At 65.9% G+C, this 170929-nt stretch carries 179 protein-coding genes, 3 tRNA genes and 1 other RNA gene; 88 read left to right on the plus strand and 95 right to left on the minus strand.

Annotated features, from left to right (window positions below; genetic code table 11):
* Positions 1-165: 165 nt before the first annotated feature.
* The 5 genes from pdxA to AAC050_RS04195 all read right to left on the minus strand — a co-directional run bounded on the left by pdxA (position 166) and on the right by AAC050_RS04195 (position 7340).
* Positions 166-1167, minus strand: coding sequence for a 4-hydroxythreonine-4-phosphate dehydrogenase PdxA (gene pdxA / locus AAC050_RS04175; protein WP_339913803.1), 1002 nt, complete (start codon positions 1165-1167; stop codon positions 166-168).
* Positions 1167-2504 carry a peptidylprolyl isomerase gene (locus AAC050_RS04180; RefSeq protein WP_339913804.1) on the minus strand — a complete coding sequence of 446 codons (1338 nt, stop codon included), beginning with the start codon at positions 2502-2504 and terminating at the stop codon, positions 1167-1169. The genes pdxA and AAC050_RS04180 overlap by 1 nt, the downstream gene beginning before the upstream one ends.
* 77 nt (positions 2505-2581) lie before the next feature.
* Positions 2582-5032, minus strand: coding sequence for an LPS assembly protein LptD (gene lptD, locus AAC050_RS04185; protein ID WP_339913805.1), 2451 nt, complete (start codon positions 5030-5032; stop codon positions 2582-2584).
* 35 nt (positions 5033-5067) lie between these two features.
* Entirely contained in the window at positions 5068-6210 is a 1143-nt protein-coding gene (gene lptG / locus AAC050_RS04190; RefSeq protein ID WP_339913806.1) for an LPS export ABC transporter permease LptG, read from the minus strand.
* Positions 6207-7340, minus strand: coding sequence for an LptF/LptG family permease (locus AAC050_RS04195; protein WP_339913807.1), 1134 nt, complete (start codon positions 7338-7340; stop codon positions 6207-6209). Before AAC050_RS04195 ends, lptG begins: the two co-directional genes overlap by 4 nt.
* Positions 7341-7481: 141 nt before the next feature.
* On the opposite strand from AAC050_RS04195, the gene AAC050_RS04200 reads away from it, so the two are divergent.
* The 4 genes from AAC050_RS04200 to AAC050_RS04215 all read left to right on the plus strand — a co-directional run bounded on the left by AAC050_RS04200 (position 7482) and on the right by AAC050_RS04215 (position 10026).
* Positions 7482-8960: a leucyl aminopeptidase gene (locus AAC050_RS04200; protein WP_339913808.1), complete on the plus strand. Its 1479-nt coding sequence runs from the start codon at positions 7482-7484 to the stop codon at positions 8958-8960.
* Between the two features lie 7 nt (positions 8961-8967).
* Positions 8968-9420, plus strand: coding sequence for a DNA polymerase III subunit chi (locus tag AAC050_RS04205; RefSeq protein WP_339913809.1), 453 nt, complete (start codon positions 8968-8970; stop codon positions 9418-9420).
* Positions 9421-9521: 101 nt separating this feature from the next.
* Complete coding sequence (locus tag AAC050_RS04210) at positions 9522-9728, plus strand: hypothetical protein (RefSeq protein WP_339913810.1); 207 nt, start codon at positions 9522-9524, stop codon at positions 9726-9728.
* Positions 9729-9747: 19 nt separating this feature from the next.
* Positions 9748-10026 carry an I78 family peptidase inhibitor gene (locus AAC050_RS04215; protein ID WP_339913811.1) on the plus strand — a complete coding sequence of 93 codons (279 nt, stop codon included), beginning with the start codon at positions 9748-9750 and terminating at the stop codon, positions 10024-10026.
* Positions 10027-10097: 71 nt separating this feature from the next.
* Here the strand turns inward: AAC050_RS04215 and AAC050_RS04220 are convergent, their stop codons facing one another.
* Positions 10098-11984, minus strand: coding sequence for an ABC-F family ATP-binding cassette domain-containing protein (locus tag AAC050_RS04220; protein ID WP_339913812.1), 1887 nt, complete (start codon positions 11982-11984; stop codon positions 10098-10100).
* Positions 11985-12078: 94 nt separating this feature from the next.
* Here AAC050_RS04220 and ndk point away from each other — a divergent pair, with 94 nt between their 5' ends.
* Both ndk and AAC050_RS04230 read left to right on the plus strand, forming a co-directional pair.
* Positions 12079-12498: a nucleoside-diphosphate kinase gene (gene ndk / locus AAC050_RS04225; protein ID WP_300445610.1), complete on the plus strand. Its 420-nt coding sequence runs from the start codon at positions 12079-12081 to the stop codon at positions 12496-12498.
* Positions 12499-12588: 90 nt separating this feature from the next.
* Positions 12589-13242 (plus strand): YoaK family protein, encoded by a 654-nt coding sequence (locus AAC050_RS04230; RefSeq protein WP_339913813.1) that lies wholly within the window; start codon positions 12589-12591, stop codon positions 13240-13242.
* Here the strand turns inward: AAC050_RS04230 and purN are convergent.
* Together purN and AAC050_RS04240 are read right to left on the minus strand one after the other, a co-directional pair.
* Positions 13239-13835, minus strand: a complete 597-nt coding sequence (purN, locus tag AAC050_RS04235) for a phosphoribosylglycinamide formyltransferase (protein ID WP_339913975.1) — start codon at positions 13833-13835, stop codon at positions 13239-13241. The genes AAC050_RS04230 and purN overlap by 4 nt on opposite strands.
* A gap of 11 nt (positions 13836-13846) precedes the next feature.
* Positions 13847-15232, minus strand: a complete 1386-nt coding sequence (locus AAC050_RS04240) for a M28 family metallopeptidase (protein ID WP_339913814.1) — start codon at positions 15230-15232, stop codon at positions 13847-13849.
* Between the two features lie 197 nt (positions 15233-15429).
* On the opposite strand from AAC050_RS04240, the gene AAC050_RS04245 reads away from it, so the two are divergent.
* On the plus strand, positions 15430-17013 hold the full coding sequence (locus AAC050_RS04245) for a peptidase S10 (RefSeq protein ID WP_339913815.1): 1584 nt from the start codon (positions 15430-15432) through the stop codon (positions 17011-17013).
* 15 nt (positions 17014-17028) lie between these two features.
* Here the strand turns inward: AAC050_RS04245 and purM are convergent, their stop codons facing one another.
* Positions 17029-18066: a phosphoribosylformylglycinamidine cyclo-ligase gene (gene purM / locus AAC050_RS04250; RefSeq protein ID WP_339913816.1), complete on the minus strand. Its 1038-nt coding sequence runs from the start codon at positions 18064-18066 to the stop codon at positions 17029-17031.
* Positions 18067-18146: 80 nt separating this feature from the next.
* On the opposite strand from purM, the gene rnd reads away from it, so the two are divergent.
* Complete coding sequence (gene rnd / locus AAC050_RS04255) at positions 18147-19298, plus strand: ribonuclease D (protein WP_339913817.1); 1152 nt, start codon at positions 18147-18149, stop codon at positions 19296-19298.
* Here rnd and AAC050_RS04260 read toward each other — a convergent pair.
* From AAC050_RS04260 to AAC050_RS04275, 4 genes are read right to left on the minus strand one after another with little or no spacing between them, the layout of a single operon-like run.
* Entirely contained in the window at positions 19295-19663 is a 369-nt protein-coding gene (locus AAC050_RS04260; protein ID WP_339913818.1) for a VOC family protein, read from the minus strand. The genes rnd and AAC050_RS04260 overlap by 4 nt on opposite strands.
* A 21-nt stretch (positions 19664-19684) precedes the next feature.
* Positions 19685-21199 carry a Ppx/GppA phosphatase family protein gene (locus AAC050_RS04265; RefSeq protein ID WP_339913819.1) on the minus strand — a complete coding sequence of 505 codons (1515 nt, stop codon included), beginning with the start codon at positions 21197-21199 and terminating at the stop codon, positions 19685-19687.
* On the minus strand, positions 21196-23415 hold the full coding sequence (locus tag AAC050_RS04270; protein WP_339913820.1) for an RNA degradosome polyphosphate kinase: 2220 nt from the start codon (positions 23413-23415) through the stop codon (positions 21196-21198). Before AAC050_RS04270 ends, AAC050_RS04265 begins: the two co-directional genes overlap by 4 nt.
* 49 nt (positions 23416-23464) lie before the next feature.
* Positions 23465-24151, minus strand: a complete 687-nt coding sequence (locus tag AAC050_RS04275; protein WP_339913821.1) for a DnaA/Hda family protein — start codon at positions 24149-24151, stop codon at positions 23465-23467.
* A 185-nt stretch (positions 24152-24336) separates the two neighbouring features.
* Between AAC050_RS04275 and aspS the strand changes: the two genes are divergently transcribed.
* Positions 24337-26334, plus strand: coding sequence for an aspartate--tRNA ligase (gene aspS / locus AAC050_RS04280; protein WP_339913822.1), 1998 nt, complete (start codon positions 24337-24339; stop codon positions 26332-26334).
* Positions 26335-26351: 17 nt separating this feature from the next.
* Here aspS and AAC050_RS04285 read toward each other — a convergent pair whose 3' ends face one another.
* The 3 genes from AAC050_RS04285 to AAC050_RS04295 all read right to left on the minus strand — a co-directional run bounded on the left by AAC050_RS04285 (position 26352) and on the right by AAC050_RS04295 (position 30422).
* Positions 26352-27251: a pentapeptide repeat-containing protein gene (locus AAC050_RS04285; RefSeq protein WP_339913823.1), complete on the minus strand. Its 900-nt coding sequence runs from the start codon at positions 27249-27251 to the stop codon at positions 26352-26354.
* Between the two features lie 62 nt (positions 27252-27313).
* Positions 27314-27805 carry a pentapeptide repeat-containing protein gene (locus AAC050_RS04290; protein ID WP_339913824.1) on the minus strand — a complete coding sequence of 164 codons (492 nt, stop codon included), beginning with the start codon at positions 27803-27805 and terminating at the stop codon, positions 27314-27316.
* A 70-nt stretch (positions 27806-27875) separates the two neighbouring features.
* Positions 27876-30422, minus strand: coding sequence for a TSCPD domain-containing protein (locus AAC050_RS04295; RefSeq protein WP_339913825.1), 2547 nt, complete (start codon positions 30420-30422; stop codon positions 27876-27878).
* A 203-nt stretch (positions 30423-30625) separates the two neighbouring features.
* Between AAC050_RS04295 and AAC050_RS04300 the strand changes: the two genes are divergently transcribed.
* Together AAC050_RS04300 and AAC050_RS04305 are read left to right on the plus strand one after the other, a co-directional pair.
* Positions 30626-31018 carry an NADH:ubiquinone oxidoreductase subunit NDUFA12 gene (locus tag AAC050_RS04300; RefSeq protein ID WP_339913976.1) on the plus strand — a complete coding sequence of 131 codons (393 nt, stop codon included), beginning with the start codon at positions 30626-30628 and terminating at the stop codon, positions 31016-31018.
* Positions 31015-31719 (plus strand): DUF2155 domain-containing protein, encoded by a 705-nt coding sequence (locus AAC050_RS04305; protein ID WP_339913826.1) that lies wholly within the window; start codon positions 31015-31017, stop codon positions 31717-31719. The genes AAC050_RS04300 and AAC050_RS04305 overlap by 4 nt, the downstream gene beginning before the upstream one ends.
* Here AAC050_RS04305 and aat read toward each other — a convergent pair.
* Genes aat through aroQ form a run of 4 tightly spaced genes read right to left on the minus strand, consistent with a single transcriptional unit; the run spans position 31686 to position 34792 of the window.
* Positions 31686-32381 (minus strand): leucyl/phenylalanyl-tRNA--protein transferase, encoded by a 696-nt coding sequence (gene aat, locus AAC050_RS04310; protein WP_339913827.1) that lies wholly within the window; start codon positions 32379-32381, stop codon positions 31686-31688. The two genes, AAC050_RS04305 and aat, sit on opposite strands and share 34 nt — an antisense overlap.
* A 35-nt stretch (positions 32382-32416) precedes the next feature.
* On the minus strand, positions 32417-33769 hold the full coding sequence (accC, locus tag AAC050_RS04315; protein ID WP_339913828.1) for an acetyl-CoA carboxylase biotin carboxylase subunit: 1353 nt from the start codon (positions 33767-33769) through the stop codon (positions 32417-32419).
* A 2-nt stretch (positions 33770-33771) separates the two neighbouring features.
* Positions 33772-34299 (minus strand): acetyl-CoA carboxylase biotin carboxyl carrier protein, encoded by a 528-nt coding sequence (accB, locus tag AAC050_RS04320; RefSeq protein WP_339913829.1) that lies wholly within the window; start codon positions 34297-34299, stop codon positions 33772-33774.
* A 19-nt stretch (positions 34300-34318) separates the two neighbouring features.
* Positions 34319-34792, minus strand: coding sequence for a type II 3-dehydroquinate dehydratase (gene aroQ, locus AAC050_RS04325; RefSeq protein WP_339913830.1), 474 nt, complete (start codon positions 34790-34792; stop codon positions 34319-34321).
* 102 nt (positions 34793-34894) lie between these two features.
* Between aroQ and thiS the strand changes: the two genes are divergently transcribed.
* The 6 genes from thiS to AAC050_RS04355 all read left to right on the plus strand — a co-directional run bounded on the left by thiS (position 34895) and on the right by AAC050_RS04355 (position 38349).
* Complete coding sequence (thiS, locus tag AAC050_RS04330; protein ID WP_339913831.1) at positions 34895-35092, plus strand: sulfur carrier protein ThiS; 198 nt, start codon at positions 34895-34897, stop codon at positions 35090-35092.
* 76 nt (positions 35093-35168) lie between these two features.
* The gene (gene folE / locus AAC050_RS04335) at positions 35169-35813 is read left to right on the plus strand and encodes a GTP cyclohydrolase I FolE (RefSeq protein WP_339913832.1); all 645 of its coding nucleotides are present in this window, start codon (positions 35169-35171) and stop codon (positions 35811-35813) included.
* 59 nt (positions 35814-35872) lie between these two features.
* Positions 35873-36598: an RNA polymerase sigma factor gene (locus AAC050_RS04340; protein ID WP_339913833.1), complete on the plus strand. Its 726-nt coding sequence runs from the start codon at positions 35873-35875 to the stop codon at positions 36596-36598.
* Positions 36599-36652: 54 nt separating this feature from the next.
* Complete coding sequence (locus AAC050_RS04345; RefSeq protein WP_339913834.1) at positions 36653-37174, plus strand: DUF4142 domain-containing protein; 522 nt, start codon at positions 36653-36655, stop codon at positions 37172-37174.
* An 8-nt stretch (positions 37175-37182) separates the two neighbouring features.
* Positions 37183-37527, plus strand: a complete 345-nt coding sequence (locus AAC050_RS04350; RefSeq protein WP_339913835.1) for a cupredoxin domain-containing protein — start codon at positions 37183-37185, stop codon at positions 37525-37527.
* Between the two features lie 42 nt (positions 37528-37569).
* Positions 37570-38349, plus strand: coding sequence for a thiazole synthase (locus AAC050_RS04355; protein WP_339913836.1), 780 nt, complete (start codon positions 37570-37572; stop codon positions 38347-38349).
* Positions 38350-38358: 9 nt separating this feature from the next.
* Here the strand turns inward: AAC050_RS04355 and AAC050_RS04360 are convergent, their stop codons facing one another.
* The 3 genes from AAC050_RS04360 to AAC050_RS04370 are packed head-to-tail and all read right to left on the minus strand — an operon-like array spanning position 38359 to position 43281.
* On the minus strand, positions 38359-39165 hold the full coding sequence (locus AAC050_RS04360) for a thioredoxin domain-containing protein (protein ID WP_339913837.1): 807 nt from the start codon (positions 39163-39165) through the stop codon (positions 38359-38361).
* Positions 39166-39187: 22 nt separating this feature from the next.
* Positions 39188-40603: a M48 family metalloprotease gene (locus AAC050_RS04365; RefSeq protein ID WP_339913838.1), complete on the minus strand. Its 1416-nt coding sequence runs from the start codon at positions 40601-40603 to the stop codon at positions 39188-39190.
* A gap of 59 nt (positions 40604-40662) precedes the next feature.
* The gene (locus AAC050_RS04370) at positions 40663-43281 is read right to left on the minus strand and encodes a ribonuclease E/G (protein ID WP_339913839.1); all 2619 of its coding nucleotides are present in this window, start codon (positions 43279-43281) and stop codon (positions 40663-40665) included.
* Between the two features lie 486 nt (positions 43282-43767).
* On the opposite strand from AAC050_RS04370, the gene AAC050_RS04375 reads away from it, so the two are divergent.
* Positions 43768-44982 carry an N-acetylmuramoyl-L-alanine amidase gene (locus AAC050_RS04375; protein ID WP_339913840.1) on the plus strand — a complete coding sequence of 405 codons (1215 nt, stop codon included), beginning with the start codon at positions 43768-43770 and terminating at the stop codon, positions 44980-44982.
* A gap of 3 nt (positions 44983-44985) precedes the next feature.
* On the opposite strand, the gene AAC050_RS04380 is transcribed toward AAC050_RS04375, so the two are convergent.
* Entirely contained in the window at positions 44986-45219 is a 234-nt protein-coding gene (locus AAC050_RS04380) for a hypothetical protein (RefSeq protein ID WP_339913841.1), read from the minus strand.
* A 1000-nt stretch (positions 45220-46219) separates the two neighbouring features.
* Between AAC050_RS04380 and AAC050_RS04385 the strand changes: the two genes are divergently transcribed.
* The 3 genes from AAC050_RS04385 to prfB all read left to right on the plus strand — a co-directional run bounded on the left by AAC050_RS04385 (position 46220) and on the right by prfB (position 53741).
* On the plus strand, positions 46220-49795 hold the full coding sequence (locus tag AAC050_RS04385) for a hypothetical protein (RefSeq protein WP_339913842.1): 3576 nt from the start codon (positions 46220-46222) through the stop codon (positions 49793-49795).
* A gap of 353 nt (positions 49796-50148) precedes the next feature.
* Complete coding sequence (locus AAC050_RS04390) at positions 50149-52542, plus strand: penicillin-binding protein 1A (protein ID WP_339913977.1); 2394 nt, start codon at positions 50149-50151, stop codon at positions 52540-52542.
* 76 nt (positions 52543-52618) lie between these two features.
* A protein-coding gene (gene prfB, locus AAC050_RS04395) for a peptide chain release factor 2 (protein WP_339913843.1) occupies positions 52619-53741 on the plus strand; the annotation gives its coding sequence in 2 pieces (ribosomal slippage) (positions 52619-52687 and positions 52689-53741; 1122 coding nt in all).
* A gap of 53 nt (positions 53742-53794) precedes the next feature.
* Here prfB and AAC050_RS04400 read toward each other — a convergent pair.
* The 4 genes from AAC050_RS04400 to tyrS form a co-directional block, all read right to left on the minus strand.
* Complete coding sequence (locus tag AAC050_RS04400) at positions 53795-54346, minus strand: polymer-forming cytoskeletal protein (RefSeq protein ID WP_339913844.1); 552 nt, start codon at positions 54344-54346, stop codon at positions 53795-53797.
* Positions 54330-55481, minus strand: coding sequence for a peptidoglycan DD-metalloendopeptidase family protein (locus tag AAC050_RS04405; protein WP_339913845.1), 1152 nt, complete (start codon positions 55479-55481; stop codon positions 54330-54332). Before AAC050_RS04405 ends, AAC050_RS04400 begins: the two co-directional genes overlap by 17 nt.
* A gap of 197 nt (positions 55482-55678) precedes the next feature.
* Positions 55679-56143 carry a thioredoxin-dependent thiol peroxidase gene (bcp, locus tag AAC050_RS04410; protein ID WP_339913846.1) on the minus strand — a complete coding sequence of 155 codons (465 nt, stop codon included), beginning with the start codon at positions 56141-56143 and terminating at the stop codon, positions 55679-55681.
* 9 nt (positions 56144-56152) lie between these two features.
* Complete coding sequence (tyrS, locus tag AAC050_RS04415; protein ID WP_339913847.1) at positions 56153-57409, minus strand: tyrosine--tRNA ligase; 1257 nt, start codon at positions 57407-57409, stop codon at positions 56153-56155.
* Positions 57410-57455: 46 nt separating this feature from the next.
* Here tyrS and AAC050_RS04420 point away from each other — a divergent pair, with 46 nt between their 5' ends.
* Positions 57456-58031: a DOMON-like domain-containing protein gene (locus AAC050_RS04420; protein WP_339913848.1), complete on the plus strand. Its 576-nt coding sequence runs from the start codon at positions 57456-57458 to the stop codon at positions 58029-58031.
* Positions 58028-59230: a DUF1343 domain-containing protein gene (locus AAC050_RS04425; RefSeq protein WP_339913849.1), complete on the plus strand. Its 1203-nt coding sequence runs from the start codon at positions 58028-58030 to the stop codon at positions 59228-59230. The genes AAC050_RS04420 and AAC050_RS04425 overlap by 4 nt, the downstream gene beginning before the upstream one ends.
* Positions 59231-59259: 29 nt before the next feature.
* Here the strand turns inward: AAC050_RS04425 and AAC050_RS04430 are convergent, their stop codons facing one another.
* Positions 59260-59910, minus strand: coding sequence for an alpha/beta hydrolase (locus AAC050_RS04430; RefSeq protein ID WP_339913850.1), 651 nt, complete (start codon positions 59908-59910; stop codon positions 59260-59262).
* A 159-nt stretch (positions 59911-60069) separates the two neighbouring features.
* Between AAC050_RS04430 and AAC050_RS04435 the strand changes: the two genes are divergently transcribed.
* The 11 genes from AAC050_RS04435 to AAC050_RS04485 all read left to right on the plus strand — a co-directional run bounded on the left by AAC050_RS04435 (position 60070) and on the right by AAC050_RS04485 (position 68587).
* Positions 60070-60534: an Rrf2 family transcriptional regulator gene (locus AAC050_RS04435; RefSeq protein WP_339913851.1), complete on the plus strand. Its 465-nt coding sequence runs from the start codon at positions 60070-60072 to the stop codon at positions 60532-60534.
* On the plus strand, positions 60531-61670 hold the full coding sequence (locus tag AAC050_RS04440) for a cysteine desulfurase family protein (RefSeq protein WP_339913852.1): 1140 nt from the start codon (positions 60531-60533) through the stop codon (positions 61668-61670). The genes AAC050_RS04435 and AAC050_RS04440 overlap by 4 nt, the downstream gene beginning before the upstream one ends.
* A 3-nt stretch (positions 61671-61673) precedes the next feature.
* Positions 61674-63140: a Fe-S cluster assembly protein SufB gene (gene sufB / locus AAC050_RS04445; RefSeq protein ID WP_339913853.1), complete on the plus strand. Its 1467-nt coding sequence runs from the start codon at positions 61674-61676 to the stop codon at positions 63138-63140.
* Between the two features lie 62 nt (positions 63141-63202).
* Positions 63203-63538 (plus strand): GIY-YIG nuclease family protein, encoded by a 336-nt coding sequence (locus AAC050_RS04450; RefSeq protein ID WP_339913854.1) that lies wholly within the window; start codon positions 63203-63205, stop codon positions 63536-63538.
* A 202-nt stretch (positions 63539-63740) separates the two neighbouring features.
* Positions 63741-64109 (plus strand): hypothetical protein, encoded by a 369-nt coding sequence (locus AAC050_RS04455; RefSeq protein ID WP_339913855.1) that lies wholly within the window; start codon positions 63741-63743, stop codon positions 64107-64109.
* Positions 64109-64858 (plus strand): Fe-S cluster assembly ATPase SufC, encoded by a 750-nt coding sequence (sufC, locus tag AAC050_RS04460; RefSeq protein WP_339913856.1) that lies wholly within the window; start codon positions 64109-64111, stop codon positions 64856-64858. The genes AAC050_RS04455 and sufC overlap by 1 nt, the downstream gene beginning before the upstream one ends.
* A gap of 184 nt (positions 64859-65042) precedes the next feature.
* Positions 65043-66059, plus strand: coding sequence for a Fe-S cluster assembly protein SufD (sufD, locus tag AAC050_RS04465; RefSeq protein WP_339913857.1), 1017 nt, complete (start codon positions 65043-65045; stop codon positions 66057-66059).
* Between the two features lie 140 nt (positions 66060-66199).
* Positions 66200-67402, plus strand: a complete 1203-nt coding sequence (locus AAC050_RS04470; RefSeq protein ID WP_339913858.1) for a cysteine desulfurase — start codon at positions 66200-66202, stop codon at positions 67400-67402.
* Positions 67403-67410: 8 nt separating this feature from the next.
* A complete protein-coding gene (locus tag AAC050_RS04475; protein ID WP_339913859.1) occupies positions 67411-67800 on the plus strand; it encodes an SUF system Fe-S cluster assembly protein in 390 nt (129 codons plus the stop codon).
* Positions 67801-67810: 10 nt separating this feature from the next.
* The gene (locus tag AAC050_RS04480; RefSeq protein ID WP_339913860.1) at positions 67811-68221 is read left to right on the plus strand and encodes an iron-sulfur cluster assembly accessory protein; all 411 of its coding nucleotides are present in this window, start codon (positions 67811-67813) and stop codon (positions 68219-68221) included.
* A 3-nt stretch (positions 68222-68224) separates the two neighbouring features.
* Positions 68225-68587 carry a TfoX/Sxy family protein gene (locus AAC050_RS04485; protein ID WP_339913861.1) on the plus strand — a complete coding sequence of 121 codons (363 nt, stop codon included), beginning with the start codon at positions 68225-68227 and terminating at the stop codon, positions 68585-68587.
* Here AAC050_RS04485 and AAC050_RS04490 read toward each other — a convergent pair.
* The 3 genes from AAC050_RS04490 to AAC050_RS04500 all read right to left on the minus strand — a co-directional run bounded on the left by AAC050_RS04490 (position 68584) and on the right by AAC050_RS04500 (position 72196).
* Positions 68584-69372, minus strand: a complete 789-nt coding sequence (locus AAC050_RS04490) for a lysophospholipid acyltransferase family protein (RefSeq protein ID WP_339913862.1) — start codon at positions 69370-69372, stop codon at positions 68584-68586. The two genes, AAC050_RS04485 and AAC050_RS04490, sit on opposite strands and share 4 nt — an antisense overlap.
* A 56-nt stretch (positions 69373-69428) precedes the next feature.
* Positions 69429-70487, minus strand: a complete 1059-nt coding sequence (locus AAC050_RS04495; protein WP_339913863.1) for a GGDEF domain-containing protein — start codon at positions 70485-70487, stop codon at positions 69429-69431.
* Positions 70488-70597: 110 nt separating this feature from the next.
* Positions 70598-72196 (minus strand): DEAD/DEAH box helicase, encoded by a 1599-nt coding sequence (locus AAC050_RS04500; RefSeq protein ID WP_339913864.1) that lies wholly within the window; start codon positions 72194-72196, stop codon positions 70598-70600.
* A gap of 306 nt (positions 72197-72502) precedes the next feature.
* Between AAC050_RS04500 and AAC050_RS04505 the strand changes: the two genes are divergently transcribed.
* Positions 72503-72868 (plus strand): hypothetical protein, encoded by a 366-nt coding sequence (locus tag AAC050_RS04505; RefSeq protein ID WP_339913865.1) that lies wholly within the window; start codon positions 72503-72505, stop codon positions 72866-72868.
* A 231-nt stretch (positions 72869-73099) separates the two neighbouring features.
* On the plus strand, positions 73100-74482 hold the full coding sequence (locus AAC050_RS04510) for an MATE family efflux transporter (RefSeq protein ID WP_339913866.1): 1383 nt from the start codon (positions 73100-73102) through the stop codon (positions 74480-74482).
* Here the strand turns inward: AAC050_RS04510 and parE are convergent.
* The 5 genes from parE to AAC050_RS04535 all read right to left on the minus strand — a co-directional run bounded on the left by parE (position 74479) and on the right by AAC050_RS04535 (position 80989).
* Positions 74479-76560 (minus strand): DNA topoisomerase IV subunit B, encoded by a 2082-nt coding sequence (gene parE, locus AAC050_RS04515; protein WP_339913867.1) that lies wholly within the window; start codon positions 76558-76560, stop codon positions 74479-74481. The genes AAC050_RS04510 and parE overlap by 4 nt on opposite strands.
* Entirely contained in the window at positions 76526-77848 is a 1323-nt protein-coding gene (locus tag AAC050_RS04520; RefSeq protein ID WP_339913868.1) for an O-antigen ligase family protein, read from the minus strand. The genes parE and AAC050_RS04520 overlap by 35 nt, the downstream gene beginning before the upstream one ends.
* A 70-nt stretch (positions 77849-77918) precedes the next feature.
* A complete protein-coding gene (locus tag AAC050_RS04525) occupies positions 77919-78197 on the minus strand; it encodes a type II toxin-antitoxin system RelE/ParE family toxin (RefSeq protein WP_339913869.1) in 279 nt (92 codons plus the stop codon).
* On the minus strand, positions 78194-78520 hold the full coding sequence (locus AAC050_RS04530) for a hypothetical protein (protein ID WP_339913870.1): 327 nt from the start codon (positions 78518-78520) through the stop codon (positions 78194-78196). The genes AAC050_RS04525 and AAC050_RS04530 overlap by 4 nt, the downstream gene beginning before the upstream one ends.
* A 129-nt stretch (positions 78521-78649) precedes the next feature.
* Positions 78650-80989 (minus strand): UvrD-helicase domain-containing protein, encoded by a 2340-nt coding sequence (locus AAC050_RS04535; protein WP_339913871.1) that lies wholly within the window; start codon positions 80987-80989, stop codon positions 78650-78652.
* A 179-nt stretch (positions 80990-81168) separates the two neighbouring features.
* Here AAC050_RS04535 and AAC050_RS04540 point away from each other — a divergent pair, with 179 nt between their 5' ends.
* Positions 81169-81360: a hypothetical protein gene (locus AAC050_RS04540; RefSeq protein WP_339913872.1), complete on the plus strand. Its 192-nt coding sequence runs from the start codon at positions 81169-81171 to the stop codon at positions 81358-81360.
* A gap of 9 nt (positions 81361-81369) precedes the next feature.
* Positions 81370-81702 carry a hypothetical protein gene (locus AAC050_RS04545; protein WP_339913873.1) on the plus strand — a complete coding sequence of 111 codons (333 nt, stop codon included), beginning with the start codon at positions 81370-81372 and terminating at the stop codon, positions 81700-81702.
* Between the two features lie 71 nt (positions 81703-81773).
* Here the strand turns inward: AAC050_RS04545 and AAC050_RS04550 are convergent, their stop codons facing one another.
* Genes AAC050_RS04550 through AAC050_RS04560 form a run of 3 tightly spaced genes read right to left on the minus strand, consistent with a single transcriptional unit; the run spans position 81774 to position 83676 of the window.
* A complete protein-coding gene (locus AAC050_RS04550; protein ID WP_339913874.1) occupies positions 81774-81986 on the minus strand; it encodes a ribbon-helix-helix domain-containing protein in 213 nt (70 codons plus the stop codon).
* On the minus strand, positions 81980-82477 hold the full coding sequence (locus AAC050_RS04555) for an isoprenylcysteine carboxylmethyltransferase family protein (protein WP_339913875.1): 498 nt from the start codon (positions 82475-82477) through the stop codon (positions 81980-81982). The genes AAC050_RS04550 and AAC050_RS04555 overlap by 7 nt, the downstream gene beginning before the upstream one ends.
* Complete coding sequence (locus tag AAC050_RS04560) at positions 82477-83676, minus strand: 3-oxoacyl-[acyl-carrier-protein] synthase III C-terminal domain-containing protein (protein WP_339913876.1); 1200 nt, start codon at positions 83674-83676, stop codon at positions 82477-82479. The genes AAC050_RS04555 and AAC050_RS04560 overlap by 1 nt, the downstream gene beginning before the upstream one ends.
* On the opposite strand from AAC050_RS04560, the gene AAC050_RS04565 reads away from it, so the two are divergent.
* Together AAC050_RS04565 and AAC050_RS04570 are read left to right on the plus strand one after the other, a co-directional pair.
* Positions 83639-84403, plus strand: coding sequence for a Coq4 family protein (locus tag AAC050_RS04565; protein ID WP_339913877.1), 765 nt, complete (start codon positions 83639-83641; stop codon positions 84401-84403). The two genes, AAC050_RS04560 and AAC050_RS04565, sit on opposite strands and share 38 nt — an antisense overlap.
* A gap of 105 nt (positions 84404-84508) precedes the next feature.
* Positions 84509-85429: an EamA family transporter gene (locus AAC050_RS04570; RefSeq protein ID WP_339913878.1), complete on the plus strand. Its 921-nt coding sequence runs from the start codon at positions 84509-84511 to the stop codon at positions 85427-85429.
* On the opposite strand, the gene AAC050_RS04575 is transcribed toward AAC050_RS04570, so the two are convergent.
* Both AAC050_RS04575 and AAC050_RS04580 read right to left on the minus strand, forming a co-directional pair.
* On the minus strand, positions 85426-85599 hold the full coding sequence (locus AAC050_RS04575) for a hypothetical protein (RefSeq protein ID WP_339913879.1): 174 nt from the start codon (positions 85597-85599) through the stop codon (positions 85426-85428). The genes AAC050_RS04570 and AAC050_RS04575 overlap by 4 nt on opposite strands.
* Positions 85600-85602: 3 nt before the next feature.
* The gene (locus AAC050_RS04580) at positions 85603-85779 is read right to left on the minus strand and encodes a DUF4169 family protein (RefSeq protein ID WP_339913880.1); all 177 of its coding nucleotides are present in this window, start codon (positions 85777-85779) and stop codon (positions 85603-85605) included.
* Positions 85780-85959: 180 nt separating this feature from the next.
* Between AAC050_RS04580 and AAC050_RS04585 the strand changes: the two genes are divergently transcribed.
* Positions 85960-86352 carry a YccF domain-containing protein gene (locus tag AAC050_RS04585; RefSeq protein ID WP_339913881.1) on the plus strand — a complete coding sequence of 131 codons (393 nt, stop codon included), beginning with the start codon at positions 85960-85962 and terminating at the stop codon, positions 86350-86352.
* A 3-nt stretch (positions 86353-86355) separates the two neighbouring features.
* Here the strand turns inward: AAC050_RS04585 and AAC050_RS04590 are convergent, their stop codons facing one another.
* From AAC050_RS04590 to fumC, 3 genes are read right to left on the minus strand one after another with little or no spacing between them, the layout of a single operon-like run.
* Positions 86356-86670, minus strand: a complete 315-nt coding sequence (locus tag AAC050_RS04590; RefSeq protein ID WP_339913882.1) for a CcdB family protein — start codon at positions 86668-86670, stop codon at positions 86356-86358.
* Positions 86667-86909 (minus strand): type II toxin-antitoxin system CcdA family antitoxin, encoded by a 243-nt coding sequence (locus AAC050_RS04595; protein WP_339913883.1) that lies wholly within the window; start codon positions 86907-86909, stop codon positions 86667-86669. The genes AAC050_RS04590 and AAC050_RS04595 overlap by 4 nt, the downstream gene beginning before the upstream one ends.
* A gap of 56 nt (positions 86910-86965) precedes the next feature.
* A complete protein-coding gene (gene fumC / locus AAC050_RS04600; protein WP_339913884.1) occupies positions 86966-88357 on the minus strand; it encodes a class II fumarate hydratase in 1392 nt (463 codons plus the stop codon).
* An 81-nt stretch (positions 88358-88438) separates the two neighbouring features.
* Between fumC and AAC050_RS04605 the strand changes: the two genes are divergently transcribed.
* Positions 88439-89068 carry a peptidylprolyl isomerase gene (locus tag AAC050_RS04605; protein ID WP_339913885.1) on the plus strand — a complete coding sequence of 210 codons (630 nt, stop codon included), beginning with the start codon at positions 88439-88441 and terminating at the stop codon, positions 89066-89068.
* Positions 89062-89433 (plus strand): RusA family crossover junction endodeoxyribonuclease, encoded by a 372-nt coding sequence (locus AAC050_RS04610; protein ID WP_339913886.1) that lies wholly within the window; start codon positions 89062-89064, stop codon positions 89431-89433. The genes AAC050_RS04605 and AAC050_RS04610 overlap by 7 nt, the downstream gene beginning before the upstream one ends.
* Positions 89434-89440: 7 nt before the next feature.
* Here the strand turns inward: AAC050_RS04610 and AAC050_RS04615 are convergent, their stop codons facing one another.
* Complete coding sequence (locus AAC050_RS04615) at positions 89441-89926, minus strand: ClpXP protease specificity-enhancing factor SspB (RefSeq protein WP_339913887.1); 486 nt, start codon at positions 89924-89926, stop codon at positions 89441-89443.
* A 113-nt stretch (positions 89927-90039) separates the two neighbouring features.
* Positions 90040-90406, minus strand: a transfer-messenger RNA (tmRNA) gene (ssrA, locus tag AAC050_RS04620).
* 97 nt (positions 90407-90503) lie between these two features.
* On the opposite strand from ssrA, the gene AAC050_RS04625 reads away from it, so the two are divergent.
* On the plus strand, positions 90504-91385 hold the full coding sequence (locus AAC050_RS04625; RefSeq protein ID WP_339913888.1) for a hypothetical protein: 882 nt from the start codon (positions 90504-90506) through the stop codon (positions 91383-91385).
* On the opposite strand, the gene miaA is transcribed toward AAC050_RS04625, so the two are convergent.
* Entirely contained in the window at positions 91339-92220 is an 882-nt protein-coding gene (gene miaA / locus AAC050_RS04630) for a tRNA (adenosine(37)-N6)-dimethylallyltransferase MiaA (RefSeq protein WP_339913889.1), read from the minus strand. The two genes, AAC050_RS04625 and miaA, sit on opposite strands and share 47 nt — an antisense overlap.
* Positions 92221-92285: 65 nt before the next feature.
* Entirely contained in the window at positions 92286-93020 is a 735-nt protein-coding gene (locus AAC050_RS04635; RefSeq protein WP_339913890.1) for a DUF6058 family natural product biosynthesis protein, read from the minus strand.
* 71 nt (positions 93021-93091) lie between these two features.
* On the opposite strand from AAC050_RS04635, the gene AAC050_RS04640 reads away from it, so the two are divergent.
* The 3 genes from AAC050_RS04640 (at position 93092) to AAC050_RS04650 (ending at position 96112) form a co-directional block, all read left to right on the plus strand.
* A complete protein-coding gene (locus AAC050_RS04640; RefSeq protein ID WP_339913891.1) occupies positions 93092-93766 on the plus strand; it encodes a helix-turn-helix transcriptional regulator in 675 nt (224 codons plus the stop codon).
* Positions 93767-93848: 82 nt separating this feature from the next.
* A complete protein-coding gene (locus tag AAC050_RS04645; RefSeq protein ID WP_339913892.1) occupies positions 93849-94946 on the plus strand; it encodes an Mrp/NBP35 family ATP-binding protein in 1098 nt (365 codons plus the stop codon).
* Positions 94947-95008: 62 nt separating this feature from the next.
* Entirely contained in the window at positions 95009-96112 is a 1104-nt protein-coding gene (locus AAC050_RS04650) for an NADH:flavin oxidoreductase (RefSeq protein WP_339913893.1), read from the plus strand.
* Positions 96113-96202: 90 nt separating this feature from the next.
* On the opposite strand, the gene AAC050_RS04655 is transcribed toward AAC050_RS04650, so the two are convergent.
* From AAC050_RS04655 to AAC050_RS04675, 5 genes are all read right to left on the minus strand, one after another.
* Positions 96203-96523 (minus strand): YbjQ family protein, encoded by a 321-nt coding sequence (locus tag AAC050_RS04655; protein ID WP_339913894.1) that lies wholly within the window; start codon positions 96521-96523, stop codon positions 96203-96205.
* A 17-nt stretch (positions 96524-96540) separates the two neighbouring features.
* On the minus strand, positions 96541-97068 hold the full coding sequence (locus AAC050_RS04660; RefSeq protein ID WP_339913895.1) for a dihydrofolate reductase: 528 nt from the start codon (positions 97066-97068) through the stop codon (positions 96541-96543).
* Positions 97069-97365 (minus strand): phosphoribosyl-ATP pyrophosphohydrolase, encoded by a 297-nt coding sequence (locus AAC050_RS04665; protein ID WP_339913896.1) that lies wholly within the window; start codon positions 97363-97365, stop codon positions 97069-97071.
* A 192-nt stretch (positions 97366-97557) separates the two neighbouring features.
* Entirely contained in the window at positions 97558-98424 is an 867-nt protein-coding gene (locus AAC050_RS04670; protein ID WP_339913897.1) for a thymidylate synthase, read from the minus strand.
* A gap of 103 nt (positions 98425-98527) precedes the next feature.
* Complete coding sequence (locus tag AAC050_RS04675) at positions 98528-99070, minus strand: DUF924 family protein (RefSeq protein WP_339913978.1); 543 nt, start codon at positions 99068-99070, stop codon at positions 98528-98530.
* A gap of 17 nt (positions 99071-99087) precedes the next feature.
* On the opposite strand from AAC050_RS04675, the gene AAC050_RS04680 reads away from it, so the two are divergent.
* Positions 99088-99594, plus strand: coding sequence for a hypothetical protein (locus tag AAC050_RS04680; RefSeq protein ID WP_339913898.1), 507 nt, complete (start codon positions 99088-99090; stop codon positions 99592-99594).
* 62 nt (positions 99595-99656) lie between these two features.
* Here AAC050_RS04680 and AAC050_RS04685 read toward each other — a convergent pair.
* Positions 99657-99733 (minus strand) — tRNA-Pro (locus tag AAC050_RS04685).
* A gap of 156 nt (positions 99734-99889) precedes the next feature.
* Here AAC050_RS04685 and AAC050_RS04690 point away from each other — a divergent pair.
* A tRNA-Gln gene (locus AAC050_RS04690) sits at positions 99890-99963 on the plus strand.
* Positions 99964-100033: 70 nt separating this feature from the next.
* Here the strand turns inward: AAC050_RS04690 and AAC050_RS04695 are convergent.
* Complete coding sequence (locus AAC050_RS04695; protein ID WP_339913899.1) at positions 100034-100576, minus strand: N-acetyltransferase family protein; 543 nt, start codon at positions 100574-100576, stop codon at positions 100034-100036.
* Positions 100573-102744: a S9 family peptidase gene (locus AAC050_RS04700; RefSeq protein WP_339913900.1), complete on the minus strand. Its 2172-nt coding sequence runs from the start codon at positions 102742-102744 to the stop codon at positions 100573-100575. The genes AAC050_RS04695 and AAC050_RS04700 overlap by 4 nt, the downstream gene beginning before the upstream one ends.
* Positions 102745-102834: 90 nt before the next feature.
* Here AAC050_RS04700 and AAC050_RS04705 point away from each other — a divergent pair, with 90 nt between their 5' ends.
* Positions 102835-103632, plus strand: a complete 798-nt coding sequence (locus AAC050_RS04705) for a serine protease (protein WP_339913901.1) — start codon at positions 102835-102837, stop codon at positions 103630-103632.
* A gap of 23 nt (positions 103633-103655) precedes the next feature.
* Here the strand turns inward: AAC050_RS04705 and AAC050_RS04710 are convergent, their stop codons facing one another.
* Positions 103656-105440: an acyl-CoA dehydrogenase gene (locus tag AAC050_RS04710; protein WP_339913902.1), complete on the minus strand. Its 1785-nt coding sequence runs from the start codon at positions 105438-105440 to the stop codon at positions 103656-103658.
* A 134-nt stretch (positions 105441-105574) separates the two neighbouring features.
* On the opposite strand from AAC050_RS04710, the gene AAC050_RS04715 reads away from it, so the two are divergent.
* From AAC050_RS04715 to AAC050_RS04725, 3 genes are read left to right on the plus strand one after another with little or no spacing between them, the layout of a single operon-like run.
* A complete protein-coding gene (locus AAC050_RS04715; protein WP_339913903.1) occupies positions 105575-106135 on the plus strand; it encodes a cytochrome b in 561 nt (186 codons plus the stop codon).
* Positions 106132-106689 carry a YceI family protein gene (locus AAC050_RS04720; protein WP_339913904.1) on the plus strand — a complete coding sequence of 186 codons (558 nt, stop codon included), beginning with the start codon at positions 106132-106134 and terminating at the stop codon, positions 106687-106689. The genes AAC050_RS04715 and AAC050_RS04720 overlap by 4 nt, the downstream gene beginning before the upstream one ends.
* Positions 106689-107606: an L-threonylcarbamoyladenylate synthase gene (locus AAC050_RS04725; RefSeq protein ID WP_339913905.1), complete on the plus strand. Its 918-nt coding sequence runs from the start codon at positions 106689-106691 to the stop codon at positions 107604-107606. The genes AAC050_RS04720 and AAC050_RS04725 overlap by 1 nt, the downstream gene beginning before the upstream one ends.
* A 51-nt stretch (positions 107607-107657) precedes the next feature.
* Here AAC050_RS04725 and AAC050_RS04730 read toward each other — a convergent pair whose 3' ends face one another.
* Both AAC050_RS04730 and yaaA read right to left on the minus strand, forming a co-directional pair.
* Positions 107658-108506, minus strand: coding sequence for a 3-hydroxybutyrate dehydrogenase (locus AAC050_RS04730; RefSeq protein ID WP_339913906.1), 849 nt, complete (start codon positions 108504-108506; stop codon positions 107658-107660).
* Between the two features lie 69 nt (positions 108507-108575).
* Entirely contained in the window at positions 108576-109352 is a 777-nt protein-coding gene (gene yaaA, locus AAC050_RS04735) for a peroxide stress protein YaaA (RefSeq protein WP_339913907.1), read from the minus strand.
* 139 nt (positions 109353-109491) lie between these two features.
* Between yaaA and AAC050_RS04740 the strand changes: the two genes are divergently transcribed.
* Both AAC050_RS04740 and AAC050_RS04745 read left to right on the plus strand, forming a co-directional pair.
* The gene (locus AAC050_RS04740; RefSeq protein WP_339913908.1) at positions 109492-109710 is read left to right on the plus strand and encodes a hypothetical protein; all 219 of its coding nucleotides are present in this window, start codon (positions 109492-109494) and stop codon (positions 109708-109710) included.
* A gap of 49 nt (positions 109711-109759) precedes the next feature.
* Positions 109760-110083 (plus strand): hypothetical protein, encoded by a 324-nt coding sequence (locus AAC050_RS04745; protein WP_339913909.1) that lies wholly within the window; start codon positions 109760-109762, stop codon positions 110081-110083.
* 30 nt (positions 110084-110113) lie between these two features.
* Here AAC050_RS04745 and AAC050_RS04750 read toward each other — a convergent pair whose 3' ends face one another.
* Complete coding sequence (locus AAC050_RS04750) at positions 110114-110476, minus strand: VOC family protein (protein ID WP_339913910.1); 363 nt, start codon at positions 110474-110476, stop codon at positions 110114-110116.
* Positions 110477-110533: 57 nt separating this feature from the next.
* Positions 110534-111940: an FAD-binding oxidoreductase gene (locus AAC050_RS04755; RefSeq protein WP_339913911.1), complete on the minus strand. Its 1407-nt coding sequence runs from the start codon at positions 111938-111940 to the stop codon at positions 110534-110536.
* Positions 111941-112029: 89 nt separating this feature from the next.
* On the opposite strand from AAC050_RS04755, the gene AAC050_RS04760 reads away from it, so the two are divergent.
* The 4 genes from AAC050_RS04760 (at position 112030) to AAC050_RS04775 (ending at position 115031) form a co-directional block, all read left to right on the plus strand.
* Entirely contained in the window at positions 112030-112464 is a 435-nt protein-coding gene (locus AAC050_RS04760) for an NUDIX hydrolase (RefSeq protein WP_339913912.1), read from the plus strand.
* A gap of 115 nt (positions 112465-112579) precedes the next feature.
* On the plus strand, positions 112580-113341 hold the full coding sequence (locus tag AAC050_RS04765) for a hypothetical protein (protein WP_339913913.1): 762 nt from the start codon (positions 112580-112582) through the stop codon (positions 113339-113341).
* A 196-nt stretch (positions 113342-113537) separates the two neighbouring features.
* On the plus strand, positions 113538-114569 hold the full coding sequence (locus AAC050_RS04770) for an SPFH domain-containing protein (protein WP_339913914.1): 1032 nt from the start codon (positions 113538-113540) through the stop codon (positions 114567-114569).
* A 3-nt stretch (positions 114570-114572) separates the two neighbouring features.
* Complete coding sequence (locus tag AAC050_RS04775; protein WP_339913915.1) at positions 114573-115031, plus strand: NfeD family protein; 459 nt, start codon at positions 114573-114575, stop codon at positions 115029-115031.
* 151 nt (positions 115032-115182) lie between these two features.
* On the opposite strand, the gene AAC050_RS04780 is transcribed toward AAC050_RS04775, so the two are convergent.
* Positions 115183-115575, minus strand: a complete 393-nt coding sequence (locus AAC050_RS04780; RefSeq protein WP_339913916.1) for a nuclear transport factor 2 family protein — start codon at positions 115573-115575, stop codon at positions 115183-115185.
* 62 nt (positions 115576-115637) lie between these two features.
* Positions 115638-116516, minus strand: coding sequence for an SDR family oxidoreductase (locus tag AAC050_RS04785; RefSeq protein WP_339913917.1), 879 nt, complete (start codon positions 116514-116516; stop codon positions 115638-115640).
* A 329-nt stretch (positions 116517-116845) separates the two neighbouring features.
* Here AAC050_RS04785 and AAC050_RS04790 point away from each other — a divergent pair, with 329 nt between their 5' ends.
* A complete protein-coding gene (locus AAC050_RS04790) occupies positions 116846-117451 on the plus strand; it encodes an ABATE domain-containing protein (RefSeq protein WP_339913918.1) in 606 nt (201 codons plus the stop codon).
* Positions 117452-117541: 90 nt separating this feature from the next.
* Here the strand turns inward: AAC050_RS04790 and AAC050_RS04795 are convergent, their stop codons facing one another.
* Genes AAC050_RS04795 through AAC050_RS04805 form a run of 3 tightly spaced genes read right to left on the minus strand, consistent with a single transcriptional unit; the run spans position 117542 to position 119059 of the window.
* Positions 117542-117970, minus strand: a complete 429-nt coding sequence (locus tag AAC050_RS04795) for a helix-turn-helix domain-containing protein (RefSeq protein WP_339913979.1) — start codon at positions 117968-117970, stop codon at positions 117542-117544.
* Complete coding sequence (locus AAC050_RS04800) at positions 117967-118605, minus strand: hypothetical protein (protein ID WP_339913919.1); 639 nt, start codon at positions 118603-118605, stop codon at positions 117967-117969. Before AAC050_RS04800 ends, AAC050_RS04795 begins: the two co-directional genes overlap by 4 nt.
* Positions 118589-119059: a hypothetical protein gene (locus tag AAC050_RS04805; RefSeq protein ID WP_339913920.1), complete on the minus strand. Its 471-nt coding sequence runs from the start codon at positions 119057-119059 to the stop codon at positions 118589-118591. The genes AAC050_RS04800 and AAC050_RS04805 overlap by 17 nt, the downstream gene beginning before the upstream one ends.
* 431 nt (positions 119060-119490) lie before the next feature.
* Here AAC050_RS04805 and AAC050_RS04810 point away from each other — a divergent pair, with 431 nt between their 5' ends.
* Positions 119491-119694, plus strand: coding sequence for a hypothetical protein (locus tag AAC050_RS04810; RefSeq protein WP_339913921.1), 204 nt, complete (start codon positions 119491-119493; stop codon positions 119692-119694).
* A gap of 163 nt (positions 119695-119857) precedes the next feature.
* Here the strand turns inward: AAC050_RS04810 and AAC050_RS04815 are convergent, their stop codons facing one another.
* The 3 genes from AAC050_RS04815 to rnhA all read right to left on the minus strand — a co-directional run bounded on the left by AAC050_RS04815 (position 119858) and on the right by rnhA (position 122260).
* Positions 119858-121054, minus strand: a complete 1197-nt coding sequence (locus tag AAC050_RS04815) for a hypothetical protein (RefSeq protein WP_339913922.1) — start codon at positions 121052-121054, stop codon at positions 119858-119860.
* Position 121055: 1 nt separating this feature from the next.
* Entirely contained in the window at positions 121056-121445 is a 390-nt protein-coding gene (locus AAC050_RS04820) for a hypothetical protein (RefSeq protein ID WP_339913923.1), read from the minus strand.
* Between the two features lie 338 nt (positions 121446-121783).
* The gene (gene rnhA, locus AAC050_RS04825; RefSeq protein WP_339913924.1) at positions 121784-122260 is read right to left on the minus strand and encodes a ribonuclease HI; all 477 of its coding nucleotides are present in this window, start codon (positions 122258-122260) and stop codon (positions 121784-121786) included.
* A gap of 60 nt (positions 122261-122320) precedes the next feature.
* On the opposite strand from rnhA, the gene AAC050_RS04830 reads away from it, so the two are divergent.
* The 5 genes from AAC050_RS04830 to tatC all read left to right on the plus strand — a co-directional run bounded on the left by AAC050_RS04830 (position 122321) and on the right by tatC (position 124728).
* Positions 122321-122548, plus strand: a complete 228-nt coding sequence (locus AAC050_RS04830; RefSeq protein ID WP_339913925.1) for an AbrB/MazE/SpoVT family DNA-binding domain-containing protein — start codon at positions 122321-122323, stop codon at positions 122546-122548.
* Positions 122545-122940, plus strand: coding sequence for a type II toxin-antitoxin system death-on-curing family toxin (locus tag AAC050_RS04835; RefSeq protein WP_339913926.1), 396 nt, complete (start codon positions 122545-122547; stop codon positions 122938-122940). The genes AAC050_RS04830 and AAC050_RS04835 overlap by 4 nt, the downstream gene beginning before the upstream one ends.
* Positions 122941-123033: 93 nt before the next feature.
* The gene (locus tag AAC050_RS04840) at positions 123034-123252 is read left to right on the plus strand and encodes a twin-arginine translocase TatA/TatE family subunit (protein WP_339913927.1); all 219 of its coding nucleotides are present in this window, start codon (positions 123034-123036) and stop codon (positions 123250-123252) included.
* A 25-nt stretch (positions 123253-123277) separates the two neighbouring features.
* Entirely contained in the window at positions 123278-123853 is a 576-nt protein-coding gene (gene tatB, locus AAC050_RS04845; protein ID WP_339913928.1) for a Sec-independent protein translocase protein TatB, read from the plus strand.
* Complete coding sequence (gene tatC / locus AAC050_RS04850) at positions 123850-124728, plus strand: twin-arginine translocase subunit TatC (RefSeq protein ID WP_339913929.1); 879 nt, start codon at positions 123850-123852, stop codon at positions 124726-124728. The genes tatB and tatC overlap by 4 nt, the downstream gene beginning before the upstream one ends.
* Positions 124729-124773: 45 nt before the next feature.
* Here the strand turns inward: tatC and AAC050_RS04855 are convergent, their stop codons facing one another.
* Positions 124774-124971, minus strand: coding sequence for a hypothetical protein (locus AAC050_RS04855; protein ID WP_339913930.1), 198 nt, complete (start codon positions 124969-124971; stop codon positions 124774-124776).
* Positions 124972-125228: 257 nt separating this feature from the next.
* Between AAC050_RS04855 and AAC050_RS04860 the strand changes: the two genes are divergently transcribed.
* Positions 125229-125480 carry a hypothetical protein gene (locus tag AAC050_RS04860; protein ID WP_339913931.1) on the plus strand — a complete coding sequence of 84 codons (252 nt, stop codon included), beginning with the start codon at positions 125229-125231 and terminating at the stop codon, positions 125478-125480.
* 95 nt (positions 125481-125575) lie between these two features.
* On the opposite strand, the gene glnA is transcribed toward AAC050_RS04860, so the two are convergent.
* Both glnA and AAC050_RS04870 read right to left on the minus strand, forming a co-directional pair.
* On the minus strand, positions 125576-126982 hold the full coding sequence (glnA, locus tag AAC050_RS04865; protein ID WP_339913932.1) for a type I glutamate--ammonia ligase: 1407 nt from the start codon (positions 126980-126982) through the stop codon (positions 125576-125578).
* Between the two features lie 67 nt (positions 126983-127049).
* The gene (locus AAC050_RS04870; RefSeq protein ID WP_339913933.1) at positions 127050-127388 is read right to left on the minus strand and encodes a P-II family nitrogen regulator; all 339 of its coding nucleotides are present in this window, start codon (positions 127386-127388) and stop codon (positions 127050-127052) included.
* Between the two features lie 119 nt (positions 127389-127507).
* Here AAC050_RS04870 and AAC050_RS04875 point away from each other — a divergent pair, with 119 nt between their 5' ends.
* Positions 127508-128335, plus strand: coding sequence for an NAD(P)H-hydrate dehydratase (locus AAC050_RS04875; protein WP_339913934.1), 828 nt, complete (start codon positions 127508-127510; stop codon positions 128333-128335).
* Positions 128336-128342: 7 nt separating this feature from the next.
* On the opposite strand, the gene topA is transcribed toward AAC050_RS04875, so the two are convergent.
* The 7 genes from topA to ruvX form a co-directional block, all read right to left on the minus strand.
* A complete protein-coding gene (gene topA / locus AAC050_RS04880) occupies positions 128343-130988 on the minus strand; it encodes a type I DNA topoisomerase (RefSeq protein ID WP_339913935.1) in 2646 nt (881 codons plus the stop codon).
* Positions 130989-131091: 103 nt separating this feature from the next.
* Complete coding sequence (gene dprA, locus AAC050_RS04885) at positions 131092-132177, minus strand: DNA-processing protein DprA (protein ID WP_339913936.1); 1086 nt, start codon at positions 132175-132177, stop codon at positions 131092-131094.
* A complete protein-coding gene (gene plsY / locus AAC050_RS04890; protein ID WP_339913937.1) occupies positions 132174-132815 on the minus strand; it encodes a glycerol-3-phosphate 1-O-acyltransferase PlsY in 642 nt (213 codons plus the stop codon). The genes dprA and plsY overlap by 4 nt, the downstream gene beginning before the upstream one ends.
* 4 nt (positions 132816-132819) lie before the next feature.
* On the minus strand, positions 132820-134118 hold the full coding sequence (gene pyrC / locus AAC050_RS04895) for a dihydroorotase (RefSeq protein ID WP_339913938.1): 1299 nt from the start codon (positions 134116-134118) through the stop codon (positions 132820-132822).
* The gene (locus AAC050_RS04900) at positions 134115-135098 is read right to left on the minus strand and encodes an aspartate carbamoyltransferase catalytic subunit (protein ID WP_339913939.1); all 984 of its coding nucleotides are present in this window, start codon (positions 135096-135098) and stop codon (positions 134115-134117) included. The genes pyrC and AAC050_RS04900 overlap by 4 nt, the downstream gene beginning before the upstream one ends.
* A 23-nt stretch (positions 135099-135121) precedes the next feature.
* A complete protein-coding gene (locus AAC050_RS04905; RefSeq protein ID WP_339913940.1) occupies positions 135122-136042 on the minus strand; it encodes an AEC family transporter in 921 nt (306 codons plus the stop codon).
* Positions 136039-136458: a Holliday junction resolvase RuvX gene (gene ruvX, locus AAC050_RS04910; RefSeq protein ID WP_339913941.1), complete on the minus strand. Its 420-nt coding sequence runs from the start codon at positions 136456-136458 to the stop codon at positions 136039-136041. The genes AAC050_RS04905 and ruvX overlap by 4 nt, the downstream gene beginning before the upstream one ends.
* Positions 136459-136587: 129 nt before the next feature.
* Here ruvX and AAC050_RS04915 point away from each other — a divergent pair, with 129 nt between their 5' ends.
* From AAC050_RS04915 to gatA, 3 genes are all read left to right on the plus strand, one after another.
* Positions 136588-137121, plus strand: a complete 534-nt coding sequence (locus AAC050_RS04915) for a hypothetical protein (protein WP_339913942.1) — start codon at positions 136588-136590, stop codon at positions 137119-137121.
* Positions 137122-137204: 83 nt separating this feature from the next.
* Positions 137205-137492: an Asp-tRNA(Asn)/Glu-tRNA(Gln) amidotransferase subunit GatC gene (gene gatC / locus AAC050_RS04920; RefSeq protein WP_339913943.1), complete on the plus strand. Its 288-nt coding sequence runs from the start codon at positions 137205-137207 to the stop codon at positions 137490-137492.
* Between the two features lie 2 nt (positions 137493-137494).
* Entirely contained in the window at positions 137495-138973 is a 1479-nt protein-coding gene (gatA, locus tag AAC050_RS04925) for an Asp-tRNA(Asn)/Glu-tRNA(Gln) amidotransferase subunit GatA (protein WP_339913944.1), read from the plus strand.
* A 167-nt stretch (positions 138974-139140) separates the two neighbouring features.
* On the opposite strand, the gene AAC050_RS04930 is transcribed toward gatA, so the two are convergent.
* Positions 139141-139956, minus strand: a complete 816-nt coding sequence (locus AAC050_RS04930) for a DUF4145 domain-containing protein (protein ID WP_339913945.1) — start codon at positions 139954-139956, stop codon at positions 139141-139143.
* Between the two features lie 146 nt (positions 139957-140102).
* On the opposite strand from AAC050_RS04930, the gene gatB reads away from it, so the two are divergent.
* Complete coding sequence (gene gatB / locus AAC050_RS04935; RefSeq protein WP_339913946.1) at positions 140103-141614, plus strand: Asp-tRNA(Asn)/Glu-tRNA(Gln) amidotransferase subunit GatB; 1512 nt, start codon at positions 140103-140105, stop codon at positions 141612-141614.
* A 99-nt stretch (positions 141615-141713) separates the two neighbouring features.
* Here gatB and AAC050_RS04940 read toward each other — a convergent pair whose 3' ends face one another.
* A complete protein-coding gene (locus tag AAC050_RS04940) occupies positions 141714-142589 on the minus strand; it encodes an RcnB family protein (protein WP_339913947.1) in 876 nt (291 codons plus the stop codon).
* Positions 142590-142793: 204 nt separating this feature from the next.
* Between AAC050_RS04940 and AAC050_RS04945 the strand changes: the two genes are divergently transcribed.
* Together AAC050_RS04945 and AAC050_RS04950 are read left to right on the plus strand one after the other, a co-directional pair.
* Positions 142794-143531 carry a glutathione S-transferase N-terminal domain-containing protein gene (locus tag AAC050_RS04945; RefSeq protein ID WP_339913948.1) on the plus strand — a complete coding sequence of 246 codons (738 nt, stop codon included), beginning with the start codon at positions 142794-142796 and terminating at the stop codon, positions 143529-143531.
* Positions 143532-143703: 172 nt separating this feature from the next.
* On the plus strand, positions 143704-144012 hold the full coding sequence (locus tag AAC050_RS04950; protein WP_339913949.1) for an SEL1-like repeat protein: 309 nt from the start codon (positions 143704-143706) through the stop codon (positions 144010-144012).
* A 128-nt stretch (positions 144013-144140) separates the two neighbouring features.
* Here the strand turns inward: AAC050_RS04950 and AAC050_RS04955 are convergent, their stop codons facing one another.
* Positions 144141-144890 carry a polysaccharide biosynthesis/export family protein gene (locus AAC050_RS04955; RefSeq protein ID WP_339913950.1) on the minus strand — a complete coding sequence of 250 codons (750 nt, stop codon included), beginning with the start codon at positions 144888-144890 and terminating at the stop codon, positions 144141-144143.
* 129 nt (positions 144891-145019) lie between these two features.
* Between AAC050_RS04955 and AAC050_RS04960 the strand changes: the two genes are divergently transcribed.
* Positions 145020-146465: a chain-length determining protein gene (locus AAC050_RS04960; RefSeq protein ID WP_339913951.1), complete on the plus strand. Its 1446-nt coding sequence runs from the start codon at positions 145020-145022 to the stop codon at positions 146463-146465.
* Between the two features lie 57 nt (positions 146466-146522).
* Positions 146523-147221, plus strand: a complete 699-nt coding sequence (locus AAC050_RS04965) for a hfsB (RefSeq protein WP_339913952.1) — start codon at positions 146523-146525, stop codon at positions 147219-147221.
* Between the two features lie 5 nt (positions 147222-147226).
* Here AAC050_RS04965 and AAC050_RS04970 read toward each other — a convergent pair whose 3' ends face one another.
* Genes AAC050_RS04970 through AAC050_RS04990 form a run of 5 tightly spaced genes read right to left on the minus strand, consistent with a single transcriptional unit; the run spans position 147227 to position 152831 of the window.
* Positions 147227-148183, minus strand: a complete 957-nt coding sequence (locus AAC050_RS04970; RefSeq protein WP_339913953.1) for a glycosyltransferase family 2 protein — start codon at positions 148181-148183, stop codon at positions 147227-147229.
* Positions 148180-148923, minus strand: a complete 744-nt coding sequence (locus AAC050_RS04975; RefSeq protein ID WP_339913954.1) for a polysaccharide deacetylase family protein — start codon at positions 148921-148923, stop codon at positions 148180-148182. The genes AAC050_RS04970 and AAC050_RS04975 overlap by 4 nt, the downstream gene beginning before the upstream one ends.
* Positions 148923-149861 (minus strand): glycosyltransferase, encoded by a 939-nt coding sequence (locus AAC050_RS04980; RefSeq protein WP_339913955.1) that lies wholly within the window; start codon positions 149859-149861, stop codon positions 148923-148925. The genes AAC050_RS04975 and AAC050_RS04980 overlap by 1 nt, the downstream gene beginning before the upstream one ends.
* Positions 149858-151309: a lipopolysaccharide biosynthesis protein gene (locus tag AAC050_RS04985; protein ID WP_339913956.1), complete on the minus strand. Its 1452-nt coding sequence runs from the start codon at positions 151307-151309 to the stop codon at positions 149858-149860. The genes AAC050_RS04980 and AAC050_RS04985 overlap by 4 nt, the downstream gene beginning before the upstream one ends.
* A 13-nt stretch (positions 151310-151322) precedes the next feature.
* Positions 151323-152831, minus strand: a complete 1509-nt coding sequence (locus AAC050_RS04990; RefSeq protein ID WP_339913957.1) for an exopolysaccharide biosynthesis polyprenyl glycosylphosphotransferase — start codon at positions 152829-152831, stop codon at positions 151323-151325.
* Positions 152832-153029: 198 nt separating this feature from the next.
* Between AAC050_RS04990 and AAC050_RS04995 the strand changes: the two genes are divergently transcribed.
* The 5 genes from AAC050_RS04995 to AAC050_RS05015 all read left to right on the plus strand — a co-directional run bounded on the left by AAC050_RS04995 (position 153030) and on the right by AAC050_RS05015 (position 159088).
* A tRNA-Ser gene (locus AAC050_RS04995) sits at positions 153030-153121 on the plus strand.
* Between the two features lie 200 nt (positions 153122-153321).
* Positions 153322-154500, plus strand: coding sequence for a serine hydrolase domain-containing protein (locus AAC050_RS05000; RefSeq protein ID WP_339913958.1), 1179 nt, complete (start codon positions 153322-153324; stop codon positions 154498-154500).
* 1012 nt (positions 154501-155512) lie between these two features.
* Positions 155513-155818 (plus strand): SCP2 sterol-binding domain-containing protein, encoded by a 306-nt coding sequence (locus AAC050_RS05005; RefSeq protein ID WP_339913959.1) that lies wholly within the window; start codon positions 155513-155515, stop codon positions 155816-155818.
* Between the two features lie 108 nt (positions 155819-155926).
* On the plus strand, positions 155927-157135 hold the full coding sequence (locus AAC050_RS05010; RefSeq protein WP_339913960.1) for an acyl-CoA dehydrogenase family protein: 1209 nt from the start codon (positions 155927-155929) through the stop codon (positions 157133-157135).
* A gap of 174 nt (positions 157136-157309) precedes the next feature.
* On the plus strand, positions 157310-159088 hold the full coding sequence (locus AAC050_RS05015) for an ABC transporter ATP-binding protein/permease (protein WP_339913980.1): 1779 nt from the start codon (positions 157310-157312) through the stop codon (positions 159086-159088).
* Here the strand turns inward: AAC050_RS05015 and AAC050_RS05020 are convergent.
* Positions 159064-160014: an acetyl-CoA carboxylase carboxyltransferase subunit alpha gene (locus AAC050_RS05020; RefSeq protein ID WP_339913961.1), complete on the minus strand. Its 951-nt coding sequence runs from the start codon at positions 160012-160014 to the stop codon at positions 159064-159066. The genes AAC050_RS05015 and AAC050_RS05020 overlap by 25 nt on opposite strands.
* An 83-nt stretch (positions 160015-160097) precedes the next feature.
* A complete protein-coding gene (locus AAC050_RS05025; RefSeq protein WP_339913962.1) occupies positions 160098-161003 on the minus strand; it encodes a tyrosine recombinase in 906 nt (301 codons plus the stop codon).
* Positions 161004-161137: 134 nt separating this feature from the next.
* Here AAC050_RS05025 and AAC050_RS05030 point away from each other — a divergent pair, with 134 nt between their 5' ends.
* The 3 genes from AAC050_RS05030 to AAC050_RS05040 are packed head-to-tail and all read left to right on the plus strand — an operon-like array spanning position 161138 to position 163391.
* A complete protein-coding gene (locus AAC050_RS05030; protein ID WP_339913963.1) occupies positions 161138-161695 on the plus strand; it encodes a shikimate kinase in 558 nt (185 codons plus the stop codon).
* Positions 161692-162798 (plus strand): 3-dehydroquinate synthase, encoded by a 1107-nt coding sequence (gene aroB, locus AAC050_RS05035; RefSeq protein WP_339913964.1) that lies wholly within the window; start codon positions 161692-161694, stop codon positions 162796-162798. Before AAC050_RS05030 ends, aroB begins: the two co-directional genes overlap by 4 nt.
* Positions 162795-163391 (plus strand): GNAT family protein, encoded by a 597-nt coding sequence (locus AAC050_RS05040; protein ID WP_339913965.1) that lies wholly within the window; start codon positions 162795-162797, stop codon positions 163389-163391. Before aroB ends, AAC050_RS05040 begins: the two co-directional genes overlap by 4 nt.
* A 6-nt stretch (positions 163392-163397) precedes the next feature.
* On the opposite strand, the gene AAC050_RS05045 is transcribed toward AAC050_RS05040, so the two are convergent.
* Positions 163398-163823 (minus strand): MliC family protein, encoded by a 426-nt coding sequence (locus AAC050_RS05045; RefSeq protein ID WP_339913966.1) that lies wholly within the window; start codon positions 163821-163823, stop codon positions 163398-163400.
* A 31-nt stretch (positions 163824-163854) separates the two neighbouring features.
* Positions 163855-164316: a tRNA adenosine(34) deaminase TadA gene (tadA, locus tag AAC050_RS05050; protein ID WP_339913967.1), complete on the minus strand. Its 462-nt coding sequence runs from the start codon at positions 164314-164316 to the stop codon at positions 163855-163857.
* A gap of 12 nt (positions 164317-164328) precedes the next feature.
* Between tadA and AAC050_RS05055 the strand changes: the two genes are divergently transcribed.
* The gene (locus tag AAC050_RS05055; RefSeq protein WP_339913968.1) at positions 164329-165888 is read left to right on the plus strand and encodes a pseudouridine synthase; all 1560 of its coding nucleotides are present in this window, start codon (positions 164329-164331) and stop codon (positions 165886-165888) included.
* 3 nt (positions 165889-165891) lie between these two features.
* Positions 165892-166455: a 16S rRNA (guanine(966)-N(2))-methyltransferase RsmD gene (rsmD, locus tag AAC050_RS05060; protein WP_339913969.1), complete on the plus strand. Its 564-nt coding sequence runs from the start codon at positions 165892-165894 to the stop codon at positions 166453-166455.
* Here the strand turns inward: rsmD and AAC050_RS05065 are convergent.
* Together AAC050_RS05065 and AAC050_RS05070 are read right to left on the minus strand one after the other, a co-directional pair.
* Positions 166442-167026 carry a hypothetical protein gene (locus AAC050_RS05065; RefSeq protein ID WP_339913970.1) on the minus strand — a complete coding sequence of 195 codons (585 nt, stop codon included), beginning with the start codon at positions 167024-167026 and terminating at the stop codon, positions 166442-166444. The two genes, rsmD and AAC050_RS05065, sit on opposite strands and share 14 nt — an antisense overlap.
* Positions 167023-167526, minus strand: a complete 504-nt coding sequence (locus AAC050_RS05070) for a sigma-70 family RNA polymerase sigma factor (RefSeq protein ID WP_339913971.1) — start codon at positions 167524-167526, stop codon at positions 167023-167025. The genes AAC050_RS05065 and AAC050_RS05070 overlap by 4 nt, the downstream gene beginning before the upstream one ends.
* 93 nt (positions 167527-167619) lie before the next feature.
* Between AAC050_RS05070 and AAC050_RS05075 the strand changes: the two genes are divergently transcribed.
* Together AAC050_RS05075 and AAC050_RS05080 are read left to right on the plus strand one after the other, a co-directional pair.
* Entirely contained in the window at positions 167620-167937 is a 318-nt protein-coding gene (locus AAC050_RS05075) for a hypothetical protein (protein WP_339913972.1), read from the plus strand.
* Positions 167938-167985: 48 nt separating this feature from the next.
* Entirely contained in the window at positions 167986-168780 is a 795-nt protein-coding gene (locus AAC050_RS05080; protein WP_339913973.1) for a MerR family transcriptional regulator, read from the plus strand.
* 31 nt (positions 168781-168811) lie between these two features.
* On the opposite strand, the gene mutL is transcribed toward AAC050_RS05080, so the two are convergent.
* On the minus strand, positions 168812-170683 hold the full coding sequence (gene mutL / locus AAC050_RS05085; RefSeq protein ID WP_339913974.1) for a DNA mismatch repair endonuclease MutL: 1872 nt from the start codon (positions 170681-170683) through the stop codon (positions 168812-168814).
* Between the last annotated feature and the right edge of the window lie 246 nt (positions 170684-170929).

Raw genomic sequence — 170929 nt, forward strand, 5'->3', positions numbered from 1 at the left:
TATCAGACGATCAACACACAAGGTGGGCGGCGGAGCCGCTCGGATGAGGGGGCTGCCGAGGTGGAACCGGCTGTCAGCGGGTCCGCAGTTGCCATCCCCCTCAACCGTCTCGCTCCGCGAGCCACCTTCTCCCCCAAGGGGAGAAGGAAGTCATGGCATCAAGGGCTATCCCGCCCGTGCCCCCGCCATCACCCCCGCCAGCCGGATCGCGGCAATCAGGCTGTCGGCGCGCGCCACGCCCTGTCCGGCGATGTCGAACCCCGTGCCGTGGTCGGGTGAGGTGCGGATGATGGGCAGGCCGAGGGTGGTGTTGACCCCGCCCCAGAAGTCCAGCGTCTTGACCGGGATCAGCGCCTGGTCGTGATACAGGCACAGCACCGCGTCATAGGTGGCGCGGGCGGAGTCGTGGAACAGGGTGTCGGCGGGCGTCGGGTCGCTGATGGTCAGGCCCTCGGCCCGCAGGGTCTTCACCGCCGGGGCCAGCACCTCGATCTCCTCCAGGCCGATGGCCCCGCCCTCGCCGGCGTGGGGGTTCAGCGCCGCCAGCGCCAGTCGCGGGCGTTTGATGCCGAAATCGCGCTGCATCGCCTCATGCACGACCCGGGCGGTGCGACAGACCCGCTCGGCCGTGACCAGTTCCGGCACCTCGGCCAGCGGCGCATGGATGGTGACCAGACAGGCGCGCAGGTCGCGTGCCGTCAGCATCATCACCGGGCCGCGCGTGCCGCTGAACGGCTGGTCGGCGGTCAGTTCGGCGATGAATTCCGTATGGCCGGGAAAGCGGAAGCCGGCGGCATACAGCGGTGCCTTGGCGATCGGGGCGGTGACCACGCCCGAGGCTTCACCCGACATGGCCAGATTGACCGCCTGTTCGATCCAGTCGGCGACGGCCCCGGCATTGGCCGGTTCGGGGTGACCCGGACGCACCGGGGCGGGCAGGGGATGGTGCAGCACCGGCACGGCGCGGGCGAACACGCCCGGCGCGTCGGACAGGGCGGTGATCTCGACCACCGGTATGTTCTGGGCCCGCAACAGGGCAGCGTCGCCGATGACGGCGAACACCGGCCCTTCGGCCTTCAGCGCCGTCCAGGCCGTGGCGATGATCTCGGGCCCCACGCCGGCCGGCTCGCCCATGGACAGGGCCAGCGGCGACAGGGGCCCGGTCATTATTTCATCTCGATCAGGGCGTCAGCGCGCAGGTCGCGCAGATAGCGGCGGCCCAGCATCACCAGATTCTGGCTGTGCAGCCGCGCCTCGACCGCCCGGAAGGACGGGGCCTCGGCTCCGCCGACGCGACGGCCGCAGACGGCGACCAGATGCACGCCCAGCGGCGTGCGGACCGGCGAGCTGACCGAACCGATGGCCCCCGAGCGGGCGATCTGCTGGAACTGCGGGGCCAGATTGGCCACGTCGCTCTCGCCCAGATCCGAGCCCAGCAGCCCCTCTTCCGAGGTGGCGCGTTGCAGGATGGTGTCGCAGCTCAGCTGCGGCCGCAGGGCCTCCAGCCGCGCCGTCGCCGCCGCCACCACGCTGTCGGCCGCCCCCTCGGGCACCTGAACCATGACCTGCTTCAGCTGCACCAGATTGCTCGCCGCCCCGTCCCGCTTGTCCCGCATGTAGATGATGTACACTCCCCCATCCACCGGAATTGGCCGCGAAAGTTGACCAACTTCAAGCTGATCGAGCGCGGCCTGCAGGGCGGGTTGAACTGTTCCCTGAACGATCCATCCAGCGTCGCCGCCGCGTACCGCCGACGGCGAGGCCGAGAACTGCTGGGCGACGGCCTGGAAGGGAGCTCCCTGCACCAGTTGCTGGACCAGCTGGGCGGCTCCATTGAGCGCGGCCTGCTGGCCACCGACCCGGGCGGCCTCGATATAGACTTCGCCGATCAGATACTGGGGCTTGGACGCCGATTCTGCGATCTGCCGCATGGCCTGGTCAACCTGCCCGCGGCTGACGCGGGCGCGGCTCGCGAAGCGACCGCCGACCAGAGCCCGCCAGCCCAATGAAACGCGCGTGGCTTCCCGTAGTGTCTGGGGCCGGATTCCCCCCTGGGCAAGGAAATCCAGATAGTTCGCGGCCGTCGTCCCGACTTCCTCGGCCATGGAGGCGATTTCGGCGTCGACCTCTTCATCCGAGATTTTCAGGGTCTTGTAGGTCGCAATTTCCTGCGCCTGCAGACGCTCCTCGATCAGGGAGTTCAGGGATTCCTGCTGTATCGCCGGAATATTTTCTTCGGTCGGGCGAACCTGGGTCGTGGCGATGAGCAAAAGCATGCGCTGACGCAGGTCATAGCCGGTGATGATGCTGTCATTGACGGTCGCGACGATGCCGTCGGCCATCCGGAACTCGGGAGGAGCCGCAACGCGCGCCGGCGTTTCCTCATTGGCAGGATTCAGGGATCCGGCGGCCAGCGGGGATTGGCCGGCAGGGGTTTGGGCATAGGCCGAACCGGCCAGGAGCGCGGCAATCGCGACGCCCGTCGTATAACGCTTAAAACCCATCTTCAGTCCTGATTCCTTGCAGCGCCGCCGCGTCGATCCGGGGAATATCCAACGGTCGGCACGCCCCGTTTGCGTCGTTACCAACGCCTGTCGCTCTGTCCATAACCTGAACCTCCGAAAGTGGCGAGGTTTAGGCGAATATACAGACCTTCGGACGGACCGCTCGGCCGCACCCGCGTATTGTCACGGCGAAAGCCCAGTTCGAAGCGGAAACAATCGTCGTCAAACAGCAAACCGACTTCAGACCGGGTGATCACGCCAGCCTCCAGATCGGCGATACCGGACACGGTCACTCCCCAGTTTCCGCGAATGAACTGCTGCCCGGTCAGTTGAATGAATTCATAGTTGCGGTTGTTCGGTCCGTTCAGGGGATTGGACCGGTCGACGATATAGCTGATCGTGGCCGCGTTACGACCGCTCCAGCGCCCTTCGAACGATGCCTCAGCCCGGCGAACGTCACCTGAACTGTCAACGGTTGCATGACCCCAGCCCCGAACGCGGTCCGAAGGTGAGAAACTGCCCTGGACGACCCAGTCTGACGTTTTTGCGGCCAGGCCGGTTGGGTCATAGAGGGCCGCAGGCGCGTCCGGGATGGGCGTGAGGAAGGCCGGTTCCTCATTGGCGCGGAGGCTGCGACCGACGAACAGGCTCGCCTGCCGGCTTTCGCCCCAGTGCAATGTGGCCCGTCCCCCCGCGGTGAGCCGCAAGCCGCCCTCATACAGATCCTGCCCCGGGAACCGGTCGATTCGAAACAATGAGCTTTCGGCCAGCTCGAGGGTCTGGCTGTCCTCATTCGGAATGCGTGGGTCGAGGTCTGCGTCGGTCGACAGGGACAGCTGGGCGAGGGGCTCCAGAATCAGATCGGTGTTTTCCCCCAAGCGACGGATCAGGGGATAGCTAACATCAACGCCTGCCGTCGCGCGATTGCGAGTGATTGCATCGCTGTCGACTCCCATCATCGGGGGTAGATCATTGATCCAATAGGCATCCGCTCTCAGGTCGACGAACGGTTCCCACCGGACGCCGGCGAGGCTCGTGAGTACCCGACGCCATTCGACCTGACCGCTGATGCGGCGACTGTCGACGCCGGGCAGGTTGGTGAACGGTCCCGGCGGAATCATTTCCGGTCTTAGGACCGGCCCGCCCACATAGGCGTCGCGGACGAGTGACACGGCCGAGCCGTGCAGACGCAGCCGTCCGCCGAGAATCGGCCCTGACGGTTCCCAACGGGCGTCGATCAGGGGCGCGACGATCGGCAGTTGATTGTCATTTTCGAAGATGTTCAGGCCTGGAGCATTCTGGTTCGGAACACTGACTCTCAGGCTCTGAAGCGTGAAGGCGGCGACAGACAGATATGATCGATCAGTCTGGCGCTCGGCATACAGCTGGCTGATCAGACGGCGCTGGTCACCATAGTAGAGGCCGTTGTCCTGATAGGGAGAGAGGATATCATAGCGATCGAACAGGGTTTTGTCCGAGGTCCTTTCGGCGGTGAATCCCCAGCGCCATGGGCCGTCGGGATCGAATCGACCGTGAGCCAGCAGATAGCTCCGGTGTTCTTCCGCCAGAGGTGTGAGTGTGTCGTTGATGCCATCATTGTTGGCGTCGAAATCACCGAAATTCTTGGCATAGGTATAGCCGCCACGAGCGATGACTGTGCCGTCCGAGAACCGTCTGCGCCATTGGAGATTAAGCAGCGGGGCCACGCGGGAATTGATCTGCGGGCTGATTAGCCAGTCCTCGGATGGGGAAACCACCACCAGATAGGGCTGTTCATAGCTGAGGCCACGACCATCGGCATAGTTGATCAGGGGAACGAGGAAACCGGATGCCCGCTCAACCGTCGGATCAGGGTGCGCAAAATAGGGCAGGTAGAAAACCGGAACGCCGCCGACCCTGAAGATCGCATTACGATAAAGGATGGCTCGCAGACCTTCATCCTGGATCACCTTTTCAGCCTGGATAGAGATGCTCGGAGTCTTCCGGTTTCCCTCCGCGTCGCACAGGGGGCAGGGGGTGAAGATGGCGTAGTTAAGCTCGTTGACGGTCTCGCTCCGTCGCACAGCCGTAGCGGCCATCAGGCTGGCACCATTGGTAAGGCGAGTGGCGAAGTCGACCGCAACCCCGGCCTGCAGACCGGAGTTCAGTTCCAGCAGGTTGGCGTAAACGACATTGCCGGAGGGGTCGACCAGCTCGGCATGATCCGAGGCTGAGGCCAAGCCCTGGGCCAGGTCGTAGGTCACGGTTCCGGCACGCAGCGTATGCTGGCGGAACCGGGCCAGCACGCGGCCGCCCTGATAGCTGCTGGCGGTAATCACATCACCTTCGCGGCTGAGAATGTCAGCGTCGAAATAGGCACCGTCCGGCGACAGACCGTCAGGACCCGGGGTGGTGGAAGGCGGGGCGGACGAAGCCTGGGCCAGGGCGACATCTGCTATGGCCAGAGAGCTACAGGCGATCGTCGCCACGCTGGCCAGAAGCCGGAGACGCAAGGCTCCCTTGCTCAGGACGCTGCGGTCACGCTGCATTCGATATCTACTCTGGGAAACGGGTGAAGGTCCGCTTAGCCGTCTTCGGTATAGAACAGCAAGGTGAGAGCGGCGAGCGCCGTCAATGTCGGGGGTAGCCAGGCGGCGACGAACGGCGGGATCACCTCGGCCGAACCGAAGGCCGCAGCGGACTGGTTGAAGAAGAAAAAGCCGAATCCCAGCACCACTGCAGCCGCGCTCATCTTGGCCAGGTCACCCAACCGCATCAACCGGAGGGAGAAGGCGGCAGCCAGAATCGACATGGCGGCGAACATCAGCGGTGTCGCCAGAAGTTGTTGCAGACGCAGCCGGTAGGCCGTCGAGGAGAAGCCCGCGTTCTCGATTCGGCGAATCTGTCCGGGCAGCGACCAGAACGGGGTCGACTGCGGCCGCGCGAATCGCTCGAACGCCTCCTCGTCGGCGAGGCTGGATGGCAGGTCGAGCGTGGCATAGCGGACGGCGCGCTGGCCGGTCTGGGCCCCGACCGCATCGATCAGGTGCCAGCGTCCGGCGCTGAGACTGGCCGAGGCGGCGTCGAGTCGCTCGGTAAAGGCGCGATGGCCGTCAGGGGCCGTGGTGTAGATGAAGAAGGTCACCCCCAGCAGTCGGGCGTTGGCTCGATCCTGATGGGCGGCACGGATGACGATCTGACGTTGGTCCTCACCTTCTCGCAACCAGATGACGCCGTCGGCATCGACCCCGTTCGCCGATCCGGACAGGCGTGTGCGTTCGCGCTGGAACAAACCATCGGCCGAGGCGGCGGCGGGGCCCAGCGCTGTGACGGTCAGCACGCCCAGGACGAAGGCGGCTCCCGCCGCCGGCAGCACGAAGCGCCAGGCCGAGACCCCGGCAGCCCTCATGGCCACCAGTTCACTGCGCCGGTTTAGCCCGACATAGGCGGCCAGAGTCCCGAACAGGAAAACGAAGGGCAATAGCTGGATGATCACCGCCGGCGATTTGAGCAGCATCATGCCGACGATACGAATGGCTGATAGATCGACGTCCGAGCCGACGCCCCGGGAAATTTCGACAAAATCGATCAGCATGACCAGTGAGGAGATCACCGCCAGGGCGATGCCCAGGGACCGGACCTGCTGGCTCAGTACATAGCGTTCGATTCCGCCCAGTCGCAGGCGTGAAACCGGAAGAGTGATGGATTTCGGGGCCTGAACAGTCATGCGAACCGCGCCCTTATGCGTGCATAGGTCGGCCAGATTCGACGCCGGCGGGGCTTCAGCGCCATGAATACCAGCCGCAGGGCAATGGCGGTGGCAGCGAGCGGCAGCAGGTACTGGAAGACGTTTAACCAGACGTTCCAGGTGCTGGCGGCGACGATGGTGTAGCCGAGGACGCGCACGATCAGGAAGGCGGCGGAGGCCTTGGCGATTCGCACCCCGTATCCGGTACGGCTGAATGCTCCCCCGACGATCGCTGCCAAGGCCATGGCCATGGCGGTCAGGGCGTACAGCGGCGAGGAGAGGCGCGAATGAGCTTCGGCCAGGAGTTCATCGCGAGGTGCGACCCGGGCAAGTACCGCCGGTGACGGCATCAGCAACTGGTTCAGCCAGAGGTCGGATGGCTTGTAACGGATCTTCTGATCGGTGTCGGTAAAGGGTGTCAGCTCAAAGACATTGTTATCCCACGACAGATACTCCAGCACCCCGTTGGAGGAATAGCGCTGCCATGACCCGTCCTTCATGGTCAGGACAGGTTGACCGTCGATCTGGCCGAAGCGCGCTTCGGCGGCGTCCCAAGTAGTGATGGTCTTGCCGTTGTCCAGATAGACGAACAGGTTTTTGAGCAGGCCATTCTGTTCGATCTGCTGGACATAGACGGTGAGGCCGTTCGGCCCCTGGACGAACCGCCCTTCCTCGACCAGCAGGGCGGCCAGGTCGGTACGGATGGCGAAGGCCTCGGCCCGGGCCTGTCGCTGGGCTGCCGGCTGCAGGAACAGGGTGGTCACCAGGGTCAGCAGGGCGACGATTATGGCCAGCATTACGGCGGGACGAATGACCGCCCAACGCGTCATGCCGCTGGCAAAGGCAGCGGTTAGTTCCTGTTCGCGTTGCAGTCGGGTCAGGGCGATCAAGGCTCCGACAAACAGACCGATGGGCAGAATTACGGCCAACAACTGCGGCACGGCCAGCAGGGTCAGCTTGACCATGACCCAGACGCTCTGTCCGCGCTCCACAATCACCTCGAGCTGGTCGAGGCTCTGGCTCAGGATGCCGATTCCGATCAGCGCGGCGCACGCTGCCAGGACAGGCAGCGCGATCTGGCGGAAAAGGTATCGTTGGATCAGGGTCATGGCCGAAAAAAATCGCCCGGTTGCAGGCGAGCGAGAGAGGGACTCTAATACACGCCGTCCTGCGTCATGGACAACCGGGCGCGTGCCCTCCAGTTAATTGTAACCAAGACCGGGGTGCGAAGCTCCGGCTGGAGTAGATTTATGAAGGTCGAGTTTGTCTCAGCGGCGGGTGCCGCGGAAATTCTTGTGGTTCTTGTCCATGAGGGCCGCAAGCTGGCCGGCACGGGGGCCGGCCACGACAAGGCTGCTTCCGGAAGCCTGGTGAAGGCCATGGCTGCCAGTCGTTTCACCGGACGCTCTGACAGCACCCTGACCGTTGCCTCGCCTGTGGGTGTCGACGCCGGCTCGATCGTGCTGAGTGGTTTGGGTGAGGCGGACAAGGTTGATGATGCCGCTGTCGAGACCGCTGCCGGCACTGCCTATCACGCCGTCAAACTGTCGGGTTCTGCGGCCCTGACCTTCGACGCTACGGCTCTTTCACCGGAACAGGCCGCACGGGCAGGCTTCGCCGTTCGTCTGGCGGCCTACCGATTCGACAAGTACCGGACCAAACAAAAGCCGGAAAAAATTCCCTCGCTCGAAATGATTCGCATCATCACGACCGATGTGAAAGCGGCACAGGCGGCCTTCGCACCGATGTCGGCCGTGGCCGATGGCGTGCTGTTCGCCCGCGATCTGGTCGCCGAGCCGGCCAATGTTCTTTACCCGGTCGAATTCGCTCGACGGGTCAAGGCGCTCGAAAGTCTCGGCCTCGAGGTCGAAATCCTCGGTGAGGCCCAGCTCAAGAAGCTGGGCATGCGAACCCTGCTGGCCGTCGGCCAGGGTAGCCGTCGTGACAGCCAGGTGGCGATCATGAAATGGAATGGCGGCAAGAAGGGCGACCAGCCGATCGCCTTCGTCGGCAAGGGCGTGACCTTCGACACCGGTGGCATCTCGCTCAAACAGCCCGAAGGCATGGAAGACATGAAGTGGGACATGGGCGGCGCGGCCGCAGTGTCCGGCTTGATGCACGCTTTGGCGGGGCGCAAGGCCAAGGTGAACGCCGTCGGCGTCATCGGCTTGGTCGAGAACATGCCTGACGGCGACGCCCAGCGTCCCGGCGACGTGGTCATCTCAATGTCGGGTCAGTCGGTCGAGGTCATCAATACCGATGCCGAAGGGCGTCTCGTCCTGGCCGATTGCCTCTGGTACACTCAGGAGCGTTTCAAACCGAAATTCATGATCGATCTGGCGACCCTTACGGGGGCGATCATCGTGTCCTTGGGTATGGACTATGCCGGGGTGTTCTCGAACTCGGACGAGGTTGCCAATCCGATCCTCGCTGCCGGCACCAAGGTCGGCGAGAATTTCTGGCGACTGCCGCTGCCGCCCCAGTACGAAAAGCACATCGATAGCCCCATCGCCGATGTGAAGAACATGGGTAACGGTCGCGCCGGGGCCTCGATCACCGCCGCCCTGTTCCTGCAACGCTTCGTCAACGAGACCCCGTGGGCCCACCTCGACATTGCTGCTACCGCGTGGGTCAACAAATCGACCCGGGCCACGGTGCCGGACGGGGCCGTCGGGTTCGGCGTCCGGGCGCTGGACCGGATGGTGGCGGACACCTACGAAGCGGGATGACCGACTGATGGGCTGTGAGACCTGGTTTTACCATCTCGAACGCTCGACGCTGGATCAGGTGCTGCCCGGTCTGCTGGAAAAGACACGCGAACGTGGCTGGAAGGCCATGGTTCGCGTGTCGGATCCGGCGCGGCTGGATGCCCTCGACGAGCATCTCTGGACCTGGCGGGATGACAGTTTCCTGGCACACGGCCGTGCTTCGGAGCCAAATGCCGAACGCCAGCCGATCCTGCTCGGCGAATCAGACGAGAACCAGAATGCCGCTCAGGCGCTGTTCATAGTCGACGGCGCTGAAATCAGTGTCACGGATGGACTGGAACGATGCTTCATCATCTTCGACGGACGGGACGATCAGGCTCTGGCCACCGCACGCGAGCGTTGGAAGACGTTGAAGGCCCAGGGGGCCGACCTGGCCTACTGGAAACAGTCGCCCGAGGGGCGCTGGGAAAAGGCAGCCTGATCGCACTGGTCGTCCTAACCGGTTGTTCCACGCCGGCACCCAATCCGCGGGCTGCTCGGGTCGTCGAGGCCGCGCAGCGCAGCCAGCCCGTCGGGTCACACATGCCGGACCGCACTGACCTGTGCCGTGCCGGCGAGTTTCAGTGGTTGGTCGGCAAGCCCCGGACCGAAATTCCGGTTCCGGTGGATGTGGTCAACCGGCGCGTGGCCTGCACGACCTGTCCGATCACGCAGGATTATTCACCTTACCGTTTGAATATATTCTATAATCATCAAACAGATTTGATTGAGCAGGTGCGCTGTGGCTAGAATCGGGAACGGTAGTCTGATGAAAACTGCGGCCGTCTGTCTGGGCGTAAGCACAGTCATTCTGGTGTCCGGGTGTGCGCCCGTGCTGCCCGGTGATGGTCCTGGACCGCAACGCTGTGACGCCGCAGCGTCACAGTCTCTGATCGGTCGCCACGTCGGGGCGGTGACCTTCCCGCGTGACGCCAATGTCCGCGTGGTCTGCACCACCTGTGTAACGACGATGGACTACAATCCCGACCGCCTGAACGTTCGTTTCGATCAGGCGACGGGGATCATTGAAAAGGTCGATTGCGGTTGATCAGTCGACCTGCCGGTGCTCCCGGCAGGAGATGATCTCGACGATTTCGACCGCTCTCACGAGGGGCGGCTTTACGTCACTGCGGCCAAGGCTTCCTCAGCGGCGACCCAGGCCAGTTCGGCCACGTCCAGATCCGCCTGGGTCTTGCCCCGGGCCCGGGTCAGGCCCTCCAGGGCCTTGGGGTTGCTGAAGGCGGCATTGGCCAGGTCGTCATCAATACGGGCGATCTCGGCTGTCAGCTGGGTCATCCGTTCTTCGGCCTTTTTCACTCCGTGACGGAGGGTCGAGGGCGAGGGGCCGGACTTCTTGTTGTTTTTCTTGTTTTTGTTCCCGCCACCGCCGGTCGATGCGGCCGTCTCGTCTTTGACCTGGGTTGGGCGCACGGAGGCCTGTTTGGCACGGTCGAGGACGAATTTGGCATAGTCGTCCATGTCGCCGTCATAGGGTTTGACGGTCCCGTCCGCAGCCAGCCACAACCGGTCGGCAACCAGCTCCATCAGCGAGCGGTCGTGGGTGATCAGGATTACCGCGCCATTGTAGCGGTTGAGCGCGTCCAGCAGGGCGCGGCGGCTGTCGATGTCGAGGTGGTTGGTCGGCTCATCGAGGATCAGGACGTGTGGCGCATCCATCGCCACCATGTTCAGCAGCAGGCGCGCGCGCTCTCCGCCGGACAGGCTTTCAACGGTGGTTTCCTGCTTCTCATAGCCGAGCCCGAACTGGGCCAGTTTCGAGCGGCGGCTGCTTTCGGTCGAGTCCGGCATGGCGCGGCGGATGATCTCCAGCGGCGTGTCGGTCGGGTCCATGGCCTCGATCTGGTGCTGGTGGAACCAGCCAACCCGCATCTTGCGGTCGCGGTGCAGTTCGCCTTCGGACACCTTCAGCGCCCCGGCGATCATCTTGGCGAAGGTCGACTTGCCGGCACCGTTGACGCCGAGCAGGCCGATCCGGTCGTCGAGGTCCATGCGCAGGTTGAGATTGCGCAGGATCGGCTTGCCGGGCTCATAGCCGACATTGGCGCGTTCCAGCCGGATCAGCGGCGGGGCCAGCGGACGCGGCGGCGACGGCAGGGTGAAGGGGGCGACGCGCTCTTCGATCGTGGTCGCGACCGGTTCCATCTTGGACAGGCGCTTCATGCGCGACTGGGCCTGGGCGGCTTTGGAGGCCTTGGCCTTGAAGCGGTCGACGAAGGCCTGCAGGTGGGCGCGCTCGGCATCCTGTTTGGCCTTGGCTGACAGTTGCAGGCGGGCCTTCTCACCGCGCGTCTTCTCGAACGTGTCGTAGTTGCCCGTGTAGAGCTCCATCGTCTTGTTCGCGAGATGCAGGATGTGGGTGCAGCAATTGTTCAGCAGCTCACGGTCGTGGCTGATGATCAGGGCCGTGTGCGGATATTTGACCAGTCGCGACTCCAGCCACAGGGCCCCTTCCAGATCGAGGTAGTTGGTCGGCTCGTCGAGCAGCAGCATGTCCGGTTCGGCGAACAGGGCTGCCGCCAGGGCCACACGCATGCGCCAGCCGCCCGAGAATTCAGACATCGGCCGTTGCTGGTCGTCCTGGCTGAAGCCCAGACCGGCCAGAATTTCAGAGGCCCGCGACGGGGCCGAGTCGGCGTCGATATCGATAAGTCGGGCCCAGATCTCGCCAAGCTCTTCCGGCGGGGCTGTCTCCAGCCGGCCCATCAATGTGTGGCGTTCGACGTCAGCTTCCAGGATCGTGTCCAGAACGCTGAACGGCGTGGCCGGGTGTTCCTGATCGACCGAGCCGATGCGCGCGGTCTTCGGCAGGCTGATCTCGTCGCCGCCCGCGGCCAATTCGCCCAGGATCAGCTTGAACAGAGTGGTCTTGCCCACGCCGTTGCGGCCCACAAGGCCGACCTTGGCTCCCGGGGGCAGGCTCACGGAGGCGTTTTCCAGGAACTTGCGTCCCCAGGCGTTGAAGGTCAGGTCAGTGATCTGAAGCATGGCAGGAGAGACGATTCGGACAGCAGTTGGAAACCGGGAAGGGCGCCGCTATAAGCCCGCCACCTTCAAACTCCCACAGAAGAAGTCCTTTTCCATGACCGAACGCACCTTCTCCATTATCAAGCCCGACGCCACGCGCCGCAACCTGACCGGCGCGATCAACGCCGTCATCGAGGGTGCCGGCCTGCGGATCGTGGCCCAGCGCCGCATCAAGCTGACCGAGGCCCAGGCGAAAAAATTCTACGAAGTTCACGCCGAACGCCCGTTCTACGGCGAGCTGGTCGGTCAGATGATCGCCGAACCGGTCGTGGTTCAGGTGCTGGAAGGCCCCAACGCCGTCGCCGCCTATCGCGACGTCATGGGCGCGACCAACCCGAAGGACGCCGCTGACGGCACCATCCGCAAGCTGTTCGCCCTGTCGATCGGCGAGAACTCGGTCCACGGTTCGGACTCGCTGGAGAATGCGGGCATCGAAATCGCCCAGTTCTTCACGGCTGATCAGATCGTCGGCTAGGCGATCGTCTCCAGATCGAACGATTGACGGCCGGATCGGTAACGATCCGGCCGTTTTCGTGTCAGGTTGGGGCATGAAGAGGGGACGGGCGTGAAGGATTACGGTCATCGCGGGGTTTTGCTGGCCGCCACCCTGTCCGGCATGGCCGGCTATGTCGACGCTGTCGGCTATCTGACCCTGGGTGGCTTCTTCGTCTCCTTCATGAGCGGCAACTCGACCCGGTTCGGCGTTGGGCTGGCGACGGGGCAATGGGGTCAGGCGCTGACGGCGCTGGCGCTGATCCTGCTGTTCGTGGTCGGGGTTGTGCTGGGCGCGACGGTGGCCCGGCGGGCCGGCGAAGGCCGGCGCTGGGTCGTGCTGACGGTTGAGGCCGTCCTGCTCGGGATCGGGGCGGTCCTTTGCCTGCTCGGCTGGCGTCAGGCCGGTATGGTCGCTGTCGTCATGGCCATGGGGGTCGAGAATGCGGTGTTCCAGCGCAACGGCGATGTCGGCGTCGGTCTGACCTATATGACCGGCACTCTCGTACGTATGGGTCAGAGGATCGCTACGGCCCTGCATGGCGGGGCGCGGTGGGACTGGTTGCCGTTCCTGATGCTGTGGGTCGGGCTGTCCGCGGGAGGGGCCGTCGGTGCGGTGATGTTCCTGCGCTTCGATGTCCTGGCGCTCGGGTTCGCGGCGGTCGTCGTGGCCCTGCTGGCCGTGGGTGTCGGCGTCGCTGAAGCCCGGGTCCGCGCCGTGTCCTAGTCGGGGCGGTCCGTTCGCACGGCACAGAATTCCGACAGAACTGCCGGATACAGCGCATGCTCTGCGAGCCGGACCCGGTCGGCCAGGGTCTCGGGCGTGTCGTCACCCTGCACCGGCACCCGGGCCTGACCCAGGATCGGCCCCTCATCCACGCCCTCGGTGACGAGATGGACAGTACAGCCGGCCTCGCTATCCCCGGCGGCGATGGCCCGAGCATGGGGGTCCAGTCCCGGATAGAGGGGTAGCAGGCTGGGGTGGATATTGAGCATCCGCCCGGCCCAGCGGCTGACGAGCCAAGGCGTCAGCAGCCGCATGTAACCCGCCATGGCGACGACCTCGACGCCGTATTCGTCCAGCATGGCGGCGATCGCCTGTTCATGGGCCGCCCGGTCCTTGCCATAGGGACGGTGATCGATGGTCAGGGCGGGTATGCCGGCGGCTTCGGCGATCGCCAGGCCCCCGGCGTCGGGATTGTTGGAGATCACCAGCACGACCTCAAACGGGGCGTCGGCGGCCTGGCCCGCGGCGATCAGGGCGGCCATGTTCGAACCGGCACCGGAGATCAGCACGGCAACGCGACGCCGACCCGGCATCTGGATCGGCATCAGCGCCCCGGCTGCGGTGCGGGATCACCGACCGAGACGAAGGCTCCGGCCGGTCCCGGGAACACCACCGGGCTTTCGAAGCCGTCCGCCGACACGGACGAGACCCCGAAGAAATAGTCGTCGATCGGCACCCCGGGCAGAACCAGTTCAGTGGCATTTCCAGCCCAGCGGCTCCAGGTCCATTGCGGGGCGGTGGTCGCGCGCCACCAGACACGATAGCCGGCTGCGCCCGGCGCAGCGGTCCAGCGGATCGTGGTGTCCGGCTTGACCGCCCCCTCGATGGTCACGCCGGTCGGCACCGTCGGGGCCGACGCCAGGGCGGCCATGGTGGCGATGTTCAGACGCGCCACCTGTCCGAGATAATCGAAGTCGATCCCGTTGATCGTATCGCCATAGACGACGCCGTTTTCAGTGCGCAGGTCCTGGTGTTGCCGGTCGTAGTTCTCGGCTCCCTCCGATATCCGTATGGCCGGGAAGCCCGCCCGCAGCATCTCGACCTGGTCGCCCCCGCGGCCGTAGCGGTCGGTGCGATAGATCATCTCGACGTCGAAATTGGTCAGGTAGCGGTCGGCGATGCCGTCGACGAACCGGGCCAGATTGCGTGACGAGGAATCCAGCTCGCCGCCGTTGTAGCGACGGCGTTCGGCCTGGGCGGCGGTTTCGACCGTCTTGGTCCCTTCCGAGAAGACCCGCACCCGCGTCGTGTCGCGTACGCCGCTCTGACCCTGGGAATTACCGACGATGTCGTTGTTGAGATTGGCCTCGACCTGCCAGCCTTGGGCTGTGGCGTAGTCGGCCAGGATCTTGCCGCCCAGCAGTCCCTGTTCCTCGCCGGACAGCGCTGCGAAGACCAGGGTAGCGTCAAACCGGTACCTCGACAGCACCCGTGCGGCCTCCAGCACCGTGGCCACGCCCGAGGCGTCGTCATTGGCTCCGGGGGCGTCGGCGGTGCTGTTCATGACATCGGTGACGCGGGAATCGAGGTGGCCGGAAATGATGATGACCCGATTGGGATCACCGGTGCCGCGCTGGATGGCGAGAACGTCCACCACCTCGGTCGGCACGGGGACGCGCGGGCCGGTGATGGTATCCGACGGGGTGACGATGGTCAGGCAGCCGCCGCAGTCACGGCTGATGGCCTGGAACTCCCGCGCTACCCATCGGCGAGCAGCTCCGATACCGCGTGTGCCCGAGCGGGTCTCGGACAGGGTGTGGCGGGTTCCGAAACCCACCATGGACTCGATGTCGGCCCGCATCCGACCGGTCTCGACCGCGGCGGCGACGGCATGCAGTTTCGGTTGTTCAGCAGCGACCGGGGTCTGGGCAACAGCCGGTGAGGCGGCGGCCAGGCTGAGCCCGATGAAGGCGGCGGACAGAACACGCATGACGAACCTCATTCTCACAGGCGGCGGACCTTGCCGTGCGAGGTTGGGAAGATCAACGGGCTGTCCGCGCATACCTCCGCCTGTGGTTTGACAATGTCCTTGGCGTCCTGCCGATCCCGGCTGTAACGTCGCGCCGGCGATCGATGCCGGGCCGTTTCAGAAGGCCGGACGATCTGTTTCCTGGGGGGGATCCGCTTATGCGTCGTATTTTCTGGCTTGTGGCTCTGTGCGCCCTGATCACCTGTCCGGCTCCGGTGCTGGCACAGGACACTGACCGGCCGCCGCCCGTCCGTTCGGCTGCGGACCGGTTGCGCAACACCACGGCGGGCGAGATCGAGGAAAACTGGGCCCGGGCTCCGGTCGCCGAGACCGAAGTCACCACCAGCCATTCGATCCAGGCTCATGGCCGGACCCTGCGCTACAAGGCGACGGCCGGGACCCTGACCATTCGCAATGACGACGGCATGCCGACCGCCAGCCTGTTCTATACTGCCTACACCCTGGACGGTCAGGCTTCAGCCGGTCGGCCGGTGACCTATCTGTACAATGGCGGTCCCGGCTCGCCGACGGTGTGGCTGCACATGGGGTCTTTCGGACCCATGCGGGTCCAGACTGACGAACCGACCGTGGTGCGTCCGGCTCCGTTCGCCTTCGGTCCCAACGATATGACCCTGCTGGACCAGACTGATCTGGTCTTCATCGATATGGTCGGGGCCGGTTATTCCCGCCCGCTGGGCGCGACGCCGGGATCGAGCTTCTGGGGCGTCGATCAGGACGCTGACGCCTTCGCCAGGGCCATCCTGCGTTACACGACCAAAAACAGCCGCTGGAGCAGTCCCAAATATATCATCGGTGAGTCCTACGGCACGCTGCGGACCGGAGCCGTCGCCTTCCAGCTCGAGGACCGCGGCATGTCGCTCAACGGCGTGATTCTGTTGTCTTCGATCATGAACTACGGTGTGCGCCAGCCGGGCTATCCGCAGAACTACGTCATTCTGCTGCCGACCTATGCGGCGGCGGCCTGGTATCACCACAAGATCGCCAACCCGCCGGCCGACGTCGAGACCCAGGTGGCCCGGGCCCGGGCCTTTGCCCTCGGACCCTATGCCTCGGCCCTGGCCAAGGGATCGATGATCTCCGCCGCCGAGCGCGCTGACATCGTGCGCCAGATGAGCGAGCTGATCGGGATTTCACCGGCCTTCATCGACAACGCCAATATGCGCATCGGGCTCAGCGCTTTCCGCAAGGAACTGTTGCGCGACCGGCGCCAGACCATCGGCCGGCTCGATATGCGCTATCTCGGCATCGACGCTGACGCGGCGGGCGATGCACCCGAGGAGGATCCGTCCAGCAGCGCCGTCACCGGGGCCTATGTCAGCGTCTTTAATGACTATGTCGCCAATACCCTGAACTACCACACCGACATGAATTACCGGATGAGCGCGCGTGGACCGGGCTTCGAGTGGGACTGGAATCACCGGCCGCCGGTCGGCGGGCCCCAGACCACGCCCAACACCGCCATCGATCTGGCCACGGCGATGCGGCGTAACCCGTATCTGAAGGTACTGTCACTGAACGGCTATTACGACAGCGCCACGCCGTTCCTCAGCACGGAGTTCGACCTCGCCCAGATGATGCTCGAGCCCCAGCTGCAGCGGAACCTCGAGTTCACCTACTATGAGGGCGGACACATGATGTACCTGAGCCATCCGGCCCTGGTGGCGCTGCACGGTGATCTGGTGCGGTTCTACGCCGAGACCGTTAACGGCGGTGCCCGATAGGAACTGTCGCCGGTCTCAGCCTGCGGTCAGCTGGCCGCAGGCGAAGGCCGTCTCACCGGCGTTGAGCAGGGCCGCCAGCACCGCTTCAGCGTTTTCCGGAGCCACGATCAGGATGAAGCCGACGCCGCAGTTGAAGGTGCGGCGCAGCTCATGATCGCTGATGCCACCGACCTCGCCCAACCACTGGAACACGTGGGGCAGGGGCCAGGCGTTCCAGTCGAACTCGGCCTGCAGGCCTTCGGCGATACAGCGGGGTGGATTCTCGATCAGGCCGCCGCCGGTGATATGGGCCGCGCCCTTGATCAGACCGGCCTTCATCAGCGGCAGGACCGGCTTCACATAGATACGGGTCGGCTCCATCAGGGCCTGGGCCAGGGTGCGGTCCTTGGCGAACGGAGCGTCGTCGCCCCAGGCCAGACCGGACTTCTCCACGACCTTGCGGATCAGCGAATAGCCGTTGGAGTGGGGACCGGATGACCCTAAGGCAATGATTACGTCGCCTGCGGCCTGGCGGTCCAGATACGGCAGGGCATGACCCCGCTCGACCGCGCCCAGCGAGAAGCCGGCCAGGTCATAGTCGCCGCCCGAATACATGCCCGGCATTTCGGCCGTTTCGCCGCCGACGAGGGCGCAGCCGGCCTGACGGCAGCCTTCGGCGATTCCGGTCACAACCCGGCGCGCGGCGTCGATCTCCAGCTTGCCGGTGGCATAGTAGTCGAGGAAGAGCAGGGGCTCGGCCCCCTGGGCCAGCAGGTCGTTGACGCACATGGCCACCAGGTCGATGCCGACGCCGTCATGGCGGCCGGTCTCGATGGCGATCTTCAGCTTGGTGCCGACGCCATCGGTGGTGGCGACGATCAGCGGATCGACGAATCCGGCCGCCTTCAGGTCGAACAGGGCTCCGAATCCCCCAAGCGACGCCTCGGCACCGGGCCGTCGGGTCGATTTCGCTAGAGGCTTGATCGCGTCGACCAGCATTTCGCCGGCATCGATATCGACCCCTGCATCTGCATAGGTAAGGCCGTTACGGGGGGCTTCCGGGGTGTCGCTCATCGGTCACGGCCTGAATCAGGGGGGCGGAATTCTGTCGTAGCTCTTGCCACAACCGGCTCGCGCGGGGCTATAGCATCCCAATGACGCCAATCACCACCAATGACGCACTCGTTGAATTCTGTGCACGCCTGGCCAAGGCCCCGTTCATCGCCGTCGATACCGAGTTCATGCGGGAAACGACCTACTGGCCCAAGCTGTGCCTGATCCAGGCCGCCTCTGCCACGGACGAGGCCATCATCGATCCTCTGGCCGAGGGGCTGGATCTGGCCCCCTTTCTCGACCTGCTGCGCGACCCTGACATCATCAAGGTGTTCCACGCCGCGCGTCAGGACACCGAGATCTTCGTCAAACTGGGGGCCATGCCGGCTCCGATGTTCGACACCCAGGTGGCCGCAATGGCCGCCGGATTCGGTGATCAGGTGAGCTATGAAGCCCTGGTCCGCCAGATGCTGAAACAGGAGATCGACAAGGGCAGCCGTTTCACCGACTGGTCGCGTCGGCCCCTGTCGGAGGCCCAGCTGGTCTATGCTATCGGCGACGTCACCCATCTGGCCACCCTGTACCCCAAGCTGCACGATCGGCTGGAAAAGGCCGGGCGTCTGGGCTGGGTGACCTCGGAAATGGCCGGGCTGATCGACCCGGACCTCTATGACACCACGCCCGACAAGGCGTGGAAGCGACTGAAACCCAAGAAATATTCGGCCAAATATCTGGCAGCTTTCAAGGCTGTAGCCGTCTGGCGCGAACAGGCAGCCCAGGAACGCGACCAGCCGCGCGGGCGGATTCTCAAAGATGACGCGATCGACGAGATCGCCGCCCAAGGCCCGACCGACGCCGAGGCCTTCAATCGGCTGCGCTCGGTGCCCAAAGGCTTCGGCGGCTCGCGTCTCGGGGCCGAGCTGATCGTCGAGCTGAAACGGGTCCTGGCCGATCCCGAGGCCCATGCGCCCAAGCTGGACCGTCCGTCTCACAACCAGCCGGCCCCGCCCTCGGTGGTTGAACTGCTGAAGGTGCTGCTCAAGGCCAAATCGGACAATGCCGGCGTGGCCACCAAGTTGATCGCCAACGTTGCCGACCTCGAGAAGATCGCCCTCGACGACAATGCCCCGGTTGACGCCCTGAAGGGCTGGCGCCGTGAGCTGTTCGGTGAGGACGCACTCAAGCTCAAACGCGGCGAGTTGGCGCTGGTCCTGAACGGGGCCCGGGTCGAGGTCGTCGAGATCGAAGGCTAGGCGGGCGGTTCTGCCGGTTGCCAGAGCTCGATCGCATTGCCTTCCGGGTCATGGATGCGGGCGAAGCGGCCAACCTCGGGCATGGCGTCCCATTCGGGCTTGGTAATCACGTCGATGCCGGCGGCCTTGAGACTGGCCATCAGACCGTCCAGGTCATCGACGCGCAGGTTCTGCATGTAGCCCTTGTCGGCGGGGAAATAGTCGCTGTCGGCTTTGACGGGCTGGAACACCGTCGGCCCCGCCTGCTGATTCCAGATCCAGACGCTCTCGGGCGCGCCAACGCCGAGGTGGGTCAGATACCATTCCGCCTGGGCCTTCGGATCCTTGCAGCGGAAGAAGAGCCCGCCGATTCCGGTCACCGCCATTTCGCTTCCCCCTAGGTTGAGTCAGCTTGCCTCGGTGTTGCGGCCCATGTCGAGCTTCAGTCCCATGGCGTCGGCCAGGGCCTTGGCCCGGCGACGCGTTTGCTCGCCCAGCAGCACATCGGCATAGCCGTCGAGGGCGGTCAGCTTCAGTACCCCCTTGTCGACCGCGGCTCCGGCATTGGCCAGCAGATGCGGCGAACGGCCGGACAGGTCACAGGCCAGCCGGATGGCCAGACCCAGGGTTCGGGCCCGCAGGCGTTGATCGTCGTTGAGAAGCCGCGACACTGTGACGGGCTGGGGTGTGGCCGCCCCACCGCCGTAGCGGGCGTTGAGGGCGCAGGCCAGAAAGGCCCGCTCGGCATGAGTTTGTCCCGGAATTGGAGCTCGCAGGATCTGGTCGAATACCAGTTCGGTCCGGTGATCCGGATGCAGACGCGCCCCCAGATCGGCCAGGTGGCAGGCGGCCGCCGTCAGGATGGCGTCCCGGTCGTGATCGCCCTGATCCGGTGCGGCTTGCATCAGTCGCTGGATCCAGCCGTTCAGGGCACCGGGCAGTGTAGGCGAGATGCCCTGGCGCGCGCCCAGGGCCTGGCAGCCGGCCAGCAAGGGATCAGCTGCGGCCACATCACCGTCCAGGGCCTCGAACAGCAGGCCCTCGCGGACGCCCCAGGCCGAAATGGTGATTCGCTTCAGGCCCAGACGGTCGATCAGGCCCTCCAGCACCAGGGCGGCGTAGGGCAGGGTGTCCGCCCGCTTTCTCGACACGCCGGCCATCTTGTCCAGCGAGGTGCGCGACTGGCGGGCGATCAAACGGGCGGTGTCGCGTGCGGCGGAGGCGCTGATCTCATACTGATGGACGATGTGCAGGGGGTAGTCGGTCAGGTCCATATGTACCTGGGCGATGCTGCGCCAGGCTCCCCCGACCGCATAGAGGTGTGGGCAACGATAGTCCCCGGCCGCTTTCAGTCGCTCGGCAATGGTTTCGCGCAATCGTCCGGCATCAAACCCGTCGGGATCGATCAGGGCGAAGGGACCCAGGGGCAGGGTGATACCGGGCCCGGCCTCGCCTCCGGAAATGCGGGCCAGCTCCAGACTGGCACCTCCCATGTCTGCCGTGACCCCTTCGGCATCCGGAATTCCGGCGAGCACGCCCCGGGCTGAATAGCGGGCTTCCTCGGCACCGCTCAGAATTCGCACCACGAGGCCCGTTTGCGCGGCCACCAGATCGCAGAAATCATGGCCGTCCACCGCCTCCCGCACAGCTGCAGTGGCGACGGCGAATGTGTGGGCGGGGCGCACGCCCTCGATGACCGCGGCAAAGCGTTTCAGCGCGGCCAGGGCCGCTGTCATACCGTCTTTGGACAATCGGCCGGTCGCGGCCAGATCACGGCCCAGTCCGGCCAGGACCTTTTCGTTGAACACGGCCCAGACGGCCCGGCCTTCCAGACGATACAGCACCAGACGAACCGAGTTGGAGCCGATGTCGATGACGGCGATATCACGCGATGCCAGCACCGGATCCTCGAAACCCGTCATTTGCGCCGGACGTCATAGTGCAGTTCGCGTGGCCGGTTCTTTACCTTGCGCCCGCGGCCTGACAGGCTGGGATTGGTCATGAAATATCTGTGGGCCGAGAAGGGCCGTTCCGGGTCGACCGCCTGAACCCGATGGTAGTGCCCGTCCGAGTCGAGGACCCAGCTCTGGGTGTCGTCCTTCAGATTGGCGACCATGATCTGATCCAGCACCTGATCGTGGACTGTGGCGTTGCGTACCGGCGTCATTAACTCGACCCGCCGGTCCAGGTTGCGGTTCATCCAGTCGGCCGATGAAATATAGACCTTGGCCTTGTCGTGCGGCAGCTCATGGCCGTTGGCGAAGGCAACGATGCGGCTGTGCTCAAGAAAACGGCCGACAATCGACTTGACCCGGATGTTTTCCGACAGACCGACAACCCCCGGCCGCAGACAGCAGATGCCCCTGACTACCAGTTCGATCCGGACCCCCGACTGGCTGGCGCGGTACAGGGCATCGATGATCTCGGGATCGACCAGTGAGTTCATCTTGGCCCAGATGGCCGCCGGCTTGCCCCTGGCTGCGGCGGCCATTTCCTTGCCGATCATGTCGACCAACTTGGCCTTCATGTTCAGCGGCGAGACGATCAGGGCTTCAAGTTTGTCGGGCTGGGCATAGCCGGTGATGTAGTTGAACACCCGCGTTGCATCGCGCCCCAGCACCGGGTCGCAGGAGAACAGGCTCAGGTCGGTGTAGATTCTGGCCGTCACTGGATGATAATTTCCGGTGCCGAAATGGCAGTAGGTCTTCAACCCGTCGCCCTCGCGGCGCACGACCACACTCAATTTGCAGTGGGTCTTGTACTCGACGAAGCCGAAGACGACGTGGACGCCCGCTCGCTCCATGGCCCGGGCCCAGCGCAGGTTGGCCTCTTCGTCGAACCGGGCCTTGATCTCGACCAGGGCGGTGACGTTCTTGCCATTTTCGGCTGCCTCGATCAGGGCCGCGACGATGGGGCTGTCCTTGGAGGTCCGGTACAGCGTCTGTTTGATGGCCAGCACGTTCGGGTCCCGCGCGGCCTGTCGCAGGAACTGCACGACCACGTCGAAACTCTCGAACGGGTGGTGGATCAGCATGTCCTTCTCGCGAACGGCCGCGAAGATGTCGCCGCCATTGTCGCGCACCCGTTCCGGATAGCGCGGCTCATAGCCGGGGAATTTCAGGTCCGGATGGCCGGTCGGAATCAGTTCCGACATCTGGGCCAGGCCCAGTATTCCGGCGACCAGCACGATGTCCTTGGGAGCCGCGTTCAGTTCCTCGGTGATGAAGTTGCGCAGATCGGCCGGCATGTCGGCTTCGATCTTGATGCGGACCACCGAGCCCAGGCGGCGCTGCTTCAGCGCTTCCTCGAACTCCATCACCAGATCCTCGGCCTCCTCCTCGATCTCGATGTCGGAGTCGCGGATCAGACGGAAAACGCCGCGTTCCAGCACCTCGCATCCGGGAAACAGATGATCGATAAAGATCGTCAGCAGACTTTCCAGCGTCACGAACCGCCGCTTGCCCGGTGTCGAGCGCCCGTCGGTGGCCAGCGGCCAGAACCGTTTCACCTGGGTCGGGATCGGCACCATCGCATAGAGGGTGCGATTGTCCCTCTGCCGACGCAGTTTCAGCGCCAGTGAAAATCCCAGGTTGGGCAGAAACGGGAAGGGGTGGGCCGGGTCGATCGCCATCGGGGTCAGGACAGCGAACAGCCGGTTGAGAAACTCCGGTTCCAACCGCTCGCGCTCGGTCTTGGTGATACGTTCGGCGTCGACCACCTCGATTCCTGCCGTGGTCAGCTCCCGGCGCAGCCTGCGCCAGCGCCGCTGCTGCTCGTCCATCAGCTCGCCGGCGGCGACATTGACCTTTTCCAGCGTCTCGGCGGGAGTCAGGCCGTCAGCCGACAGGACCCGCACCCGTTCGCGCACCTGCCCCTTCAACCCGGCGACCCGGGTCATGAAGAATTCGTCGAGGTTGTTGGCGGAAATGGACAGGAAACGCAGTCGTTCCAGTAGCGGGTGACCCGGATTTGCGGCCTCTTCGAGTACGCGTGCGTTGAACTTTAGCCAGGAGAGCTCGCGATTGAAGAAGCGCTCCGGCGACGTCATCAACGCTTCGGACAGTTTCATCTGCGGCGCGCGCGATGACGGCACCTCCTCGCCGGTGGTCGAGTCCCTGATCGCCGCGATTTCGTTCATGGTGCGGTTCTGACCTGAGGGTGCCAAGGCTGCAACCTCGGAGTTGGAGTCAGTCCTGTTCGAACAGGTCGTCGGTTTCGTCGGCGGCTCCCAGCACCTGGCGAGCCAGGGCGCGGGTCACCGGGCGATGTTCGGCGTCCAGCCGCTCGACCACGGCCTCGACTGCGGCAGCCGACCGGTCGATCCGTCGCACCAGATAGTCGATGATTTCGTCACCGGGCACGATACTGCGGGCGGCAAAGCGGGCCCGAAGAATGGCGGCCAATACCGCATCGTCGGGTTCCTGCAGGGGCACTGTCCGTACAATGTCCAGGCGCGAGCGCAGATCAGGCAGGGCAACCTCCCACGTCCGCGGTGCCGGTCGTGACACCAGCAACAGGGCCCCGCCGCCGGACTGGGCCAGGTTGATCAGATGGAACAGGGTCTCGTCATCAGCATCCTGGGCCCGGTCCAGCAGAACCGGACGACCCTCAAGCTCCAGTGGATCGGCCAGACCGGCCTCGGCTCCGTGCAAAGCAACGGCCCCGACCCGCTCGGCCCAGATCCCGGCCAGGTGGCTCTTGCCGCACCCCTCCGGTCCGCAGATGGCCAGCACGGCCTCGTCCCCGTCCGGCCAGCGTTCGAGGGCCGCCACGGCCTCATCGTTGCTGCCCGAGCGTACGAACTCGGCCGCCCCAGCGGGCACGTCGCGTTGCAGCGGCAATTTCAGCTGATCGCGGGAGGGCGGGGCGGACATGATCGAACCCATAGCAGATCACCTTCCAAGGTCGTATCCGCAGCGCACGCGCGCCGTGGACAAAACCTCCGGGTTGTGGACGGTGGACCGGTGTCGCCCGATCTTGACTTTCGGGGACGATAATGCGCCCTTCCGGCCTCCTCATTTTCGCTGTTTTACAGCCGTTTTCCAAGACGAACGCCTCCATGCACGCCTATCGCTCACACACCTGCGGTGCCCTACGCGCCACCGATGCCGGTTCGTCCGTCCGCCTGTCCGGCTGGGTCCACCGCAAGCGTGACCACGGCGGTCTGCTGTTCATCGACCTGCGTGACCACTATGGCCTGACCCAGCTGGTGCTGCATCCCGAGACGCCCGGATTCGCCGAGGTCGAACGGCTGCGCGCCGAGAGCGTGATCAAGATCGACGGAGAGGTCGTATCCCGCTCGGCGGAGACGAAGAACGCCAACCTGCCGACCGGCGAGATCGAGATCCAGGTCAAGGCGATCGAGGTCCTGTCCGAGGCCGCCGAGCTGCCCCTGCCGGTGTTCGGTGAGCCAGACTACCCCGAGGACATCCGCCTCAAGCACCGCTATCTCGATCTGCGCCGTGAGACCCTGCACAAGAACATCGTCCTGCGCTCGCGGGTGATCTCCTCGATCCGCCAGCGCATGGTCGGGCAGGGCTTCCTTGAGTACCAGACGCCTATCCTGACCGCGTCCAGCCCCGAAGGCGCGCGCGACTTCCTGGTGCCGTCGCGGCTGCATCCGGGCAAATTCTACGCCCTGCCGCAGGCCCCGCAGCAGTTCAAACAGCTGTTGATGGTCTCGGGCTTCGACCGCTATTTCCAGATCGCCCCCTGTTTCCGCGACGAGGACCTGCGCGCCGATCGCTCGCTGGAATTCTACCAGCTCGACGTCGAGATGAGCTTCGTCACGCAAGAGGACGTGTTCGCGGCCATCGAGCCGGTCATGCATGGCGTGTTCGAGGAATTCGCTGACGGTAAGACGGTCGATGCCTATCCCTTCGTCCGCATCCCCTATCGCGAGAGCATCGCCAAATACGGCACCGACAAGCCGGACCTGCGCAACCCGATCGAGATGCAGGACGTGTCCGAGCATTTCCGCGGCGGCGGCTTCGGCCTGTTCAACAAGATTCTCGCGGCCGACCCCAAGAACGCCATCTGGGCCATTCCTGCGTCCGGTGGCCAAGCAGGATCACGTGCCTTCTGTGATCGCATGAATTCGTGGGCCCAAGGGGAGGGGCAACCCGGGCTCGGCTACATATTCTGGCGCGCAAAACCTGAGGTCGAGGCTGAACCCGATCTGATGGCACGCTTGGCAGAGTTCTATCAGACCGATCGAGGCCAAGCCGTGGTCGCGGAATCTGGCGGGCAAGTTACCACCGTTCCACGACTCGTTTCGGAGCTGGATGGGAAAATTCTCAACTTGATGATGAGTGACCTCATCGCACGAGGTTTGACCGATGAACTCGGTGCTCTTTGGAGCAAATACTTTGAAGATGCTGGCCCTATCGCCAAGAATCTTGGCGCGGAACGGACGGAGGCTCTTCGGCAACAACTTGGCTTGAATGTGGGCGACGCGGCCTTCTTCGTCGCCGGCGACCCGGCCGTGTTCCACAAATTCGCCGGCTCGGCCCGCACCAAACTGGGCCAGGACCTGAACCTGATCCCGGAGGACGCATTCAAATTCTGCTGGATCGTCGACTTCCCGATGTTCGAATGGTCCGAGGAAGAGAAGAAGGTCGACTTCTCGCACAACCCCTTCTCCATGCCGCAGGGCGAGATGGAGGCTCTTGAGAGCAAGGACCCGCTGGATATCCTCGCCTACCAGTATGACATCGTCTGCAACGGCTATGAGCTGTGTTCGGGCGCGATCCGGAACCACAAGGCCGAGATCATGCTCAAGGCCTTCGAGATCGCCGGCTATGACGCCTCAGTGGTCGAGGAGCAGTTCGGCGGCATGCTCAACGCCTTCCGTTATGGCGCGCCGCCGCACGGTGGCCTGGCCCCCGGCATCGATCGCATCGTCATGCTGCTGGCCAACCAGACGGCCATCCGCGAGGTTATCGCCTTCCCGCTGAACCAGCAGGGTCAGGATTTGCTGATGAATGCCCCTTCGGACGCCGATGATCGGCAGCTGAAGGAACTGCACATTCGCACGACCCCGCCGCTTAAGGCCTGATCAGGACTGCAGCGGCGTCAGTCGCTGCTGGCCATCGCGAAATTCCGCTGTGGCGGGGTGGGCGGAGACGGTGGGGCCGGGATGCGGATCATCGACACGCCGCGGCAGATGCGGCTGGACAGTCCACGCGGCAGCCGGGTTGTGGAGTCGCCACAGGCCCGCCCGACCTGATCCTGACTCAGGCCGCGGGCATCCGACAGATCGACGCCGCGGATGTCGGCGCGATTGAGCGACGCGCCCGAGAAATCGGCATTGGCGAACCGGCCGTTCAGCAGGCGCGCGCCGTTCAGACTGGCCCCGCGGAAGGAGGCCGAGCGAAAATCGCCATTGCTCAGGTTCGAGGCGTCGATCGCGGCATTGGTGAAGGTCGCCGATCGTGCGTCCACATTGGCCAGGGTGGCTCCGAGAACCTCTGCTCCGGTGAAATTGGCGCGGATCAGGACTGCCCCGTTCATATTGGCACCGCCCAGTTCGGCTCCCGAAAGATTGGCGTCGCGCAAACGGGCCCGGATCAGGGTGACGCCGGTGGCTTCAACCCCGGACAGATTGGCGTCAGTGAAATTCGCTCCGGTGAAATTGGCACCGAGGGTTCCGGCACCACGGAGGTCGGCGTGGCTGAAGTCGCTGCGGGTGAAGTTGGAACCGATCAACTCGGCTCCGCGCAGATTGGCTCCGATCAGCGTGGCGTTGATGAAGGTCGCGCCGCTGAAGGTCGCGCCGGAGAGGTCACGGCCCGACAGTTCGCAGCGATTGCATGAGCCACCCAGCGACACCATTCTGGCGATGTCACGGTCCTGGAAATAGAGCTGACCCCGGGCGAGGGTCGGGGCCGCCACCAACAGGGCGGTGACGGCGACGCACGCGGCCAGACCGGCGGAACCCGGACGGCGGGACAGGGCGGAGACAAGCTGTTTCACCTTCTCTCCATGCCGACAAACAGGCGAAAACCCTACTTAAATCGTCGTAACCAAGGGGGCGCTCAGCAGGCCGGAATGCGAAGGCCTGAAGGCAGTTCGGTGCTGTTGTCGCCGCAGGCCTGATTCAACTGACGCTGCGAAAGGCCCGTCGAGCGCGCCAGCTGGGCTCCCGAGAAATTGGTACCGGACAAGGTTGCGCCCGCGAAGTTCGCGCCTTCGAGAAATGTCCCGACGAAACTGGCGTTGGTCAGGTTCGCTCCCGAAAAATTGGCGCTGGAGAAGACCGCGCCATAGGCGTCCACATCACGCATGTCGGCATTGCTGAACCGGGTTCGGTTCATCACCGCCAGGCTCAGGTTGGACTGTCGCAGGCGTGATCCAGACAGGTTCAGGCCGCGCGCCTGCAGACCCGAGAAATCCCCCTGGAACAGATTGCAGCCGGGGCAGCTGGCTCCGCCCCGTACCCGGGCGATCTGGCCGGGGTTCTGGGCGGCGGCGGGCAGGGCGGTCATCGCGATACCTAGGGCGACAATGGCGGTCAGGATCGGTTTCATGGCGTGACGGTCTCCGGTCTTTGATCTCGTCGTTGCAAGACCCAGACCATTCTAACGCCCCGACCCTTACTTAACCCTGCATCGACGGTGCCACACCACAGCTGTCACACAGCCAGCCGGATCCGCGCTGTTGCAGGGTGAAATCACCACAGGCCGGGCAGGCGACCGCCTCGGTCGTGATCGGAGCGGGCGTCGAGGGGGAGTCCCGTTTCTGCCCGAACGGCAACACCACCAGATTGTCTGGCGCGGTTCCCCGGGCGAACCCCTTGGAGATGAAACGCGCGGCGGGGACGGTGTGGGCTTCCTCGTCCGGCGTACCGCCCAGCCCGTCGGGTGGCAGCAGATCGGACCCGGCGCTCGCCAGTTCGTTGCGGTTCAGATAGGAGACGCCCAGTTCGCGGAAGATATAATCCAGGATCGAGGTGGCCGAGCGGATTGTATCATTGCCCGTGACCCGTCCCGCCGGCTCGAACCGGGTGAAGACGAAGGCATCGACAAACTCATCCAGCGGCACGCCGTATTGCAGGCCGATAGAGATGGCTATGGCGAAATTATTCATCACACTGCGGAAGGCGGCTCCTTCCTTGTGCATGTCGATGAATATCTCGCCCAGCTCGCCGTCGTCATATTCGCCAGTGTGAATATAGACCTTGTGGCCACCCACGGCGGCCTTCTGGATATAGCCCTTGCGGCGGTCCGGAAGCTTGCGGCGGGTGCGATCACGCTCGACAACCTTCTCCACGACCCGGTCGGGACCGCGGACGTCGGTGTCATGACGACGCCCCCCGGAAGCCTCAACCTCCGGCAGGATCAGCAGTCGGCCGGCGGGCGGGGTACCGCGCCTTATCCGTACCGCCCGCTGTCCCGCTGCGGCAGCTTCGCCCAGCAGACGCGTGGCTGCGGTGGGGCTGGTGCGCCAGTCCAGTGTCTGCAGTGCCGTGTCCGCCACTTCGCTGAACGGTTCCAGGGCGGCCCGTAGCCGGGCCTCGAACGCCGCCGGATCGTTCAGTAGAGGTTTCAGGCTTTGCGGGGCCTCGGGCCAGTCGGCCAGGGTTCCATGCCCGAACACCCAGGCGCGAGCGGTGGCGACGGCCTCGGTGCTGATACCGATATGTTTCAACAGGTCCGGCGTGCCGTCTTCGGTCACACCGAGAACATCCCGCAGAAAACCGGCGTCGAGGACCGGGGCGCGAAAGGCGTCTTCGAACCGGGAAACATGGGCCAGGGCCGCCTCGATGGCGTCCAGTTCGACATCTGTGAAGCCGAGTTCGCGCAAGGTGGTGTGATCGAATCCGGTCGCACCGTCCAGGGTCCTGTGCCCGAACAGCCAGCGTTCTGCCGCCTCGATCTCGACGTTTGAGCGGCCGATCGCGGTCGCCAGAGCCGGATTCAGCCGGCTGGCGATCTCGCCGTCGCCGGTCTGGTAGTGGTCGACGGCACTGAAGGCCTTGGCCCCCAGGCGCAGGGCCGCGTCGGCGTTATCGACGAACAGGGACAGGGCCGTCGGTCGCGGGGAGTCGGTCGTACTGTCGCGTTGACCACCGTCCCGGGCGGATGCCGACAGACTGGCTATCTCCAGCGTCGTGCTCTTGATCGCGGCGACGACCAGCCCGCCGATTCGGCCGGCTTCGGATTCGCGGCGCGCATTGTCGGTCCGCTCGATCACCAGATACTCGGCCAGGCCGGACAGGCCGAGGGACGTCACCGACCCGGCATCGGCCAGGCTGAGGGCTATCGTCCACAGCCGAGTGATTTCTTCGAGGACCTCGTCTGAACAACCATCGGGCAGGGCCGCGATGGCCGGCAGGTGCAGGATCGCCGCGCCGCAGCGGGTCGCGTCGCAGATCCGTCTGGCATCCCCTGAAGAGAAGGTCAGGATCAGATCGCCGTCCAGCGCAGCCTCGGCGGCTGCAAGAGCCTCGGTCCCGCCGCTTTCGATCAGGCCCCGGTCGGCGAAGGCCACCAGCGGCGGCAGGGTCCGGACCGGGCGGGGGCGGGCCAGGAATCGTTCGCCGGCGATAGCTCGCAGGATGTCGGCGTCCCCGGCTCCGGCGCGACGAGCAGCCAAGGCGACGCGGGCCAGGGCCGGGTTGCGGGCCGGGTCGGCGCAGTCACTGCGCGGACCTTCACAGCGCAGCACGGCATCGGTCACGGCCTCCAGGGCTTCGGAGACGGCCTCGACGGCCCCCGGGGCCAGTCGATCAGCCCGTCGGCCGGCGAGAACCTCGGCCAGCTGCCGTCGGGCACCGGCGTCGGTCAGGTCCAGCGGGTCTTCGTCGATCGCCGCGGCCGATGTGGCAGGTACGGCGAGACCCAGTCGGATCGTCGCTGACAGTTCTCCGGCGAAGGCGACCGCCTCGATCCGGGAAAATAGTCCCAGCGTTTGTCCACGCTCGGCCAGCCCGGCGGCCCATCCGTGCACGGATCCGTTCATCCAGACGCCCGGCGACCGGCCCCGGTCCGGCTGGGCGTCAGCCCAGTCAAGCCAAGCTTCGATGCGCACGTCTGTCCAGTCTGTCGGTGCCAGCACCGAATCAAGACTGTTGGCGCGCTCGATTTCGCGCGTCGAGACGGGGGCGGTCTTCGCCAGGGTGGCGAAGCGGGCCGTGAAGCGCATGCGGCTTTCCCTGCTTGGCGTTAAGGGATTGTAGAGGAAGATGTCGGGTGCTCGCAATAAATCTGGCGTGCTGTAACCGGGTTACCCCCAACATATTGATTCATTCCTCAAGCACCCGACGCTGGACGGACGGCCCGCCGGTTTCTATGATCGCGCCTGCGTCGCCGGACCTCCCCGGGCGTCGGATAATACGGGTGCTAGACGTGCTGAGCAGGATTTTCGGTTGGTGGAACGGGGCGACGATCGGGACCCGGTTCACCGTGGCCAAGCGTGGCCTGCTGGTCGGGACCGATGACTACGGCAACCGCTATTACCAGTCGCGCGACAAGGTCAGCTACGACGGACGCCAGCGCCGTTGGGTTATTTATGACGGCTATGCCGAGGCCACCAAGGTCTCGCCTGACTGGCACGGCTGGCTACACTACACTTTTGATGAACCGCCGACGATCGAGCCGCTGCCGCGGCAGAGCTGGGAACGGGATCATCTCCCGAATCTGACCGGCACGCCCATGGCCTGGCTGCCGCAGGGGTCGATGGCGGCGGAAGGACAGCGCCCCGCGGCCACCGGCGATTACGAAGCCTGGAAACCTGAATGAACCATCGTGGTCTGATCCTGACTGCCGTCGTCGCCGTAACTCTCTCGGGTTCCGGTGCTGTGGGGGCCAGGGCCTTGCTGGATGTACCGCAGGACGCCACACCGGCGTCGGACCCGATCGCGGATCTGCTGCGCCAGACTCCGCAGCGTCCCGAGACCCCTGCCGTCAAACCCGTTGCCGCTCCGGTTCCGACTCCGGCTCCGACTCCGGCCCAGACGGGGGTCCCTGCGGGGCCCGGCGCGGCCGCCCGGCCGCCGGCGGCAGTGGTCCCGGTCGCTGAGGAGAAGGCCGAGCCGAAACCCGAACCGGTCGAGGAAGCGCCGGTTGTCGAGATTTCCGAAGTGACCCGCACCGAACCCGAAGTGCCCGCGGGACCTCGTCAGAGACGCCGTATCGCCATCATTCAGGCCATCGACAAGGTCACGGCCGACACCATGCGGTTTGAAGTCGAGGTCGGCGGCCGCCCTGTGCGGTTCAACAATACCCTGATCTTTAAGGCCCGGGCCTGCGAGCTGTCGGCTGGAGATGAGCTGACCGACGATGCGATCGCCTATCTGGAAATCAGCCTGCAGCCGCGCGGTGTATTGCCGGGGACCGAGCCACGCCAGCTGTTCCGCGGCTGGATGTTCGCCTCGTCACCGGGCGTCAGCGGCCTCGAACATCCGGTCTATGACGCCTGGGTCGTGGGCTGCAAGGCATAGGTCACGGCCTCTGTCCCGCGCAGGGAACGGGTCAGGGCGCACTTGTCCGGCGTTATGCCCAGCACGGGTTTCAGCATTTTCAGATAGGCGGCCTGCGGTGTTTCCACCGCGCCGAACTGTGACAGGTGCCCGGTCAGGAACTGGGTGTCCAGCAAGCGCCAGCCGCCCTGTTTCAGCCGCGCCACCAGATGCACCAGGGCCACTTTCGAGGCGTCACGCTCGAGGCTGAACATGCTCTCGCCGAAAAAGGCTCCGCCCAGGGTCACCCCGTACAGACCACCGACCAGCCGTTCGTCACGCCAGCATTCAATACTGTGGGCGTGACCACGGGCATGCAGCGCCAGATACAGGGCCCGGATCGGGGCATTGATCCAGGTGTCCTCGCGCCCCGGCATCGCCACGGCGCAGGCATCCAGCACGGCGGGGAAGGCAGTATCGACCTGCACGGTGAAAATTTCGCTGCGCACGGTACGGCGCAGGCGGGTCGGGATATGAAACCGGTCCAGCGGAAGGAGGCCACGTTGATCCGGTTCGACCAGAAAGACCCGCGGGTCGTCCCGATCCTCGCCCATGGGAAAGACGCCGTCCGCGTAGCAGCGCAGCAGTTCGTCCGGCCCGAAGCCGCCTGAAGGGTTCGATGCGCTGAAATCCGGTTCAGTCATCCGATCCTCTCGCGTCGAGGGCTCGTCCGATCCCGTCAGCCCTGGCCGTTCTGGCGCTTGGCCCAGTTTTCCAGCCAGTGGATGTCATAATCACCGGACAGGATGTCCGGCTCCTGCAGCAGTTTCTGGAACAGGGGGATGGTGGTGTCGATTCCTCCAATCACCATCTCGCCCAGGCTGCGCTTGAGCCGGGCCACGCATTCGGCACGGTCGCGACCGTGCACGATCAGCTTGCCGATCAGGCTGTCGTAATAGGGCGGGATCGCATAGCCGGTGTAGATGGCGCTATCCAGCCGTACGCCCAGCCCGCCGGGGGCGTGGAAGTCGGTGATGGTGCCCGGCGAAGGGGTGAAGGTCTCGGCGTTTTCGGCATTGATGCGGCATTCGATGGCGTGGCCGTGGAAGCTGACCTGGTCCTGGGTGAAGGACAGGGGCTCGCCGGCGGCGATGCGGATCTGTTCGCGCACGAGGTCGACGCCGGTGATCATCTCGGTGACCGGATGCTCGACCTGCAGGCGGGTGTTCATCTCGATGAAGAAGAACTCGCCGTCCTCCCACAGGAATTCGATGGTGCCGACGCCCAGATAGCCGATGGCGGCGATGGCCTTGTTGACGGTCGCGCCGATCGCGGCCCGCTCCTTCGCCGACAGGGCGGGCGAGGGGGCCTCTTCCATCATCTTCTGGTGGCGGCGCTGCAGCGAACAATCGCGCTCGCCCAGATGAACGACATTGCCGTGGGCGTCGGCGACGACCTGAATTTCGATATGGCGCGGCTTCTGCAGATAGCGTTCCAGATAGACGGTGCCGTCACCGAAGGCGGCGGCGGCCTCGGACTGGGCAGTCTGCACCGCCTCGGCCAGGTCGCCGGGGGTCAGGGCCACCTTCATGCCGCGCCCGCCGCCGCCCGAGGCAGCCTTGACGATCAGCGGGAAGCCGATGGATTTCGACGCCTTGATCGCGTCCTCGACCGTGGCCACGCCGCCGTCCGAGCCCGGCACACAGGGAATGCCAGCCGCCTTGACCGTCTGTTTGGCGGTGATCTTGTCGCCCATGACCCGGATATGTTCGGGCCTGGGACCGATGAAGGTCATGCCGTGGGCCTCGACGATCTCGGCGAAGCGCGCGTTCTCGCTGAGGAAGCCATAGCCGGGGTGGATGGCCTGGGCCCCGGTGATCTCCGCCGCAGCGATGATTGAGGGGATGTTCAGGTAGGATTTGGCCGCCGGAGCCGGGCCGATGCAGACGCTCTCGTCGGCCAGCCGGACCCACATGGCCCCACGGTCAGCTTCCGAGTGCACAGCGACGGTGGAAATCCCCATCTCCTTGCAGGCGCGATGAATCCGCAGCGCGATCTCGCCGCGGTTGGCGATCAGGACCTTGGTGAACATGGTCAGCCCTGGGCCTCGAGCACGACGAGCGGCTCGCCGAACTCGACCGGCTGGGCGTCGCCGACCAGAATCTCTTTCACCACCCCGTCGCGGGGCGACTGGATCGGGTTCATCGTCTTCATGGCCTCGACGATCAGCAGGGTCTGGCCCTTGCGGACCTTGTCGCCGGGCGAGACGAAGGTGTCGGCCTCGGGGGCCGGGCGCAGATAGGCGGTGCCGACCATCGGCGATTTCACGTCTTCGCCCGAGCGGGCCACGATGGTGGCCGGGTCCGAGGGCATTGCCGCCGGTGCGGGCGCTGCTGCAGCCGGAGCATGGGCCACCGGGGCCGGGGCGGCGGCGTACTGGACCGGGGCGGCCATGGTCAGCTCACGGGCGACGCGGATACGCAGCTCGCCGCGCTCGACCTCGATCTCGGTCAGGCTCGTGTCGTTCAGGATGTCGGCCAGCTGGCGCACCAGGGTGGTGTCGATCTCGCCGGCCGGATCGTTGTCCAGCTTGGGCGGGGATTTCTTGGGGGCGTCGGCCATACGAGTGTGCCTTTTCTTCTTATGCGTTTTGCGAACGGCCCGGATCTGATGCCTTGTCACGCACCAGGTTCAGGGCGGCCTTCACGGCCAGTTCGTAGCTGAAAGGGCCGAAGCCCGAAACCACGCCGGTCGCAACCGGCGAAACGAAGGATCGATGCCGGAACCGCTCGCGCGCCGCCGGGTTTGACAGATGACATTCGACGATCGGGATCGTCAGGGTCTTCAGGGCGTCGAGCAGGGCCACCGAAGTGTGGCTGTAGCCCGCCGGGTTGATGACGAGAGCCGAGGCCTGTTCGCGGGCCTCCTGGACCCAGTCGATCAACTCGCCCTCATGGTTGGTCTGGCGGAATACGATCCGGGCTTCTCCGGCGGCCGACTCGCAGCGCGCCTGAACGTCGGCCAGGGTCTCGCGACCATAGACCTCGGGCTCCCGAACCCCCAGCAGGTTGAGATTGGGGCCGTTCAGGACGTAGAGGGTGAGTGTTCCGGGCATTCGCTCTGACAAACAGGGACCGACCGCTTCCGGCCGGGGCGTTCTTTTAGCTGACGGACGGCGCGGGTCAAACCGTGCCGGAGATAAGGTTGACGTAACGACATGCACATTCAAGTCAACGGCGATATCCGGACCGTGACCGCGCGCACCGTGCTGGACCTTGTGACAGAACTGGGCCTCGACCCGCGCAAGGTGGCGGTCGAGCGCAACCTCGCGATCGTGCCCCGCTCCCTGCATGGCGAGACCGCCCTGGCTGAGGGCGACCGCATCGAACTGGTGCAATTCGTCGGTGGCGGGTGATTTCTGGCAACAGGGCCGGGAACCCCGACCCGCGTACGGCATCAAAGAGGACCGCGCTCATGATGAGGACTTCTCGATGCTCGTACTCAGCCCAACCTCTGCCGACGTCCATGGAGCGCCTGCCGGTTCGACCTGCCTGCCGTATCGCCGGCCCAGCCGGACCGAGGCCGAGGCGGCGGTACAAACCCTGATCGGCTGGGCCGGAGACGACCCGCGCCGCGAGGGGTTGCAGGCTACGCCGGGTCGGGTCGTGCGCGCTTATGAAGAATGGTTCGCCGGCTATGGTCAGGACCCGGCCGCAATGCTGGAGCGCACATTTGGCGAAGTGGCCGGCTATGACGAGATGGTGGTGTTGCGCGATATTCCAGTGGATTCGGTGTGCGAGCATCACATGGCAGCGATCCGGGGCGTGGCCCATGTCGCCTATCTGCCGCGCGACCGGGTGGTCGGCATCTCCAAACTGGCCCGGTTGGTTGATGTCTATTCCCGGCGACTGCAGATCCAGGAGCGATTGACAGCCGAAATCGCGGAGGAGCTGGAGCGCACCCTGAGACCGCGTGGCGTGGCGGTGATCATCGAGGCCACCCACGCCTGTATGTCGTCGCGAGGTGTCCGCAAACACGGAGCATCCCTGGTGACGCGGCGCTTGACCGGAGTGTTTTCGACCGGCGAGCTCCGGCGTGAGGTGCTGGCGGCGCTCTCCGGTGGCCTGGCGGGCTGAAGACCGGGAACCTTGCGTCGGCTGCCGCATCCAACCGATATGGACATCAGGAGTTCGCCATGCGGAAATTGAAGCGGGGTGATCACGCCACGCTGGATGAAACCGAACTGGTGCGTCTGGCTCGGGCCGGTGACGGCGACGCCTTTCGCGTCATCATGCAACGCGGCAACCAGCGCCTGTTTCGGGTGGCGCGCGGTGTTGTTCGTGACGATGCCGAGGCCGAAGACGTGCTGCAGGAGGCCTATGTCAGGGCCTTTACAGCCATTGGCGGGTTTCGTGGCGAGGCCGGGATCATGACCTGGTTGACCCGGATCGTCCTCAATGAGGCGCGTGGACGATTGCGTCGGCGGCGGCCGATGGTGGCCCTGGACCAGCTTGAGGCGGCGCATATGGATGGTTCCCGGGTGATTCCCTTTCCCAACGCTTTTGGAACCGCCAGCCCGGAGGCAGATGCGGCTCGGGCCCAGATACGCGCCCTGATCGAGCACGCCGTCGACGACCTGCCCGAAGCCTTCCGGATCGTCTTCATCATGCGCGACATCGAAGAATGCAGCGTCGATGAGACGGCGGCCACCCTTCAGATCAAGCCCGAGACGGTGAAGACACGACTGCACCGTGCCCGGCGTCTGTTGCGTCAGGCACTCGACGCCAGACTGGCCTCAACGATGGTCGAGGCCTTCCCCTTCATGGGTATGCGCTGCGAGCGGATCACCGAGGCGGTGCTGGCGCGACTGGACGCCGGCGGCTGTCTGGACCGGTCCTCGGGAACCTCTGTGGTCGACTGACATCCAATGGGTAGACGGTCGGATCCCCGGCCGCGAATCCCAAGGAGTCCCGATATGTTCAGAACCCTCACGATGGTCGCCGCGCTGGCGCTCGCCCCGGTTACGGCCGTTTCGGCCCACGAGGGCGGTTCGACCGACGCCCAGATCGCCCACATCGCCTATACCGCTGGCCAGCTGGACGTCGCCGCCGCGGAACAGGCCATCGAGAAGTCCACCAATCCCGAGGTTCGTGCCTTCGCCGAGCTGATGGCGCGCGACCATGCTGCAGTAAACGACCAGGCCGTGGCGCTGGTCACCCGCCTGCATGTCGAGCCCGAAGCCAATCCGACCAGTGAAGCCCTGACCGAGGCCGCCGCAGCGACCCACGACCGCCTGCAGGCCCTGCACGGCGCGGCCTTTGATGCCGCCTATGTCGCCAATGAGGTCGCCTATCATCGCACCGTCAATCAGGCCCTGAGCGACACCTTGATCCCGGGGGCGCACAACGCCGAGCTCAAGGCTCTGCTGGAGACGGGATTGAACCTGTTTCAGTCGCATCAGGCCCACGCCGAACACCTCGCCCAGTCGGTCCGGTAGGGCCTGTCATGCAAACTCCTGATCAGCCGCGCCGCGCGCTCCTGTTGGCCTTTGCGGCCGCCGCCGCCGTCACCGCCTTCCCGGCGGTGGCGGCGGCGGCGGCGAGGACCCACACGATCGTCATGGACAAGATGAAGTTTGGACCTTCGCCCGCCGGCCTGCGGGTCGGCGACACGATCCTTTGGGTCAACCGGGATGCGTTCCGCCATACGGCTACGGCCGGGAACGGGACCTTTGATGTTGATCTGGCCCCCGGTGCCAGCGGTCGGACGACCCTGCGGACGGCGGGGACCATCCCCTATGTCTGTCGCTTTCATCCGGGAATGACCGGGGTGCTGACGGTCGCGGCCTGACCCGGCCTTCTCTCGGGCAGGGAGAAGGTCTATCTGGCGATCATGACCACGCCTCAAGACACCTGGACCGTCGCCGGCCGCACCTTTTCGTCACGTCTAATCGTCGGCACCGGCAAATATGCGGACTATGCCCAGAACGCGGCTGCGGCCGAGGCGGCGGGGGCGGAGATCGTCACTGTGGCCCTGCGTCGGGTTAATCTGTCCGATCCGTCCCAGCCGATGCTGGTCGACCATGTGAAGCCTGACCGCTTCACCTATCTGCCCAATACGGCCGGCTGTTTTACCGGCGAGGACGCGGTGCGCACTCTCAGGCTGGCGCGCGAGGCCGGGGGCTGGGATCTGGTCAAGCTGGAGGTGTTGTCCGACACGCCCCACCTGTATCCCGACATGGTCGAGACGCTGCGGGCGCTGGATTTGCTGGTCAAGGACGGCTTCGACGTCATGGTCTACTGCACCGATGATGTGGTCATGGCCAAGCGGCTGGAGGAGGCCGGGGCCGCCGCCATCATGCCTGCCGCCGCGCCGATTGGTTCGGGTCTGGGTATCCAGAACCGGGTCAATGTCCGGCTGATTGTCGAACAGGCCACGGTGCCGGTTCTGGTCGATGCCGGGGTCGGCACCGCGTCGGACGCCACCATCGCCATGGAACTGGGCTGCGACGCCGTGCTGATGAACACGGCCATCGCCGGCGCGCGCGACCCGATCGGCATGGCCCGGGCCATGAAACACGCGGTCATCGCCGGTCGTGAGGCCTATCTGGCCGGTCGTATGGCCAAACGCATGTACGCCGACCCGTCCTCGCCCCTGGCCGGGCTGATCTAGGCCAGACTCCTAGCCCTGTTTGGCCTCGGCGATCACCCGGGCCAGATCGGCCGGATTGTTGGTGCCGGTGACCTTGCCGTTGATGAAGAAGGTCGGTGTGCCTTCCAGACCCATGGTTGCGGCCCCGGTATGGATGTCGGCCAGCAGGCGTGAGGTATCGGTGGCCGCGATGGTAGCCCGGGCCCGGGCCAGATCGACGCCGTTGGCGACCAGAATGCGGTCGACGTCATCAATCGACAGGGCTGACTGGGCCATCAGGGCCTGGTGTACCGCCAGATATTTGCCCTGGGCATGGGCCGCCAGGGCCGCGCGGGCGGCATAGTGGGAGGTGACGTCGTCGCCCTGGTCCAGCACCGGCCATTCGCGGAAAACGAAGCGCACATCGGGATTGGCGCGCATGAGCTCCAGATATTCGGGTGCGGCCATCTTGCAGTAGGGGCAGCGGTAGTCGAAGAATTCGGTCACCGTGACCCGGGCGTCGGTCGGACCGAACGCCGGCTCTCCGGCCGCCGGGGCCAGGACGCCGGGATTGCGGGCGACGGCGGCGTTGATTCCCGAGGTCCGGTCAGTCCGGGCAGCGACGTCGCGGGCAGCGACCACCTCGTCCAATACCTGCGGATTGGCCAGCAGATAGGCCCGCACCCGTCCGCCGAAATCGCCGCCGGTCAGATAGGGAGCTCCGGCGACCCCGAGGGCCAGGACCGAGACCGCCAGGGCGACCAGTCCGGCCCGTCCGTTGCCTAACCAGCCGCCGACCCGTTCGGTCGGGCGTTCGGGACCCGGGGTGGGGGCGTTTTCGGGGGCGTCGTCGGGCATGGAATCTCCTGAAGGCAAAGGTTTAGTCGGCGTTGGCGGGGATCACGGTCGTCCGCCGGGTGCGTTCATAGCGGGCGTCGGCGGCATCGACATCGGCCTGGGTCGCACCCGAGGCGAAGACGATGTCCATGGCCCGGATCCATTGCGCCGACCCCCGGGGCAGAAGGTCGCGGGCGCGCAGGGCGAACTGGGTGGCCTCGTCCTGCCGGCCGCTGGCGAAATAGAGTTCGGCAAAGGCCAGGCGCGCCTCGCCCTCCTTGCCCTGGCTGGCATAGGCTTGGGACAGCAGCCGCCAGGCCAAGGTGTTGTCGCCTTCAATGGCGGTCGCACGCTTCAGTTCGCTGACCGCCTGCTCCAGTCGTGCAGGATCATTGGTCTCAATCAGGGCATGGGCCAGATTGATGCGCAGCAGGGGGGCCTCGGGCATGAGGTCGACCGAGCGCTGGTGGGCCTCGATGGCCTCGCCCGGCCGTCCCTCCTCGAACAGGATCTGACCCTTCAGCTCCTGAAAATAGGGATTGTCCGGCTGTTCGGCGATGAAGGCCTCGACCGCCGTCAGGGCCCGTTCTGTCTGGCCGCCACGATACCAGGCAATGGCCCGCGCATAGCGGGCGGGCAGGGTGGTATCGCTTTCGGGATAGTCGCGCAGGGTCTGGTTGGGGCTGTCCATGAAGGCGTGGATCTTGGCCAGGATCAGAGCATGTTCCGCCAATCGTTCGGGACTGTCGACGTGACCATAGTGCGGAGCCTCGCTGACCAGTCGCCGCAGGGTCTGGATCCGGTCCGACGACAGGGGATGGCTGCGGAAATAGGGATAGCGCCGGGCGTCCGAGAAGACTTCCTGTGAGCGGAAATTCTCGAAGAAATCGACCAGCCCCTTGCCGGACTCGCCGGCACGTTCGAGGGCCCGCGCTCCGGTATTGTCAGCTTCACCCTCCTGCTGACTCATGTAGTGCAGTGCGCCCAGGGCCCCGAAATACTGACCCGATCCCAGCAGGGCCGCCCCCGCCGTGGGAGCACCGGCAGCAATGGCCAAGGCTCCCAGTGCCATACTCATGATCATCGGAGGCATGGCTGCATCCTGGGCTCCGCTACGCAGGGTGTGGCGGTTCTTGATGTGACCGGCCTCGTGCGCGATCACCCCCAGAAGCTCGCCCGGTGTGCGGGTCTTGAGGATCAGGCCGGTATTGATCCCGAGGATACGCCCGCGCGTGGCGAAGGCGTTCAGGTCCGTGTCGTTGACCAGCAGTATCTCGACCTCGGACGGCTCCAGACCCATGGCCGTGAAGACCGGGTCGGACCATTCGTGAATGATGCCCTCGATCTCGGTGTCGCGGATCATGCTCTGGGCCAGGGCAGGCCCGGCCAGAGCGGTCGCCATCGCCGCTACTGTGGCGGCGACGACAGATCGGGAAACGATGCGGGGAAGCCAGGTCAAGGTATGCTCCTAACGACTGACGCCCCCGTCTTCGTATTCACCAATCTAGCGCTGACCGCTCAGCGACGCCACCATCCACGCTTGGGCTTGGCCGGAGGGGCACCGATCTGGTTCGGATCCTCGTCGACGATCGTGGCGATATCAACCTCGACCACGGGCTCGGTGGCCTTTTCCGGTTCCGGTACAGAGGCAACTGCGGCGGCCCTGGCCGGAGTGACGTCCAGCTCGACTGCGGCACCGGCCGGTTCGACCTCGTTCGGTTCGACGACCGTCTCGTCAATCGTCGTCGTGGCGCTGGCCGGGGTCTTGCGACGTACGCGGCGACGCTTGGCCTCGGCCACGGCGACCGGGGCCTCGTCCTCGCTGGCAACGGTGGCCATCGGTGTTTCCGGTGAACCTTCAGGCGGCATGCCTTCGCCCGTGGCGCGGGCCTCGACCCTCACCTCCCGGGTTTCGTCACCGGCAGCCGTGCGGTCACGCCCGCGACCCCGTCCGCGCCGCCGCCGCGAGCGGCCCCCTTCGCGCTCGCCTTCGGGACGCTCGCCTTGCGGGGCCTCGCTGTCCCGGGCCGGACGACCGTCGGTCGCGGCCTCATCATCATTTTCGGCGCGCGGAGCCGGATTGATCGGATCGAACCACACATAGGGGTCTTCCAGCGACGGTGTGCGCCCGCGAACCCAGGTAAAGCCATCACGGTCGCCTTCCTCACGGACGCGACGTCCGCCACGGCGGCCGCGGCGGCGCCGCCGGGCTCCCTCGCTGTCGTCATCCTCGGTACCGGCGGCGGACGGCTCGTCCGTTTCGACGCCCTCGGCCGGTGCGGTCTCCTCGTCCCGACGGCCACCGCGACGGCGGCGACGACCGCGGCCGCGACCGGAGTCACCATCGCTACGGGCGCTGTCGCTGTCATGGCGTTCGGCGCGGGCGCGGGGGGCGTCGTCGTCGGTGTCTTCGGCGGCAAGGGCCTCTTCGTCGAAGAGGTCGTCCTCGTCCTCCTCGTCGTCATAGGCGGTGTCGTCGAAATCATCGACCAGGTCCGACGGCGCGATCCTGGTTTCAGCCGGCGTGAAATCGGCATTGGTTTCGGTGCGCTCGATCGCATGCTCGCCCTGACCCAGGCTGTCATCGATCAGCACCACCACCTCTAGGCCGCGCTGTTGCGCCAGACGCTGCAGGTAGTCGCGCTTGTGGTTCAGGATGTAGAGGGCGACGGCGGTGCAGACGCGCAGGTTGATCGATCCCGCGCCCTTGCCGGCTTCGATGTCGACGGCTCGCAGGATCATCAGGGCGGCGGATTCCGCCGAACGGATACGGCCGGAACCCTGGCAGTGAGGACAGGCCTCGGTGGCCCCCTCGATGACACCCAGACGGCGACGCTGGCGACTGATCTCCATCAGGCCGAAGCCGGAGATGCGGCCCATCTGGATACGGGCCCGGTCGTGGGACAGGGCGTCCTTGAGAATCTTCTCGACGGTGCGGTTGTTCTTCGATTCATCCATGTCGATGAAATCGATGACCACGAGGCCGGCGAGGTCGCGCAGGCGCAGCTGGCGGGCGGACTCGACGGCGGCTTCGGAGTTGGTCTTGAACGCGGTCGCCTCGACGTTGCGTTCCTTGGTCGACTTGCCCGAGTTGACGTCGATGGCCACCAGGGCCTCGGTCTGGTTGATGACCAGATAGCCGCCGGACTTCAGCGGTACGACCGGCTGGTGGATCTGCGTCAGCAGCTCCTCGATGCCATTGGCCGCGAACAGGGGCTTGGAACCCTGGTAAAGGTGCACCTTCTTGGCCTGGGACGGCATCAGCACGCGCATGAAGTCGCGTGCCTCCTTCCAGCCCTCGACACCCTCGACCTGGATGCCGTCGAAATCCTTGTCGAACATGTCGCGCACGGCGCGACGGACGAGGTTCTCTTCCTCGTAGATGATCGACGGGGCGCTGGAGCCCAGGGTGGTCTCGCGAATCGTCTCCCACAGGCGCAGCAGATATTCGTAGTCGCGCTTGATCTCGGCCTTGGTGCGCTTGGCACCGGCGGTGCGGATGATCAGACCCATGCCCTGCGGCACGTCGAGGGCCTGGGCCGCGGCCTTCAGGCGCTTGCGGTCGGTGGCCTGGGTGATCTTGCGCGAAATGCCGCCGCCCTTGCCGGTGTTGGGCATCAGCACGCAGTAGCGGCCGGCCAGCGACAGCCAGGTCGTCAGGGCCGCGCCCTTGCCGCCACGCTCGTCCTTGACCACCTGGACCAGCAGGATCTGGCGGCGCTTGATCACGTCCTGGATCTTGTAGCGGCGCATCAGGCGGCGCTTCAGCCGCTCTTCGTCGGCCAGCTTGCCTTCGGAATCGTGTTCGTCGTCCTGGCTCTCGCGGCCCAGATCGTCGTCGTGTTCGTCGTCGGTGACCGCTTCGGCCATGATGGCTTCGCGGTCGGCGACGGGGATTTGATAATAATCCGGGTGGATTTCGTTGAAGGCGAGGAAGCCGTGGCGGTTGCCGCCGTACTCGATGAAGGCGGCCTGCAGGCTGGGCTCTACGCGGGTGACCTTGGCGAGGTAGATGTTGCCGCGAAGCTGGCGACGGGCCTTCGACTCGAAGTCGAATTCCTCAATCTGGCGTCCTTCGACGATCGCAACGCGGGTCTCTTCCGCGTGTGCCGCATCGATAAGCATGGTTTTTGACATGGAAATTCTCTCTCTGGCGCGCGCGGCCATACGCCAGGAAACGGGTCCTGGCGGCTGAGGCGGCTCGCCGAATTGGATGGGGGACCCACGCAGGCGTCATCCCTTCGCCGCAGCCCGAAACGATGTCGGAGCCGAAGGCGAGGTCGGTCAGGTCAGACCGGATGGGATCGCAGGCGGAAAGGCCCATGGGGTTCAGTACGGTCCTGGGCGCGGACGCGCCGGTAACGGCGGTATCCCGGGCCCGGTCGTCGAATCGTCGGGTCAGGCCCGGCCAATTCTCGGATAGGTGAAAAGTCAGCGCCGCGAGGAGGGCGCGTCCGGACCTGGAATCCAGGGGACGCGATCAATCGCGAGCGCCGGGGACCATACCGACGCCGGACCGGAATGAAAAGCCGCGAACGTCTTAACGGAATCCAAGGAAGCCGCGGGGCATGATGGGGGCAACCAATAAGGTGGGTAGCCGTCAGAATGTACGGATCGATGCGTATGGATTTGTCCCGGTGGGGCGTGCGTGAGTGGACGATGACGGCCCTGGCCTTCGTCGTGTTTTGCGTGTGCGCCCTGACCGCCGGCCGCGGCCTGGCCTCGGGCGCGAACGGCGAGGTGCTGCGCCTGCGGTTCGGGGGCGATGCCGCCCGGACCCGGGTGGTCGTGGATCTGGACCGGAGCACACGCGGCAATGTGGTTTCGGCCGGCGACGACGGCCGGGTGATCGTGACCCTGTCCGGGGTCGTGCCGCGCGACCAGTTGAGCGGCGCGGGCCTGGGTCTGGTGCGGGGTTACCGCGTGGCCGTGTCGGGCGGGGCGTCGCGGATCGAGCTGAGCCTGGCCTCCGGGGCCGAGATCGAGCGCCGCTTTCTGCTGCCGCCGGGCGACGGCGTATCCCACTATCGCTATGTGATCGACCTGAAGACCACGGGCCGGGCCGCCGCCCGCCATACGCCTTCGGCACCCGTGCGCCATGCGACGGCCCGGACCGAGCGGCCGCTGATCGTCATCGACGCCGGCCACGGCGGGCGCGATCCGGGGGCCATGGGCGCCCATTCGCGCGAGAGCACCATCACGCTGGACGCGGCCCTGATGCTGAAGGCCGAGCTGGAGCGGGGCGGTCGCTACCGGGTCCGCCTGACCCGGGACAGCAACACCTATGTCGACCTGTATCGCCGGGTGCAGATCGCCCGCGCCGCCGATGCCGACCTGTTTATCTCGCTCCATGCCGACGCCGGCAGTGATCCGGCCACGCGCGGGGCCAGCGTCTATACCCTGTCGGAACAGGGCGCCGGTCGCGCGGTGCGGGAGTTTACCCGCGGCGACGACTGGTCCCGCGAACTGCGGCTGCCCGGCCGCGATCCGTCGGTCGACCGCATCCTGCTGGACATGACCCAGCGGGTGACCCAGAACCGCTCGGCCCAGCTGGCCCGGACCCTGCTGGGCGGGCTGGAGGCGGCCGACCATCCGCTGCTGCGCCGCAGCCATCGCGACGCCGGCCTGGCCGTGCTGCTGGCCCCGGACGTGCCCGCCGTGCTGCTGGAGATGGGCTTCATCACCAATCCCGAGGATGAGCGCACCCTGACCGATGACCGGGCGCGCCGCCGCCTGATGCGCGCTGTCGCCGGCGGCATCGACCAGTATTTCCGCGATCCGGTCGGCCCGATGCAGATGGCCGCGACCGGCGCGACCGGTGCGACCGGCCAGCCGTAAGGGCTACCCACCGGATTCGTCATCCTCGATCCACGGCATCTCGACGCCGCGGGCCCGCAGCGTGCGGACGGCGCGCACGGCATCGTCCGCATCGGGTTGGTCCCGGCCGTCGGCGCGCGCCTGCCACCGGGCCTCGCGGTCGACGGCCGTTCGCCACTGTTTGAACGCCCGGACCCAGGCGACGGCGCGACGGCGCAGCACCGGATCGGGCGGGCGGGGGGATCGCGGTCGGGGCATGAAGACCTCTCTTTCGTTGGCCCGCGGTCAAAAGGCTCCGCCTTTTCGACCCGACGCGGGCTGATTCCTGTTGGCCCGCGGTCAGGGGGCTCCGCCTACTGGCTGCTACGCGCCGCCCTTCGGGTCGACCCGACGCGGGCTGATTGTTGGCCCGCGCTCAGGAGGCTCCGCCTACTGGCTGCTACGCGCCGCCCTACGGGTCGACCCGACGCGGGCTGATTGTTGGCCCGCGGTCAGGGGGCTCCGGCATTCTTTTGGCCCGCGGTCAGGCGGCTGAGCCGCCTCGACCCGACGCGGGCGCGTGGAAACGACCCCGGGCCGGGTGGCGCGAGGGGCGGGGAGGCGGCGGAGCGCCGGACCGGAGCCCGGAGACAATGCAATTAACCGTTTCGGCCCTGGCCGGACGCTCCGCGCGGAGATTGGGCGGAAGCGTGCGGCGGGTGGCGGTCTTATCGCCTTACCGCAGGGCCCCCGGCGGGCGGGCCGGGCTTGCATCCCCGGTCCCCGGACCGGACGGGTATCCCCCCCGCCCCTGACCCCGCTTGTCCGCATCCCGCCGCCAGAACACGCAAGGCCTCTGCGCCTCCCCGTGCGACGGAACAGGGGGAGTCTGGCACAGGCCTGGACCCGGGCGGGTTATTGGGGGCGAAAATTGGGGAAGGGGCGAGGGATCAAGGGGTTGGGGCGGGGAGGGGTGCGAGGTTCAGAGGGAAAAGGTAGCGGGGGTGGGGTATGAGTTAGGTCGCTGGCAAACAGCGCGATTGCGCCGGGAGGAGACATTGATCTCCAGCCGGAAAACGAACCCTCGCACTTAGACCTCGGTAGTCCGCTTGCGAGAAGCCCTCCAATGGCTAAGGTTGCTCGATGACCGCCCCACAACTCCGCAAATTGGCGAAGACAGCCATAGAAGCGCATGCTTCCAATGGTGCGTCGTGTCTCACTCGGAAACATGCTGGCCGCGCGAAAGATTTGGCATTAATTTTTGGGACTCAGGAATAACTTGCGGGAATTCTTCACTAGCATAGCGAGTCTGTTCGGACGCTTGACCGAAGCGGATCTCGAGCAATCCAAATTCATTGACCTTGCCCCCACCGACAAGGCGGACGAGGCTGGTGTATATTCCGATGCGCTTTCGTATGCGACGAATAATCCTCGAGTCTCAAATATTGCACTTACGGGTCCGTACGGCTCTGGAAAAAGCAGTATTATTAAGTCTTTTTTGAAGAAATACAGACGCCCCGTCTTGCAGATATCTCTTGCCGCATTCTTGCCTGAAGCGACTTCCACTGGCGGTCAAGTAAGCAAACAGGAGATAGAAAGAAGCATTCTACAGCAAATGCTTTATGGTGCTGATGCTAACAAGCTGCCACTATCAAGATTCAAGAGAATACAATCGCCCGGCAAGCGTGCTATATTTGTATCTCTGTATATCGTTATTGGGCTATTCACTTTCTGGTATCTTATAGGAAGCGGTAGCAAAATTGTTACTGGAGAATACTTCCTACCTTTCGCACTAAGTAACTGGTTCAATATAGCCTGTTTTGCATGGGGGGGCTCATTCCTCTGGCTGGTATCCCACCATTTCTACGTCGCGAGTTTCGGCGTCTCGTTGAAGAGCATATCGCTGAAGGACATTGAAATAACGCCCGTAGCTGCAACCCAAGACTCAATCCTAAACCGCCATCTGGACGAGATCATATATTTCTTTCAATCAACACGATATGATCTGGTCGTCATTGAAGATTTAGACAGATTCAACAACGCTGAAATATTCGTAACTTTGCGCGAAATCAACAGTCTTGTGAATGAGAACTCGGGTGTAAAACGAACTATCCGTTTCCTCTACGCCCTTCGTGATGACATGTTTGTCAACATAGATCGTACCAAGTTTTTCGAATTTATCATCCCCGTTATACCTATCATTAACAGTTCGAATTCAATCGACAAGATTTTAGAGCAAGAGAAAAGGTTATCTCTGGATGGTAGGCTTGATCGACAGTTTCTTCGTGATGTTTCGCGATATCTCAATGACCTTAGGCTCATCCAAAATATATTCAACGAATACGCGATCTATATCGAAAATCTGGAGACCGATGACGAGAAAGTGTTGGATCCGAACAAGCTGCTAGCGATCTTGATTTACAAGAACGTATTTCCCAGAGATTTTGAGAACCTGCATCGTGGCAATGGTAATCTTGCGCAAATCCTAGATCGACACGATGAATTTATCGCCAAGGGTGAAGCGAAATATAAGGCTGAGATACTCCGCATCGAAGAGGAGGTCGATATTGCTAAACGGCAGATCCCTTCAGATCTGCACGAACTGCGCAGAATCTATGCGATGGCCCTAATTGAGAGGCTGCCCGCATCGCCTTCTCACGCCGGCCTCGATGGGCAACATCTCATAGAGCTGTCATCTCTCGCGAAGCATGAATCGTTCGATCAAATTGTCGAAACACAGCGCATTACTTATAGAAACATTCATGGTAATCAGCAATCGGTCGACATCTCAGGGCTTCAAGCTGACGTTAGTCATCTCAAAACCTATTCGCAGCGCAGGGATGAGATCCAACGTAAATCTGTTGAATTTACTAGCGATGCCTCGAAGAGTATCCTCAGTTTGAGAGCGAGTATCTCTGCTTTGCGGATTGATAAATTCAATGAACTAATCCGACTCAATTCGGGAGATTTAGAGGATCATTTCAAAGCATTTGGCGACAATGACGAACTGGCCAGGTTCTTGGTATTAGAAGGTTATCTTGATGATACCTATTACCAATATACGTCACTATTCCATTCTGGAAGACTTTCTCCAAACGATAACAAGTTTCTCATCCAGATACGCGGATTCATTAATCCCGAACCTGACTTTCAGATAGATAATCCTAAAGAGGTCATCGCTGCGATGCGCGATGAGGATTTTCGTCAGAACTACGTCCTCAATGTGAAAATCGTGGACTGCCTTCTTGGCAATTCCGCTACTTATTCGCCTCAAACGGCAAAATTGTTTGAATTCGTCGCTGCTGACTTTGAGAACTGTGAAGCGTTCTTCACCAGCTATTACGCGACTGGCACCGAGATATCGGCCTTGATAGCCGGGTTGCTAAAGACGTGGACGGGGTTCGTTCCCGCTGCGCTCGCCAGTTCCAAGAACCTGTCGCATGTAGCGCATATCATTACACACTTGCCGCCGAGGACCCTTGAAACACTACCCAGGAAACATCCCGAACTGTCCGGGTTTGTCTCGGTCAATCTGCCGCAGTTGCTCGGATCGGGGAATGTTGTCGACCCCGCTGGGCTGAAGCTCCTGAATATCGAGATAGCAGACCTTGCCGCCATTGCGGACTTTGCTGGCACTCCCCGTTTCCTCTTTGAGGAGGGGTTCTACAAACTTACCATCGCCAACGTAGAGTTTATATTCCGAGCCGTCCTGGACCTGAAAGATCCGCAGCTTTTGCGCACCCAACACTACACCACGGTTCTAAACGCCGCGAATGACGCGCTTATATCCAGAATTGAGCGCGACTTCGGCAGGTATGTTAAAAATATCCTTCTGATACTCGAGGAGAATTCACAAGAGAGTATTTCAGCTATCGTCTCTGTAATTGCGCGTGAGGAAATCGGCATTGATGACATCAGTACCTTCCTCGAGATGCAATCGGCACTCATTCCGTCTCTTGATCAGGTCCCAACGCGTCTCCACGCTTTGGTTTTCCAGCTCGCTAAAATCGAGGCATCTTGGGACAATTGCCTCGCGTTTATTGTCAGCGAAGACTTCGATGCTGAGAGCCTGACTGCCTACCTGAATACGGGCGGGACGCTGACTGCACTCGCGAGGCATACCGTTCCTGATGGCGAAGAGGCATATGCCTTGCGCAGGTTCCTCATCGAAAACGACGCTCTGCAGGACGACGTGTACCGCGCTTATGTCCAAGGTTTGCCGAAGGCCTTCTCCAAGTTTCCGGAGAATCTCGCGGCGGGCAAGTTGAAGGTCTTGATAGAAGAGGGAAAGGTCACCTTCTCTGATGCCAATCTGACTTTCCTGGCGATCAACAGCGATCTCCAAGTTCTGTTTATAGCCAAAAACATCGAACAATATCTCGGCGGTGGAAGCACGTTTGCCATTGATGATGAGTTTCGTGAAAAGCTACTCGCCTCCGACATCCGTGATGACCATAAATTGGCGATTATCCGGTCAATGGATATCACCCTGCTCTCCAGCCTGCCATCTCGTGCGGGTGCCGTGGGGGTGATACTGGATCGCACCGGGGCAGACATGAGCATGCTTGATGCCGGATCGGCGCGCGCAGTTGTCGTGAGCTCCGCGCCGATCTCCGTACAGATATCGTTGTTCAACAAATGCCAAAGTATCCTGAGCGATTTGGATGTTCGCGAAATCCTCGCATTACTCCCCGAGCCGTTTTCTGACATCAAAATTGGATACAATATTCCAAGGATTCGAAAGGCAGACGAAAATATTGAACTAGTAAAATGGCTCGACTCCCGAGACATCATTTCGTCGTGGGGTGAGGCGTTTTTCACGGATGAAATTCGTATAAATCTATACAGACGCTGAGGCGCGGGACGCATGGCTAGAAGAGCACAGTAGCGGCGAAGACCACAGACCAGCTTGACCCGACGCCTGATTAGAGAAGCAGGCGTTCTGAGTGCCGCTTCGAGTCAGAAGCGGGTCCTCACGCCCTCCCACTCGCCCTCGCGTCGCAAACTCCCTGTCTCCGCCCCCCGGCGCCCGCACATCGTCGCTCCGCCCCCCCTGACGGCGACCTGTGCCCGGAAAGCCGCGCGGTCTGAAGCGCCGAAGCGTCTGACGGCGGATACGGTCTAGCCCCGTCCGGCGACGCGGGCTAAACCCTCTCTTGTGTGGGTTTGTCGGAGTTTGCGGTGAAGATTGCCGAACGCTGGTTCGTGATGGCGGGCATTGGCCTGCTGGGCGCGATTGCGCTGGTCGGGCTGGTGGTGGCCGTCTATGCGGCGTGGCTGTTCCACGACCTGCCGGACGCGTCGGACCTGGCCGACTATCGCCCGCCGACGGCGACGCGGGTCTATGCCGGGGACGGGACCCTGATCGGGGAATTCTCGGACGAGCGCCGCATCTATGTGTCGTACGACCAGATCCCGCTGCCGGTGATCCAGGCGTTTCTGGCCGCCGAGGACCGGAACTTCTTCCAGCACGGCGGCATCGACGTGGGCGGTATCGGCCGGGCCGTGTTCAAGAACCTGTTCAATGTGGTGTCCGGTCGCCGTCTGGAGGGGGGCTCGACCATCACCCAGCAGGTGGCCAAGAATGTGCTGCTGACCAATGAGACCAGTCTGAACCGCAAGCTGAAGGAGGCGATCCTCTCCAGCCGGCTGGAAGCGACCCTGACCAAGCAGCAGATCCTGGAACTGTATCTGAACGAGATCTTCCTCGGCTATCGGTCGTATGGCGTGGCGTCGGCGGCTTATAACTATTTCGGCAAGTCGCTGAGCCAGCTGACGCCGGACGAGGCGGCGTTTCTGGCGGCCCTGCCCAAGGCCCCGAACAACTATCATCCCAAACGCTATCCGGAAGCGGCCAAGGGACGGCGCGACTGGGTGCTGGGCGAGATGGCCCAGAGCGGCTGGCTGACCGAGGCCCAGCTGGTCACGGCGCGGGCCCGGCCGCTGGTGACCCAGGACGCGCCGCGCCGGGCCCAGTATGCCGACGCCGACTTCTTCGTCGAGGAGGCCCGGCGTCAGGCCATCGCCCGCTTCGGCCGCGAGGACGTCAACGGCGGCGGCTATTATATCCGCACCACGCTGGACCCGCTGCTGCAGTCGGCGGCGCGCAATGCCCTGATGAAGGGGCTGGAAAACTATGACCGCCGCCACGGCTGGCGCGGGGCCTGGGGCACGACCGACTTCGCCACCGGCTGGCAGGCCGAGGCGCTGAAACAGACCAAGCCGCCCGAGCGCCGGGCCTGGCAGGCCGCGGCCATCGAAAGCGTGAGCGGCAATACGGTACAGATCCGCACGGCGCGCGACGACCGCACCGGCACCCTGGTGACCAGCGACGCCGCCTGGGCCAATGCCAATCGCCAGCTGCGGCGCGGGGACCTGGTGTTCGTCGAGCCGGTCAGCGGCCAGTTCGGCCTGCGCCAGGTGCCGGCGGTCAACGGGGCGCTGGTGGTGATCGAACCGCAGTCGGGCCGGGTGCTGGCCATGGTCGGCGGCTATTCCTACGTGCTGTCCAGCTTCAACCGGGCGACCCAGGCCAATCGCCAGCCGGGCTCGGCCTTCAAGCCGTTCGTCTATGCCACGGCGCTGGAGGGGGATTTCACCCCGGCCTCGGTGGTGCTGGACGCGCCGATCAGCTTTGCCGGGGGGCGCAACGGCGAACGCTGGACGCCCGAGAACTACAGCCGCCAGTATTACGGCCCGCAGACGCTGCGGCGCGGGCTGGAGCTGTCGCGCAACGTGATGACGGTGCGGCTGGCCGAACAGGTCGGCATGCGCAACATCGTCGACCTGTCGCGCAAGATGGGCGTTGCCGATAATCTGCAGCCCAATCTGTCGGTGTCGCTGGGGGCAGGAGAGACCACGCCCTATCACCTGACCGCGGCCTATTCCGCCTTCGTCAACGGCGGACGGCGCATCGATCCCTATCTGATCGAGCTGGTCCAGGACCGGAACGGCGAAACGACCTTCCGCGCCGACGATCGCACCTGCCGCGAATGCAGTCGCGGGTTCAGCGGCCAGGAATCGCCCCGGCTGCAGCCGCGCGGGGAACAGGTCCTCGATCCGATCACCGCCTATCAGATCAGTTCGATGCTGGAGGGGGTCGTGCAGCGCGGCACCGCCGCCAGTGCCCGCGGCCTCGGTCGCTGGATCGGCGGCAAGACCGGCACGACCAATGAATACCGTTCGGCCTGGTTCGTCGGCTTCACCACGGACATGGTCGTCGGCGTCTTCGTCGGCTTTGATGACAACCGCTCGCTCGGCCATGGCGAGACCGGAGCCGGGGCCGCTGTGCCGGTGTTCATCGATTTCATGCAGGAAGCCCTGAAGCATCGCCCGGCCCGGCCGTTCGTGCGCCCGGCCAATGCGGTGTTCCGCACCGTCAACGGCATCGAGGAGGCCTTCCGCCCCGGGACCGAACGCCGTCGCGAGGAAGAACGCATCCCCGAACAGATCACGCCGGTCGGACCGCAGAACTATAACGAAGTGCTCCGTCACGAGCAGGAACTCGCCCGCGTCCCGGTCCCGTCCGGTCCGGCGACACCGCCCACGCCCACGCCGCCGCCGAAGAAGGAACCGGCCGAGGACTTGAGCGGACTCTACTAAGGCCCTAGACAGGCCTCCCTGCGGCGCGCCCCGAAAGCGGCGCGCCGCTTTGTTTTTCTGTCGCGTGGAGATTGCGATGAGACCGGATGTCGAGGCCATGAAGGCCGACATCGAGCAGAGCCTCGCTCTGCTCAGGAGGCGTCTTTGACTGGGACCCTGCACTCCGCAAGCTCGATGAGCTGAACGCGCGGGTCGAGGACCCGACCCTGTGGGACGACGCCGAGGCCGCCCAGGCCCTGATGCGCGAGCGCACCCGGCTGCAAGGCCAGGTCGACACCGTGCTGCAGATGGAATCCGGTCTGGAGGACGGCGTCATGCTGGCCGACATGGCTGATGAGGAAGGCGACGAGGCCGCCCTCGCGGACGCCCGCGCCTCGCTCAAAGCCATCAAGGACCGCGCCGCCCGCGCCGAGCTGGAAGCCCTGCTGTCGGGCGAGGCCGACGGCAATGACGCCTATCTGGAAGTGAACTCCGGGGCCGGCGGCACCGAGTCCTGCGACTGGGCCGGGATGCTGCTGCGGATGTATTCGCGCTGGGCCAGGGCCCATGGCTATGAGGTCCAGCTGGAGGCCGAGGAAGACGGCGACCAGGCCGGGATCAAGTCGGCGACCATCCTGATCAGCGGTCCCAATGCCTATGGCTGGCTGAAGTCGGAGTCGGGCGTGCACCGGCTGGTGCGGATCAGCCCCTATGACGCGGCGGCCAAGCGCCATACCTCGTTCGCCTCGATCGGGGTGTCGCCGGTGGTGGATGACACCATCGAGATCGACATCAATCCGTCCGACGTGCGCACCGATACCTACCGGGCGTCCGGTTCGGGCGGTCAGCACATCAACAAGACCGACTCGGCCATCCGTCTGACCCACACGCCGACCAATACCGTCGTGGCCTGCCAGGCCGGCCGGTCCCAGCACCAGAACCGCGAACAGGCGTGGAAGATGCTGCGGGCGCGGCTGTACGAGCTGGAGCTGCAGCGGCGCGAGGCCGCGGCCCAGGCCGTGGCTGACGCCAAGACCGACATCGGCTGGGGCCACCAGATCCGCAGCTACGTCCTGCAGCCGTACCAGATGGTCAAGGACCTGCGGACCAATGTGGAGACGTCGGACACGCAAGGGGTGCTGGACGGGGACCTCGATGCCTTCATGGGCGCGGCCCTGGCGGCCCGGGTGGGCGAGACGCGCGACGCCAAGGGCGAATAGAAAAGGGCCCCGGATCGCTCCGGGGCCCCTTGTCTCTGAAATTTGACGTCGATCTAGTGCGGCTTCATGTCGATGACCTGTGAGGTCGGGGCATGCGGTGCCGTCGGAGTCGGAACCACGGTCGGCCGCGGCGGAGTGGCGGCCGGGGCGGCATCGCGACGTCCCTGGACACAACGGCCCTGGAAATAGGCCCCGATGTCGATCGACAGCTGCTCGGCGGTGATGTCGCCGTCGACATAGGCGGTCGACACCAGCTTGACCTGTTTGCCCGAAGTGGTGCCGACGATGCGGCCACGGACCTCGACGTAGTCGGCGTTGACATTGCCTTCAATGGCACCGGTCTCGCCGACGATCAGACGGCCGACGCGAACGTCACCCTTGATCTGGCCATCGACCTGCAGGTCGCCGGCACCGGTAATGGTGCCTTCGAACTGAAGTTCGGAGGACAGGGTCGACAGGCCGCGCGACGGAGCCGCGGACGACGTGGCCGCTGCGCTTGCGCTGGCTGTACCGGCTGCGGGCATGTCCGGCAGGGGCGGAATGGCGGGGGTGGCCGCGGGACGGGTCTGCGGCGACGGAGCGGGGGTTTTAGTCTTGTTGAACAAGTTGGTCTCCAGCTTTCATAAAGCGAGCGGGGTTCTGGGGGCGGCCATTCATCCAGACTTCGTAATGCAGATGAACGCCCGTAGAGCGACCGGTCGTCCCCATGGCACCGATGCGCTGGCCGAGCGCAATCTGCTGGCCGGGGCGAACGGCCGTTGAGTTGAGATGAGCAAAGCGCGTCTTGAAACCGCGTCCATGGTCTATCTCAACGGTGTTGCCATACCCTGAACGAACACCAACAAAAGAAACAGTCCCCGGTGCGGTCGCGTAAATCGGGGTGTTCAGCGGCGCAGCGAAGTCCTGACCCTGATGCAGGGCGGGATGGTGGTTGAAAGGATCGAAGCGCACGCCAAAGCTCGAGGTGGTCCGGGCCTGGGTCGGGCGCCGGAACGGCAGACCCTCGGCAGCGTCGGCGAGGCGACGCATGTCGGACAGATTGTCGGCGGCATGGCGGATACGAACCGCAAAGGCTTCATCCACATCCAGCACGGCGGCCAGAGCTTTCGGGTCACTGGCCTCGACCAGGGGACCGCCCAGTCCCGGGCCGCTGGCGGAATAGGCCGCCGGATTGAGACCGGCCAGACGGAAGGCCAGACGCAGACGCTCGGCCCGGGTCTGGGCCACGGCCTCGGCGCGGGCGATCAGACGTTCCTGGTCCAGCCGGACGGCCAGAATACGGCGCAGGGGGGTCTGGGTCGCCGAATGCTGGGGCAGGGCCGGACGCAGCGCCGTTTCCGCGCCGTCAACGCCGCGGAACATGCTCATGACAGTGGTCAGGGCGGCGTGGCGTCGCTCGACCATCAGGGCCATGTCGTCCAGCGAACCGGTCGTCGCGCTCATTCGCACCACGGCCGTATCCAGCCGGGCCTGAAGGTCGGCATTGACCCGTTCAGACGAGGCACGGGCCCGGATCACGGCCTCATCGGCGCGCGCATTGGTCACCAGATCCAGGATCAGCCCGCCGGAAGCGATCAGGGTCCAGCCGGAAAAGAGCACGGCGACGACGGCGATCATGCACTGCCGGCCACTGCCCAGGGCACAGGCGCGAACATCATCCCCGTTGCGGAGATACAGATAGCGGACCGGAAACCACCGCTCGATCAGTGAACGTTTTCTGACAGTCTCTGCGTCATTCATACACGATGCCCCCACAGCTCGGTGGGACATATGCGGCAACTAAGACGCGGGTATCAAGACGATTCACCCATTGTTAACCACGGAAGCAAGGATTCACGCGAATATCGCCGATATAGACGCCGAAATTCGCCCAGCGGGAGAAAAGGCGAATCTGGGATCAACTTGCTTTTGATAGAAATTGGCGTGCGATCACTACCCTAGAGAGAACTTATGACTTCAAGGACCGCCGCGGCGTGACCCTTGACGGACACCTTGTGCCAGATCTGGCGGATCATGCCCTGACCGTCGATCAGGAAGGTGGCCCGCTCGATGCCCATATATTCGCGACCGTACAGCTTCTTCTGGACCCATGTGCCGAAGGCCTCGCAGACGGTGCCGTCTTCGTCCGACCCGAGGATGACTTTCAGGTCGTATTTGGCCTTGAACCGGTCCAGCTTCTTCACCGGGTCGCGGGATACGCCGATGACCACGGCATTCGCCGCGGCGGACTCGGCCGAGAGGGCTGAAAAGTCCTGGCCCTCGGTCGTGCAGCCGGGGGTGTCGGCCTTGGGATAGAAATACAGGACCACGGTCTTGCCGGCGAAGTCCGACAGACGGGCGCGTCCACCGCCATCCGTGGCCATGTCGAAGGCGGGGGCCTTGTCACCGGTTTCGAGAGTCATCAGCATTCCTCAGACAGGGCGAACGAGAACGATCTTCTTCTTGCCGGCGGCCAGTTTGAACACGCCATCGGCATTGACGTCGGCCTCGGTGATCAGCTGGGCCCCGTCGGCGACGACCACATCATTCAGGCGCAGGCCGCCGCCCTGGGCCAGACGCCGGGCCTCGCCGTTGGAGGTGCTGAGACCGGCCCGGGTGGTGACGGCGGCGATCATGGCCCCGATCACCTCGTCGCGCGGTAGCTCGACGGTCGGCAGGTCGACGCTGAGTTTGCCCTGCTCGAAGGCCGCCTCGGCGGCCCCGCGCGCATGGGCGGCAGCGTCGGCCCCGTGCAGCATGGTGGTGGCGGCGTCGGCGAGGGACTTTTTGGCGTCGTTGATGGCGGCCCCGTCGAGGGCCTCGAGTGCGGCGACCTCGTCCAGCGGCAGGTCGGTGAACAGGCGCAGGAACCGGCCGACGTCGGCGTCGTCGGCGTTGCGCCAGAACTGCCAGTATTCGTAAGGGCTGAGCTGTTCGGCGTTGAGCCAGACCGCGCCCTGGGCCGTCTTGCCCATCTTGCCGCCCGAGGCCGTGGTCAGCAGCGGCGTGGTCAGGCCGAAGGCGGCCTTGTGGTCGACGCGGCGCACCAGATCGACGCCCGAGACGATATTGCCCCACTGGTCCGACCCGCCCATCTGCAGGGTGCAGCCGTAGCGGCGGTTCAGCTCGAGGAAGTCGACCGACTGCATCAGCATGTAGTTGAACTCGAGGAAGGTCATCGGCTGCTCGCGCTCGAGCCGCAGTTTCACCGAGTCGAAGGCCAGCATCCGGTTGACGGTGAAATGGGTGCCGTAGTCGCGCAGGAATTCGATGTAGCCGTATTTGGACAGCCATTCGTCATTGTCGATCATGATGGCGTCGGTCGGGCCGTCGCCGAAGGTCAGGAAGGTCTCAAACACCGTGCGGATCGAGGCGATGTTGGCGGCGATATCGGCCTCGGTCAGTTGCGGGCGCGAGGTGTCCTTGCCGGTCGGGTCGCCGACCTTGGTGGTGCCGCCACCGATGATGACGATCGGCTTGCCACCGGCCTGCTGCAGACGGCGCAGCATCATGATCTGGATCAGGCTGCCGACGTGCAGGCTGGGGGCCGTGGCGTCGAAGCCGATATAGCCGGTGACGATCCCTTCGGCGGCTGCCGCGTCCAGCTCGACCGGGTGGGTGACCTGATGGATATAGCCGCGCGCCTGCAGCGTGCTGAGGAAGTCGGATTTGAACACGGGATCAGTCATCGGGAACGGCTTTGCCTGAAGAGAGGAGGGCGTGTAGCACGAGCCTATGCAAGCGCGAACCACCGGTGCGCCGGGGCCCCTTCACGAGCTGATCTGCCATCCCGCCGGGGCCACAGGGCCGGTGACGCGGCTGACGGTCAGCGTCTTCCGGCCCGAGCCGTCGGTGCTGGCGCTGGACTATGTCCTGACCGGCGATTTGTTCAGGGTGCTTGTGCCCGGCCCGACAGTCCCCGGCCGGGCGGACGACCTGTGGCGGCACACCTGTTTTGAGGCCTTCATCCGCACGGGTGCCGGGCCCGGCTATCATGAGGTCAATCTGTCCCCGTCGGGCGCATGGGCCGTCTATGGCTTTGACGACTACCGGCAGGGCCGAACCTCGCCGGACGGGGTGGCAAGCGAGTCCGTCCTGCGGGCATCGGATGACGATCATCTGGCTCTGACCGCGATTCTTCGTCTGGACGACCTCGATCCCGCCATGTCCTGGTCCGTCGGTCTGTCGGCAGTCGTTGAAGACGCCGACGGCGGCATCGCCTATTGGGCCCTGACCCATCCGTCGGCCAAGCCGGACTTTCACCATCCCGACTCCTTTACCCTGACCCTGCCGCCTCCGGAGCCCGCATGAAATTCGGCCTCGACCGCCTGCTGTCCGATCCCGCGCTGCGCGCGCCCCTGAAGGGTCGCCGCGTGGCCCTGCTGGCGCATCCGGCCTCGGTCACGGCCGACCTGACCCATGCGATCGACGCGCTGACGGCCTGTCCTGACCTGACGATCACGGCGGCGTTCGGGCCGCAGCACGGCATGCGTGGCGACCTGCAGGACAATATGATGGAGTCCCCGGACTTCACCGATCCGGTACACGGCTTTCCGGTGTTCAGCCTGTACGGCGAGGTGCGGCGGCCGACCGACGCCGCGATGCAGACCTTTGACGTGATGCTGGTCGATCTGCAGGACCTGGGCTGTCGCATCTACACCTATGTCACGACCCTGCTCTATGTGCTGGAGGCGGCGGCCAAACACGGCAAGACGGTCTGGGTGCTGGACCGGCCCAACCCGGCCGGGCGCCCGGTCGAGGGGCTGACCCTGTTGCCGGGCTGGGAGAGTTTCGTCGGGGCCGGGCCGATGCCGATGCGGCACGGCCTGACCCTGGGCGAGCTGGGCCACTGGTTCATCGATCACTTCAAACTGGACGTCGACTATCGCGTCATCGCGATGGAGGGCTGGCAGCCGGAGCAGGGGCCCGGCTTCGGCTGGCCCTCGGGCGAGCGCAGCTGGATCAATCCCAGCCCCAATGCGCCGAACCTGTCGATGGCCCGGGCCTATGCCGGGACGGTGATGCTGGAGGGCACGACCCTGTCGGAGGGACGGGGCACGACCCGGCCGCTGGAACTGTTCGGGGCCCCCGACATCGACGCCCGGGCCGTCATCGCCGAAATGCAGGCGTTCGCGCCGCAGTGGCTGAAGGGCTGCCGGCTGCGCGACTGCTGGTTCGAGCCGACCTTCCACAAACACGTCGGCCAGCTGTGCAGCGGGGTGCAGATCCATGTCGACGACCCGGCCTATGACCATGCGGCCTTCCAGCCGTGGCGGGTTCAGGCGCTGGGCTTCAAGGCGATCCGGCGGCTGTATCCCGACTACGACCTGTGGCGTGACTTCCCCTACGAATACGCGTTCGGCAAGCTGGCCATCGATGTGATCAACGGCGGGCCGGGGCTGCGCGAATGGGTCGACCGGGCCGATGCGACGCCGGACGAGCTGGATGCGCTGACGGTGCCGGATGAGGCGGCATGGGTGGCGGGGCGGAAGCCGTATCTGCTGTATTGATCGCCCCTCTCCCGCCGGGAGAGGGAGTCTTACGCCGGGCGTTCTTCGAGGCGCTTGTCGAGATAGAGGCCGACGCGGCGGTCGACGGCGTCGATATGGTCCTGCCAGAAATGGCTCGCGCCGTCTTCCAGCTCATAGTCGATGACGATGCCCTTTTGGGTCCGCAGCTTGTTGACCACGCGCTCGACCTCGACCGGCGGCACGACGGTGTCGTTGGTGCCGTGCAGGAACAGGCCCGAGGCCGGGCAGGGGGCGAGGAAGCTGAAGTCGTACATGTTCGAGGGCGGCGACACCGAGATGAAGCCGTCCGTCTCGGGGCGGCGCATCAGCAGCTGCATGCCGATATAGGCTCCGAACTGGTAGCCGGCGACCCAGGTCTGGGTGGCGGCCGGGTTGTTCGACTGCAGCCAGTCCAGCGCCGTGGCGGCGTCGGCCAGCTCACCGATGCCGGAATCGAACTCGCCCTGCGACTTGCCCACGCCGCGGCTGTTGTAGCGCAGCGTCGCGAAGCCGCGTTTCTGGAACAGCTGGTACAGGGTGACCGTCACCGGGTTGTTCATATGCCCGCCCGCCTTGGGGTGCGGGTGCAGGATCAGGGCGATGGGGGCGTTCGGGCGCTTGCCGGGGGAATAGCGGGCTTCGATACGGCCGGAGGCGCCGGGCAGGATGACTTCAGGCATGGGGGCTCGAAAAATCCGTTCAACTGTCGTTTCGCAGCTGCGTAATACTTGACCGCGCTAGTAGGACTTTCTATGTCCGCCGGGCGCGTTGCAGCCTTCTTGAAGGCGCGGGTTCTAGCACAGCAGCCCTGAAAAGCGCGCGATTTTTGAGGTTTCACGATGCGTCTGTCGACCAAGGGACGATATGCAGTGATGGCGATGGCCGATCTGGCCCGCAACGGCGGCGATCGCGCGGTCTCCCTGTCCGAGATCGCCACGCGGCAGGAGATCTCTCTCAGCTACCTCGAACAGCTGTTCGCGCGGCTGCGCAAAAGCGGTCTGGTCAACAGTGTGCGCGGCCCCGGCGGCGGCTATCGCCTGGCCAAGGGGGCCCATGAGACGGTGGTGGCCGAGATCGTCATTGCCGTCGACGAACCGATTCGCGCCATCCGCTGTACCGGTCAGATGGCGAAGCGCGGCTGTATGCAGGCCGGGGAACGCTGCATCACCCACAATCTGTGGGCCGACCTCGGCGACGAGATTCACCGCTATCTGGCGCGGGTATCGCTGGAAGACGTGGTGCTGAACAGAACGGGTGCGCGACGACGCGCAGCCGGAGACGACAATGTTGGAGCGGCGGCGTGAGCGCGATCTATCTGGACTATAACGCGTCAGGCCTCGTGCGCCCCGAGGTTCAGGCCATCATGGCTGCAGCCCTGGCTGACAACGGCAACCCGAATGCCGTCCATGCCGCCGGCCGTCGCGCCCGTGCCCGCATCGAGACGGCCCGGGCCCAGATCGCCGATCTGGTCGGGGTCGATGCGACCGCCGTGGTCTTCTCCTCGGGCGGGACCGAGTCCAATGGACAGGCGCTGGTCAGTGCGCTGGCCGCCGGTTGCGAGCGGCTGATCGTCAGCGCCACCGAACATCCCTGTGTCGCCGAGACGGCCCTGACCCTCGGTCGTCCGGTCGAGATCCTGCCGGTCGACGATCAGGGGGTCATCGATCTGGTCTGGCTGGCCGAGGCCCTGCAGCGGCCGGGTCGCGCCGTGGTCGCCGTCCACCACGCCAATAACGAGACCGGCGTGATCCAGCCGATCGCCGAGGCCGCGCGTCTGGTCCATGCCGCCGGGGGCTGGATGCATGTTGATGCCATCCAGTCGGCGGGCAAGATCCCGGTCGATATGACGGCACTGGACGCCGACACCCTGACCCTGTCCGGCCATAAGCTGGGCGGGCCGCAGGGCGTCGGGGCCCTGATCTCACGCGAGGGTGTGGCCGTCGTACGCATGGTGCACGGCTCCAGCCAGGAGCGCGGTCTGCGCGCCGGCACCGAGAACACCCCGGGCATCGCCGGCTTCGGTGAGTCTGCTGTCTGCGCCGCACGCGACCTGACCGAGATCATGAGCCACGCCGCCTGGCGCGACGCGGCCGCTGCCGCCGTCACCGCTGCCGGGGCCACGGTGCTGGGGGCCGGGGCCGAGCGCCTGCCCAACACATTGTTTATGGCGGTCAGCGACTGGGACAGCCCGCAGCAGCTGATCACCCTCGATCTGCAGGGGGTGATGGTCTCGGCCGGATCGGCCTGTTCGTCGGGCAAGACCAAGCCGTCCAAGGCCGTCTCGGCCATGGGCCTGCATCATCTGGAAACCGGTGGCGTGCGCGTTTCCGGCGGCTGGGGTACGACCGAAGCCGACTGGCAGCGTTTCGCCGACCTGTGGGTCGCCGCCTATGCCAAATACCGGGCCCGCCAGAGCGAACGCGCGAAGGAAACCGCCTGAGCCATGGCCGCTGTTCAGAAAACCATCGATGCCGTCGCCGCTCTCGAGAAATACGAGCACGGCTTCACCTCGGACATCGAGACCGAATACGCGCCCAAGGGGCTGAGCGCCGACATCGTGCGCTTCATCTCCGAGAAGAAGGGCGAGCCGGAATGGATGCTGGAATGGCGTCTGGCCGCCTATGAGCGCTGGCTGGCGATGGAAGAGCCGACCTGGTCGTCGGTCAAATACACGCCGGTCGACTATCAGGAGCTGTTCTACTACGCCGCGCCGAAGAAGAAGGACGGACCCAAGAGCCTCGACGAGGTCGATCCCGAAATCCTCGCCGTTTACGCCAAGCTGGGCATTCCGCTGGGCGAGCAGGCGGTGCTGGCCGGGGTCGAGGGCGCGCCGAAATACGCCGTCGACGCCGTGTTCGACAGCGTGTCGGTCGTCACCACCTTCAAGGCCGAACTGGCCAAGGTCGGCGTCATCTTCATGCCGATCAGCGAGGCCCTGCGCGAATACCCCGATCTGGTGCGCCAGTATCTGGGCTCGGTCGTGCCGGTGTCGGACAACTATTTCGCCGCCCTGAACAGCGCGGTCTTTTCGGACGGGTCGTTCGTCTACATCCCGCCGGGCGTGCGCTGCCCGATGGAGCTGTCGACCTATTTCCGCATCAATGCCTCGAACACCGGCCAGTTCGAGCGGACACTGATCATCGCCGACAAGGGGGCCTATTGTTCGTATCTGGAGGGCTGCACCGCCCCGATGCGTGACGAGAACCAGCTGCACGCCGCCGTGGTCGAACTGGTGGTGCTGGACGACGCCGAGATCAAATATTCGACGGTGCAGAACTGGTACCCCGGCGACGCCGAGGGCAGGGGCGGCATCTACAATTTCGTCACCAAGCGGGCTGACTGCCGCGGCGATCGCTCGAAGGTCAGCTGGACCCAGGTTGAGACCGGGTCGGCGGTGACGTGGAAATACCCGTCCTGCATCCTGAAGGGCGAGGACAGCTCGGGCGAATTCTATTCGATCGCCATCACCAACGGGCATCAGCAGGCCGACACCGGCACCAAGATGATCCATCTGGGCAAGAATTCGAAGAGCCGGATCATCGCCAAGGCGGTCTCTGCCGGCCAGTCGGACTCGACCTATCGCGGTCTGGTCTCGGTGCATCCGAAGGCGACCGGGGTGCGCAATTTCACCCAGTGCGACAGCCTGCTGATCGGCAAGGACTGCGGCAGCCATACCGTGCCCTATATCGAGGCGCGCAACGGCTCGGCCCAGCTGGAGCATGAGGCGACGACGACACGCCTGTCCGACGACCAGATGTTCTACGCCCAACAGCGTGGCCTGTCGCAGGAAGAGGCCGTGGCCCTGCTGGTCAACGGCTTCGTCCGCGACGTGATGCAGAAGCTGCCGATGGAGTTCGCCGTCGAGGCCCAGAAGCTGGTGGCGATCTCGCTGGAGGGCTCCGTTGGCTGACCTCCCTATCCCGCCATCCTCGGGCTTGTCCCGAGGACCCATCGTGCCGCACATTCTGACCCATGGGCAGAGAGCGCGTCCTGATCGCCGTCTACATCCTGACCAACGGGCCGTACGGCACGCTGTACGCCGGCGTGACCAGCAATCTGTATCAGCGTGTGCAGCAGCACCGCGACGGGACTTTCCCGGGCTTTACCAGCGAGAACGGGCTGAAGCGGCTGGTCTGGTTCGAGATCTTTGCGTCGATGACCGACGCCATTCAGCGCGAGAAATCGCTCAAACGCTATCTGCGCGACTGGAAGATCAATCTGATCGAGCGGAACAATCCGCACTGGGACGACCTGTCGCTGCAGCGGGATCGGCCGCCGGTCTGGAAACACGGGCCGACGGACGAGTAGCGTACTCTTGCACCGCCCCCACCCCCCGTCATCCTCGGGCTTGTCCCGAGGACCCATCGCACGGGGGCACAGCCGGTCGGAGTGCCGTTCGGGCACTGATTGGTCACGATCTGACCTCCGCGTCTGCTGACAAATGGGTCCTCGGGACAAGCCCGAGGATGACGGGAATTAGGGAGGCGGTCCGCCTTGAGGGGAGCCTCGGATGAGCGACACCGCAAGAAAAGTCGGGATGACAGGTTGGTTCACCGGCTCGTTGTTTTTGAGCACGATCGACATCGTCCGACTCGGACCGCGTGTGTTGGTCAGACCAAAGTGGCGCTCGCCTGAACCCGACGAACGATCATGGGTCTCAAGTCACCGCCGGCTTTCAAGATTGGGCAATAGCTTGGCGGCCGTCGCTAGTCGGGGGAAGGGCGTCTGGCTGATCCTCGAAAGTGATTGGTACGGATTTCCTGACGGACCGCGCTGGCGGTTGGTGTCGGTGAAAAGCGGCGGTCGCGTTCGTTCTGTGATCGGCTTCAATAAACTTCCGCAGGCCTGGTACCTGCCTTCTACGAATTCGGACTTCTGATGCTCTCCATCCAAAACCTCCACGTCGCCATCGGTGACAAAGCCATCCTCAAGGGCCTGACGCTCGACGTTCCCGCCGGTGAGGTCCACGCCGTCATGGGGCCGAACGGGGCCGGGAAGTCGACGCTGGGCTATGCCGTGGCCGGGCGGCCCGGCTATGAGGCGACGCAAGGCTCCGTCACCTGGAAGGGCGAGGACCTGCTGGCGCTCGAACCCGCCGACCGCGCGGCCAAAGGCGTGTTTCTGTCGTTCCAGTATCCGATCGAGATTCCCGGCGTGCCGGCCCTGACCTTTGTGCGCACGGCGTTGAACGCCCAGAAGCGCGCCCGGGGCGAGGACGAGGTCTCGGCTCCGGCCTTTCTGAAACTGGTGCGGACGGCTGCGGCGGCGCTGAAGATGGATTTCGACATGCTGAAGCGGCCTTTGAACGTCGGCTTCTCGGGCGGCGAGAAGAAGCGGATGGAGATCCTGCAGATGGCCCTGCTGGAGCCGTCGCTGCTGATCCTCGACGAGACCGATTCCGGCCTCGACATCGATGCGCTGCGCATCGTGTCGGAGGGGGTCAATGCGATGCGCTCGCCCGACCGGACCATGCTGGTCATCACCCACTATCAGCGGCTGCTCGACTACATCAAACCTGACCGGGTGCATGTGCTGGTCGACGGGGCCATCGTCGCCTCGGGCGGCCCGGAGCTGGCGCACAAGCTGGAGGCGGAAGGCTACGACAAATACGCAGCGGAGGCGGCGTGAGCCCCGCTCTCGACGTTCTTCCCCCTTCACGGGGGAAGGTGGGCGGCGGAGCCGCTCGGATGGGGGCTCTGTTTGCGCCACCGTTCGACGGATCAAGCCCGCATCCGGCAGCCCCCATCCGTCTCGCTGCGCGAGCCACCTTCCCCCGTGAAGGGGGAAGGCGCGCTGTTGTCGGGGGAAGGACATGAGTGTGGCGATCGATCTGAACGACGCTTCCACCTTCCCCTCGAAGCGGGTCGAGGCGTGGAAATATACTGACCTGAAGCGCTGGCTGCGCGATGCGCCGCCGCCGTCACCGCCGGGATCGATTCCCGGGGGCGGACCCTTCTTTGCCCTGGCCGGTGACGGCATCGCCTTCGCCAACGGCCGGGCCGTGGGGGCGGACGCCTATGTGGCCCGGGGCGACAAGACGCTGCGTCTGCGTTTCGTTTCGGACGCGACCGGCACCGGCCATTCGACGGCCGTGCGGATCGCCGTGCGGCCGGGCGCGACTCTGCTGATCCTCGAGAGCCATGAGGGGCGGGGCTCGGCCTATGCCGCCCACAACCGCCTGACCATCGACGTTGCCGCCGGGGCCAGTGTCACGCGGGTGGTGCTGGTCGACGAGCCGGAGGATGCGGTTTCGATCACCGAGGCCACGGTCAATGTCGGGGAGGGGGCCGTCTATCGCCAGACCGTCCTCACCACCGGAGCCCGGCTGCAGCGGCTGGAGACCCAACTGATCCATGATGGCCACGGGGCCGATGTGCGGCTGGACGGCCTGTATCTGCTGTCCGCCGGCCGCCAGTCCGACCAGACGACTGTGGTCGATCATGTCGGGCCGAACGGCCTGACCTCTCAGCTGACCAAAGGGGTGGTGCGCGACACGGCCCGCGGCGTCTTCCAGGGCAAGATCATCGTCGAACGCGGAGCCGATGGCACCGACGCGCGGATGGGCCACCACGCCCTGATCCTGGGCGAACGGGCCGAGGTCGACGCCAAGCCGGAACTGCAGATCTATGCTGACGACGTGCAGTGCGCCCACGGCAATACCGTCGGCAATCTGGACGAGGCGGCCCTGTTCTATCTGCAGCAGCGCGGCCTGCCGATCGATGAGGCGCGCGCCCTGCTGACCGAGGCTTTCCTGCGCGAGGTAACCGACCGGATCGAGCCCGAGGCGGTGCGGGATCTGGTTAATCAATGGTTGACGGAGCGGTTGTGATGGATGCGAATTCATCTCCTCTCCCCCTTGATGGGGGAGAGGCCGGGAGTGGGGGTGACCCTGTCGACCGTGCTCACACGGCTGGCGCCGTCACCCCCAACCCAACCCTTCCCCCATCAAGGGGGAAGGGCTTTGATGTGATGGCCGCCCGGGCGCAGTTCCCGATCCTGTCGCGACAGGTCAACGGCAAGCCGCTGGTCTATCTGGACTCGGCGGCGTCGGCCCAGAAGCCGCGCGCGGTGATCGCCGCGATGACCGGACTGATGGAAGGGCATTACGCCAACGTCCATCGCGGCCTGCACACCCTGGCCAATGAGACCACCGAGGCGTTTGAAGGCGCGCGCGAGATCGTGGCGCGGTTCCTGAACGCCGAAAGCCCCGAGCAGATCGTCTGGACCAAGGGCGGCACCGAGGCCATCAATCTGGTCGCCGCCGGACTGGGCCAGTCGATCAAGCCGGGCGACGAGATCATCGTCACCGAGATGGAGCACCACGCCAATATCGTGCCCTGGCATATGCTGCGCGAGCGCTTCGGGGCGGTGCTGAAATGGGCCCCGGTGCGGGACGACGGATCGCTGGATATGGCGGCGCTGGCCGCCCTGATCGGGCCGCGCACCCGGCTGGTGGCCGTCACCCATATGTCGAACGTGCTGGGTACGGTGAATGATGTGCGGGCCGTGGCCGACCTGGCCCATGCGGCCGGGGCGCTGGTGCTGGTCGACGGCTGTCAGGGGGCGGTGCACTGCGCGCCCGACGTGCAGGCGCTGGACGCCGACTTCTATGTCTTCACCGGCCACAAGCTGTACGGCCCGACCGGCATCGGTGGGCTGTACGGCAAGCGCGCGGCGCTGGAGGCCCTGCCGCCGTATCAGGGCGGGGGCGAGATGATCGCCACGGTCGAACAGGACCGGGTCACCTATGCCGGCGTGCCGCACCGGTTCGAGGCCGGGACCCCGCCGATCATCGAGGCCATCGGCCTGGGGGCGGCGCTGGACTGGCTGTCCGAGTTCGACCGGGCCGCGATCGCCGCGCACGAAGCCGCCCTGTACGCCCACGCCCGCGACCGGCTGGCCGAATTCAACTGGCTGCGGATCATCGGCACGGCCGAAGGGAAGGGGGCGATTCTGACCTTCACCGTGGCCGACGCCCATGCCCATGACGTGGCCCAGATCATGGATCGCTACGGTGTGGCGGTGCGCGCCGGGCTGCACTGCGCCGAGCCGCTGGCGAAAAGGTTCGGCCTCATGTCGAGCGCCCGGGCCAGTTTCGCCCTATATAATACGACGGAGGACGCCGATGCCTTCGTCGATGCGCTGATCAGGGCGCGCGAGTTCTTTGTATGACGGATAAAATGGACGACGGAACCATCACCACCAGCAGCACCTTCGCCGAGTCCTGGGACGAGCCGAAGAAGAGCGCCCTGTCGCAGGTCGAGCTGGACAAGCTGACGGACGACCTGATCACCGCGATGAAGACGGTGTTCGATCCCGAGATCCCGGTCGACATCTATGAGCTGGGCCTGATCTACAAGGTCGACGTTTCCGACGACAAGGACGTGTTGATCGACATGACCCTGACCGCGCCCGGCTGCCCGGTCGCCGGCGAGATGCCGGGCTGGGTCGAGGATGCGGTGATGACGGTGCCCGGCATCAAATCGGCGCGCGCCAGTCTGGTGTTCGACCCGCCGTGGGATCCGTCCAAGATGAGTGACGAGGCCAAGCTGGCCCTGAACATGTTCTGAGGATCAACCATTGACCGAACTTCAGACCACCCCGCGCCCGCGCCGTCCGCGCCCCAAGGCCGTCAACCTGACGGAGGCGGCGGCCGCGCGCGTGCGCGACATCATGGCCAAACCCAGGACGGACGGGGCCGAGACGCCCTATGTCGGCCTGCGCGTCGGGGTCAAGAACGGTGGCTGCGCCGGTCAGGAATATACCTTCGCCTATGCCGAGACGATCGCGCCCCTCGACGAGGTGGTCGAGGACAAGGGGGTCACCATTCTGATCGACCCCAAGGCCATCCTGTTCCTGATCGGCTCCGAGATCGATTTCGAGACCACGACCCTGTCGTCGAAATTCGTGTTCCGTAATCCGAACCAGACCGACGCCTGCGGCTGTGGCGAGAGCGTCACCATCATACCGGTCACAGCCCTCGAGGACTGACCCATGGCCTATGACCGGACCTTCGGGGAATGGGTGTACGAGCATTTCGCCGCCCTGGGACCGCTGGAGATCAAGCCGATGTTCGGGGCTGCCGCGGTCTATTCCGGCGGCCTGATCTTCGCCCTGCTGGATGACGGTGTGGTCTGGCTCAAGGCAGACGGGGAGAACGAACCGGCCCTGCGCGAGGCGGGCGCGCGCCAGTTCACCTATTCGTCCAGGGACGGGCGAACCATGGCGATGACCTACTGGAGTCTGCCGGATTCGGCGTCGGACGACACCGATGAGGCCGTACGCTGGGCCCGAACCTCGATCGCCGCGGCAGTGCGCAAGGCCGCGACGAAAAAGCCCCGCAAACCGAAGACCTAGGCGGATTCCGACGGTGTTCGCGCCGCCCGGGCGATCTCGTCGGGGGCCAGCACCCGTACGGCCGGCGTGACCGGTTTGCCCGTCGCTTCGGCGATCAGTTCCGCGGTGCGATCCTCGACCGCCGCCTCCAGTCGCGCCAGAAATTCCTCACGCGGCAGGCCGGTGGGGATGGGGTCGAGGAACTCCAGCGTCGCCGTGCCCGGGGTCTTGGCATAGGCCTCCTGTGGCCAGAACAGGCCCAGATTGCTGGCCAGCGGCACCACCGGCATGTCGAAGTCGCGATACATGTGCCAGACGCCGGTGCGATAACGGAATTTCTCACCGACCCTGGCCAGATTGCCCTCGGGATAGATCAGGATGCGCCGGCCCTGGGCGTGGGCGTCAGCGGCGCGCTGGCTCAAGGCTTTTCGGGCTTCGTCACCGCCGCAATTGTTGACCACGATCGCCCCCAGCTTGCGCAGCACCGTGCCCAGCAGCGGGAATTTCTCCAGGTGGTCACCGGTGACGAAGGCCAGGTCGTCGAACTGGTCATAGGTGGCGAAGCCGTCGCCCCACGACTGGTGTTTCGAGGCGATGATGAAGGCCCCGGCCGGAAGGCGTTCGCGGCCACGCGCCTCAATGCGGATCCCGGCGAAGATCCGCATGGCCTGCACCATCCGTTTCACATAGCCGCGAATGATCCAGCGGGTCGCGCCACGTCCCGGTGACAGGGCGGCGAAGGCGGCCGCGACCGTATAGAGGATGGACAGGGTCCAGTAGGCGAGACTGAAGCTGAAGTTGCGCATCGGGCGACTATGGCATCGTCAGGCGCGATCGCGCGGCCATTCGGTGCCTGAAGGCTTCAGGCGGCGGCCCGGTCGAGGGTCTCGGCCCGGGTCAACCGGTTCCGGCCACCGTGCTTGGACGCATACAGGGCACTATCGGCGCGTTCCAGCAGGGCCGTGGCCTTCTCGCCCTCGCTCAGCTCGGCGACGCCGATGGAAATGGTCACAGCGCCCAGTTCGTCGTTGGTCGACCGTCGACGCAGGCCCCGGGATCCAATTTCCTTGCGAATGTCTTCCAGCGCGGCCTCTACGGAGTCGATCGCTTCGGCCGGGAAGATTATGGTGAACTCCTCGCCGCCGTAGCGGGCGGCGAAACGGGGTTCACTCGCGATACGGGCCATGACGCTGGCGACATAGCGCAAGACCTGGTCACCGGTCTGATGCCCCCAGGTGTCATTGAACCGCTTGAAATGGTCGATGTCGATCACGGCCAGGGCCAGGCTGCCACCGGTGTTCCTGGCCTGGGTGCAGGCGCTTTCAAGGTATTCGTCGAAGGCCTTGCGGTTGGCGAGATTGGTCAGGGCGTCGGTCATGGCGTCGCGCCGGACCTGCTCGAGGTGCTCACGCAGCCGGACAACCTCCTGGGTCGAGGTCTCCAGCCGTTTCTCGAGGCTGGCATTCTGAAGCTTGACCCGTTTCGTGGCGGTCGAAAGGCCGGACACCAGCACCTTCAGTTGAGCCGGATCGCCAGACGTCTCCATCGATTGCGACGCGTCGGCCAGGGTGACTCCATAGGCGACGCTGGATTTGTGGGCGTCGGAAATCGCTTCGGCAACACTGCTCAGTTCATTGTCGAGGACACGTCCGGCGTCGCGGATCTGTTCCGTCAACTGGCCACGGGGCAGGTGTTCTGTTGCCAGCAATTCCGATGTGGCGTCGCTGAACGGTTCTCTTGCCGCCAGCAGGCGTCGGATCTCGTCCGAAAGCGCGCTTCCCGGATTGTCGAGATAGTGCAGCCAGAGTTCGAAATTGACGGGGGTCGGCCAGACTCCGGCGGATTCCATCTCCTCGATGGCACGTCGTGCCAGCGAATAGGAATCCGGGCCCCGAAGTACGGTGTCGACCTTTGTCGTCATTCTCTTCTCCCGACGCACATTTCAGCGCAGCCATGTCGGGGGGGAAGCTAGGCCGATGATCCGTAACGCCGAGTTAAACCGTAAGAATAATTTGGTCCGGGGAAGCCGTTTCAACCCTTGATCATTGAGCTCCGACGCAGGAAGGCCGGGACGGCAGACTCGCCGAACGGCTTGCCCGGGTTCGACCGGTCATCCGAAGGTGTGCTGGCACCGGCCCCACGGTCAGCCTGACGCAGACGGGGTTCAGGTATCGGTCGCGACGGTCTGGGCGGCGTCGGTACTGACGAAGTTTCGGCCACGGGTTCCGGGGCCGCAACTGTCACGGGAGCGGTCGGAGTCTCGACTGCAGCCTTGCGCGGGGTGCGGCGGCTGCGGGCGCGACGTGGTGCGTCTTCGGACGTGTCGGTTGCGGTCGCGGGAACGGGTTCGGCAGCTGCGACGACGGCTTTCGGAGCTGGCGCTTCCACGGCCTTGTCGGCGGCCCTGGCACGGGGGGCACGTGAGCTGCCACCTTCGCTGCGTCCGCGGCCGGGGCGGCTCTCGTCGCGCCGGGGCGAGCTGCCCTTGCTACCGCCGAAGTCGATATCCAGCACCAGCTCTTCCGGGGCCATCTTGATCAGTTTCAGGACCTTATCCAGCGACTTGTCGTCGCCGGGGGTTACGATCATGAAGGTCTGGCCCTTCTTGCCGGCCCGGCCGGTACGGCCAATGCGGTGCACATAGTCGTCGGCGTGATGCGAGACGTCGTAGTTGAACACGTGGCTGACGTCGGGGATGTCGAGGCCGCGGGCGGCGACATCCGAGGCCACCAGAATCTTCAGGTCGCCCGAGCGGAAGTCAGCCAGGGTCTTCATGCGCAGCGACTGGTCCAGGTCGCCGTGGATCGGCGCGGCGTCGAATCCGTGCCGTTTCAGCGACTTGGCCACCACATCGACTTCGGATTTGCGATTGCAGAAGACGATGCCGTTGCGGACGTCGTCGCGTCCGATCAGGGCCCGCAGCGCCGCGCGCTTGGTCTTGGGGTCGCTGTTGGGGACACGCACCAGATACTGGGCGATGGTTTCGGCGGTCATGGCCGGACGTGAGGCCTCGATCCGGGTCGGATCCTTCAGGAACTGGGTCGTGAGCCGGGTGATCTCCGGCGGCATGGTGGCCGAGAAGAACAGGGTCTGGCGCCGCGGCGGCGTCAATTTGAAGATGCGCTCGATGTCGGGAATGAAGCCCATGTCCAGCATGCGGTCGGCTTCGTCGACGACCATCAGCTCAACGCCGGTCAGCAACATCTTGCCGCGTTCGAACAGGTCGAGCAGCCGGCCCGGGGTGGCGATCAGCACGTCGACGCCCTTGTTCAGGGCCGCGACCTGCTCGCCCATGGAGACGCCGCCGATCAGCAGCACCCAGGTCAGCTTGGTGCCCTTGGCGTATTTCTCGAAACTGGAGGCGACCTGGTCGGCCAGTTCGCGGGTCGGAGCCAGCACCAGGGCGCGTGGCATCCGGGCCCGGGCCCGGCCCTTGGACAGGCGATCGATCAGCGGCAGGGTGAAGGCGGCCGTCTTGCCGGTGCCGGTCTGGGCGATGCCCAGCACGTCACGCCCGGCGAGGGCGACCGGAATGGCCTGGGCCTGAATGGGGGTGGCTGTGGTGTAGCCGGTATCAGCGACCGCTTGCAGGGTCGTGGGCGAAAGGCCCAGTTGATTGAAATCTGTCATGAATCCTTGGGAACAAAAGGCGACCCACGAGAGTGGGGCGACGGCAAATGCACGGAACCGCCCCTCAGTGGGCGAGCGGGCGGCGCGGATTCGCCAGACCTGTTCCGGATAGGGCGGAACATAGAAGCCCATGCGTCCAAGTCAAGTATTCCGGGGATTTGGTCTTTCAGGCGGGGTCTCGCCTGCACGCATTTTGGCTGCGTTCAACGAATCGGGTCGGCCCGCCGCTGCACACTGTCGATCCGCTTGGCAAGTCCTGACAAATCGTTAACAATGACCTGTCGGAACGGAAGTGGGGCTCTATCCATGCGCTTGTTCGCCATTGCCATTGCCATTGCCATGACCGTGGCCGGTTGCCTTGCCGCATCCGCCGCCCAGGCCGAGATCGACACCGCATTCGGCAATACGGTCGTGTCGCGTTACCCGGACGGGGCCTGGGTCAAGCACTGGTTCAACCCGGACGGCACCTATCAGGCCCATTTTTCGGACGGCCGGGAACTGGTGGCGCGTTGGACCGTCGACGGCGACCGTGTCTGCCTCAGCCAGATGCGGCCGAGCATGCTGCTGCCCCGCTTCTGCACCCCGTTGATCGAAGCCGAGGTCGGCGAGACCTGGCGCTCGCGCGACCCGCTGGGGCGCACTGTCCAGAACGTTCTGCAGGCAGGACGCTAGACCATTTTTGTTTCAGGTCGAATCGACCTGAATCCAAAAAATGGTCCAGATTCAAACTGGAGCGAAATCTAAGCCGGGTTGGACTGCGTCCAACTCAACCGATTTCGCTCTAGCCCCACCCGACCGATCTCATGAAATCACCCGGGTAATATTGACGATCCTGTTTTACCCGGGTAAATCCACGATCGTCCGGCACGAACAGTTCGCGTCCGACCTTTCTGGACAGACCCGATGCAACAAGACCTGACCCACGGTTCGATCACCGGTCGCCTGCTGTCCATGGCCGCCTTCATCGGCATCGGTCTGGTGTTCCAGACCGCCTATTTCCTCATCGATCTGTATTTCGTCGCCGGCATTGGGCCGACGGCGATCGCCGGTGTCGGCCTGGCGGGGACCAGCTTCTTCCTGTCCATGGCCGCTGCCCAGATGATCTCGGTCGGGGCCCTGTCGCTGATCGCCCGGGCCATAGGGGGCAAGCGGCCCGAAGAGGCCGAGGCCGTCTATCACCAGTCGATGATCCTGGCCCTGATCCTGACCGTGCTGACGCTGGTCGGCGGCTATCTGTTCGCGCGCCAGGGTCTGGCCCTGCTGGCCGCCGATGCCGATACGGCCGGGCAGGGGGCCGCCTATCTGTACGGCTTCCTTCCGGCTCTGGCCCTGATGTTCCCGACCAACGCCATGGGCGCGGCCCTGCGCGCCGCCGGGGTGGTGAAGCCGACCATGCTGATCCAGACCGGCACCGTGGTGCTCAACGCCCTGCTGGCTCCGGTACTGATCGCCGGCTGGGGCACCGGAATACCGCTCGGTGTGTTCGGGGCCGGACTGGCCAGTTCGATCGCGGCCGTGGTCGGCTTTCTCGGGGCCCTGTGGGTGTTCAACCGGGTCCAGACCGTCATCGTCGGCCCGTTGCGCCTGCCGCGGCCGGATTTCGCCATCTGCCGCCGCATCATCGGTATCGGCCTGCCGTCGGCGGGCGAGTTCCTGCTGATGTTCGTCACGGCGGGTGTCGTCTATGGGGTGATCCGCCATTTCGGCAGCGAGGCCCAGGCCGGCTATGGCGTCGGCACCCGGGTCATGCAGGCGGTGTTCCTGCCGGCCATGGCCGTCTCGTTCGCCGTGGCCCCGGTCGCCGGCCAGAATTTCGGGGCCGGACGGGGCGACCGCGTGCGCGAGACCGTGCGTCAGGCGGCCCTGATCAGCACCGGCCTGATGATCTGCCTGACCCTGTTGTGCCAGGTCGAGGCCGAGACCCTGATCGGCCTGTTTGCCCGCGACCCCGAGGTGATCCACATCGGCGCGACCTTCCTGCGCATCATCTCGCTGAATTTCGTGGCCACCGGCCTGATCTTCACCGCCTCGGGCACGTTTCAGGCGCTGGGCGACACCCGTCCGGCCCTGTTCGGCAGCGGGTCGCGGCTGATCACCTTCGCCGTCCCCGCCATCTGGCTGTCGACCCAGCCCTGGGCGCGGCTGGAGCACGTCTGGTGGCTGTCCGCCGCCTCGGTCGCCCTGCACATGCTGATCGCCCTGTGGTTCCTGCGGCGCGAGCTGCGGCTGAAGCTGGCCCATCTGCCACCGTCGGCGGCCGTGGCCGTGGCCGCTCCGGCGGTCTAGACGTCGAGGTCGGCTACGACGAACTGGGCATTGTCCTGGATGAAGCGGAAGCGGGCGTCGGCCTTCTTGCCCATCAGCCGCTCGACCAGATCCTCGATGTCGTCCTCGCTCTCGGGCAGGGTGACGCGGGCCAGGGTGCGCTTCTTCGGATCCATGGTGGTCTCCTTCAGCTGCGAGGCCATCATCTCGCCCAGACCCTTGAAGCGGCCGATCTCGACCTTGCGACCCTTGAAGGTCGTGGCCAGCAGTTCGTCGCGGTGGGCGTCGTCGCGGGCATAGTCCGACAGGGCTCCGGCGCTGAGGCGGTAGAGCGGGGGCAGGGCCATGAACAGGCGACCCTGACGGATGACCTCGGGCATGGCGCGATAGAAGAAGGTGATCAGCAGGGCCGCGATATGGGCCCCGTCGACGTCGGCGTCGGTCATGATGACGATCCGCTCATAGCGCAGGTCATCGATGTTGAAGCGCGGTCCCGTCACCACCCCCAGCGCCAGCTGAAGGTCGGACAGTTCGATGTTCTGGCGCAGCTTGTCGGCGGTGGCCGACGCAACATTCAAAATTTTGCCGCGCAGGGGCAGGATGGCCTGGGTGGTGCGGTCGCGCGCCTGTTTGGCTGAGCCGCCGGCCGAGTCGCCCTCGACGATGAACAGTTCAGTGCCGTTGGCCGACTGACGCGAACAGTCCGACAGCTTGCCCGGCAGGCGCAGCTTGCGCGTGGCCTGGGCTCGCTGGACCTCCTTGTCCTTGCGGCGGCGCAGCCGGTCCTCGGCCCGGTCGATGACGAAGCCCAGCAGGGTATTGGCCTGTTTCGGACTCTCGGTCAGCCAGTGATCCAGCGGATCGCGCAACAGTTGTTCGACGAGACGCTGGGCATCGGGTGAGGACAGCCGGTCCTTGGTCTGGCCCTGGAATTCGGGGTTGCGCACAAAGACCGAGATCATCGCCCCGGCATTGGCGATGACGTCTTCGGCCGTGATCTGGGTGGCGCGCTTCTCGTTGCTCAGCTCGCCATAGGCCTTGAGCCCCTTGACCAGCGCCGCGCGGAAACCGGCCTCATGGGTGCCGCCGTCCGGCGTCGAGACGGTGTTGCAGTAGGAGGCGACGAAGCCGTCGGATTCCCCGAAGCCGATCGGGGACCAGGTCACGGCCCATTCGACCGCCCCGGCCTCGCCCTTGCGCTCGACCCGGCCTTCGAAGGCGGGGGTCACCGTCTCGAGATCGCCGACCCGTTCGGCCAGGGCGTCGGCCAGACCGTTGGGGAAGTGGAACACCGCCTCGGCCGGGGTGTGGTCGGTGATGCGCTCGGGCGCGCAGGTCCATTTGATCTCAACGCCGCGGAACAGATAGGCCTTGGACCGGGCCATGCGGAACAGGCGTGCGGGCCGGAAGGCCGCCCCGGTGCCGAAGATCTGCTCGTCGGGCCGGAAGCGGATCAGCGTGCCCTTCTTTTTCGACGTCACGCCGCGTTCGATCGGGCCCAGCGGCAGGCCGCGACTGAACGACTGCTTCCACTCGTGGCCGTCGCGCCAGACGGTGACATCCAGCCGTTCGCTCAGGGCGTTGACGACACTGACGCCGACGCCGTGAAGGCCGCCCGAGGTCTCATAGGCCTTGCCCGAGAATTTGCCGCCCGAGTGCAGCACCGTCATCACCACTTCCAGCGCCGACTTGCCGGGGTGTTTGGGATGGGGGTCGACCGGGATGCCGCGGCCGTCGTCGCGCACCGACAGGAAGCCGTCGGCGTCCAAATCAACGGTGATAAGCTTGGCATGGCGGGCCACGGCCTCGTCCATGGCGTTGTCGAGCACCTCGGCGAACAGATGGTGCATGGCCCGTTCGTCGGTGCCGCCGATATACATGCCCGGCCGTTTGCGGACCGGCTCCAGCCCTTCCAGCACCTCGATCGACGAGGCCGAATAGCTGCCGGAGACAGGCGGGGCAGAGGGGGGGCGCGCGACCGCCGCCGCCGCCGCTGCCGGCTCGGCCGTGGATGCGGCTAGCGGCGCATCGGCCCCGGCGGGCTTCGGCGTCGGCTGGTCGTCATCAAAGGCGGAAAAGAGGTCTGCGGGCTGGCCCATGAACATACTGTGCGGCGATTCGGGAACGGGTCTGGTAGGCCGCGCGGGGGTTTCGGGCAAGCGGTGTGGATATCGGCAAGGTCTCTGAGGTCAGGGCCCGGGCCAATATCGCCAGGAACAGCGTCCACGGCAGGCTGGCGTGGCTCAACAACACACTCTCCGACAGGCTCAGTAGCAGGAAGACTCCCAGATAGGCGATGGCCCAGTAGCCCTCGCGCACCCCGGCCGATCCCAGCCGGACGAGGGTCATCAGCGTGGCGGTCACGAACAGACTGCCCACGGCCAGAGCCCCGGGCCAGCCCAGCTGGACCAGCAGGTCGATCCAGCCGTTGTGGGCCGACGGCACCAGCCAGCCGGTCTCCTGTCGCACGAAGGCGGCCGGCACCGAGGTCCTGCCCCAGAAGGCACTGTAGCCGTAGCCGGTCCACGGCCGTTCGCTGACGCGGCGCATCAGACTGTCCCAGATGTGGGTCCGGCCGGTCAGGGACGGATCCTTGCCCAGGGCGGCCAGGATCGACTCCGGCTCGGTCAGGAAAATGTAGACGCCGATGCTGGCCATCACGATGCCCAGCCAGACACAGACGACGGTGAAGGCCGCGCCGCCGCGCCGCATGGCCCACAGGGTCGAAACCAGCCCCAGGCCGACCATCAGGCTGAGCAGCGAGGTCTTGGACTGGGTCGCCAGCACCAGCACGGTGGTCAGCACCAGGGTCAGGACCGGGGCCCACCGGCGGGGATCGCCCGAGGCCAGACAGGCCGCCGCCGCCGTCGCGCCCGCCACCATGACGATGCCCATCTGGTTCTTCTCGTACCAGAGCCCCCGCCACAGACCGGCATTGTCGGTCTGGTGCACGCCGATGGCGGGGAAGGCGAACACCATCACCAGACTGCCCAGCGCCAGCAGCAGGGCCGTCTGCATCAGAAGCCGGGGCAGGTGAGGGCCACGAAAGCTTGATCCCAGATACAGGGCGAAACTGCCGGTCATGGCCATGGCGATGACGCGCCGCCCGGTCACCGCCGGATCGATCGACCAGTATTTCGAAACATAGGCCAGGATCACCAGCCCCAGCAGCGCCAGCCACGCCGGCCAGGCCCGCATCACTCGATCGAATCGCGCCGCGATCAGGCCGAAAATGATCGCATAGACCGGCAACCAGATCAGCCGCAGCATCGGCGTCTCGCCCTGGTTCGGCGCGAACACCGGCCCGATCAGGGCCCCGGTCAGCATGACGATACAGATCATCGCCCCGACCCGCTCCCACAGGGGCGGTTCGCGTTCGGTCAGCACAGAATCGGAACGGGACGGGCGCACCCATGCAGGGTGCGCGGTCGTGCTTAACGAAGGGTTGGGATGGGGTTCAGCCGCGATTCTGACGTGAGTGCTTGAACCGGACGACGAACACGTCCTGACGCCGGACGACATAGCAGATCACATAGCCGTCCCGGCCGAACTTCACGGCCTTCTCCCGCCAGCCCCGTTCCGTCTCCGTCCCGATCAAGGGATTCTCGTTCAAGAGGTCGAAGACGCGAAGGATGTGCACCGTCGCCTTCCGAGCCGATTGCGGTGACCGCTCGGCCAACCACCCGATCTGCTCCGCCAGATCGCGTTCGGCCCGCGCCGAAAGCGTCACCGTCATCTGGATTTGCTGAGCTTGCGCTCCAGAAGGGCTTTCATCTCCGGTCGGACTTCGCTCCAGGGACGTCCGGTCTCGTTCAGATCATAGTTGGCGGCGTTGTCCTCGGGCGGATCACGGTCTTCGTCGGTCGCGCGCGCCCCGGCGCGACCCGGCTCGGCGACCACGGGAGGGGCGTGGTCCGGGGCCGAACTGCCATCGGCGGTTTGTGCCCAGGCCTCGAGCCTTGTCTCGGCCATGTGCTCGGGGGTCACGCCAGCCAGCCGTGCTGCCTCGGTGAGCTTTCGGAGCGTTTCATCACTCATGTTGAGGGTGAGTTTCGCCATGTTCGCCAATGTCGCACAGCGTCAGCGAGAGGACCAGAGATTACAGCTCAAGATTGACGTCTGCCAAATCTCTTCCCGTAAGGTTGAACGGGCCAACCGCCACTCAGGCGAGTGTGATCGTAGAAGGTTTCACCCCGTCTTCTCCACGAAACTGTCGATGACCCGCTTTTCGCCGGCCTTTTCGAAATCGACCAGCAGCTTGTTGCCCTCGATGATGCGGACCGCGCCGTAGCCGAATTTCTGGTGGAAGACGCGTTCGCCTTTCGCCCATTTCGAGTCGGCCCTGGGGTCGGCCGTGGCGATCAGACGGCCCTGGCCCTCGATCACCGTCTTGCGGGCCTGGCGGTCGCGCGGGGTCGTGCCGGCGGTGAAGCTCTGGGCGCGTTTCCAGCCGGGCGAGGCATAGCCGGCTCCGAAGCTGGGGGCCTCGTCCCAGCGGCTCCTGGCCTCCTTCATGCCGTCCGACGCGCCGTAGTAGCCGGTCTCGCTCTGGGCCTCGACGTGGGCCATCGGCAGTTCATCGACGAAGCGGCTCGGCAGCTGGCTGGTCCAGCGTCCGTAGACCAGCCGGTTGGCGGCGAAGCTGATGCGGGCGCTGGCCTTGGCCCGGGTCACGCCGACATAGGCGAGGCGGCGTTCCTCCTCGAGGCCCTTCTCGCCCTTCTCGTCGATCGAGCGCTGTGACGGGAACACGCCTTCCTCCCAGCCGGGCAGGAAGACCAGCGGGAATTCCAGCCCCTTGGCCCCGTGCAGGGTCATGATCTGGACCGCGTCGTCGCCGGCCCCGCGGTCGATCTCCATGACCAGCGACACATGTTCGAGATAGGCCCCCAGCGTCTCGAACGCCTGCATGGCCTGGGTCAGTTCCTTGAGGTTGTCGAGACGGGTCTGGCCGGTGGCGCGGTCGGCCTTCTGCATGTCGGTGTAGCCGCTCTCCTCAAGAATGGTTTCGGTCACCTCCCAGTGGTGGGAGTCGACGGTCATGGCGCGCCAGCGGTCGATGTCGCGCACGAAATTCGACAGGGCCGTGCGGGTCCGGGCCTGCAGTTCGTCCGAGGTGATCAGGTCGCGCACCGCCGCCATGGCCGACACGCCCGACTGGCGGGCGATGGCCAGCACCTTCTGCACACTGGTGTCGCCGATGCCCCGCTTGGGCACATTGACGATGCGCTCGAAGGCGAGATCGTCGTCCTCTGACGCGATCAGGCGCAGATAGGCGTGGGCGTCGCGGATCTCGGCCCGTTCGTAGAAGCGCGGCCCGCCGATCACCACATAGGGGATGGCCAGCATGACGAAGCGTTCCTCGAACGCCCGCATCTGGAACGAGGCCCGCACCAGCACGGCCATGTCGCTGTATTTCATGCCGGGCTCGCCCGCGTGGGGGCGGCGGGCGGTCTCGATCTCGTCGGCGATCAGCCGGGCCTCGGCCTCGCCGTCCCAGACGCCGCGCACCTGAACCTTGTCGCCGCTGTCGTCCTCGGTCCACAGCGTCTTGCCCAGCCGGTCGCGATTGGCCGCGATCAGGCCCGAGGCCGCGCCGAGAATGTGCCGGGTCGAGCGATAGTTGCGCTCCAGCCGGACGACCTTCGCGCCCGGGAAGTCGCGCTCGAAGCGCAGGATGTTGTCGACCTCGGCCCCGCGCCAGCCATAGATCGACTGGTCGTCGTCACCGACGCAGCAGACATTGCCGGTCGACGACGTCAGCAGCCGCAGCCACAGATACTGGGCCACGTTGGTGTCCTGGTACTCGTCGACCAGGATGTAGCGGAATCGCTTCCGGTATTCTTCTGCAATATCCGCATGTTTTTGCAATATCGTCAGGTTATGCAGCAACAAATCGCCGAAGTCGCAGGCGTTCAGGTTGCGCAGCCGGGCCTGATAGGCGGCGTACAGGCCATGCCCCTTGCCGTTGGCGAAATCCTCGGCCGGGGGCAGGGTTTCCGGCGTCCAGCCGCGGTTCTTCCAGTGGTCGATCAGCCCGTTCAGCGACTTGGGCGTCCAGCGTTTGGTGTCCAGATTGGCCGCTTCCAGCAGCTGTTTGCAGACCCGTTCCTGATCGTCGGTGTCGAGAATGGTGAAGCTGGACTTCAGCCCCACCAGCTCGGCGTGCCGACGCAGGATCTGCGCCGCCACCGAGTGGAACGTGCCCAGCCAGCGCAGCCCCTCGGCCGAAGGGCCGATCAGATGGGTGATGCGCTCGCGCATCTCGCGCGCGGCCTTGTTGGTGAAGGTGACGACCAGCAGGTCCCACGGCCTGGCCCGGCCCGTGGCGAGGATGTGAGCGAGGCGCGTGGTCAGCACCCGGGTCTTGCCGGTCCCGGCCCCGGCCAGCACCAGCACCGGCCCGTCGACCGTCTCGACCGCTTCGCGCTGCTCGGCATTCAGCCCGGCCATATAGTCGCCGGGACTGCCCGCCGGGGCCCGGGCACGGGCGAGATCGGAAATCTTGGGAACAGGCAGGTCAGTCACAGGCGGCGGGTATCCGAAGGGTCAGGAGCGGTCGGGGAGGTGTAGAACATAATGAGCACAGCCGTCGACGCCAGCGGCACATCCGGTGCCGCCCCGGCGATCTCACGACAGCCGGGACGGAACCGTAACGCTTGACTGCCGTTTGCCTGTCTTCTGCACCTTGAGGACGGAGAGTTCCCATGACCGAGAATACCAGTGGCGGCGGCGGCAATGCCGCTCTTGCGTTCATCGTCGGCGGCATCGTCGTGGTTCTGGCCGTGATTGCCTATTTTGTCTTTGCCGGTGGTGGCATGACCCCCAAACCCAAACAGGTTGATGTCAATGTCAGCCTTCCCGAAGTGCAGGCTCCGGCCGTGCCTTCCCCCAACTAGGCCGGACTGATGACGGAACCCGACGTTCCGCCATCCGGGCAAGCTGATCCCGTCGTCGATAACCGTCCGCCCGTCGGCAAGGGCGGTATCGGCGACGGGGCAGCCCTGCTGATCGGGGGGCTTGTGGTTGTGGTGCTGGCGGTCATCGTTGCCGTCATGATGTCCAGCGGACCTGATCGTCGGCAGATCGACATCGAGATTGACCTGCCGCGACCGGTCATGCCTGACGGGCCGACCCTGCCCGAAGGGCCGCGCCTGCCGCCGGTCGAGCCGCCGACCCTGCCGCAGCCGGGCCCTGTGCCGTCCGGCCCGCCCCCGGTAGCTAGCGCAGCCGGTAACTGATGGCGGTGACCACCCGGATCTTCTTGTTCACGGACGTGGACTTGTCGCCGGTCTGATCCCGGGTTCGGGTGTCAATCCGCCGGGCGCGCGGCGTGTTCCAGCGCCAGCAACCGGCAGGCCGAGGCCAGCGGCCGCCGTCCCCGGGTCGCGTCGACCCAGGCCAGCAGGGCCGCATGGCTGAGGCCGCGCTCGCCGGCGATCCGGTCCAGCACGTCCCAGAACTCCGGCTCCAGCGCCACGGAGGTGGCGTGGCCCGACAGCATGACCGACCGTTTCTTCAGCATCCGTCCCGTTCCGACAGCGCGCTTTCCTCGACGCGCACGCGATGGCGCACCAGTAGCGCGTTGGCCAGGCTCCAGACCAGCGCGATCCAGATCTGCCCGAAGGCCAGCGGCAGGACCGCAAGCTCCAGCGAGGCGATCCAGTAGTTGGGATGGCGCACGAACCGGTACGGACCGCGCCGTACCAGCGGCGCGCCCGGCACGGTGATGATCCGCGTCGTCCAATAGCGCCCCAGGGTGGCGATGACCCAGACCCGCCCCAGCTGCAGGAGCACGAACACCCCGATCAGCCAGGGGTTCGGCACCGTCGTCCACGGGGTGAGCACCACCAGCACCGCCAGCCAGCTGGCGTGCAGCAGCACGAACAGCGGATAGTGGCCGGCCCCGACCTCGATCCCGCCATCGGCCTTCAACCGCGTGGTGTTGCGCCGGGCCAGACCCAGCTCGCCCATCCGCTGGATCGCGACCAGAGCGAGGATCAGCGGCATCCACATCAGGGATGCACCAGCATCAGCGCCGTGGTGAAGCCGGGCCCCAGGGTGGTCAGCAGCAATGGCCCCTCGACCCCGTCCTCCAGCATGGCCTGCAGCACGAACAGCACGGTGGCGGCACTCATATTGCCGTGGTCGCGCAGCACCTGCCGGGTATGGACCAGCGCGCCCGGCTCCAGCGCAAAACAGGCCTCCAGCGCCTCGATGACCTTGGCTCCGCCCGGGTGGCAGACGAAGCCGCCGACCCCGGCCGGGGTCAGCCCCTGCCGTTCGAGAAAGTCCACGGCGATCGGGCGGAACTCATTCTCGACCAGGGTCGGGATGTCGCGACTGAACACCACCTTCAACCCGTCGTCGGCCACGTCCCAGCCCATCACATCCAGACTGTCCGGCCAGGTGTGTTCATGGGCTGCGCCGAGGGCCGGGCCGGCGACGTCGTCGCGGCACGAGATCACCGCGGCGGCACAGCCGTCCCCGAACAGGGCGGTGGCCACCAGATTGCTCTTGGACCGGTCCTGGGCCCGGAAGGTCAGGGCGCACAGTTCGATGACCAGCAACAATACCCGGTCGTCCGGATGGGCCCGGGCCATGTCGGCGGCTCTCGCCAGCCCGACTACGCCGCCGGCGCAGCCCAGACCGAACACCGGCAACCGCTTCACATCGGGCCGGAACGGCATCACCTGCATCAGCCTGGCGTCCAGCGCCGGGGTGGCGATCCCGGTGGTGCAGACCACGACGATACTGTCGATCAGGTCGGCGGTCAGACCCGCCTGATCCAGCGCCTTGCCGGCGGCTTCAGCCAGCAACACCACCGCATTGTCCAGGAACAGGTCGTTGCGCTCTGAAAAGCTGTGCGGCTTCAGATACCAGTCGATCGGCACGCAGGAATGCCGGGTCTCGATCAGGGCATTACGATAGATCGGGGCCAGCCGTTCGAACCCGCCATGGGTCGTGGCGAACATTTCAGCCCCGTTGGCGGCTACGTCCTCCTGTCTCAGAACGTGCGGCGGCCAGGCCACGGCGAGGGAAGCGAGACGGGCAGGGGACTGGGGCAAACGGTCGAATCCTGAAGTGGACGATGATGCCTTAAGGTCCGGCGATAATGCGCCGTTCCCGACCGCAGCGAAACCGGCTATATTGTCAGTGATCAGGAAGACATCCGCCATGACCATGACCACGACGACCGGTTCTGATGACTTCATGCGCCAGCGTTCCGAACGCCTGCGCCCGATCGTGGCGTTCAAGGCCTTCCGGCGGCTGATCCGCGACAAGGAGGACACCGTCCAGGTGTTCGAAATCATGAAGGCCCTGAGTGGCCGGTCAGTGTCCCGGGGCTATTACCGGCTGCTCAAGACCGGCGAGGGCGGCCGTCAGGCCTTCCTGCACGACGAACTGGCGCACAAGCTGGATGACCCCGTCTGGCTGGCCCGCTTTCCCGAGGGCAGTGTCGGGGCCACCTACCGGACTTTCCGTGAGGCGCGCGGTTTCACCGCCGACGGCCTGGCGGCGGTCGAGCGCGAGGTGGTGCCGTTCATCGATGCCCCGCATCCGCTGATCTGGTATTCGCGTCGCCTGCGCGACATTCATGACATCTGGCACGTGCTGACCGGTTATGAGACCGATGCCCTGGGCGAAGCCTGTGTCGTCTCCTTCTCCTACGGTCAGACCCGCAATCTGGGTTTCGCCTTCATCGGCTGGGGCGCAGCGCGCGAGATCCATCGCGAAAACCACACGGTCCCGGCCCGCAAGGCGGTTTTGCAGGCCTGGCGCAACGGCCGCGCCGCGCGCTGGCTGCCGGCGCTCGACTATGAGGCCCTGTTCGCTCGCCCCCTGACCGAGGTCCGTCAGGCGCTCGGTATCCAGCCCCCGACCGTCTATGACGCCGTGCCGGTCGAGACGCGCCGGAACCTGCGGCTGCGCTCGGCCTGAGTCCTTCGTCGGCGGGGCCGGGCCGCGACCACGGGGACACGACGCTTGCACCGCTCCGCCTGCCGGTCCATCGCTGCCCCTTCTGATCCTTTCTGTGAGCGCGTCTTGACCCTGTCCGGTTTCCGTCGACCCTCGGCCGGTGTTCTGGCGCTGCTCGGCGTGGCGATCTGTGCCCTGATCTGGGGGACGACCTGGTTCGCCATCACCTTCCAGCTGGGCAGGGTCGATCCGGTCGCCTCGGTGGTCTGGCGTTTCGGCCTTGCCGCGATCGTGCTGTTCGCCGGCTGCCTGCTCACCGGACGTTCGATCCGCCTGAACCGGGTCCAGCATCTGGCGGCCCTGGGGCAGGGGGCCTTCGTCTTCGCTCTCAGCTATGCCTTCGTCTATGCCAGCGAACAGCGCGTGGCCTCGGCCATCGTCGCCGTCATCTTCGCTGCCCTGGCCTTCCTCAACCTGGTGCTGTTTCGCGTCGTCGCCGGCCAGAAGGCCGCGCCGATGGCCTGGGCTGGCGCGAGTCTGGGCCTGATCGGGGTTGCGGTCCTGTCAGCCAGCGAGATCGTCGGGGCTCATCTGGGGGTGGTGGCGCTGGTCGGGATCGGCTTCGCCGTCATCGCCGTCTGCAGCTCGACCGTCGGCAACTATTTCGCCTGGCGCGGTCAGGTCGCCGGGGCGGCAGTGATCCCGGCCACGGCCTGGGCCATGGCCTATGGTACCGGCATCCTGATCCTGTACGGGGTCGCCACCGGGGTACACTGGCGTTTCGAGCTGACCGCCGCCTATCTGGGCTCGCTGTTCTACCTGTCGATCTTCGGCTCGGTGATCGCCTTCGTGATCTATTTCACCCTGGCCCGGTCCCGCGGTTACGCCCTCGCCAGCTATATCTCGGCCCTGACCCCGCCCATCGCCATGCTGGTGTCTGTGATGTTTGAAGGGGCCCGTTTCGGCTGGCCTGCCTTCGCCGGACTGGGGCTGGTGCTGGCTGGTCAGGCCCTGCTGATCCGCGCGCCCCGGATCGTGACGGTCTAGCCGCCGAACCAGCGCCGCCAGCCGCGCTTGCGTGGCTTGTCCGCCGGTGTCTCGTCTGATTGGCGCGCGGCCTGTTTCTCACGCTCTTCACGTTCAGCCTTGACCCGCATCGCCACCAGCACCGGGATCAGCCCGTGCCGCATACGGGGATCCTTGCGTGGATCGGCCATGGCTCAGTCCTCCAGTTTCTGCCCGTCCAGCGCCTGTGTCTCGCGTTTGCGGGTCTTGTCGGCCCTGGCTTTCTCGGCCTTTGTTCGCCCGTGGGCGACGCGTTTCGTTGCGGCGGTGGCCTTGGCCTCGATCTTCGCCCGCGCCTTGCGGACCTGATTCAGGTTGATGATCTCGGCCATTCATTCCTCCGCTATCCGGGACGGGGAGAGAGTCTGAAACTGGTCGCAGTCCCCGCCAGGATCAAGTTTTGCCCTGAAACAGACGACCGAAGCCTTAATTTACCGCGAATTCATGGAGGCCGGCGCTCCGCCCATGCAATTCTGGGCCGTCGCGCGAGCGACGAAAACGAGGAATCTGCCGTGATCCGCCTGATCCTGAACATCCTGTGGTTCATCATGGGGGGCTGGCTGTCCGGTCTGCTGTGGCTGCTCGGCGGGGCGATCCTGGCCCTGACCGTGGTCGGCCTGCCGTGGACCTTCGCCGCCTGGCGTATCGCCAGCTATTCCTTCTGGCCGTTCGGTCGCGAGGTCGTCTGGGCCGGCGAGGCGACCGGCAAGGATGTCGGTTGTTTCGGTATCGGGCTCAACGTCATCTGGTTCGTCTTCGCCGGCTGGTACATTGCCCTGTCGCACATCCTGATCGCCGTCGCCGAGGCCATCACCATCATCGGCATCCCGTTTGCGCTGAAGGATCTGGAACTGGCCAAGCTGGCCATGTTGCCGGTCGGGGCGACGATCCGCGACAAGCCCTAGGGCTCAGAAGCCGGTGAACAGCCGGTCGAGGGCACGGCGAATGTCGTCCTCGTGAGAGAGCAGTGAGCCGACCCGCAGACGCAGGCCTTTGCGCTCGATATTGGCGACGAGGGTTACATCGAGGAGGTAGTTCACGTCGTTAAACAGGATCGGAACTGCCGCTTGGGAGGATGTACGTGCCGCTGTCGCCAGGATGAGCGGTGCGACCACGACTGTGTTTAGTGTCTCGAGATGGTGCGACTGGAGGACACATATCAGCGGTGCCTCTCCTGAGCCGCGAGATGCAGGAGTCGGAAACACGTCAAACTGACGAATCACCAGCTACGCCATTCCTCACCAAAGCAACCGTGCTTCTCCACGAACTCGTTATGGATTCTGATCGCTTCCGCGTTCTCTTCGGCCCAGCGCCTTGCCCGCGCCTCGGCCCCGGCCGGGTCGACCTTCTGCAGGTGCAGCCGCAGCTGGACCTCGCTCATGCCAGCGATGGCGATGCCCAGCCGCTCGGCCTGTTCGACCAGCTCCGGCTCGATGCCGACGTTGAGCTCGACCTTGTTCATGGTTAGAGATTACCGCGAAACAGGATCGCTCGCCACCAACCTGAAGTTGGTACCCTTCACCCCGGCGAGATCATCTTCCCGGGCTGCACCGCCTCGTCGAACTCCGCGTCGGTCAGATAGCCGCCACCGACGGCTTCCTCGCGCAGGGTGGTGCCGTTCTTGTGCGCGGTCTTGGCGATTTTGGCGCAGGCGTCGTAGCCCAGCTTGCCGTTCAGGGCGGTGACCAGCATCAGCGAGTTGTCGAGGCCGCGCTTGATGTTGTCCTCGCGCGGCTCGATGCCGACGACGCAGTTGTCGGTGAACGACACGGCGGCATCGGCCATCAGCCGGACCGACTGCAGGAAATTGTAGGCCATCACCGGGTTGTAGACGTTCAGTTCGAAATGGCCCTGGGAGCCGGCGAAGGTGACGGCGGCGTTGTTGCCGAACACCTGGACACAGACCTGGGTCAGGGCTTCCGACTGGGTCGGATTGACCTTGCCCGGCATGATCGAACTGCCCGGCTCGTTCTCGGGCAGGGCCAGTTCGCCCAGACCCGAACGCGGGCCCGAACCGAGGAAGCGGATGTCGTTGGCGATCTTGAACAGCGACGCGGCCACCGTGTTGATCGCCCCGTGGCTGAACACCATGGCGTCATGGGCGGCCAGGGCCTCGAACTTGTTGGGGGCCGTGGTGAACGGCAGGCCGGTGATGGCGGCGATCTGTTCGGCGACCTTCTTGGCGAAGCCGACCGGGGCGTTCAGCCCGGTGCCGACGGCAGTGCCGCCCTGGGCCAGTTCCATCAGTTTCGGCAGGGTCTGTTCGATCCGCTCGATGCCGTTGGCCACCTGCTGCGCATAGCCGCCGAACTCCTGGCCCAAAGTCAGCGGGGTGGCGTCCTGGGTGTGAGTGCGGCCGATCTTGATGATGTGGGCCCAGGCCTTCGCCTTGGCGTCCAGCGCGGCGTGCAGATGCTTCAGGGCCGGGATCAGATCGTTGACCACCTGTTCGGCGCAGGCGACGTGCATGGCGGTGGGGAAGGTGTCGTTGGACGACTGGCTCATGTTGACGTGGTCGTTGGGGTGGACCGGCTTTTTCGAGCCCATCTCGCCGCCCAGCATCTCGATGGCCCGGTTCGAGATCACCTCATTGGCGTTCATGTTCGACTGGGTGCCCGACCCCGTCTGCCACACCACCAACGGGAAGTGGTCGTTCAGCTTGCCCGAGATGACTTCGTCGGCAGCCTTGACGATGGTCTGGCCCAGTTTCGGATCCAGCTTGCCCAGCGCCATATTGGTCTCGGCCGCGGCGCGCTTGACGATGCCCAGCGCCCGCACGATCGGCAGGGGCTGTGTCTCCCAGCCGATCTTGAAATTGCCGAGGCTGCGCTGCGCCTGCGCGCCCCAGTAGCGGTCGGCGGCGACCTCGATGGGGCCGAAGGTGTCGGTTTCGGTGCGGGTCTTGGTCATGGCAGGGCACTCTTCGGGCATGGCGATGGTTTGCGCGGCGGTGTAGCACGGGCAGACGGGTGAACAAGGCGGAGACCACTCATGCAGCGCAGACCTTCCCTTGTCGCCGTCGCGGCCGGCCTCGGTCTGTCGGCCTGTGTGCCGACCCTGAACATGACCGATCAACGGGTTGATCTGGAAACCCCGCAGGGCACTATCGGCGTGGCCGTCAATGTAAGGGCTGCGCCGCTGAGCGCCTGCAATTTCCTGCGCTATGCGGATGCGGGCGACTACGACGGTGGCAGTGTCTTCCGCACCGTGATCCGGGAAACGAATACCGCCAGCCCCCATCCCATCGACGTGATCCAGGCCGCGACACCGCGGGGGTCTGACGATGACGCCCATGCACCGATCCCGCTGGAGCGGACACGTGACACGGGGCTTCGCCATGTCGCGGGTGCCGTGTCGCTGGCCCGGGACGGTCCGGACACGGCGACCTCCAGTTTCTTCATCGTCACCCGCGACACGCCCGATCTCGACTATGGCGGCGGTCGCAATCCGGACGGACAGGGATTCGCGGTCTTCGGTCGGGTGGTCCACGGCCTGGATGTCGCCCGTCGCATCCAGCATTTGCCGGCGGATGGCGACGAGTTGCTGACTCCGCCCGTGCCGATCACCCGGGCGCGTCTGCACTATCCGCTGCCGGTCCGTTGCCGGGGTAATCCGTGGTGAAGGCCGACTGGGTCGGCATCGGCAAGGTCCGGGCGCGTGAGACCGGCGATGTCGTCGAGATCACCGTCGACGGCCTGACGACCCAGTCCAAATACTACAAGCCGTTGATCTATGAGTTCTTTCGCAAGGAATGGCATGGCGCGCGGCCCGTCTGGGGCGACTTCACCGTCGAAATCGTCATGGAGCACATCGGTGATCCGCCGTGGATGGACCTCGACAATCTGGCCAAGGCCCTGCTGGACGCGATCAAGGGCTATCTGTTCCACGACGACAGTCAGGTCGCCCGTCTGCTGGTCGAACGGCATCAGGGCGAGCGCGAGCGCATCGCGATCCGCGTGTTCCCGCGCCCGGCACCGGACGCGTGACGGGCCCCTATTTCTTGCGGAATTGATCCAGCGAGATGACCTTGGGGCCGTCATCGTCACCGTCGGGCGGTGAGGTCTCTGCACCCGTTTCGGCCTTTGCCGAGGTTTCGTCGGTCGTTTCCAGGGCCTCGAACTGCAACAGGAACTGCACCGACGGGTCGTAGAACCGGGTCACCGATGCATAGGGAATCCCCAGGACCTTGGGCATGCCGCCGAATTTGAGCATGACGCTGAACCGCTCGGGTTCGACGCTCAGATCCCAGTACTGGTGCTGGAGAATGACCGTCATCTCATCCGGATATTTGGCCAGGATGTCCGGCGGTACGCTGACCCCGGGGGCCCGGGTCTTGAAGGTGATGTAGAAATGATGCGCCCCCGGAATGCCGTCCGGCGTGGCCGCGCGGTCGAGCGCATAGCGGATCACGCCGCGCAGGGCGTTTTGCGCCAGCTGCTCGTAGTGCATCTCGTCGACGGGGGGGGGCTCGTCGGCCATCGTCACCTCGGTTGTTGGATGCGACTGATAGCGGTGCAGGCGCGCGGGCGAAAGATGGTGTCGAAAGGAAATGTGCCGGAAGAGGTCGCGTGCCCTCCGATTCCGCCCGGCAAAGTGCCAGGGGTTCTGTTGGCAGGCCCCCTGGCGGCCCCGCCTGAGGAACTGATCCCCCAGGACTTAAGTGTTCGAAATCACACGAACCGCTTACGCGGCGAGAGCGACTTCTCCAGCGAAGTTATCGTTCGCAGTTAGAAAATGACCCGATACGGTGGGTCAGGACGGGCGAAAGAAACCTTTTTACACGTCCGTCGATGCTAGTCGGCCCCATGCTCGCTCCGCCGATAACGCGGGGAAGGAATGGTGGAGCCGCCGGGAATCGCACCCGGGTCCGGTCCGCTTATTACAAGCACGTTTATCGCCATATCCGGAGCAAGCCCCGGCACCCCCAATATAGGCGCATTGCCCCCGGCTTCCAAGGGGTTGGGGTGGCCGGGTCGTCGGTGGCATCATTCGGATCGCGACCATCGCATTATCAGGGGGGTGGACGGTCCCGCCCGTGCCCCATAGTCAAGCTTTCATGTCCGCACCTCGCCCATCCTCCCGTCTGGTTCTGATCTACGGCCTCCTCGCCCTGCTGACGGTGGCGCTGGGCTGTCTGGTCTGTGGCCTGTCAGGGGTGGCGGCAGCTTCCTGGCTCCGGAATCTGATCGCCTGGACCGTGGGTGCCGTGGCGGCGGGCGGCCTGGCCGCCATGGCGGGTCGACGCACAGCGATGATCCTGCTCGGCGTCGCGGTCGTCGTCGTGGGGGCCAGCCTGGCTGGTGCGCCGCAGCAGGGCGTCCATCGCTGGCTGGATCTCGGTCCCCTGCACATCAACGTTGCCTTTGTCGCGCTGCCCGCAGCGGTCGTGGCCCTGGCCTGGCACCGGGAGCGGCGGCTCGCCTGGGGCCTCGTCCTGGCAGTCCAGGGATTGCTGGTCGTTCAGCCCGATGCGTCCCAGGCGACGGCCTTCGGACTCGCGCTCGGCGTCGTCGCGCTCCAGGCCCCGCTATCGACCCGGCTCCGCTACGGGATCATCGGATTGGCAACCGCTTTGGCTGCCGCCAGCTGGCTGCGTCCGGATCCGCTCGAGGCGATCCCGGAGGTCGAGGGGATCGTCGGGCTGGCCTATGCCGTCAGCCCCGTACTGGCCCTGCTGGCGGTCGTCGTACTCGTCGCGACCCTGCTCGCGCCGGTCCTCGTCGCCGGTTCGGCCGATCGACAGGGCCAGACCGGCGGCCTGGCCCTGTCGGCCTATTTTCTGACCGCGGCGGCGACCACCCTGTTCGGAGCCTTCCCGATGCCGCTGCTCGGGGTCGGCATGAGTCCGATCCTCGGCTTCTGGCTGGGTGTCGGTCTGCTGGCCGCCACGCTCAGGCAAAGCCCGGGTGGCGCGGCCAGTCCGGCGTCTGGTTCCTGAACCAGGTCAGCTGGCGCTTGGCGTAGTTGCGGGTCGCCTGCTGCACGGCGGTGACGGCCTCCCCCAGACTGACCTCGCCGCGCAGGTGGGCGGCGAAATCGCGCACGCCGACGGCCTTCATTGCCGGCAGGGTCGGGTCCAGACGCCGGGCAATCAGGGCGCGCACCTCATCCAGCGCTCCGGCCTCGACCATGGCCCCGACCCGGGCGTCGCAGGCGGCGTACAGTTGGTCGCGCAGCGGCTCGACCACCACGGCCTCCCAGCTGCCCTCGGCCAGCAGGGGGCGGGTATCGGCGCGCCAGACGCTGAGCGGGCGGTCGGTGACGGTCAGCACGGCCAGGGCGCGGATCAGCCGCTGCCGGTCGCCGGGGGCGATGGCGGCCTCGGACTCCGGATCGGCCTCGACCAGACGGCGCCGGACGGATCCCTCGCCGGCCGAGTCATAGAGCGCGCCGATCTCGTCGCGCACGGAGTCGGGAATGTCGGGAATATCGGCCAGGCCGCGGGTCAGGGCGTTGAAATACAGGCCGGTGCCGCCGACCAGCAGGGCAGGGCGGCTCTCGGCGGCCAGTTCGGCCAGCACCGGCATCACGGCCCGGCTCCAGCGCCCGACCGACCAGGCGTCGGCGGCGTCGGCGATTCCGTACAGCCGGTGTTCGGCGCGGGCCTCGTCTTCCGCCGTGGGCCGGGCCGACAGGATGCGCAGGTCGGCATACAGTTGCTGGCTGTCAGCATTGACGATCACCGCCCCGGTTCGTTCGGCCGTTTCCAGCGCCAGCCGGGACTTGCCCGAGGCGGTCGGGCCGGCGATCAGCTGGATCAGGGGTTGGGTCAAGGCGGCTCTCGGGACAGGGGAACCCGGCGATAGAACGCGCCTCCCGTTCCCGCAACCCGCGTCGCTCAGTCGTAAGGACGCTCCCGCCCCAGGGCGTGACGGGCCAGCAGGGTGTCGATGGTCCGGCCCGGCGTCCCGACCGGCCGTTCCCACGGCGCGAACGGCAGCATCAGGGCTGCCAGTGCCGCGCAGGCCTCCAGCGTCTCCGCCGCCGACATCGGCCAGTCGTCCGGGGCCGAGACGTGCCGCTTCAGCAGGGCCCCCAGAGACTCCTTCTGCACGCAGGTCTCGCCCGTGAATGCCCTCAGGCAGACAGCGTAGCCGCCTCGCAACCAGCCGCGCCACTGCGTATCTGCGGCCACAGACGCCATCGCCGGATCGACCCGCCCTTCGGCATCAAAACAGTCGGGGAAGGCGATCCGGGCAGGCAGGATCGTTGCCAGCGCCGCGGTGAAGTCCCGCCCGAACGACTCCTGCGCGCGGCGGGCGATCACGGCGTCCGACACCCCCTCGCGTCCGGCCAGCTGCGCCGCGCGCAAGCTCCACACGGCCCAGGGCGAGACCCACGCCTCGGCCCCGGCGTCGGGGGTGCCGTCGCCGCCGTCGACCCAGCCCGCGAGGGCGCTCCACCAGCCCCGCTGTGGGTCACGTCGGTAGATCGGCCCCGGAATGATTCCGGCGGCGGCCAATTCCGTGACCCGTCCGGGCTCGACGCCCGCCGCCTCGGCCAGCGCCGCGGGGGTCCAGAAATGGGCTGCGACATAGGCCCGGGCGGCGGTATCAAATGGTTCGGCCTGCATCGAAACTTCCTCTGGTGATCGGGATCAGTTTAGCTGCGGCGACGAGCGGTGGCTTCGACGGAGATCGAAACATGGACACAGGACGGGTTCTGGCCAATGTCGGATGGGCGGTCGGCGATCCCTCGCGCGCCGCCATGCTCGCCGCCCTGATGTCGGGCCAGGCCCTGACGGCCGGCGAGCTGGCGCAGGAGGCAGGTGTGACGCCATCGACCGCCAGCAGCCATCTGGCCATCCTGTCCGATCGCGGCTTTCTCACGCCGGTACGGCAGGGGCGACATCGTTATTACCGGCTGGCGGGTGCCGGGGTGGCCGAGCTGTTGGAGCGGATGTCGCACCTCGCGCCCGTCGGGCCGACTCCCCGAGGCGCAGCGTCGTCGGCCCTGCGCCTCGCGCGGACTTGCTACGACCATCTGGCGGGGGAGCTGGGCGTGCGGGTGTTTGACGCCATGGCCACGGACGGCCGGCTGGTCGTGGGGGCCGGCGGCATCGCCCTGTCCAGCCAGGGCCGTGCCTTTCTGGTGGGCTTGGGGATCGAGGCGGGCGAGGGCGACGGTCATTCCCTGGCCTGCCGTCCCTGTCTGGATTTCACCGAGCGACGCCCGCATCTGGCGGGGCGCGCCGCCGCCGCCCTGCTGACCGTGCTGACTGACCGACGCTGGCTGACGCCCGGGCCGGTGCGTCGCAGTCTGCGCCTGACCCCCGCCGGCGGCGCGGCCTTCGACCTGTATTTCCGCCCGGCGTCCTGAACTGCGAACATTTGTCGCTCGCCGGGGCGGGGCGATCGGCGATAGTAAGCGCCCATCCTTCCTCTTTGCGAAAAGACCCGCCTTGCCCGATCGCGCCGCCGTCATCGCCGCCCTCGACTCCGTCATCGATCCGAAGACCGGGCAGGGACTATTCGAGGCCGGTCTGGTGCAGGGACTGGTGGTGGCCGAGGACCGGGCCGGATTCGTCATCGAGGTGCCGTCGGCAGAGACCCGGCTGTACGCTCCTGTTCGCGACGCGGCCGAGGCGGCACTGGCGGCGCTGCCCGGCATGGCGCGTGTGTCCGTGGTCCTGACCGCTGAGGCGGTGGCGGCCCCCGCCCGACGCACGGCCGGCCTGTCGCCCCAGGCCATGGATCAGTCGCGGGCCAGGGCCCCGGTGGCGACCGAACGCCCGGCCCACGTGCGGCAGGTCATCGGCGTGGCCAGCGGCAAGGGCGGGGTCGGCAAGTCGACGGTGGCGGTCAATCTGGCCTGCGCGCTGGCGGCGCGCGGCCTGCGCATCGGCCTGCTGGACGCCGATGTCTACGGTCCGTCGCTGCCGACCATGCTCGGCGTCTCGGGCAAGCCTGACTATGAGGACGGCGCAATGGTGCCGCATGAGGCTTTCGGCATGAAGGTCATGTCGGTGGGTCTGCTGACCAAGGCTGAGGACGCCATGATCTGGCGCGGGCCGATGGCCTCACAGGCCCTGACCCAGATGCTGACCCAGACCCGCTGGGGCACCGAGGCCGAGCCGCTGGACATCCTCGTCGTCGACCTGCCGCCCGGCACCGGCGACGTGCATCTGACGCTGGTGCAGAAAACCCTGCTCGACGGCATGGTCATCGTCTCGACCCCGCAGGAGGTGGCCCTGGCCGACGCCCGCCGGGCCCATACGATGTTCGAGAAGGTCGGGGCGAAAACCCTGGGCCTGATCGAGAACATGAGCGGCTTCCCCGATCCGGTCAGCGGGGATCTGATTCCCATCTTCGGTCACGGCGGGGCCCGCGATGAGGCCGAGCGTCTGGGTGTGAGTTTCCTCGGCGATCTGCCGCTCAGTCAGGCCCTGCGCGAAGGCGGCGACGCCGGGCGGCCTCTGGTCGCGACCGAGCGGGACGGGGACATGGCGCGGCGTTTGGGGGCCGTGGCGGCCGCCCTCGTCGAAAAACTCGACCTCTGAGGGTTTCCAAACGCAACTCTAATCGCCACCTTGTCTGTTCCAGTATGCAGCGAGGAAGCCCGATGAGCGTTAACGCCCTGTTCCAGCCCTTCCAGGTCAAGTCCCTGAAGATGCCCAACCGCATCGTCATGGCCCCGATGACCCGATCCTTCTCACCCGGCGGTATCCCGACCGGGGACGTCGCTTCCTACTACCGGCGCCGGGCCGAGGGTGACGTTGGGCTGATCGTCACCGAGGGTACGGTCGTGGATCGCCCTGCTGCCCGCAACGATGCGTCTGTCCCGGTCTTTCATGGCGAAGCCCTGCCGGAATGGAAGAAGGTCGTCGAGGAAGTTCATGCCGCAGGGGGTCTGATCGCGCCCCAGATCTGGCACGTCGGTTCGGCGCGCGGCCGCGGCCGCGGCGACGACTGGTCCCCGTTCGGCAAGGTCGACAGCCCCTCGGGCATGACCGCGCCGGGCAAGCGCGACCTCGAGCCGATGAGCGACGAGGACATCGCCGACACTATCGCCGCCTTCGGCCGCTCGGCCCGGGCCACGCGCGAGCTCGGCTTCGACGCCATCGAGATCCACGGGGCCCACGGTTATCTGATCGATCAGTTCTTCTGGGCCGGCCTCAATGACCGCGACGACCGCTGGGGCGGGTCCACGATCCGCGATCGCGCCCGCTTCGGGGCCGAGGTGGTCAAGGCCGTGCGCGAGGGCGTCGGCCCGGACATGGCCCTGATCATGCGGTTGTCGCAGTGGAAACTGCAGGACTACGCCGTCCAGAACGCCCTGACGCCCGATGAGCTGGCCGACTGGCTGGCCCCGCTGGCCGAGGCCGGGGTCGATGTCTTCCACTGCTCGCAGCGCCGCTTCTGGGAGCCGGAGTTCGAGGGCTCGGAGCTGAATTTCGCCGGCTGGACCAGGAAGCTGACCGGCCTGCCGACCATCACCGTCGGCTCGGTCGGTCTCGACGGTGAGTTCATCGCAGCCTTCGGCGGCGCGGGCTCCAAACCCGCCTCCCTCGATGGTCTGGTCAAGCGTCTGGAGGCCGGGGAGTTCGATCTGGTCGCCGTCGGCCGCGCCCTGCTGGCCGATCCGCAGTGGGTTCAGAAGATCCGCGACGGACGTCTGGACGAGCTGAAGGATTTCGATCGCTCGGCCATGGCGACGCTGAGCTGAAGCAAGGGCTTAGGGAGTAGGGCTTAGGTCTTAGGGAAGCGCACGACGCTGGAGCCTAAGCCCTAAGCCCTAAGCCCTAATTCCTACGACCTATTCCGCCTCAACCACCACGGCCGTGCCATAGGCCAGCACCTCGGTGATGCCGTCCATGATCTCGTTGGCGTCATAGCGCATGGCCAGGATGGCGTTGGCGCCCTGTTCGGCGGCGTGTTCGATCAGGTGATCCAGCGCCTCCTGCCGCGCCGTCTCGGCCAGGTTGACGTAGATCGACAGCTTGCCGCCGAACACCGACTGGATGGCCCCGCCCAGATTGCCGACGATGCTGCGCGAGCGCACGGTGATGCCGCGCACCAGCCCGACCTGTCGCACGATGCGATAGCCGGACAGGTCATTGGTAGTCACAACGATCATTGAGGGTCTCCCAAGACTTAGCGCCGTTTCAGGACGCGGAAGGTGAAGGCGTGGTCGTCCTTTTCGCCGGGTTCGTGGCGCTCTGACGTGACCTCCTCGAAGGCGGATTCGTCAAAGGGCGGGAACAGGGCGTCGCCCACGGGCTCGGCCTCGACCTCGGTGATGTACAGGGTCCTCGCCCGCCCCAGCGTCGCCGCGAACAGGGCGGTGCCGCCGATGACGCAGATCTCGTCGACCTCATCCTCGGCCCCGTGCTCGCGGGCGATGTCCAGCGCCTCGTCGAGGGTGGTGCAGACCAGGGCCCCGCGCGACTTGCCGTCGGCCTCATAGCCCTCGTCGCGGGTCAGCACGATGTTGAGCCGGCCGGGCAGGGGCCGCAGCGGCAGGCTCTCCCACGTATTGCGGCCCATGATGCACGGCTTGCCCACGGTGATGGCCTTGAAGCGTTGCAGGTCCGAGCGCAGCTTCCACGGCAAATCCCCGTCGCGGCCGATCACTCCGTTGCGGCCCCGGGCGACAACGAGGGCGAGGGTGGGGATGGGCATTCAGCGCGGCTCCAGCCAGTGCAGCCATTTCCGCTGCATCGCGGTCTCGAGATCGATGCCCGCGCGGTCACAGTATAGCAGCAACATCCCCAGCACGTCCGCCGCCTCGTCGCCCAGCTTGTCCTTGTCCGGCGTGCCGCGCGCCCGGCCGGTCAGGCGCAGATGCTCGGCCGTCAGCTCGCCCAGCTCCTCCTGAAGTTTGAGCAGGGCCCAGTCGCGATCGCGGTCGATGGAATGCTCGGCGGCATAGAGGTCGGAGATGCGCAGGACGGAGGCGGTGAGGTCGGAGAGGTGCATGAAACCGCTTCTATACTGTCGTCATTCCGGGCGCAGCCTCGCATCGCGAGGCGGAGACCCGGAACCCAGCGGCGCGCGAGAGCGCGAACCTGTCGCGAACGCAGGTGTTGAAAGATCGCCTGCGCTTCGCTTCGGCGCCGCTGGGTTCCGGGTTCGCTCTGACGAGCGCCCCGGAATGACGACGGGAGGTCATCAAACCGCGACCGCGGCCTTGATGTGCGGCCAGGGCGCATAGGCGCTGAGCACGAAATCGGCGGGCGCATAGGCGAACAGGTCGTCGTGCGGGGTGATGGTCATCACCGGCAGGGGCAGGGGCTGGCGCGTCAACTGCAGCTCGGCCTGTTCGACGTGGTTCAGATACAGGTGGGCGTCGCCGAACGTATGGACGAACTCGCCCGGCTCCAGCCCGCACACCTGGGCCACCATCAGGGTCAGCAGGGCATAGGAGGCGATGTTGAACGGCACCCCCAGAAACACGTCGGCGCTGCGCTGATACAGCTGGCAGCTCAGCTTGCCGTCAGCGATGAAGAACTGGAACAAACAGTGACAGGGCGGCAGGGCCATGTCGTCGATGTCACCCGGGTTCCAGGCGCTGACGATGTGGCGGCGGCTGTTGGGATTGGTCTTCAGCCCTTCGATCAGCCGGGTGATCTGGTCGATGGTCTCGCCGTTCGGCGTGGCCCATGAGCGCCACTGCTTGCCATAGACGGGCCCGAGGTCGCCGCTGTCGTCGGCCCATTCGTCCCAGATCGAACAGCCGTTCTCCTTCAGCCAGGCGATATTGGTGTCGCCACGCAGGAACCACAGCAGTTCAACGAGGATGGACCGCAGGTGCAGCTTCTTCGTCGTCAGCAGCGGAAAGCCCCTGGCCAGGTCGAAACGGATCTGGCGGCCGAACACGCCCAGCGTCCCGGTGCCGGTCCGGTCATCGCGCCGCACGCCGTTGTCGAGGATGTCGCGCAGCAGGTTCAGATACTGGAACTCGGGATGGTCCGCCGACGCGGCCGGGACGGCCCCGGTGCGGGTCTGCAGGTCAGCGATCTGGGCCAGGGCGTTCATGCTGCGAATGATGCCGCTGATTCGAGCGCGCGATCAGCCGTCTGATTCGCTTGCCCACAGAAAGGTGACCGGTTTCCGGGACGGTTGGGGGCGATTCTGATCCTCAGCCGCCGAAACCGCCGCTGTCGAGGAAGGTCTGCTCCTCCGGCGTGGTTTCGCGCCCTAGGGCGGCGTTTCGGTGCGGGAAGCGGCCGAAGCGGACGATGATGTCGCGGTGGATGCGGCCCCATTTTTCGGAGTCGGCGTTACCGGCGACCAGGTCCATATAACGATCCTGATCCTCCAGCCGCTCGGAATGTTCGAACGGCAGCAGCAGGAAGTTGCGCAGGGCAGGGTCGACCGCGTCGTGATGACCCCGGGCCACGGCCTCGCGGGCCAGACTGCGCGCCAGCGGGTCGGTGGCGAAGGCGTGGCCGGTGCCGCGAAACACATTGCGCGGAAACTGGTCCAGCAGGATCAGCAGGGCCAGCGCCCCGTCGGGTGTCTCGATCCAGTCGTCCAGATCACGACGGGCGGCGGCGAAATGTGTGGTTTCGAAGCGTCGCCGGAACTCGGCGTCAAACGCATTGTCCTTGGCGAACCACTTGCGGGGACCGGCATCTTTCCAGAAGGTGATGACCTCGTCGGGTGTGATCCTGGCGCTCATGACCGGAGGATGATCGAATGTCGTCAGACTTTCCATCAGATATCACCGGACCGGTTCCGGCGGACGCACCGCTGGAGGCCGAGGTCAGCGTCGCCGGCCATCGCGTCGAAGCCCGGACGGTCGCCTTCAGCCAGTTCAATTTTGGCCGACAGTCCGATCCACCCCTGACGACATACCCGTTCGTTCTGGTCGCCGAAGAGGCCCCGTTCCTGCACCGCTTCCGGCCCCGCTTCGAGCAGGTCATGGCCGAACTGCGTGAGGACGACGCGGACGTTGGCTTCGAGCCCCTTTACGAGGGCGCGACCGGCCATCCGTCGCTTGATGAGATGTTCACCCTGCCGCACGACAAGCGAAAGCGGGTGCTGGCGGCCTTCTTCGCCTTCGATATCCTCGACATGTACGTCAATGTCGCCGGCGGCGACCTGCAGTGGGTCGGCATGAGCCTGGACGACATCACCATGACCGATGGCGAGCTTCGTATCGAGGGAACGGTGCGCCGCCCGGTCGGGTGGGCCCCGGGATAGGACCGCGGGCCGGGCCTGTCCGGCCGCTTCGCCGGTCCGATCCGGGGGGGAACCCGGATAAATGGTCGGAGTGAGAGGATTCGAACCTCCGACCCCTGCCTCCCGAAGGCAGTGCTCTACCAGACTGAGCCACACTCCGACTTAAGGACGCGGCTTATAGCGACGGGGTTTGACCGCCGCAAGGCAGGATGTCGGTAAGTCGAAATTAGTCTCAAAGGCGGGTGTTGCATCGCCCGCAACGTTCGCGTATCTCGACCGCCTCCTGAGGCAACGCCCTCGGGCGTGCCGGACCTGCTGGGGAATGGTGTAATGGTAACACAGCGGTTTTTGGTACCGTCGTTCAAGGTTCGAGTCCTTGTTCCCCAGCCATCCGTCCGCGCCGTCGGGCGGTCGTCCGTTCAGCTCCTGCAGTGCTGGTCAGCGCACCCGGGTCGCGCCCTCAATTGACCAGCCAGCCTGACCCGGCCGGAGGCGCGCTGTCCGGTGCCAGATCCAGCTGCATCAGGGTCACGTCCAGCCAGCGCCCGTGTTTCCAGCCGACCTGGCGATAGGTCCCGACCTTACGAAACCCCAGGGCGCTGTGCAGGCCGATCGAGGCCGCACCGGTCGCGCCCTCGCTGATCGCCGCGATCAGATGGCGTAGCCCCGGCTGGTGACTGCGGTCGATAATGGCCGCCAGCAGCGTGCGACCGACCCCGCGCCCCCGCGCCGACTCCTCGACATAGACCGACTCCTCGACGGCATAGCGATAGGCCGGACGCGGACGAAACGGGGTGGCATAGGCATAGCCGGCGAACGCACCGTCGACGGTGGCGATCAGCCACGGCAGATCAAACCCACGCACTGCCCTGAAGCGGCGGGTGATCTCTTCGAGCGACGGGGGATCGGTCTCGAACGTTGCCGTGCCCAGCTCCACTTCGCGACCATACAGGGCCGTCACCAGCGGCAGGTCGGACTCGACCGCGTCGCGGATCGTGATCACGGGGTCTCCCACCCCCGGTCGATGGCCCAGACGGCGAAGGTGTAGTCGTGGGCGACCTCTTTCAGATAGTCGAACCGGCCCGAGGATCCGGCATGCCCGGCCTCCATGTTGATTTTCAGCAGCACCGGCTTGCCCGAGGTCGTGGCCGGCCGCAGCCGGGCGACCCATTTCTCGGGCTCCCAGTAGGTCACGCGCGGGTCGGACAGGCCGCCGGTGGCCAGCACGGCCGGATAGGCTTTCGGCCCGACGTTGTCGTAGGGGCTGTAGCTCATCATGTAGTCGTAGGCTTCGGGATCCTCGATCGGATTGCCCCATTCAGGCCATTCCGGCGGCGTCAGCGGCAGGCTGGTGTCTGACATGGTGTTGATCACGTCGACGAACGGCACCTGGCCGATGACCCCGGCCCACAGGTCGGGCCGCATGTTGTTGACGGCCCCCATCAGCAGACCCCCGGCCGAGCCGCCCTGGGCGACGATATGGCCGGCCTTGCCGTGGCCGCTGCCGATCAGGTGTTCGGCCGCCGCGACGAAGTCGGTGAAGGTGTTCTTCTTGGTGAAACGACGCGCGTCGAGGAACCAGCCCCAGCCCTTGTCCGAACCACCCCGGATATGGGCGATGGCATAGATCCAGCCCCGGTCGACCAGCGACAGCCGGTTGGTCGAGAAGCTGGCCGACATCGGAATACCGTAGGAGCCGTAGCCGTACAGCAGCAGCGGTGCCGAGCCGTCGACCGGAGTCGATTTGCGCCGCAGGATGGTCACGGGCACCAGTGCGCCGTCGGCGGCGGGGGCGTTCAGTCGCTCGACCACATAGTCGGCCGGGTCGTGGCCGGACGGCACCTCCTGCACCTTGCGCAGGGTCCGTTCGCGTGTGGCCAGATCGTAGTCATAGGTCGAGGTCGGCGTCGACGGCGAGCTGTAGCCGTAGCGCATGATCGTGGTGTCGAACTCCGACGCCCCGCGCAGCGACAGGGCATAGGCGGGTTCGTCGACGGCGATTCCGTGCTCGGTGCCCGACCGGTCGCGGATGACGATGGTGGTGTTGGCGTCGGCCCGCTCCTGGCGCGCGATATGATCCTTCACCAGCGCCACACCCTCGATGTAGCGGCCCGGGGCATGGGCGACCAGATCGGTCCAGTGGACCTTGCCGGGCGTCGCGGTCGGGGCCTCGATGATCTTGAAGTCGATCGAGTCGTCGGCATTGGTGCGAATCACCCAGCGGTCGCCCCAGTGGTCGGCGTCATACAGGCGGCCGGTGTGGCGCGGTTCCAGCACCACCGGCGCGGCGGTCGGGGTCGCGGCCGGGATGATCCGCGCTTCCGACGTCTCCTGGTTGGCGATCGAGATCATCACGAAGGCATCGTCGGACGTCCGGCCCACACTGATGAACATGCCGTCGTCGGCCTCTTCGTAGACCAGCGTCGCATCGCCCCCGCGCGCGGGGCGGCGGAAGATCTTGTCAGGGCGGCCGTTGTCGTCGCGATTGGTCCAGAAGAGCCACTGGCTGTCGGGCGAGAAGGTAAAATCGCCGGTGGCCGAACCGATCGGATCGGGCAGCAGGTCGCCGGTGGCCAGATCCCGGACGAAGATGTGGTGTACCTCCGAGCCCTGGGCGTCCTCGGCATAGGCGAACAGGGCATGGTCGGGGCTGTGCTCGGCGGCCGAGACCTGCGAATAGGCCTTGCCTTCGGCCAGGGCGTTGGCGTCGAGCAGGAGCCGGGGCTCGCCGGAGCCGTCGCGGGACGTGCGCATGTAGCGCGGATGCTGATCGCCGGTGCGGTATTCGACATAGTAGGCCCACGGCCCGTCGGGGGCCGGGACGCTGGAGTCGTCCTCCTTGATGCGCCCCTTCATCTCGTCGAACATCATCGCCTGCAGCGGCAGGGTCGCGGCCATCATCGCCTCGCGATAGGCGTTCTCGGCGGTCAGGTGTTCCCTGACCTCGGCCTTGATCAGGGTCGGGTCGCGCAGCACGGCCTGCCAGTTGTCGTCCTTCATCCACTGATAGTCATCGGTCCGGACCCGGCCCAGCTGTTCGATGGTCACCGGGATCTTCTTCGCGACGGGGGCTTGGGGACGGGTCATTGAGGCTCCGGTAGACGGGTGGGCGAGGGCGGGACCGGCCACGGCGGTCGCGGCGGCGGTGGCGATGAGTTCGCGGCGATTCATGGCGGCAGGCTCCGGTCGGTTCGGCCAGACCTTGTGCGCGCGGCGTGCGCGCCGTCAAATGAAGTTCAGCCGCTGCGCCAGGGAGTGTCCATGTTCGCGATCCAGATCCCGCCGGAGCCACCGTCGCAACCCGCACCGGCCTGGGACCTGACCCTGGGGCTGATCAATGCCACGGTGCAGCTGGATCAGCCGGACGGAAACGGACAGCGTACGGTCGGCACCGGCTTTCTGGTCGAGGCCCCGCGCCCGGACGGGACCCCGCGCACCGTGCTGGTCACCGCCGCCCATGTGCTGGAACGCATGCCGGAAGCCGAGGCGCGGATCGGCTGGCGCGTCGCCCTGCCGGACGGGAGCTGGCGGTTCACCCCGGAGCCGCTACGCATCCGTGAGGCCGACCTGACGCCGGTCTGGACCCGCCATCCCGAGCGTGACGTCGCGGTGATGGAGATCGTCGCGCCGGAGACCTTTGCCCGGGCGGCGATTCCGCTGGGCTGGCTGGCCGGGCCCGACGCCTTTGACACCTGGCAGGTGGGGCCGGGCGACGAACTGCTGTCGTTGGGCTTTCCGCGCGGCCTGTCCGCCAACCGGGCCGGTTTCCCGATCCTCAGGGTCGGACGGATCGCCTCGTGGCCGCTGACGCCGATCAGCGCCTTTCCGACCTTCCTGCTGGATTTTCCGGTCTTTGCCGGAAACTCGGGAGGGCCGGTGTTCTGGACCCCGACGGCGCGCAAACGACCGGACACTGTCCTGCCGCCCCATCCGTTCATCGCCGGGGTGCTGGTGCAGGAGGTGCTGGTGGCGGGCGAACGACTGGAGATCGGGGTCGTGACCCATGCGGACTACGTCCGCGAGGCGATCGCGCTGCTGGATGCCGCCCCGGGGCCGTGAGCAAGGGACGGGCCGAGGGACACTCAGCCCGCCAGGACCTCGGCTGACATCCGTTCCAGAAGGGCCCCGCCCTGACCGACGGCGGCGAGGCGGCTGGAGGCGTGGCCCAGCACATTGGCGGCATAGACCTCATAGAGGGCGATCTTGCCGTTGAGCCAGACGGTGTCACCGTCGCCGGCGTCGAGCCGGGCCTTGGCGGCCAGAGCTCCCTTGGCCAGCAGCCAGCCGCCGATCACGTCGCCCAGCAGTTTCAGATAGGCGTCGGCGGCGGCCAGCACGTCAGCGGCCCCGTCTTCGGCAGCCTTGCGGTCGAGGATCCAATACGTCGCGTCCTGGACGGCCTCAACGGCATTGGCGAAGCGTTCGACGGGCTTGCCCTCATACAGGCGCGGCAGGTCCAGCAGGGTTGTTTTCAGGACGAGGATCAGGGCCCTGGCCGAGGCCCCGCCGTCCTGACCCAGTTTGCGACCCACCAGATCCATGGCCTGAATGCCGTTGGTACCCTCGTAGATCGGGGTGATGCGGGCATCGCGATAGTGCTGGGCCGCGCCGGTTTCCTCGATGAAGCCCATGCCGCCGTGAACCTGGACTCCGAGCGAGGCGACCTCGCAGCCGATGTCGGTCGACCAGGCCTTGGCGATCGGGGTGAACAGGTCCTCGCGACCCTTCCAGGCCAGCCGCTCCTCTTCGGTGGCCGCGTGCCGGGCCATGTCAGCCGCGACCCCGGTGGCCAGACACAGGGATCGTGCGGCGGCGATCTTGGCCTTCATCACCGACAGGGTACGGCGCACGTCGGGGTGGTCGAGGATCGGGGCGTTCTTTTCGCCGGTCCAGACCGAGCGGCCCTGGCGGCGGTCGGATGCATAGGCGAGGGCATGCTGATAGGCGCGTTCGGCGATGCCGACCCCCTCCATGCCGACGGCGAGCCGGGCGGCGTTCATCATGACGAACATGTGCGACAGCCCCTGATTGGGTTGGCCGACCAGTTCGGCGGTTGCCCCCTCGTAGCTCATCACACAGGTCGGCGACGCGTGGATGCCCAGTTTGTGCTCGAGGCCGACCGGCTTGAAGCTGTTGCGCGCGCCCAGTGAGCCGTCGGCATTGACCGCATATTTCGAGGCCAGGAACAGGCTGATGCCCTTGGGTCCGGCAGGGGCGTCAGGCAGGCGGGCCAGCACCATGTGAACGATGTTGTCGGTGGCGTCGTGGTCGCCCCAGGTGATGAAGATCTTCTGTCCGGTCAGGGCATAGGTACCGTCGCCGTTGGGCACGGCCGTCGCCGTCAGGGCTCCGAGATCGGACCCGGCCTGGGGCTCGGTCAGCACCATGGCCCCGGTCCATTCGCCCGACACCAGCCGGGTCAGATAGGTGGATTTCTGATGGTCGGTGCCGTGCGCCTCCAGCGCCTCGATCGTCGCCAGTGACAGCATCGGGCACAGGCCGAAGGCCATGTTGGCCGAATGCACAGTCTCATAGGCGGCCAGTTCCAGCGCCTTGGGCAGATGCTGGCCACCGGCTCCGGTCGAGGCCGTCAGGCTGGTCCAGCCGCCGGCGGCGAATTGGCGATAGGCGTCGGCGAAGCCGGGGGCGGCGGTAACGTCGCCGTCGACGAGGGTCGCGCCCTGCAGGTCACCGCTGCGGTTCAGCGGGGCCAGCACGCCTTCGGAGAACTGGCCCGCGGCCTCAAGCACCGCGCCCATCAGTTCGCTGTCATAGTCGGGAAAGGCCCCGGTGGCGGCGATCTGGTCGATGCCCGCGATGGCTTCGAGGGTGAAGGCGAGGTCGCGAACGGGCGCGCGGTAGGTCATCAAGTGAATCCTGGACGATTTCTTCTGTGTATCGACGGCTATGTGCCGGTGTAGACGGGAGCGACGCAAGCGCGCTTGGCAAACCCGGGCGTACGCCGCAATCTGACGCCCTGCCGTCGCGGAATGGAAGAGACATGGCTGAACCCCGTCACCGCTATTCAACTGTATCCCTGACCCTGCACTGGGGGATCGCCCTGCTCGTCGCGGTCCAGATCGGGCTGATCACCGTCTTTGAGCAGTATGACGCGGTCAAGGACCCGTTGGCGGCGACCTATATCGGCCTGCACAAGTCGGTCGGGTTGAGCGTTCTGGTGCTGACAATCATGCTTCTGCTGTGGCGGATGATCAATCCGGCCCATCCGTTACCGGAAACGGCACCGCGCTGGCAGAACCTGCTCGCCCGGACGACCCATGTGCTGTTCTACGTTCTGCTGATTGGTCTGCCCCTGCTGGGCTGGGCGGCGTCTTCGGCTGCCGGACGCGCCGTCGAATGGTTCGGTCTGTTCACCTGGCCGGGATTGCCGATCCCGCTGGATCGGGCGATGGCCAAGACCTTCATCACGGCGCACGGGGCAGGAGTGAAGGTTCTGTACGTGCTGGTTGCCTTGCATGTGATCGGCGCGTTGAAGCATCATTTTGTCGATCGCGACAATGTCCTGCGCCGGATGTTGCCGTTTATCCCCCGTCGACCGTGAGGCGTCGCGCTCTCCTTGCTCTGAGCCTGCTGGCCTTCGCGACCATGGGGGTGTCGTCACCCTCGACCTGGACGGCGGGCCCCTGGGACTCAACGATTGATCTTGAGGTGCAGGCTTTCGGCGGTGTGCGAACGGGACGGTTCGAGGCGTGGCGCGGGGACATCGTCTTTGACCCGACGGTCCCGGCGCAGACGCACGCGACGGTGATCGTGCAGGCGGCCTCGTTGAAGATGCGGCCGGCGGTGGCGACCCGACGCGCGACCGGGCCCGAGTTCCTCGATGCGACGCGCTATCCGACCATCCGGTTCGAGCTACGGTCCCTGGAGCCGGAAAGAGGCGACCGCTTCACCGCCCACGCTGACATCACCATGAAGGGGCGCACCCGGGCGGTCCGCTTTCCGGTCGATCTGCGTGTCGAGCCCACCCGGGTGCGGATGGCCGGGGCCTTCGCCCTCGACCGCTCCGATTTCGATATCGGCACCTCGGGTCTCATGAACCGGATGGTGGGCCGACAGGTCATGATCCGGATCGGTCTGCAGATGCGTCAATCCTGATGCGCGGGTCCGACCCGGCTGCGGTGGCGGCCCTGAAGGCCGGAGGACTGGTGATTCTGCCGACCGAGACTGTTTACGGACTGGCGGCGGACGCCGGTAATCCGCGAGCGGTGGCGGCCATCTTCGAGGCCAAGGGCCGGCCGCGCTTCAACCCCCTGATCGCCCATGTCGCCGATGCGGTCGAGGCCGGGCGTATCGCCGTGTTCGATGATCGCGCCCGCGCCCTGGCCGCGGCCTTCTGGCCCGGTCCCCTGACCATCGTCGCCCCGGTGCGTGATCGCGAGCGGGTCTGTGATCTGGCCCGGGCCGGGCTGGACAGTGTGGCGGTGCGGGTGCCGGGCCATGATCGTGCCCGCGCGGTGATCGCGGCCTTCGGCGGGCCGGTCGTGGCCCCTTCGGCCAACCGTTCGGGGCGGCCCAGTCCGACCACCTATGCCGATGCGGTGGAGGAGACCGGTTTCGCTACCGCTGAGGCCGTTGACGGCGGCGATTGCATCGTCGGGGTCGAGAGTACGGTCGTGTCGATGCTGGACGGGCGCGTGACCCTGTTGCGGCCGGGGGCGGTGACCCGGGCCGAGATCGAGGCCCTGATCGGGCCGATCGACACAGGCGGGGACGGGCATCGCTCGCCCGGACGACTGGCGCTGCACTATGCCCCCGACGCCCCGGTGCGGATCGAAGCGATGCAGGCGCGCGACGGTGAAATCCTGCTGGGCTTCGGCCCGGGCAGTGGCGAGGCGCGCTGGAGCCTGAGTCCGTCCGGCGACCTGCGCGAGGCGGCGGCCAATCTGTTCCGGCGACTGCGCGAAGCGGACCGCGAGCGCCCGACCGGCATCGCCGTGGCCCCTGTGCCCGATCAAGGGCTGGGCGAGGCGATTAATGACCGGCTGCGGCGGGCAGCGGGGTTTGTGGGCTAGAGTCTCCTCCCCATGAAATGGGGAGGGGGACCGCGAAGCGGTGGAGGGGCTCTACTGCGCCGTCCAGCCGCCGTCGATCGAGAAGCTGGCCCCGTTGGCCGAGGCTCCCAGATCGCTGACCAGATACAGGAATATCCCGGCCAGTTCGTCGGTGGTGACGAACCGCTTGGTCGGCTGCGAGCCGAGGATGATGTCCTTGAGGACGGCCTCTTTCGACATGCCACGGGTGCGGGCCTGATCGGCGATCTGCTTCTCGACGATCGGGGTTTCGACGAAGCCGGGGCAGATGGCGTTGCAGGTGATATTGTCCTGGGCCAGTTCCAGCGCGACGGTCTTGGTGAAGCCGAGGACCCCGTGTTTGGCCGCGACATAGGCCGATTTGAACGGGCTGGCGACGAGGCCGTGGGCGCTGGCGATATTGACGATGCGGCCGCGGCCCTGGGCCTTCATGATCGGGATCGCCGCCCGCGTCGCATAGAAGGTCGACGACAGGTTGATGGCGATGATCTGTTCCCATTTGTCGGCCGGGAAATCCTCGACCGCCTCGACGTGCTGGACCCCGGCGTTGTTGACGAGGATGTCGAGACGACCCAGCTCATGGGCGGCGAAGGCGACCATGTCGGCGACTTCGTCGCCCTTGCGCATGTCGGCGGCATGATAGCGGACGCGGACACCGCAGGCGGCCTCCAGCTCGGCGCGGGTGCTTTCGATTTCGGCCGGGTCGCCGAGGCCGTTCAGCACCACATTACCGCCGCGCGCGGCCACCGACCGGGCCAGGGCCAGGCCGATCCCCGAGGTTGAGCCCGAGATCACCGCCACCTGGCCCTTGAGGTCGCCGATATCGCGAAAAGGTGCCTGTGCGGCGTCGGAGCCGTCGCCGCGTTTGGGCCACTGAAACATGGAGGTGTCGTCCGTCTTGTCTTGAGAAGTCAGCCTAGCCCTTCGCAGGCGCGAAGGCGACAGGTCGGACTAAGAATTTCCCGATCGGATGAATATCCAGTCGGTGTCCGTTGAGGCGGCCTTGTCGAAGCGATAGCCGTCGCGGTCGAAGGCCTTCAGATCGGCGCTACGGTCGATCCGCTCGTCGATGGCGAAACGAGCCATGCCGCCCCGCGCCTTCTTGGCAAAGAAGGAGATGATCCGGCTCTCGCCGTCCTTTTCCTCGCGGAAATGGGGGGTGATGACCGGCAGTTTCAGCGCCTTGGCGTCGACGGCTCCGAAATATTCCTGGCTGGCCAGATTGATCAGGACCGGGTCGGCCTGGCCCTCGGCGTCGGCATTCAGCTGTTTCGACAGCCGGTCGCCCCAGAAGTCGTAGAGGCTGCCGCCGCGCCGGGTCTTAAGCCGGGTGCCCATCTCGAGCCGGTAGGGCTGGATCCGGTCCAGCGGGCGCAGCAGGCCGTACAGACCCGACAGGATGCGCAGCCGGTCCTGGGCCCAGGCCAGGGCGGTGGCGTCGAGCTCACGCGCGGCCAGCCCCTCATAGGTGTCGCCGGCGAAGGCCAGGGCGGCCTGGACCCCCAGATCGGCGGCAGGCTCGGGGTCGAAGGCCTGGAAGCGTTCGCGGTTCAGATCGGCCAGCTTGTCCGAGATCGACATCAGCCGGCGCAGGTCAGCCCGGGTCAGGCGACGGGTGGTCTTCGACAGGGTGGCCGTGTCCTCGGCGAACCGCGGAGCCGTCGCGGGCAGGGCGGGATCGGCGTCGGCGAAATCCAGCCGCTTGGCCGGGGACAGGACGATCAGCAAGGCGAAGACTCCGTGCGGCGAGGGCCGTCACATAGGCGGGTTTGATGACGAATTGAACTGGGGGTGCGACGTCGTTGCGCCGGAACGCCCCGGGACGGGGCGGGTTGATCCTGTATCCCCACAGCAAGGAGCGCGTTCCATGACCAAGGGCAAAGAGACCCCGACAGAGACCCAGAAGGACCTGGCAGAGAAGGCGATGGCCCTGAAGGCCAGGGCCCCTGAACCGACTCATCCCGATTCCGGACGGACGGCGGACGACGGCATGACCGCCACGCCGCGCGCCGGCATTGCCCCCTCGGGGGCGTTCGGCGCGGAGGGGCAGCGCCCCGTGCTGGAACGCTCACGCAAGGTCCGCTGACCCGGTCCCGCGACGACAGATCAACCTTCCCCAGAGCGACGGAGACATCATGCAAATCCAGATCAATACGGCGAACAATATCGACGGCCGCGAAGCCTTGGTGACCGCAGTCGAGGCCGATGTCCGCGCCGGCCTGTCGCGCTTCGGTGACCGGCTGACCCGGCTCGAGGTTCATATCGGTGACGAGGCCACCGGTCACAGTGGACCCGCCGATACCCGCTGCATGATGGAGGCCCGCCCCCAGGGGCAGGAGCCACTGACCGTCACCGATCACGCCGCCACCCCCGACAAGGCCGTCAGCGGGGCCTTGCGCAAGATGACCACCGCGCTGGACCGGGAATTCGGCAAGCAGGACGCGCGTGCCGGGCGTTGAAGCTGGGGGGCTGAGCCAGACCCGAAAATGTTACGTCGATTCAGCGTGCTCAAGGATGTTGATCAGGCGGTTGAACGGGTCGCGAACGTAGAAGCGTCGCACGCCCCAAGGTTCCTGGTGTGGTCCGTATTCGATGGCTAGGCCGGCCACCCTGGCGCGTTGAAGCACGGTGTCGAGATCGTCCACCTCGATCGACAGATCCGGAACCGGCGTACCGGAACCGCCTTCACTGGCGAAGCTGACTTGGGGCATCGTCAGGAGTTGCGGTGCGCCAAAGGTCACGATCCAGCCGTGATCCATGACGGGGTCGAGGCCAAGTATATCACCGTAGAAGGCGCGCGCGGCTTCAGGGTCCGGCGCAGCGATATTGGCGACGATGCGCTTTACGACCATTTCGTTCTCCGTCTCTAGACCTGCTGGTACGCTCGATGTCCGGATCGGGTTCCGGCTCTAGAACAGCACCGCCGGGTTCATGATCCGCTGCGGATCGATGGCCCGGCGGATGGCCTGCATGGTGGCGATCTCCAGCGGCGACTTGTAGCGCCGGGCCTCATCGGTCTTTAGCCGGCCGAGGCCGTGTTCCGCGCTGATCGAACCGTCGTAGCGCGCGACGATGTCGTGGACGATCTGCGAGCCTTCGGCCCAGCGGGCGATGAAGGCGGCGTGGTCGCCACCCTTGGGGCACATCACATCATAGTGGAGGTTGCCGTCGCCGACGTGGCCAAAGGCGCTGACCCGGGCCCCGGGGTGGAAGCGTTCGACCGCGGCCGTGGCTTCTTCCAGAAACTCGGCGATGCGCGACACGGGCACGGAGACGTCGTGCTTCCAGCCGCCACCCTCGGGCTTCTGGGCCGCGGACTGTTCTTCGCGCACCTTCCAGAAGGCGACGCGCTGGGCGTCGTTCTGGGCCAGGGCGGCGTCGATGATCAGGCCGGTCTCGAAGGCGTGGGTCAGCAGCCGCTCCATCGCCGCATCGGCCGCACCCGGCTCGCCTGACACGAGTTCGATCAGCACGGACCAGGGCGGGGCGGACTCCAGCGGGTCGCGGGTGTCGGGGATATTGGCCAGCACGAGGTCCATGCCGATCCGCTTCATCAGCTCGAAAGCCTCGACCCCGCCGCCGGTCTCGGCCTTGGCCCGGGCCAGCAGGTCGATGGCGGCGGCCGGATTGTCGAGCCCGACCACGGCCGTGGCCCGGCTGCGCATCACCGGGAACAGCTTCAATGTGGCGGCGGTGACCACCCCCAGCGTGCCCTCGGCCCCGATCAACAGCTGTTTCAGGTCATAGCCGGTGTTGTCCTTGCGCAGCCGTTTCAGGCCGTTGAACACCTGACCGTCGGGCATCACCGCCTCGATGCCCAGCACCAGATCGCGCATCACGCCGTAACGCAGCACCGCCGTGCCGCCGGCATTGGTCGAGATGACCCCGCCGATGGTGGCCGTGCCCTCGGCGGCGAGGCTGAGCGGAAACATGCGGTCGACGGCAGCGGCGGCTTGACGCGCCTCCAGCAAGGTCACGCCCGCCTCGACCGTCATCGCGTCATCCAGCGGCGTGACGTCACGCACCGTGCGCAGCCTGCGGGTCGACAGCAGCACCTCGCCGAACGGAATCTGGCCACCGACCAGACCGGTGTCGCCACCCTGGGGCACGACGGCGACGCCGTGTTCGGCACAGACAGCCACGGCGCGGGCGACCTCGGCCGTCGAGCGCGGCATCAGCATCAGCGGCGTGTGACCGTTCCAGCGACCGCGCCATTCGCTTAGCCACGGCGTGATCTCGGACGGATCGTCGGTCCAGCCGCCGTCACCGAGGGCGGACTTCAGGGCAGCGAGCGCGGCGGGCGAGGGGGAGGCCATGCGTCTGTTGTGCCAAGGCCCGGCGGCTTGCGCCAGTCCGGACCGTGATCAAGGCGACAGGGCCGGGGATGACGGGCTAGAGGAGAGGGATGACATCCACCTTGCCTCCCCCCGTGCCCGCCGTCGGCGTTGTCTGCCTGCGCGGCGAGCAGGTGCTGCTGATCCGGCGTGGTACGCCGCCGATGGTGGGCAGCTGGAGCCTGCCGGGCGGGCGGGTCGAGCCGGGCGAGCGGGTCATGGACGCGGCCCTGCGCGAACTGCGCGAGGAAACCGGGGTTACGGCCGAGCTCACCGGCCTGATCGATGTGGTCGACGGCATCTTTCCCGACTCCGGCCGCCACTATGTACTGATCGATTATGCGGCGCGCTGGCTCTCGGGCGAGCCGGTGGCCGGGGATGACGCGCTGGAAGCGCGGTTCGTGCCCTTGGCGGATGTCGACCGCCTGGTCAGCTGGTCCGAGACCCGGCGGGTCATCGCCGAGGCGGTCCGGCGGGCGGGCGGCAATTCCAGCCCGGGACGTTGAGCGGCCTCATCGGGCTTGCGTAACAGGCCTGTTGAGCAGGGATCATAGCGAGTAGAGGTTGGGCTTGGGCCTCGAAAGCCGGCGCGTAAAACGAACGGAATCCCCAGTGAAAAGCATGCTGAACAAGGTTCCGGCCGTCACGGTCATCTTCTGGCTTATCAAAACGCTTGCGACGACGGTTGGCGAAACCGCTGCCGACTATCTCAACATGACCCTGAAGATGGGTCTGCTGGCCACGTCCGGCCTGATGGCCGTGCTGTTGGTCGTGGCGCTCGTTATCCAGCTGTGGACGCGTCGTTATATCCCTGCCGTGTACTGGCTTGTCGTGGTCCTGATCAGTGTGGTCGGCACCCTGATATCCGACAATCTCGTTGATAATCTTGGCGTAAGCCTGGGGGTGTCCTCGGCGCTATTCGCCGCAGCGCTCGCGGTGGTTTTCGGGATTTGGTACGTTGTCGAGCGAACCCTGTCGGTGCACACGATCACGACGACACGGCGTGAGCTGTTCTATTGGGCTGCGATCCTGTTCACGTTCTCGCTCGGCACGTCGGCCGGCGATCTCATCGGTGAGCAACTGGGTCTGGGCTACGCCTGGTCTGTCGTCCTGTTCCTGGCGCTGATCGCCATGGTCTACGCCGCCTGGCGTTTCCTGAAGATAGACGCCGTCCTGGCGTTCTGGGCGGCCTACATCCTGACCCGCCCGTTGGGAGCCTCGACCGGAGACCTTCTGTCCCAGTCGCGGCATGATGGAGGGCTCGCGTTGGGTTCGACGTGGACGAGCGTTATCTTCCTGGTGGTCATCATCATCATGGTCGTGCTTGAAACCCGACGGCAGGCCCGTGGCGAAGCGAACGGCCCCTCGGGACTGACGCAGTAGGCCCGGAGGGCACCGCCTGCGACTCGTCGGAAAACCATAACGGGTTGGCATCACCCCGGCGCGTGACGCGAGGAAACTCGAGCCGGTGCCAAGGGAGTCGGCCCACTTCATTACGGCGATGTCATCTTTGTCCGATCCGGTTTCGGTAGCGTGGCCGTCGCCCGGGGGATACCCTTGGTCGCAACTGGAGGACGACATGAGTTATTTCGCTATCGCCTTGGTGGTTCTGGCCATTGTACTGCTGTTCAGCGTGGTCAAGATCGTGCCGCAAGGCCGTGAATTCACAATCGAACGCTTCGGACGCTACACCCGCACCCTGAAGCCCGGCATCACCTTTCTGGCCCCGTTTATCGAGCGCACGGGCCGGCGCATGAACATGATGGAGCAGGTCCTGGACGTGCCCCAGCAGGAGGTCATCACCAAGGACAACGCCATGGTGAAGGTCGACGCCATTGTCTTCATCCAGGTGATGGATGCGGCCGCTGCCGCCTATCGGGTCGAGAACCTGCCCTATGCCATCACCCAGCTGTGCTCGACCAACCTGCGGACCGTGGTCGGTTCGATGGACCTGGATGAGGTGCTGTTCCAGCGCGACAACATCAATTCGCGCCTGCTGACGGTTATAGACGCCGCCACAGAGCCGTGGGGCGTCAAGGTCAACCGCATCGAGATCAAGGACCTGACCCCGCCGGTCGACATCACCAACGCCATGGCGCGGCAGATGAAGGCCGAGCGCGAGCGCCGTGCTGTCATCACCGAGGCCGAGGGCGAGAAACAGGCCGCCATCGCCCGCGCCGAGGGGGCCAAGCAATCGGCCATCCTGCAGGCCGAGGGCCGCAAGGAAGCTGCCTCGCGCGACGCCGAGGCGCGTGAGCGTCTGGCCCAGGCCGAGGCCAAGGCGACGGAGATGGTGTCCAACGCCATCGCCGCCGGTGACGTCAACGCCATCAACTATTTCGTCGCCCAGAAATACGTCGAGGCCTTCGGCGAACTGGCCCGCAACACGACGGCCAAGACGGTCATCGTTCCGGCCGAAATGGGGGCGCTGGTCGGCTCCATCGCCGGGATCGGCGAACTGGTCGGTCTGGCCCGTGGTCAGCAGGCGTCCCAGTCCCAGGGGCGTCGCGAGGCTGCCCCGGCCCCGGCTCCGGCCACCCCCCGGTCGGCCCCGCCGGCCCAGCCCCGCGCCCCGCGCCGCCCCGGCGGTTCGGTGCCGTCAACGGAGTAGGTCATGACCCCGATCATCGATCTGTATGTGGCCCAGCCGTTCTGGATCTGGCTGGGCCTCGGCGTCCTGTTGCTGGCGGTCGAGTCGGCCTTCTCGACCGAATGGCTGTTGTGGCCCGCCGTCTCGGCCGGCGTTGTGGCCGTGCTGACGGCGCTGGGTCTGCGGCTCGGCTTCGGCGTTGAACTGGGCATATTCGCCGCCCTGACCGTGGCCTCGACCCTGCTGTCGCGGCGCCTGATCCAGCGCGTCAATCCGACCGATTCGCCGGACATCAATGACCGCGACCTGCGTCTGGTCGGGCTCAAGGCCCAGGTGGTCGAGGCCTTCGTCGGCGGCCGCGGCCGGGTCTTCATCTCGGGATCAGAATGGCCGGCCCTGATCGAAGGCAGCCAGCCCCTCGCCGGCGAAACCGTCATCGTCGAATCAGTGGCGGGCCCGATGCTGAAGGTGCGGGGGGTCTAGGGCGCGTCCCGACAACCTTCGACTTCAAGCGGACCCTGGCCGCTTTCGTACCGACGTCGTGGTCGGCCGCCTTGCTCGAGAACAGCAGGGGCGCGGGGCTTTCAATCGGGCGCACCCGAATTGTCGGCTCCACGCACCGGGCCCATTGCGATCAGACCCTTGTCGCCGCCTGGACGAGGGCGGTGTCAGTGTACTGGACGAAGCGGTTGATGCGTCCGTCGGCGACGCGCCAAAGATGGGCAAACCGCGCGTCGAGTATCCGCCCCGTCGTGCGGTTGGTGCCGCCGTAGGTACCGAAGGCCACCACTTCGCCTCCTTCGCTGACGAACGATTCCGCGCGCGCCGAAAAATCGTCCCAGTCGCGGGCGAGAGGCACGAACAGGCCGTCGACGATGGCCTGGGGACTGCGCCACGTGCCGGCATGGTAGGGAAATCCCTCGGCCTCGGTCCATTCGAGCGGAGTATCGAGCAGCGCGATGACAGCGGCGACATCGCCGCGACCGAGCGCAACATAAAAGGCTTTGACTGTATCCAGCGGTGACATGGCATTCTCCTGGGTCAGGGGGGGCAGGCGGCAAGGCCGCCGATCTGGAGGAGGCCCGTCGTCTACGCCGTCTGGCGTCCGGCGAGGGCCGCGAGCGCACCGAGTCCCAGACCGTCGACGACCTGGCGCTGGACGGGGGCGACGGCGATATTGACCGCGTCAGACCCGAAAGCCTGGCCGACCACGACGCGGTCGGGGCGTCGTCCCCTGGGCGCGGCGACCAGCCTGGCTATGGCCTCGGCGACGTCGTGCGGGTTGGGCGCGTCGGCGGCGGCGAACATCCCCATGAAGGTTTCAAACATCTTGCCCGGGATGGCACCGATTTCGCCATAGGCCGTGCCGCGTGCAGGGTCGACGGGCTGCTGGATCGCCGCATACATGTTGGTCGGATAGGCGCTGGGTTGAACCAGCACGACATCGACGCCGAGTTGGGACAGCTCATAGCGATAACTGTCGGAGAGCGCCTCGAGCGCGAATTTCGACGCGCCATAGAGACCGAAGAAGGGGAAGGTCACGCGGCCGAGGATCGAGCCGATGTTGACGACGAGGCCATCGCCCTGTTCGCGCAGTGTTGGCAGCACCGCGCGCAGCACGCGCTGGACGCCGAAGACATTGACCTCGAACAGGTCACGCAGCTGTTCGGGCGTAAAGCTTTCCGACACGCCCGCCGAGGCGATGCCGGCATTATTGATCACCACATCAAGCCTGCCCTCCGATTTGGTGAGCAGTGTGGCGACCGCGGTGTTGACGCTGGCATCGCTCGTGACGTCGAGCTCGATGGTCTCGATTCCTCTGGCACGCAGTTCGCCGGCGACCGCACGGTTGCGGCCGGCGAGGTCGCGAACACCCGCGAAGACCTTGTGTCCGGCAGTGGCGAGCGTTTCGGCGGTGTCCCGGCCAAAGCCGCTCGACGCGCCGGTGATGAGGATGGTTTTGATCATGGGCTGTTTCCTTCGAAAGAGGCTGAGGAGATTCATCGGGAATTATCCTTGTGCCCCGCGGGTCGTGTCCGACCGTTTCCGCCTGCGGCCCGAAGGGGACATTCTTGCCCCGGACCCCGAACAGAGCCGTCGACGGAGGCGGCAGGGGGATGTGTGGTCATGAGAATCCCGAGGCAGGGTGGGTTTGTAACTAATTAAGCATCAAATAATAGGTTACATAATATGTAACTTGTCAACCGGCATTTATCTGGTTATTTACACGCATGCCGACCTTTCCTCCTCCCGGCCGTGCCGCTTTCGGGCCGGCCGCAAACAGTCGACCGCCGCCGATGCAGGTCGGCGATCATCTCGCTCTCGATTTTCTGAACACGACCGCTGCTCCACGGGGTGCGATGATCGAGTGGATTGGAACCGGCCCTGACTTTCTGGACTGGCTGGTGGGTACCGGAACGCTTGACCGGAACGACGCCACGCGCATTGCGACGGAGTGGCCACCCGCGGACCTGGACAGGGTGGCGGAGGAAGCCATCGAATTTCGCGAATGGTTCCGGGGTGTCGTCGCGCGTACCAGCGCTGGCGAGCCCAATGTGCCTGGGGTCAAGGACGTGGAACGACTCAACAGTGTGCTCGCGCGTGATGCGGTCTTCCAGTGGATCGAGCCGGTGGACGAGGGCGGGCACTTGCGCCTTTTCACCGGGCGGCGTTGGCGCGATCCGGGCGAGTTGCTCGCGCCCGTCGCAGCGGCCATGGCTGACCTTCTCTGCGAGGGGGACTTCCGTCTGGTCCGCCAGTGCGAAAATCCACCCTGCACTTTATGGTTCTATGACCGCACCAGGGGTCACCGTCGGCGCTGGTGCAGCCCGGCGGTCTGCGGCAACCGCGCCAAGGTCGCGGCTCACAGGGCGCGCGTGAAGCTGACACGTTCAGGGATGTGAGGGCGTTCCACCCGGGTCAAAGGTCGGGTTCCGTCGTCCCGGTGTCGGGGCCTCTGCAAGCATCACCGGGACCAGGCCTTTCTGACCCCGTTACCGCTGAAACCTTGCCCTGATTTCCTCCGTGAACCCGTCACGATCGGTCTTGATGCGGTTCAGGACATTTTTGTTTGTCTGTGTCGCAGGGTCGTATTTCGCGCTCCAGCGGATCATCTCCAGGACGACCGGTACCAGATCACAGCCCTTGGCGGTCAGGGTGTAATTGATCTTCCGGTGGTTCCCGGGGTCGCGGGCACGGGTGATGATGCCTTCCGCCTCAAGTGTACGCAGCCGGTCAGCCAGGACATTGGTGGCGATACCTTCGCGGCCGCCGAGAAACTCGCCATAGGTCGTGAAGCCTCTGAGCGCCATGTCGCGAATGACGATGAGGCTCCACCGGTCACCGAACGTGTCGAGGGCGAAAGCGACCGGACAACCGGTGTCGCGCTTCTTGTCGGGCTTGGCCCGGCATTTCCTCTTCAGCCAAGTTCCTGGTTCCGGATCCGGTTCAGAAGTTGGGGGTCTTGCCGGGTAAGTTCTCGTTCCGCATTCGGATCGACCGCAAACACCGGTTCGCCCCTGTTTATCCGAAGGCTCAGGCGATACCAGGTCTCCAGAACACGCCGTTGATGCTCCGGCCGTTTGCAGTTGTTCATGTAGCGAATTCGTCGAATTGCGAAGTAGTTGGCCAGCACACGATCGACGCTGGGATCGCCCTCTTCGAGCAACTTAAGTGTGTTGTGGCTGCATTTGGCAGTTATCCGATGGTCCAGCCGGATGATCACCGAACGTCCGTTTCGACCGTGTTGTGGAGCCAGAACGATGGTGTCGTTATAGGCGTTCTGACCCTCCGCATCGCCGATAGTGACACGTGCCGTGGTCGCGGCAGTTGGAATAGGTACCGAAAACTGGAACCGCCCAGTGTCATTGGCAGTGAAGATGCGTTGGGACCCACCATCGTCATAGATCACAGTCTCCGGTATTTTTTTACCGGGATTATTGAACACCTTGACGATTACCTGGAATTGAGGCGGCGTCTGAGCATGAGTATTCGTTGCGAGGCCGCACGCGATTACGGCTGCAATCAGACCGAGATGATATCTAATCATCGCCGTCATCCGTATCTGCTGCACGAAGTCCCAAGAGTACGCCGACGACTGTCGCCAGGGCAACAATCGCCCCACCCAGAAAACGATCTTTAAGGATACCGAAGGCTTCTGCGCTGTCGACTCCCGGCGACGCGCGAAACCACATGGCCTCCGCGGCTAACGGGTCGCTCAGTCCGTACCAGAGGATTACGGCAGCCAGCACCCCGGTCACGGACACTGCAATAGCTGTGTAGGCCCAACGCCGGTTCGTCCGTGACCACAGTGTCGCGACCGTGAGGCCCGCAATCAGCGGCGTCATGAGAGCAGAAGATTGGCCATATGGACCATCGTCGGTCATCAACATCAGGAGCAGCTTGCCCGGGCCCGTCTCACCGGTAAGGGTGCCGAACAATGCCGGCCCGGCGGCCGCCACGAGAGGGGCCACGTAGAGGCCGAGCAGTCCGATCAGGATGTAGATGGCCACGCGTATCTGATTGGCGGTCATGCCCGCGGAGGACTGGCGTGGGGTTCTAACAGCTCGCACCATGGTGTGTTTCCACTTCAAGGTCGCTCTCTCGCCCGAGAGCCGGGGTAAGCTCTGGTATCAATGGCGGCACAGGTGTGTTGGTGGCGGCCACTCGCCATCAGGGGGCCGGGAGGTTCGGCTGAGGCACGTCGTTACTGCGTCGCTACCGGCGATATTGAGGCCGCAGTCGGTCCGGAACCGTTTCGCCTCGACTGGAACCTCATCTGTCATGTCTGACTCAATCTGAAACCTTCGACATGGCCCCTTCGCGTCGGAGCCAATTGCATATCAAGGTTGTGGGAGAGTCAAATTTACAGGTACGACGTTCGTCGAACTACGGTTCGATCGATGTGGCGACATACCTTGTCTCCTGGAGGGCGGGAGGCGGGATGGATCCGATCCGTTCCAAATGTCACCGGTTTCCCGACGGCGCTTCACCGGGCGGTCGGCTGTATGTTCACATCAAGCTCGGCATCCGGGACGTCGAGGCGTTGATGTTGCCGCGCCAGATCGAAGGCAGCCAGCTCCTGGCCGGCGAGACCGTTATCGTCGAATCAGTGGCGGGCCCGATGCTGAAGGTGCGGGGGATCTAGGCTCTGAACCCGCACAGTTGGCGGGAGTGACGGCTGATTGAGCCGTTGCTGCCGCGCAAACCGCAAGGGGTGGGAAGAGTGTACGACCGTTAGGTCATCAACGGCATTTCCTGTGTGCTGCGAACGGGATCGTCGTGGTCCGGATCACGGCGGGCACGGGCTTTTACTGCGTCAGCACTGTTACGCCCAAGCCTGAGATTCGGCTGATGGGAATATAGTATAGCCGTGAACCACCTTGGCATTGTCCGTTGACGTCGCCTCGCGATGTTATGCCATGCGCCTGATTGCCAAGGAAAATTGGGCCACCGCTGTCGCCACACTGGGCGATGTTGCCCGATGTGCCGCCGAGCTCGACAATCGGGCCAATGATATTTCCAGCGGCATCCGTGCCGCGGTAACTGTTGTTGGTGACGAGGATGCAGGCGTATCCGGTTGATCTGCCATACTTGCACATGGTCGAACCGTTCGCGGGGAGGGCCGTCGCGGTCGAGGTGACGGCACGATCGCCTTGCCCATCATAGAAGAGATTGGTGCCGGAATGACCGGTGCCTGCCGCCCACATGAAATCCCGCGTTGAATCCCACAGAGCATTACGGGTGGTTAGGGATGCCCCCTGAGTCGTGACGGTGGTGCCCGTCCAGCTTCCGCCGGGCTGAAGCTGGACGCAATGTCCTGCTTGGCTAACTCCGGTGATGCCACTGCCGCTGACTCCAAAGGCCGTCGTGCACCCGCCCGATGTTCCGTCGAATCGGAGGTTGGTCGAGGTCTGCCCGCCCTTAATGGCCACCGTAGCCAGTGGAAATTGGGTTTCTCGCTGCAATCTGATCAGTCGACTGAGCTCCAGTGTCTCGACCAGGGGAGCGACCCGCGTGGGGTTTCGGACCAAGCCGATCACGGCACCTTCTCGGACGTCTATGCGAATACCCGTATCCTGCTGCAAAGTGGCGAAGAGAGTGAGGAGGCTTTCTTGCGCCGCTTCGAGCTGCGACAGCGGGACCAGAGCTGTTTCTGCCTGCACCACAGCTAATAAGGAAGGATCGGTTACAAGCGCCGAAACCTTGGCGGATGGGTTGGCCGTGAACTTCACGACGACGCGGTAAGATGATGGCGAGGCGTCGATATAGAGTCCGCCAAATGTTGGATCGGATTTGAGTCTGGCTTCAAGTTCTGCGACTTGGGCTTGGAGCTCCAGACGCCGATTGACCTCTTCGGTCGAAAGTCCTTGGGCCGTAGCGATCGCCGCGACATCCTTGGCGAGGTCGGGGCTCGACTCTTGGGCGCGGGTGGTGCCCGCGCCCACCATTGCTATCGTCGCGAGAACGACAACCGTCGTCCGGCGGATATGATGGGGACGTCGCATGTCAAACCTTTCGAACGCCGAGTCTGTTGACGAGGAAGGCGTTCATCGCTCGGCACCCCTGTGGAATGGTCACGCCGTGAATTGTGCTGACGCTTGGGGGGGGAGAGCCGGTCCCGCCGAGTTCGAGATCGTCGCCGATCATGACGCGGCGACCGTTGCTGTCGGTCAGGACCACCTCCTCGCCGCTGACCGAGAGCGTCGTTTCCGGAGGCCATATGATGAGCCAGCGCTCACCACGGCTGGAGAGATACAGGCAGCCTTCCGGCGAAAGGGCCAGAGTCCCACGCATTGTGCTTCCGACAGAGGGTGCCAGATCGTTGTCGCCTTGGCGGAGGAACACGGGGTGTGGATTTTGCGCAGTGCGTCTCGCCATCGACGTTGTCTCGCTCATCGTGTTTCCCGATGTTGGCACCGGTGCAGCGCAACCCATGACGACAAGGCTTCCGACAATCGCACCAATCCAGGGTTCATGCCGTGTCATTGCGCAGGTCCTCATTCATGCTCGGTTTTCGAGCGGCATGAGGCCGCCCGTGCAACGACGTAACTCTCCTTAAGCGAGAAAGTTGCAATGGTTCACGCAACCCAAGTGAAGGCTCTAGGTGAGGGCCCTCAAGCAAGCACTATTCGAACATTACGGCTTTGACTCAGCGCCAAGGACCAAGGGTTCAGTCCTCGTGCAGGCTTGGGTTAAAGGGTCGCGCCGTCGTCCTGCTCGTCTCTACGCGACGGTCACTCGGGCTTATGAGTCTGAAGCCTACCCCGCTTCGCTGCCAGCACCTCGTCGACGCCGCGGTTGGCCAGGGCGTCGGCGCGGTCGTTCAGTTCGTGGCCCGAGTGGCCCTTGACCCAGCGCCAGTGGACATTGTGCCGCGCGCGGGCGGTGTCGAGCCGCTTCCACAGGTCCTCGTTCTTGACCGGCTTCTTGTCCGCCGTCTTCCAGCCGCGTGCCTTCCAGCCGTGGATCCACTGGTCGATGCCCTGCATCACATATTTGCTGTCGGTGTGCAGCTCGACCTTGCAGGGGCACGACAGGGCCTCCAGCGCCATGATGGCGGCGGTCAGTTCCATGCGGTTGTTGGTGGTCAGGGCCTCGCCGCCCCACAGGGTCTTCTCGTGGCCCTGGCCGGTCTGCAGGATCGCGCCCCAGCCGCCGGGGCCTGGATTGCCCTTGCAGGCACCGTCGGTGTGGATGATCACGTGAGACAAGCGGGAACTCGCATTTCGTTATAACGAATGTTATATAGAGCGTTGGAAACGAGGCCAGCCATGATTGCGCTCAAGATTACCCAGGTCGGAAATTCCGTCGGCGTCGTCCTGCCGAAGGAAGCCCTGACCGAACTCGGCGCGGGCAAGGGCGACACCCTGTATCTGACCCGGGCCCCGGACGGCTCCATGCGGGTCACGGCCTATGATGACAAGGTCCAGCAGCAGATCGCGCTGGGCGAACGGTTGATGGATGCGCATCGCGACGTGTTCCGCGCCCTGGCCAAATGAGCCCGCCCGAGCCTGTCTGGCTCGAGAAGGACGCGCTGATTGCCCTGCACGACCGCACGTTGGCCCTGCATGGCGGCCCGGCTGGTATTCGTGATGAGGGCTTGCTGGACTCGGCCCTGCAGCGCCCGATGCATCGTCGCCTCTACGACAACGAGACCAGTCTGGCTGTGCTGGCCGCGACCTATGCGGTGGGCGTGGCGTCGAATCACCCGTTCGTCGACGGCAACAAGCGCGCGGCCTGGCAGGCGTTGATCCTGTTCCTGGCCCTGAACGGCGCGCCGCTCGAGCCGGACCCGGTGGAGGCGATCCGGACCATGCAGGCCGTCGCGGCCGGAGAGATCGACATTGACGCGCTCGCCGCGTGGGTTCGAGCCAACAGCGCGGCGACCTGACGCGGCATTCTCTTGGCGTGGCGCCATCAGGTGGCCTATATGGCGGGACAGGTTTGATGCGGGCCGGGTTGGTCCGTCTGAGGAGAGCGTTACGTGGGCAGTTTGAGCATCTGGCACTGGGCCATCGTGATTATCGTCGTGGCCCTGTTGTTCGGCGGGCGCGGCAAATTGTCGGGCCTGATGGGCGATGCGGCCAAGGGCGTGAAGGCGTTCAAGGACGGGCTCAAGGACGACGACGACAAGGCCGGTCCGTCCGGCGGTACCAGTTCGCTGCCGCGGACCGATGCCGAAAAAGAAGACCTGAAGAACTAGTCCCATGAACGTCGGAGTCTGACGCATGGGTGGTCTCGGCCCCGGTCTCGGTGGCACTGAAATTCTTCTGATCGGCCTGGTGGCACTGCTTGTGGTGGGGCCCAAGGACCTGCCTGTGCTGATGCGCAAGCTGGGCAAGCTGATGGCCAAGGCGCGCGGCATGGCCAATGAATTCCGTGCCAGCTTCGACGAGATGGCGCGCCAGTCCGAGCTGGACGAGCTGCGCAAGGAGGTCGAGGCGTTGCGGACCAACCAGGGCATTCATGCGCTGGGAGCCGACGCCGACGCGGCCTTTCGTGACATTGGCCGGGATCTGGACTCCGGCCTGACACCGCCTCCAGTCCCGTCGATGCTGTCCGCTCCCGATGAGTGGCCCGACGCCGGACCGGCGATGACGCCACTGGAAGTCGAGGCCCCGACCAAGGCCAAAGCCAAGACCAGAACCAAGGCGAAACCCCGGGCCGTGAAGGCCACCAAGGCCTCCGCGCCCAAGGCAACGACCAAGGCGGCGGGGACGTCCGGGGCGAAGCGGACGACGGCGTCCAGGGCCAGGGCTGCCGCCAGACCGCGGACGGCCCGAAGCCGGAAGGTGGACCCGTGAGCGCCCCCGACCGCGACGAGGACGAGATCGAGGCCTCGCGTGCGCCGCTGATGGATCATCTGATTGAGCTGCGCGGGCGGCTGCTGATCTGCGTTATTGCCTTCGTCATCGGCTTCATCGGCTGTTTCGCCTTTGCCGAGCCCCTGTACATCTTTCTGGTCAAGCCGTTCGCCGTGGCGGCGGCCTTCCACCAGAGTCTGGCCCCGGGCACCCATGTGTCGCCGCTGGACCTGATCCTGGGCACGGCCGGTCTGAAGGCGCTGCCGATCGTCGACGGCCAGATGGTCAAGCTGATCTACACAGCCCCGCTGGAGATCCTGTTCACCAAGATGAAGCTGGCCGGGTTCGGGGCCTTCATCGTGTCGTTCCCGGTTCTGGCCTGGCAGATGTACCGGTTCGTGGCCCCGGGCCTGTACCGCAACGAAAAGGGGGCCTTTCTGCCCTTCCTGTTCGCCGCGCCCCTGCTGTTCCTGCTGGGTACAGCCCTGGTCTATTTCGTCATGCTGCCGTTCGTTATGTGGTTCTCGCTCAGCCAGCAGATCGCCGGCGGCGGGGTCTCGGCCGAGCTTCTGCCCAAGGTGTCGGACTATCTGAGCCTGGTGACGGCCCTGCTGCTGGCCTTCGGCCTGTGTTTCCAGCTGCCGGTGGTGATGACGCTGCTGGGGCTGGCCGGGATCGTCAATTCGAAGATGATGGCCCAGGGCCGGCGCTATGCGGTCGTGGCCGTGGTGGTGGTCGCCGCCGTGGTCACCCCGCCCGATCCAGTCAGCCAGCTGATGCTGGCCGTGCCGCTGGTGCTGCTCTACGAGGTCAGCATCTGGTGTGTACGCATTATCGAGCTGCGCAAGCGGAAGGCCGGCCCGGCCGATAGGTAGGCGTGCGGGAGGAAGGAACCGGGTTCGGTTCCTTCCCGACCCGGATCAGGCCTGGCAGTTCAACTCGGTACACAGCGTCAGGCACTCCTGCAGCTCGTCACTGTAGTTGCTGCCCCATATGGCGGTGCAGGTATTCCAGCAGATTTGCAGACAGGAGTCAGCCAGCATCGGCGTCGCCGCTGGTGCCGTCGTCGCTGCGAAAATCAGACTCAAGGCGGCCAGGCTCGCGAGTCTGGCTTTCAATGAATTGACCATCTCATTTGCTCCTCAGGGGATCAGTCCCCATACGGGAGGTTGCATAATACAATCATTGAGCGCAATCCTGAAACTGTGACCCAGGGGTATGCTTCAACGAAGAACCAGGGGACGGTCTTCCTCTGGTGCGTGCGGATTATCGAGCTGCGCAAGCGGAAGGTCGGCGCGGCCGGGGAACGGGCCTGAGCGGAACCGACGTCGAGCTTGACCGTTCTTGCTGGACATCATTCTCCAGGAGTCCAGCCATGAACCCTCGCCATTTCGCGATCGTCGCCGCCTCGCTCGCCGCCGTTGCCCTCGGAACCGGAGCCTGCACCCAGCCGGCTGAGCCCCAGGCTGCGGCCCCGGCGGACACGGTGACCCACACGATCGTTGAAGCCCAGCCGGCCCCGACACCGCCGGTCGTGATCGAATACCGTGACGGCCAGCCGGTGACCCAGGACTCCACGACCGTCCGGGCCGACAAGAACGGCATTTCGATCGAGACAAAACGCTAGATCGATACCCCGACCGCCCCCTTGAGGGCGGGCTGAATTAGAAAGGCCCCGGACGGGAAACCGTCCGGGGCCTTTTCGTGTCGCTCAGCCGCCGGTCAGCAGCTGTAGTACATGTCGAATTCGACAGGATGCGGGTGCAGTTGCAGGCGCAGCACCTCTTCCTTCTTCAGCGCGATATAGCTGTCGATGAAGTCGTCATCCATGACGCCGCCCTTCTTGAGGAAGGCCCGGTCCTTGTCGAGGTTGTCGAGGGCCTCCTGCAGGCTGCCGCAGACCTCGGGGATGTTGCCGCGCTCTTCCGGCGGCAGGTCGTAGAGGTTCTTGTCGGCGGGTGCGCCCGGATCAATGCGGTTCTCGATCCCGTCCAGACCGGCCATCAGCAGGGCTACGAAGGTCAGATAGGGGTTGCCCATCGGGTCGGGGAAGCGCGCCTCGATACGCTTGGCCTTGGGTGAGGACACGTGCGGGATACGGATCGAGGCCGAGCGGTTACGGGCCGAATAGGCCAGCTTCACCGGGGCTTCATAACCGGGTACCAGGCGCTTGTAGGAGTTGGTGGTCGAGTTGGCGAAGGCGTTGATGGCCTTGGCGTGTTTGATGACGCCGCCGATATACCACAGGCACATGTCCGACAGTCCGGCGTATTTGTCACCGGCGAACAGCGGCTTGCCGTCGCGCCAGATCGACTGGTGCACATGCATGCCCGAGCCGTTGTCGCCGTACATGGGCTTGGCCATGAAGGTGGCCGACTTGCCGTAGGCGGCGGCGACGTTGTGGATCACGTATTTGTAGAGCTGCAGCCGGTCGGCCATGGTCAGCAGGTCGTTGAATTTCAGACCCAGCTCGTGCTGCGCCGGGGCGACCTCGTGGTGGTGCTTCTCGGGGTCGAGACCCAGTTCCTTCATCACGCCCAGCATCTCGCCGCGCAGGTCCTGGGCGCTGTCGACCGGATTGACCGGGAAATAGCCGCCCTTAGGTCCCGGGCGATGGCCCATATTGCCTTCGGAATATTCGGATCCGGTGTTGGCGGGCAGCTCGATCGAATCGAAGGCGTAGCCGGTGTCGTGGGCGGCGGTGTTCCAGCGCACGTCGTCGAAGATGAAGAACTCGGCTTCGGGGCCGAAGAACACCTGGTCGCCGACGCCCGAGGACTGGACGAAGGCCAGGGCCTTTTTGGCCATCGAGCGGCTGTCGCGGTTGTAGGGCTCGTTGGTGTCCGGGTTCAGCACGTCGCAGAACAGGAACATCGTCGTCTGCTGGTAGAAGGGGTCGATATAGGCGCGCGTCAGGTCCGGCTTGAGCAGCATGTCGGACTCATTGATGGCCTTCCAGCCGACGATCGACGAGCCGTCGAACATCGTGCCCTCCTCGAGGAACTCCTCGTCGACGAGGTCGATGTCGAAGGTCATGTGCTGCAGTCGACCCTTGGTGTCAGTGAAACGGAGGTCGACGTAACGCACGTCCTTGTCCTTGATCTCCTTGAGGATCTTGCCGGCGCTCATGATCGAATTCCTGTTCGTAGGGGGGAGAAAGGGCAGACACCGTCCTGACAGGGCGGCGGGGGACGGTTCAGACGGCCTGGGGGCCGGTCTCACCGGTACGGATGCGAATGACTTCGGACACGTCGGAGACAAAGATCTTGCCGTCGCCGATCTTGCCCGTGCGGGCGGCGGTCTGGATGGCCTCGACCACGGCCGGAGCCATGTCGTCGGGAACCACAACCTCGATTTTTATCTTTGGAAGGAAGTCGATAACGTATTCGGCTCCGCGGTAGAGTTCGGAATGGCCTTTCTGACGACCATAGCCCTTGGCCTCCAGAACGGTCATGCCCTGCACGCCCACATCCTGAAGCGCTTCCTTCACTTCATCGAGCTTGAACGGCTTGATGACGGCTTCAATCTTCTTCATGGCGACCCCGGGACGGGCTTGCGAATGGCCCCGTCACTCGGGCAGCAAGGGGACATTGCATTGCACAATAAGGCAAGCCTCTTTTCGCTTTTGTCGTCATCCGTGATCGGAAAACATTGATGGACGGTGACAAAACACCCCACGACTGGCGGGCGGCGATGCCGTGGCCGGGGCCGGATACGCACAAACACGCGCGGGGTCGGCTAGGGGTCGTCAGCGGCCGCGCCGGCCAGACCGGGGCGGCACGGCTGGCCGCCCGCGGCGGGCTGAGGATCGGGGCGGGTGTGGTCAGCCTGCTGTGTCCGATCGAGGCCGTGGCGGTGCTGGCCCCGGCGGTTGAGGCGGTGATGTTGAAACCCTTCGCCGACCCGGAGGTGCTGGCCGAACTGGTCGACGGCATGGACGCGGTCGTGGTCGGGCCGGCGGCCGGAATCAATGATGCCACCGTAGCCAATATCCACGCCCTGGCCGGGACCGGGGCGGCGCTGGTCATCGACGCCGACGGGCTGATGGTGTTCGAGGGCTGGCCCGCCGATCTGTTCGCCCTGCTGGACCGGGACGATGTGCTGACCCCGCACGAGGGGGAGTTCAAACGTCTGTTTCCCGGTCTTCTCGAAAAGGGTCGCCTGCAGGCCGCGCGGGACGCGGCGGCAACGGCCGGGGCCGTGGTGGTGCTGAAGGGGCGCGAGACGGTGATCGCCGCCCCGGACGGCCGGATTGAGGTCAACGGCAACGGCTCGCCCTGGCTGGCCACTGCCGGAACCGGCGATGTGCTGGCCGGGATGATCGGCGGCCTGCTGGCCCAGCGTATGGACAGTTTCGAGGCGGCCTGTGCGGCCGTGTGGATCCACGCCGAGGCCGCGGCCGGGTTCGGCCCGGGCCTGATCGCGGAAGATCTGCCCGGTCTGCTGCCCGCCGTTCTGGCCCGGCTATGGCCAGGCCAGTGACCGTGATCTAGTCCGCGGCTGCGGCCTTTTTCGTCGCCGGCTTCTTCGCTGCTGGTTTCTTCGCGGCCGACTTTTTGGCCGCCGGCTTTTTCGCCGCGGGCTTCTTCGGGGCCGCCTTTTTGGCCGGAGCCTTCTTCTTCGGCCCGGCGGCCGCCTTGGCGGCGATCAGGGGCAGGGCCTGCTCCAGCGTCAGGTCCTCGGGCGTGGTGCCCTTGGGCAGGGTGGCGTTGATCTTGCCCGATTTGACATAGGGGCCGAAGCGGCCGGCCATGACATGGATCGGATCGCCGGTCTCGGGGTGGGCCCCCAGGTCTTTCAGCGGGGCCATGGCGGCTCCGCGGCCACCGAATTTGCCGGCCCGTTTCTCGGCCAGCAGGACCACGGCGCGGTTGAGCCCGACCTCGAACACCTCGTCGATGTCGGCGACATTGGCATAGGTCCCGGCGTGCAGGACGAAGGGCCCGTAGCGGCCGAGGCCGGCGGTGATCATCTTGCCGTCCTCGGGGTGTTCCCCGACCTCGCGCGGCAGGGCCAGCAGGCGCAGGGCCTGCTCCAGCGTCAGGGACGCCGGTGACCAGCCCTTGGGCAGGGACGAGCGTTTCGGCTTTTCCTCGCCCGGCGGGGTGGTTTCGACATAGGGGCCGAAGCGACCGATCTTCAGATTGACCGGCTGGCCCGTGACCGGGTCGACACCCAGGTCGCGATCTCCGCCTTCCGCGCCGCCGCCGTCGGCGTCAGGCGCAGCCACCGGCCGGGTGAATTTGCAGTCCGGATAGCGCGAACAGCCGACAAAGGCCCCGAAGCGGCTGGTCTTCAGGCTGAGTTGCCCCTGTTTGCACAGTGGGCATTCGCGCGGGTCAGCGCCGTCTTCCCGGGCCGGGAAGATGTGCGGGCCCAGCGACTCGTTGAGCGCGTCGAGAATGGCCGTGGTGCGCAGCTCGCCGGCGGCCTGGGTGGCGACGTGGAAGTCGGTCCAGAATTCGCGCAGCAGCACCTTCCAGTTCAGCTTGCCGGCCGAGACCTCATCGAGACGGGTCTCGAGGGCGGCGGTGAAATCGTATTCGACCCATTTGCTGAAGAACTGCTCGAGGAAGGCCGTGACCAGCCGGCCCTTGTCCTCGGGATAGAAGCGATTCTTGTCAGTGCGAACGTATTCGCGGTCGCGCAGGGTGGTCAGGATCGAGGCATAGGTCGACGGCCGGCCGATGCCGAGCTCTTCCAGCTTCTTGACCAGCGTGGCTTCCGAGAAGCGCGGCGGCGGCTCGGTGAAATGCTGGTCGGCGCGCACAGCCTCGACCTTGGCCGTGGCCCCTTCCTTCAGGGACGGCAGACGGGTGGAGTCGTCGTCCTCGTCGGTCTCGGTGCCCTTCTGGCGTTCGTCGCGGCCTTCCTCATAGACGGCGAGGAAGCCGTCAAAGGTCACCACCTGGCCGGTGGCGCGCAGGCCGGTCTGGCCGTCCGGGGTTTCGACGTCGACCGTGGTGCGGTCGATGCGGGCCGATTCCATCTGCGAGGCGACCATCCGCTTCCAGATCAGCTCGTACAGCCGCTGCAGGTCGCCATCGAGCCGCAGGGTGTCCGGCGCACGGGTGATATTGGTCGGACGGATGGCCTCGTGGGCCTCCTGGGCGTTCTTGACCTTGGTCTTGTAGTAGCGCGGCTCGGACGGGACGAAGGCCGGGCCGAAACGGTCGGCGATGACCTCGCGGGCCTGGGCGATGCCCTCGGGACTGACGAACAGGCCGTCGGTCCGCATATAGGTGATCAGACCGCCGGTCTCGTCGACGCCCTCATACAGTTTCTGCGCCGCCTGCATGGTGCGCTGGGCGGTGAAGCCCAGCTTGCGGCTGGCTTCCTGCTGCAGGGTCGAGGTCGTGAAGGGCGGGGCCGGGCTGCGCTTGATCGGCTTCTTCTCGATCGACTTGATCGTGAACTGGCCGGAGTTGATTGCGTCGCGGGCGGCGAAGGCCACGGCCTCCGACGGGATGTCGAGACGCTGGATGCGCTTGCCCAGATGCTTGACCAGCCGGGTGGTGAAGGGCGGGCTGTCGGCGGCCAGATCGGCCTCGACCGACCAGTATTCCTGGGCCTTGAACTTCTCGATCTCCATCTCGCGATCGACGACGATCCGCAGGGCGACCGACTGGACCCGACCGGCCGAGCGGGCCCCCGGCAGCTTGCGCCACAGGACCGGTGACAGGGTGAAACCGACCAGATAGTCGAGCGCGCGGCGGGCCAGATAGGCCTCGACCAGTTCCATATCGAGCTGGCGCGGCGCGGCCATGGCCTCGAGCACGGCGTTCTTGGTGATGGCGTTGAAGGTGACCCGTTCGACGTGGGTGTCCTTCAGCGCCTTCTTCTTGGTCAGGACCTCGAGCACATGCCAGCTGATGGCCTCACCCTCGCGGTCGGGGTCGGTCGCGAGGATGACGCGGCTGGCGCGTTTGGCGGCCTCGGCGATCTCGGACATCCGCTTGGAGGCGCGGGCATCGATCTCCCACGACATGGCGAAATCGTCATCGGGCAGCACCGATCCGTCCTTCGACGGCAGGTCGCGGATATGGCCGTAGGAGGCCAGAACCTCGAACTCGGGTCCCAGATATTTGTTGATGGTCTTGGCCTTTGCGGGGCTTTCGACAATGACGAGATTCATGATGGACGGGTTCTCGGAAAGGGGCCGGGAACGTGGTTGGCCGGACGGCCCGTGTCAATCGGCCATCTGAAACCGGGTCCCGGAAGCGGGGTGGGAAGGGCGGTCAGAGCGAGGCCAGGCCTCCCGGAAGCAGGGTGGCGCGTCCGGCCAGACTCAGCTCCAGCAGGGCAGCGGCGACCGCGCCGACCGGGGCATTCACGGCCCGCGCCAGTTCGTCGCGCGGGGTCGGGGTCGGGGACAGCAGGGCTGCGATCCGCTCGATCAGGGCCGCATCGACCCCGTCGGTTCCGCCCCCGAACGGGCTGTCGGCCGCGGGCTCGTCCAGCTGGCGCAGGGTGTCGAAGGCGCGCTCTATGTCCTCGATCCCCTCGCACAGGATCGCGCCCTGACGCAGCAATTCATTGGGCCCCTTCGAGCGCGGGTCCAGCGGCGATCCGGGCACGGCGAACACGTCGCGGCCCTGTTCCGCCGCCAGCCGGGCGGTGATCAGCGAGCCCGAGCGCAATTCGGCCTCGACGACGATCACGCCGCGCGACAGGCCCGAGATCAGACGGTTGCGACGCGGGAAGTCACGGGCCTGGGCCCGGGCCCCCATCGGACTTTCCGACAGGATACAGCCACGCTCGACGATCTGATCGTAAAGCTCGGCATTCTCCGGCGGATAGACGTCGTCGACCCCTCCGCCGAGCACAGCCACTGTCCCGGTCGGCAGGGCCCCGGCGTGGGCGGCGCTGTCGATGCCCCGGGCCAGACCCGAGACCACCACATGCCCGGCCTCGCCCAGCTGACCGGCCAGCCCCCGGGCGATCCGCAGCCCCCCGGCCGAGGCGATGCGCGCCCCGACCACAGCGACACAGGGCCGCGACAGCAGCTCGACGTCACCTCGCGTCCACAGCACCGGCGGCGGCGGATCGGTGGCGGCCAGGGTGGCGGGAAAGGCCGCGTCGCCGAGCACCAGCAGGGTGGCTCCGGCATCGGCTCCGGCGGCTATCTCTGCCTCGATGCGGCTGACCGGGGGCACGACGCAGGCCTGACCGCCTGCGCGGCGCGCCATGTCGGGCAGGGCCTCCAGCGCGGCACCGGCGCTGCCGAACCGGTCGAGCAGTTGCCGGAACGAGACCGGGCCGACCCGTCCGGTGCGGGCGAGCCGCAGCCGGTCGAACCGCTCCGCCTCGTCCGGCGGGCTCACGTCTTCCGGGTGCCCAGCCGGGGCTCGGTCCCCTTCAGCAGCCGGGCGATGTTCTGATGGTGACGGATCCAGATCAGGATGGCGGTGAAGGTCGAGAGCAGCAGGATCGGGGCCGGGGCGGGCAGGCCCAGGGCCGGGATGGTCAGGGTGGCGAAGATCGGGGCCAGCGCGGCCGCGACGAGCGCGGCCAGCGACGAGAAGCGCAACACGAAGGCGACAATCAGCCAGCAGGCTCCGGCCAGCAGGCCCAGCGGCCACCAGGCGGCCAGCAGCAGGCCGAAGAAGGTGGCGACCCCCTTGCCGCCCTTGAACCCCAGCCAGATCGGGAACAGGTGACCGAGGAAGGCCGCGCCGCCGGCGATGGCGGCCAGCGCCGGCACGCCCGGGAACAGCCAGCGGGCCAGCAACAGGGCCGCGGCCCCCTTGCCGGCATCCAGCAGCAGGGTGGCCAGGGCCAGGTCCTTGCGACCGGTGCGCAGGACATTGGTTGCGCCGATATTGCCCGAGCCGATGGCCCGGACATCCCCGGCACCGGCCGCGCGGGTGATGACCACGCCGAACGGAATGGAGCCCAGCAGATAGCCACCGGCCGCCACGAGGGCGAGCGTCAGAAGGGTCGGAGCAACCAGGTCCTGCAAGATATTATGTTCCCGTCCGGCGTGCGTCGTGGATGATGCGTCCACCGACGAGGGTGAGCAAGACCCGCCCTTGCAGGCGACGGCCGTCGAACGGCGAGTTTCTGGATTTGGACTTCAGCGTATCGGCATCGACGACGACCGGAGCCCCGGGGTCGAACAGGATCAGATCGGCGGGCGCATCAGCCACAAGGGTCCCGGCCTCGAGGTCCAGCAGCGTCGCCGGTCCCTGGGTCAGGGGGCGCAGGACGTCGAGCAGGTCCAGTCCATGTTCGTGATGCAGGGTCAGGGCCGCGGGCAGCAGGGTCTCGAGGCCGACGGCCCCGGGTGCGGCCTCGGCGAAGGGGCGACGCTTGTCCTCGGCCGGAGCCGGTGTGTGGGCCGAGGTGATGACGTCGATCAGGCCGTCGCGCACGGCCTCGATCAGGGCCTGGCGATCGCTTTCGGGACGCAGCGGCGGATCCAGCCGGTAGAAGGTCCGGTACTCGCCGATGTCGAGTTCATTGAAACACAGGTGGTTGATCGACACCGAGGCGGCGACCTCCAGGCCACGGGCCCGGGCCCGGGCCAGACTTTCCAGCGCCCCTTCGGTCGAGATCTGGTCGACCAGAAAGCGCACGCCGGTCTGTTCGACCAGGGCCAGATCGCGGTCCAGCTGGATCCGTTCGGCGATGGCGGGCACGGCCGACAGGCCGAGGCGGGTGGCCAGTTCGCCCGAGGTTGCCACCGTACCCTCGCTGAGCCAGGGCTCGCTGGGGCGACAGGCGATCAGGGCGTTGAAGGCGGCGGCATAGCTCATGACCCGCAGCAGGGTGCGGGTGTTGACGATGGTCCGGTCGCTGTCGGTGAAATACAGGGCTCCGGCCTCGGCCATCAGGCCGATCTCGGCCATGCGTTGACCGTCCAGAGCCCGGGTGGCGGCTCCGGCCGTGCGCACATTGACCAGATTCAGCGCCGCGCCGCGTTGCAGGATGAAGTCGACCATGGCCGGATCATCGACGGCGGGGTCGGTGTCCGGCTGGATGACGATGGTGGTCACGCCCCCGGCCGCGGCTGACAGGCTGGCTGACTTCAGGGTTTCGCGGGGTTCGGCCCCGGGTTCGCCGGTCTTGACGCGAATGTCGATCAGGCCGGGCGACAGACAGGCCCCGCCGGCGTCGATGGTCTCGATGCCGTTCGCCAGTCCGGTCGTGGCCCCGCGCACGACTTCGACGATGCTGCCGTTCTCGATCAGGACCGTGCCCGGACCGTCATAGTCGCTGGTGGGGTCCAGCAGGCGGGCATTGGTGATGGCCAGGACGCTCATTGTGCGGCTCCGTCGAGGCGGGCGGACAGGGCGGCCAGCACCGCCATGCGGGCGGCCACCCCCATCTCGACCTGGTCCTGGATCAGGGACACGGTCAGGTCGTCGGCGATCTCGGAATCGATCTCGACGCCGCGGTTCATCGGCCCCGGATGCATGACCTTCGCTCCCGGATTGGCCCAGGACAGTTTCTCGCGGTCCAGACCCCAGAAGCGGAAATATTCGCGGGTCGACGGGATCAGCGCCCCCTCCATCCGTTCCAGCTGCAGGCGCAGCATCATCACCACGTCGCAGCCCTTCAGGCCCTCGCGCATGTCGTGGAAGATCTCGCAGCCCCAGCGGTCGGCATCGCCGGGCACCAGGGTTGCGGGGCCGATCAGGCGAACCCGTGCCCCCAGCATCGACAGCAGGGCGACATTGGAGCGGGCCACGCGGCTGTGGGCGACGTCGCCGCAGATGGCGACGGTCAGGCCGCCGATGTCACCGAGGGCGCGGCGCAGGCTGAGCGCGTCCAGCAGGGCCTGTGTCGGATGCTCGTGACGGCCGTCGCCGGCATTGACCACGGCACACCCGACCTTCTGCGACAGCAGGTCGGCGGCCCCCGAAGCCCCGTGGCGGACCACGAGGATATCGGGCTTCATCGCGTTCAGGGTCACGGCGGTGTCGATCAGGGTCTCGCCCTTGGCCACGGACGATGTCCGCGGGCTCATGGTGACGACATCGGCCCCCAGCCGGCGCGCGGCGATTTCGAACGAGGCGCTGGTGCGGGTCGAGTTCTCGAAGAACAGGTTCATCACCGTGCGGCCGCGCATCAGGTCCAGCGTCTTGGCCGTCGAGCGGTTCAGGGCGACGAAGGCGTCGGCCAGATCCAGCAGATCGCGCGCGGTCTGGGCGTTGAGATCGCCGGCGGACAGGAAATGGGGGCGGGGGAACGGCACCATCCGTTCGGAAATCAAATCGGTGACGGCGGAGAGCTGGGTCATCGAGGCCCGGCTATAGGGCCGAGTCAGAGGAAATGGAACACCGCCAGCAGCATCGGGATGGTAAAGGCGCTGCCGACGGTGGTGAAAGCGACCACCCCGGCCATCAACGGGGCATCGCCGCCCATCTGCCGGGCCAGCACATAGGAGGCGGCGGCACCGGGTGCGGCCCCGGCCAGCAGGGCCACGCCCTGGGCCAGCCGGTCACCGCCCAGCAGGCCTGTCAGATAATACATCCCGACCGGCAGCAGGATCAGTTTGATGGCCGAGATGGTGATGATCAGCAGCGGGCGGGCGGCGGCGTAACGGAAGCTGAGTCCGGCCCCGGCGGTGATCAGGCCCAGGGCGATGGCCCCGGGCCCCATCAGGCTGAAGACCTGGCCCAGCAAGGGTGGCGGCACCAGCCTTGTCAGGTTCAGCGCCGCCCCGACGCCACAGGCCCAGATGATCGGATTGCGCGCCAGTGACCCCAGGGCCAGCCGCCAGCCGCCGCCCTGACCGGCCCCCCAGCGGGCCAGCACCAGCACACAGATGACATTGAGCGCCGGGGCCAGCACGCCGAAGGCCACGGCGGCCGTGCCCAGACCTGACGGACCGAACACGGCCCCGGCCACCGGCAGGAAGACGAAGCCGTTCCAGCGGATCACGCCCTGGAAGACGCTGGTGAAGCCGGGATCACTGACCTTCAGCCAGGGCTTGGCCGCCAGCGTCAGGGCGGCGACGGCGAACGAGACGGTGATGGTGGCGATGGCCACCGGCCCGGCGGTTCCGGCCCCGAAGTCCGCGCCCCAGACAGCCGGGACCAGAAAGGCCGGATAGAAGACGAAATAGGTCAGTCGCTCGACCGCGCGCCAGCCGTCGTCGGCCAGGAAGCTGCGCATTTTCAGGCCCCAGCCCAGCGCGATCATGGCGAAGACCGGCACGATGCCGGTAAGCAGACCCGTCACGGGCGTTCGGCGACGCGGATCCGGTCCAGCGCCCCTTGCAGGATCCAGGCGGCAGCTGTGCGGTCGACGACGTCGGCGCGACGCTTGCGGGTCAGGTCCAGCTCACCGATCAGGAAGCGTTCGACGGCGCTGGTCGACAGCCGTTCGTCCCAGAAGGCGATGGGAATGTCGCGCAGCCGCAGCAGGTTGCGGGCGAAGGCGCGGCAGGACTGGGCCCGCGGGCCCTCGGTGCCGTCCATATTGCTCGGCAGGCCGATGATCAGGCCGCTGACCTTGCGGTGGGCCATCAGCTTGAACAGCTGCTCGGCCTCCAGTGTGAATTTGCTCTTGCGGATCAGCTCCAGCGGGCTGGCGATCAGCCGGGTGGCGTCCGAGGTCGCCACGCCGATGGTTTTTTCACCCAGATCCAGGCCCATCCACGGCGTATCCGGGGGGCAGGCGACGGGCAGGTCGAGGAGGGGAACGATTGACACAGGGTGGCGGTAGGGCTGGCATGGCCGTGTGTCAAAGGTCATGATGCGGCAAGCTCGAAGGGGAGGTTCGAAATGATCAGACATCCATTGCTTCTGGTGGGGATCGCCACCCTGCTGTCGGCGTGCGACGCCGATGTGGAAACCCGCAGGGCGGCGGTTGCGCCCGTGGAGGATGGTCCGGCACTGGCGGCGGCGACCGTTCCGGCGACGCCGGCCGGTCCGGGCCGGACGGTGCGGCCCCAGGCCGATGACTATCTGCAATCGGCGGCCAGTGTGCTGGCCCTGACGCCGCTGGCTGACCATGACGTCGACGCCAAGGTGTTCGGCACCGCCGGCGGGGATCCGGCCCTGAACGGCAACCACGCCTGGCTGGCCTTTTTCGCCGGACCGGCCGAGGGCTGGACCGTCTATGCACTGGGGGATTTCGAGGACTGGAGCGTCACCGAACAGGCCGGCGGCCGTTTCGTGCTGGACACCACCCAGGGGCGGATGGGCGACACCGGCGACATGGTCACCGGCGAGCGCAAGCGGTTCATCATTGCCTATTCGCCGGGTGGCGATGCCAATTCGCCACCGACCTCGATCACCATCACGCCTGCCAGCTAGACGACAAGGCGGTCTCCCGTCTTGTGAAAGACCCGCCGGGCGGCTAATCCCGCCCGCTTGACCTGTCACGTCTGGAGAGCCGCATGGCCATCGACGCAGCGACGGTGCGCAAGGTCGCACACCTCGCCCGTATCAAGACCCCGGAAGACCGCCTCGAGCCCCTGGCCCGGGAGCTGAACGGTATTCTGGCGTGGATCGAGCAATTGAACGAGGTCGATGTCGACGGCATCGAACCGATGACGTCCAACGTCGCCCAGGCCCTGCGCCTGCGCGATGACGTCGTCAGTGACGGCAACAAGGTCGCCGATGTACTGGGCAATGCCCCGCAATCGACCGACGGCTTCTTCGTCGTGCCCAAGGTGGTCGAATAGTCATGAGCGACCTGACCAAACTTACGCTGAAAGCGGCTGTCGACGGCCTCAAGGCCAAACAGTTCTCGTCCGAAGAGATCACCCGCGCCTTCCTGACCGGGATCGAGGCCGCCAACCCGACCCTGAACGCCTTCGTCACCGTCACCGCCGACAAGGCGATCGACATGGCCCGCGCCTCTGACGCGAAACTGGCCAAGGGGGAGGGCGGTGCCCTCGAAGGCGCGCCGCTGGGGATCAAGGACCTGTTCTGCACGGACGGGGTCCAGACCACGGCCGGGTCCAACATGCTGCGTGGCTTTGTGCCGCCCTATGAATCGACCGTCAGCGGCAATCTGTGGCGCGACGGGGCGGTCATGCTGGGCAAGCTGAACATGGACGAGTTCGCCATGGGCTCGTCCAATGAGACCAGCGCCTTCGGTCCCGTGGTCAATCCATGGAAATCAACCGGTTCCAACGCAGACCTGACCCCCGGTGGCAGTTCTGGTGGTTCGGCCTCGGCCGTCGCCGCCGACCTGTGTCTGGCCGCCACGGCCTCGGACACCGGCGGCTCGATCCGCCAGCCCGCCGCCTTCACCGGCACGGTCGGGATCAAGCCCACCTACGGCCGCGCCAGCCGTTTCGGCATGGTCGCCTTCGCCAGTTCGCTGGACCAGGCCGGACCGCTCACCAAGACGGTCGCCGACGCCGCCCTGATGCTGCAGTCGATGTGCTCGTTCGACGTCCGCGACTCCACCAGCCTCGACGTTCCGACCCCGGACTGGACCGCCTCGCTCGGTCAGTCGGTCAAGGGTCTGCGCATCGGCGTGCCCAGGGAATACGTCGTCGACGGCATGCCGGCCGAGATCCAGAAGCTGTGGGATCAGGGTATCGCCTGGCTCAAGGACGCCGGTTGCGAGATCGTGCCGATCAGCCTGCCGCACACCAAATACGCCCTGCCGGCCTATTACATCATCGCCCCGGCCGAGGCCTCTTCCAACCTGGCCCGCTATGACGGCATGCGGTTCGGCCACCGCGCCGAGGGCACGACCAGCCTGACCGACCTGTACGAGACCAGTCGCGCCGAAGGCTTCGGCGGCGAGGTCAAGCGCCGTCTGATCATCGGTGCCTATGTGCTGTCGGCCGGATTCTATGACGCCTACTACGTCCGCGCCCTGAAGGTGCGTCGTCGCATCGCCGAGGATTTCGACAAGGTCTGGGGCCAGGTCGACGCCATCCTGACGCCCTCGACCCCGTCGGCCGCCTTTGCCCTGGGCGACAAGCAGATCGACCCGCTGCAGATGTATCTGAACGACATCTTCACCGTCACCGCCAACCTCGCCGGCCTGCCGGGCATCTCGGTCCCCGCCGGCGTCGACTCGGGCGGCCTGCCGCTCGGCCTGCAGGTCATCGGCAAGGCCCTCGACGAGGCGACCGTGTTCAAGGTCGCCAGCGCCCTTGAAGATGCGGCCGGGTTCGCCGCCAAACCGGAGAAGTGGTGGTGATTTTCCTGATCCCTCTCCCATAGGGAGAGGGCGGGGCCCGCGCGCATCGCGCGTGGGAGGGTGTGGGGTTACGGTCTGGCCGGGGGGCGTTGACGGCCACACCGTAACCCCTCATCCGGCCCTTCGGGACGACGTCTACCGGTTCGCCAGAGCAGGCTATCGTGCTTTCAGTCTCTCGTTTTCTTCGGTCTGTCCCGGTCCTCAATACCCTTCAGCTTGCCTGGCGGTAGGGCAGCGAACATTTCATCGACGTGTTTTGGGGTCGAGATCATCGCTTCAGCGATCAGGTTGACCAACCGGAAGAGTTGGCTCGCTGTGTGCTGATCGTCGCGGATGTCCATAGTTCCGGGGTGAAGAGCTTCATTCCCAACAACTCGAACGACATCCAAAGCCCGCTGAATTTTGACGCTAAGGCCTTGTTTGACCAACTCTCCAATCATCTCGTTGATGTCGCCGGGTCGATCTAGGATGTGCGAACAAAGTTTTTGGATCGCCAGTCGAAGAAGGGCCGCAGCAGCCCTGGGGGAGTGCACCAGAAGGGCGGCGGCTTCGTCGTAATCTCGCGCAATGTCGCTCGGAATATCAGGATTCACCTCATCTACCTCGGCCGCTGTGATGGGGTAGAGAATTCGCTGTCCGAGCCAGACCGCCTCCTTTTCGCATACGAAGCACAGCGAGAGATGCATGTTCCAGACGTTATAGTTGCAGTTTTCCCATTCAGAGCCGGACTCGATCGAGAGAAGCGCCGGTAGCTCGAACTTCAGGGCTCGATCTACCGCTTTATACAAGCGTAGAACGTCGGGTTTGCGGTCCGCTTCTTCTTTGCCAGCCTCACTTTGGATCAGTTCAGTCAGGCGCTTTGGGTCGAAGCCAAGTGTCTTTTCAGTTTTGTGGGCTGCCAGTATGAACCACTGTTGTTGAGTGTAGGCTCGACAGTGCGGACAGACGAACGCCGATAGGCCCAGTTCAGGAAGAGTCTTCATCGGTCTCTCATTCGTGTGTCGAACGCAGGTGGGTGAAGCGTAGGCATAGCGCCAGTGCACGACTTAGACGAGCGTCTCCCTCTCCCATCGAGAGAGGGGACGCGAAAACCCTTCACGCCAAAGCCCCATCGTCCTAGATACCGATCATGACCGACACCAAGCCTGACACCCCCACCAATCTCATCCAGGGCCGCACCGGGGCCTGGGAAATCGTCATGGGGCTGGAGATCCACGCCCAGGTGGCCTCGAAGGCCAAGCTGTTCTCCGGCGCGGCCGTCGGTTTCGGCGCGGGTCCGAACGCGCAGGTGTCGCTGGTCGACGCCGGTTTCCCCGGCATGCTGCCGACCCTGAACGGCCATTGCGTCGAACAGGCCGTGCGCACCGGCCTCGGCCTGAAGGCGCAGATCAACAAGCGCAGCCAGTTCGACCGCAAGAACTATTTCTACCCCGACCTGCCGCAGGGCTATCAGATCAGCCAGCTGTATTTCCCCATCGTCGGGGAGGGCGAGGTTGAGGTCGAGGCCGAGGACGGCACCTTCTTCACTGTCGGCATCGAGCGGCTCCATCTGGAACAGGATGCGGGCAAGCTGATCCACGACCTGTCGCCCAGCGAATCCTATGTCGACCTGAACCGCGCCGGCACGGCGCTGATGGAGATCGTCTCCAAGCCGCACATGCGTTCGCCCGAAGAGGCGGTCGCCTACGTCAAGAAGATCCGCACCATCCTCGTTTATCTGGGCACCTGCGACGGCGACATGGAGAAGGGCAACCTGCGCGCCGACGTCAACGTCTCGGTCTGCCGCGCGGGCGGCTACGAGCAATTCCGCGCCACCGGCGACTTCAGCCATCTGGGCACGCGCTGCGAGATCAAGAACGTCAACTCGTTCCGCTTCATCTCCCAGGCCATCAACTATGAGGCCCGTCGCCAGATCGAAATCCTCGAGGACGGCGGCAAGATCGATCAGGAGACCCGCCTGTACGACCCGACGGCCGGCGAAACGCGCTCGATGCGCTCGAAGGAAGAGGCCAACGACTATCGCTATTTCCCCGACCCCGACCTGCTGCCGCTCGAGCTGGAACAGGCGTGGATCGACAACATCAAGGCGTCCCTGCCGGAACTGCCCGACGAAAAGCGCAAGCGCCTGATGGCCGACTATGGCCTGTCGCAGTACGACGCCGTGGTGCTGATCTCGGAACAGGCCAAGGCCGACTATTTCGAGGAAGCCGCCAAGGGCCGCGACGCCAAGCTGGTGTCCAACTGGGTCACCAACGAACTGTCGGCCCGTCTGGCCGCCGACAATCTCGACTTCTCGCACAGCCCGCTGCCCGCCGCCCATGTCGCCGAGCTGGTCGCCCTGCTCGAGGAGGGGGTCATCTCCTCGAAGATCGCCAAGGAGGTGTTCGACCACGTCTGGGCCGGCGAAGGCTCGCCGCGTCAGGTGGTCGAGGCCCGCGGTCTGGTCCAGGTCAATGACACCGGGGCCATCGAAAAGGCTGTCGACGAGATCATCGCCGCCAACCCTGACAAGGCTGCCGCCGTCGCCGAAAAACCCCAGGCCATCGGCTGGTTCGTCGGTCAGGTGATGAAGGCCACCGGCGGCAAGGCCAACCCGGCCTCGGTCAATGAGATACTGAAGGCGAAGCTGGGCATTTCCTGAGGGCGCTATCGCTCGACGCGCGGCGGCTCGCTGTTTGAGCGGCGCATATGAAAAAGGCCCCGCGGATCGCTCCGCGGGGCCTCATTCATTCGGGTCCGATTACCAGTTCCAGGCGTCGTAGATGACGTCGATGATATAGCCGTCGGTCTGGTCGATCAGATAGATCTGGTTGTCGACCACCACCCAGCGGGTCCCCGGCGGCGGATAGCCCAGACCGAAGGTGCGCCAGTCGCTCAGCTGATAGCGCCAGAACATCGACGGCAGATAGCTTCCAACCCTCCAGCGCTGGCCCCAGTAGGAGCGCGGGACGTTGTAGTAGCCGTAGCCCGGGGCGAAATAGAAGCCCATGCGGAAGCCGGAATAGTTCCGGAACCGATGATCATCGCGCCACCAGTCGGAATGGTGGTTCCGGTACCAGTTGTGGCTCCATTGACCGCTGTCGAAGCGGTCGCGGAAGTCCCGGTACTCGCGCCGGTCGTGACGTCGCTCGTAGCGGTCGCCGCGATGATTTTGCCGTCCGTCGTCCTGCTGGTAGCGGCTACCGTTGCGTTGATCCTGAGAGGATGTCCGGCCACTGTCCGTACGGCCCTGCCAGCCACTGCCGTCCGACGGCCGCGTATGCCTGTCCGGACGGCTCGGGGCATCCGGCTGGGCCGGACGATCCGGTCGGCCCGGGCGTTCCTGTCGTTCAGGTCGCTGGGGCCGGTCATGTGAGGTCGGCTGCTCCTGGCGAACAGGCGGCGACGGCTGTTCGTTGCGAGCCGGCCGTTGCGGACGCGCCGCCGGTGCGTCGGGCGCGGCGCTCTGGTTGCTTCGGGGCTCCTCGCGGTTCGGTCTCCGCTGCGGTCGGGCCTCGCCTTCGGGTTCGGCGGGCCGGTCCTGATAGCCGCGGTCCTGGGCATGGGCGACCAGGGGCGTGGCCATCGGCACAGCCAGGGAGGCGATCGCGGTGAACACCATCAGATTGCGTGTCATGGTCTCTTTCCCCGCACGCCCGGAACGGGCGGCTCGCGGTCATGTTCCGTCGCGCTGGATGAACCTTAACTGAACGTTAAGCCTGATCCCGGTGCCGGGCCATGAAAAAGGACATGCAAGCCACATGCCCGGCGGCCGGACGGCGGCCCGGTTGCGCCGTGGGCGGCCGGTCCCCAGATCAGGGGCCGAGACAAGGATGAACGCATGCCCCGACCGATCGAACTCTGGTACTGGCCCACCCCCAACGGCTGGAAGGTCTCCATCGCCCTGGAGGAGATGGGCCTCCCCTATGTGATGAAGCCGGTCAATATCGGCGCGGGCGACCAGTTCGAACCGGCGTTCCAGGCGATCAGCCCGAACGGACGGATGCCGGCCATTGTCGATCCGGACGGTCCGGACGGTCAGCCGCTGTCGATCTTCGAATCCGGGGCGATCCTGCAGTATCTGGGCAACAAGTCCGGGCAATTCTATCCGACGGACGTCCGGGCCCGGGTCGAGGTGGACCAGTGGCTGTTCTGGCAGGTCGGCGGTCTGGGGCCGATGGCCGGACAGACCCACCATTTCCGCCAGTACGCCCCGGCCCTGATCGCGGACCAGCGCCAGATCGCCTATGGCGTGCGCCGCTATACCGACGAAACCAACCGGCTGTACGGGGTGATGGACCGCCGTCTGGCTGATCGCGACTATCTGGCCGGAGACTATTCGATCGCCGATATGGCGGCCTGGCCCTGGATCCTGCCGGAGTACCAGGGGCAGTCCCTGGACGACTTCCCCAATCTGAAGGCCTGGATGGATCGCGTCGGCACGCGTCCCGCCGTGATCGCCGGCCGGGCGGTCGGTGATGAGATGCGGCGCAATCTGGCGGCGTCAGGCAAGTCGGCCGAAACGGCGCGCTCGGTTCTGTTCGGTCAGCGCTCGCGCCCTGCGGCGGCGAGAGTGTGACCAAGACATTTCCACGAGATTTCAAAGTCATGAATCACGGATTTAGTATTCACATTCGCTTTACTTAAAAGTTCGGGCGGTCCCGGCCGCCGTTAACTTTAACTTCAAACCGCGGGTATTTGATCAGCCTTCAGAAGGCGGAACCAGAACGGTTCGTCCGGAGGATGAAGTGATGATCGCGCAAGAACTGGCGCCTGAAGTCGGGATCGAGGCCGAGGCCCCGCTGCCCCTGCCGACCGCGGAGATGGACGGCGACGCCCTGTTCCAACTGGGCATGATGTACTCGACCGGCCAGGCCGGCTGCCCGATGGATCGGGTTTCGGCCCATATGATCTTCAACCTGGCCGCCATGAAGGGCTCGGCCGAGGCCCGGGTCTATCGCCGCGAGATGTCGCAGGAGATGGAGCGGGAAGAGATCGCCGAGGCCCAGAAGGCCGCCCGTCACTGGATCGACGCCGGGATCGTCACCCTCGCCGCCTGAGCGAAATCGGTTTGGACGCGATCGCGTCCAAACCCAGATATTCGCTCCAGGATGAAGCTGGAGCCTGATTTACGGCATCGAGAGTATCGCGAAGCGATTCCTTGCCTCAACCGATCAGGCTGAGCGGCCTAGAATCTCTGATACTGCCCGTTGATGGCGTAGGTGAAGCCGACGGGCAGGGCGTTGCGGATCTGGGTCACGAAATTGGCCACCTCTCCCAGCGTCGTTCTCGGCACGAACAGGATGTCCCCGCGACGCAGGGCGATGACCTCGCCGCGACGCGGCCGAAGATCGACAGCGCGCAGCATGCGCCGGCCACCGGGACCGCGTCGGATCAGTGCCACTTCCTGTATCCGCCCTGTAGGCAGGAACCCTCCCGCCATGACGATCGCCTGATAGGCGTCGATATCGCCCGGCATGTCATAGACGCCCGGCGTGCGGACCTCGCCATCCACCCAGATTTTCAGCGGACCGGCCTGTTTGAGGGTGACCTCGACCACCGGACGTAGCAGCTGCGCGGCATAGGCCGTGGCCACATCATGCTCCAGTTCGGCGATGGTCCGGTCCGCGGCCATGACCTGACCGATCAGCGGCAGGGACACGCGGCCGTCGGGTCCGACCTTCTGGGTCCGGGTCAGTTCGACCGCCGTGGGCATGGCGATCTCGATTTCGTCCCCCGGATAAAGCAGATATTCCGGCTCGGCTTCGGTCCAGTCGGCAAAGGCGATGTCGGGAAAGCTGCTGTCGCTGACCCGCTGGACCCGCCCGACGTCGCCCCCGCGTGAGGGCAGGGGCATGCGGCCCCCGTTGTCGCTCGCGCAGCCGCCCAGGGCGGCGACGCCGAAAGACAGCAACAGCAGGCGACGATCGATGGTCATTGAAGTTGAAAACCGTTGCGGATGAGCGTGATGACGCAGCCTCGCCGCTTATGGGTAACCAGTGGTTAACGCCGCTGGGCCAAGTCTGGACTGATCAGTCACCGGTTTCGATGGAATCACCTGCCGCCCATGCGTTCGTCGGTCCATGCCACAGCCCGTCCACGCTACGGACTCCTCGACATCGTGGGGCTGCTTTTCCGCGAGCTGGGGCTGATGATTCTGGTCTTTCTGGTCATCGTCGCGATCGGAACCGCGGCGATTCTGACGCTGAAGAAGTCCTATACGGCGACCGGCAAGATCTATGCGGGGGTCGGTCAGGAATATGTCTATCAGCCCCGGGTCGGCACGTCGGAACGGGGACAGGCCCCCAATGCCGACGCCGTGGCCCAGTCCGAGGCTGCGATTCTGAGCAGTCTCGAGGTCAAACAGCGCACCGTCCGGGCCCTCGGCGTCGAAAGCTTTCTGGGGTCGAAGCCATCGACCGATACGGCCGCCAGGCGCGAGGTCGCGGCGCTGAAGGTGATCGATGCGGGTCTGGGGGTCGGCACCACGCCGGGCAGCGCCATCATCGGCATCAGCTATCAGAGCGACAATCCGCAGATCTCGGCCCGGGTGCTCAACGCGGTGATCGCCCAGTATCTGACCTATCGCCGTGAGGTGTTTCAGGACAACAAGACGCCGGCGATCGAACAGCAGCGGCAGGTATTTGAGGACGAGCTGGCCGAGGCGGACTCGGCCTATGAGGCCTTTCTCGCCTCGAATGACATCGGTGATTTCGCCACGCTGAAGGCCACGCTGGCCGCCACCTATCAGACGGTTTTCGCGGAACGCCTGTCGGTTCAGGCGCAACTGGACCAGGCTCGGCAGCGGCTGGCCAGTCTGGTGGCGCAACAGGCCGCGACGCCGGCCCAGGTCACCCTGCAACAGGACCTGAACATCTCGGCCCAGGATCAGATCCTGCAGCTGCGCACCCAGCGTGAGCAACTGCTGTCGCGCTACCGGCCCGACGCCCAGCCGGTCCGGGACATCGAACAGCAGATATCCCAGTTGCAGGGCTTCGTCGGCACCGGCACGGCGGTCGGGGCCAAGGAGATTCGTACCGGCCCCAACCCGATCTGGCAGCAGACCGAGAACAACCGCATCGCCGCCGACGCCGACGCCTCGTCGCTGGCCGCGCGGCTGGCCGTGCTGGATCGTCAGGTCGGTGAACTGCGGTCGCGGCAGTCGCTGCTGACCCAGATCGAATCGACCAATGCCACCCTGGCCGGCGACCGTGAGGTGCTGACCACCAACATCCGGGAATTCCAGCAGCGCGCGACCCAGAGCCGCGCTGACAGCGCCCTGGTCAAGGCCGGGGCCGACAATGTCACCGTGATCGAGCGGGCCCAGGCCCCGACACGGGGCAAGAGTCTGAAGCTGCCGTTGCTGATCGCGGTCATCCTGTTCGCCGGCTTCACAGCCCTGTGTGCCGGCCTGTTGCGTATCTTCACCCGGCGCGGTTTTGCCACGGCGGGATCGGCGGGACGAACCCTGGACATGCCGGTTCTGGCGGTCGCCCCGATGAAGTCCCAATGAGCGAGTCAGCCACCATGTCAGGCTGCAGATGGAATGAGTTAGGCGCGTAACCGAACGATGGTCGATCTGACATCCGAAATGGCCGGTCTCTGGGCGGCTCTGGGTGCATCCCCGGCACATCGCGGGCGTGTGATTCAGATCGTTTCCGCCAATGGAGGCGAGGGGACTTCGACCGTGGCGCGTGAATATGCCCGTCTGGCGGCTGTTCGGGCCCGGCGACCGGTGTGGTTGATCGACGGGGATCTGGTGCAGCAGGGACAGCTGGAACACATCGCCGGGGAACCGGACCGGTTCGGCCGGATCGGACGTCCGGCCCAGGCGTCTCCGGACGGATCCAGCTTTTTCGTCGTCACCCCCCGGGTGAAGGACAAGGACGGCCGACCCGTGTCACCGGCGCGGTTGATGACGGCCCGACCCTGTCTGGGTGGGCGGCTGTGGGTCACACGGTTCGCGATCGAACGGCTGCGATCAGGCCAGCGTCCTGAGGCGCTCGGCAATGCCCGCTACTGGGATGCGATGCGGCAGCACGCGGACACGATTGTGATCGACACGCCCGCGGCTGACCGCAGTGACATGGCGGTCATTCTGGCTCCCTTTGTCGACGCCACTGTATTGGTCGTTTCGGAGCGCACGCCCGCCAGCGATCCGATGATTCTGCGCGACGGGATCGAGGCTGCAGGGGGACGGATCGCCGGGGTGGTGGTCAATCGCTCGACCTATCGGCCACCGGGTTTTCTGCGACGCATGGCCGGCTGAACCGCTCAGGCCGGGGTCGAGGCGTTCAGTCTGGCCAGTTCGCGTGTTCCATAAAATTGCGGCTCCAGACCCTTCATCCAGAACAATTTTCCTAGTCCACGGGCGGTGCGGTCCATAGCGATGGCACGGCGCGGACTGCGGATCAGCAGATAGGTGGCCGCGGCGCAACTCCACGCCAGGGTCTGGGCTGCGCCGATCAGCATCCAGCGCCCCACGGCCGGCCAGTCGCGTCGCGCGGCGGCGGTCTGGCTGGGTCCCTGTCCATAGGCGAAGGCGCGAGCCAGCGCATAGGCCAGGGTGGCCCGGTGCGCCGGCGCGAATTCGTCCGCCCAGGCTTCGGCGGCCCAGCCGAAGCGGCCGCCACGTGCTGCCAGGGCCGCGAACAGGGCGTCATCCTCCCCTCCGGTCTGGTCTGACGCCGTGTCGAACGGGGCCGGGCCGGGCAGGGCGGTACGACGCAACATCAGCGAATTACCACAGCCGTAGGGATGGTCGATCAGACCGCTGTGGACCGGACCACTGCGCCCGAAAAACGCCTCCAGATAGGGGCGGATCCAGTCCGCCGCGTCCGGGGCCTGTCCACGTATGGGGCCGAATACGACATCTGCCCCACAGTTTTCCAGGGCGTCCAGCAGAGCGTGGAGCCAGTGTGGTTCGGCCGCCTCGTCGTCGTCAAGAAACGCGATCAGGGGGGCGTCCGTGGCCTGCAGTCCGGTATTGCGGGCGGTGGCCACCCCGGGCCGGGGGGCATGCCGGTAGAGCAGCGGCCACGGCGAGTCGGCTGACAGGTCGCTGACCGTCGCGGCCGCCGAGCCGAGCGGGTCATTGTCGACCACGACGATCTCCCGGACCCGGTCGGCGACCCTGCCCTGGGCGAACAGGGACAGCAGGGCGCGCCTCAGGCTTTCGGGGCGACGCAGGGTCGGCACGATCACCGCGACGTCTCCGGACACTACGTTCATCGGTCCAGCACCTGACCGACCGTGTGAATGTCGCAGCCCGACTCCCGGGCATAGGCGGCCAGACGATCGAGGGCCTCGGGCGTGCAGCCCCAGGGCGACGGACTGTCGCGAACGTCATGGGTGAACAGGATCAACCAGGCCTTGCGTAGCGCCGCCGCCGCGATCCAGCGCCGCGCCCGCGCCTCGCCGTGGGGGCCCTCGATCCCCACCGCCGGCAGCTGGTTCAGATCCGATCCGTTCAGGACCAGTCCGGACTGGACACCTCGCAGGGAGCCGTAGCGATCTGACAGCACGCTCTTGGCCCGGGGCGAGACCTCACCAAACGGATAGGCGAAATGTTTCGGGTGTCCGCCCAGCGCCGCCAGGGCCGCGACATTGCGGGCACTGTCGTCCACCAGCGTCGCCGCGTCGGCGCGATGGCAGTCGATGTGTCCCGAGGTATGGCAGGCGATCTCGTGACCGCGTTGCGCCAGATCAGTGACCTCGGCGGCATTGGCGTAGCGGCCCATATGCCCGTCCTGATCGAACAGGTCGGTACAGAGATAATAGGTGCCCCGGGCCTCGTGACGCTCGAGGATCGCGCCGGCCGCCGCGGCACTGGCGGGGGCGTCGTCGAAGGTGAAGCTGATCACCGGTCGCTCGAGCTGAAGGCGCACGGGGCGGCGGCAGGTCAGACGCGCATAGCGACGTCGCAGCTTGCCCGCGAGGCTCGGATCGGCGCTGTAGGTCGCGGGGCTCATCAGACCACTCCGGCATAGAGGGCGGCGCGATACAGGCGCAGGGAAAAGGCCCGGGCCCGTATCGGCAGCCAGTGGGTCTCTGCGACCCGCCGCAGCAACGGGCGTAGCATGTCCAGTCCGGGCAGGCGTTTCAGCAACCGCGCCGCCCTGTAGCTGGGATACTGGCTGACGATTTCCGGGTGGTGATGAACCACCCGACCGAAATTCGGCACGGACTGCTCGTACTTGCCGGCCAGTCCGGCGACGGTGTCGAGCCCCATATGGGTGGCGGGATTATCGAGGTGCAGAACCCCGTAACGCGCCGACACCCGCATGGCCCATTCCACGTCCTCCCAGCCCCAGCCGGAGAAACCGGGGTCGAAGGCTTCGGCGGTGAACACGTCACGCCGGACCAGCAGGTTGGAGGTGTAGACGTATTTTTCCGGCTGGCGGGCCCGCGCGTCGAACGGCACGCAGTCGGACCGGGCGGCCATCGCACGGTGCACCGCGAAACAGGCGTCTGTGGGGGCCTGCAGCAGCGAGAAACCACCGAAGGCGACGGCCGGATCCTCTCGCGAGACCAGCGCGGTCCAGTCGCGCAGGAAATGACTGTGGTCGGGCCTCATGTCGCTGTCGAGGAACAACAGGCTGCCGCCGCGCGCGGCCGTGGCCAGACGATTGCGGCCGATCGCGCGGCCCTCGTTTCTGGACAGGGTGATCAGCTGCGCCGGGAGGGCCATGGCCTTGATCAGGGCCCCGAGCCGGGCTGTCAGCTCCCGGTCACCGGTGCCGTCGTCCAGCACGACGATCTCGACCGAGCCATCGACCGGCGCGGCCTCCCTGTCGAGCCGCTGCAGCAGGTCGGTCGGATCGTCCCGCAGGAAGGGGATCAGCACCGACAGGGCCGGGCTTGCGACCTTCCAGCAGGCGTTGTCGAGGATCCTGGCCTGTCGGGTCATGACGTTGCGCTCCGGGTGCGGGCGGTGGCGATCAGCCGGATGGCGACATCGCGGACGCCGGCCGCGTTCAGGATCAGGGCGGCTCCGGCATAGAGGCCGACCCCGGTCGTGGCGTCGAGCGCCAGTTCGCCCAGCCCGCCGATGGACGGCAGGGCCAGAACCCCCACACTCATGATCCCGGTGGCCAGCCCACATCGCCAGACCACGGCCCACGGCACCGGCAGGGCCAGCACGCGCCGGCCGAGCAGGATCGAGGCCGCCAGACCGATACCGAAGCTGATCGCCGTGGCCCAGGCCGCCCCCATGACGCCGAAACGCGGGATCAGCAGCAGGTTCAGGCCGACATTGGACAGCGCCGGCACGGCCATGGCCGCCAGCAACAGGCCTGTACGGTGTCCGAGGGTGAAGGCCTGATGGAAATAATAGGTGGTGACGCCCGACAGCAGGGCTGCCAGCGCGATCCACGGCGTGATCGCCCCGGCCATCGCCCGCAGGTCCTCGCCGATCATCACCTCGGTCAGGGGCCGGGCGACCAGCGCCACACCGGCGGCGGCCGGCAGGCCGATCAGCAGGAAGGTCGAGGCCTGTTCCCGCGCGGCCTGTTGCAGCCGCTCGCCGCCGCCCCGCTCCAGCGCCATGACCAGGGCCGGGGTCCCCGCGGCCCCCAGCCAGATGAACAGCACGTCCAGCGTCCGGTTCGCGAGGCTGTAGCCGGCATGATAGGCCCCGACTGCCGCCTCGTTCATGAAGGCAGCCAGCAGGAACCGGTCGGTCGAGGACAGCACCACGGCCAGGGCCAGCGACGCCGCGATCGGATAGCCGTACACCGCATAGCGCTTCAGCCGGGCGGAATCGGCACGGCCGCCCCGGGCCTGTTTCAGCTCGCCGGGCAGGATGAAGGGCAGGGCGATCAGCGGGGCCAGCATCAGTCCGGCCAGCGGCGCGGCCCCGCCGGCACCGCCCAGCGCGAAGCCGACGCCGATCAGCAGCCCGCCGATGGCCGTGGCCATGTCGAGACGGGCGGCCTTGGTCACCTCCCCGGCGGCGCGGTAACGCTCCATGGCCAATTTGGCGAAACAGCGCACCGGGATCCCGGCCACGCCGACGGCGACGGCGATCTTGAAGGCGGGGTCCATTGGCCACAGCCAGATGGCCACACCGGCGATCGGGAAGAACAGCAGCGTCAGCCGCAGGGCCGCGCGGTACAGGCCGGCGAAATGGTCGGCGAGGCCCGCCCCGGTCTGTTCGGCGGCCCAGAAGCGGGCCATGGCGGCTTCAAGCCAGCTGAACACCGCCACATGGCCCAGGGTCAGGACCGAAAAGGCCAGGGCATAGCGCCCGAAATCCTCGGGACTCAGCAGCCGTGTGAAGATGACGATGGCCAGAAATCCAACCACGCCCTGCACGATATTGGCCGGCAGGTAGCCCCAGACCCCGCGCCAGAACATCAGCTGGCCCCCGTCAACGGACCGTGCGCCGGTCACCCAGCAGCACGGGGATGGTCACGGCCATGATCCACAGGTCCAGCCAGAAGGACTGACGCTCGATATAGTCGACGTCGAGCTGGACCCGGCGGCGCACGTCCTGCGCCGAATGCAGCGGTCCGCGCGAGCCGTTGACGGCGGCCCAGCCGGTCATGCCCGGCTTGATGCGGTGGCGATGGGCGTACTCGGCGACCAGACGCGCCGATTCGATATGGCCGGTCTTCATGCCGATGGCGTGCGGCCGCGGTCCGACCAGCGACATCTCGCCCTTCAGCACATTGAGCAGCTGCGGCAGTTCGTCGAGACTGGTGGCGCGCAGCAGGCGGCCGATGCGGGTGACCCGCTCGTCATCGACCGTGACCTGTCGTGACGCGGTGGCGTCGGCGGCGTCGTGGCGCATTGAGCGGAATTTCCACACCACGATCTCTTCCTGGTTGAAGCCGTGGCGACGCTGGCGGAACAGGGCCGGCCCGGGACTGTCCAGCCGGATCAGCACGGCGATCACGGCCAGGACCGGGGCCAGCAGAACGGCCGCGACCAGACCCACGGCCAGGTCCTGGATGCGTTTGTTGAAGGCGCGGCGGTCATCATCGACCGGTCCGTCCAGCGCCGCCAGCGGCGCGCGGGACAGGCGCTGGACGACCATGGCGTATTCGGTGTCGTCGTTCGGCTCAACCAGCAGGGTGACCTCATTGGGCAGGGTCCGGAGCCGGGCGGTCAGGTCGCGGACCCGCGCTTCGGCCCGGGGGTCGATGGCCAGCACGATGCGGTCGACATAGGGCGTCATGTGATGGGTCAGCAGGTCGTCGGCCCGGCCCAGCACCGGTACCCCTTCGATCGCCCGCGGCGAGCGGGCCATCCGGTCGTCGAAAATGCCCAGCACATTCAGGTCGCGGTGCTTCAGCGCCTCACGGATCAACTGTTCGGCATGGCCGGTGGCCCCGACCAGCACGACATTGGGGGTCAGGGAGCCGGACGCGCGCCAGCGCCCGACCAGATCGCTCCAGCCCATATGCAGGGCATGAAGGCTGATCAGCACCAGACCGGTCCAGACCAGATAGGCCGACCACAGCCCCTGGCCTCCGCGCATCAGGGCGCCGAGGCCGATCACCGTAACCGCCCCTGCAGCCACGATCCCGGAGACGGCGGCCAGATGGATCGGCACACTGCGGGTGCGGACGAAGCGATAGAGGCCCAGCGACCGCATCAGGGCCAGCACGACCGTGGCCCCGGCGACAAAGGGCAGGACCAGCGACAATTCGGCCCGCGCCAGGGCACCCGGCGCGACGGCCCAGGCGCTGAGCAGGGTGATGGCCGTCACCGCCAGCACATCGAAGGCGCGGAAATAATGCACGGCCAGACGCGAGGCGTGGCGCTCCCGCGAATTGAGCCAGACGTCGGGCCGGAAGGGCCCGCGCCGCGCCGCAGTGTCCGTTGGCCGGGACATGGCCCCCGTCGCCAGGGCCTGCAGGCCGGACGCATCCATGACCGCGCCGTCGCCGACGGACGGGGACGGGTTGGCTGGACGGGATCGGCGGGCGGCTGGGGTCATCGGACTCGGGCACAGAAAGAGACCCGGGGATCATGCACGACCGCCCTGACTGTCGCGTTAACGACGACGACCGCCGTCACGCCCGAACCCGGTTGCGCCGCGCCCCGCCCTCCGCTATCTGCAGCCCCTGCCGGAGACGTGGCCGAGTGGCTGAAGGCAACGGTTTGCTAAATCGTCGTACCCTGTAAGGGGTACCGAGGGTTCGAATCCCTCCGTCTCCGCCAGACCTTCCCGAATATCGCGCGCCAAAACCCCCGCTCATCCCGGCACCGCAGGATGACGACAACAGGGTCCCGCCCGTTTGGCTCGCCGAAGCTGACGACATACGCCACGGTTGTGTGCCCCTGTGTCTTGAACTGAGCTGCCCGCAGATCATAGTGTACCGGAAGAACAACACACCGAGGCTCAATCAAAGGATTTTTCCATGCTTTTGAGAACCCTGACGGCGCACCTGTCGATACTCTTGCTGGCCGGCTGTGTCTCCGCAGAGATCACGCCGTCGTCTGTCGAAACTCCGGCCCCCACACGCGCACCGGTCGTGTCCGACGGGCTTGCGGCACAGCACCTTGCCCGGCTGAACCGGAACATGCCCGCCTGGCTCGCGGCCGAAAACGTGCCCAGCGCCGCGGTCGCCTGGCTGGTGGATGGCGAGATCGCCTGGACGGCGACCTGGGGCGAACAGGCCCCGGGGATTCCGGCCAACGACCGGACGCTCTACAATATCGCCTCACTGACCAAGCCGATCGTCGCGGAAACCCTGCTGCGTCTGGCGTCGGCAGGACGTCTGGACCTCAACGCGCCCATGGCCCCGGTTTTTGTTGACGGGGACCTTGCCGCCGATCCCCGGCACAGCCTCCTGACCCCCGCCCTGGCCCTGTCTCATCGCATGGGGTTTTCAGTGAACTGGCGTGGCGACAAGCCCCTCGAGATCGCCTGGGAGCCGGGTTCCAAAGCCTTCTACTCCGGCGAGGGCTACGACTATGTGGCCCGTTATGCCGCGCTTGCGACGGGAACGCCGATGGAGGCGCTGGCCCGGGAAATGGTGTTCGCGCCGGTCGGCATGACCGACACCTGGTTCCGGCCCGATCCGGCATGGGAAGGCCGGGTGGCCATGGTGCGGGGACCGGACGGTACCCTTCGGCTTCCCGACAACAGCCCGCAGGGCAGTGCGGCAGACAATGTGCACACCACGATCCGGGACTATGCCCGCTTCGTGCGCAGCGCCATGCAGGGCCAGGGCCTGACGCTCCCCATCCGTGAGGCGCGGGGACGCATCTACGATGATCAGGTGGCGATGGCCTGCCCGCCAGGCATTATTCCAGCGGACCTTTGCCCCCGACATACCGGCTACGGGCTGGGGTGGATGATCTATGAGACCGCGGACCAGCGGCTGTTCATTCACAACGGCAAGGGCTGGGGCGAAAACACGTTTGCGATGTTCGATCCCGACCGGCAGACGGGCGTGGTCGTGTTCACCAGCGGCGCTTACGGACGTGCCGTGATCAGCGATGTTCTGAAACTGCTTGTCGACAATCCGCAGCTGAACGCCCTGGTGGCGGCCGAGGCCGCGTTTGAAAAGCGGCGGCTTGCGAGCAGCCAGTAAGATGGCCTGAGATTTCGGACGGTACCGGCACGACAGGTCTGCTCCGCCCCCGCTTATCCCTACGCAGGCGGAGACCCAGGTTTGCGCCGCGCCTCCCGTCCTTCTTCCCTTGCGGGAGAAGGTGGCTCGCGTAGCGAGACGGATGAGGGGGATGCATCCGCCGCGCCCCGACAGCCGATTTGACCCTGACAGCCCCCCTCTGCTTTCGTCATCCCGGGGGCGCGTAGCGAACCCCGGGACCCAGCGGCGCGCGATAGCGCGATCTGTTCAGGCAGGGACCGGCCCCACGTCCTTCTCCCCTCGAGTCCCCCAAAAGCTGTCGTCATTCTGCGGCGCTCGCAGAGCGACCGGAGAACCCAGCGGCGCGGTCGCGTCAGCGATCGCGAAATCTGTCCACCGCATCGTGCGGACCCTTTCGCGCTGCCGCGCGCCGCTGGGTCCCGGGGTCTGCGCGGCTGCGCCGCTTGCCCCGGGATGACGAAGGCGGGGAGGATGCGAGGTATGCGCGCACAATCCGCCTGATTCCTCTCCCCAATCCCTTGCCCCGCACCACCTTCCCCATTTCTCCAGCCCAATCACCCGCCCCGGTCCAGCCCCATGCCATCCTGCCTGCGTCCCGTCGCAAGGAAGGGCCGCCTGGCCTGCGACCTGGTGTGCGGCGGGAGTGGAGAAGCGGGGTCAGGGGTGCGGGGGATACGCATCCGGTCCGGGGACCGGGTCACAGGCCCGGCCCGCCCGTCAGGGGCGCTGCGGTAAGGCGTCAAGAGCGCCACCGGACGCAGGCTCCTGAAAACTCGCCACGCGGAGCGTCAGTCTTCGTCGAAACGGTAAAATCAAAGCACACCGGGCGAAGGCCCGGCGCTCCGCCTGCCCTTCCATTCCCGCCGCCGGTCCGGCGCGGCGCGTCGCCGTGCCCGCCGGCAATCAGATATGACCCAACTTGACCTCGGGTGATCTTGGCACCGGGGCGGGGGCGGTCTAGGTCTGGGGTTCAATCCTCAGGAGACATTCCATGGCTGATCTGGCTCAGGTTACCGAACACATCCGCGGCGCCGTCGGCGACGATTCCGGTCTCGGCAAGACCGTCAAACTCGACCTCGGTGATGTCGGCAAGATCTATATTGATGGCGCGTCCAGCCCCAATACCGTGACCAATGAGGACAAGCCCGCCGACGCCACCGTCTCGATGAGCTGGGAAGACTTCATGGCGCTGTCGGACGGCAATCTGGATCCGATGATGGCCTTCATGCAGGGCAAGCTGAAGATCGCCGGTGACATGATGATCGCCCAGAAGCTGGCTCCGCTTCTGAAGCGCTGATTTCGACCCGCCGCCCGCTGCGGGGGGCGATCAACCGCCACAGGCGGTGAGGGCCGGGCCCCGGCGTCGCCGGGGCCGCGGTCGTCGTCGTCCGGAAGGATGAATGCCATGGACTTCAAGCCCAGTGATCGCGCCCTTGACTGGCAGGAGCGGGTCCGCCGCTTCCAGGACGATCGGGTCCTGCCGCGCCAGACCGAATACAAGGCCCAGGTGCGTGAGGATGCGACGCGCCAGCCGCCGGTGATGGAGGAACTGAAGGCCGAGGCCAGGGCCGCCGGACTGTGGAACATGTTCCTGCCCGGCGAGCACGGGGCCGGGCTGACCAATCTCGAATATGCACCCCTGGCCGAGCTGATGGGCCGGGCCCTGTGGTCGGCCGAGGTCTATAACTGCGCCGCCCCCGACACCGGCAATATGGAGGTGCTCCATATGTATGGCGACGCGGCCCAGCAGGCGCGTTGGCTCAAGCCCTTGATGGACGGCGACATCCGCTCGGCCTTCCTGATGACCGAGCCCGAGGTGGCCTCCTCGGACGCCACCAACATCCAGACCCGGATCGTGCGCGACGGCGACCACTATGTGATCAACGGCCGCAAATGGTGGTCGACCAACATGGCCCACCCGAACGTGGCCGTGTCGATCGTCATGGGCAAGACCGACTCTGAGGCCGCCACCCACGCCCAGCAGTCGCAGATCATCGTGCCGACCGACACGCCCGGCTTCCGCATCGACCGGATGCTGTCGGTGTTCGGTTATGACGAGGCCCCGATCGGTCATGCCGAGGTGGTGCTGGAGAATGTCCGCGTCCCGGTCGAGAACCTGATCGCCGGCGAGGGCCGCGGTTTCGAGATTGCCCAGGGGCGGCTTGGCCCGGGCCGTATCCACCACTGTATGCGCGTGATCGGGGCCGCCGAGGTGGCGCTGGAGCTGATGTGCCAGCGGCTGCTGAGCCGCACCGCCTTCCGCAAGAAGCTGGCCGAACATTCGGTCTGGGAACAGCGCATCGGCGAGGCCCGCACCAATATCGAGATGTGCCGCCTGCTGGTGCTCAAGGCCGCCTGGATGATGGACGAGGCCGGGGCCCGGAACGCCAAGTCCGAGATCGCCCAGATCAAGGTCGCGGCTCCACGCATGGCGCTGAAGATCATCGACGACGCCATCCAGGCCTTCGGTGGAGCCGGGGTTTCCAGCGACACCCCGCTGGCCGAGACCTATGCCATGATCCGCACCCTGCGCATCGCCGACGGTCCGGACGAGGTCCACAACCGCACCATCGCCCGGCTGGAATATGCCAAATACGGCGGTCGCGGCGGCTGATGCCCGCCACGTCGGGCCTTTCGGTCCGGTGCGGCGCAGTCCATATGACGCCGCATGACGATGCATGGTGATCGCTCCGGACGTCACCGCAGTGACCCCGGGGTCGCAGTGGCGACCGGGGATTCTGGACTGAAGCCCGAGGGCCCGTCGACGTTTCAGGCGCTGGCCGACCTGATGCGGCTGGTCGGGCGCTCGAACGCGCCCCGGCTGAAGCTGCGCCTGATCGCCGCCGTGCTGCTGACCCTGGCAGGCAAGGCGCTGGGCGTTCTGGCCCCGCTGGTGCTTGGGGCCGCCGTCAATTCGCTGGCTGCGGGGCAGGGCACCGCCGTGGCCGTCGGCTGGGGCTTCGGGGCCTTCGCCGTGGGCTGGGCCCTGGTGCGTCTGCTGTCCTCGACCGCGCCGCAACTGGCCGACGTCGTGTTCGCGCCGGTGCGCTCCGCCGCCCAGCGCCGGGCCGCGACTGAAACCTTCGCCCATGCGCTGAGCCTGTCGCTCGACTTCCACCAGACCAAACGTTCGGGCTCGCTGTCGCGGACCATGGATCGTGGCGCGCGCTCGGTCGACTTCCTGCTGCGGATCCTCGCCTTCAACCTGGTCCCGACCGGGGTCGAACTGGTACTGGCCGCCGGGGTGCTGGGGGCCCGCTATGACTGGCGTTTCGGGGCGGTAGCCGTGGTCGTGGTGCTGGTCTACACCGCCTCGACCTTCGCCCTGTCGAACTGGCGGCTCGAGCATCGCCGCACCATGAACACGGCCGATACCGAGGCCGCCGGGGTCTCGGTCGACGCTCTGCTGAACTATGAGACGGTCAAATCCTTCGGGGCCGAGAGCCGTTCGGCCCAGGTCTATGACCGGGCGCTGGGCGACTACACCCGGGCCGCGCTGAAGGCTAACAGCTCCCTGGCCCTGCTCAACACCATCCAGGCCGGGATCATGAACCTGGGCCTCGGCGTCATGGCCGTCATGGCCGGGTTCGAGGCCGCCGCGGGTCGCATGGGCCCGGGCGACGTTATGGCCGCGGTGCTGATCATGATCTCCCTGTACGGGCCGCTGAACATCCTCGGCTTCGCCTATCGCGAGGTGCGCCAGTCGTTCATCGACATGGAAGAGATGCTGAAGGTCACGCGCCAGACTCCGCAGGTCGCCGATGCGTCCGATGCGGTGGCTCTGGAGAAGGACACCACCCACCGCGGCGGGACCATCGCCTTCGAGGGGGTCGGCTTCCGTCACGACGCCCGGACCAGCGGGCTGGAGGACGTCAGCTTCACGGCCCTGCCGGGCACCACGATCGCCCTGGTCGGACCGTCCGGGGCCGGCAAGTCGACCATCGTCAAATTGGCCCTGCGGCTGCTGGACCCCCAGCAGGGACGGGTGTTGATCGACGGCCATGACGCGCGTCAGGTCACCCAGGCCTCCCTGCGGGCCGCGGTCGCCCTGGTGCCCCAGGACGTGGCCCTGTTCAACGACACCATCCGCGCCAATATCGGCTTCGCCCGCCCTGATGCCGACGAGGCGGCGATCTGGGCCGCGGCAGAAGCGGCCGAGCTCACCACCTTCCTCGGCGACCTGCCCGAGGGACTGGACACGCGCGTCGGGGAGCGTGGGCTGAAATTGTCAGGCGGTGAACGTCAGCGCGTCGGCATCGCCCGGGCCCTGCTGGCCGATCCCAGTATCCTGATCCTTGATGAAGCGACCAGCGCCCTCGACAGCCGCACCGAGGCGGCGATCCAGAAAACGCTGCGCCGGGCCCGGACCGGACGTACGACGCTGGTGGTCGCCCACCGACTGTCGACGATCGCCGATGCTGACCAGATTCTGGTGCTCAAGGCCGGACGGATCGTCGAGCGGGGCACGCACGAGGAATTGGTGGCCCGGGTGGGCGGAGAATATGCGTCGCTCTGGCGCAAACAGACCCGGGGTGGTCGCGGTCAGCCGTTGCGGCCGATGGCGTAAAAACGATCGGCCCGGGCCTGACGCAACTGATCGGGCGACAGACCCGCCAGGGCGGCCAGTTCCTCGCTCAGCGCATCGCCGACCGCAGAAATCGCCGCCTTGTGATCCGTGTGCGCCCCGCCGCAAGGTTCGGTGATCAACCGGTCCACGATCTTGAGCCCGATCAGGTCGGGCCCGGTGATCTTCATGGCCATGGCCGCGTCGCGGGCCCGGGCTCCGTCGCGCCACAGAATACCGGCGGCCCCTTCCGGCGAAATCACCGAATAGATCGAATGTTCCAGCATCAGCACACGGCTGGCCGCGGCGATGGCGATGGCTCCGCCCGACCCCCCTTCACCGGTGATGGTGGTGATGGACGGAACGCCGAGCGTCAGTCCGCGCTCGGTCGAACGGGCGATGGCCTCGGCCTGACCGCGTTCCTCGGCACCGAGACCTGGATAGGCTCCGGCCGTGTCGACGAAGGTGAAGACCGGCAGGCCGAAGCGCTCGGCCAGATCCATCAGACGAACCGCCTTGCGATAGCCTTCTGGCCGGGCCATGCCGAAATTGTGGGTCAGACGCGAGTCGGTGTCATTGCCCTTTTCCTGACCCAGGATGACCACGGCCTCACCTTTGAAGCGAGCCAGACCGCCCAGAATAGCCTGATCGTCGCCATACTGGCGGTCCCCGTGCAGCTCAACGAAATCGGTGAACAGCCCGTCGATATAGTCCGACAGGTGGGGCCGTTGCGGGTGGCGAGCCACCTGGGTCTTCATCCAGGGGTCGAGCGAAGCGTAAATCTTCGTCCGCAACTGTTCGGCCTTGCCGCGCAAGCCCTCGATCTCGGTCTCGAACGAACCCGATGTCGTCGACAGCAGGCTCAATTCCTCGATCTTGGCCTCCAGGTCGGCGATCGGCTTTTCGAATTCGAGATAGTGGGTGGCCATGAAGGCGTCCGGACAGCTGGTGCGCAAGGCACCGGGGAGGCGGCGGAACCTAGTGGCCCCGGTGCCGGTGAGCAAGCGGCGGATCAGTCGTCGCGTGCCAGCGGGTGATTGCGACGCACCGCCTGGGTGAGCCGGTCGACGGCCACATGGGTGTATATCTGGGTCGTGGCGATGTCGGCATGACCGAGAAGGGTCTGGACCACCCGGAGATCGGCTCCGCCTTCCAGCAGGTGGGTGGCGAAGGCATGACGCAGCACGTGCGGGCTGACCCGGGCCGGGTCGATCCCGGCGTCTACTGCCGCTTGGTCCAGTAGTTGGGCGAACCGCCGCGGGGTCAGTCGGCCGCTGGCCCCACTCGAGGGAAACAGCCAGACACTGTCGGGTGCACCGGGGGTACGCCGTGCGTCGCGAACCTGAAGCCAGGTCCGGACGGCCTCGCGGGCGGCGGGGTTCAGCGGGGCGAGACGCTCCTTGCCACCCTTGCCCCGGACAATCAGGAAGGCGGGATCGCGCCGGACCGCCTCGACCTTCAGCCCCAGCAGTTCCGACACCCGCATGCCCGAGGCATAGGCCAGCTCGACCAGAGTCACCATGCGCACACCGGCCGCGCCGTCCCGGGCTGCTGAGGCCCGAAGCAACCGGTCGATTTCGTCGCGGGACAGGGTGCGCGGCAGACTTCGCCCCTGTTTCGGAGCGTCCAGCCGGCGCGACGGATCATCGGGACGCCAACCCTCAGCGAGGGCGAAGCGGTAGAATTGCCGGATCGACGAGCGTCGCCGTGCTGCGGTCGCCGCAGACAGACCCCGTGCCGCCAGTCCGCTGAACCAGGCCTCCACGCTAGTTTCGTCGGCATCCATCAGGCCGCCGGAGGCGGTAAGGGCGCTTTCGGCATCGGCAAGATCGCGACCATAGGCCGAGAGCGTATGGGGCGAGGCATCTCGCTCGACCGCCATCATCTCCAGAAAGGCCTCGACCTGTGGAATGCTCATCAATTCGTGGGAGCTGCACCGACGGCGGACCTTGCGGCCACCGGGGTTGATGTAGAGGGTGAAGCCATCATGTCGGCCTGTCTGTCCCTTCCCGAAACTTGTGTCTGCCTGTGTCGCCGTCCGGAAGGTCCGGCATGAGCGATGTCGTGGCGATTCCGGTTCACCAGCGCACCATAGCCCTGGTCGGGTTGATGGGGGTGGGAAAATCCACGGTGGGACGTCGGCTGGCCCGGCGTCTGAACCTGCCGTTCGCTGACGGGGATGTGGAAATCGAGGCCGCAGCCCATATGTCCGTTTCGGACATTTTCGGACAACTGGGTGAGCCGGAATTCCGTGCCGGAGAGGCGCGGGTGATGAAGCGCCTGCTGCTGGGACCGCGGCTGATTCTGGCGACCGGAGGAGGAGCGATTCTGAACCCGGACACGCGAGATCTGATGAAAGCCCGGGCGACCACGGTGTGGATGCGGGCAGATCTCGATGTGGTGGCGCAGCGGGTGCAGCGCCGCGATACCCGGCCGCTGCTGCGTGGTCGGGATCCTGTTGAGGCGCTGAGAGCCATGGCCGAAGTCCGCTATCCTCTCTATGCCACGGCCGATGTCGTGGTCGACGTTGCCGGCGGCGGTCACGCCGATGCGGTCGAGGCGATCGTTTGCGGACTTGAGGCCTTCGGGGCCGTGGAGACGACCAGGTGAGCACCACGATCGCTGTGTCCGGTCACGGGTTCATCCCCTACGAGGTGGTCGTCGGCCGTGGTCTGCTGGACCGGTTGGGCGAGCGAATCAGACCGCTGGTGCCGGGGCGACTCGTGGTCATCAGCGACGAGACGGTCGCCGCGATTTATGGCCCGGCGGCGCTGGCATCGCTCGAAGCGGCCGGACTGAAAGCCAGAATTCTGACAGTGCCTCCGGGCGAGGCGTCAAAATCCTTCGCAGAGCTGGAACGGGTGATCGACCGGCTGCTGGCCTATGAGCTGGATCGCAGGGATACGGTCATAGCCCTGGGCGGTGGGGTTATCGGTGACCTCGCCGGGTTGGCGGCGGCACTGTACATGCGCGGGATCGACTTCATCCAGGTGCCGACGACGCTGTTGGCCCAGGTCGATTCCTCGGTGGGGGGAAAGACCGCCATCGACACGCCGCGCGGCAAGAATCTGGTTGGTGCATTTCATCAGCCGCGCCTGGTGGTGGCCGACATTGACGTGCTGGCGACCTTGCCTGACCGCCAGTTGCGCTCGGGCTGGGCCGAAGTACTGAAGCACGGCCTGATCTGTGATCGGCCCTTTTTCGACTGGCTGTTGGGTGATGGGGCTGTGGGGGCTGCGGGCGATCCCGCGGCACTGGAACGGGCCGTGATTCGCTCGGTGGAGATCAAGAGCGCTATCGTCGGCGAGGACGAACGGGAAGCGGGGCGACGGGCCTTGCTGAATCTGGGACACACCTTCGGTCATGCGCTGGAGGCGGAGCTGGGCTTCGACGAAACCGTGCTGACCCATGGCGAGGCGGTGGCGCTGGGGTGTGCCCTCGCTTTCCGTTTTTCCGTGACCCTGGGGCTGTGTCCAGCGGAGGACGCCACGCGGGTTGTGGCCGGACTGGCGGCGGCAGGCCTGCCGACGGAGCTCGTCACGGCCGGAACATTCGCCGCCGGGGCGCTGGTCACTCGCATGGCCGGAGACAAGAAGGCGGAGGGTGGGCGACTGACACTGGTATTGGCGCGAGGGATCGGCGCGGCCTTTGTCCAACGCGATGTCGATCCGGAACAGTTGCTGGCCTTTCTGCGCGAACAGGGGGCCTCGTGAAGCTGGAGGCAGTCGTTCTGGAGAATGCGTTCGTCCGGCTGGAACCGTTTCGCCCGGAGATGGAGACCGAGGTGCGGGCGACGCTCGACTGCGATCCGGCCTCGTGGGACGTGATGGTCGCAGCGGCCTATGGACCTCATTCGGCCGGCTGGTGGTCGGCGGCGATGATGGCGATGGCTGGCGGGACTCGTATTACCTGGGCGGTCCGACGCAAAAGTGACGGGGCGCTGGTCGGCACCACCAGTCTCTATGAGATACGACCGGAGCACCGACGTTGTGAAATCGGATCCACCTTCTATCGACCCGAGGCGCGGGGCGGCGCGATCAATCCGGCGTGCAAGCGATTGCTGCTTGGTCATGCGTTTGATGCCAGGGCCGTGCGGGTCGAGATCATCACCGACGCGCTGAACCCGGGCAGCCAGGCTGCGATCCGCAAGCTGGGGGCGCGGGACGAAGGTGTGCTGCGCAAGCACAAGATCACCTGGACCGGGCGGGTGCGGGACACGGCCCAGTTCGCCATCCTGGACGAGGATTGGCCGGGAGTGCGGGCGCAACTGGACGCGCGTCTGGCGCAGTTCGGTCAGCGGGACTGAGGTCGGTCAGTCGATCGCCCGGCAATCGGTGATCGGAAGTCCTTCTGCGGTCCAGCTGGCCATCGCGCCCTTGCCGCGCAGTTCATAGCCGCTGGCGCGATACCAGATGCCGTCGGCGGCGCGTTCCTGGTGCAGGTCCACGGCGATGCCGCTGGAATTACGCACGGTGGCCATCATGCGTGGGTTGTCGAAATCCACCGACAACCGTTCCCCGTTGTTGCAGAGATAGAATGCGCGAACGGAGCGGTTGAGCACGCCGTCCTGCCGTTCAGCCCCGGTGAGGTGCCGCGCGGTCTGCTGGGCCAGAGCCTTTTCCTGTTCGGACCGACTGGATCGACTGTCAGACGATTCAGCCCGGGAACGCCCGTCACAGGCCGCCACCATGAGCAGCATGCTGATCATGCAGGACAGGTGGACGGGTGAGAACTTCATCAAGGGTCTCCGACATTATCATCGACTGGTTCTAACGGGCGGGTGCGGCGACCGTTCCTGTGCGGCGACGGCGAAAGAAATTACGCAACAGGGTCGCGCCCTCGTCAGCCAGGACTCCGCCTTCGGTGCGGGGTTTCCAGTGACAGGTCGGCAGGTCGAAGACCCGGGCTCCGTGAATGACTGCGCCGCCCTTGGGATCGTCGGCTCCCCAGACCACGCGGCCGATTCGCGCATGGCTGATGGCCCCGGCGCACATGGTGCAGGGCTCAAGCGTCACATAAAGCGTCAGATCGGTCAGACGGTAATTGCCCAGAGCCAGGGCGGCGGCGCGCAGGGCGACGATTTCAGCGTGGGCCGTGGGATCATGGGCCCCGATTGGACCATTGCTCCCGCGAGCGATCACGGTTCCGGAGGTCTCATCGACCACGACGGCCCCCACGGGCACCTCTCCGGTGTCCGCTGCCGCTTGCGCAAGGTCGAGTGCCATGCGCATGAACCGCTCATCATGGTCCGCCATACAGACGACAACGACAAGAAGCCCCGCCCCCGTCAAGATGACCGGGCGCGCAAATCCAATTCCGACCCCGCCACCAGCGGTCCACGGTACTCGGTCGCAAGGCCGAGGATCGTTGACGAGCGGCCGGAACGGCCCGGCGGCAAGGGTGCCTTCGCCAAGGACGGCCCCCGCAAGGACGGTTCGCCCCGCAAGGATGGACCGCGCAAAGACGGCAAGGAGGCCAAGACTCCGGCCGAACCCAAACGCGCCGAGCGGATCGCCAAGGCGATGGCCCGGGCGGGGATCGCCTCGCGCCGTGAGGTCGAACGACTGATCGGTCTGGGCAAGGTGGCCCTGAACGGCAAGATTTTGGCGACCCCGGCGGTGCTGGTGACGCGCGACGACGTCATCACCGTCGACGGCAAGCCGATCGGCTCTGCCCAGGCGACGCGGGTGTGGCGCTATCACAAGCCAGCCGGTCTGGTGACCTCGCACAATGATCCGGGTGGCCGTCCGACTGTGTTTGATGCCCTGCCGGGGGGGCTGCCGCGGGTGATTTCGGTCGGGCGACTGGATCTGAACACCGAAGGCCTGTTGCTGTTGACCAATGACGGCGAGCTGAGCCGGGCGCTGGAACTGCCGACCTCGGCCCTGGTGCGCCAGTACCGGGCCCGGGCCCGGGGTCGCGTCACCCAGGACCAGCTGGACAAGCTGCAGGACGGCGTCACCGTCGATGGGGTCCGCTACGGTCCCATCGACGCCAGGCTTGAAAAAGCCAAGGCGCTGGGCGAGGGCGAGCGCGCCGGTGCCAATCTGTGGATCGGCGTTTCGATCACCGAGGGCAAGAATCGTGAAGTCCGCAAGGTGCTGGAGTCGCTGGGTCTGACCGTCAACCGGCTGATCCGCCTGGCCTACGGGCCATTCCAGCTGGGTACCCTCGCGGTCGGTTCGGTCGAGGAGGTCGGTCCGCGGGTAATCCGCGAGATGCTGTCCGAGCACATCCGGCCGGAGAACCTGCCGCAGGGCAATACAGTCTCGACCCCGACCCCGGTGCCGGGACGGCGCAACAATGCCCCGATCGTCAAGGGCAACTCCGGGTCGGCCATCTCCGATCCGTCGCGCAAGCCCAGCCGAATCCGCGCGGCCCACGATGCCGCGACCGAGGGCAGCGCCCGGGCCGAGACCGGCAAGCGTCCGGCCAAGAAGGCGGGCTGGGCCAAGGCGGCACCGCGCACCGCCGCGCCGCGCAAGACCTGGAAGCCGCGCGAGGGCGAGGACGACAGGCCCAAACATTTCTTCAAGGCCGGGACCAGTCCGTCCGCGCCTGAGGGCGAGCGGCCCAAGCGGGTGTTCAAGCCGCGCGAGGAGCAAATGATCGGGCCCAAGGGAACGTCGCGAGGCCCTGGTGATCGCCCGACCCGCAGCTTCGCTACACGTGATAGTGCTGCCCCACGCGGTGCCGACGGTCCCAAGCGCGACTTCAAGCCCCGCACCGGACCGCGCCCCACCGGCGGCAAGCCGACCGGACCGCGTCCGGGTGGTCCCCGCGGACCCCGCTCGGGCGGCTGATCTGTGCGGATCGTCGCCGGGGCCCTGAAGGGGCGCGCCCTCGTCGCGCCGGAGGGACAGGGCACACGGCCGACGTCCGACCGGGCGCGGCAGGCGGTGTTCAATGTTCTGGAGCACGCGGCCTGGGCCGGGCCGTTGGTTGGGGCGCGGGTGCTCGACCTGTTCGCGGGCTCGGGGGCCTTGGGCTTTGAGGCGATTTCGCGCGGCGCGGCCTTCTGCCTGTTCGTCGAGATCGACGATGCGGCGCGCGGGGCCATTCGCGAGAATGTCGACACCTTCAGCCTGTTCGGCCAGACCCGGGTCCATCGGCGCAGCGCAACCGATCTGGGCGTACGCCCGGGCTCGGCGGGTGAGGTGTTCGATATCGCGTTTCTCGATCCTCCTTACGGCAAGGGACTCGGCGAGCAGGCGCTGGCGCGGCTGGTCGAGGAGCACTGGCTGAAGCCGGGGGCCATCGTCGTGTTCGAGCGTGGCGCGGGCGAACCCGAGATCGAGACCCCCGGCTACGAGCGACTGGATGCCCGCGACTATGGCGCGGCGCGGGTATTGTTCCTCAGGGTTCAATAGGGGGCTCGTCACGGAGCGCCTCGAGCGTGGCTGAATGGATTTTCATGCGGTCGCCGCAACGACGCGCGTGCCGCAGGTAGAAGCCGATGCAGACAGCCAGACCGGCCGTTATTGCGATCAAAAGGGCTTCGGAGGGGCCCCTTGACGGGTCCAGCATGGTCATGCTGGCCACAAAGGCGAAGGCGGCCACACTGTTGGCGACGCCGGCCCAGGCCCAGCGCCGCCCGTGCCGCGCCTGGGCGATCGCGGACAGCAGGACGGCCTCGGGTGTTTCGGTCAGGACGCCCGGATCGCCGCGCCGGGACCACAGGGTCATAGCCACCGCGAATCCTGTGAAAGCCAGGGCCGCGACGGCAATGGACCAGGGCAGGTCCCGCGCCAGTAGAGCCCAGACGAGGACGCCGATAACCACGGCGGCCCCGGCGATTTCTCCGACGAAATTCAGACGGGCCAGACGGTCCCGTCGCAGGACCGTTCTGATCAATGCGGGATCCAGGCCGGGTCCGCTCCGGGATGTGTCGACCCATGTCCGGGCCAGATCAGACCAGTCGTCGGGTGTGGGAGTCGTCATGACGGTTTCTCCGGATTGAGCGCCTCGCGCAGCGCGGCCTTGGCGCGCGTCAGACGGATGGAGACGGTGTTGGCGTTCAGTCCCAGCATCTGGGCGATCTCGGCGGGAGTGAAGCCTTCGAGGGTCAGCATAGCGGGTTGTCGCAGGGACAGGGGCAGGGCGCGAACTGCGGTCGTCAGATGGTCCTGCATGTCGCGCTGCTCGACGGTGTCGTGGGGTGTCGGCCCGTCGAAAGGTGCGGCCTCATCCAGCGGTTGACGGCGCGGTTCGGCGGCTTCGCGGGCCACATGGGTCACGGCACGGTTGTGGGCCACGCGGGCGATGAAGGCACGGACGGGGGCCTCACCGCGATAGCGGGGCATGGCCCGCCAGACGGCCAGCAGGATGTCCTGCTCGAGTTCATCGCGACGCTCGCGGCCGGCCTCATAGGTCGAGGCGATCCGGCGCAACATTGCCCCGTGCTCGGCCAGCAAGGCTTCGAATGTCTGGTCGCGTCCCAAGCGGTCTCCAAAAAAAATGAACGTCGGGATGAAAGACTCCGCTCCCGGGAGAGACTTTCAGATCAGGTGCCAATAATTTGAAAGGGGTTCACCATGACAACGCAAATCGAAACCGCAAAGCCGGGCCTGCTCAACAGGGGGAAGGGGTTCCTCTGGTCCCTGGTGATGTTGCTGGTCGTCGCGGCGGTGTGCGGCTGGGTCGCGCTCGGTATCGGCCTTTGGATGGATGTGAGCCGGGGAACCCGCTTCGTTCTGGCCGTGGTTGCCGCGCTCTCGACCGAGGCCCTGTTCTGGACCGTGGCGGCGGCACTGGGCGTTTCGGTACTGGAGGCCCGCAAGCGCATCTGGCGGCGGATTACCGGGCAGGACCAGGCCGCGACCGGGACTGTCGGGTCGGATGGCGTGGTTTGAAAAACAACGCTTGACCCTGACGCGGCGTGAGGCCCGATAGGGATGTCCATGCGGAACGATGCGAGCCTCAGAACCTATACCGTCAGCCAGCTGGCGCGGCTGTCCGGAACTTCGGTCCGGACCCTGCACCACTATGACGAGATCGGCCTGCTGAAGCCCGCGTCGGTCGGCGAAAATGGATATCGCTACTATGGACGCGAGGAGATGCTGCGATTGCAGCAGATCCTGTTGCATCGGGAGTTCGGCCTCGCCCTCGGCGAGATCGGTGCCCTGCTGGACCGCGTCGGCCACGATCGTCTGCAGATGCTGCGTGAGCAGCGGGCGCGGATCGAGGGGGAAGCGGACCGTTTTCGCCGACTGGCCCGGACGATCGACCGCACGATCGCCGAACTGGAAGGACGTGACAGCGTTATGGACAAGCAACTCTACGAGGGCTTCAGCCCGGAAAAGCAGGCCGAACACGAGGCCTGGATCATCGATAGATACGGCGAGACGGCGCGGGAGCGGATCGAGTCCGGGCGGGCGGCGATGGCGGCGATGTCGCCGGAACAGCGCGGCGACTGGATGGCCGAGGTGGCGGGGCTGGAGGGCGATTTCGTCCTGGCGATGCAGGCCGGTACGGCGGCCGAGGACCCGGCTCTGGACCCGATTCTGTCCCGTCACCACGCCTGGGTCGAGCGGACGTGGAAGGCACCCCCGACTGCGGCTGCCTATGCTGGTCTGGGACGGCTCTATGTCGACAATCCCGAATTCAATGCCCGTTACGAGGGGCTGAATCCGGGGCTGGCTGCGTGGATGGCGGCAGCCATGGCGGCCTATGCCGCCCGGGCGCTGGCGGACTGAGGTCGGGGGTGTCCCGCCCGGCGGGGCACCCTCAACGCCGCCCGAACAGTTTCTCGAGGTCATTGAGCTTTAGCTCGACATAGGTCGGGCGGCCGTGGTTGCACTGGCCGGAGTGGGGCGTGGCCTCCATCTGGCGCAGCAGGGCGTTCATCTCGGGGGCCGAGAGCACGCGCCCGGCGCGGACGCTGCCGTGGCAGGCCATGGTGCCGCACACCTCGCCCAGCCGTTCGCTGAGGGCCAGGGCCGCGCCGTGTTCGGACAGGTCATCAGCGATGTCGCGGATCAGGCCCTGGACGTCGGTGTCACCCAGCAGGGCCGGGGTCTCGCGTACCAGCACCGCGCCGCCGCCGAACGGTTCGACGATCAGACCCAGGGCCGCAAGTTCGTCGATCCGGGCGACGACGCGCTCGGCCTCGGCCGGGTCCAGCTCGACCACCTCGGGCGTCAGCAGGGCCTGACGGGCCACCGAACCCTGGGCCATCTGCACCTTCATTTTCTCATAGACGAGGCGTTCGTGGGCAGCGTGCTGGTCGACGACGACGAGGCCGTCGCGGGTCTGGGCCACGATATAGGTGCCGTGCAGCTGGGCCCGGGCCGCGCCGAGCGGGAAGTCAACGGGGTTGGGTCCCGGACCGGCGGTCATCAATGGTTGATCGGTGAACGATGGCCCCCCCTCAAACCGGGCCGAGCGCTCGTTGAGGCCGGGGATGACGCCGGTCACACTCGTCGTCGGGGGCGGGGTCGATTCCCAGCCGGTCCAGCCGCTGAAACCGGCGGCCGAGGGTGAGGACGGGCTGTACGCCGACGGGGTTCCGCTGTGGGCCTGGAAGCCGGCGAGGGCGTCGGCGGCGACCGTGGTCGAGGCGCGGTGTCCGGCGGCGTGCAGGGCGTGACGCAGGCCGCCGACGATCAGGCCGCGCACCATGGCCGGGTCGCGGAAGCGGACCTCGGCCTTGGCCGGATGGACGTTCACATCGACATAGAGGGGGTCGACCTCGAGGAACAGGACGGCGGCCGGGTGGCGGTCGCGAGCGAGGAAGTCGGCATAGGCTCCACGCAGGGCCCCCTGCAGCAGCCGGTCCTTCACCGGGCGGCCGTTGACGAACAGATACTGGTGGGCGGCATTGCCCCGGCTGTAGGTGGGCAGGCCCGCGAAGCCGCTCAGGCGGACCCCGTCGCGTTCCTGATCGATCAGCAGGGCATTGGCCTCGAAATCGCGGCCCAGCAGGGCGGCGAGGCGTTTGAGGCGACCTTCGTCGCCGGGGTGTTCGGCCGGCAGGCGCAGCGTGGTCTTGCCGTCGAGGTCGAGGGTGAAGGCGACCGTCTCATGGGCCATGGCCTGGCGTTTGATCTCTTCCGAGATGGCCATGGCTTCGGACCGTTCGGACTTCATGAATTTGAGCCGGGCCGGGGTGGCATAGAACAGGTCACGGACCTCGACCCGGGCCCCGTGCGGGCCGGGGAAGCCGGCGGGGGCGACCGGGCGCTGGTCGCCGCCCTCGACGGTGACGGCCCAGGCCTCGGCCGGAGCGGCCCCGGTCTCAGGGCGGGCGCGGCTGGTGATGGTCAGGCGGGCGACCGAGCCGATCGAGGGCAGGGCCTCGCCGCGGAAGCCGAGGGTCGAGATGCGCAGCAGGTCGACGTCGCCGGCGTCGTCAGCCTCGAGCTTGGAGGTGGCGTGACGCTCGACCGCCAGGGCCAGTTGGTCCGGGGCCATGCCGTGACCGTCATCGGCGATCAGGATGCGGGTCAGGCCGCCGCCGTCGGCCTGGATCTCGATGCGCGCGGCCCCGGCGTCGAGCGCGTTCTCGACCAGTTCCTTGATGGCACTGGCCGGACGTTCGACCACCTCGCCGGCGGCGATGCGATTGACGGTTTCGGGGGGGAGGCGACGGATGGGCATGGGATTCGCAAGGATAGGCGGTTGTCGAGGGCGGGGCGAGGGGAGAGTGATCACCCTTCTCCCCTTGCGGGAGAAGGTGGCCGAGCGCAGCGAGGTCGGATGAGGGGTCATACCGGTGGAGCCGGTGACGGGCCATCGGCGGTCGTTGACTCATGCCGCCAGGGAAACCCCTCATCCGTCATGCTTCGCATGCCACCTTGTGTGTTGATCGTCTGATAGTCTGGCTTTGATCCGGGATGCCCGTCT

The organism is uncultured Brevundimonas sp. (assembly GCF_963974615.1).
Lineage (GTDB): Bacteria > Pseudomonadota > Alphaproteobacteria > Caulobacterales > Caulobacteraceae > Brevundimonas.

Bases quoted from the DNA above. Each gene is read 5' to 3' on its own strand.
- sufB (WP_339913853.1), top strand. From the start codon at position 61,674: ATGGCCGCTGTTCAGAAAACCATCGATGCCGTCGCCGCTCTCGAGAAA.
- AAC050_RS05015 (WP_339913980.1), top strand. From the start codon at position 157,310: ATGCGGCTGGTCGGGCGCTCGAACGCGCCCCGGCTGAAGCTGCGCCTG.
- AAC050_RS04800 (WP_339913919.1), bottom strand. From the start codon at position 118,605: ATGACGGCGATGATTAGATATCATCTCGGTCTGATTGCAGCCGTAATC.
- AAC050_RS04375 (WP_339913840.1), top strand. From the start codon at position 43,768: ATGGATTTGTCCCGGTGGGGCGTGCGTGAGTGGACGATGACGGCCCTG.
- AAC050_RS04955 (WP_339913950.1), bottom strand. From the start codon at position 144,890: ATGACCATCGATCGTCGCCTGCTGTTGCTGTCTTTCGGCGTCGCCGCC.
- pyrC (WP_339913938.1), bottom strand. From the start codon at position 134,118: ATGAGCGTCCTGGCCATCACCAATGCCCGCCTGCTGGACCCCACCAGC.
- AAC050_RS05080 (WP_339913973.1), top strand. From the start codon at position 167,986: ATGCGGAACGATGCGAGCCTCAGAACCTATACCGTCAGCCAGCTGGCG.
- AAC050_RS04575 (WP_339913879.1), bottom strand. From the start codon at position 85,599: ATGGCCGATCCACGCAAGGATCCCCGTATGCGGCACGGGCTGATCCCG.
- AAC050_RS04550 (WP_339913874.1), bottom strand. From the start codon at position 81,986: ATGCTGAAGAAACGGTCGGTCATGCTGTCGGGCCACGCCACCTCCGTG.
- AAC050_RS04595 (WP_339913883.1), bottom strand. From the start codon at position 86,909: ATGAACAAGGTCGAGCTCAACGTCGGCATCGAGCCGGAGCTGGTCGAA.
- AAC050_RS04640 (WP_339913891.1), top strand. From the start codon at position 93,092: ATGGACACAGGACGGGTTCTGGCCAATGTCGGATGGGCGGTCGGCGAT.
- AAC050_RS04765 (WP_339913913.1), top strand. From the start codon at position 112,580: ATGCTGAACAAGGTTCCGGCCGTCACGGTCATCTTCTGGCTTATCAAA.
- AAC050_RS04525 (WP_339913869.1), bottom strand. From the start codon at position 78,197: ATGACGGTGACGCTTTCGGCGCGGGCCGAACGCGATCTGGCGGAGCAG.
- AAC050_RS04820 (WP_339913923.1), bottom strand. From the start codon at position 121,445: ATGAGCGAGACAACGTCGATGGCGAGACGCACTGCGCAAAATCCACAC.
- topA (WP_339913935.1), bottom strand. From the start codon at position 130,988: ATGAATCTCGTCATTGTCGAAAGCCCCGCAAAGGCCAAGACCATCAAC.
- gatA (WP_339913944.1), top strand. From the start codon at position 137,495: ATGAGCGACCTGACCAAACTTACGCTGAAAGCGGCTGTCGACGGCCTC.
- AAC050_RS05055 (WP_339913968.1), top strand. From the start codon at position 164,329: ATGGTCCGCCATACAGACGACAACGACAAGAAGCCCCGCCCCCGTCAA.
- AAC050_RS04810 (WP_339913921.1), top strand. From the start codon at position 119,491: ATGGATCCGATCCGTTCCAAATGTCACCGGTTTCCCGACGGCGCTTCA.
- AAC050_RS05030 (WP_339913963.1), top strand. From the start codon at position 161,138: ATGAGCGATGTCGTGGCGATTCCGGTTCACCAGCGCACCATAGCCCTG.
- gatB (WP_339913946.1), top strand. From the start codon at position 140,103: ATGACCGACACCAAGCCTGACACCCCCACCAATCTCATCCAGGGCCGC.
- AAC050_RS04860 (WP_339913931.1), top strand. From the start codon at position 125,229: ATGAACCCTCGCCATTTCGCGATCGTCGCCGCCTCGCTCGCCGCCGTT.
- AAC050_RS05010 (WP_339913960.1), top strand. From the start codon at position 155,927: ATGGACTTCAAGCCCAGTGATCGCGCCCTTGACTGGCAGGAGCGGGTC.
- AAC050_RS04240 (WP_339913814.1), bottom strand. From the start codon at position 15,232: ATGCGTGTTCTGTCCGCCGCCTTCATCGGGCTCAGCCTGGCCGCCGCC.
- AAC050_RS04740 (WP_339913908.1), top strand. From the start codon at position 109,492: ATGACCAAGGGCAAAGAGACCCCGACAGAGACCCAGAAGGACCTGGCA.
- AAC050_RS04830 (WP_339913925.1), top strand. From the start codon at position 122,321: ATGATTGCGCTCAAGATTACCCAGGTCGGAAATTCCGTCGGCGTCGTC.
- AAC050_RS04210 (WP_339913810.1), top strand. From the start codon at position 9,522: ATGCCGGACCGCACTGACCTGTGCCGTGCCGGCGAGTTTCAGTGGTTG.
- AAC050_RS04780 (WP_339913916.1), bottom strand. From the start codon at position 115,575: ATGTCACCGCTGGATACAGTCAAAGCCTTTTATGTTGCGCTCGGTCGC.
- AAC050_RS04635 (WP_339913890.1), bottom strand. From the start codon at position 93,020: ATGCAGGCCGAACCATTTGATACCGCCGCCCGGGCCTATGTCGCAGCC.
- aroQ (WP_339913830.1), bottom strand. From the start codon at position 34,792: ATGCCCGGAACACTCACCCTCTACGTCCTGAACGGCCCCAATCTCAAC.
- AAC050_RS04730 (WP_339913906.1), bottom strand. From the start codon at position 108,506: ATGTTTCAGTGGCCCAAACGCGGCGACGGCTCCGACGCCGCACAGGCA.
- AAC050_RS04270 (WP_339913820.1), bottom strand. From the start codon at position 23,415: ATGAACGAAATCGCGGCGATCAGGGACTCGACCACCGGCGAGGAGGTG.
- AAC050_RS04950 (WP_339913949.1), top strand. From the start codon at position 143,704: ATGATCGCGCAAGAACTGGCGCCTGAAGTCGGGATCGAGGCCGAGGCC.
- AAC050_RS05065 (WP_339913970.1), bottom strand. From the start codon at position 167,026: ATGACGACTCCCACACCCGACGACTGGTCTGATCTGGCCCGGACATGG.
- AAC050_RS04485 (WP_339913861.1), top strand. From the start codon at position 68,225: ATGGCCTATGACCGGACCTTCGGGGAATGGGTGTACGAGCATTTCGCC.
- AAC050_RS04430 (WP_339913850.1), bottom strand. From the start codon at position 59,910: ATGCCTGAAGTCATCCTGCCCGGCGCCTCCGGCCGTATCGAAGCCCGC.
- AAC050_RS04505 (WP_339913865.1), top strand. From the start codon at position 72,503: ATGCGCTTGTTCGCCATTGCCATTGCCATTGCCATGACCGTGGCCGGT.
- AAC050_RS04725 (WP_339913905.1), top strand. From the start codon at position 106,689: ATGCGCGGGTCCGACCCGGCTGCGGTGGCGGCCCTGAAGGCCGGAGGA.
- AAC050_RS04495 (WP_339913863.1), bottom strand. From the start codon at position 70,487: ATGACGACAAAGGTCGACACCGTACTTCGGGGCCCGGATTCCTATTCG.
- AAC050_RS05025 (WP_339913962.1), bottom strand. From the start codon at position 161,003: ATGAGCATTCCACAGGTCGAGGCCTTTCTGGAGATGATGGCGGTCGAG.
- AAC050_RS04355 (WP_339913836.1), top strand. From the start codon at position 37,570: ATGACCACGCCTCAAGACACCTGGACCGTCGCCGGCCGCACCTTTTCG.
- AAC050_RS04470 (WP_339913858.1), top strand. From the start codon at position 66,200: ATGGCCGCCCGGGCGCAGTTCCCGATCCTGTCGCGACAGGTCAACGGC.
- sufC (WP_339913856.1), top strand. From the start codon at position 64,109: ATGCTCTCCATCCAAAACCTCCACGTCGCCATCGGTGACAAAGCCATC.
- tyrS (WP_339913847.1), bottom strand. From the start codon at position 57,409: ATGACTGATCCCGTGTTCAAATCCGACTTCCTCAGCACGCTGCAGGCG.
- AAC050_RS04750 (WP_339913910.1), bottom strand. From the start codon at position 110,476: ATGGTCGTAAAGCGCATCGTCGCCAATATCGCTGCGCCGGACCCTGAA.
- glnA (WP_339913932.1), bottom strand. From the start codon at position 126,982: ATGAGCGCCGGCAAGATCCTCAAGGAGATCAAGGACAAGGACGTGCGT.
- AAC050_RS04875 (WP_339913934.1), top strand. From the start codon at position 127,508: ATGGACGGTGACAAAACACCCCACGACTGGCGGGCGGCGATGCCGTGG.
- AAC050_RS04945 (WP_339913948.1), top strand. From the start codon at position 142,794: ATGCCCCGACCGATCGAACTCTGGTACTGGCCCACCCCCAACGGCTGG.
- AAC050_RS04990 (WP_339913957.1), bottom strand. From the start codon at position 152,831: ATGGATGCGTCCGGCCTGCAGGCCCTGGCGACGGGGGCCATGTCCCGG.
- AAC050_RS04870 (WP_339913933.1), bottom strand. From the start codon at position 127,388: ATGAAGAAGATTGAAGCCGTCATCAAGCCGTTCAAGCTCGATGAAGTG.
- AAC050_RS04305 (WP_339913826.1), top strand. From the start codon at position 31,015: ATGAACCATCGTGGTCTGATCCTGACTGCCGTCGTCGCCGTAACTCTC.
- AAC050_RS04475 (WP_339913859.1), top strand. From the start codon at position 67,411: ATGGACGACGGAACCATCACCACCAGCAGCACCTTCGCCGAGTCCTGG.
- tadA (WP_339913967.1), bottom strand. From the start codon at position 164,316: ATGCGCATGGCACTCGACCTTGCGCAAGCGGCAGCGGACACCGGAGAG.
- AAC050_RS04345 (WP_339913834.1), top strand. From the start codon at position 36,653: ATGTTCAGAACCCTCACGATGGTCGCCGCGCTGGCGCTCGCCCCGGTT.
- AAC050_RS04350 (WP_339913835.1), top strand. From the start codon at position 37,183: ATGCAAACTCCTGATCAGCCGCGCCGCGCGCTCCTGTTGGCCTTTGCG.
- AAC050_RS04965 (WP_339913952.1), top strand. From the start codon at position 146,523: ATGGTCGATCTGACATCCGAAATGGCCGGTCTCTGGGCGGCTCTGGGT.
- folE (WP_339913832.1), top strand. From the start codon at position 35,169: ATGCTCGTACTCAGCCCAACCTCTGCCGACGTCCATGGAGCGCCTGCC.
- AAC050_RS04700 (WP_339913900.1), bottom strand. From the start codon at position 102,744: ATGAATCGCCGCGAACTCATCGCCACCGCCGCCGCGACCGCCGTGGCC.
- lptD (WP_339913805.1), bottom strand. From the start codon at position 5,032: ATGCAGCGTGACCGCAGCGTCCTGAGCAAGGGAGCCTTGCGTCTCCGG.
- ruvX (WP_339913941.1), bottom strand. From the start codon at position 136,458: ATGGGCCTGGATCTGGGTGAAAAAACCATCGGCGTGGCGACCTCGGAC.
- AAC050_RS04580 (WP_339913880.1), bottom strand. From the start codon at position 85,779: ATGGCCGAGATCATCAACCTGAATCAGGTCCGCAAGGCGCGGGCGAAG.
- AAC050_RS04490 (WP_339913862.1), bottom strand. From the start codon at position 69,372: ATGCGCAACTTCAGCTTCAGTCTCGCCTACTGGACCCTGTCCATCCTC.
- AAC050_RS04215 (WP_339913811.1), top strand. From the start codon at position 9,748: ATGAAAACTGCGGCCGTCTGTCTGGGCGTAAGCACAGTCATTCTGGTG.
- gatC (WP_339913943.1), top strand. From the start codon at position 137,205: ATGGCCATCGACGCAGCGACGGTGCGCAAGGTCGCACACCTCGCCCGT.
- AAC050_RS04815 (WP_339913922.1), bottom strand. From the start codon at position 121,054: ATGCGACGTCCCCATCATATCCGCCGGACGACGGTTGTCGTTCTCGCG.
- AAC050_RS04760 (WP_339913912.1), top strand. From the start codon at position 112,030: ATGACATCCACCTTGCCTCCCCCCGTGCCCGCCGTCGGCGTTGTCTGC.
- AAC050_RS04500 (WP_339913864.1), bottom strand. From the start codon at position 72,196: ATGACAGATTTCAATCAACTGGGCCTTTCGCCCACGACCCTGCAAGCG.
- AAC050_RS04195 (WP_339913807.1), bottom strand. From the start codon at position 7,340: ATGACCCTGATCCAACGATACCTTTTCCGCCAGATCGCGCTGCCTGTC.
- ndk (WP_300445610.1), top strand. From the start codon at position 12,079: ATGACCGAACGCACCTTCTCCATTATCAAGCCCGACGCCACGCGCCGC.
- AAC050_RS04915 (WP_339913942.1), top strand. From the start codon at position 136,588: ATGATCAGACATCCATTGCTTCTGGTGGGGATCGCCACCCTGCTGTCG.
- AAC050_RS04625 (WP_339913888.1), top strand. From the start codon at position 90,504: ATGTCCGCACCTCGCCCATCCTCCCGTCTGGTTCTGATCTACGGCCTC.
- AAC050_RS04650 (WP_339913893.1), top strand. From the start codon at position 95,009: ATGAGCGTTAACGCCCTGTTCCAGCCCTTCCAGGTCAAGTCCCTGAAG.
- AAC050_RS05000 (WP_339913958.1), top strand. From the start codon at position 153,322: ATGCTTTTGAGAACCCTGACGGCGCACCTGTCGATACTCTTGCTGGCC.
- AAC050_RS04770 (WP_339913914.1), top strand. From the start codon at position 113,538: ATGAGTTATTTCGCTATCGCCTTGGTGGTTCTGGCCATTGTACTGCTG.
- mutL (WP_339913974.1), bottom strand. From the start codon at position 170,683: ATGCCCATCCGTCGCCTCCCCCCCGAAACCGTCAATCGCATCGCCGCC.
- AAC050_RS04405 (WP_339913845.1), bottom strand. From the start codon at position 55,481: ATGAATGACGCAGAGACTGTCAGAAAACGTTCACTGATCGAGCGGTGG.
- purN (WP_339913975.1), bottom strand. From the start codon at position 13,835: ATGCCGGGTCGGCGTCGCGTTGCCGTGCTGATCTCCGGTGCCGGTTCG.
- AAC050_RS04675 (WP_339913978.1), bottom strand. From the start codon at position 99,070: ATGAGCGCCAGGATCACACCCGACGAGGTCATCACCTTCTGGAAAGAT.
- aspS (WP_339913822.1), top strand. From the start codon at position 24,337: ATGCACGCCTATCGCTCACACACCTGCGGTGCCCTACGCGCCACCGAT.
- AAC050_RS04615 (WP_339913887.1), bottom strand. From the start codon at position 89,926: ATGGCCGACGAGCCCCCCCCCGTCGACGAGATGCACTACGAGCAGCTG.
- AAC050_RS04380 (WP_339913841.1), bottom strand. From the start codon at position 45,219: ATGCCCCGACCGCGATCCCCCCGCCCGCCCGATCCGGTGCTGCGCCGT.
- AAC050_RS04940 (WP_339913947.1), bottom strand. From the start codon at position 142,589: ATGACACGCAATCTGATGGTGTTCACCGCGATCGCCTCCCTGGCTGTG.
- AAC050_RS04545 (WP_339913873.1), top strand. From the start codon at position 81,370: ATGACGGAACCCGACGTTCCGCCATCCGGGCAAGCTGATCCCGTCGTC.
- AAC050_RS04930 (WP_339913945.1), bottom strand. From the start codon at position 139,956: ATGAAGACTCTTCCTGAACTGGGCCTATCGGCGTTCGTCTGTCCGCAC.
- AAC050_RS04275 (WP_339913821.1), bottom strand. From the start codon at position 24,151: ATGTCCGCCCCGCCCTCCCGCGATCAGCTGAAATTGCCGCTGCAACGC.
- AAC050_RS04605 (WP_339913885.1), top strand. From the start codon at position 88,439: ATGCAGCGCAGACCTTCCCTTGTCGCCGTCGCGGCCGGCCTCGGTCTG.
- AAC050_RS04180 (WP_339913804.1), bottom strand. From the start codon at position 2,504: ATGGGTTTTAAGCGTTATACGACGGGCGTCGCGATTGCCGCGCTCCTG.
- sufD (WP_339913857.1), top strand. From the start codon at position 65,043: ATGAGTGTGGCGATCGATCTGAACGACGCTTCCACCTTCCCCTCGAAG.
- AAC050_RS04290 (WP_339913824.1), bottom strand. From the start codon at position 27,805: ATGAAACCGATCCTGACCGCCATTGTCGCCCTAGGTATCGCGATGACC.
- accB (WP_339913829.1), bottom strand. From the start codon at position 34,299: ATGGCCGACGCCCCCAAGAAATCCCCGCCCAAGCTGGACAACGATCCG.
- AAC050_RS04790 (WP_339913918.1), top strand. From the start codon at position 116,846: ATGCAGGTCGGCGATCATCTCGCTCTCGATTTTCTGAACACGACCGCT.
- AAC050_RS04260 (WP_339913818.1), bottom strand. From the start codon at position 19,663: ATGGCGGTGACCGGAATCGGCGGGCTCTTCTTCCGCTGCAAGGATCCG.
- AAC050_RS04835 (WP_339913926.1), top strand. From the start codon at position 122,545: ATGAGCCCGCCCGAGCCTGTCTGGCTCGAGAAGGACGCGCTGATTGCC.
- AAC050_RS04785 (WP_339913917.1), bottom strand. From the start codon at position 116,516: ATGATCAAAACCATCCTCATCACCGGCGCGTCGAGCGGCTTTGGCCGG.
- AAC050_RS04980 (WP_339913955.1), bottom strand. From the start codon at position 149,861: ATGACCCGACAGGCCAGGATCCTCGACAACGCCTGCTGGAAGGTCGCA.
- AAC050_RS04755 (WP_339913911.1), bottom strand. From the start codon at position 111,940: ATGGCCTCCCCCTCGCCCGCCGCGCTCGCTGCCCTGAAGTCCGCCCTC.
- AAC050_RS04295 (WP_339913825.1), bottom strand. From the start codon at position 30,422: ATGCGCTTCACGGCCCGCTTCGCCACCCTGGCGAAGACCGCCCCCGTC.
- AAC050_RS04455 (WP_339913855.1), top strand. From the start codon at position 63,741: ATGAGCGACACCGCAAGAAAAGTCGGGATGACAGGTTGGTTCACCGGC.
- AAC050_RS04200 (WP_339913808.1), top strand. From the start codon at position 7,482: ATGAAGGTCGAGTTTGTCTCAGCGGCGGGTGCCGCGGAAATTCTTGTG.
- AAC050_RS04975 (WP_339913954.1), bottom strand. From the start codon at position 148,923: ATGAGCCCCGCGACCTACAGCGCCGATCCGAGCCTCGCGGGCAAGCTG.
- AAC050_RS04710 (WP_339913902.1), bottom strand. From the start codon at position 105,440: ATGACCTACCGCGCGCCCGTTCGCGACCTCGCCTTCACCCTCGAAGCC.
- AAC050_RS04775 (WP_339913915.1), top strand. From the start codon at position 114,573: ATGACCCCGATCATCGATCTGTATGTGGCCCAGCCGTTCTGGATCTGG.
- AAC050_RS04265 (WP_339913819.1), bottom strand. From the start codon at position 21,199: ATGACGGGTTTCGAGGATCCGGTGCTGGCATCGCGTGATATCGCCGTC.
- AAC050_RS04705 (WP_339913901.1), top strand. From the start codon at position 102,835: ATGTTCGCGATCCAGATCCCGCCGGAGCCACCGTCGCAACCCGCACCG.
- AAC050_RS04360 (WP_339913837.1), bottom strand. From the start codon at position 39,165: ATGCCCGACGACGCCCCCGAAAACGCCCCCACCCCGGGTCCCGAACGC.
- thiS (WP_339913831.1), top strand. From the start codon at position 34,895: ATGCACATTCAAGTCAACGGCGATATCCGGACCGTGACCGCGCGCACC.
- AAC050_RS04370 (WP_339913839.1), bottom strand. From the start codon at position 43,281: ATGTCAAAAACCATGCTTATCGATGCGGCACACGCGGAAGAGACCCGC.
- AAC050_RS04420 (WP_339913848.1), top strand. From the start codon at position 57,456: ATGCAAGCGCGAACCACCGGTGCGCCGGGGCCCCTTCACGAGCTGATC.
- AAC050_RS04435 (WP_339913851.1), top strand. From the start codon at position 60,070: ATGCGTCTGTCGACCAAGGGACGATATGCAGTGATGGCGATGGCCGAT.
- AAC050_RS04390 (WP_339913977.1), top strand. From the start codon at position 50,149: ATGGCGGGCATTGGCCTGCTGGGCGCGATTGCGCTGGTCGGGCTGGTG.
- AAC050_RS04220 (WP_339913812.1), bottom strand. From the start codon at position 11,984: ATGCTTCAGATCACTGACCTGACCTTCAACGCCTGGGGACGCAAGTTC.
- AAC050_RS04960 (WP_339913951.1), top strand. From the start codon at position 145,020: ATGCGTTCGTCGGTCCATGCCACAGCCCGTCCACGCTACGGACTCCTC.
- AAC050_RS04205 (WP_339913809.1), top strand. From the start codon at position 8,968: ATGGGCTGTGAGACCTGGTTTTACCATCTCGAACGCTCGACGCTGGAT.
- AAC050_RS04985 (WP_339913956.1), bottom strand. From the start codon at position 151,309: ATGTTCTGGCGCGGGGTCTGGGGCTACCTGCCGGCCAATATCGTGCAG.
- AAC050_RS04425 (WP_339913849.1), top strand. From the start codon at position 58,028: ATGAAATTCGGCCTCGACCGCCTGCTGTCCGATCCCGCGCTGCGCGCG.
- AAC050_RS04715 (WP_339913903.1), top strand. From the start codon at position 105,575: ATGGCTGAACCCCGTCACCGCTATTCAACTGTATCCCTGACCCTGCAC.
- AAC050_RS04660 (WP_339913895.1), bottom strand. From the start codon at position 97,068: ATGCCCATCCCCACCCTCGCCCTCGTTGTCGCCCGGGGCCGCAACGGA.
- AAC050_RS04665 (WP_339913896.1), bottom strand. From the start codon at position 97,365: ATGCACCTCTCCGACCTCACCGCCTCCGTCCTGCGCATCTCCGACCTC.
- rnd (WP_339913817.1), top strand. From the start codon at position 18,147: ATGACGCCAATCACCACCAATGACGCACTCGTTGAATTCTGTGCACGC.
- AAC050_RS04900 (WP_339913939.1), bottom strand. From the start codon at position 135,098: ATGACCCAGCTCTCCGCCGTCACCGATTTGATTTCCGAACGGATGGTG.
- AAC050_RS05075 (WP_339913972.1), top strand. From the start codon at position 167,620: ATGACAACGCAAATCGAAACCGCAAAGCCGGGCCTGCTCAACAGGGGG.
- AAC050_RS04560 (WP_339913876.1), bottom strand. From the start codon at position 83,676: ATGAAGTCATCAGAACCGGTCGTCGTGGTCATGGTCATGGCGGATGTC.
- AAC050_RS04530 (WP_339913870.1), bottom strand. From the start codon at position 78,520: ATGGCGAAACTCACCCTCAACATGAGTGATGAAACGCTCCGAAAGCTC.
- AAC050_RS04555 (WP_339913875.1), bottom strand. From the start codon at position 82,477: ATGTGGATGCCGCTGATCCTCGCTCTGGTCGCGATCCAGCGGATGGGC.
- purM (WP_339913816.1), bottom strand. From the start codon at position 18,066: ATGAGCGACACCCCGGAAGCCCCCCGTAACGGCCTTACCTATGCAGAT.
- AAC050_RS05020 (WP_339913961.1), bottom strand. From the start codon at position 160,014: ATGGCCACCCACTATCTCGAATTCGAAAAGCCGATCGCCGACCTGGAG.
- AAC050_RS04565 (WP_339913877.1), top strand. From the start codon at position 83,639: ATGACCATGACCACGACGACCGGTTCTGATGACTTCATGCGCCAGCGT.
- AAC050_RS04540 (WP_339913872.1), top strand. From the start codon at position 81,169: ATGACCGAGAATACCAGTGGCGGCGGCGGCAATGCCGCTCTTGCGTTC.
- aat (WP_339913827.1), bottom strand. From the start codon at position 32,381: ATGACTGAACCGGATTTCAGCGCATCGAACCCTTCAGGCGGCTTCGGG.
- AAC050_RS04970 (WP_339913953.1), bottom strand. From the start codon at position 148,183: ATGAACGTAGTGTCCGGAGACGTCGCGGTGATCGTGCCGACCCTGCGT.
- AAC050_RS04245 (WP_339913815.1), top strand. From the start codon at position 15,430: ATGCGTCGTATTTTCTGGCTTGTGGCTCTGTGCGCCCTGATCACCTGT.
- AAC050_RS04340 (WP_339913833.1), top strand. From the start codon at position 35,873: ATGCGGAAATTGAAGCGGGGTGATCACGCCACGCTGGATGAAACCGAA.
- fumC (WP_339913884.1), bottom strand. From the start codon at position 88,357: ATGACCAAGACCCGCACCGAAACCGACACCTTCGGCCCCATCGAGGTC.
- AAC050_RS04680 (WP_339913898.1), top strand. From the start codon at position 99,088: ATGTCGTCAGACTTTCCATCAGATATCACCGGACCGGTTCCGGCGGAC.
- pdxA (WP_339913803.1), bottom strand. From the start codon at position 1,167: ATGACCGGGCCCCTGTCGCCGCTGGCCCTGTCCATGGGCGAGCCGGCC.
- AAC050_RS04450 (WP_339913854.1), top strand. From the start codon at position 63,203: ATGGGCAGAGAGCGCGTCCTGATCGCCGTCTACATCCTGACCAACGGG.
- AAC050_RS04745 (WP_339913909.1), top strand. From the start codon at position 109,760: ATGCAAATCCAGATCAATACGGCGAACAATATCGACGGCCGCGAAGCC.
- bcp (WP_339913846.1), bottom strand. From the start codon at position 56,143: ATGACTCTCGAAACCGGTGACAAGGCCCCCGCCTTCGACATGGCCACG.
- AAC050_RS04655 (WP_339913894.1), bottom strand. From the start codon at position 96,523: ATGATCGTTGTGACTACCAATGACCTGTCCGGCTATCGCATCGTGCGA.
- AAC050_RS05005 (WP_339913959.1), top strand. From the start codon at position 155,513: ATGGCTGATCTGGCTCAGGTTACCGAACACATCCGCGGCGCCGTCGGC.
- lptG (WP_339913806.1), bottom strand. From the start codon at position 6,210: ATGACTGTTCAGGCCCCGAAATCCATCACTCTTCCGGTTTCACGCCTG.
- AAC050_RS04510 (WP_339913866.1), top strand. From the start codon at position 73,100: ATGCAACAAGACCTGACCCACGGTTCGATCACCGGTCGCCTGCTGTCC.
- parE (WP_339913867.1), bottom strand. From the start codon at position 76,560: ATGGGCCAGCCCGCAGACCTCTTTTCCGCCTTTGATGACGACCAGCCG.
- accC (WP_339913828.1), bottom strand. From the start codon at position 33,769: ATGTTCACCAAGGTCCTGATCGCCAACCGCGGCGAGATCGCGCTGCGG.
- AAC050_RS05045 (WP_339913966.1), bottom strand. From the start codon at position 163,823: ATGAAGTTCTCACCCGTCCACCTGTCCTGCATGATCAGCATGCTGCTC.
- AAC050_RS04670 (WP_339913897.1), bottom strand. From the start codon at position 98,424: ATGAACGCCCTGGCCCAGATCGCTGACCTGCAGACCCGCACCGGGGCC.
- tatB (WP_339913928.1), top strand. From the start codon at position 123,278: ATGGGTGGTCTCGGCCCCGGTCTCGGTGGCACTGAAATTCTTCTGATC.